Here is a 230,686-nt window from a genome sequence, read left to right as displayed (position 1 = left end):
TGGTCAGCGGATACGCCGCGGCGACCGTGAACAGCATGCAGAGCAGCGTCGTGGCGACCGTCAAGATGACGGTGAAGCCCAGCGAATGCAGCATGGAATTGTTGGAAAACACCTGAATATACGCGTCCCAGTTGATCTCGATCGGAAACAGCGTGACTTCGCCGGACATGATCGCCCGGTTGGAGCTGAGCGAGACGGCGATCGTGTGCATAAACGGCGCCAGGCAGAACACGACGAACAGCGTAACGAACGTAATATTGACGATATCGAAGATCCGGTTGGCGGTGCGTTCGCTCATATGCGCTTCTCTCCTTTCCCGTGATGCGTTAAATGATTCCGTCTCCGGTCGCTTTTTTGGAAATGTAATTGGAACCGAGAATGAACACCAGACCCACCACCGCCTGGAACAGCCCGACCACCGTCGCGAGCGTGTACTGCCCCGCTTCGAGACCGATCCGGTACACGAACGTGCTCAGCACGTCGGAATATTCGCGCACGGCCGTGTTGCCGATGATGTACGGGCGATCGAAGCCGATGCTGACCATTTTGCCCAGATTGAGAATCAGCAGCGTCACGATGGTCGGCTTGATACTCGGCAGCGTAATATGCCAGATTTTCTTGAGGCGCGTCGCCCCGTCCACGTCGGCCGCTTCGAACAATTCGCGGTTGACGCCGCTCAGCGCCGCCAGATACAGGATCGTGCCCCAACCCGCGCTCTGCCAGACCCCGGTGAACAGATACGTAATCAGCCAGGAATTCTTGTCGGTCAAAAAAGGAACGGCTTCGAAGCCGAAACTTTGCAGCACGCCGTTGATCATGCCCGACTGGGTGCCGAACAGCTGGTAGACGATCCCGCCGATAATAACCCAGGAAATAAAATGCGGGATATACAGAATCGTTTGCGAAATGCGCTTGAACCAGGCCGAGCGGATCTCGTACAGCATAATCGCCAGGATGATCGGAGCCGGGAACGACACGACCAGATCGAGAAAGTTCAGCATGAACGTATTGCGCAGCGTGGTGTAGAAATCTCGCATCGCGAACACTTCGCGGAACGCTTCCAGCCCGATCCACTCGCTGCCGTTTATGCCCTGGAACAGATTGAAGTCTTTGAACGCGATCTGCACGCCGTACATCGGACCGTAGCGGAACACGATAAAATACAGCAGCGGAAGCGCCAGCAGCGCGTACAGCTGCCAGTACCGCTTCATATAGGACGTTCTTCGGCTCATCCCGCCGTACCGCTTCACGGAGGCCGCTTCGGTCGCTTTCGCTTTGGTCAATGGTTTCTCCTCCCAACGGGCGGGAACGCCGCCGCTTCCGGCGGAAACGGCGGCGTCTTCCGCAAAAGTCGCTTGTTGTGCCGCGCAGCGTTACTGGCCGAGTTCCTGCAGCGCCTGCTCCAGTTCTTTCTTGAGCTCGGTGCCGCCGATATTCATAAAGTCGTTCATCTCGCGCTCGTAGACGGCATCGAACTGGTCGGGCTTCGCCATCGCGGACTGGACGATCACCACTTTGAGCTTGTCGTTCAGCGCGGTGCCGTACTTGGCTTCCGCTTCGATCGGTTTGCCGAAAATGATCGGGCCGACCGTGTCCGTGTTGGCGAGGTCGATCGACTGGCGCAGCATCTCCTGGTTGTTTTCCGGGAAACCGGCGATCCAGGCTTTCTCGTTCGTTTCTTCGTCGCCGATCGCTTTGCCGTTGGAGATAATCGCCATATCGCCGGCATTGTAGATCCGGTCGATCATTTCCTGCGTAGCGTCGGCCTTGAGCACCGGAATGTCGTCTTTCATTTCGTAGTTCTCGCCTTCCACGCCGCTGTACATCGTAATCAGGTTATCGTCCGAAGCCATCCAATCCAGGTATTTGACCGCTTCGGCCGCGCGCTTGCTGCTCTTGGGAATCATCATGTACATCCCGTTGCTGCCGTAGCGGGACTTGATATGCTTATCGCCTTCGTTCGGGTTGCTGTAGGCGTCGACCGGCACGACTTTGCTGCCTTCGACGTTCTTGTACAGATTGTCCAGCGTGCCGTCGGCGTAGAAGATCCGGTCCACGTCTTCCGACCAGAAGCCGACGTTGCCGCTTTGGATGTCTTTGACGAGCTGTTCTTTTTCTTCGTCCAGACTGAAGTCTTTGCTGATCAGCCCTTCGTTGTACAGCTTGTTCAGGAACTGCATCGCGTCTTTGAACCCTTCGTGCAGCGGCATCTCGTAACGCTGGCTGTACGTCAGGTCGCCTTTGACCGGTTGGATAAAAGAATAGATCAGCGTCTCGTACTGGGCCGGAGCGAGCGCCATGCCCATCGGGATATTATTGCCGCCGAGGCTGCCCGGGTCCTGCTCTTTGAACGCTTTGAGCGTGTTGTACAGTTCGTCGGTCGTCGACGGTACCGGCAGGCCAAGCTTGTCGAGCCAGTCCTGGCGGATATAGGAAGCGTAGCGTCCGGTGATCGCCCGTTTGCCCGGGATCGAGAACTGTTTGCCTTCGAGCTGGCCGAACTTGAGCGTTTCGTCGCCGAGATACGTTTTGAGGTTGGAGCCGTATTGATCGAGCAGTTCGCCCACATCGGCCAGTCCGCCCTGCTGGGCGTAGCGGTAGAAAACGCTGGAATCGTACACGAAGACGATATCCGGCACGTCCGAAGCGCTGGCCATCAGCACGTTCAGCTTGGTCGTTTCTTCGGAGCGCTGGACCGGCACGAATTCGACGTCGATATTGTTGGGGTCGCCGAATTCTTTCTGGACGTACTGGGTCAGCCAGTTGTTGGTGATCGTATAAGGAGAAGGACTGTTGCCGCGGTCGAATACTTCGACTTTCAGCGTCACCCGTTCGCTGTTCGAACTGCCGCTTTCGCCCGCCGCCGTCTCCTCTTTCGTGCCCGAGGAACAGCCGGACAGCAGCGAAAAGCCCAATACCGCCGTCAGCACCGCTCCCGCCGTTTTTTTCAGAACCCCCGTACGATTCTTCCCTGTCATATTCCCATCTCCTTTTTCTTTGTTGATGGCGCTTACATTTTTCGCGCCGCGAGACTTGGGTCCGCGTGTGAACGTCTCTGCGCTCCGCCGCCCGGCTATCGGCTTTCCGGAGTGCCCCCAGTATTCCACAATTTCCCGCCGCCTGACAATAAACCAGTTTCGGCTGCGTCGTTTGCTTAAAAATCGAACTTTCGGTTTATCGGATAAACGATTTTCGCAGGCCAACCGGATTCGTAAAACGCGCGGCGCGTTTGCCGCCGCATTTATCGGCAGACAAAAAAAAGCATCCGTCCCGGTCTCTTCGGCGCGCGAAGATCGGGGCGAATGCGGCGTGCGAACCCGGGAGCGGCAGGCCGGAACTGCGGCGCGGCTCAGGCTTGGAAAAAAGGCCGGTCGCGCCTGGTGCGCCGGTAATCGCCGGGCGTGATGCCGGAGATTCGCTTGAACACCCGGCCGAACGTAATCGCGTTGGCGTAGCCGACCCGAAGCGCGATCTCCTGCAGCGGTTCGTCCGTTTCCAGCAGCAGCCGCTCGGCTTCTTTCATCCGCAGCTCGGTAACGAAATCGACGAACTTCATATCGAACTCCGTTTTGAACAAATAGCTGGCGTACTTGCCCGTAATCTGGAACCGGTCGCTCAGGTGCTTCAGGGACAGATCGGGATTGGTGAAGTTTTCTTCGATATACGTTTTCATTTCGCTGACCATCGCCCGGTAGCTTTTGGTTTCGCTGACCGAGACGTAAATGCGAAACAGGTCGGTCAGGTATTCCAGCAGCAGGGTTTTGACTTCGCCCAGCGTTTCCGCTTCGTCCAGACGCTGTCTCAGCCTCGCGGTATTGTCTTCCGCCAGCGCTTCCTGGAGCCGTTCGGACATCAACGCCACCTCGCGGCCCAGCATATCGAGCATGGCGCGAATCAGCGAACGGATCACGTCGTCCCGGACGAAATCGCGTTCGAACGACTCGAAAATCCGCTCCAGATGTTCGCGCCACTGGCCGCTGGACATCCGGAACTGCTTGACCAGCTCGGCGATCGTTTGCAGGTAATTGTAGGTTTCCAACAGCCGCCGGGACGGCTCGTCCGGATCGGCCAGCACGATATCGCCGTGCAGCAGCAGCTTGTGCCGCAGCGCGGATTCCGCCGCTTCGTGCGAATTCCCGATCCGCTCGATTCCCTGCACGCAGTGGCCGATGCCGCAGCGCAGCGAGATGCGCAGATTGCGCTCGGTCCAGCTGCGGTAATCCTCGGCCAGCGCTTTCAGGCGCTCCGGCAGGTCCGTGCTGCCCGATTCGGCCAGAAACAGCACCGCCAGCCGGTCGGGGCCGATCCACTCCGCCCAGCCCTGGAGCGAAGCGGCGCGCGTCATCTCCTGCTGCACATTCATCAGCGCGAACTTGAGCGTATTCTCGTCGCCGCGCGTATAGCGGTCGCGGAATACGTTCTCGTAGCGCGCGATCTCGTGCACGACCACGACGAAGCGCGACGAAGCGGTGACCCCGCCGAGCGGAGACAGGCGTTCCAGCAGAGTGACGGCTCCTTCGGTCCGCTCGCCGCGCAGCAGATCGGCGAACAGCCGGCTGCGCTGGAGCAGCATGTTTTCCCGGCTTTTCTGCTCGTAATCCCGGGTGTGATTGATGAGACCTTCAAGCACGCCGTCGATCAGCTTGAGCTCGTCCGCCGCGCCTCCCGATCCTTCTTCGTCCAGCACGCGCATCTGATGCGCTTCGATCCGGTTCATGATGATCTGGACCGGCTTGTAGTTGCGGCGCGTGATGTACACCAGATAAATAATCGCGCACAGCACCGTAACCGCCGCGATGCCGACCCACAGATACGAAATCACGGATACCCAGCCGAACAGCCCGCCCGCTTTGATGCCGCTCGTAAACGTCCAGCCGAGCCGGTCCAGCGTCAGCGTGTTCAGCGCCCGGCCGCCCGCCGTTTCGGCATGGGCTTGATAAACCGGTTCGCCGGAGCGGTCCTCGATCGTCAGAAAAGACAGCTGTTCGTTGACGCCGTTGTCGATCATGCGCTCGATCGCGCTCATTTTGATATTGATGACGAGCACGCCTTCCGAGCCGAACGGCAGCGGCATGCCTTTGTCGATAGTCAGCACCCGCACGGGATTGCGCTGGGCCGGATCGGATTCGTATTCCCGGATCGGCTGCCAGCCGGATGCGGGAGTTTCCGCCGAGATCGTCTCGATCCAGGCTTCGTCCGTAAAGCCGTCGGCCGGTCTCAACCCGCTCTGCGTTAAAACGCTTTCATTTCGTTTGTCGTAAATATACACCGATTCCAGCAGCGGAGAAGCCGCGGTCACGCTGCGCAGGCTCTGCGCGATCGCGTACACGGACGGCGTTCCCCCGCGCTCGTCGGTGTTGAAATACGTTTTGTACGCCGAGTTGTCCTCGACCGCTTCCAGCACGGACAGCTCCGCTTCCTGCACCGCGCGATCCACGCTGTCGAGCAGATAGCCGGAAGCCGCGCGGTCCGCTTTTTTCGTTTCCATCCGGGAAATATCGTTAATAAACACGAACGAAGCGAAGATCAGCACCGTTACGGTGAGCAGAAAAATCGGAAAATACGACAGCAGCAATCGGCGATACCAGGTACGCGACAATGGCTTCCTCCTTCCCTCGAACTGCGCGGGCAGCCGGTTTCCGGGCCAAGCGGACGATTTTTTTGTCATTATAGCACGGGATCGCCGGGAACCGGAAGAAGGCGGGGGGAAGCGGACGTTCCGTTCGCGCAGAATGTCGAGAAAGTCCTATTCGCAAAGAAGCCGTAAAGGCTGCGGAGAAAATTCGTTTCGGTCGCGTGTTGAAACCAGGAAATTTGATTAGATTCCTGCGGTATCTTCCCGGTTTCAAAGGCGAACGCCAGGTCTCCTACACGAAATTTTCTCCTCCGCTTATTGGCTTTTATCAAACTGGACTTCTCGACAACCTTAGCGGACGTTCCGTCCGCGGTCCGCGTTATTCGGCAGGCGGCGGCGCCGTCAGCCATTCGTGACGCGGATCGCTGCGGAATACCCACGTTCGCCGCGGGCCGGCCATTACGTTCAAATAATACGAATCGTAACCCGGCGGCGCGGATACCGGATGGTAGCCTTCGGGCACGAGCACGACGCTGCGGTCCGGAACGGCCATCGTTTCGTCGAGGCTGAGATCGTCGTTGTACACCCGCTGCACGACAAAGCCCTGCGGCGGATTAACCCGATGATAATACGTTTCTTCCAGATAAGACTCGTGCGGCAGATCGTCGCGGTCGTGTTTGTGCGGCGGATAGCTGGACCAGTTGCCGCCGCGCGTATGCACTTCCACCACCAGCAGACTTTCCGCTTCGGCCTGCTCCGGCAGGATATTGACCACCCGTCGGCTCATGCTGCCGTGCCCGCGCCGCTCTTCGCCCGCGTCTTCGGGCGCGATCAGCCGGGGCGGGTACACGCCCGTTCCCGGCGCCAGGCAGACCGCCAGTTCGAGGTCGGTCAGCGCCGTCACTTCGTATTGGCTGCCGGCGGGCACATACACGGAATACGGCGCCCCGCCGCCGAACACCGACATCCGTTCGCCGATTCCGGCAAACGTTCGATCTCCCGCCCGCACGTCGGCTCGGCCCGACAGCAGCACGAGGCAGGCTTCGTTTCCTTCCGTCGGCCGCGACAGTCTGCCGCCCGCCGTCAGCCGATAGGCTTCGAAGCCGACGTACTGCCAGCCGGCCGACGCCGGGGTAACGGCCGCGATAAGGCCCTGCGCGTCGGGTTCACCCGCGCGCACGATCAATTGGGACATGGTTGGCTCCTCCTTTTCTTTCTTATCCGCTTGTTTGCTCGTTCTGCCGCCCGTTTAATTTGCGAACTGCGCGCCTTTGCGGTCGGCCGAAGCCGGCAGCTTGACCGGCAGCCCGGTCCGGTGCGATTCCAGCGCCGCTTCGGCGATCGCTTCGGCTTTCATTCCGTCCATGCCCGAACAGACGACCGGGCTGCCGCGCAGCACCGAATCGGCGAACGCCGCCGCTTCTTCGATAAAAGCGCGCTCGTAGCGCTCCAGGAAGAAATGCAGCGGACGATCCCGGGTGACCGCTTCGGCCGTGGATACTTCGACCGTCGTCGGCCTCCAGTTGTCCGCCGACGCGGCTCCGAGCGCGCCGAACACTTCGATCCGCTGATCGTAGCCGTAGACGGCCTGGCGGCTGTTGTCGATCACTCCGACCGCCCCGCTCTCGAACGTCAGCGTGATAATCGCGGTGTCCACGTCCCCGTGCCGGCCGAACACCGGATCGATCAGGTTCGCGCCGCGCGCGTACACTTCGGTCACTTCTTCGTTCATCAGATAGCGCGCCATATCGAAATCGTGGATCGTCATATCCGTAAACATCCCGCCGGAAGAGCGGATGTATTCTTCCCCCGGCGGCTGCGGATCGCGCGACGTGATCTTCAGGATATGCGGACGGCCCAGCTCGCCCGCTTCGACCAGCGTTTTCAACCGGCGAAAGCTCGGGTCCATCCGCCGGTTGAATCCGACCTGGAATACGACTCCGGCTTCTTCCGCCGCCCGCAGCGCTTGTTCCGTTTCTTCGCGCGAGCGGCTGACCGGTTTCTCGCAGAAGATATGCTTGCCGGCCGCGGCCGCGCGCTTGATCCAGTCCGCATGGCTGTCGGTCGGCGTGCAAATAAATACCGCCGCGACGCGCGGATCGTCCAGCAGTTCCCGGCCGTCTCCGTATACCGATACACGGTTGTGTTCGGCCCATTCCCGCAGGCTGCCGCCCGCGAACGGGTCCGCGATCGCCCGCAGCGCGAACTGCGGCATCCGCAGCAGATGCTCCGCATGCAGCCGACCGATCCGTCCCGCCCCGATAATGCCCACTTCCACTAAATTGGTCATGGCAGTTCTTCCTCTCCCTCAAGTTCGTTTGCCCGCTATGCCGATACGATCTTCACATTCGGCGCAGCGCTTCGCTCAGCAGCACGATCGCGAGCGCCTGGCCGTATGCCATGGGCGCGGTCACGGTGCGGTTGTAATCTTCGCGCTCCGCCCCGATCGGCGTGCCGGCCGATACGCCCGACACCACGCCGTCCGCGCCGATCCGGTCCACTACGGCCCGGACCGTCTTCATCGCCGCTTCCGCATACGATTCCGGCAGCAGACCGGAGCGGACGCCGTGCAGCAGGCCGGCGGCGATCGCCGCCGAGCCCGACGTTTCCGTATAGCCGGACGGATCGTCCAGCAGCGTATGCCACAGCCCGCTTTCATGCCGGCGCTCCAACAGCGCGTCGGCCTGGGAACGAAACGTCTGCCGCAAATAGTCCAGCACGCCGCCGTCCAGATAAGGCTTCATCGTGTCCACATACTCCGGCAGGCCGAGCGTAAACCAGCCGTTGCCCCGGCACCAGAACGCTTCGCTGAAGTTGTGCCGGCCGTCGAAATTCCAGCCGTGATAGAACAATCCCGTCCGCTTGTCGTACAGGTATTTGATATGCAGCAGCAGCTGATGCAGCGATGTTTCCCGCCATCCGGCATTATCGGTCTTCACCCCCATGCGCGCCGTAAACAAGATGGCCATAAACAGCGTATCGATCCAGATTTCATTTTCGTTCGGCTTCACTTCGGCAGGCGTATCGCCCGTCGTCACATGCTGGTAGCCGCCTTCTTCCGTGCGCGGCAGCCCGTCCGGCGCGCCGTCCGCCAGCCAGGCGGCCCATTCCAGGCTCAGACCTTCCGCTTCGCCAAGTTCCATCAGGGACAGCAGCGGCGCGGTGGTATTGATATTGCGGCTCGGCAGTCCGCGCTCAAGCCGGCGCTTCAGCCAGGGCTTCGCGTAAGCGGCGAATCTCCCGTCGCCGAAATAGCGGTCCGTTTCGGCGAGCCCGTACAGACCGACTCCCTGCGGCCAATCCCACTCTTCCATGCCGAAGTCGCGCGCGAAGTATCCCCGCCGCTGCGCTTCGCCTTCCAGCGCCCGCAGTTCGCTTTCGTTATCCGGGCGGCCCAGATCCATCAGCCGGCCGGTTACCCGGTCCAGCGCTTCGATCAGCTCTCGTTTGTCCATAGCGGCGTTAACTGCCCCTCTCTTAGATTGCTTGAACGGCTGCTTAACTTGAACGGCTGCTTAAGCGGTTAGCGAAACGACGCGCCGCTAGATTCCCGCGCATTCGCGGATATACCGGCGCGCTTTGAGCGCGTACTCCAGCGGGTCGGCCAGCGCCGGGTCCTGCTCCGCTTCGACGACCATCCAGCCGCTGTAGCCGTAGTCCGCCAGCGCCGCGAAGATCGGCCCGAAGTCGATACCGCCGTCGCCGGGCACGGTGAACGCGCCCCGCTTGACCGCTTCCAGGAAGCTGAGTCCTTCTTCGCGCGCGCGCCGGACGACGTCCGGCCGAATGTCTTTCAGATGGACGTGCCGGATGCGCGGCAGGTAAGTCCGCAGCACTTCCAGCGGATGCTCGCCCGAGAACGCCAGATGCCCGGTATCGTACAGCAGATGCACGACATCCGGGTCCGTCGCCTCCATCAGCCGGCCGATCTCTTCCGCCGTTTGGACGCCCGTGCCCATATGATGATGGTAAACCAGGTTCATTCCGCGCTCCGCCGCAAGTCCCCCCAGCCGGTTCAACCCTTTCGCCAACCGGGACCATTCGCCGCTTTCGAATACCGGCTTCCGCGCAAACAGCGGCGTTCCCGTCTCGCCCTGGATGCTGCGCCCCTGCTCCGATACGACGATCGCTCTGGCGTCCATCGCGTGCAGAAAGTCCCGATGCGCGATAAACGCTTCCGCCGTTTCCTCGAACGGCCGGGTCGTCAGATACGCGCTGAACCAAGCGCCGGCAATCTCCAGCCCGCGCAGCTCCAGCGCCGGCCGCAGCACCGCGGGATCGCGCGGGTACTTGCCGCCGACTTCGCTGCCCGCGTAACCGGCCAGCGCCATCTCGCTGATGCACTGCTCGAATGTATTCGCCGCGCCGAGCTCGGGCATATCGTCGTTCGTCCAGGCGATCGGCGCGATCGCAAGCTTCACCGCGTTCTTTTTGAACATAACATCCGTCTCCTGTTCGTAGTTCGTATAGAATCTTCCGGCCGGAATCTTCCGCCGGGCCGTTCGACCGTCCAACCCGGCCGACCCGTCGATCCAAGCGCCCGGTCAGTAAAGCCGCGCCCGGCGCAGCCCATCCGTCCGCCGCTCGTAAGCTTCGCGCCCCGCGCGGCCGCCGGATACTTCCGCCGCCCCCACATGCCACCAGGCGCCGTAGCCGCGGGTCATCGTTTTGGGCAGCACTTTGATGTCGATTAATGTGCTGCCCGGCTGCCTCAGCGAATCTTCCAGCGCTTCGCGCAGCTCTTCTTCGCTTGTAACCCGGTAGCTTTCCGCCCCGTAACCGGCGGCAACGGCGGCGTAATCGACAGCCATCGGTTCGCCGGCCGGTCCGCCTTCTTCGCCGCGATAGCGGAATTCGGTTCCGAAGCTGCCCATGCCCTGCTCCATTTGCAGATTGTTGATGCAGCCGAAGCCGGCGTTGTCGAACAGCAGAATCTGGATCTTGCGCCGCTCCTGGAGGCTTGTGACCAGTTCCGAATGCAGCATCTGGAAGCTGCCGTCGCCGACGAACGCGTACACTTCGCGCTCCGGTTCGGCCAGCTTGACGCCGAGCGCGCCGGCGATCTCGTAGCCCATGCACGAGAAGCCGTATTCCATATGGTACGTATCCGGCGAAGCGCTGATCCACATGCGCTGCATATCGCCGGGCAGGCTGCCGGCCGCGCCGACCGCGATCGCGTCCGGCGGAATGCAATCGTTGACGATCGCCAGCGCGCGGGTCTGGGTCAGCGTCGAGCCGAGTACGGACGCGTATTCGGCCAGCCGGTCATCCAGATGCCCGGCCACTTCGGGCACGAAGCCTTCTCCGGTGTACGCCGCGGCGGCCAGCCGCTCCCGCTCGCGATCCCAGCTTTCCCGGGCCGCTTCGATCTCGCCGGCATAACCGGAACGGCAGCCCCGCTGCTCCAGCGCCGCTTGGAGCGCTTCCAGTCCTTCGGCGGCGTCGCATACTACCGCCAGCGCGTCCAGCTTGGCCGCGTGGTACGGCGAAGCGTTCAGCGTCAGGAATTCCGCTTCCGGGTGCGCGAACAGACTTTTGGACCCGGTCGTAAAGTCGGTAAAGCGCGTGCCCACGCCGATAATCAGGTCCGCTTCGGCGGCCAGTTCATTGGCCGCCGAGCAGCCGGTGACGCCGATTCCGCCGACATTCAGCGGATGAGCGCTTTCCACGGCGCTTTTGCCCGCCTGCGTCTCGGCGAACGGGATGGCGAAGCGCTCGGCGAAGCGGCGAAGCGCCGGGCCCGCGTCCGCGTAGCGCACGCCTCCGCCGCCGATCAGCAGCGGCCTGCGCTTGCGCATAATCAGCTCGGCCGCGGCTTCGATATCGCGGCGGTGCGGCGGACGCCGGTCGATCCGGTGCGTCCGCCTGCGGAAAAAGTCCGCCGGGAAATCCCACGCTTCTGCCTGCACGTCCTGCGGCAGCGCGATCGTAACCGCGCCCGTATCGGCCGGGTCGGTCAGCACCCGCATCGCGTTAAGCAGAGCGCTCATCAGCTGTTCGGGCCGGCAGATCCGGTCCCAGTATTTGCTGACCGGCTTGAACGCGTCGTTCACGCTGATCGACAGATTGTGCGTGTGCTCCATCTGCTGGAGTACCGGGTCCGGCTGCCGGGTCGCGAACGTGTCGCCCGGCAGCAGCAGCACCGGCAGCTGATTGGCGGTCGCCAGAGCCGCCGCCGTCAGCATATTGGCCGAGCCCGGCCCGACCGAAGCGGTGCAGGCCATGATTCTGCGCCGCCGGCTCTGCTTGGCGAACGCGGCCGCCGCGTGGACCATGCCCTGCTCGTTCCGGGCGGGATAAACGGCAAGGCCGCCGGGATCGCTTTCCAGCGCCTGGCCCAGCCCCAGCACGTTGCCGTGCCCGAATACGGTAAACACGCCGTGCACAAAACGTTCTTCCCGACCGTCATTGTCGAGATACTGATTGTTCAGAAATTTGACCAGCGCCTGCGCCGTCGTCAATCGGATACTGTTCACAAGGTTTCCGCCTTTCTTCCGGTTGCGCCGCCGGCGTTACGGCCAGCGGGTCGTGACCATCTTTTTGCGCGTATAGAATTCGACCCCGTCGCTTCCGTTGGCGTGCAGATCGCCGTAGAACGAATCTTTCCAGCCCGAGAACGGGAAGAACGCCATCGGGGCCGGCACGCCCACATTGATTCCGAGCATGCCGGCATCCATATGCTCGCGGAAATACCGTACTTTGCCGCCGTCGTTTGTAAACAAACACGCCCCGTTCGCAAAGCGCGAAGCATTCGCCAGCTCGACGGCTTCCTCCAGATTCTTCACCCGGACGATCGACAGCAGCGGCGCAAACACTTCTTCCCGCCAGATGCCCATTTCCTTCGTCACGCCGTCGAACAGGGTCGGCCCGATAAAGTATCCCCGGCCGGCCGCCGCTTCGTCCCGCCGTCCGTCGCGCAGCAGCCTTGCGCCTTCCGCGATCCCCCGCTCGATATACGCTTCCGTCCGCTCTTTGTGGCTCTGCCGGATCACCGGGCCGAGAAACGTATGTTCATCGAGACCGTTTCCGATCTTCATCGCGTCGCACTCCCGCAGCAGAACCGCGATCAGCGCGTCCGCCGCTTCTTCTTCGACCGCGACCACGGAGCAGGCCATGCATCTCTCGCCGGCCGAGCCGAACGCCGCGCTTACGATCTGGGCGGCCGCCGCTTCGGGATCGGCGTCTTTCAGCACGATCGAATGATTTTTCGCTCCGGCGAGCGCCTGGACTCTTTTCAAATTCGCGGTGCCGGTCTTGTACACATGTTCGGCGACCGGCTGGGAGCCGACAAACGAAATCGCGGCGACGTCCGGGTGCTCCAGCAGCCCGTTCACGACGTCGCGCGCGCCGTTGACCAGATTCAGCACGCCCGGCGGCAGCCCGGCTTCCTCCAGCAGCTCCACCAGCCGGGCCGCCAGCAGCGGCGTGCGCTCGGACGGCTTGAGCACGAACGTATTGCCGCAGGCGATCGCCAGCGGGAACATCCAGCACGGCACCATCATCGGGAAGTTGAACGGCGTAATGCCGCCTACGACGCCCACCGGGTAGCGGTACAGGCCCGATTCGATTCCGGTGGCGATATCCGGCAGCTGGCGGCCCATCATCAGGGTCGGCGCGCCCGCCGCGAACTCCACGCACTCGATGCCCCGCTGCACTTCGCCGTACGCTTCCTTGAAACTTTTGCCGTTCTCCAATGTGATCAGCCGCGCCAGTTCGTCCTGGTTTTCCACCAGCAGCTGCTGGTATTTGAACAGGATGCGCGCCCGCTTGGGCACCGGCGTTTTCGACCAGTCCGCAAAAGCTTTTTTCGCCGCCGTTACCGCCTGATCCAATTCCTCGCGCGCGGACAGCGGCACTTCCGCCAGCGCTTCGCCGGTCGCGGGGTTGAATACCGTTTCCGTTACTGCGTCCGAAGGAGTCCACACGCCGCCGATATAGTTGTCCAGCACGCCGGTCTTCCGTTTCTCCGCCTGCTTCTCCATCTTTTTTCCTCCTCCTCTTGTACTTAGGGGGCTTCAGCCCGTCGTCTGCGCAATCTCTTCGTTCTCCAGCAAAAAAGTATCCAGTTCGTCCAGCGTCGGCATGGCGTCCGAGCAGCTGTGACGGGAAATGACGATCGAAGCGGACGCGCTGCCGCGCCGCATCGCCCCGGCTACCGTTTCTCCGCGCATCAGTCCGTGGATAAACGCCGATGCGTACGAATCGCCCGCTCCGAACGTTTTCAACACTTTGGTCCGGAAAATGCCGCTGCGATGGCTGCCCCCGTCCGAAGTATACGCGACCGAACCGCTGCCGCCGTGCTTGACGACGACCAGCTTGGCCCGCCTGGAGAACCAGCGGTCCGCCGTCGCCCGGTCGCTTGCTTCCCCCTGATTGTACAGCCGCTCCATGCTGTCGAATTCTTCGCGCGTGCCGATCACGACGTCGCATTTCTCGGCCGCCAGATTGTAATACACCGCCGTTTCCGCTTCGGACGCCCACGTATACGGCCGGTAGTCGAGATCGAAGAAGACGACGACGCCGTGCCGGACGGCAAACTCCAGCGCCAGAAACACCGCTTCGCGCGACGGACTCTGCGCCAGCGCCGTGCCGGAGATCAGCAGCGCTTTGGCCCGGCGGATATAATCCTCCGGGATTTCGCGCGGGTCCAACAGCAGATCGGCGGCGCGGTCCCGGTACATCAGGATGCTGCATTCCGAAGGGCTTTTGATCTCGGTAAAAGCCAGCCCCGTCACCGCTCCCGTATCGTCGTCGACCACACGGGAATCGTCGATGCCGCCGCGCCGCAGATAATCGCGGATAAACCGTCCCATCTGATCGCCGGCAATTTTTCCGATAAAGCCGGTGCGCAGCCCCAGCCTCGCCGCTCCGATCGCGATATTCGCCGGCGAACCGCCTACATACTTCGTAAACGTGGACGTCTGCTCCATCGGCCCCGTTTCGTTGGCGTTCAGGTCGATGCACAGCCGCCCCAGCGCGACCAGATCCATCGACCGGTCGCGGCCGAACGTCAGCGGGCGATTTGCTTCGCTGTCGACTTTGCCGCCGGGCGTCCTCGTTGGTTCGTTCATCGTTGTCCCTCCTTGTTTCCGGCCTCGGGCTTAATCGGCCGAATTTGATACCGCTCCGTATCCGAAGCGAGTACGAAGCGTTTGGCCGAACCGCGCTCAAACGGCGTGCCGTTCAGCCCAACCAAATGTTATTAATGCGCTGAACAAGATCCGATTATCGAGCTGAAAGAAATCCGATTGTCGAAGCAGGGCAAGTTATTAGGTTAAGCGCTTAACCTTATTACACGGCTATTATAGATCAGCTTCGACCCGGTTGACAACATTTTTTAAGCGCTTTCTTTTTAAAAGATTCCACAACCCGCGATTTTCACAAGTTCTCGACTCGTCGTTTTACATAAACCATGAAAACCTGTGAACTGCACCCGGGAATGAAAGCAATGTTGCGAGGATGCATCATTTTCGTCGGAAATCAGGCTATACAGTCCGTAATATTGCGAGGACGCATCATTTTCGCCAATATTCCGCTCTTACGGCCGAAAAAGGCGCAAAATAATGCATATCCGCAACATTTCCGGCTTACTGAAGCTTGTGTCGGAAAAATAATGCATATCCACAACATGGTATGGAACAACGGCCGTTCTTTCTTCGCCGCCGTCCAAAACACAGCCCCTTTTCGGAAGCTTAACCTGCTCACCCTTATCTTCGAAACCGAAAAAGTTCCCCAATCCAATCGTTCGACCCGGTCCGGTCCCGGCATGCGGCGGGCATAAATTTCTTCCGCAGTTCTTCGGCTTTTTCCGCGGCCGGGACTTCTACCGATAAACCGATATTCCGGCACAAACGCTTATTGCTCCGACCGCTCCGACTCCGGCGCCGGCCCGGCCGAATCCCGCACAACCAGTTCCGGCTCAACGCGGATATGGCTCACCGGCGCCGCGGGATCGTCGATCGCGGCGTTGAGCATATCCATCGCCCGACGCGTCATCTCGCGCAGCGGCTGGGAGATCGTGCTGAGCGCGGGCTGGCAAATATCGGCCAGCATCGTATTGTCGAAACCGATCACCGACAGGTCGCGCGGCACGGACAGCCCCGCCGCCCGCGCCTGCTTCAGCACGCCGATCGCCAGCAGATCGTTGCAGGCGAACACAGCCGTCGGCCGTATGCCCGGCTCCGCGCCGAGCATTTCCCGCGCGGCCGTCCGGCCGTTCTCCAGCGTGGCCGAGGTGCGGACGCTGTGCTCCGGCGGAACCGGCGGCAGCCCCGCTTCCCGCAGCGCGTCGAGATACCCCTGTTCGCGCAGCCGGCTGCCGGGCAGATTGTCCGAAATAATGCCGATGCGGCGGTGTCCGAGCGAAAGCAGATATTCCGTCGCCCGGCGGCCGCCGGCGTAATCGTCCACCCCGATGCTGCCGCAGTTCAGCGACGGGAGTTCGGCGGAGAACAGCAGCGTCGGCATGCCGCCTTCCAGCAGCCGGGCGATGCCGGACTCGTCGCCCGTATGCGAGGCGATAATCAGCCCGTCCACCCGCCTGCGCAGCAGCATGGACAAATAGCGCGCCGCTTTCTCGTCGTCGCGGTCCGTGCTGCAAATAATCAGGTCGCTGCCGGACCGCTGCGCGCCGTCTTCGAAACAGCGCGCCGCTTCCGCGAAGAACGGATTGGCGATATCGGGAATCATCAGCCCGATCGTGCCGGTCCGGCTGCGGGTCAGCGCGGACGCGACCCGGCTCGGCTCATAGTTCAGCTCCCGCATAATACCTTCGATCCGCTGCCGGGTCTTGTCGCTGATGCGCCCGTTGTTGTTCAATACTTTCGATACGGTCGCAATCGATACTCCGGCTTCCCGGGCCACGTCGTAAATCGTCGGTTTGCTCATCCCGTCTCCTCCTGTCCAATCCGCAGCCGCGGCGCTCCCCGCAGTTTTTTCACTGCATTTTCCGGTAAAACAAAGGCGGGCGCCCCGTAATCTGCTTGAACACCCGGCCGAAATGCGTGACGCTGCCGAAGCCGACTCTGGCCGCGATCACATGGACTTTCAGCGAAGAACTGAGCAGCAGCGTCGTCGCTTCTTTGACCCGCACGATATTCAGATATTCCACAAACGCGAAGCCCGTCGCCGTTTTGAACGACCGGCTGATGTAATACGGGCTTACATAGAATTTCTCCGCCAGCAGATCGAGCGACAGTTCCTCCATGTAATGGCTGTTGATATAGCGCACCACTTCCGAGATCCGCTCGTGCACCGGGCTCGGATACAGCTGCGGCTCGCCCCCGGCTTCCGCCCACTTCCGGCAGCCGACGATGAGCATTTGCAGCGTCAACGCCCGGGCGTACGCTTCGTACCCCGGCTTTTTCTCCCGTACTTCCCGGACGATTTCCTGCGCCAGACCGTTTACCGGAACCTGCTTCAGCAGGTGTCCTTTGACCAGAATATATTCCTGCTCGAACAGCGGGTGCAGCACATCCGAGCGCGATCCGTCCGGAGCGGTGATATAGCTTTCGTGGATATTGACGACCAGCCGTTCGTGCACCGGAATTTCCGTATCCATCGTCCGGTGCAGCACGTTCGGCGAGATGATGATCAGATCCCCTTCTTCGATTACGAACGCCCGGTCTTTGATAAAGAATTCCCGTTTGCCGGCCATCAGATAGAACACTTCGTAGGTGCTGTGAAAATGATTGATGGTCATCCGGTGGCTCAGCGCTTTGCGATGATGCACGATAAAGGTTTCTTTGCCGTTATCGAAATACAGCTCGTCCAATGCGCTCCCCTTCTTTCGCCCGCGATTCTTTCATTATAGATTATCGCCGCAGGAGCGCAAAATATAAGAAGAAGCCGTTCATTTCCGCAAAACATGTACAGGTTCTTATGCTACGCTGAAACGGGTTGGTAAGAACGCTTTCATTAAAATCCCCGGCAAAAAGCCCCTTTGACAAGCCGGAAGATTCGCAGCGGAAACCCAAAATTTTATTAATGGAGAGAAGCCGAATGAAATTGAACACGGAACGTTTCGACTTGAAGCAGACGATCGAACGCGTGGCGGATTATACGCTCGATATGGATTTGACCTGGGACTGGCCGTGCGGCGTCGCTTATTACGGCGTCAGCCGCGCGTTCGAAGCGACCGGGAATCCCGCGTACCTGGAACGCATGGCGTCCTGGACCGACGAATATATCGAAGCGGGACTGCCGGTCTGGACCGTCAATGCCTGCGCGATGGGCCATATGCTGCTGACGCTGTACGAGCACACGGGAGAACAGAAGTACCTGGATCTGATCATGAGCAAGATCGAATACCTGGAGAAAGACGCGCTGCGGTTCGGAGACCGGGTGCTTCAGCATACGGTGTCGGCCAACAACGATTTTCCCGAGCAGTGCTGGGCGGATACGCTGTTTATGGCGGCTTATTTCCTGCTGCGGGCCGGCGTGATGCTAGACCGCAAAGACCTGATCGACGACGCGCTGCATCAATATTTCTGGCACATCAACTATTTGCAGGACGAAGAAACGGCGCTGTGGTACCACGGCTACAACAACCTCAAACAGGATCATATGTCCGGCATGTACTGGGCCCGGGCCAACGCCTGGGCGGCGTATACGATGTCGCGCGCGGCCAAAGGACTGCCGGAAGCTTATCTGTACCCGCCGATGATGCATATCTGGAGCTCGCTGCGCGACCAGCTCGCCGCGATCAAGAAGCTGCAAAAAGACGACGGCCTCTGGGGCACCCTTCTGGATCATGCGGAAGCGTACGGCGAAGTATCCGCGACCGCCGGCATCGCCGCGGCGATGATTACGCAGGGCAATCCGCTGCATGCCAAATACGTCCGGAAAGCGCTGGACGGCGTGGTCTCCAATATTACGGACAAAGGCCGGGTGCTGAACGTCTCCGGCGGCACGGCCGTAATGAACGATATCGAAGGGTATCTGGGCATCGACCGCAAATGGGCGCAGGGCTGGGGACAGGGACTTGCGCTGGCGCTGCTGGCGTCGGTGCTTGAAGACGGCGGCGCGAAGCCCGACCAAAGCGGCGCGGCTTCTTCGGCGCCGAAGCCCGGCATGCCGGCCGCCGAAACATCCGCCGATGGCGGCCCGGCCGGCGGCAAAGCGTAAAACCGACTGTTACGCTCCGTTGAACACAAAACGCGCGTCTTCTTAAATTAAGAAGACGCGCGTTTTTGCAGTTGTGCAGATGCCGAGAACCGGACTCGAACCGGTACGGGATTGCTCCCGGCAGATTTTAAGTCTGCTGTGTCTGCCATTCCACCACCCCGGCATAAGGGGACATTTGCCGGCCCCAATAAATGATGCCGACTTAAAAGATCATAGCATGCAGCGATTTCTCCTGTCAACGAAAAAGGCCGGAGCGGATAAACGCATCCGCTCCGGCCTTCGATATGCCGTATATCCGGTAGAACCGGAGATATGCCCCGTTAAATCTTGAACCGGCTGACGTTGTTGTAGAGTTCTTCCGCCGTCTTCGCCAGCGAAGAAGAAGACGAAGCGATCTCTTCCATCGAAGCGAGCTGCTCCTGCGTGGCGGCCGAGACTTCGGTCATGCCCGCCGACGCTTCTTCGGCGATCGAAGCGCTCTGCTTCACGTACTGCACCACTTCCGTCGTGCTGGCCGACATCTGCTCGGCTCCGGCCGAAACTTCTTCGATATCGCCGGCTACCTGGCCGACCGCTTCGAGGATCGTTTCGAACGCTTCGCCCGCGGCCGAGACCATCTGGATGCCTTTATGCACTTCGCGGTCGTTGGCTTCCGCCGCTTCGATCGCGCTGCTGGTATCGGACTGGATCAGCGACACCAGCTCCGTGATCCGCTTGGCCGATTCGGAAGACTGCTCGGCGAGCTTACGCACTTCGTCGGCGACGACCGCGAATCCGCGGCCCGCTTCGCCGGCTCTCGCCGCTTCGATCGCGGCGTTCAGCGCCAGCAGGTTCGTCTGCGACGAAATGGCGGTGATATCGTTCGTGATGCTGCCGATCTCTTCCGATCTTGCGCCCAGTTCCTTCACGACTCCGCCCATCGACGTCACCGATTCGCGGATGGAATCCATCTGGGAGATCGCCTGCTGGATCGCTTCGTTGCCGCTCTCCGACTTTTCCGCCGCCGCGGCGGCGGAAGACGCTACCGTCTGCGAACGAACGGCGATTTGTTCGGCGCCGATCGACATTTCCTGCATCGCCTGCGAAGAAGTCTCCGCGATGCCCACCTGACGGCTTGTGCCCGTCGCGGTTTCCTGGACGGTCGCGGCGATCTGTTCGGAAGCCAGCTTGTTCTGCTCGGCGCTTGCCGTGAGCTGCTCCGAAGACGCGGCCACGAGCTCCGAAGTGGAAGCGACCGATTCGATCAGCTCGCGCAGGCTGGCGCTCATCGTATTGAATGCGCCGGCCAGCGCGCCTACTTCGTCGCGATTGCTGACTTTGATCTCTTGGCCCGTCAGATCTCCGGCGGAGATCATCTCGGCGGCTTTCTGCACGCGGCGCAGCGGCGTCGCAATCAGACGCGACAGTCCCAGCGCGATCAGCACAGCGACCACGATCGCGACCACATCGAAGATCAGGACGACCCGCGAGGCCGATTTCGACTTCTCGGAAGCCGCGGCGGACATCTCGCTCGCTTTCTGGTTATCCAGGTCGATCAGCTTCATGATGGCGGTGTTTGCCGTGTTCCACGATTCGTACACATCCTGGTGCAGCGTCCGGGACTGCATCATATCGTTGCGTTCCGCCGCGCTGATCAGGTCCGGCAAAGCCGCAACGTAAGTGTCGTAGTTTGTAGAGAATTCCTGGTACAGCTGCTTTTCTTCATCCGATTGCAGCAGCTTCGAAATCTCCGCTCTTTCCGTTTCGATCTTGGCCAGCAGATCGGTATAATCCTGTTTGATCTGGGCGATCTGATCCGTGCGGTTCTCGACGACCAGATTCAGCACCAGCCGCTCCACGTCCGAGACATCGCCGTTCATCGTGCCGAGCAGCGTTACGCTGGGCATCCATTTGTTGTTGATATCTTCCGCCTGCCGTCCCAGACCGGACAGATTGACCAGAGCGGTAAAGCTCACGACGTTCAGAAATACAATGACAATCAGAAAGCCGATAAAAAGTTTGTTCCGGATCGTCATCCAATGCTTTTTCTTCATTGCCTCTCCACTCCTGCGCTGTTAGATAAATTCCTGTTTCGGCAATGCATGCGTTCCGACAGCCCGGACTTCATTACCAAATCCTATTTATTTATCGACTAATTTCGCGAAAATTTTAGAAAAACTTTTGCTTGTCTGCTTTTTGTCCGTTCTTCTTGATTTTTCTTTTATTCTGAATTTTTCACCGTTTGATTTTTTACATTTAAACACTATTTTATTAAGGATTTATGTAAAAAAGGGGTTGGCAGCGCAGTTTCGTTATGCTAATATAACCTCAACAGAAAGGAGGTGCGTTCACATCAACAATGACATGCTGAACGTATCCCTTACCCGGACCGGTGTCATCCTCTAAAGGGACGGACATCGGTGGCGCGGGATACGGAACCATAGCAGCGAAAAAGCGCCACGGGTAGAAAGGCCGTCCTCCGGGACGGTCTTTTTTTGCGTCGATGCCCGAACCGCCGCGAATCTTCAATCCTTTCGCTTCGAGTCGGGCGCGGGGAATCCAGCCTGTTTCTCCCGTGATTACGCATTCGCTTTTATGCAGGACGATCGGTTCGGGATAAGCCTGTACATACGAGTCGCCCGCTTTGCTTCCGCTTTATATAAAAGGCCGCCGAAGGCCGCCCTTGTTGGCGCTGTACGCCGGTCCGCCGATATTATTTCGCCGCGGTCCCGGTCTGCTTCCGCCCGCCCGGCTGCAGCTCGCGCCGCCGGAACGGCGACGGGCGGCAGGCCAGGATGCGATCTTCGCGGAACGTGCGGCGGGCTCCGCTGCTCAGGCAGGTGGAATATACCAGCCCCGACCGCACGAAGTGCACCTCGATCCGCCGCTGCGTCAAATTGCCGCTCTTGTCCATGTACACGATTTCCACGACTTCTCCAATATATTTAGCCGGCATATTGTTTTCCCTCCTATCGGAACGTTTGTTCGCTATGCTTATTATACACGAACATACATTCCCTCATCAAGTCTGCAGGACTTTTATCGGAAAGAAAAATAAAACCGCCCGGACGAAGTCCGAGGCGGCGGTTAAACAGCTATTTATGCAGGTGGAACGGCACCGTTGTCACGATCACGTCTTTGTGATTCAGCAGATACGTCCTCATCATCAGGCTGGTCTGGTTATGCAGCACGGCTTCCCACCAGTGCTTCGTAATAAACTGCGGGATCAGCACCGTGATATTGTCGTGTTCGCCTTTTTTCCATTCGACGGTCTCGATAAATTTGCGCAGCGGGCGCATCACGCTCCGATAGCGCGACTTGAGCACGATCAGGCGGATGCCCGGATCCCATTCGGCCCACTTGTCTTCCATCTTGCGGATCGACTCGTCGTCGAAGCCGATGTATACGGCCACCACGCTGTCGGACAGCGTTTTGGCATAGCTGACCGTGTTGCGTACGACCTGGGTGATGCCGGATACCGGGATAATGACCGTATTGCCTTTGACGCACGGCTTGTCTGTCGCCAGATCGATCCGCAGCTCGTCGGCGGTATTCGCGTAATGCCGGTAAATCTTGGCGAACAGATAGACTACGAACGGCATGAAGATAAAGACGACCCAGACCTGCTGGAACTTGGTGAAAATAAAGATCAGCGTAATCGACAGCGTGGTCAGCATGCCGATCGTATTGACGGCCAGCTTGACGCCCCAGCCTTTCGGCTTATGCTTGATCCAGCGGATCATCATGCCGAGCTGCGACAGGGTGAACGGAATAAATACGCCGACCGCATACAGCGGGATCAGATTCTCCGTGTTGCCTTTGAATACGACGATCAGGATCGCGGACATCACGCTCAGGAAAATAATCCCGTTCGAGAAGCCGAGCCGGTCGCCGCGGACCATGAACATATGCGGCAGGTATTTATCCTTCGCCAGCATAAACGCCAGCAGCGGGAAAGCCGAATACGCGGTATTGGCGGCCAGGAACAGAATCAGCGCGGTCACGCCCTGAATCACGAAATACAGCGCGCCGCGGCCGAACGTCGCTTCGGCGATCTGGGAGATGACCGTCGCTTTCTCGTCGGGACGGATGCCGTACCAGTAAGCGAGCAGCGTGATTCCGGTAAACATCGCCCCGAGGATGATTCCCATCATCATCAGCGTGGATGCGGCGTTCTTCGGCGCCGGATCGCGGAAGTTCGGAATCGCGTTCGAGACGGCTTCGACGCCCGTAAGCGCCGAACAGCCGGAGCTGAACGCCTTGAGCAGCAGGAACAAGCTGACGTTGGACAGCCCGGCTTCCAGCTGCGGCGCCGCGGCCGGAGCGCCGCCGGTCAGGTAGTTGATCGTGCCGACGATAATCAGCACAAAGATGGACACGACGAACGCATAGATCGGGATCGCCAGCACCGAAGCGGATTCCGTCACCCCGCGCAGATTCATCAGAGTCAGGAACACGATCATCGCGAGCGCGATCAGCACGCGGTCGTCGTGCAGCGCCGGAAAAGCCGACGTAATCGCGTCCGTGCCCGCGGAGGAGCTGACGGCGACGGTCAGAATATAATCGACAAGCAGCGAACCGCCGGCGATCAGACTTGAGAATTTGCCCAGATTGTCTTTCGCGACCACATAAGCGCCTCCGCCCGCCGGATAAGCGAAGATGGTCTGCCGGTAGGACACGATCAGGATCGCCAGCAGCGCGAGCACCGCCAGCGCGATCGGAAGCGAGAACCACAGCGCCGCCGCGCCCGCCGCGATCAGCACGACCAGAATTTGTTCCGTGCCGTAAGCGACCGACGAGAGAGCGTCGGAAGAAAGAATGGCGAGCGCTTTGAGTTTGCCCAGTCTTTCGCCTTCGAGTTCGTTCGACTTCATGGGCCGTCCGATCAGTAACCTTTTAATTTTGCCTGCCATGGTGGGTTATCGTCCTTTTTGTTGGTGTCATCTGGAAGTTCGGCAGTGGCCGGCTTGGGTACCGGTTCGCTGTAGAATCTACCGTTTTACTTTAAGGATTTCCCCATTAATTAGCAATCTCAACTTAAAGCTGTTTTCATTCGTTTCCGACGTTTTTTTCACGTTTTCAATATCTTTCATTCGAGTGGCGAAGCGCAGCGCATTCAATCTCGTCCGCACGACGATTCTCGACGTTTGTAAACGCCGTTATGGCGAAATCGTTCAAGATGATTCAACGCGCCGCCGTACGTTTATCGTTTTAAGAGACTTTCAGACCGCCATTTGGAGAAAGGATGAACGAATATGAGCAGAGACCGAGACGCGGATATTCACGACAAGGGCCCGGGGCCCGACGATATTCCGGAATCCGATTCGCGCTACGAAGACACCGATCCGCTGAATTTCGAAAAAGTGACGCAGGATAATTTGACCGGCGACCGGCCCGTCAACGACCCGAATACCGATCCGGACGATTCCGACAGCTGATCGGCAGCGTTCCGCCATAAAGACCGGCCGGCTCGGCCTGTTCGTTTCGGCTCGCGCCGCGGCGAAGGCCGATGCCGGTCTTTTTCGTTTGCTTGTTTTCCGGTATAATGAAACATCCGATTACCGGTAAGGAGGCTTATACGTTTGAGCAAAAAGAAATCGTCCAAAAAGTCCCGCCGAGCCCCGTCCGTGATTACCATCGTGCTCGTCGTGCTGCTCGCCCTCTTCGCTCCCCAGTGGCTCAAAGCACTCGGTCCGCTGCTCGGTCTGGATCTCGACTTCGGCGGTTCGTCCGCGCCGGCCGGCCAGACGGTGCGGATCGAATTCCCCGTCGAACGCTATCCGAAGACCGCCGCCCATATCCGCAAAGCGATCGCCGCGGGCGAATCGGCCGTTTGCACGATCGACCGCGAAGGCGCCGAGAAGAACCGGCAGGCTTCGCTGCGCGGCGTGCCGACCAAGAAAGGTTACGACCGCGACGAATGGCCGATGGCCATGTGCGAAGAAGGCGGCAGCGGCGCGAATATCGCTTACGTCCCGCCCGCCGACAACCGCGGCGCGGGTTCGTGGATCGGCAATCAGCTCGACGACTACGCCGACGGGACGAGGGTGGAATTTATTTTCCGCTGACCGCGCAGCCGCCTTGACGCTTTCCTTTCTTTCCTACCATAATAAATAGGATCGCTTAGGGCGGATTACACGGACGAAAGGAGGCGGCGAAATATGGATCATATCGGCAGGCGCAGACTTGCGCGCAGCGCGCTTCGCGCGGCGCTGATCGGGCTTTGTTTTCTGTTCGCTTTGCTGCCCGACGTCCGCTTCCCGGATTCCTGGACCGGCTTCCAGGGGCCGGAGATCCGCCACGCGACTTATCATCAGCAGCACCATTACGTCCAGAGCAATGCGCACCAGAACCAGCCGCCCACACCGTATGCGGGCGGAGCCGCATTGTTTCTGGCGCTGTCGGCTGCGCTGCGGCCGATCAGGCTGCGCACGCCGCATGCGGATTCGCGCATCCCGATCCTGTGCAAACACCGCATGCTGAGGCCGCTCAAGTTCAGGTGTTCGTTTCTTTCCCTTTTCCGGGCTTATACGCAAATTCGCCCGGAAGGAGGAAATCATCATGGCCCACAAATCCATTTTTCACAAAACCGAAGATCATCACGAACAGGAAGGCCGTATCATGGTCCGCGAACTGCGCACGATCCTGTTCTTCACGCTCGGTTCGATCGCCGTTGTGGTCGGCCTGTCGTTCTTTATGTAATCGGTCGTTCAAACCTTTATTCCAAAGCTCCCGGATTCGGGGGCTTTTTTACGTTCGATAAGTCTCCGCCGGCATAAAAAGAGCCCCAATGCCGGAGGCATCGGGGCTAAGGTCTATGTTACAGAGGGGTTGTACCGTTAATATAAAGGTCCAAGCTTAAACGTACCTGATAGAAACCTGAAATTCCGATTAAAATTTAGCGAGCAGCGAAATCAAGCCGCCGAACGCTTCCCTTCTTACGCATAAATCGACAATTTTGCTTGTCTGCCGACTTTTTTTCAAAAAACGATTGACTTCTTACTTTACTCCGTATACTATAATAAAGAAAGTTAAATACAAAAGATATTGCCAGGAGGAAATCATCCATGTCCCATATTTTGTTCGTTAAAGCCAACAACCGTCCGGCCGAGCAGTCCGCTACGGTTAAATTGTACGAAAGCTTCGTTCAAAGCTACAAAGCCGCTCACCCGGACGATCTCGTTACCGAGCTGAATCTGTTCGAAGCGGATCTTCCTTACTACGACAACGATATGATGACAGGCCTGTTCAAAGCGGGTCAAGGCATCGAAGCGACTGCGGAAGAACAGCGCCTGGCCGGTCTGGCCAACACTTACCTGGACCAATTCCTGGGCGCCGACAAAGTCGTGTTCGCATTCCCGCTGTGGAACTTCACGATTCCGGCCCAACTGCTGACTTACCTGTTCTACCTGAACCAAGCCGGCAAAACGTTCAAATACACGGCTGAAGGTCCTGTAGGCCTAGTCGGCGAGAAAAAGATCGCTCTGCTGCAAGCGCGCGGCGGCGTTTACTCGATCGAGCCGATGAGCGGCATGGAAATGTCCCTCAACTACGTGAAGAACACCCTGGCGTTCTGGGGCGTTCAGAATCCGGAAGTCGTTGTTGTCGAAGGACACAACCAGTTCCCGGACCGCGCCGCTTCGATCATCGAAGAAGGCGTGAAGCAGGCGGCCGAACTGGCTGCGAAATTCTAAGACCGCTTTTCCCCGGTTCTTGCATCGGCCCGCGCCGGCGCAAGAATCCGCCCGAAGGCTCCGCCGACGCGCAGTGTAACGAAGTTAATGCTTCGTGACATTGCGCCGACGCGGGGCTTTTTTGTCGTTCAACCGCCGCTCCGCCCAAAAATAAAAGGCCTCGTCCGTGGACGAGACCCGCGAAGCTCAAACCGGCGCCGCCGGACAGCTTCTCTATTCATAAACGTCTTGCAGCCTTTCTATTCGTGGCCGGGAACTTCGGTGCTGAGAATATCGTCGATCGACAGTTCTTTCAGCTCTCCCCATTTTCCGATCGTCAGTTTGCCGCCTTCGACGTTGAGTTCCGTAATCTGTCCGACGAACAGATCTTCCGAACTGCGCACCCGGATGACGACGAAATAACCGTTGGCAAAAATGCGCTGCAGGTCGCTCTGCATTTTGACAACGTTGCGTTCTTCAATTTCCATATGAGTCTCCTTAATAAGGACCCACAAACGGATAACCCGCTCCTGAAGGAACAGCCCATCAAATTGTACTCCTTTTGCAGTATCCTAACTGTACCACCCCGGAGCTTTAAAAAGCAAATGTTTTTGGGCCGAAAAGCGTTTCAAAACGAAAAAATCGGGTTAATCTTTGGATGTTATGTTAGATTTGCTAACTCGATAACTTTATAACTTTCTAAAACAGGGTCAACCGACAAAAGCGGAATTTATCGACATCACATCTTTCGGCCCGGCTTCCGCGCAGGCGTTGACACGGCTTCAAACCATCCGCCGAGGAGGAATCCCGATGAGCAGAAGCGAACGGCGCAGACGCCGGCAAAACGGAGAAAAGGTCGGTTTTTTCGATATCCTGGAACTGCTTGATCTCCTGTACCAGATTTTCATTTTCTTACCGAGAACGATTTTTTTGGTTTTCCGCTTTATTTTTCGCTTGTTCGATTAGGGCGTGTCTTCAAAGGTACTGCATCCATCGTCAAAACCCGCTTCCCCCGGAGGAGAGCAGGTTTTTTGGCGTTCCTATTTGAGTCGTTGAAGCGGCGGTCCGTATTCGCGCCGCGTCCGGCGGCTACAGCGCATAGTCCCCGTCCATCCGTTCGCCGCCCGCAATCTTGACCGAAGTCCACGCGGCGGGCGGGCCCGCCCAGAAAGGCTCGGAAGGCGCCAGGCCCAAAGGCAGGAACACGGTCGAGCACAGATACAGGCTGCCGATGCTGATATACCCTTCCGCCAGCTCCGGCTGATAGCCGTACAATCCGGGTCTCAGCCAGCCCTGCTCGTCCAGCGTGCCCGGAGCTTCCATCGTGCGCCGGATCACGGCCGTCAGCGCGCAGCGCGCCTGGGCGGGCTCGATTTTCTTTTCCAGGAAATGCTGCAAGCACGCCTGCGCCAGATGCTGGAACGCGCCGAAACGGTACACGATCGAACGACCGATCGCCGGATACGTCCCGTCGGGCGCGATCATATGCTCCAGCACCGAAGCGTAGCGGGCCGCTCTCGCCAGGATAAGCGGCTTCATTTCTTCGTACGCCGGCGAATCGTGCTCGAACAATGTAATCAGGTCGACCAGCATGGGCTGGATCACGAAGCTGTTATAGTAGTCCCAGTGAAAGTCTTTGCCGTCGCCGTACATCCCGTCGCCTTTGTACCATTCCATATGAAAATGCAGCGCGCAGTCGATCCGCATCCGGTCGTAGTCGTCTTCGCCCAGCACGCACAGCGCCGCTTCGACCATCGCGCTGAACAGCAGCCAGTTGGTTTTGGGCGGAACGGTCCGGCGCGTTTTGCGCAGTTCCGCGATCAGGCGCGCTTTGACCTCTCCGCTCAGCCTCCCCGCCAGCGAGACGGGCGCCCGGACCAGCGCGTGCGCCAGAAAAGCGGCATCCACCAGCGGCTGTCCCTGATCGGAAAAGTTCATATAATCCGGCGAATCCGGATCGGTCGCGGCGTCGATGCCGTCGAGCACCAGCAGGGCGCAGCGTGCGCGCCGCTCTTCTTCTTCGCCTTCCAATCCTTGCAGCTCCAGCCACGGCGCCATGCCGCAGACCAGACGTCCGAACGCTTCCAGGCAGGCGTAGGGCGCGCGGTCGGGATGAAAGTCCAGCGGTAGCGTTTGCTTCAGTTTGCGTTTGGCCAGGGCTTCCAATACCGGCTGTCCGATCCCGAGCATGACCTCCAGCCAGCAGCGGCGCTGTTCTTCCCCGCTGCCGCTCACCATAAATGCGCCCCCTGCTCCCGCAGCCGCAGCACCGCTTCGATAAAGAAGTAATCGCCGTAAATAATCGGGACTTCGCGCTCGCCGCCGTGATACGCCACCGTTCCGCCTCCGATGATGCCGTCTTTTTCCGGATTCCAGTCGGCGAATTTATGCTCCAGCGCTTTGAGCATCCGCAGCGCCGCGTCGATATACATCCGCCGTTCATGCTCCGGCACGGCTTCCGCGATCTCCAGCAGTCCGCAGGCCGCGCACGTTCCGGCGGTCGAGTCGTACACGAGAGGCTCCGCCGGCGAGCGGAAATCGACCAGCGGCAGATCGTCCGTAGAAGCGACATTGGCGATAAAGTAATGCGCAGTGCGCTTGGCGGCGTCCAGATATTCCTTTTTCCCCGTATGCCTGTGACTTAACGCCATGCCGTACAGCGCCCAGGCCTGCCCCCGGCTCCAGGACGAACCGCTTTCGAAGCCCTGTCCGCCCGGATTGTCCAGCACCTCGCCGCTGTCCGGATCGAGGATCATAATATGATTGGCCGAACCATCGGGACGCAGCGTCGTACGCAGCACGGTATCCGCATGGTTGACCGCAATCTGGCGGAACCGCGGATCTCCCGTTTCTTCGCTCGCCCACAGCAGCAGAGGCGTGTTCATCAGACAGTCGATAATCATCCAGCCCGCCCGGTTGACTCCGCCTTCGTCGTTCCACGCGCGGATAAACTTCCCTGCCGGATTGTAGCGGCCCGCAAGGATCGTCGCCGCGTGCAGCCCCCGCGTCCTCGACTGCGCGCTGCCGGTAAGCCGGTAATTGGCGACCGCGGTGTGCAGCCACATAAAGCCCACGTCGTGATGCAGATGCTCGAAGCCGTGCAGCGCGGTATCCAGACGCTGTTCCACCCGCTCAGCCGCGGCCCGGTAAGCTTCGTCGTCTGTCGCATGGTACATCTGCCAGAGCATCCCGCCCCAGAACCCGTTGGTCCACCAGTAAATATCGTTTTCGCCTAGATCTTTATATTGTCCGTTTACGGGAATATAAGGGATGCCGCTTCCGATGCGCTCGCACTCCGCCGACATTTTCGTTTGCAGCCGCTCCCACACCCCGTCCAGCCACGCTCCGTTTTCTTCATTCCATACATACTTCGTCATTGCGCTTTCCTCCCTTTCGCCGTTAAGTTCTCGCGCTGCGCGCTTCCCTTTTACTATAAAGCCTTGCCGGAGCGCAAAGCGATAATCTATAATGGGCAAAAACTGACTTATCGTGCGATCGGGAGGAACAGCGCATGTTGAAAATGATTAAGTGCGGCTTCAATACCGTACATCCGGAAGGGATTCGCATCGACCGTCCGGCGGGATCGGGATGCTATGTTTTCGTCTTATTCAAAAGCCGCACCCACGTCGATTTGCAGCAAACAAGTTTCACCGTGCAGCCGGATACCTGGATCGTGTTCCGGCCGGATACGCCTTACCGCTACCGCAACGCGGACCGCGGCTTTATCAACGACTGGCTGCATTTCGCCGGACCGGAAGCTCCCGATCTGCTGCGCGAATTGAGCCTTCCGCTCGACGAACCCGTTCCCGCGCTGCACCCGGCGACCGTATCCAGGCTGATGATGGAACTCCAGCGCAGCATGTGGCTCGGCGGCCCGCTGCAGGAGCGCATCGTCGATTCCGACTTGACGGGCTTTCTGATGAAACTCGGCAATCTGCGCCGTCTGGGCCCCCGTGCAGAGAGCGCGGCCCGCTACTACCATCAGCTGACGGAGATCCGCAGCCTGCTCTACAGCAATCCGCAGAACCGGTATACGGTAAGCGAGCTGGCGGAGCGGGTCAACTTGAGCCGGTCTTATTTTCAGCATCTGTATAAAGAACTGTTCGGGCTGCCCGTCTCGCTCGATATGATCCACAGCCGCCTCGATTTCGCCAAGTATTTGCTGGAGAACGGTTCGCCGTCGATCGGCGGCGTGGCCGCCCTGTGCGGCTACGAGAACGAAACGCATTTTATGCGGCAGTTCAAAAAGTTCACCGGGAAAACGCCGAGCCGATACAAAGCGGAATTGTAACTCTATACAACCGGCGCAAAAGCGCTTACTATGTGGAATGGAGCGGGGCGAGCCCTGCCGAGTTTTATACGAGAAGGAGACGTTATGATTATGCTTGAACCCTCTACGATAGACCGTTTGAAACAAACGCTGGAAACCGGTATCGCGCGCGGCGAAATCGCCGGCGCCAACCTGATGGTGATCCAGAGCGGCCGCGAAACGTTTTATCACGAAGACGGACTGGCCGATATCGAGAATCAGCGCAGCATCGCCAGAGACTCCATCTTCCGCCTGTATTCGATGACCAAGCCGATGACCGCCGCGGCCGTCATGATCCTGCTGGAGCGCGGCGAGATCGATCTGTTCGATCCGGTCAGCCGTTATCTCCCGGGCTTCCGGGGACAGCAGGTCGAACAAGGCGGCAAACTGACGCAGCCCGGCCGCGAAGTGACCATCCACGATCTGCTGAATATGACTTCCGGACTGGTGTACGGCGGAGACGATCTGGCGGGGCGGCATACCGAGGCGCTGCTGCGCGATCTGGACAGCCGCCTGCACGGCGATAACCCGGTAAGCACCCTGGAGTTCGCCAACCGGCTGGGCGAAGGCCCGCTGTCGTTCGAACCGGGTTCGAGCTGGCAGTACGGAACGTCGGCGGACGTGCTGGGCGCGATCGTGGAAACGGCCGGCGGATTGCGTTTCGGTGAATTTTTGCAGCAGGAAATCTTCGGCCCGCTGGATATGCGCGACACCGGATTCTGGCTGCCCGAAGACAAACGCGGCCGTCTGGCGAAAACGTATCAAAACGACGGCGAAAGCGGCCTGTCGCTGTACGCCGGCGATCATCTCGGGATTGTGCATCAACTGGACCGACAGCCGGCGTTCGAGTCGGGCGGAGCCGGCCTGGCTTCGACGATCGACGACGCGGCCAAATTCACGACCATGCTGATGAACGGCGGCGAGCTGAACGGAACGAAGGTGTTGAACCCGCGAACCGTGCAGTATTTGACTTCGGCTACGCTGACCGCCCGCCAGCAGCAAAATTTCGACGGCTGGCACTCCCTGGCCGGCCACAGCTACGGCAACCAGATGCGCATCATGACCGATCCCGGCCAAGCCGGCCTGATCGGCAGCGCCGGCGAATACGGCTGGGACGGCTGGCTGGGCGCCTACTTCGTCAACAGTCCGCAGGACAAGCTGACGTTCCTGTTCATGGTGCAAAAGCGCGACGCCGGCACGCTGCCGATTACGCGGAAGCTGCGGAATATCGTGTTTGGGGCGCTGTAGATAAAAACAACAAAAAACCCCTGCTCCTTTCGGAGCAGGGGTTTCGCCGCTATGGACCCTACAGGACTCGAACCTGTGACCAACCGGTTATGAGCCGGTAGCTCTAACCAACTGAGCTAAGGGTCCTGGTTCCGGAGGCAGCCCGGAGGGGCCGTGCCGGTACAGCACATCAATTGCGGGGGCAGGATTTGAACCTGCGACCTTCGGGTTATGAGCCCGACGAGCTACCGAGCTGCTCCACCCCGCGATATCTTCGAACAGCGACATGATCTAGTATAAAATTATTCGAAGAGAGAGTCAAGATGTTTTTACCGCTTCCGATAAGCTCCAGGCAACCTCGGGCTTTCGCGCCGGGTGCGCCATCGTCAGCGTGCCGTCTTCCGTAAACGGTCCGTACAGCCATTTGCGGCCGTCGTTTTCCCATTGTTCCAGCGCCCGGTCGACCGGAAGCTGCTCTTGCAGCACCCGGATAAACAGCTTTTTGCCGGTATCGCCGATCTGCCAGAGCTGCGGATTGTTCTGGACCTCCTCGTCTTCGCGTTCCGCGATCGGCTCGGCCGGCCGCAGCTCGGTAAACGCCTCGCTCCGGTACCCGTTTTCTTTGGCTTCTTCCGCAATCACGCTCAGACGCGACGGCATCCGGTACGGGTCCTGAAGGCGCATCTCCTGCATCGGTTCGCCCGTTACGAAACGGATAAAGTCCCAGGCCGCTTCCTGCTTCGCGCTCTGCGAGCTGATCGAGAACGTATCGCCCAGCTTGACGCCGGACCCTATGCCTTCGAATCCCGGATGCACCGGCAGCCTCACCGTTTTCCATTCGAAAGGGCGGAAGTCCGGAATCCATTTGGCGTTGGCCGCTGCCGTATTGAGTTCCGCCGCGTAACCGCTGTCCGCGATCGTCATCGCCGTTTGACCGCCCAGAAACAGATCGCCGCCGAACGGGTCGTACTTCTCCGGCGATTCGGCCGGCCGCTTGTCCAGCGGAATCGCACCCTGGCGCGTCATATCCGCAAGCGAGGTCCATACCGATTGCCACTGCGGCGTATTTACGGTCATATCCCGCTTTTCCAGGTCAAAGGTGGTCAAGCCGAGCGGCTCGGTATAAGGGCGAATCGCCCACAGCGGATCTTCGGCCAGCGTCTGGGTAAACGACAGTCCGTACATATGCCCGCCGCCCGGTTTCTCTCCGCTCGCCGCCCGCGCCAGCGCAAACGCCTGCTCCCAGGTCATTCCGTCCTCCGGCGGCTTCACGTCGTTTTGTTCAAACCAGTCGGCGTTATAGTACAAAGCGGTGGAAGCGAACTCCGGCGTCAGCGCCTGCAGCTCCCCGTTCCCCAGCTTTTTGAGTCCGTCGATCACGCCGGGCGCAAAGTCGCTTTCCGACTCGCCCGTCCGCTGCATAAAAGGCGCAAGCGGCGTCGTCCAGCCATTATCCGCCGCGGCCCGCAGCGTTTCGGCGTCCAGGATAAACAGATCCGCTCCGCCCTGCTCCGCCAGCTTTTGCAGCTCTTTCAGCGGATCTTCCACTTTGTAATCTTCCGAGTCGGGATCGATATACCGGTAGCGCGACGTATCGACGGCCGGAACGATCTCGATCTTGACGCCCGGGTGGGTGTATTCGTAGACGGCGGTGTACGTTTCGCGGTAGTAGCGGTCTCCCCGCTCCCCGCTCAGTATCCCGATGCGCAGCGTCGCCCGGTGTCCCGTTTCTTTGCCGCCGCTGTCGTTTTCGCCTTTTGCGGAAGCTTCGGGCATCGTCTGCCGGTCTGCGGAAAAACAGCCCGACAGCAGAATCAGCGCAGCCAACACGAATACCGCATGCGCCGCCCTCGGACCTTTTCCCCTGTTCATGCCGGTTGCCCCTCTCGTTGTCTGGCCTGTTTGTACCAAAGCTTATCGTATTACGCCGGACGCGTCCAGCGCCAAACGCCGCAAAGCGCCGGACAAGATGAAAAATAAGTGACAAAAAGGACCGGACCTCCCGAAGGAGGACCGGTCTTGTGTCACGGCCGCGGATCGGCGATCGGTTCGATTTGTGCGGTGCGATGCGCGATAAAAACTCAGCGTCCGAACGCCGACGGATCTTCGCGCCAGGACTTCAGCAGCTCGATCTGGCTTTCTTGGATCGTGCCCAGTTCCAGCGCCGTCTGCATCAGGGCCGTGTAATTGGAGAGCGTGGCCAGCGGCACGCCTTCTTCGGCAAACGCCGACTCCGCGCGGTCCAGCTGATAGCTGAAGATCGCCAGCACGGCCAGCGGCTGCGCTCCGGCTTCGCGCACGGCCAGCGCCGCTTTGAGCGAGCTTCCGCCGGTAGAGATCAGGTCTTCGATCACGACGACTTTCTGCCCTGCCTTGATCGATCCTTCGATCTGGTTCTGCTTGCCATGTCCTTTGGCTTTGTCGCGGATATACGCCATCGGCAGATTCAGCTTCTGCGCTACCCAGGCCGCGTGCGGAATACCCGCCGTCGCCGTTCCGGCAATCACTTCCGCGTCCGGATACCGCTCGCGGATCAACTGCGCGAAGCTTTCCGCGATGCGCTCGCGCACTTCCGGATAAGCCATCGTCAGCCGGTTATCGCAGTAGATCGGCGATTTGATGCCCGAAGTCCAGGTAAAAGGCTCTTCCGGACGCAGCGCCACCGCGCCGATCTTCAGCAGATCCGCCGCAATCTTGTTTTCCGTCGTCGTTTGGATACTCATCCCATCATCTCCTCTATAATTCGAATCGCCGCTTCTTTCGGGTCGGACGCCGCCGTAATCGGCCGGCCGACCACGATGTAGTCGCTGCCTCCGCTTATCGCTTCGCCCGGCGTCCGGGTGCGCGACTGGTCGTCCGCCGCGCTGCCGGCCGGCCGGATGCCCGGCGTTACCGTGCGAAAATCCTTTCCGCACGCGTCTTTGATACCCGCCGCTTCGAGCGGGCTCGCCACCACGCCGTCCAGCCCCGCGCCGGCGGCCAGTTTCGCATAGCGAACCACCGCGTCCTCGACGCTGCCGGGAATGCCGATCTCGCCGTTCATGGTCGCGGCGTCGGTGCTCGTCAGCTGCGTCACCGCGATGACCAGCGGCCGGCTTAATGAAGCGTCATTCGCCAGCGCTTCCTCCACGCCCTGCACGGCGGCCTGCATCATAGCGGAGCCGCCCGCCGCATGCACGTTGAACATATCGACGCCGAGCTTCGCGATGCTGCTTGCGCCGCCTTTGACCGTGTTCGGGATATCGTGCATTTTCAGGTCGAGAAAAACCGAGTAGCCCAGCGATTTCAGTTCGCGCACGAACTGCGGTCCCGCCTGGTAGAACAGCTGCATGCCCACTTTCATATAACAGGGAATGCCTTCGAGTTTGCCGATCAATCGACGCGCCGCCTGTTCGTCCGGATAATCGAGCGCGACCATCAGACGCTGCGCCATCCGCGAAGTCTGTGCGTGGATCATAACTAAACGACCTCCGTGTTCCGTATTCTGTGCGTTCCGCGCATACGAGAGGCGCCCGCAGGATCTGCGCGGCGCCTTGTTCGTTTTTTTCTATACTTATCCGATCGTTTAAACGTTCAGCACGCTCGCCGGCATGGCGCGGGAAGTGAAGCTGACCGTTTCCAGCATATCGAGCAGCGCCGCGACCGTATCGAGCGAGGTCATGCAGACCACGCCGTTCTCGACCGCTTCGCGGCGGATGCGGAAGCCGTCGCGGGCCGGCGTTTTGCCTTTGGTCAGAGTGCTGAAAACGAAGTTCGCTTCGCCGCTGCGGATCTTGTCCAGAATATTCGGCTCGCCTTCGCTCAGCTTGTTGACTCTCGTTACCGGAATGCCGGCGTCTTCGAGCGCTTTGGCCGTGCCGCCGGTCGCCATCAGCGAGTAGCCCAGCGTGTAGAAGCCCTGCATCAGCTCGACCGCTTCGGCTTTGTCTTTGTCGGCTACGGTCACGATGATCGAGCCGGTGGCCGGGATCTTCATGCCCGCGCCGACCAGACCTTTGTACAGCGCTTTGGCATAATGCTTGTCGCGCCCCATGACTTCGCCCGTCGATTTCATTTCCGGACCGAGCGTCGGCTCGACGCGGCGCAGCTTGGCGAACGAGAACACCGGAACTTTGACCGACACCTGTTTGCTTTCCGGCCACAGTCCTTCTTTATAATTCAGGTCCGCCAGTTTGACGCCGAGGATCGCCTGAGTCGCCAGATTCGCCATCGGGATATCCGTCACTTTGCTCAGGAAAGGCACCGTGCGCGACGAGCGCGGATTGACTTCGATCACGTACACTTCGTCTTTGAAGATGACGAACTGGATATTGACCAGCCCGACCGTGTTCAGTTCTTTCGCGATGCGAATCGTGATATCCACGACTTTTTCCTGAAGCTCTTTGGACAGGTTCTGCGGCGGGTAGACCGCGATCGAGTCGCCGGAGTGCACGCCCGCTCTTTCGATATGCTCCATGATGCCCGGCACCAGCACCGTCTCGCCGTCGCAGATCGCGTCGACTTCGACTTCTTTGCCCAGCATGTAGCGGTCGATCAGCACCGGGTGGTCCGGATTGATGTCCACCGCTTCCTGCATATAACGCAGCAGCTCTTCGTCGGAGTAGACGATCTCCATCGCGCGGCCGCCCAGTACGTAAGACGGGCGCACCAGCACCGGGTAGCCGAGGCCTTCCGCCGTTTCGACCGCCTGGTCGACCGATGTGACCGTTTTGCCTTTGGGCTGGGCGATATTCAGGCGCGACAGCATCGCTTCGAACCGCTTGCGGTCTTCCGCTTCGTCGATGCTGTCGAGCGATGTGCCCAGGATATTGACGCCCGCGTCCTGCAGCGGCTTCGCCAGATTGATCGCCGTTTGTCCGCCGAACTGGACGATAACGCCGATCGGCTGCTCCTGCTCGATCACGTTCATCACGTCTTCGAAGAACAGCGGCTCGAAGTACAGGCGGTCCGACGTGTTGAAGTCCGTCGATACGGTCTCCGGGTTGTTGTTGATAATGACCGCTTCGTACCCGGCTTTGCGGATCGCCCATACGGCGTGCACGGTCGAGTAGTCGAACTCGATGCCCTGGCCGATTCGGATCGGACCGGAGCCGAGCACAATGATCTTCTGCTTGTCGGTCTGCGCCACTTCGTTCTCCTGCTCGTAGGTCGAGTAGTAGTACGGCGTTTCCGATTCGAATTCGGCCGCGCAGGTATCGACCATTTTGTACACCGGCACCAGGCCGATTTCTTTGCGATAAGCGCGGACGTCGGCTTCCTTCGTCAACCGGCCTCCGTTTCGGCCCGGAGCGCGCAGCTCGGCGATCGCCCGGTCGGTGAAGCCCATGCGCTTCGCTTCGGTGAGCAGATCGTCGTCCAGTTCTTCCGTTTCGGCCAGGACGCCTTCGAATACGACGATACGCTCGATCTTGTCGAGGAACCACCAGTCGATCTTGGTCAGGTCCTGGATGGTTTCCAGCGTGTATCCGCGGCGGAACGCTTCGGCGACCAGGAACATTCTTTCATCGTCCGGTTTGGCCAGGCGGCTGTCCAGCTCTTCCTGCGGCAGCTCGTTTGCGCCTTTGAGCAGCAGGCGGTGCGTGCCGATCTCCAGCGAGCGGACCGCTTTGTGGATCGACTCTTCGAAAGTTCGCCCGATCGCCATCACTTCGCCGGTCGCTTTCATCTGCGTGCCGAGCTTGCGGTTGGCGGCCGTAAACTTGTCGAACGGCCAGCGCGGAATCTTCGAAACGATATAGTCCAGCGTCGGCTCGAAGCAGGCGTAGGTTTGTCCCGTTACCGGATTGACGATCTCGTCGAGCGTATAGCCCAGCGCGATCTTGGCCGCCATCTTGGCGATCGGGTAGCCGGTCGCTTTGGAAGCCAGCGCCGAGGAGCGGCTGACGCGCGGGTTCACTTCGATGACGTAGTATTGGAAGCTGTGCGGGTCGAGCGCGAACTGCACGTTGCAGCCGCCTTCGATATTCAGCGCGCGGATGATCTTCAGCGACGCCGAACGCAGCATTTGATATTCGCGGTCGGACAGCGTCTGGCTCGGCGCGACGACGATGCTGTCGCCGGTATGTACGCCGACCGGATCGAAGTTCTCCATGTTGCAGACCACGATACAGTTGTCGTTCGCGTCGCGCATGACTTCGTATTCGACTTCCTTCATGCCGGCGATGCTGCGTTCGACCAGACACTGGCCGATCGGGCTGTAGCGCAGGCCGGACGCGACGATCTCGCGCAGTTCTTCTTCGCTTGCGCAGATGCCGCCGCCCGTTCCGCCGAGCGTGTACGCCGGGCGCACGATAATCGGATAGCCGATCTCCCCGGCAAAATCGAGCGCTTCTTCAAGCGTGGTGACGATTACGCTGTCCGGTACCGGCTGCTCCAGCTCGCGCATCAGCTCGCGGAACAAATCGCGGTCTTCGGCTTTCTCGATCGAATGCAGCTGGGTGCCGAGCAGCTTGACGTTCTCGCTCTCCAACACGCCCGCTCTCGCCAGCTCGACCGCCATGTTGAGGCCGGTCTGGCCGCCCAGCGTCGGCAGCAGGCCGTCCGGGCGTTCGTGGCGAATGATCTGGGTTACAAAATCGAGCGTGATCGGCTCGATATAGACTTTATCCGCCATATTGGTATCGGTCATGATCGTCGCCGGGTTGCTGTTGATCAGCACGACTTCGACGCCTTCTTCTTTCAGTGCCTGGCACGCCTGGGTTCCGGCGTAGTCGAACTCGGCGGCCTGGCCGATGACGATCGGACCGGAGCCGATCACCAGGATTTTTTTGAGTTTGTCGTTTTTCGGCATATTAGCGTGCTCCTCTCATGGCGGCCATCATCGCCGCTTGGCGCGGCTGCTTCGGACTGCTCTTTTTATATTCGCGGATCATCTCGATAAAGCGGTCGAACAGGTAGCTGTTGTCGAACGGCCCCGGCGCGGCTTCCGGATGGTACTGGACGGAGAAAGCCGGGAATTTGGTGTGGCGCAGCCCTTCGATCGTTTTGTCGTTGTTGTTGATATGCGTAATTTCAAACTCGGTAGAAGCCAGCGATTCTTCTTTGACCGTATAGCCGTGGTTCTGCGAAGTGATGTAGCAGCGGCCGGTTTCCAGCTCTTTGACCGGGTGGTTGCCGCCGCGGTGACCGAACTTCAGTTTCTCCGTATCCGCGCCGCCGGCCAGCGCCAGCAGCTGATGCCCGAGGCAGATGCCGAAGATCGGGTATTCGCCGAGCAGCTGCTTGATCGTTTCGACCGCCTGCGGCACGTCTTTCGGGTCCCCGGGGCCGTTGGACAGCTGGATGCCGTCGGGATTGAGCCGCCGGATCTGCTCGGCCGTCGTATCCTGCGGTACGACCACGATATCGCAGCCGCGCGCGCTCAGTTCGCGTACGATGCCGCTTTTGGCGCCGTAGTCGATCAGCACGATGCGTTCGCCTTTGCCCGGGCTGTTGTAGACGTGCTGCGTCGAGGTGCGCTTCACCTGGTCGTTGATCGCCGAAGTTCCGCTCAGCATTTCCCGCAGTTCTTCGACCGGCTTGTCGCCCGCGGTCAGGATGCCGCGCATGGTGCCGTGGTTGCGCAGGATTCTCGTCAGCATGCGGGTATCGATATCGCTGATGCCGACGATGCCGTGCTCTTTAAGCAGCTCGTCGAGCGTGTACTCGGCGCGCCAGTTGCTCGGCACCGGCTCGTAGCGCCGGACGACGAAGCCGTTCACGAACGGGCGAACCGATTCGAAGTCGTCGCGGGTGATGCCGTAGTTGCCGATCAGCGGGTACGTCATGGTCACGATCTGGCCGCAGTAGGACGGGTCGGACAGCACCTCCTGGTAGCCTGTGATTCCGGTGTTAAAAACGACCTCGCCGGTGGTGTCGCCTTGAGCGCCGAACGAGCGGCCGGTGAACAGGGTGCCGTCTTCGAGCAGAAGTTTTGCCTGCATGGTTGAAAATCCTCCTCTTTCGGGTGTGGTGGGAGACGCTGCGGGTTGAAGGGAGCCTTCGATCGCTTGTTGAAATCCGTTTTTCTTGGATTGGACTAAGACATGAGTAGTGGTAGAAAAATCGGATTTCAAAGGCGAACGCTTCGCTTCTACGGCTTCCCTTCAACCCTCCGCTCCGTCTGGCGTATTTGGAGTTACGGGTTGGAAGGCCATTGAAGCCCTGCCGGGCTTCTCGGCCGTTCGGGTTCTTACAGTACGGACGTATTTTTTTAAGGTAAGGCTTATTTTTATTCAGTTACGGTTGAATGGGACACTGCCCGATGGCTGGCATTCGTCTGGATGTGTCGGGCAGGCTGTCGGTGTATCTATGATAGAAGAAATCATTCTTCGGGTATTCGGTGTTGGGGCGTCGCTATTCAAACGTTCGGTTGAAACCGTTCGGCGCGGTAGACGACGCGGCCGGCGACGAAGGTCGCGACGGGCCAGGCGGTTAAGGTCCGCCCGGTGAACGGGGTGTTGCGGCCTTTGGTGGCGAAGCTGTCCGGGTCGACGGCCTGCTCGAGTTCCAGATCGATGATCGTCAGATCGGCGGCAGCGCCTTCTTCCAGCTTACCGGACTCCAGGCCGAACACGCGGGCCGGGTCCTGGGTCATGCGGCGGACGAGGAAGTCGAGACTCCAGCGTCCGGTCTTGACGAATTCGGTGTACAGCAGCGGGAAGGCGGTCTCGAAGCCGACGATGCCGAACGGCGCGAGCTCCATGCCTTTCGCTTTTTCTTCTTCGCTGTGCGGCGCATGGTCGGTAACGATGATGTCGATTGTGCCGTCTTCCAGCGCTTCGATGCAGGCCGCGACGTCGCGCGGAGTGCGCAGCGGCGGGTTCATTTTCCAGTTGGTGTCCATGCCCGGGATGTCTTCGTCGGACAGCACCAGATGGTGCGGACAAATCTCGGCAGTCACGTTGACCCCGATCGACTTGGCGAGACGGATCAGGCGGATAGACTGTTCGGTGCTGACGTGGCAGACGTGATAGTGCGCGCCGGTCGCTTCGGCCAGCAGCACGTCCCGCCCGACATGGATCGCTTCGGATTCGTTCGGAATGCCTTTGATACCGTGCTTTTTGGCGAAATTCCCTTCCGAAACGTACAGTCCTTTCACCAGCGAATCGTCTTCGCAGTGGGCGATGACCGGCATGCCGAGCGCGGCGGCCTTCGTCATGGCGTCTTTCATCATCTGCGCGTTCTGCACGCCTACGCCGTCGTCGGTGAAGCCGATCGCGCCCGCGGCTTTCAAGGCTTCGAAATCGGTCAGCTCGCGGCCCAGCTCGTTCTTGGTGATCGCCGCATACGGCAGCACATTGACCAGATTCGCTTCTCCGGCTTTATCCAGCACCAGCTTGACGGTATCGGGATTGTCCGTGACCGGCCGCGTGTTCGGCATGCAGGCGATGGTGGTGAATCCGCCTTTGGCCGCCGAGCGCGCGCCGGTTTCGATCGTTTCTTTATGTTCGAAGCCGGGTTCGCGCAGATGCACGTGCATATCGATCAGGCCCGGCGTCACCAGTTTGCCCTGCGCGTCGTAGACGGTCAGTTCCGCGCCGCTTACTTCGCCTGCCGCCGGTTTGTTTTCGCCGTTTACAATCGCCAGCACCCGGCCGTCTTTGATCAGTATATCGCGGCTTTCCGGCTCGCCCTGTTCGCCCAGCACGCTTGCATTTTGAATCCACACATCCACGTTACTGTAAGTCTTCATCGTTAAAGCCCTCCCGGTTCCGTTCTCTTGTTTCTCTCGCTCTCTATCGTCCGTTCTTTATATTCGTCCGTGTTGTTCGCGTTTAGCGCAGCGCCCGTTCGATAACCGCCATGCGGATCGGCACGCCGTTTTGCATCTGCGGGAAGATCCGCGAGTTCGGCGCTTCCACCAGTTCGCTGTCGATCTCGACGTCCCGGTTCACCGGAGCCGGGTGCATGATGATCGCGTGCGGCTTCATTCTGGCAGCCCGCTGCGTCGTCAGTCCGTACTGCGCGCGGTACTCGCCTTGCGATTTGAGCACGCCTTCGGCATGCCGTTCCAGCTGCACCCGCAGCATCATGACCACATCGGCGTTCAGCGCTTCGTCCATATCGACGTAAGACGCGTGCGCTTCAAGATCCGGCGCTTTCATATTGTCCGGCGCGCAGAACTTCACATTGGCGCCGAGCGCTTTGAGCGCCCACAGATTCGATCTCGCCACGCGGCTGTGCAGGATATCGCCGACGATCGAGACGGTCAGGCCGCGGATCTCGCCGAACTGCTTTCTCATCGTGTAAACGTCCAGCAGCGCCTGCGTCGGATGTTCGTTGTTGCCGTCTCCGGCGTTGATCAGCGGCACTTTGACGTGCTTGGCCAGCTCTGCGAGCACCCCGTTCGGCTTGAGCCGGATCACGCCGGCGTCGATGCCCATGCTTTCCAGCGTCCGCACGGTGTCGTAGATCGACTCGCCTTTTTCGACGCTGGAGGAGGCCGCCGCGAAGTTCAGCACCTGCGCGCCGAGACGTTTTTGCGCCATTTCGAACGAGAAGCGGGTGCGCGTGCTATTCTCGAAAAACATGTTGGCGACGAAGCAGTGTTCCAGCACCGGGATTCGCTTTTCTTCGTGCGCTTCCCAGTAAGCGGCGCGTTTGAGGATCGAGTCGATCTCGGAAGCGCCCAAATCTTTCAATCCCAACAGTTCACGATCGCGGAGCGAGGAAGGAAAAGCGATCATACGAGCACCTCCCGGCGGCTGCCGATGCGCACTTCGTCTTTCTCGTCGGTCTCGCTGAGCGAGACTTCGATCTCTTCGGTGCGGGAGGTCGGAACGTTCTTGCCCACATAATCCGCCCGGATCGGCAGTTCGCGGTGTCCGCGGTCGGCGAGCACGGCGAGCTGGATCATCTGCGGCCGTCCGCAGTCCATCAGGGCGTCCATCGCGGCGCGGATCGTCCGGCCGGTGTAGAGCACATCGTCGAACAGGATCACTTTCTTGTCCTCGATCGAGATGCCCGGTTCCGGAAACAGCTCCTGGCAGTCGACTGCCGGCACGCCGGCTTTGCGGTCGTCGCGGTAGGAGCTGATATCGATCTCCCCGCACAGCACCGGCGTTCCTTCGATTTCCAGGATGCGTTTGGCGATCCGCTGCGCCAGCGGCACGCCGCGCGTTTTAATGCCGACCAGCACACAGCCCTCGATGCCTTTGTTTTTCTCCAGGATTTCGTGGGCGATCCGGGTCAAAGCGCGGCGAATGGCGGCTTCGTCCATAATGACGTGGGTTTCGTTCATGTCTATGCGCCTCCTCAGGCAAAAGGTTGGTGTCACCCTTCGGCCCCGTGAACGTCGGCTTCTTTTCGCTTCCAGCATGCAAAAAGACTCCTTGCCCGAGCGGGCAAGGAGTCGTAGTCGACATTTGAATGCGACGAAGCGCGCCAAAAACCGATCCGCTCTCGGCGGACGTATTCCTGGTGAATCGTCGTTCACGTTACCTTGCCAGTCTCACGGGACTGAATTAAAGGTGCTATTCATCGGGCGCCGCAGCGCCTCTGTTGCAATGAATTATGACAGAAGGCATTTGCCCTGTCAACCACCCGTCCTGTTTTTGCCGAGTCGGCGTCTGTGCGGTTTGCCGGACTCACATCCTTCACAAGCCCGTTATATTCGCCATTCCTGCATAATCGTATATGAATTCTGCTTTAATTATTATAATAATACAATATATTCGCATATTTATTCAACCTCTTTTTCGAAAAATCGTCTCCCCAATCTTAAAATGCAACTTCTTTTCCACCCCGAGCGTTCGTTACGTGACGATAACTTCTTGAGGAGGAAAAATTTATGAATGCAAAAAAGCGCACTCTTGTCATCGGACTGGCCGCAGCTTTGGGATTCTCCGCCGCTTCGCCGCCTCCGGCTTCCGCCGCGGAGAAGAACATCAAAGACTTTACGGCAAATTCAATCGTCAAAACCGATGGAACCTACTGGAGTTGGGGCAGACCTTCTCCGGTGCCGACCCGGCTGGCGAACGCCCAAAATATCCGAAAAGTCTTCGCCAACGACGGAACGGATTATTATCTGGAGAACGCGGACGGAACTCTGCTGTTTCTGACACCGGGTACGCGAACGACAAAGCCTTCTTACGAAACGGTCAGCGGTCTGCGCGACGTCGATCATTTCCGTTACTATGGAGAAGCGGTCGCGATCGCGAAAAACGGCCGGGCATTCGTGACCGACCTGCTCGATTCCGAAGACCGCTTCCCCGACTACACCAAGTTTGTGCCTATCGAGGGGATCGATAACGCCGCCGACGCCTCGCCTTATGTAGAATACTCATCGGGCACATCCAAAGACCATTGGCTGCTGCTCAAAAAAGACGGAACGGTCTGGCGCGATACCGACGAGCTGGCCGGATTCAAACCGATTCCGAATTTGAGCGGGGTCACGGCAATCAGCGAAAACGCCGCACTGAAAAAAGACGGGACCGTTTGGGCGCTGCCGACGAGCTACGATAAATCCCTTCCCGTCTCCGTTCCTTCGGCCGCGCAGATCAAAGGGTTGTCCGGGATCCGTTCAATAAACGGCGGCGGATACGATAATACCGTTCTTGCGATCGACGGAAGCGGGAGCCTCTGGTTCAAAGGCTCGACGCTTACCGGATTTTCGGACAGCGCGACGACAAACGACCAGGGCGCCGCGTTCCGTTTGACGGGCGTCAAGAACGTTAAATCCGCGTACTTGATCGACCGCCGGCTGGTCGCGTTTACCCACGACGGCGGCGTGTACCAAACGTCGACCGATGTACAAAAGCTGTCGGCCGGCGCTTCGTTCAAAACGATTGCAGCCGGTATTCAGCGCGTAGAAGACGGCGGACGCCACATCATTATGCAGAAAAAAGACGGCAGCCTGCTCGGCTGGGGCATCAACAAAAACGGCGATCTGGGTTACGGCGATTTCGAGTTCAGCTACGAAAAAGCCGTTCCGGTCCAGCCCGCGGTCTACGTCACACTCAATGGCGAAGACCTGGAACTGAGCGGCGGCGTGGTGACGCGCGGCAATCAAAGTTTCGTTCCGCTGCGTTCCGTATTCGAAAAACTCGGAGCTGCCGTTACGTTCGATTCATCCAGCAAAAAAGTGACGGTCAGCCGCGCGGAAAACGGAAAAACGACTTCGATCGTGATCGATACGAATAAGGGCACCGCGAGCGTTAACGGCAAAGCGGTCAAGCTGGAACAGCCGGCGTTCGCAATCAGCGGCGTAACCTATCTGCCGCTGCGCCTGATCAGCGAAAACCTCGGAGCCAAAGTAACGTGGGTAAAAGCGGAAGATAAGGTCGAGATCACGATGAAATAATGAATGCGGTCGATTTGCATAAACGCCAAAAAAGAGCCGTCCCGGGCATCTTGTCGATGTCCGGGACGGCTCTTTCGCTTGAGATTACGCAAACGGTTCTCCCGCGTATCTTGAACTTTTCGATTTTTTCCGATTAAAACTCGAATTCCACGTCGCTCAGGCGGCGTTTGATTTCTTCGATCACGCGTTTTTCTTCGTCTTCGCCGGCGGCTTCGAACGTAACGGAGAAGCGTACGAACGAACCGGCGTCGTCCCACGGCACGGTGGAGATCAGCTTCTCGCGAATCAGAAACTGCGAGAACGCTTCGCCGCTGCCGAAGCTTTCGCCGCCTTTGATGCCTTTGGGCGCCTGCACGTACAGGAAGAACGAGCCTTTCGGCTTCTCGGCGGTAAAGCCCAGTTCGTTCAGCGCGGCTACGAGCATATCGTGGCGGCGCGAATATTTCCCGGCGATTTTTTCCGTAATTTGCGGATTGGACAGGCCGTAAGCGGCCGCTTTCTGGATCGCGATAAACTGGCCGGAATCGTTGTTGTCCTTCACGTCGCTGAACGCTTTGACGATCAGCGGGTTGCCGGCGACGAAACCGATTCTCCAGCCGGTCATGTTATACGACTTGGACAGCGAGTGCAGCTCGATGCCCACGTCTTTGGCGCCCGGCGTGCTCAGGAAGCTGAGCGGCTTCAAACCGTCGTAAGTCAGCGCGGCGTACGGAGCGTCGTGCACCACGACGACTTCGTTGGCTTTGGCCCACTCGACGACTTTGGCGAAAAATTCCGGAGTCGCGCTCGCGCCGGTCGGGTTGTTCGGGTAGTTCAGGTACAACAGCTTGGCGCGCTTTGCGATATCGGCCGGAATAGCGTCCAGAACCGGCAGGAAGTCGTTTTCTTTGGTCAGCTGCACGTTGTACACTTCGCCGCCCACATACTTCGTGTGCGTGCCCAGGACCGGATAGCCCGGAACGGTCAGGATCGAAACGTCGCCCGGGTTGATGAAGACGGAAGGCAGCATCGCCAGCGCCGGCTTGGAGCCGATGGAGTGCACGATTTCGGTATTCGGGTCGATGCCTTCGACTTTGAATACTTCCGCCAGGTATTTGGCCGCCGCTTCTTTGAAGACCGGGATGCCGTTGTCGGCGTAACCGCGGTTCTCCGGCTTGGCCGCTTCTTCGGCGAGTTTCGCCACGATGCCCGCATCCGCCATTTCGTCCGGTTCGCCGACGCCCATGTCGATTAGTTCGACGTCCGGGAACGCTTGTCTGGCGGCCGCTTTGGCTCGTTTGATTTTTTCGAATTTATAGATGTTGGTGTCCTTGCCGTAGTTCGCGCCGCCGATGCGATCCGCGAAACCCTGCTGGACGAAGGTGTTTTGATAGTGTTCGATGCTCATTTATGTTCAGCTCCTTGGGCAGTGTGGTCTAGTTTCCATGATGCCGTATAAAGGGCGGGCGGGTACATGGATTATGTGGCGGAAAATTTGGTGTTTTTGCGCAGGGTGACGCTTCGGGGCGGAAGGGCCTGCGGGATCGCTGTTAAAACCCGGTATTTCTTCTGATTGGACTAAGACACGCTGTCTGAAGAAAACCGGGTTTTAAAGGCGACCCTTCGGCTCCCTCCGCCCCTCCGCTCCGTCTGCGCGGGGGTGGAACGGGAAGGCGCCCGCTCCCTTTGCAAGGAGCGGGCTGCCTGAGCACTTCGTGCTTGTCGTTCGCCTTCCGGGCGGCGAACGATGAAAAGATGGGCTTCGCTTTGCGGTTCGCCAGAATCTTAGGTCAAGAGCAAGACCTTAGGGATATGGGCTTCGCTTCGCGGGTCGCCAAGACCTTAGGTCAAGAGCAAGAGCTTAGGGACATGGGCTTCGCTTCGCGGGTCGCCGAGAGCTTAGGTCAAGATCAAGACCTTAGGGACATGGGCTTCGCTTTGCGGTTCGCCGAGACCTTAAGGGATACGGGCTTCGGGTCACGGATTCATCTCCGCCGAAATCCTGGTTCCTTTAACGGCTGCGCAGGTGAACCAGAAGATCTTCCATATCTTCCGGCAGCGGAGCTGTAAATTCCAGCCGCTCTCCGGTCGTCGGATGGGTGAATCCGAGCGAAGCGGCGTGCAGGGCCTGGCCCTGCATCTTGATGCCGCCGGTGCGGCCGTAGACGGGGTCGCCGACCAGAGGGTGGCCGATGAATTTCATATGTACGCGGATTTGATGCGTACGGCCGGTTTCGAGCTTCAGTTCGAGCAGGGTATAATCGCCGAAGCGTTCCGAGACGTTGAAGTGCGTCACGGCGTGTTTGCCGCCGGAAGACACGGTGGTAAACATCTTGCGGTCGTGAGGATCGCGGGCGACGTTGGCTTCTACGGTGCCGTGATCGTGCGAGATATTGCCGTGGGCGAGCGCGGTGTATACGCGGCTCACGGAGTGTTCTTTGAGCTGCGCGGCCAGCGAAGCATGCGCTTTATCGTTCTTGGCGGCCATCAGGAGGCCGCTGGTGTCTTTGTCGATGCGGTGCACGATGCCGGGGCGCAGTTCGCCGTTGATGCCGGACAGGTCTTTGCAGTGGAACATCAGCGCGTTGACCAGGGTGCCGGACGAATGGCCGGCTGCGGGATGGACGACCATGCCGCGCCGTTTGTTCACGACGATCACATCGGCGTCTTCGTAGACGATATCGAGCGGAATATCTTCCGGGACGATATCGACGGAAGCGGCCGGAGGCACGCGAACTTCGACTGTTTCGTGTTCGGCCACTTTGTAATTGGCTTTGACGGCGCGGCCGTTTACGGTGACATGGCCCTGCTCGATCCACAATTGGACCTGGGAACGGGACACGTCTTCTTCCATCGCTTCGGTAACGTATTTGTCGATGCGCTGCTTTTTATACTCGGGTGCGACGGTCCACTGAAGGACTTCCTCGTCCGCCGAGGTTTCTTCGTTGGGGTTCATTTCCATTTCGTTAAGTCCCGTCTTGTTGAAGTTGGTTTCGTTCGGGCCGTTCTCGTTGGAGCTTTCGTTCATACCTGATCCTCCGCGCGCCGTTCGAGCGGCTGCTCGTTCTTCGGTTCGTCCGGGCGCCGCGTATCGAGCAGCGTGTCCAGGATAATCAGCGCCACGCCGACCACGATGCAGGAATCCGCCACGTTGAAGATCGGGAAGCTGTAGCTGCCGAAGTTAAACAGGAAAAAGTCGACGACTTCCCCCATGCGAATCCGGTCCAGGAAGTTGCCGAGCGCGCCGCCGAGCACCAGGCTGAGTGCGACGGGCAGCAGGCGCGCCGAGCCTTTTGCGTTTTTGACGCGCTGGAGGTACCAGACGATCCCGGCGACCACCACCAGCGTAATCACGATAAAGAACCACTGCTTTTCCTGTAAAATGCCGAATGCCGCGCCTTTGTTCCGATGCGAAGTCAGGACAAAGAAATTGCCGATAATCGGAATTTCTTCCCGAAGCTCCATACGCGTAGCCACGAGATACTTCGTTCCCTGGTCGACCAGAAAAGCCACAAGCGCGATTACATAATAAATCACGTTAATCCGTCACCTCATACCTCTTTAATATACCTTCAAGTTGGTTCCGGCAGACAGGCAAAGCCTTCCTTCCGGCCCGTCTATTGTAGCACAGCGTCCGAGAAAGCGTCTATCGCCCGGGCAGGCGCTCGATCCGCCGTCTCTCCCCAAATTCCACGGCGCGACGCCGCGCCACAAACGAACAGCGCCCGGTATCGCCGACCGGACGCTGTTTCGTTAAACGTTTGCTTTTTATAGCGGCTTATTTGTCGGACGGGCCGAAATCAGCCGACCTGGATACCGACTTCTTTGCCGTTCAGCGTGACGCGTTCCATGCCGTCCGCCCGGCCGAACGATACTTCATCGACCAGTACGTTTTCGCGCAGCACGGAATCGAAAGCTTCCAGCGCGGATTGCAGCTTGGCGTCGACGTCGAGCGTTAGATTGACGCGCTGCTCGACTTTCAGGTCGAGCTTTTTGCGCGTATCCTGCACCGCCCGCACGATCTCGCGCACCCAGCCTTCCTGTTCGAGTTCCGGCGTGACGTCGGTATTCAGCGCCACCGTAAGTCCGTAACCGGATGCGGACGCGAAGCCTTCTTTCGCTTTTTTCTCGATCAGCAGCTCTTCGCTCGTCACTTGAAGTTCTTCGCCTTCCGGCGACGCGATGTTGAATGAACCGCTGTCCACGACCGCGCGCGTTTCTTCCGGCGTCATGCCTTTGAAATGGTTTTGCAGGAAGCCGACGTTTTTGCCGTACTTTTTGCCCGCTACTTTGAGATTGAGCTTGAGCGTGTAGTCGACGAAGTCGCTGTCCCCGCTCTCGATATGGATTTCTTTGACGTTGATCTCGTCTTTGACGATCTCGGCGTAATCCGCCAGATCGAACTCGCGGTCCATCGACACGATGAGCTCAGACAGCGGCTGGCGCGTTTTCAGGCTGTTCTCGTTGCGCACGTTGCGGGCAAGTTCGACAATCTGCTGCGACGTTTTCATATCGCGTTCCAGCTCTTCGTCGATCAGCGAAACGTCGGCCGTCGGATAATCCGCCAGATGCACGCTCGTTTTTCCGCCCAGATTTCCGTACAGATCTTCGGCCAGCACCGGCATAAACGGCGCGATCAGGCGGGCCAGCGTCGTCAGCGCTTCGGTCAGCGTGCGGTACGCGTCGAGCTTGTCTTCCGTCAGGCCGCTGCCCCAGAACCGGTCGCGCGAACGGCGGATATACCAGTTGCTCAGGCCGTCGACGAATTCTTCGATGCCTTTGGCCGCGGCCAGGAAGTCGTTGTCTTCCAGCGCTTCGTTGGCGGAAGCCACCAGGCTGTGCAGACGGGACAGGATCCAGCGGTCCAGACGGCCGGACGGCACTTGGAACGGATGCTCCGCCGGATCGAATCCGTCGATATCGGCGTACAGCGTCAGGAACGCGTGCGTATTGACGATCGTGTCGACCACTTTCGACTTCGCTTCGCCGACGACGCTTTTCGAGAAGCGCTTCGTGCTCCACGGCGCGCTGTCGGCCAGCATCACCCAGCGGAACGCGTCCATGCCGTACTCTTCCAGCACTTCCCACGGATCGACCACGTTGCCTTTGGACTTGGACATTTTTTGGCCGTTCTCGTCCAGGATGTGCCCGGTCGCCATAACCGATTTGTACGGCGCTTCGCCGGTGATCATCGTCGAGACCGCGAGCAGACTGTAGAACCAGCCGCGCGTCTGATCGATCCCTTCGACGATCATATCGGCCGGATACTGCGCTTTGAAGACTTCTTCGTTTTCAAAAGGATAATGCTGCTGGGCAAAAGGCATCGAGCCGCTGTCGAACCAGACGTCGATCACTTCCGGCGTACGCGTCATCACCGCGCCTTCGGCGAACGGCGATTTCAGCTTGATTTCGTCCACGTAAGGCTTATGCAGCTCGATATCTTCCGGCACGAAGTCCACCGCGCGCTCGCGCAGGTCGGCGATACTTTTCGGCGCATACTGTTTGCCCGTTTCTTCGCACACCCAGACGTTGAGCGGCGTGCCCCAGTAGCGGTTGCGGCTGATATTCCAGTCGATCAGGTCGTCGAGGAATTTGCCGAAGCGGCCATCGCGAACGTGATCCGGGTACCATTTGACGCCTTTGTTGTTCTCGACCAGTTTGTCTTTGACCGCCGTCGTCTGGATAAACCAGCTGTCCGTCGCGTAATACAGCAGCGGCGTATGGCATCTCCAGCAGAACGGATAGCTGTGCTCGTATTTTTCTTTACTGTACAGGCGTCCGTGTTCGGCCAGGTATTTCACGATCTCGATATCGGTCTCGCCGTCTTTGACGAAACGTCCCGCGAAGTCGGTCACCTCGGCAACGAAGCGTCCCTGCGAATCGACCAGATTGATAAAGCTGATGCCGTTCTCGCGGCAGACGCGATAGTCGTCTTCGCCGTGGGCCGGAGCCATGTGCACGACGCCGGTACCGCTCGAATCCGTAACGAAGTCCGCGCCGACGATGAAATGTCCTTTTTCCGGCGTAAAGTAGTGGAACGGCGCGTCGTAGTTCAGGCCGACCAGTTCGGAACCGGACAGTTCGGACAGCACGTCATACTCGCCTTTGAGCACGTCGTCCGTCAGATTTTTCGCCAGGATCAGCACTTCGCCTTCCTGCTTCACTTTCACGTACGTCATGTTCGGATTTACGGCCAGCGCGATATTGGAAGGCAGTGTCCACGGCGTGGTTGTCCAGGCCAGTACGAATTCGCCGTTTTCCAGTTTGAATTTGGCGGTCGCGCTCAGGTCTTTGACGTCTTCGTAGCCCTGCGCCACTTCGTGCGAGCTGAGCGTCGTCTGGCAGGACGGACAGTACGGGCTGACGCGGTGTCCACGGTACAGAAGTCCTTTCTCGTGGATGGTTCCGAGCAGGTTCCAGACGCTCTCGATATATTTGTTATCCAGTGTAATATACGGATTGTCGAGGTCGGTCCAGTAGCCGATCGCTTCGGTCAGGTCGCGCCACTGCTTCTCGTAGGTAAAGACGCTTTCTTTGCACTTTTTGATAAACTTCTCGACGCCGTACTCTTCGATATCCTGCTTGCCCGAGATGCCGAGCTGCTTCTCCACGCCCAGCTCGACCGGCAGGCCGTGCGTATCCCAGCCCGCTTTGCGGACGACGTGGAAACCTTTCATCGTCTGGTAGCGGCCCACGAAGTCTTTGATAACGCGGCCCAGCACGTGCCCGATATGCGGAACTCCGTTCGCGGTCGGCGGCCCTTCGTAGAAGACGAAATTCGGTTTGCCTTCGCGGTTTTCGATCGATTGTTTAAACGTATTTTCTTCGTTCCAACGGTTTAGCACCCGCAGGTCGCGCGCACGCGCTTTTTCTTTGACATCGACTCTTTGCATGGGGTCGGCTCCTTTGTATAAGGGATAAAAAATAAATAAAACCCCGCCCCTGAAAAGGGACGAGGTTAGCTCGCGTTACCACCCTTGTTTCGCTCCGCGCTTCGGTCTGCCGGAACCGCGCGGAGCTGCCTCCCGGGTTCGCGGCATCGCGCTGTGAGCGACACCTTGTCTTCCGCGTCTATAAACGCGGGGCCGCTGTAACGGTCGGCTTCCGGCACGGCTTACTTCGCTTCTCCTCCGCCGAACGTTCGGGTTTGAAAAAGCTTTGGGACGCGCTTCTCCGGGACGATCTTCCGCCAATGCTCCGTACGCCGGCTTTCAGCTCGTTAAGGCCCGGCTCTCTGGAGAACGTCTGCATGACGTACTGTTCCCATCCATGAATTTGGATCATGTGCAATCAATTGCTGCGCCGCAAAAAGCTCGCAGGCGTCTTTTATTTATAGCGCTATCCGCGCCGGTTGTCAATAGTCGCCAGAAACTGCGCCGGAATCCGAATTGCACGGCCGCCGCATCGTCTGCGCTTTCAGTACAAATCGCGAACCGTGCGTTCCGCCTGCGCCTGTTCCATCTCGCGGTCCAGTTCGCGGCTCTGGCGGTCCAGCGCGTCCCAGCCGTCCTGGCCGAGCAGATCGAGCTGCGCTTCGATCAGCGTGCGGAAACGCGTGCGGTAGATGGAAGCCTGCTTTTTGAGCTCTTCCATTTCCACGGCGACTTTACGCGACTTGACCAGCGATTCGTTGATAATCCGGTCGGCGTTTTTCTCCGCTTCTTTTACGACGAGCTGCGCTTCCTTTTTGGCGTTGCCGCGCACTTCGTCCGCCGCTTCCTGCGCCACGATAATCGTTTTGCTGAGCGTTTCTTCCAGATTCATAAAATGATTCAGCCGTTCTTCCATCGACGCCATGCGGTGCAGCAGGTCTTTGTTCTCGCGAATTACGCTCTCGTAATCTTTGATGACCTGGTCCAGAAACTCGTTGACTTCATCTTCGTCGTATCCCCGAAGACGCCGGCTGAATTCTTTATTATGTATATCCAGCGGTGTTAATGCCATGATGTGCACCTCCAATATATTCGCGCGCTGCCAACCCCTCGGCAAGACGGCCGGTCCGATCACGTTACAGCATCGGCCGCCGCGCCCAAGCGCAGCGGACCTTCCTTTGACTTTGCTTTATCGAAATTTCGACGCCCGGCTTCGAATTCCTGCATAGTTCCACACAAATGATCTATACAAATTTGCCGATTCGGACGCGATACCGGCCTTTCTTGGTCAGATCGCCGATCTCCAGCACCCGAAAACGTCCGAAACCCTGCAGCGAAACGGTATCGCCGGTTCTCAGCGCGTTGGACGGATCTTCCTCCACTTTCCAGTTGACCCGGCAGCGTCCGGCTTTGATCGGAGCCAGAATCTTCGCCCGACTCATCCGGTACACATCGCTGACGATTGCGTCGAGCCGCGGCGAAGCGACGGTTAATTCCATTTCCATCAGTTCAGACTCCGACGATTGCAGCCGTTCGAGCGGCAGCACTTCCGTGAATACGTTGACCCGGTGCACCTGGCGCAGCTCCAGATTAAGAAAATCCGCGATCTCGGCGGCGACCACAATGTGGCAGCCGTCCTCGCGCGGATGAATATCGCCGATCTTGGCTCTTTTCATGCCGAGCCCGAGAACCGATCCCATATAATCGCCGTGCCCGATATCCGTGAATTTGGTATCCGCGGGCGTAATCGACAGCACGGCAAGCTTCATGTCTTCGCCGTCCAGTTCCCGGTAATCCGGCGCAATCAACGCCCGGCAGCGCTCGGCGTGCGTTCCTCCGCCGCTCAGGCGGATTCGCACATCGGGCTCCGAACCGGCCAGCATCTCCAGAATCTGCGCCTGCCGCGGATCGAGAAAGTCGGTCAGCTTCACTTCGTGATAGCGGGCCGCTCCCTCCAGCCATTCGGCGGCGCGATCCACGAACTCGCGCTCGTCGGGATGGACGTGCTCGTATAGTTTTTTGGACAAGCGGCTTCCCTCCCTGCTTCGTCTTAATACAGTGCCTGAATCAGCAACTCGATCAGGTACTGTAAACCCGCGACGACAAACCGGAGAACGAAGAAAGCCACAATCGGGGAAATATCAAGCATCCCGCCTATTGGCGGAATAAAGCGGCGGAAGATCGAGAGGTACGGTTCGGTAATTTTTCCGAGCCACACGCCGACCACGCTTTCGCGCACATTCGGTACCCAGGACATCAGGATATAAATAATCAGAAGCATCGAATAAATTTGGTACAACGTAGGAACCCAAAAATCGTGAAGCTGAATAAGGAAAGATGCCAAGCTTATTTCACCTCATTTGATTAAAGTCTTGGTCGTCGCGCAGCAGGTCGGCAATCGAGCCTTCCACTTCGACGGTATCCGGCGTGCAAAGGAAAATATCTCCTCCGACTTTGGCGATATTGCCGTTAATCGCATACAACGTACCGTTCAAAAAGTCGAAAATCCGCTTGGCCTGGTCTTTGCGGACCTGCTGCAAATTGACGACGACCGAACGATGCGCCCGCAGATGATCGGCAATTTGCTGAGCATCGTCGAACGTACGCGGTTCCGACAGCACCACTTTCACATTTTTCTGCGAATGTATGCTGACCACATTGTTCGCTTTGGCATTTTTACGCGTTTCGTAGTTCGCGGCCGGTTCGTACGCCTGCTCTTCCGGTTCGACTACTTTCTCGCGCTCTACGATTTCCTCTTCTTCCTGCAGGCCAAGAAAATTCATAAAGCGGTTCATGACACCCATCGTCAGTCCTCCTCTTTTCCTACGAGAATAGAACCCAGGCGAACCCAGGTCGCGCCTTCTTCGATCGCCACTTCGAAATCTCCCGACATGCCCATGGACAGATGCTCCAGCGGCTTCGCCGGTTCTCCGCTTGCGTTCAGCCGGTCTTTCAGCTCCCGCAGTCCGCGAAATACGGGCCGGGCCGCTTCGGCTTCGCCGTCCAGCGGAGCCATGGTCATCAGCCCGATCGCGTCGATATGCGGGAAGTCCCGCATCCGGCGCATAAATTCGAACGTCTCCTCCGGAAGCATGCCGGATTTGGATTCTTCGCCGGAGATATTGACCTGAACGAAAGCTTTAATCTTTATATCGGCGGCGGCCGCCTGACGTTCAAGCTCGCGCGCCAGCGACAGCCGATCCAGCGAATGAATATACGCAAACTTGCCGATAATGTCTTTCACTTTGTTGCTTTGCAGCTGACCGATAAAATGCCACGTCCCCCGATCGCCGAGCGCTTCCCATTTGGGTCTGGCGGTCTGCCAGCGGTTCTCGCCGATATGTTCGACTCCGCTGTCCAGCACTTTCCCGGTCATCTCTGCGGACACGTATTTGGTCACCGCTACAACGTTTACTTCTTCGGGCGATCTGCCCGCGCGCTTGCAAGCTTCGGCGATCGATTCGTTCACCTGCGCGATCCGCTGTTCCAATGTCACCGGAACGTGCCTCCTTCTTTCCGTCCAATCCAGCTTGCCATTCTGCCGGTCCGTCCGTTTTCCTGCCGATGCGAAAAGAACAGATCGGTCCGGCTGCTCGTGCACCAGTTCGTACAAACGATGCTTTCCGGACGTATTCCTGCTTTTATCATAATGTGTCGGTTCAATTCTTTCAAGTTCAACAGCGCTGTGCCGCCTCCCAGATCCTGCGAGAAGTCGGAAATCGAACATGAATCATTACCCGGCTCTTCCTCCAGCAAAACGCGTACGCGGTCCAGCACCGCCCTGTCCACTTCGTACCGGCTTTCGCCGATACTCGGGCCGATCGCGGTTTGAATATCCGCCGGATCGCTGCCGTAATGTGCGGTCATCGCTTCGACCATCCGCCGCCCGATCCGGGCTACGGTGCCTTTCCAGCCCGCATGGGCCAATCCGACGACCCGGCGCGCGGGATCGAAGAAATACAGCGGCACGCAGTCGGCGTAGAACGAAGTCAGCATCACGCCCGGCACATCGGTCAGCAGGCCGTCGGTATCCTGGAAAGCGTCCGCCCGCTCCAGCCGGCCGCGGCCGCGGTCTTCCGCCGTAACGATCGCGACCTCGGCCAGATGCACCTGCTCGCCGCAGGTCCAGTCTTCGAACCGGAATCCCGCCGCTTCCGCTACGCGGGCCCGGTTGAGCGCCACATGCTCGGGATTGTCGCCGACATGCAGCGCGCAGTTCAAGGAAGCGCGGAAACCTTCGCTGACTCCGCCGCCCCGGCCCGTAAAGCCGGCGCTCAGCTCTTCGTCTTCTTTCCACGGGCCGATCTCAAACAGCTCGGCTCCGTTCTCCGCGATCCGGCGGACGAACGGCTCTTGCAGCAGGGACATGTTCGAAACGCTCCTTTCCCGACCGTGCGGAACGATGCGGCTTCCGCGCGGTCAAAGCCCGAATTTGAAAAAAAGATCCGCTTCCGGATAACGAAAGCGGATCTTGAATAAACGCTTCCGATACGGATTCCGGCACAGGGCCGGCTCCGCTCGGGTTACTGATAGATAAATTACTAGTCGTTGTTCTGCCGCGAACGGTTGCGCAGGAAAGTCGGGATATCCAGCTGGTCCGACCCCGCCTGCTGATCGAACGCCGGACGCTGCGGCTTGGAGCGGTCGCCTTCGCCTTCCGGCTGCTGAGCGGACGGACGACGCACCGGCGGCTTCATATCGGAAGGTTTGTGTTCGAATCCGGTGGCGATGACCGTCACCTTGATATCGTCTTTCATTTCTTCTTCGATAATCGCGCCGAAGATCATGTTGACTTCCGGATCGGAAGCTTCGATGACGATCTCGGCCGCTTCGTTGACTTCGTACAGCGACAGGTTCGAACCGCCGGTGATATTCATGATGACGCCTCTTGCGCCTTCGATGGACGTCTCCAGCAGCGGACTCATGATCGCTTTGCGCGCCGCTTCCGTCGCGCGGTTCTCGCCGGAAGCTTCGCCGATGCCCATCAGCGCGGAGCCGCGCTCGGTCATGATCGTCTTCACGTCGGCAAAGTCGAGGTTGATCAAGCCCGGTACTTTAATCAGGTCGGAAATACCCTGCACCGCTTGACGCAGTACGTTGTCCGCCTCGCGGAAAGCTTCGAGCATCGGCGTTTTCTTGTCGACGATCTCGAGCAGCCGGTCGTTCGGAATCACGATCAGCGTATCGACTTTTTCTTTGAGCGCTTCGATGCCAAGAATGGCCTGCGCGGCCCGCTTGCGTCCTTCGAACGTAAACGGACGCGTCACGACGCCGACCGTCAGCGCGCCGCATTCGCGCGCGATTTCGGCGATGACGGGAGCGGCTCCCGTACCGGTGCCGCCGCCCATGCCCGCGGTTACGAATACCATGTCCGCGCCCTTGAGCGTATTGCTGATCAGTTCGCGGGATTCTTCCGCGGCTTTCTTGCCCACTTCCGGATTGGCCCCCGCGCCGAGTCCGCGTGTCAATTTGTCGCCGATTTGCAGTTTATGTTCCGACTTGGCCAGGTGCAGCGCCTGGGCATCCGTATTGACGGTAATAAATTCTACTCCCTGTACGCCGTTCTCGATCATCCGGTTGACGGCATTGCTTCCGCCGCCGCCTACACCGATGACTTTAATACGCGCCAGGCTCTCCATTTCGAAATCGAATTCCAACATATTCCTCCATCTCCCCCTCGTTTTCCTTGGATGGGCTCGTGATATTTATCTTCATATAAATTCGCTAAACATATTTTTGAGCTTTTCTAGGAAACCGGTTTTCTGGGCCGTCTCCGGTGCAGGGCTCGATTTCGGACGATTATTGACCGGCTTTTTGCCCGGCGCCGCGGCGGTTCTGCCGCGATTCTGCCGGATCACGCTGTGCAAAATGCCGATCCCGCTCGTGAAAGCGGGGTCCCGCACACCGATATAATCCGGCACCGCCAGACGCACCGAAGCTTCAAGTTCGCTCTGCGCGACCTGCAGCACTCCGGGCATGGCGACCGTTCCGCCGCTCAGCACATAGCCGCCGGGAATATCCCGATAGCCCAACCGATAAATCTCCTGGTGAATCAGCTGGAAAATTTCCTGGACCCGCGGCTCGATAATCGCGGCCAGATCTTCCTGGCTGTATTCTTTTTCGATCGTGCTGCCGATGCGGTTGACTTTGAATACCACATCCGGCGCGGCATCGGCCATCATGGCGCAGCCGTACTTCAACTTGACCTTCTCCGCCTGATCGGTCACCGTACGCAGGCCGTAGGCGATATCGTTGGTCACGTATTCGCCGCCGATCGGCAGCGTCGACACGGCGGCCAGATGCCCGCCGTTTTCGAAGATGGAGATCGTCGCCTGGCCGGCGCCGATATCGATCAGGGCCGTACGCATCGTTTTTTCGTCCTTGGTGAGCGCCAGTTGGCCGGCCCCGAGGGAAATCAGCACCAGGTCTTTCACCTTAAGGTCGGCTTTTTCCACGCAGCGCAAAAGGTTATGTATCGCCGTTTTTGCGCCGGTGACGATCGTAGCTTCCACCTCCAGGCGGGATCCGATCATGCCCCGCGGATCCTGAATTCCCTCCAAGCCGTCAACCACGAACTGTTTGGCTACGACGTCGATGATTTCACGTTCCGGCGGAAGCGCGATGACTTCGGCCGCTTTGGTGACGCGTTCGATATCGTCTTCCCCGATTTCCCGGTCTTCGTTCGATACCGTTACGACTCCCCGACTGGACTGCAATCCGATATGGCTGCCCGAAATTCCGACGTAGACTTCCGCTATTTGAATGCCAACCATCCGCTCGGCGTGTTCCACGGCGTCGCGAATCGACTGGACGGTCTGATCGACGTCAACGATGGCGCCTTTTCGGATTCCCTCCGAATCGGCAGATCCAACTCCAATAATATTAAAGGATCCATTATTCATTTCTCCGATAATAGCACGAACTTTGGATGTACCGATGTCCAAACTAACAATGATGTCATTGTTGCTCAAGCCCTTGGCACCTCCCGTTTACAAAAATTGATCACTTGGTTCGTTTAAAGCCGGGTTTTGTGTTGTGTACTAACTTAGATAATTCAACACGGCTTAAACTTTCCCTCTTTCATTTCGAATTTTTTTATTGCCGTTGTGTATCTTTTTGCGAGAATACAGCAAATATTATAGCATCTTTTATGCACCGGGAGTAGCGGGGGTCACGGCGTTTCTTCGGTTTCCGTTTCGGCTTCCGGGTCGACGAAAGGCACGATGTTGTCGGAATCCAACAGCGTGGCCGTGCCCGGCCCCTGAAGTTCGACGATGCCCCCCAGCAGTTGAAGCTTGTCCTTGAGCAGCGAAACGGTCGTAATCACTTCGAAGCGCGACCGCGTATAGATCCGGATCTGGTCGGGATACGATACGCTCTGCGACGGCATGATCTCCGACAGGTCCGACAGCTGGCTGTCCGGAATGGTAGCGAGAACCCGGCACAGCTGGGCTTTCTCTTCGTCCTTGCCCGCCCATTCGGTCAGCAGCGGCTTCTCGGCCGGCAGCCCCTGATCTTTGATCTGCACCTGCGCTCCGCTTCCGAGCAGCGCCTGCACCGTTCCGTCGTCCAGCAGTTCGTAAGCGACGGGATCGTACTCGTTGACTTTCAGCACGATCGTGCCGGGGAAGCGCTTCTCCACCGTCGCGCTTTCGACCGCGCTGAGGTTGGACACGATCCGCCGCTGTACGCTGTCCACGCTCGAACTGAAGAACTGGTTGCCGATTCGCAGGCCGGCGGCTTCGATAATCGCCGAACGGTCCACGTACACATTGCCTTCGACTTCGATCTGCTGAATGCGGCTGAGCGAAGAACGGAAGAACAGCACGCTTAGCACGGCCAGCAGCAGCACGGCAATCGTCAGCCACAGCTTCCACCGCCCTCTGCGGCGCGGCTTCGGATTCGGTTTTTCTTGTTGCTCGTGATGTTCGGTCGGTTTGACGACTTTCAACATGGCAGTACCCCATCCGGCCGCTTCCGGCCCCGCGTTTCCTGTGGATTCGCGCGGCCCGAACGGTTAATTGCGCAGTAAGCGGAAGTGCCGCCGCCAAAGCGGCGGAAGCTCTTGTTACGTTCATTATACACGTGCCGCGCGCGATGGCAAAGAAAACGCCGGATCACAGCGCACCTCGGCGAATCGCTTTCGCCCGAACAGCCAGTTTGCCCAGTTCGGCGGCCAGAATCCGGGCCGAATCGGGCTTGCCGAGCGAGGCGGAACGCTCGGACATGCGAGTGCGCAAATAATCGTCGCGCACGATCGCTTCGACGGCGGCGAACAGCCTGCCGCCGCTCAGTTCGCGCTCCGTAATCACGATCGCCGCGCCTTCGTCTTCCAGCGCGCGGGCGTTCACTTCCTGGTGGTTGTTCGTCACGTTCGGCGACGGAATCAGCACCGAAGGAATGCCGAGCGACGTGACTTCGGCCAGGAAAGACGCGCCCGCCCGGCTGACGACCAGCGTCGAGGCCGCCAGCACTTCCGGCATGCGCTCCACATACGGCAGAACATGCAGATTGGCGGGCGGCGTCCACGGCGCTTCGTCCAGGCTGCGCTTGGCTTCTTCGTAGTAGCGTTTGCCGGTCACATAAACGAAATGCGTTTCCGGCATACCGGCGATCTCCGGCACGATCTGGAGCATCGCCTCGTTGATCGCTTTCGCTCCGATACTGCCGCCGACCACAAGCGCGATCGGCGTGCCGGAAGGCAGACCGAGCAGGCCGAAGCCTTCTTCCCGATCCGCTCTGTGCACGGTTGTGGCACGCGGATTGCCGCTGTACATCACACGGCGGGCTTTCGGGAACTGTCCCTGCGTCCCGTCGAAGCTGACGGCCACCGTATTCACATAGCGGCTGAGGAAGCGGTTGGTCAGCCCCGGAATCGCGTTCTGTTCGTGGATCAGCGTCGGAATCCGCAGCTTGTGGGCCGCGTAGACGACGGGACCGCACACATATCCGCCGGTGCCGACCACGACGTCGGGCTTGAATTTCTCCAGCAGCTGCGACGAAATCTGAACGCCCCGCATAAAGCGGAGAACCGTTTTGACATTATCCGCCGACAGGCTGCGGCGAAAGCCGGTAATATCGAGCGTTTCGAACGGAAGGCCCGCGGCGGGCACGATCGAATTCTCCAGCCCGCGCTTGCCCCCGATATACAGAAACTCCGTTTCCGGTTTATCCGCTTTGAGCTGTTCGGCGATGGCGAGAGCGGGATAAATATGTCCGCCGGTCCCGCCGCCGGTCAATACGACACGCATATTCTCACTCTCCCGTCTGTGCGTTTTGCAAGCGGACCGCTTCTGTGAACACGCGGCCGCGCTCTTCGAACGACGCGAACATATCCCAGCTGGCGCAGGCCGGCGACAGCAGCACGGTATCTCCCGCCTGCGCAAGCCGTACCGCTTCGCGCACCGCTTCTTGCAGCGTATCGGCCGCGTCTTCCCGCGGCTCGATTACGGAAACGTCCGCAACGCCGGCGCGGCGGGCCACAGCCGCGATCCGCTCGCGCGTTTCTCCCAGCGTGACCAGCGCTTTGACTTTGGTCTCCAGCGCCGGGGACAGTTCTTCGTAATCGGAACCCCGGTCCAATCCGCCCGCGATGAGTACAACGGGACGCTCGAACGCCGACAGCGCCGTCAGCGTCGCTTTCGAATTGGTCGCTTTGGAATTGTTGTAATACGTAATCCCGCCGATCTCGCCCAGCGCTTCCAGACGATGCTCCACGCCGCCGAACTCTTTAAGCGGCTGCTTGAGCTGTTCGGGACGAACGCCGGAGGCGATCGAAGCCGCGCAGGCCGCCATCGCATTTGCCACATTATAGGTACCCGGTATGCCGATCTCGGCGGTCCGGACGATTTCGTGCACGGCACCCTCGGCGTCGCGGTATACGATCTTACGGTTCGGTTCTTCGGCATCCGTCAGGTAAGGCGGCTCGGCGTACACGCCTTCCAGCGGCAGTTCCTCCGTCATGGAGAAAGGCAGCACCCGCCCTTTCAGGTAAGGAACCAGACTGCGGCAGTAAGGATCGTCCCAGTTGACCACGGAAGTGTCCTCAGGCGTCTGATTGGCAAAAATCTTCGCTTTGGACGCCGTGTAATCGTCCATCGAGCCGTGATAATCCAGATGGGTCTCGGCCACATTCAGCAAACAGGCGATGCGCGGAGCAAAATCGCGCGTGCCTTTAAGCTGGAAGCTGCTCAGCTCCGCTACGATCCAGTTCTCCGGCTCCGCTTCCAGAGCGGCGTCGCACAGAGGCGTGCCGATATTGCCGGCCACGATCGGCTTCGATCCCGCCGAAGTCAGTATATTGCCGATCCAGGTCGTCGTCGTCGTTTTGCCGTTGGAACCGGTGATCCCGATCATCGGCGCAGCGGACAGATAATAAGCGACTTCCACTTCCGTAACGACTTCGATGCCCAGTTCGATCGCCCGGGCGACCGGAGACGCCGTATACGGAATGCCCGGATTTTTGATGACCAGCGCCACTTCCGGATGAATCAATCCGTCCGGATGTCCGCCGCAGAGCACTTCGATTCCGAGCTGTTCGAGTTCTTCCGCTTCGGGGCTTTCTTCCCGAGGCTTGCGGTCGTTGACTTTGACGACGGCGCCGAAGGCGTGCATCGTTCTGGCGGCGGACACGCCGCTTCTGGCCAGTCCGAGCACGACGACTTCGCGATTTGCATACTCTTTTGGATGTTCCATCTTCCTACAACAGCCCCCTGCCGAGATACAGCCCGAACGCGGCCAGAATCAGCGACGCCCCGAAGAAAACAGCGACGATGCGCCGCTCCGACCATCCGGACAGCTCGTAATGATGATGAATCGGACTCATTTTAAAAATCCGCTTGCCGCGCGCTTTGAACGAAATCACCTGCAGCGCGACAGACAGCATTTCGACGACGAACACGCCGCCGATCACAAGAAACAACAGCTCCTGCTTCGTCAAGACCGCGATCGCTCCGATCGCTCCGCCGATCCCGAGCGAACCCGTATCGCCCATGAATACGCGGGCCGGGTGAGCGTTATACACGAAGAATCCGAGCACCGCCCCCGCCATCGCCGAAGCCCCGATCGCCGCCGGGAACTGCGTCGCCTGGATCGCGATCAGCGCATAAGCGCCGAATGCCGGCGCGCTGACGGAAGACAGCAGTCCGTCCACGCCGTCGGTAAAGTTGACCGCGTTCGAGACCGCCAGCAGCATAAGTACGACGAACGGATAATAAATCCAGGGCCCGCCGTCGAACGAACCGGATAAGCCGGGAAAAGAAAGCGCCGTGCTGTGGCCCGAAGCGATCAGCAGCATGCAGAAAATCGCGGCGAACAGCAGCTGCCCGGCCAATTTTTGCAGCGAAGTCAAGCCCAGCGAACGCTTTTTGACAATCTTGATCGAGTCGTCCAGCAGCCCCACGAGGCCGAAGCCGAGCGTCGCAACGAGCAGCGCGTAGAACTCCCGGCCAGCCTCGGAGAACTTGACGAACGCCAGCGTAAAAGCCAGCAGAATAACAATGCCGCCCATAGTGGGCGTTCCCGCTTTTTTCAGATGGCCTTCCGGCCCGTCGCCGCGCACCTGCTGCCCAAGCTTGAGCCGCTTGAGCAAAGGAATGCACAGCGGTCCCGCCAGCACGGCAAGAATAAACGATACGGCGGCCGTCAGGAAGATCAGCTGTAAATCCATCCCGCGCTCAGGCTCCGTTTTCGCCGGCCGGCGCCGCGTTTTGCAGCGCGTACACGACTTCTTCAAGCTTCATTCCCCGCGAAGCCTTGACCAGAACGGCGTCCGACGGCCCCAGGCTGCCGCTCAGCTCGCGGATCATCGCCTGTTTGTCGGTAAACGTCCGCACGGCGTGCTCGGGCAGCGTTTCGCGCGCGCCTTCGGCCGCGGCCGCCGACAGCGGACCGTACGCGTAAACGGCGTCGATTCCGGCAAGGCCGGCATAGCGTCCCACTTCCCGGTGATATTCGATTTCCCGCTCGCCGAGCTCAAGCATATCGCCCAGCACCAGCGTTTTCGAGTCGTAGCCTTTCATTCCCGCCAGTACGTCGATCGCCGCTCGCGCGGATGTCGGACTGGAGTTGTACGCGTCGTTGAGGATCGTCAGGCCCGATGCGCCGGTCAGGCGCTCGATGCGCATGCCGGTCAGTCTCATCGCGATCAAGCCCGCGTGCATCTCTTCCGCGCCGACGCCGAGCTCTCTCGCCGCGGCCATGGCCGCCAGCGCGTTGGTGACGTTATGGCTGCCCAGGACCGGCAGAGTGAACGTCGTTTCGCCTTCGCGGAAAGCCGTGAACGTCATCCCGCCCTCGGCCTGCATCATGCCGGTCGGATAATCGTCGCTGCCGGCGTCCAGCCCGAACGTGAATGTCCGCAGCCCCTGCGGCAGCGTCGGCTCCAATTCGCCCAATACGGCGTGAATCAGCGGCTCGTCGCCGTTGTAGATCAGCAGGCCGCCCGGCTTGGCGCCCGCTGCGATCTCCAGCTTGGCGCGCGCGATATTCTCGCGGCTGCCGAGCGTCAGCAGATGCGACTCGCCGATGTTGGTCACGATCGCCACGTCCGGCGGCGCGATCTTGGCCAGCAGCTCGATCTCGCCGAGACCGCTCATGCCCATCTCCAGCACGACGATCTCGCTGTTTTCCGGCATACCCAGCAGGGTAAGCGGCAGTCCCAGATGGTTGTTGAAATTCCCCTGCGTCTTATGCACGCGAAACCGGGTTTCCAGCAGCGAGAACACCATGTCTTTGGTCGTCGTCTTGCCATTGCTGCCCGTGATGCCGACTACTTTGGCCCCCGTTTCCCGCAGGTAAGCGGAAGCCAGGGTTTGCAGCGCCTCCAATACGTCGTCCACTTCGACAATCGGCCCGTCCGGCGCGCCTTCGCGTCCTTTTTGCCAGAACGAAGCGCCCGCTCCGCCCTGTAAAGCGCCGGCTACGAACGCATGCCCGTCGACGTTCGCCCCGCCCAGCGGCACGAACAGACAGTCCGGCTCCAGGCTGCGGGAATCCCGGGAAACGCCGCGTATCGGGTTATCCGCGCAGGCCGGATCGAGCAGCCGGCCTCCGCACATTTCGGCCACCCGGCCGAGTGTCCGTTTCATCATTTCGCGACTCCCCTTACCGCCTCCGCCGCGACGATCCGGTCGTCGAAGTCCAGCACCTGCTTGCCGACCAGCTGATAGGTCTCGTGGCCTTTGCCCGCGATCAGCACCACGTCGCCCGGCTGCGCTTCTTCCACCGCGCGGCGGATCGCTTCGGCGCGGTCGACGATCAGCGTATACTTGCCCGGGTCCACGCCGTCTTCGATCAATCCCGCTTCGATGTCTTTCAAGATAGCATCCGGATCTTCGGTGCGCGGATTATCCGACGTGACAAAAGCCAGATCGCTGTACTTCGCGGCGATGCGGCCCATGATCGGGCGCTTCGTCCGGTCGCGGTCCCCGCCGCAGCCGAATACGCACAGCACTCTTTTCTCCGCAAACTCGCACACGGTGCGCAGCACGTTTTCCAGGCCGTCCGGCGTATGCGCGTAATCGACCACGATCGCAAACGGCTGGCCCGCGTCCACCGCTTCGACCCGTCCGTCCACGCCCGCGACCGATTCCAGGCTGGCCTTGATCCGTTCGAGCTCCACGCCTTCGATCAGCGCCGCGGTGATGGCGGCCAGCGCGTTGTATACGTTGAATTTGCCGACCATGCGAAGCTGTACATCGGCCGAGCCCCGGAACGTGTCCACATGGAACGAGGTGCCTTTGGCGGTAATCTGAATTCGCGAAGCCCGTACGTCGCAGTCGTTTTCCACGCCGTACGTCACGGCCTCCGCCGCCGTTATTTTGCGAAAATATTCCGAAGCGTCGTCGTCGGCGTTCAACACGGCGTACTTGCGTTCGGACGGCTCCAGCGGCAGACGATTGCCGAGCCGGGCGAAAAACAATCCTTTCGCGGCGCGGTACTCTTCCATCGTATGGTGATAATCCAGATGATCCTGCGACAGGTTGGTAAAGATCGCGGTGCGGTAGTCCGTTCCTTTGACGCGTCCTTGCTCAAGCGCGTGCGACGATACTTCCATCACGCAGCATTCCACTCCGCGCTCCGCCATGTCCGCAAACGAACGCTGCAAACCGAGCGATTCCGGCGTCGTGCCGGACATCGGGAAGACTTCTCCGTCGTAGCGCATTTGAATCGTGCCGATCAGACCCGTTTTGACGCCGTGGTCCTGCATAATGCGCTCGATCAGATAAGATGTCGTCGTTTTGCCGTTCGTGCCCGTGACGCCGATCAGGCGCATGCGCCGGCTCGGCTCGTTGTAGAATACGTTCGCCAGCACCGCCATGACCGTCCGGCTGTCGCGTACGAGCAGTTGGGGCAGATCCGTATCCAGTTCCCGCTGGACGACAAGCGCCGCGGCTCCGCTTTCTTCCGCCTGCTTGGCATAATCGTGGCCGTCCACCGTAAAGCCAGGCAGACAGATGAACAGATCGCCCGCTTTCACTTTGCGCGAGTCGATCTCGATGCCCGTACATTCCGTTTCGCCGCTGCCGATCAGACGCGCGCCTGTGAGCTGCGATGCCAATTGTTTCAAAAGCATGTAAAAAGCCTCCCTTGTCCGGTTAAGTATTCGTGGTAAAGCCCGGGCCGCAAAATGCCCGAACCTGCTGATGGCAGGCCCGGGCTGCGGCTTATCTTGTCAGTTCAGCGGTGCGGCCTCGCTCTCCGGAGCGGGGTCCGCGGGCGGCTGAGCGGGAATGTCTTCCGTACCGGCCGATTCTTCCGAGCCCGTAATCGCATCCTCGGTATCGTCCGGGACCGCTTCGCCGCCCGTCGAGCCGTCCGACGATTCGGGATCGTCGACGCCGGTTACCGTCACTTTGGCCGACTTGAGCGTCAATACGACGACCCGCCTGCCTTCCGCGTCCGTCTTCAGCTTCTGCGAAGCGACATAGCCCGATCCCTTTGTGCTGATCGATACATCCATCAGCGTCAGGATATCGACCGCGTCGCGTAGCGCAAGTCCCGTCAGGTCCGGCACCTTCATCGTTTCTTTGTCCTCGGTCAGCAGATAGATCTTCTGGCCGGCGTACATCGCGCTGCTTTCGGCCGGGTACTGCTCCAGGACTTTGGCGCCCGCCCCGACCTGTTCGTAAGCGATGCCTTCTTCCAGCAGCTTCGACTTGGCGTCTTCGATATTCATCGTTTTGAGATTCGGCGCGGTTACTTTGAGCAGTGTATCGCCGGTCGAAGCGTTCTCGGTTTCGGCTTGGATATCCGTATCCGAGAACTGCTTCGGCACGCCCATGTACTCCAGCGTCTGCGAGATGATTTCTTTGACGTAAGGCGCCGCGGCCGAACCGCCGCCGGCTTTGGGGTCGTTCGGTTCGTCGATCATGAAGAACACGGCGATCTTGGGATCGTCCGCCGGCGCGTAAGCGACGAAGGAAACGACCGAGCGCGATTTGGAATAAGCGTTGCCGCTCGCGTCTTTATCGCCGGTTTTCTCCGCGGTGCCGGTCTTGCCGGCGACGCGGTAGCCCGGAATATAGGCGTGGCGGCCCGTGCCGATCTTCTGATCGGATACGACCTGCTCCAGATAGCCGCTGACGGCTTTGGCCGTCTCGGGCGTAATCACGTCGCGGATCTTCTTGACATCGTTCTTGATATCGACCTCGCCGGTCTGCGGATTGCTGACCGATTTGACGATATGCGGCTCCAGCAGATGGCCGCCGTTAGCCACGGCCGAGATGGCCGCGATTTGCTGAATCGGCGTAACGGCCACGTTGTGCCCGAACGTAATCGCCGCCTGGTTGATCAGCGGACTCTTTTCGTTTACGGACATGGTGCCTTTCAGTTCGCCGGGAAGCTGGATGCCCGTTTTCTCGCCGAAGCCGAAATTTTTGATATAGTCGGTCAGCTTCTTGGTGCCCACCATTTCGTAACCCAGCTTGACGAAAGCGACGTTACTGGAGTGCTTGACGCCGTCCAGGTAAGTGGTCGGACCCCAACCTCCGTTGATATCGTGCACGGTGCTTCTGCCGATCCGGATCGAACCCGATTGGTACGACGCGTTCGGATCGAACTTGCCTTCCTGCACCGCCGCCGATAAAGTCACGATCTTGAATGTCGAACCCGGTTCGTAGCTGCCGGTTACGGCGAGATTGGTAAAGTTGGCCAGATCGTCCGCATAATCGGCGTAATCGTTCGGATCGAACGTCGGCATATTGACCATTGCCAGAATATCCATCGTATTCGGATCGGCCGCGATCACCGAAATACTTTTCGGCTTATACTCTTCGTATGCTTTTTTCGCCGCCTGCTCCGCGTAATACTGAATCGTGCCGTCGAGAGTCAGCTGGATATCGCTCCCGTTCTTGGGCAGCGTCACCTGGCTTTTCCCCTCCGGCAGTTCCACGCCCTTGGCGTCTCTCAGGAAATCGATCTTCCCGTCCACGCCTTTAAGCTGTTCGTCCCAGTAAGACTCGATGCCGTACTTCGGATTGCCTTCTTTGTCGATATAGCCGAGTACGTTCGCCGCCAGCGTGTGCTGGGGATAGAAGCGTTTGATCTGATCGTCGAACACGATGCCGATATCCGTACTTTTATCCAGACCTTTCGCTTCGCGCACCTGCGCGATCGAAGACTCGATCTCGGCTTTGAGATCGCCGTCGATCTTCCATCCCTGCGGCCGCACTTCGACCCATACGCTGTAATCGCCTTTTTTGTAAGTGTCACCGTCTTTCTGGTACTTGCGCGTTACCATTTCCCGCAGCTTGCTTTCGGACACGCCGAGCTTCTGCTGCAAAATAGACACCACATCGTCGGCCGTGCCGCGCTTGTCGATAATACTCGGCTCGACGACGACGGCGTAAGCCGGCGAATCGACGGCCAGCTCCTTGCCGTTGCGATCCGTGATCGCGCCGCGTTCGGAGCGCAGCACTTTCGATGTGGACCACTGCTTCACGGCTTTGTCATGCCAGAAGTCTCCCTGAACCACCTGGAGGAAAAAGATTCTTCCGACCAGAACGAGAAAAAAGAGGGTAATCCCCCCTCCAATCAGCAGTGTGCGCATTTTCACTCTTTTTGTCATCATGACATGGAACCTCCTGCCTGTTTCAATCCGCGCTTTTCCCGTGGGAAAAACGCGGACCGGCGTCACGGTCTTGTTGTAGAATTCTTGGCTGTCCGGAAGCTTGTCTTTCTGCAATAGATCGAGACAAGTCGCTGTGTGCGTCTCTATTTCCCGCTTTTGTCCGTTTCGCTGCTGCGTTCGACGAAGATCGGTTCGTGTTCCGTCGCTTGAACGAGTCCCATGCTCAGTGCCGTCGGCACGATCGCCTGGCGAAGTTCCTGCCGTTCGCGTTCCGCCTGGGCGATATCTTTCTTGATCTGATTGGTCTCTCCTTGAACCGAAGAGATCTGGTGATTCAGATCGTAGATATGTACGTAGCGCCAGGCCACGATGCTGCACAGCACCACCGCCACCAGTACGCTTGCCAGATACAGCGCTTTTTCTTTCGTCGGAAGCTCGACACGACGGGTTACGACCGTCGTTGTCTCGCGGTACTGCTGCGAAGCCTGCCGCTTCTCTTGTTCCCGGACCGCCAGATTGCCGCGTGTCTGTGCCATTGAATCAGTCTCCTCGTTTTGGAATTAGTCCAGTTTCTCTGCGATGCGAAGCTTGGCCGAACGCGCTCTCGGATTCTGTTCGATCTCCGTGTCCGTCGGCAGGATCGGCTTGCGATTGATCAGTTTGATGCTGTTCGGCCCTTCGTACACCTCGACCGGAAAACCGGGCGGCGCCACGTTCTTGCCGGTATAGCCCAGCAGGATCTGCTTGCAGATCCGGTCTTCGAGCGAGTGGAACGTAATCACGCTGACCCGGCCGCCCTTGGCCAGACAGCGTACCGCGGAATGCAGCGCGTCCTCGAACGCGGACAGCTCGTCGTTGACCGCGATTCGCAGCGCCTGAAAGCTGCGCTTGGCCGGATGTCCGCCCGTTCTGCGGGCGGCCGCCGGGATGCCTTCCTTGACGATCTCCGCAAGCTCGGTCGTCGTCTCGATCGGCTGCTTGGCCCGATGCTGGCCGATCCTGCCCGCGATCCGGCGGGAAAACTTCTCCTCGCCGTAGCGGTAAAGAATACGGGCGATTTCTTCCTCGGGCCATTCGTTGATGATCGTTCTCGCCGTCAATTCCGAAGATTGGTCCATGCGCATATCGAGCGGTGCCTCGTGATTGTAGCTGAAACCGCGGGACGCTTCGTCGAACTGCGGCGACGATACGCCGAGGTCGAACAGGAATCCGTCGACTTTCGGTACGCCTTCGTCGTCCAACGGAACGCCGGCGCCGCGCAGCGCTTCTTCCAGCTCGCGGAAATTGGTCTTGACGAGCGCGACGCGGTCGCCGTATTGCGACAGCTGTTCGCGCGCGTTGTTCAGCGCCCAGTCGTCCTGATCCAGAGCGATCAGCCTGCCGCCTTCCCCGAGTTTCGAAGCGATCAGCGAACTGTGTCCCGCTCCGCCCAGGGTGCAGTCGACGTAAATGCCGCCCGGTCTGATATTCAGCCCTTCGACCGCTTCTTCTTTGAGCACCGTGATATGATGAAACAATTTCGTATCCCCCAGACATTACCAGTCAAATTAAATTTCGCATAGTCAAAAGTCGATATCGAAATCCGTCAGCTTCTCGGCGATCTCGCCGAACGATTCTTCGGACTTCGAATAGTAAGGTTCCCATACTTCTCGGCTCCAGATCTCCACCCGTCCGCCGGCGCCGATAATGACGCACTCCTTGTCCAACTTGGCGTATTCGCGCAAGTTGGCGGGCAGACCGGCCCTTCCCTGCTTGTCCCATTCGCATTCGGCCGCACCCGAGAAGAAAAACCGGGTGAAAGCGCGCGCGTCGGCTTTCATCAGCGGAAGGTTCTTGAGCTTGCTTTCGAGAAGTCCCCATTCCTGCTCGGAGTAAACGAACAAGCACTGGTCGAGCCCCCGCGTCACAATACAGGACGCGCCGAGCCGTTCCCGGAATTTGGCCGGCATGATAATGCGGCCTTTGTCGTCGATGTTATGCCTGTATTCGCCCATAAACATCGTTCGATCCACTCCTCGCCCGTTCTCCTCCACTTCATACCACTTTCCACCACTTACAGCATAATAGATTCGACGCGCGAAATCAAAGTCCTTCCGCAAATTTCATGAAATTTCGCCGTATTTGACGTTTTTTTCGAATTCATTCTCCTTTTTTCAACTAAAAAAGGCCGTTTCCCCTGTAAATCCTTCGGGAAAACGGCCTTTTAAGGAATCAGCCTATCGTTTTGTTAGACATTCCAGCTTTGCAAATACGTTTTCTGCATCTCGCTCAGCTCGTCGATCCGGATATCCATGCTGTCCAGTTTGTAACGGGCCACCTGTTCGTCGAGCTCGTACGGCACCTTGATCATATGGCGGCCGATCTCTTCGTAATGCTCGTTCACATAGCGCAGCGAAAGCGCCTGCAGCGCGAACGTCATGTCCATGATTTCGGCCGGGTGGCCGTCGGCGGCGCCCAGGTTCACCAGCCGCCCTTCGGCAAGCAGGTAAATTTTGCGTCCGTCTTTGAACTGGTACTCTTCGATATTTTTGCGCACGGTCCGGATCGATTCCGAACGTTCTTCCATATCCGGTTTGTTGACTTCGACGTCGAAGTGTCCCGCGTTGGACAGGATCGCTCCGTCTTTCATCACATCGAAATGCTCGCCCGCGATTACCGCTTTGTTGCCGGTGACCGTAATGAAAAAATCGCCCAGCTTCGCCGCTTCGAGCATCGTCATCACGCGGAAACCTTCCATATGCGCTTCCACCGCTTTGATCGGATCGACTTCGGTCACGATAACGTTGGCCCCGAGTCCCCGCGCTCTCATCGCCATGCCTTTGCCGCACCAACCGTAACCGACTACGACGACCGTTTTGCCCGCTACGATCAGATTGGTCGTCCGCATGATGCCGTCCCAGGCCGACTGGCCCGTGCCGTAGCGGTTATCGAACAGCGATTTGCAGAACGCTTCGTTGACGCCGATCATCGGCAGCTTCAGCGTGCCTTCGTTTTCGAGCGAGCGCAGCTTGATGATTCCCGTCGTCGTTTCTTCGGCGCCGCCGCGGATGCCTTCCAGCAGATCGGGACGCTCTCCGTGCAGTATCGTCGCCAGATCGCCGCCGTCGTCGATAATCAGATCCGGCTTCGCTTCGAGCGCTTTGATGTTCAGCGCTTTGAGCTCGCCCGGAGCGGGCTGGTACTTGGCGAATACGGTAATGCCGTCTTCGACCAGCGCCGCGCACACGTCGTCCTGCGTGGACAGCGGGTTGCTGCCGGTAATCGTGACTTCCGCGCCGCCCGCCTGAATCACTTTCGCCAGATAAGCGGTCTTGGCTTCAAGGTGCAGGCACACCGACACTTTCAATCCTTTAAAAGGCTGATCGCGTTCGAACTGCTCCCGAATCCGGTTCAGCACCGGCATATGGGCGGACGCCCAATCGATCTTGAGATGCCCTTCCGGCGCCAGGCTCGGATCGGCGATAATGCTGTTTTGCTTGGCCAGTGAACTCATAAATGTACCTCCCGAAATGATGGACTGGTTTACAATGCCCGATACTCTTACAATTCGACGATGCGGTGCCCGCCCGTCAAGTCCGGTTCGATCGCCATCAGCTCTTCGATCCATTCCAGCCCGCAGCGGTTCAATACGTAGAAAACCGTATATACGCGTTCCTGCGGCCGGTCCAGCGGAAACAGCGTTTTGACGATTCGTTCCCACCGGCGCAGTTCCGCTTCGTTCTGGCGCTCAATGGTCTGCTTGGTCTTGCCCTGCAAAAAGGAAATCTGGTCGATGATCTTCGAGCGGTTTGTCTCGCCGAGCCGCGTCAATCCGGGCTGCAGTTCGCCGAGCCTTTCGATCACCGGCGCATACAGCCGTTCGAACTCGGCTTTGGCGGCTTCGAAGCGATCGTCCATGCCCAGTTTGTCCTGCTCCGCCAGCCAGGCTTCGCGCCGCTCGTCGAAGCGCTCCATCACGTCGTCGAACGAAAGTCCGTAATGCTCCATATGCTTTCTAACCGGCGGTTCCAGCAGCGTAAACGACATCCGCGGCTGAAGAATCGGCATCTGCATGCCGGCCGCTTTGAATCCGTCCAGCGTGCCCGCCCAGTAGGCGACTTCGCCGAGGCCCAGCACGGCCGAGAGCACCGGAAACAGATAATCCTGCATCAGCGGACGCGTCAGCACATTATTGCTGAAACACTCCGGACATCGCTCAAGACGCTCCAGCAGCTCTTCTTTGGTGAGAATCACCGTTCCGCGGCGGTCGGCGAATTTGCCATCCTGCTTGAACAGCAGCAGCCGCTGGCCTTCGTGTACATAGAACAGATTGGCGCCGCCTTCCACGGCCTGCGCCTGCTGCTCGTAACCGGAATCTTCGATCCGGCGGGCGGCGGTCAGATAAGCCGACTCGAACTCGTCGTTGCGCTCGATCAGCTGCCGGAACATCGGCTGCTCGACCGCCCGCAGCGCGGGATCGGCCGAATCGACCAGAATCAACCCGTAGCGCCCGAACAATCGGCCGATCAGCCGGGCGAACCCGGCGCTCAGGCTGACCGAATCCGGCAGTTCGCTCCAAAGCATTTCCAGGACCTCGCCTTTGAACTCCGTATCCGGCAGCAGCGATTCCAGTTCCGCAACCGCTTCTTCCCAGCGCTCCGGCGAAACGGCGATCTCGCTGACGGACGACTTGCCGTCGTGCCACGCTTCCATACGCAGACGCCGGACGTCGAGCTCCGGCGTCAGCACATACGTATGATCCGCTTCGTCCCAGTCGTGGTCTTCGCCCGCGATCCAGAACACCGGCACAACTTCCCGCTCCAGCCGCCGCGAAGCTTCGCGCGCGGCATGGATAATCGTCGCCGCTTTGTAAACCACGAGCAGCGAGCCGGTAAACAATCCGCTCTGCTGGCCGCCCGCGACGACCAGCGTCCGCTCGTCCTTCAACCGTTCCAGCGACTCCTTCACGGCCGGATGAGCGTTATATTTCCCATTATAGGCTTCCAGCACGCCGAACAGCGCCCTGCGGTCGGCCCGCGGCCGTTCCGCCGAATCGAGCCAATCCGCTCTGCGACGCAGCGCGCCTTCATCCTGTAAATCATACTCGTATAATCCATGCGCGTGCTGTCCGCGCACATAATCTTCTCCCAAGGCCGAGCCTTTGCGAAGCGCCTGCGGAATGACATTCATGTCTGGCGTCTGCCTCCTGTCTGCTTTCTGCTTAAACCCTTCTTGATTGTACCCAATCGTTCCCAAGTCGTCAAAACAACTTTCGTTCAGAGCGAGATAAAGTTCGTATACCGTCCGAAAACGTAAAAAGCCGTTTTCCCGGGCGAAAAGTCGCTTGGGAAGACGGCTTGCATGTCCGCTTGAACGGCGGATATTCGTTTCGAACCGCTGCGGCCGTATCGGCCGGCGTTTGAAGCGTTATTTTCTTAGTAAGGCGTAGCGACCCAGTGCCCCGGCGAAACTTCCACCAGCGTCGGCTGTTCCGAATCGTCGTCCGCCGAGCGGATCGGACCGCCGCCTTCGGCCGTCATCAGAATCCGTTTTCTTTGCGATTCGACTTCCGGGTCCGGAACCGGAATCGCGGACAGCAGCGACTTGGTGTACGGGTGGATCGGGTTGCGGTACAATTCTTCGCTTTCCGCCAGCTCGACCATTTTGCCGAGGTACATAACGGCGACGCGGTCGCTGATATGCTTGACCATCGACAGATCGTGCGCGATAAACAGATAAGTCAGTCCGAGACGCTCCTGCAGTTCCTGCAGCAGGTTGACGACCTGAGCCTGAATCGACACGTCGAGCGCGGAGATCGGTTCGTCGCAGATAATAAATTTCGGGTTAACCGCAAGCGCGCGGGCAATCCCGATCCGTTGGCGCTGGCCGCCCGAGAATTCATGCGGGTAGCGGGTCGCGTGATCGGTATTGAGACCGACCAGGTCGAGCAGTTCTTCGATCCGCTTTTTACGTTCGCCCCGGCTGCCGGCCATATTGTGGATATCCAGCGCTTCGCCGATAATATCCGATACCGTAAAGCGGGGATTCAGGGAAGCATACGGGTCCTGGAAGATCATCTGCATATCGCGGCGCATCGCCTTCATTTTCGAAGGAGAAAGCTTGTAAATGTCGGTTCCGTTGAAGCGCACGCTGCCTGCGGTCGGTTCGTACAAGCGCAGAATGGTGCGTCCCGCCGTCGATTTGCCGCAGCCGGATTCGCCCACCATACCGAGCGTTTCGCCTTCGCGAATATAAAAGTTCAGGTTGTCGACCGCTTTGAGCACTTTGCCTTTTCCTACATTAAAATACTTCTTCAGCCCTTCGACTTCGATCAGGTTCTTGCCCAGTTGTGCTCCCATGGCTGACGCCTCCTTCACTTTAGAATTTGCGGATTACTTATTTTTGAGCGACGGGTCGAGCGCATCGCGCAGGCCGTCTCCCAGCAGAGTGAACGCCAGCATGATCAAACTGATCAGAACCGCCGGGAACAGCATCCGCCACGGGTAGTACATCCAGCCGGTCAGCGCGTTTTCGACCATCGAACCGAGCGAGGAGATCGGAGCCTGTACGCCCAGACCGAGGAAGCTCAGGAACGATTCCGCAAAAATGGCGCTCGGCACCGACAGCGTCAGCGTAACGATAATTGGACCGCTTGCATTCGGCAGGAGGTGACGGAACAGCAGTCTGCCCGTGCCTGCGCCCATCGAACGCGAAGCCAGAACGTATTCCCGGCTTTTCAGCTTCAGGATTTCGCCCCGTACGATCCAGGACATATTGATCCAGCCGGTAATGGTCAGAGCCAGAATGATTGTGCCCAGGCTCGGCTTGAATACGACCAGCAGCAGGATGGTAACGAGCAGGTAAGGAATCGCGTACAAAATTTCGGAAAATTTGTTCATGACCGTATCGACGCGGCCGCCGAAGTAACCCATGATGCCGCCGTAGATCACGCCGATCAGCAGATCGATCAGCGCCGCCGCCAGACCGATCGTCAGCGAGATCCGGGCGCCCATCCACGTCCGCACGAACATATCGCGGCCGAGGTCGTCGGTGCCGAACCAGTGCGTGCCCGAAGGCTTCTGGTTAGTCGCCAACAGATCGTTGGATTTATAATTGTAACCGTGAACCCAGTGCGAAATCACGGGACCGATCAGCGAAGCGAGCACGATTACGAACAGGGCGATCAACGCGCCCATGGCGACTTTATTGCTGCGCAGGCGTTCCCAGGTATCGCGCCATGCCGACAGGCTTTCGCGTTTGATGGCTTCCGATTCCCGCTGGTTGATATCGACCGGCTGGAAGTCCGCCGCCGTCAGGGTCGGAATCGGCTGCTTGTTTGTCAAATTGTTATTAGCCACTTGCTTAACCCTCCTTGCCCGATGTCAATTTGATGCGCGGATCGACGAGAACGTAAACGATATCGGTAATGAAGCGCGCCGCCATCAAAATGATGCCGTAGAAAAGGGTAATCCCCATAATCAGCGTATAGTCGCGGTTATTGATACTGTCGACGTACACTTTGCCGATGCCGCCGATGCCGAAGATCCGTTCGACGACGACCGACCCCGTAATAACGTTGGCGGTCATCGGTCCCACGTAAGTCACGATCGGCAGGATGCCGTTGCGAATCACGTGTTTCCACAGGATGGCCGGCCATTTCAAACCTTTGGCTTTGGCCGTTTTGACATAATCGGCATGCAGAACTTCCAGCATGCTCGAACGCGTCAGACGCGCGATAAACGCGATCGGCTGCGCGGACAGCGCCGCTACCGGGAGCACATAATCGAGCGGGCCTTTGAGACCGGTTACGTGGAATAAGTCCAGCCTAAAGGCGAGCAGATATTGAAGCAGCGAAGCGAGCACGAAACTCGGTACCGACATACCAAGCACGGCAAGCACCATCGTCACATTGTCGATCAGCTTTCGGTGGTAAAGCGCGGCGAGAAGACCCAGCCCCACCCCCACGATTACGGATACGACTACCGCCACCAGGCCCAGTCTCAGCGACACGCCGAACGTCTGGCCGATAATGTGTCCGACATCCTGATTCAGCTTCTTCATCGAGATGCCCAGGTCGCCCTGAAGGATATTGCCCAGATAATTGACGTACTGCACGATTTCCGGTTTGTCGAGACCGTATTGAGCCTCCAACCGCGCGCGGATCGGAGCCGGCACTTCTTTTTCGGACATGAACGGATCGCCCGGAATCGCCTTCATCAAGAAGAAGGTTGCCGTAATCAGGATAAATAAAGAAAGCAGCGTGTATAGAAACTTACTGGTTACATAACGTGCCATTGCACAATTTCTCCCCTTTCTTTTCTACTCGTTCCTACTTGTCCTTCATCGATCTCATACAAATTTATTTGACAAAATCCATTGTATTCATAGTTATTTATTGGCGTTCTCGTCAGATAATTGGAAAGCCCACAAACATGCAAAAAAATCGGGATATATATGAAGCTCACATATATCCCGAGTTTTTATTTAACTGGTACCTTGTCAACTCTTAATCAGAGGTTTACGTTCAACTGAAACGCACACGCTTTAAGTGCCATTCAGGGGGCGTAACCTTACTTTTTGGCGTTGACAAGGTTAGGTGCTGCTTCTAACCGTAAACCGCTCTTAATGTTCTTCCAGGTAAGCGCGGGTGAAGTTGATCGCACCCGAGAAGTCTGTCGTTACACCTTTGAGGTAAGGTTTAGTCAGCGATGCTTGCGTGTAGTAGTACACAGGAATGATCGCCGTGTCTTCGCCGATCAGTTGTTTCTCGGCATCCGCCAGTTCCTGCATACGTTTAGCCGGATCGTTGCCGCCTTTGTAAGCTTCGGCGATCAGCTTGTCGTAGTTCTCGTTCGAGTAGAAAGCGGTGTTGTTGCCGCCGTCCGTTACGTACATGTCGAGGTAAGTCATCGGATCGTCATAGTCGGCAGACCAGCCTGCGCGAGCGATCTGATAGTTACCCGTTTTACGCGTTTCGAGGAATACCGACCATTCTTCGTTCTTTGTTTCGATCGTTACGCCCAGGTTCTTTTCCCACATGTCGGCTACGGCCAGGGCCAGCTTCTGGTGGTTTTCGCTGGTGTTGTACAGCAGGGTGATCGGAGGAAGCTTCGTGAGGCCTTCTTCTTTCATCCCTTCCGCCAGCAGCGTTTTAGCTTGTTCCACATCTTCCGTCAGGTATCCGCTGTCCGGATACATTTCGCGGAACGACTTATTGTCCAGACCGGCGATTGCCGTAGGCACGAAACCGTAAGCAGGAGTTTGTCCGGCTTTGGTTACATTGTCGATCAGCGATTGACGATCGATGGACATTGCGAAAGCTTTACGGATTTTTGCGTTGTCGAACGGTTTTTCTTTGTTGTTGAATTCATAGTAGTAAGTCGAAGCGATATCCGACAGTTTGAATTCGTCTTTGAGCTGATCGCTCAGAGGTTGAATTTGGTCGGTCGGGATTTCGCCCGTAGGAGCGCCGGCATAATCGATCTCGCCGCTTTGGTACGAAGCGGTTTCGGTTGCGCCGCTGTTTACGATCGAAGCCGTAACGTTGGTCAGCTTGATGCTGGCCGCATCCCAATATTGTTCGTTTTTCGTCCAGCCCATTTCGGAACCCGTAGTCCAGGTCGTCAGGGTGAACGGTCCGTTTGTCACCATTTTGCTTGCGTCCGTCGCCCATGCTTCGTCCGCTTCAACCGACGCTTGGTGCACCGGATAGTACGTGTAGAACGAAGTCAGTCCCAGGAAGTAAGGGGTCGGGTTGACCAGTGTAACTTCGAGCGTGTTTTCGTCGACCGCTTTAACGCCTACAGTCGAGAAATCCGAAGTTTTGCCGGTGTTGAAGTCTTCAGCGCCTTTGATGTAGTACAGCTGGTAAGCATATACCGGAGCCGGAGTTGTTTCCGGGCTCAGGACGCGCTGCCAGGCGTATACGAAATCGTTTGCCGTTACCGGGTCGCCGTTGCTCCATTTTGCGCCTTGACGCATATGGAACGTGTAAGTCAGGCCGTCTTCAGAAATGTCCCAGTTTTCGGCTGCGCCGCCTTCCGGATTTCCGTCGGCGTCGATCTTCGCCAGACCTTCATACATAAAGCGCAGTGCAGTGTTCGATTGGCTGTCTTGAGCTTGAGCAGGGTCGAGTGTCGGAGGTTCCGCACTGAGGTTCAAGTGCAGGGTTTGATCGGCTGCCAGATTGGCGTCCGTCGCATCGCCGGCCGGTTCGGTTGTAGTCCCCTTATCCGTGCCCGTCGTACCCTCTTCGGTCTTGCTACCCGTGTCTGTCGTCGTCTCTTTGGCGCTTCCGCAGCCTGCGAGAACCGTGCCGATTACGAGAATCAGCGTGAGAAGCATCATCCAGCTTTTCTTTTTCATCCTGCAGCTTTCCCCCTACTTAAAAAGATTAATTTTTTTATTGATTATACCCCTCACTGCAAAAAAAATCTATAACCTTTTTTCAGAATCTTACGCTTTTTTTCAAAAATCGCTGCTGTTTTGTCATATTTTCTATCTCAAAAGCCTATATTCCGAGGAAAAATCGAGTGAACTTACGTTTTTCAATTTGCATATGTATCACAGTCGTGTCAGCTATTCATTAAAAAAAGGATAAATCCGCCGATACCCAAAATCACGTAAAACGGAGCGAGAAACAAGAAAGCCAGCCGCCAGACTCCGCGAAGCAATCGCAGCGAATCGACGCGCCCGCGCTTGCGGTTCTGCGCGCTGCCGAGCAGTCCGGCCAGCAGCAATAGAAGCAGCAGCAGCAAATAAAATCCGAACGAGACCGAAAATACGTAGTTGAACAAAGCGGAAACGGAAAAAATCAGAAAAGGGGTCGTTCCGTCCATCGCCCGCCGGAAAGACAATCGTTTCGGTTGGCGGCGAAGCGCTCCGACGGCGTAAATCAGCACAAAAGGCACAAAAGGCAGTACACAGAGCGTAACAAGCACCGCGGAGATCGTTCCGAACATACAGTTCCCCCTTATTCGCGCATTCCCTGCACCAGACGAAGCAGCATGCCGCTGAGCGGCGCGTCCGCCCCGAAGCGCCGGGCCAGTTCGCAGACGCCTCCGCTGATCCACGGAGCTTCCGTTTCTCTGCCGGCGGAAACGTCCTCCAGCATCGACGAGCGGTTCGCCGCCGTCGCGCGGCAGACGCCGAGCACCTCTTCCCACCATCCGTCCGCTCCGGCAATGCCGGCCGCTGCATAAACGCGCGCAATCTCGTCGAACACGCCGCGCATCAGGGACAGACGTTCTTGCGAAGCGAGCAGGCCGCCGTTGGGAACGTTCCAGATCGCGGTAAGCGGATTGACAACAGCGTTGATCGCCAATTTCCGGTAAATGAGCGTCTCGATTTCATTCGACGCCGACATGGATAATCCTGCCTTTTCAAACAGTCTCGCCAAATTTTTCTCCGCTTCTCCTTCGATCCGCCTTCCCGGCATCCCGAACGAAGTAACGCCCCGGCCCGCATGAAACACGGAACGGTCCGAAAGTCTCCTCGCTCCCTCGGTCGTCAAGGCCGCATACACCGGGATTCCGGGCAGGGAAGCATCGAGGCGCTCCAGATGGCCTACGCCGTTTTGCAGACACAGCAGGCGATCGCCGGAGCGTATGCCCGCGCGAAGCGTATCGATCAGCTCGTCCGACAAATCTTTTTGTTTGACGGCAAGCAGAATCCATCGGTCCTGCGCTTCCGGCCGCGCAAACCCGGCAATCGGCCGGGCGGCGAATCGTTCCGGAGCGACGGTAAAAGAAGAGTTCTCTTCTCCCGTTTGCAGTTCGATTCCTTCCGCTTCAAGCCTGTCGGCCTGTCTGCCGCTTCGCGTATAGAGTTCGACCTCTCCCCCCGCCTTCGCCGCGTAAGCGGCAAACAGCAGGCCGAGCGATCCTCCCCCGATAACTCCGATCTTCATTCCGGTCCTCCTTTTGGCGGTGCCGCCCGCATGAAGCCGGTTTGCGGGCAAAACATACTGGCCTTATAATTTGGTTAAATGGATATCAAGAAGAAAAATGCGGCATTTCCATCAAGTACGAACAGATGCGAGGGAATTTATTTTAACATACCGACCAAGCTGCGCACATCCCGGACGCGAAACTTTCGCGGAAAAGCCGGAGTCTCAACGGAAAGCGGGGGAACGCTCCATGAAACGGTTATACGCCGGCCTGCTGGCGGCGGCGCTGGCGGTCTCGTACGGTTCCGACGCGGCCGGAGCTGCCGAAGCGGAAAACTGGACGCCCGAACAGCGGAAACTGCTCGAAGAAACGCTGTCTTTGAACGAACTTCAGCGCGATGTGGAACGCATCGCCGCGCAGCAGGAAACGCTAACGCAGCGGCGCAAACAGCTCGGCGAGGAGATCGACGCGCTCGAAGCGCGCATTGCCGAGAACCGCGAGCGGACGGACGGCGTCGTCCGCGCCCAGTATATGCAGCAGCAGCGCCCTTTGATCTATTCGCTGCTTGCTTCCAAATCGCTCGGAAGTTTTCTGCAGCTGTACAAGTATTACCAGCTGGCGATTCGCCACGACGAACAGCTGATCGGGGAATTCCGCGAAGATACGCAGAAGCTGCAAAGCCGGCGCGAGGAATTGAGCGCCAACTCCGCCAGGCTGGACGAAGTCAAACGGGGCATCGAACAGCAGCAGGCGCGCTTAAAGCGGCTTCGGGAAGATATCGATTCCGGCCTGCTTGCCAGCGGAGATCCCGAGAGCATGAGCCGCATGGCGGAAGAGCTGAACGCTTACTGGAACAATGTCGGATTGTACGAAGTGGACGAATATTTCGCGTCGCTGGCCGCGGCAAGCTCGTCTTTGCCCGACTTCCTGCAAAGCAGCGGCAAGATGAACGTCTCGGGCCTGGGCACGCGTTATACGATCGATCTGACCGACGCCGAGCTAAATGACTTTTTACGCTCGCAAAACGCCGACCTGGAAAACTTCGCTTTCACGTTCGAACAGGACCGGATCGTGGCGGAAGGCCGGCAGGACCGGCTGACGCTGCGGATCGAAGGCCGCTATACCCTGGAAACCGAGCCGCAGAACGCCGTGCTCTTCCATGTCGACCGGCTCGTCTTCAACGGCCTTGAACTGCCGGAATCGACCCGCCTGGAACTCGAAAGCAAATACGATCTGGGCTTCTATCCGCAGCAGGTGGCGCCTGTCGAAGTGACCGGAGTGGAAATGACGCCAGGCAGCCTGCGGATCAAGCTCAGGCTGGTCCTGTAACGCTTCAAACCCAAATCGGACAATCAAGGAAACAAAGCCTCCGTCAGGCCTTCGACATCGAGCTTCCCTTCATAAAACGATCCGAACGAGCGCGCCCAGGCATTTTGCCGGGCCGCTATTTTTTTGGATTCGGCCGCCGCGGCCGCGGCGCCGGCGGAATTGCGGCCGGAGTCGGCGTCCGGCAGCCAGCGCAGCAGCTCGGCGCGCTGGGAATCGTCGTATACGCCCCGCAGCGCGGACAGATGGCCGGTCAGCTCAAACCAGTCTTCCTGCGACTCGCCGCCCGTGATATAAGCGATCCAGAGCGAAGCTTCCCGCGCGTGCTGCGTATCGGCGGCGATCCCCAGGCTGCGCATAGCCGCCGTGCCGGCCGCGGCGGCCGGCAGCGGCGCCGTGCGAACGGCGGATCGCTCCGCCTTTTCCAGATTCGACAGCCTGTCGATCACCAGCGAAAGTTCGCCCGATTCCGCTTTGGCGAGCAGATTCGAATCTGTCGAATCGGCTACGTAAGTCCGCCCGCGCAGCCGGTCCGCTCGCTCGATCGCCTGCACCGTCGGCTCGTCGGCCCCGTCCGCAAACGTCGCGCCCCAGAGCGCGAGCAGCGCCGCGAACGCCCTGCCGTCGCCGCCCGGAAGTCCTATCAGGCTTCCGTCCGCGCTATCCGCCGCGGCCGTCTGCCGCGCTTCGGCCCCGGTCGCGCTTCCGGCTTCTTGTTCGGCCGGTTTACCCTCCAGCCCTTCTTCCCATTTCTCCCACGCTTCGTTTTCCGAGGGAAGAGCCCCCGCGTCGCTTGCGAACTTATCCGGGTTCCAGGCGGCGGCATAGGGATCGAGGTCGAGCGGCACCGCCCAGCGGTAGCCGTTCCATTCCACGGCCGAAGCCGGCAGGCCGAGCGAATCCGAAGCGGCCGCTCCGCCGCCGCCGTACAGATCGGCGGGCAGCAGCGAACCCGAAGCCGCGAGGCGGGCGACCCAGCCGCTGTCGAGCATCAGCACATCGGGCTCCCGGCCGGCGGCATACGCTTCTTTGTAAGCTTTGTATGCCCGCCCGGGCGGGATGTTTTTTAATTCGACTTTCGTTCCGGAGCGCTGTTCGTAGCGTTCGTTCAGCTGCTTCAGCGCCGCGAACTCGGACGGTTCCATCATCGTATACACTTCGATATCCCGCAGCGGCCGTTCCGCTTCCCTTCCCCCCGGCCCAGCCGAGCTGTGCCCCGGTTCCCCGGTGCGCTTCGGCGTCGACGCCTCCGGCAGCGAAGGCGACAGATTGATCAGGGCGAGCAGCAAGACGCCGAACAATACGAAAACATTTTTTCGCTTCAAGTCGGTCCCCTCCGTTTCCTGCTTTCCCCATTGTACCAAACGATTTTTTATCCAACCAAAAAAAGAATCCGGTAGCGAAAACCGGATTCTTTGTCTTTTGCTCGCATTTCCCCGCCGTCTACAGCAGATCCGCCGCAAGCTGCGCCAGCTTGGAACGCTCGCCTTTTTCCAGATGGATATGCCCGGCAAGCTTCTGCGATTTGAACTGTTCCACCACATAAGTCAGACCGTTGCTGGCCGCATCGAGATACGGATGGTCGATCTGTTCCGGATCGCCGACCAGCACCATCTTGCTGCCTTCGCCGGCGCGCGAGATAATCGTCTTGACCTCGTGTCTGGACAAATTCTGCGCTTCGTCGATAATAATAAACTGCGCCGGAATCGAACGGCCGCGGATGTACGTCAGCGCTTCGACCTGGATACTGCCCATGCCCATCAGGATTTTGTCGATATCGCCCGCGCTTTTCGTATCGAACAGAAATTCCAGATTGTCGTAGATCGGCTGCATCCAAGGACGCAGTTTTTCTTCTTTTTCGCCCGGCAGATAGCCGATGTCTTTGCCCATCGGGACGACGGGACGGGCTACAAGCAGCTTTTTGTACTTGTGTTCGTCTTCCACTTTCATCAGCCCCGCGGCCAGCGCGAGCAGCGTTTTGCCCGTTCCGGCTTTGCCGGTGATCGTCACGAGCGGAATATCGTCGGACAGCAGCAGTTCGAGCGCCATCCGCTGCTGCGCGTTCCGCGCGGCGATGCCCCAGACCGGGTCGTGCCCCTGGAACAGGGGTTCCAGCCGTCCGGCGTCGCCGTTCAGCTTGACGAGCGCCGATTTGCTGCCGCTTTCGTCTTTCAAAATCGCGAACTCGTTTGGATACAGCGCCTTCGCCTGCTCGCCCGCTTCGGCGGCGAACAGGTATTTGTCGCGGTAAAAGCTGTCGATCAGCCCGTCTTCCACCAGCAGCGGCGCGTAGCCCGGGTACAGCGCGTCCGGATCGGCGGCCCGGTCGGTCATGTAATCCTGGGCGAGCAGGCCGAGCACGTCCGCCTTCACCCGGACGAGCACGTCTTTGCTCACCATCACCACAAGGCGTTTTTCACCGACCGTAAGCCCTTCCTGATCTTTATGATAATTCAGCGCAACCGCGAGAATGCGATTGTCGTTGTTGATCTCGCCGAACATGTCTTTCATATTCTCGAAGCTGCGGTGGTTCAATTCGACCCGGAGCGTTCCGCCCGATTCCAGTTCGACTCCGTCGTGCAGATGTCCCCTTTCGCGCAGGGCGTCCAGCTCTCTCGATACGCTGCGGGCATTGCGGCCGATCTCGTCGGCCAGCCTTTTCTTCGAATCGATTTCTTCGAGCACGGCGGCCGGTATGACCACTTCGTGTTCCTGAAACGAAAAGATGGAACGGGGATCATGCAGCAGAACGTTCGTATCGAGCACAAAGATCTTTTTCACAAAAATCCCTCCCGAGTCTTAATGAACCGCGAAGCGCAACCTTTTATTCGGCGGATCCGCGTTCTGCGCCGCGCCGGCCGAATCTCCCCTCACCCCCTTTCAAGCGAAAAGCGAAAGAAAAACGAAAAAAGCCCGCGAGAATTCGCTAGGCTTTTTTCATGGCGCTCATAACCCGGCTGTCGAGCAGGTCGGCGGCGTCCCGGTCGAGCATGCGGGTATATTCGGGCGCGGAAGACAGATGCGCTCCGTAAAACAGGGCGTTGCGTACCGCTTCGACCTCCACGTCGAAACAGCACATTTTGAACGGAACGTCTTTGAGCGGGTCTTGAGCGACCCTCGCGGTTCCGTTGACGGCATAGACTTTCTCGCCTCCGAAGATCGTGATCGTCACCTTCGGGTTGCACATCATATTGCGAACCAGACGGGAGCGATGGTCGACCGCAAACCGGAGCGTTGACGGATTGACGGCGTAGATCCAGGAAACGGCCGTCGAAGTCGGCCCGTTCGTTTCGGCGTCGACTGTAGCGAGCAGGACGAACGTTTCGCCCTGCAGCTGCGTAAACAGGCTTTCGGTCATTTGCGTAACGGCTTCGGACATGGAAGGGCCTCCTATACGGCTTTGGATCGGAATATTCGAATGTCGCTTGCCTTGATACCCCGATTATATCACACCGGCAAAAGGCCGTTCAATTATTGCCCCCCGCGTCCGTTCCGGCTTTGTGTTTGCCCGCCATTTCGTCCTGCAAAGCCTGTTTGGCGGCGGCCAGCTCGTCGTCTTTAAGATAAACGAAGCCGGTTTTGCGGTCCCACGGGCCCGTCACCTGCATAAACTTTATATTTTCTTTGGGCAGATTCCAGTACGTGCGCGCCAGATTCATCACCTGTTTGTTCTCGATATCGGTATCCGTGTTGTCCGCCACCGCTTCGATCAGCGCGCCCGATTTGGTGATGGCGTTGAACGATTTCAGTTTGTCGAGCACCGAGCCGATCAGCTGCTGCTGGCGCTTGTTGCGCTCGATATCGCTGGATTCCTTCGTTTTGTTGTCCGCGCACAGATCTTTGCCGTCCATGGTGATCGTGTTGGTCGTATGCCGGTAGCGGGCATAGCCGAGCGCTTCTTCCCCGTCCAGCGTTTGCAGCCCTTTTTTGAGATCGATATTCGTGTTGTCGGCCTGCGTTTTGTAGCACATATCCATATCGACATCCACTTCGACTCCGCCGAGCGCGTCCACCACGTCTTTGAGCGTATTGAAATTGACGACCGTGACGTAATCGAGCGGAGTATTGAAATATTTGCCCAGCATCGTTTTCATTTCTTCTTTCGCGTCTTCGCCGCCTTTTTTCTGCTCGGCCAGAAAATGCGGGTAGTACGCGTTGATCTTCCGCACTTTGTAACCGTCCAGCAGAATCTGGCTGTCGCGCGGAATCGATACGACGGTCGCGGTATCCGTATCCGGATTCATCGCCGCGACCATGACCACGTCGGTCAGGTTGGTCCCTGTTTCCTGACGGAAGTCCGTGCCGAGCAGCGCCATGGCGATCGGCTGGCTGGCCGCCGACTTGGCCGGTTCCCCGGCCGTTCCGATCGCTTTCGACTTCTGATAAACCCAGCCCAGATAAGCGCCGATGCCGATAATCAACAGGACCAGCACGATTGCAAAAATAGTCCAGAACCGTTTGGCGCCGCTCTTTTTGCGCTTGGCGCCGGATTTGCGTCCACCGCCGCCCGCCGGCGGTCTTTGCGGAGCGGACGCCTGGGCGCGCCGGACTTCCCCGGAGCCCGCGCGGCTCGCGCCGCGTCCTCCTCCGGAACGCGGCGGAAGGCCGCCTCCTCTTGTACTGCTCATCATTCTCCAGCTCCTTCTCTTGTACAATCCGCTTGGCGTTTAGCCGGCAAAAATGAAACAGGGCCCGCGCGCCACCCTGGCGGCGGACCCTGTTCGCCGTACCGACGCGCATCTCTGTTTAAGACGCGGACGGAGCGGGAAAAGTTACCGTTTGACACTGTTTTGCCGAAATTGCGGGCCTGCGAATTACAGGTTGGCTTGAGCCTGCTTGCGCTGTTTCTCGGAGCGCTCGCGCTCGCCTTTATTCAATACTTTTTTGCGCAGACGCACGTTTTTCGGCGTGATCTCGCAGTACTCGTCGTCGTTCAGGTATTCCAGCGCTTGCTCCAGCGAGAACAGACGCGGCGTTTTCATTTTGACCGTATCGTCCTTCGTTGCGGAACGCACGTTGGTCAGCTGCTTTTCTTTACAGATATTGACGACGATGTCGTTGTCGCGCGTGTGCTCGCCGACGATCATGCCTTCGTACACTTCCGCGCCCGGTTCGACGAACAGCGTGCCGCGATCCTCGACGCCCAGGATGCCGTACAGCGTCGCGTTTCCGTGTTCCGTCGATACGAGTACGCCCTGGTGGCGTCCGCCGACCTGTCCGCCGATCAACGGTCCGTAGCTGTCGAACGCGTGGTTCATTACGCCGTAGCCGCGGGTCAGCGTCAGGAAATTCGTGCGGTAGCCGATCAGGCCGCGCGCCGGAATCAGGAATTCCAGACGAACTTGTCCGGTGCCGTTGTTGACCATATTGACCATTTCCGCTTTGCGCATGCCGAGGCTTTCCATAACGGCGCCCATGCTTTCTTCCGGCACATCGATCAGCAGGCGTTCGATCGGCTCCATTTTCTTGCCGTCGATCTCGCGCACGATAACCTCCGGTTTCGAAACTTGAAGCTCGTAACCTTCGCGGCGCATGTTCTCGATCAGAATGCCCAGGTGCAGCTCGCCGCGGCCCGATACGATAAACGCATCCGGGCTGTCGGTTTCTTCAACGCGCAGGCTGACGTCGGTTTCCAGCTCGTTGAACAGACGGTCGCGCAGCTTGCGGGAAGTGACCCATTTGCCTTCGCGGCCCGCGAACGGGCTGTTGTTGACGAGGAACGTCATTTGCAGCGTCGGCTCGTCGATCTTCAGGACCGGCAGAGCTTCCGGATTCTGCGGATCGGCGATCGTTTCGCCGATATTGATGTCCTTGATACCCGCGATGGCGATGATGTCGCCCGCGCCGGCCTGTTCGATCTCGACGCGCTTCAGGCCCTGGAAGCCGAACAGCTTCTCGATCCGGGCTTGCTTCATGCCGCCTTCGCGCGTCATGACCGCCACGGATTGACCCTGGCGAATAACGCCGCGGTTCACGCGGCCGATCGCGATACGGCCGAGGTACTCGTTATAGTCCATCAGCGTAACGAGGAATTGGAGCGGATCCACCGTGCTTTCCGTCGGGGACGGGATATGCTCGATGACCGTATCGTACATCGCCTTCATGTTGTCGTCCTGCTTCTCGGCGTCCAGGCTGGACGTGCCGTTCAGCGCGGAAGCGTAAACGACCGGGAAGTCCAGCTGGTGGTCGTTGGCGCCCAGTTCGATAAACAGGTCGAGCACTTCGTCGATGACTTCTGCCGGACGCGCGGCCGGACGGTCGATCTTGTTGACAACGACGATCGGAGTCAGGTTGTGCGCAAGCGCTTTGCCCAGTACGAAACGGGTCTGCGGCATGCAGCCTTCGTAAGCGTCGACGACCAGCAGTACGCCGTCGACCATCTTCATGATCCGTTCCACTTCGCCGCCGAAGTCGGCGTGTCCCGGTGTATCGACGATGTTGATCAGGTAATCTTTATAAGTAATCGCCGTATTTTTCGCCAGAATCGTAATGCCGCGTTCTCTTTCGAGATCGTTCGAGTCCATGGCGCGCTCCTGCACATGCTCGTGTTCGCGGAAAATGCCGGATTGCTGCAGCAGTTTATCGACCAGCGTCGTTTTACCGTGGTCGACGTGGGCGATAATCGCGATATTACGGATTTGTTCTCTCGAGTGCATGAATGGAATGTTCCCTTCTCTATTAAAAATGTTAAAAAACGGATGCTTGCTTTTCTCACAAAAGAAGCGTTCGACAACCCGCCGACGCTCCTCGATCCCTTCTATTATACACGATTTTCATGAAATTTCAATGTTTTTTACATTTTGCGCCAACCGCCGCCCGCGCCGGGCTTAACCGAAGGCCGGAACAGCAGCCACGCCCCGGCCAGAATCAGCAGCACGGAGAACGCATAAAGAAAAAACGGCCCCAACAGACTGAAAATAAACAGGACGACCGACAGCCCGATCAAGCCCAGCCCCGCGTAGCGGATACCCGGCAGCCGCGCCGGCGAAAACGCGGCATATTCGTACAGGCCGATGCCGGGACCGAGCACGAACGCCGGCCACAATACGCCGATCAGACCGAAGCCCCAGGTGTTGCAGAGCGAGAACATCAGCCCGTATACGGCCAGCGTTCCGCCGGGAACCAGCACCCAGGCGGGCAGAATGCGCGAAGCATACGCCAGATGCAGCGCCACGCCGGGAAGCAGGATCAGCAGCGGCCAGAAGACGCGTCCCAGAAAAGCGAATACGCCCCATTGTCCGAGCAGGATGATCAGGCCGGCGGCCAGAACAAAAATGCCGACGGCTTTTTGGTTATTGTTTGGCATCTCCACTTCTCCCTTGCGTAAATTTCACACGATCGGACTTTCGGCCGCGCGTCGAAACAGCGACCGACCTTTTCTTTTTATCGGCATAATCGGCGTTTTCATGCAGTCATTGCGTAAAATTCCGGCTTATATTCAAAACCAGTCTTCGTTGACGGAAACGGCGCCCGGACTTCGGGTGTCGCCCGCGTACAATTCGATCGTTTCCGTATTCGCGGCCGCTTCTTCGATCAGCCGCGTAAGATTCGGCGTAGTCGCTTCCACTTTGCCGACGATGCGCAGATTCGGATTGGTGGTAGGCGACTTGGGCACGAACAGCGTACAGCAGTCTTCGTACGGCAGCACCGAAATATCGTAGGTGCCGATTCGGCGCGATATCCGGATAATCTCTTCTTTGTCGGTCATGACCAGCGGACGCAGAATCGGCAGCTCGGTCGCCCGCTCGATCACGTTCATGCTCGGCAGCGTCTGGCTGGCCACCTGTCCGAGACTTTCGCCGGTGACGAGCGCCAGCGCTTTCTCGCGCTCCGCCACTTTGGTCGCGATGCGCAGCATGGCCCGGCGCATCAGCGTAATCATCAGGTTATCCTGCCCCATGCGGGTGAACGACGTCTGTACTTCGGTAAAAGGCACGATATGCAGCCGCACCTTCCCGGCGTAACCGGCCAGCACCCGGGCCAGATCGATCACCTTCTCTTTGGCCTGCTCGCTTGTAAACGGATAGCTGTGGAAGTGGATACATTCCACTTCCAGGCCGCGGCGCAGCGAAGACCAGCCCGCGACCGGGCTGTCGATGCCGCCCGAGAGCAGCAGCAGCGCTTTGCCGTTCGTGCCGAGCGGGAAACCGCCCGGGCCCGGAATCACTTCGCCGAACACGTAAGCCGCCTGATCGCGGATTTCGACTCTCAGCTCCAGTTCGGGATCGTGCATATCCACTTTGAGCAGCGGAAATTTTTTCAGCAGCGGCGAAGCGACGAGCGGATTGGTTTCCTGCGACGAATGCGGAAAGTCTTTCCAGACCCGGCGCACATTCGTTTTGAAAGTCGTTTCGCGCGTCAGCTCCATCGCTTCGACCAGTTCTTCCGCCGCTTTGACAATCTCGTCAAGTTCAGGCCGCACCGCGCGCACCGGGCTGAGCGACGTCATGCCGAACACGTTTTGCAGCACGGGAATCAATTCTTCGGCGCTCCCGCTGCCCGGATCGACATAAATCCGCCCGAACTCGCGCCGGATCTTGGCGTCCGGGTACGGACGCAGCAGCGCCCGCACATGCTCGACCGCCGCTTTTTCGAATCTGGCGCGGTTGCGCCCTTTTAGCGTAACTTCGCCGAAGCGAAGCAGTAAATAATCGGTTTTCTTCATCGGTTATCGTTTTCTCCCCTCAAACGGCGCCAGACGGCTTACCGCCCTGCCCAGCGCCTCCGACAGCAGCCGGACGTCTTCTTCCGTATGCAAGTCGCCCAGGCTGATCCGAATGCCGGACGTCGCGTGTTCGCGGTCCATCCCCATCGCCGTCAGCACCCGGCTCGGCTTCTCCGTCTTCGCCGCGCAGGCCGACTGGGCCGATACAAGCATATTCAGCTCTTCCAGCGTATGCAGAACCACTTCCGATTTCAAGCCCGGAAACGTAAAATGCACGATATGCGGAGCCGTTTCGGCCGGCTCGGTCAGCTTCAGCCCTTCATGCCGCCGCACTTCGGACACGACCAGCGCGCGCAGCTCTCCCAATCTTCGCCCGCGTTCGGGCCTTCCCTCGGCGGCCAGGCGAAACGCCTTCGCCGCTCCGACGATCGCGGCCGTGTTCTCCGTCCCGGCGCGCAGCCCGTGCTCCTGGCTGCCGCCGGACAGCAGCGGAATCAACCGCACGCCGCGGCGGACGAACAGCAGTCCCACGCCTTTGGGACCGCGCACTTTATGCGCCGAGACGCTGTACAGATCGATTCGGCTCCGCGCAAGATCCAGCGGCAGCCGGCCGAAACCCTGCACGCCGTCGACGTGCAGCAGCACGCGGGCATCGGCTTCCTTCAACCGCCGCCCGATCTCGCCGACCGGCTGGACCGCTCCCGTCTCGTTGTTGACGTGCATCACGCTGACAAGCGCCGTATCGCCGCGCAGCGCGCCGAGCACGCTCTCCGGACTGACGGTCCCGTCGGTCCGGGGCCGCACATACGTGACTTCGAAGCCGAAATCTTCGAGCTGCCGGCAGCTCTCGTACACCGACGAATGCTCGATCATCGTCGTCACGATATGCCGCCTGCCGTCCGTTCTGCCGAGCAGCGCTCCTTTGATCGCCAGATTGTTGCTTTCCGTCGCCCCCGAGGTAAATACGATCCGTCCGTCTTCCGGCGGCGCGCCGAGCGCGGCGGCGCAGACTTCGCGCGAACGCTCCAGCAGCACTGCCGCATCCCGACCGCCCCGGTGAATCGAAGAAGGATTGCCGCTGCGGGCCTGCATAACCTCGGCGATCGTGCGAATCACGTCCGGGTGAACCGGCGTCGAAGCCGCTTGATCGAAATTAAACATACAAGAAGACCTTCTTTCCATCGCTCTATCCGTGTGTTTTTTATGCGGCTTTTATTTGGGTTTGCCTTCGTTTTTAACGTCAAAAAGATCAAAAAGGGAAAGCCGCGCTTCTCCTTTTTGATCTTCGCTTAACACGCCGGCCGGATTCCCGGCTTACACATACTTGGCCTGGGCCGTTTCCACTCTGCCGATATAGTTCTGGGTTTCTCGCGGCAGTTGGCTAAACTTGGCGTCCAGATCGGCTTCCGTCTTGATCCCCAGCCGCTGAAGCGTGCCCGGTCCCGCGTTGTAGGCGGCCAGCGCCAATCGCTGCGAACCGCCGTAGCGCATCAGCTGCGACGCGATATAACTCGAACCTCCGTTGATATTCTGCTCGGGATCGAACGAATTGGTTACGCCGAGCCCCGCGGCCGTTCCGTCCATCAGCTGCATCAGCCCTTTGGCGCCCGCGCCCGACCGGGCATTGGGATTGAAGGACGATTCCGCGTCGATGATGCCGTTGATCAGCGACTGCGGAATGCCGTATTTGGCGCTGGCCGCGGCCACGATATCCGCATACTGCGCGGCGTTCGAATTCGGCGTGCCGGCCTGAACTTTGGGCTCCGATACGGACGGCATCTCGATCTTCGCCGGCGAACTGTCGAGCGAAGACCCTCCGTCCAGCGACATGGCTCCTTTTTTCAAGGAAGCGGCCTGGTCGGCGGGCAGCGAGATGGCATCGAGCGTCTTGAGCAGCTCTTCCGCCGAAATGGAGCTTGTGCCCGATTCCTGCATCTTCTGCTGCAGCAGGGTCGCGAACACCGAAGAGTCGATCTTGCCCTGCGACATGCTGTTTAGCGACGATTTATCCAGATTCATGCTGTCTATCCACTGAAATTCAATCAGCTGCTTGGCTGTCCTGGGATCGATGATCATCGTCGATGTTCCCCTTTCACCGGTAGGATTGTCCGTGCGCGGAAGCCGCGACGATTTCTATAAAAGAACCCGCAAATCTTACGAGCGCGGAGCGCTCATCCGACGCTGGCTGAGATAGTCGCTTTCGTAGTAATCCAGATCGTCGCGCAGGTCTTCGTACGTTTTGGTTACGTCGAGAATAACGGTGCGCCCCGGAGCCGCGATGGCTCTGCGGAACCGAATCGCTTCCTGACCGGTATACGCATAGCGTCCGTCTTCGGCGTAGCATTCGTTTTTTGGGTAGAAGAAACTGTTGATGACGTTATGATAGACCCTGTACAGCGTGTCTTCGGCGGAATCGACATCGAAATTGGCCCGTCTGAGCAGCACGCCGATTTTTTCGGCCGAAGTTTCCGAAAAAACGAGCAGATGGCGAAGGTCGGACAAAAAGCCCTTGTAGTACACCACTTCCTCTTCTTCCTGCGACTCCGCAAGCTGAGGCAGCGAGTATTCGTTCAAAAAGGCTTCGATTCTCTGGCTGGCTTCTTTCAACTTTTCCCTGGTCGATTCACACAATCTCTGTACGTTAGGCGCTGACATAACGGCGGTTCCCCCTTGATATTTGATCGCGCGGCGCGCGAAGCGGGCTTCGCTTGCATACCCTGCTCTTGCTTTCGTCCATCGTAGCATAAATTTTAAGGAAAAGCATCCGGATCGGCGTATTCCGACCGCATGCGTAAAGGCGTTCCGCAGGCGGATCGCCGGCCTTATTCTTTACTTAACCGGACAGGCCGTTTCAAAAACGCCGCCGCGGCGCTTCTCGTTCCCGCAGCCGTCCGGAAGCACGCGCAAAACCGAAAAACGGCGCCCGCTCCTCCAAGATGAAGGAATCGGGCGCCGCCGTGCGATTCGCCGTTTAAAAAATCTTCGAACGATCGGTTGCGTCAGTTCGGGAAGCTTACCGTAAGCCGGGTTCTGTGCTGCTTTGCGGTGCAGACGGGAACTACCCTCCCGCTATGAGCGACAATCATCTGTCTAGGCCGTCCATTGCTGAACGGCTCGAGCGACCAACCTAAACGCACCCCGGGCAAGGGCCGTTTCCGGACAAGCCGGAAACCGCGTTTCATTAGGTCTTGCTTCGGATGGGGTTTACCAGGGACGAAGTCGCCAGCGCCCCTCGGAGTCTCTTACACTCCGGTTCCACCCTTGCCTGTGCCGCTTGCGCGGCCATCGGCGGTCCATTTCTGTGGCACTAATCCTTCAGCTCGCGCTGACTGGACGTTATCCAGCATCCCGCCCTGCGAAGCCCGGACTTTCCTCCCGTACCGCCTTACGCGGCACCGGCGATTGTCTGTTAAACTTCCCTTAAGCAACGGCATTTATTATACCTTGAAAATCCGGCGGCGGCAAGTCTTTTTACAGCCGCTTTTTTTAAGCGAAACGGAACGGTTCGGTATTCGGCTCCGACGCGTAGACGGCTGTTCGGCTGCCGCTTTCCGCGAGCAGACGTCCGAGCACGGCGGCGACTTCGCGCTTCATGATCTTCTCCGAGTTATGCCCCGGATCGATAATGGAAAGCCCCGCCATCAGCGCGTCGTGCGCCGTATGATAATCGATATCGCCGGTAATCAGCACGTCCGCTCCCTGACGGATCGCATGATGGATATACCGGCTGCCCGATCCGCCGAGCACGGCCGCTTTCTTGACGATCCGTTCTCCGTCGCCGACCACCCGGACCGCCGGCACGTCGAAGCCGCGCTTGACGATGTCCGTCAGTTCGGCCAGCGTAACCGGCGTTTCCAGTTTGCCGATCCGGCCGAGGCCGTACGCTTTGCCTTTGAGCTCCAGCGCGTACAGATCGTAGGCGGCTTCTTCGTACGGATGCGCTTTGAGCATCGCCTGCACGACTTTCGAGCGCAGGCGTTCCGGCACGATCGTTTCGATCCGGTCTTCTTCGGCTCTTTCCAGTTTGCCCGGCTGCCCCAGATGCGGATTCGTGCCCTGACCGGGCAGGAACGTACCGGTGCCTTCCGCCGTGAAACTGCAGTGCGAGTATTCGCCGATATGGCCCGCGCCCGCGCCGAGCACGGCGCTTAGCACCTGCTCGCGATGCGTGCGCGGAACGAAGACGACCAGCTTGTACAGCTTTTCCGTTTGCAGTTCTTCCAGCGGTTTCGGCTCGGCGATGCCTACGATCGAAGCCATCCAGTCGTTCATCCCGCCTTCGGCCGCATCGAGATTCGTATGGCTGATATAAACGGCGATATCGTGCTTGATCAGCTTCTCGTACAGCGATCCCATCGGCGTATCCGTGCGCAGATTCGCCAGCGGCCGGAAAATGATCGCGTGATGCGCGACAATCAATTCCGCGCCCATCGAGATCGCTTCGTCCGCGACTTCGTGCGTGACATCCAGCGCGACCAGCACTTTGGTGATTTCTTTATTCAGCGTGCCGAGCTGCAGGCCGATCTTGTCGTTCTCCACGGCCAGCGATTTCGGCGCGAATTTCTCCATCAATTGGATGACGGTTTGTCCTTTGGCAAACATGCCAGCACCTCCTTGATCCATTCGATGCGGCGTTCAAGCGCCGCCTTCTTCTCCACCGCGTCGCCGCTGTCGGAACGTCCCATCGAGCCGGCGACCCGCTCCAGCTTGGCGATTTCGCTTTCCCATTTCAGCCGGAACACGGGCGAAGCCTCGCGGACCAGAAAAGGACCGAAGTCGAGCAGCTGATCGCGGCTCAGCGTCACCGGCGGTTCGCCGACCGGCGTATCCGCGTAAAGCTCGGCGTTCGCTTTATCCGCCCGTTCGCTGCGATCGGCCGTCAGCACTTCATAAATCTTGCCGTCTTCCTCGAGAACGGTTTCCCCGGTCAGCACCCAGCCTTCCGCCAGCAGCCAGCGGCGCACGATATCCTCGCCGACGTTCGGCTGAAGAATCAGCCGCCGCACGCCTTCGAGCTTCTCCCGCCCTTCCGTCAGGATGCGGACGATCAGCGCGCCGCCCATGCCGGCGATCGTAATCACGTCCACTTCGCCGGCTTCGATCGCCGCCAGCCCGTCGCCGAGCCGGACGGAAACCTTTTGTCCCAGGCCCGTTTCCGCCACCTGTTTGCTCGCCGCGTCGAACGGTCCCCGGTTGACTTCGCCGGCCACGGCGAAATCCGCTTTGCCTTCAAGCACCGCATACGTCGGCAGCAGCGCATGATCCGACCCGATATCCGCCAGGCGGCTGCCCGCCGGAATCCGGTCGCAAATCGTATTCAAACGTACAGACAATTTCATACAGACACCCACGCAATCCATTTTTTTCGCCAAAAGAACAACAGAATAAAAGCCAGCGCCAGCTTGCCGAGCAGCAGCAAAACGATACCGTCCGGCGCATTGTGGCGCAGCAGCAGATCGTCGAGCTCCGGCATAAACCAGAGCGTCACGCCGACCGCAAAGTAAATCGCCGCGAATCTTTTCGCTTTATGATGCGCCAGCCAGCTCAGCCACAGCAGCAGCGCGCTCAGCGGAATCCAGAGCAGCTGCAGCAGCGGCCACGAAGCCCCCGGATTGACCTGACCGAAGAATTTGGCGTACAGCAGAATCAGCGCTCCCCAGCCGCAGTAATGCAGCAGCCCGCTCGGAACGGTCATGCCGACGCCCAGCCACACCACGGCGCAAACGGCGATCAGACCCAGCATCGACGTGTCTTCCGGCCAGCCGTTCATGCGAATCATCCACGCGCCCAGACCGAGCATCACCAGGCTGCCGGCCGCGTACAGCATCTGCCCGCCCATGCCGCCCATCCACGCTTTGCCTTTCGCGTATGTACCGAGCCCGTAGCAGAACGAAGCCAGCGCCGCGATGCCCGCGGCCTGAAACGGCCAGGACAGAATCGGGAAATAAAAGCCGATCAGGAAAATCAGCGCAATCGTCACGAACGAAAGCGCCCACAATTTGAAATTGCCCTGCTGGAGCGCGGCGACCGACATCGTGCCCTTTTTTTTCTGCGTCGCTTCGTCGTCATATAAGTTTAACAAAAAATCGCAGTAATGTTCGGGTAAAAGTTTGCTTTTGCGCCAATTCTCGATTTCGGTGACGATGACCTTTTTTTTCTCCCGTTCCAAAAGTGCTCCTCCTTCGGGCCAAAGCCGCTCTCTTTCTTCCTATATCGGCAGATTGCCGCGTACCGATTAAGCGGGCCCGCCGGCCGCCGGGCCGATCCGTTTTCCCGGGTGCGCGGCGGGTTCCGCCCGCGTTCCCGCTTTATTGTACCCGCAAAAAGCCGATTCGCCTATCCCGCGCTTTACATGGAATTCCGGGACTTTCGAACGTTTCGCCGCGAAAAAAGGCCGCCGGAGCGCTGCTCCGGCGGCCTTGATTATCGGGTTCTCGGAGCCCCGAACGGGAGTCGCGGCTCTACTCCAGGAAATCTTTGAGCCGTTTGCTGCGGCTCGGATGGCGCAGCTTGCGCAGCGCTTTGGCTTCGATCTGGCGAATGCGTTCGCGGGTAACGCCGAACACTTTGCCGACTTCCTCCAGCGTGCGGGTACGGCCGTCGTCCAGGCCGAAGCGCAGGCGAAGCACATTCTCTTCGCGCTCGGTCAGCGTATCGAGCACGTCTTCGAGCTGCTCTTTGAGCAGTTCGTAAGCGGCCGCGTCGGCCGGCGCCAGCGCTTCCTGGTCTTCGATAAAGTCGCCCAGATGGGAATCGTCTTCTTCGCCGATCGGCGTTTCCAGCGAGACCGGTTCCTGCGCGATCTTCATAATCTCGCGCACTTTCTCCACGCTGAGCTCCATCTCGGCGGCGATTTCTTCCGGCGTCGGTTCCCGCCCGAATTCCTGCAAAAGCTGGCGGGAAACGCGAATCAGCTTGTTGATCGTTTCGACCATATGCACCGGAATCCGGATGGTACGGGCCTGGTCGGCGATGGCCCGGGTAATGGCCTGGCGGATCCACCAGGTAGCGTACGTACTGAATTTGAAGCCCTTCTTGTAGTCGAACTTCTCCACGGCTTTGATCAGGCCCATATTGCCTTCCTGAATCAGATCGAGGAAGAGCATGCCCCGGCCGACGTAGCGCTTGGCGATGCTGACCACGAGCCGCAGGTTGGCTTCCGCCAGCCGGCGCTTCGCTTCTTCGTCGCCTTCCTTGATGCGCTTCGCCAATTCCACTTCGTCGTCGGCGGACAGCAGGGGAACGCGGCCGATCTCTTTGAGATACATGCGCACCGGATCGTTGATCTTGATGCCCGGCGGAAGCGCGAGATCGTCTTCCATCTCGTACTCGTCGCCGCCTTCCTGATCGTTTCTCGGCCGCGAGCGTTCTTCCTCCTCGTCGCTTTCGTCCCCGACCTCGATACCCAGGTCGCCGAGCTGCTCGTAGAACTCGTCGATCTGCTCGGGGTCCTGATCGAACGGCGACAGCTTCTCGGCAATCTCTTTGTAGCTGAGATGGGATCTCTTTTTGCCGAGTTCGATCAACTGTTCTTTTACCTGCTCAAGGGTCAGTTCGCCTTCCAATTCCGTATGTTGCTCGTTCGCCATTCCAGACTCCCTCCTCCCCGGAGTTCGAACCGACTGCTCGTTCGCTACTGCCGTTCCAGGGCTATGATTTCACTTGCGATTTGAGCGGCGAGCAGGAAATCCCCGGATTTCTCGGCGCGCATCATTTCTTCGCGCTTGCGTTCGATCCCCTGCATCCGGGGCACTTTGCGCACTTCCCGGATGCAGTCGTCCAGCACCTGCTCGTTCCACTCGCGCGGCCCCTCCATCATCGCGATGGAGCTGACGGTCTTCTCCAGCTTCTCGTCCTGCAAAGAAGAGATGAAGCGGCTGCTGTCGGGCTCGCGATCCTGCGCGTAAAAAGCATACAGATATGCGGCGATCGCCGCGTGTTCCGGCATATTGAACTCGTCGCCGAGCCGCTGCGATACGTAATCGGCCGCTTGACGGTCCTGCAGCATCAAGAACAACAGCCGGCGTTCGGCCGTTTGATAAGCGGGCAGCAGATTGCGGTCCGGACGGATTCTCTGCTCGTAGCGCACGTCTTCGCCGGCATCGGCTTTGCGGTCGTTTCCGTATCGCCGTCCCTGGCCTTCTCTGCCGAAGTTCCGGCTTTTGCCGTACTTGCCGCCGCCGTATTTGTCCGGGCGTCCGCTCTGCCCGCCGCCCGGCGGTGCGCCGTATTCCGGCCCCGGATCGTTCGGTCCCGGCGCCCGGCGGCTTTGTTCCTGGCGCAGCAGGTTGCAATCCTGCTTGAGGCTGTCGAACGAAACGTCGACCTCGGACGACAGCTCGCGCAGATACACTTCGCGTTCCGTCGGCGAATTCAAAGCGGCGATAACCGGCAGCGCCGCTTTGGCGTAATCGACGCGGCCGCTTTCTTCCGTCAGCTTGTAACCGCGGCGCAGGTTCGACAGTCTGAACTTGGTCGTCGATACGGCGTCGCCCACGACCTGATTCGTAAAGCGGTCGCCGCCGTTCGACCGGATATAATCGTCCGGATCGACGCCCTGCGGCAGCATGGCGATCTTCACTTGAAGTCCCGCCTGCTCCAGGATCGGGATACTTTTGAGCGCCGCGTTCTGACCGGCGTTGTCGCCGTCGTAGCAAACGATCACTTCGTCGGCCGTCGTCTTGATCATCGCCGCGTGCTGCTCGGTCAGCGATGTGCCCATCGTCGCGATCCCGTTGTGCACGCCCGCTTCCCAGGCGGCGATCACGTCGCCGTAGCCTTCGAACAGAATCGCCTGACGCTGCTTGCGGACGGCGCTGCGCGCCTGCCCGAAGTTGTACAGCACCCGGCTTTTGTTGAACAGCCGGCTTTCCGGCGAGTTCATGTACTTCGGCTGTCCTTCGCCGAGCACCCGTCCCGCGAACGCGATCGTCTTGCCGCTGCGGTTCGCGATCGGAAACATGATCCGGCCGCGGAACCGGTCGACGTAGCCGTCGCCGCTCTGCTTGGCCGAAATCAGCCCGCCCTTCTCCATCTCGGCCAGATCGAACTGGCGCTTGTCGAGAAACTGGACGAGCGTATCCCAGCGGTCCGGCGCAAAGCCGATGCCGAACTGGTCGATCAGCTTGTCGCCGATGCCGCGTCCGCGCAGGTACTCCAGCGCGGGACGGCCGTGCTCGGTGTTTTTCAATAAGAAATGATAAAATTTTTCGCTCCATTCGTAAGCCTGAAGGAGACGTCCGGTCTCTCTGTCCTGAGGCGATTCCGGCTTGCCGCCGGAGTTCTGGACAGGAATATGAGACTCTTCCGCCATGATCTTGACGGCCTCGGGGAAGGAAAGTCCTTCGATTTCCATCCTGAATTTGATGGCGTTGCCCCCCGTGCCGCAGCCGTAGCAGTAGAAGATCTGGCGATCCGGCGTCACCGTAAAAGAAGGGGTCTTCTCGGAATGGAACGGGCACAGGCCTTTCATGTACTTGCCCTGTTTGGTCAGATGAACGTATCTGCCTACCGTCTCGACGATGTCGTGCTGCTGCAGCACCGCATCGATCGTTTCCTCCGGAATATTTCCGTATTCCGTACTCATGTTAACCACCTTCTAATGAAAATAATATTCGCTGCACCTATGACTTCTCCTGCAAATCGTGTAAAAGTTTTAACAATTTTTCCGAAAAGACCGCACGGTCTTCGGCCGTAAATTTGCGCGGACCTTTCGTCCGTCCTCCGCCGCGCCGGACTTTGGCGCTGATATGGCGGCGGTCGAGCAGAAATTCGATATTGCCGGCATCGTAAACCGCGCCGCGCTCGGACAGCGCAAAAGCTTTTTTGGCCAGCACCAGCGCGGCCAGGCCGTAATCCTGGGTAACCACCACGTCGCCCGCTTTCGTATGGTTGACGATGTACAGGTCGGCGCTTTCCTTGCCGGGGTCCACGCGGACGATCTGTACGCCGCTCTGCTCGCGCAGCATATGATCGTAAGAAGAAACAAAGACGGCGGGAACGTTCGCCGTCCGGGCGGCCCGCTTTACTTCTTCCTTGACCGGGCAGGCATCGGCGTCGACCAGAATACGCGGTCCTTCGGGCTTCGTTTCCATGCCTGTTCAGCCCCTTTCATTTAACCGGACGGGAGATTCCTGCGCTTTTTCTTCACGCCCGGGTCTATGCGAAAAACGGAATGCTTCCCGCCGGCGCGAAGAGCGGGCCGTGCTGCGCCGCGCTCTTTCGCCCGAGAGAAACAAACACCGCCGACGCGCTGGGCGTTCGGGTCCTGCTCTCTGTGCGGGAAAGATTCCGTATCGTGTTCTTGCCTATTCAACCGCCTGTCGCGGCCCGGCCTTCGCGGCGCGCCCGAATGATCGAGGGTCGAAGGAAAGCCCGGCGCGGACGGCAGCGAAGTCTTACTGCCAGACCAGCTTGCCGAAGTCGGCGAACGTCTTCAACTCGCGGTCGAGCGCGGCCAGCAGCGCCAGCCGGTTCGCCCGGACGTCCTCGTCCTCTGCCATTACCATTACCCGGTCGAAGAACGTTGTAATCGGCTGCTTGAGCGCCGACAGCGCCGTCAGCTCGGCCTCGGCCGCAGTCGTATACCCTTCTTCTTCGGCGTAATCCCGGGCGGCGCGCTGTCCGTGCAGCAGTTCCCAGGCCCGGTACAGCTCGCGCTCGGCTTCGCCTTCGAACAGCTCCGGCTTCACTTCGCGGCCGTCCGCTTTCGAGGCCAGATTGCCGGTACGCGTAAACGACTCGACCGTCGTTTTGAAATCTTCGACGTGCAGCACGGCGTTCATCAGTGTTTTGCCGCGGGTGACCACCGCCGAGATATCGCCGGCTCCCGCCGCGATTACCGCGTCCACCACATCGTAACGCAGTGTTTCCGACAGCAGTTTTTTCACGCGAAGTTCGAAGAAACTTTCCAGGTCTTTGCGCACTTCGTCCGCGGAACGCTTGAGGTTGCCCGCCTGTTCATGCACCGACAGCGAAAGTTCGAACAGCTGGTCGAGCGTCAAGTCCAGATCGTGATCGAGCAGAATCTGCACGATGCCCGCCGCCTGGCGGCGCAGCGCGTAAGGATCCTGCGAGCCGGTCGGCACAATGCCGATTCCGAAAAAGCCGACGATCGCGTCCGTTTTGTCCGCAAGGCTGACGACCGAGCCTACGATCGACGCCGGAACCGATTCGCCCGCAAAGCGCGGCTGGTAATGTTCGAATACGGCGCGGGCGACGGCTTCTTTCTCGCCGGCTTTGCGCGCGTAGTCTTCGCCCATCACGCCCTGAAGTTCCGGGAATTCGTACACCATCTGCGTCACGAGGTCGAATTTGCAGATATCCGCCGTGCGGCCGATATCCTGCGCCGTCTCGGCGTTTACGCCCAGCAGCGAAGCAATCCGGTCCGCCGTCTGGCGGATACGGCGCACTTTGTCGCCGGTGCTGCCCAGCTCTTCGTGGAACACCACGTTTTCGAGCTTCGACAGCGCGTCTTTGATCTGCAGTTTCTGGTCTTCCTCATAAAAGAACTTGGCGTCCGACAACCGGGCGCGCAGCACTTTCTCGTTGCCTTTGGCGATGAAGTCCAAAGAGCGGTCGTCGCCGTTGCGCACCGTCACGAAGAAAGGCAGCAGCTTGCCTTCGGCGTCCAGCACCGGGAAGTAGCGCTGATGCTCGCGCATGGACGTAATCAGTACATCCTGCGGGATATTCAGGAACGATTCTTCGAACGTGCCGAACAGCGCCGTCGGCGTTTCCACCAGGAACAGCACTTCTTCCAGCAGATCGTCTTTGATCGCGATATTCCAGTTCTTCGCTTCGGCCAGCTCGCGGATCTGATTCAGGATCAGCGTTTGGCGCTCTTCCACGTCGACCAGCACATGCTGGGCGCGCAGCGCTTCGACGTAATCGCCGGCCTGCGCGATCGACGCTTCGCCGCCGAGGAACCGGTGCCCGCGCGTGACGCGGCCCGTCGTCACGTCCGTGATTTCGAACGGCACGACGTCCCCTCCGAACAGCGACACCATCCAGCGAATCGGGCGCACGAATTTGAAATCGTACGCGCCCCAGCGCATATTTTTGGGGAATGTCAGCGACGAGATGATGTTTTTCAGACCTTCCGGCAGCAGCGCCGAAGCTTCCTGCCCGTTCAGGCTTTTGGTGGCGTAAATGTATTCCACGCCGCCGACTTCCCTAAACGTAAAGTCGCTGGCTTCCACGCCCTGGCTGCGGGCGAAGCCAAGCGCGGCTTTGGTCCATTCGCCGTTTGCGTCCTGGGCGATCTTGCGCGACGGGCCTTTGACTTCTTCGCTGACGTCGCTTTGCTTCTCGGCTACGCCGCGAGCCAGCACGGCCAGGCGCCGCGGCGTCGCGTAAGCTTCGACTTGTTCGTAACCCAGACGCGAAGCGTCCAGCCATTTCTCCGTTTTCTCGCGCAGTTGGTTCATCGCGGCGCGCAGGAAGCGGGCCGGTACTTCTTCAAGCCCGATTTCGAGCAGCAGATCCTTTGCCATTACGCTTCCCCTCCTTTCTTGATCAGCGGGAAGCCGAGCTTCTCGCGTTCCTCGACGTAAGCGGCCGCTACTTTGCGCGCCAGATTGCGCACGCGGGTGATATAGCCGGTCCGTTCCGTGACGCTGATCGCGCCGCGAGCGTCGAGCAGATTGAACGTATGCGAACATTTGAGCACGTAATCGTACGCCGGAAAAACAAGATTCTCGTTCGCCGCGCGCGCCGCTTCCTGCTCGTACATATTGAACAAAGTGAACAGCATTTTAACGTCCGACAGCTCGAAGGTGTACTTGGAATGCTCGTACTCCGCCTGACGATACACATCGCCGTAAGTCATGCCTTCCACATACTCCAGATCGAATACGTTCTCTTTGTCCTGGATATACGAAGCGAGCCGCTCCATGCCGTACGTGATTTCGACCGCGACCGGATTCGTTTCCAGACCGCCGACCTGTTGAAAATACGTAAACTGCGTAATTTCCATGCCGTCCAGCCATACTTCCCAACCGAGACCCGCGCATCCCAGCGTCGGATTTTCCCAGTTGTCTTCGACAAAACGGATATCGTGGATCAGCGGATCGACGCCGAGCGCTTTGAGGCTTTCCAGATACAGCTCCTGGATATTGTCCGGCGAAGGTTTGATGATGACCTGGAACTGGTGATGCTGGTACAACCGGTTCGGGTTCTCGCCGTAACGTCCGTCCGACGGGCGGCGCGAAGGCTCGACATACGCGACTTTCCAAGGTTCGGGACCGAGCGAACGCAGGTAAGTCATCGGGTTCATCGTGCCGGCGCCTTTCTCCGTATCGTACGGCTGCGCGTTGATACATCCCTGATCCGCCCAGAATTTCTGGAGCGTCAGGATCATGCCTTGAAAATTCATCATAAGCACCCCTTTGCTAAAATGGTCGGCCGACCGGAGCGGGAGGTTTCCGAACGCGAAAAGCACGCAAAAAACTCCCGTCCTTACGCCTGATGGACAGACGTAGGGACGAGAGTCCGAAAACGTGATTCATTAAGAAAACACGTTGTTTCTCCCGCGGTTCCACCCTACTTGAATGCGCGGCGCCGCCAAGACGGCCGCATGCCGCATTCCTCTTTTCCGAACGCTTCGAACTTCGCCCGCTCCCGGAAATGCCAAATCATGCGAATTACGGTCTGTCCGGGCTTGCACTGTCCCCGGCTCGCTGGTGTAAGACCGTTATGGAATTCGCATGCTTTCCGTTCAACGCCGCTGCGAAGATCTAAGCAATGTTTCTTTATTGTAAGACGGACATGCTTATTTGTCAAAACCGTATTGATCCAGCTGGTCGAGAAAACGCTTGGACTTCAGGTTCATCCCCATGTGTTCCTGCATCAGCGCGGCCATGGCTTTTTTGAGCTCGGCTTTCGTTTCCGGTTTGACGTCCACATTGCCCAGCCGCCGCAGATCCAGCCGCGCGAATACTCTCAGCAGCGACAGCGCCCGGGCCGTCACATGCACCGCATACGGATCGGCCGCGCGAAAAGGAACGCTCAGCACGCCGCCGAGCCGCGGGCTGATCAACGCGTCGCCTTCGACCGGATTCCTGCTGGCCGCGCAGATCTCAAGTTCGGGACCGTAGCCGGCAGCCTGCAGAATCTTCATCTCGAACAGGCGGATCATCACCTCGGGATCTTTGCCTTCGCGCATTCCGCTTAGAAACGCCAGCAGCTGTTCGAACCAGAAGCTGCCGGTGTCCTCGTCCTGCAGCGCCCGGTCGATCAGCTCGCAGGCGTAAGAGCCGTGCGCGGCCAGTACCAGATCTTCGCGCAGTTTATGATTCGACTCGTAGATCTCCGCGTCGTTCAGCGTGCCGAGCCCGCTTCCGCCGCGAAAAAAGTTGAACACGCCGTACGTAAAAGGCTGGGTCAGCGAAGCGTAGCGGCTTTTGACCTTTTTGGCTCCGCGCACCATTACGCCGATCTTGCCGTGCGTTTGCGTGCAGAGCGTAATAATCTTGTTCGTTTCCCCGTAGTCCATCGCCCGGATCACGATTCCTTCGAGACGGTACAGCATCTACGCGTCCCGGTGGAAGCCCAGATCGCGCAGCACGCGGTCCTGGTTGCGCCAGTCTTTTTTCACTTTGACCCACAGTTCCAGGAAGATCTTCGAGCCGAGCAGATTCTCGATATCCTGGCGCGCCCGTTTGCCGACTTCTTTGAGCATGGCGCCCTGCTTGCCGATCACGATCCCTTTCTGCGAATCACGTTCCACGAAAATAACCGCTCCGACATAGACGATGCCGTTCTCCTGCATCTTCATGTCTTCAATCGTCACGGCGATCGAGTGCGGCACTTCTTCGCGCGTCATCTGCAGGATCTTCTCGCGAATCAGCTCGGCGATGACGAACTGCTCCGGATGGTCCGTTACCTGGTCTTCCGGATAATACTGCGGGCCTTCCGGCAGGTATTTGCCGATCTGCTCCATCAGCGTATTGACATTGCTGCCCAGCTTGGCCGAGATCGGCACGATCTCCGCGAATTCGTACAGCTTGCGGTACGTCTCGATCAGCGGCAGCAGCGCTTCCGGCTCGATCAGGTCGATCTTGTTCAGGATCAGGAACACCGGCGTTTTGATCCTGCCGAGCTGTTCGATAATATAACGGTCGCCGCCGCCGATGCCTTCGGAAGCGTCGACGAGGAACAGCGCCGCTTCGACTTCGCCCAGCGTGTTGAGCGCGGTATTGTTCATAAAGTCGCCCAGCTTGGACTGCCGCTTATGAATGCCCGGCGTATCCAGAAATACGATCTGTTTGCCTTCCCCCGTGTATACGCCGTGAATCTTGTTGCGCGTCGTCTGCGGCTTGTCGGACATGATCGCGATCTTCTGTCCGATAATCTGGTTCATCAGCGTCGACTTGCCGACGTTCGGCCGGCCGACGATCGCGACGAACCCCGATTTGAATCCTTTGCTCTGCATCGTATTCCTCCTTCGTGATGTCGAATATCTTTTTAAAAACAATCTTGTATTCAATCCGGAACGTTCCGGCCGAAGTTTACAGATTCCACGGGCCGAACGCGTCCGGCAGCAGTTCGCCGATCGTCGTCTCGCGCGTATCGCCTTTCAGATTGCCCAGCACGACCGGCATATCCGGGCGGCACAGCTCGACCAGCACCTGGCGGCAGACGCCGCAGGGCGCAATCGGACCGTCCGTGTCGCCGACGACCGCCAGCATTTGAAAGCTGCCGGGCTTCCGCCCGTCCGCGATCGCGCGAAACAGCGCCGTGCGTTCGGCGCAGTTCGACGGTCCGTACGCCGCGTTCTCCACGTTGCAGCCGTAATGGACTTCCCCGTGCTCGTCGAGCAGAGCCGCCCCTACTTTGAAATTCGAATACGGCACGTAAGCCCGTTCCCGGGCTTCGACCGCCAGGCGCATCAATGCCGCTTTATCCATCGTTAACGTCCCCTCTCGCATCCCCCGGCAGAATCCCTGCGCGGGAGCACTCCCTATTCTACAGCCATCCCCAGTTCCGCGCCAGACCCAGCAAAGGCGGGCCGAACACGAGCAGTCCGATCACGGCGGCAAAAACCGCGGAGGCCAGCACGGCCCCCGCGGCGGCGTCCTTGGCTTTTTTCGCCAGCGGATGTATCCGTTCCCCCACAGTCAAATTAACGGCCGCCTCGACGGCCGTATTCATCAGTTCGGCGGAGAGCACGAGTCCCATCGCCAGACAGAGCAGCGCCCAGTCCAGCCGCGGCACGCGCAGCAGCCCGCCCAGGGCGAACACCGCCGCGCTCAGCGCCAGATGAACTTTGAAATTCCGCTCCGTCGAAGCGGTCGCCCGCACGCCGTCCCAGGCATTGCGGAACACGTCCAGCCAGGTGCGCCGTTTGTCCATTACCGCGTCAGCCCCACTTTTTGCAGCGCCGCTTCCTGCTTGCCCATCATCTCGGCTTCGTCTTCGGCCGTCTGGTGATCGTAGCCGAGCAGATGCAAAAATCCGTGCACAACCAAAAATCCGAGTTCGCGCTCGACGGAATGGCCGTAATCTTCGCTCTGGGCGATCGCGCGCGGAACGGATACGATAATATCGCCGAGCATCTCGTCGAGTTCGGGGCCTTCTTCTTCGCCCTGCTCGTACTCGTACGTAATCTCCATCTCCGGTTCGTCCCCGGCCGATTCGCGCATCGCGAACGAGAGCACATCGGTCGGACGGTCGATATTCCGGAATTCTTTGTTCAGCCGGTGAATCTCTTCGTCGTCCACAAAAGTCAGCGCCACTTCGCCTTCGGTCACGCCTTCGGTTTCGCCGGCGGCTTGAAGCAGCCGGTTCAGACGCGCGATCAATTCTTCGCTGATTTCATAATCCGTTTGCTCGTTGTTCCAATCCAGATTCAGGCTCATGCTTCAATTCTCCTTTGCTTTGGGCTTCTCTTCTTCCGGATATTCGATCCGCGAATGGAAGATGCCCATCACCGCTTCCTTCAGCGTTTTGGCGACCACGTCGAGTTCTTTGAGCGTGATATCGCATTCGTTGAACTGCTGATCGTCCAGGCGGCTTTTGATAATCTTCCCGATCATGGATTCGACCTGTTCGATCGTCGGCTTGTGCAGCGAGCGGACCGCCGCTTCCACGCTGTCCGCGATGCCCACGACCGCCGCTTCCTTGGTCTGCGCTTTCGGGCCGTGATAGCGGAACTCCGCTTCGGTAAAGTCCGGCTCGACGCCGCGTTCTTCCGCCTGCTTCAGCGCTTTTTGATAGAAGAAATACAGGAACGTGGTGCCGTGATGCTGCTCCGCGATATCGCGAATGCGCTTCGGCAGCTTGTATTCTTTCTGCATCTCGACGCCGTCGCGCGCGTGCGCGATAATAATCGACTTGCTCAGCTTCGGATCGATCGAATCGTGCGGATTTTCAATATTGGTCTGGTTTTCGATAAAATAGCTCGGACGCTTGGTCTTGCCGATATCGTGATAATAAGAACCGACGCGGCACAGCAGACCGTTCGCCCCGATCGCTTCGGCCGCCGCTTCCGACAGATTGCCGACCATGACGCTGTGATGATACGTTCCCGGCGTCTCGATCAGCAGTTTGCGCAGCAGCGGATGGTTCGGGTTGGACAGCTCGACCAGCTTGAGCGCCGACAAGATGCCGAACGTGACTTCGAAGAACGGCATCAGCCCGATCGCCAGGATGGCGGTCAGCAGACCCGCGGCCAGCGCGAAGCCGACCGAGTACAGCAGCGTATTGCGGTCCGGACTCGTATCGCCGATCAGCGAAAGCGCCAGCACCGCGATCGCCCCGAACAAACTGACCATGATCCCCGCTTTGAGGATGGTCGAACGCTGGCTGGCCCGGTGCACGGTAAAGATCGCCGCGAACGAAACCACAAGCGTATAGAATCCGAAATGAAAATCGAAAATGCCCGCCGGTCCGCTATTCAGCACCACGCTCGCCAGCACGGAGAACACGATTGCGCTAAAGTAAGCGAACGGAATATTCAGCAGCAGCGTAATGAGCGTGCAGCCGATGGCGACAGGCGCCAGATAGCCGACGTAATTCATCGTATCGCGCTGAACGAGCGCCGTCAGATGCATGGCGATCAGCATGATAAAGTAAATCAAGACAATCATCAGCAGCTGCGGATTGCCGTACTGGAACGTGTCGCCGTTCTGGCGGGTAAACAGCAGCATGCCCATCGAAAGCAGGCCGGACAGCAGCAGCAGACCGAACTGAGGCCAGTAGTTGACTTCGGTCTTCAGCATATCGTTCTCGCGCAGCAGATTGTACATGTCCTGGGTGATCGTTTCTCCCCGGTGGATCAGTACGTCTCCCTGCTCGATATAGACGGTTTCGGTGTTCTCGCGCGCCTGCACGGCCGCTTCCTTGGTCGCTTCTTCGTCGTAGAAGCGGTTGGCCGTGATCGACAGCCGGATCAGTTCCTGGACGACCTCGCGCGAAGTGCGGTCGGTCAGCGAACTGCGGCTGATAAATTCGGCAACGCGCGCCCGCGCCGTTTGCGCGTCGGTAATCTGGTCGTTCATCAGCCGGGAAACGATCTCGATCGCCACCGGCTTCATCGCCTGGATCTGGGCCGAAGTCAGCGACGGAATCTTATAAAACGTTTCTTCCGGAATATCGTACTTCTGCTCGTCCAGCCGCGCCCGCACTTCCTGCAGCAGCGTGGCCGAATAGGTAGTGCCCGTACTGCTGCCGCGAATAAAGTTGGCGACGAACTGGTCGACGCGCTGCGGAAGTTCTTCCTTGTAGATCTCCACTTTGTTGCCTTCGGTAAGCTGGTCGTCCTGGTTCAGCGTATCGATCCGGTCCAGCAGCTGGCTGACCAGCGTATCGTTGCGCATGGAGACGATCCGATACACCTGCTGAACTTTCTCGGCCGCTTCTTCCTGCGCCTGCAGCGTCGCTTTGCTGTTCGGAATCTGGGTCGGCGCCAGGATCTCTTTGTCGCTCGGCATATTGACCTGGATATCGTACTTTTCCGGCAGCAGCTTGGGCGCCAGCGCCACATAGAACATCAGCGTCAGCAGGGCGAACAGGGCCATCTTGACCGCGCGGCTGTTTTTCCAGCCGGCAAGTTTGGGATCGGCTTTGCGTTTCCGTTTTTCTTTCGAAGTCATATGGAAAGACCTCCGGTATTATTCGATGCTTTCCGCCGCCTTCTCGTAAGCGACAATAATTTTCTGGACGATCGAATGACGCACGACGTCCTCTTCGGCAAACGTAACGAATCCGATATCTTCAATATCGCTGAGTATCAAACGTGCTTCCACGAGTCCGGACTTTTTGCCGCGCGGCAGGTCGATCTGGGTAACGTCGCCGGTAATGACCATCTTCGAGCCGAAGCCGATCCGGGTCAGGAACATCTTCATCTGCTCTGGCGTCGTATTCTGCGCTTCGTCAAGAATGATGAACGAATCGTCGAGCGTGCGGCCGCGCATGTAAGCAAGCGGCGCAATCTCGATCAGGCCGCGTTCGAGCGCTTTGGCGACCTGCTCGGTGCCCATCACGTCGTACAGCGCGTCGTAGAGCGGACGCAGATACGGATCGACTTTCTCCTGCAGGTCTCCGGGCAGGAAGCCCAGGCTCTCGCCCGCTTCGACGGCCGGACGGGTCAGCACGATCCGCTTGACCAGACCTTCTTTGAGGGCGGTCACGGCGAGCACGACCGCCAGATAGGTTTTGCCGGTACCGGCGGGTCCGATGCCGAATACGATATCTTTTTTCTTGATTGTCGTTACATAATGTTTCTGTCCGATCGTTTTCGGGCGGATCGGCTTGCCGCGGAACGTCAGCGCGATCTCTCCCTTGAACAAATCGAGCAGCTGATCGGCGCGGAATTCGCGGGCGAGGTCCAGCGCGTACTGCACGTCGCGTTCGGTCAGGTTATAGCCGTTGCGGACCAACTGCAGCAGCACGTCGAACAGCTGCTCCAGCATATCCACCTGGTTCTGCGGTCCGTGCACGGCGATTTCGGCTTCCCGGCTGTCGATCCGGGTGTCGAACTGTCCCTCAATCAATTTGAGATACGTATCCTGCGGACCAAACAAGGCCAATCCTTCCCCTGCGTTCTGAAGCGGGATCTTGATGCTTCGCGTCTGTTCTGTCAAATGCTCTCAGTCTCCTTAAACGATAGTTTCATCCGGGCTGCGGCATCCCTCTGCCTGATTCAGCCCCGGAGCGGGGCTTATTCCTCAACTTTACCATTGTCTGACTTCCCATGCAAAAGATTTCGGCCGGCCGCGGCCTGCGGCGTCAGGCGGCGGCTGTTCTTCGAAACGATAAGAAAAGCCGGCCTTTTTCGTCCGTGGACGAAGAAGGCCGGCAGTGCCGCAAAACCGATCCGGCGGTTCGCATTCATCGGCGTCCGGAAGAGTAACGCTTACGGGCCCTGGGCTCGCCCAGGATTTCGGCCCACAGAATCCCTTTGCGCAGTTCTTCGGCCGTGGCTTTCGGCCAGGCCGAAGCCGCGGAAGCGGCCGCCGGCTCGCTGTGCTTGCGCGAATCGCGCGCCGGTTTGGACGCTTTCGGCGCTTTGGGCGGTTGAGGCTGCCGTTCGCCCGCAGCCGCGCGTTCGATCTCGCGCGCCGCGTCTTCCACGCTTCCGGAGCGGCGGCGCTGCGAGCGCTGCTCGCGCAGCCGCCGGTCGATCTCCGTGTTCATCTGCCGGGAAGCCTGATCGAGCGTCATGCGCTCGCGGCCGTCGCCGTCGGGTTCGCCCGAACGAAGCGGGGCGCCCGAGAACGGCGATTGTCCCGGTTGGTCGGCCCCGGGCGAGCCGGGAAGCCTGCGGCTTTGCCCCGGGCCGCCCTGCAAAGTTCGTCTGTTTGGACCTGCCCCGCCTCCGCCGAACGGTTCGCCGCCCCCGTTCTTTTTGCCTGCGTTGGCTTTGCCGAATACGGAGAACAGCGCGCCCGCAATAATCAAGACGATATAAAAGTGGCTAAACAACCATTCCAAGAACTGGGGCATGAGGTCCCCTCCTGTTCTGCCGTTTACTTATTGTCCGATCCCCGGGGTTCCACATGCGTAACGCCCACTCCGCCGAGGGAGCCGCGCATTTCCGTGTCGGCTTCGATATTTTTCATATTGAGGTAATCCATGACGCCCAGGTTGCCGCCGCGCAGCGCTTCGGCCATCGCGATCGGAACTTCGGATTCCGCTTCGACGACCCGCGCTCTCATCTCGACGACGCGCGCGTTCATTTCCTGTTCTTCCGCTACGGCCATCGCGCGTCTTTCTTCGGCTTTCGCCTGCGCGATGCGTTTGTCGGCTTCCGCCTGTTCGGTTTGCAGGAACGCGCCGATATTTTTGCCGACATCCACGTCCGCGATATCGATCGACAGGATTTCGAACGCCGTGCCGGCGTCCAGTCCTTTTTCGAGCACGGTGCGCGAAATCTTATCCGGGTTCTCCAGGACTTCTTTGTGCGTATCGCTGGAGCCGACCGTCGTAACGATCCCTTCGCCGACACGGGCGATGATCGTTTCTTCGCCGGCGCCGCCGACCAGGCGGTCGATATTGGCTCTTACCGTTACACGCGCGATAACGACGACCTCGATCCCGTTGCGGGCGACCGCCGAAACGCTCGGCGTCTCGATTACGCGCGGGTTAACGCTCATCTGCACAGCCTGGAGCACGTCCCGGCCGGCCAGGTCGATCGCCGCGGCGCGTTCGAATTCCAGCGGAATGTTCGCGCGATGTGCCGCAATCAAGGCGTTGACGACCCGGTCGACGTTACCGCCGGCCAGATAGTGACTTTCCAGCTGGTTGATGGTCAGGCTGATGCCGGCTTTGTGCGCTTTGATCATCGGATTGACGATCCGGGCCGGCGTAACGCGCCGCAGCCGCATGGCGACGAGCGTAATGATGCTCAGACGCAGACCGGAAGCAAGCGCGGAAATCCACAACGCGACCGGGAAAAAGCTAAAGAAAACACTGAGTAAAATAACCGCTACGACAATAATCAGCAGCGGGGTGATCCAAGCCGCTTCTACCATAAGTACCCCTCCAGATATCGGTCCTTCCGCTCCGGCGGGGCGCAGGCGCCCCGCCGGACTTCGCGGACCTCGTTATGTGACGCGGCGGATATGATCCGCCTTTTGAAGCAGTCCGGTTCGGCGCGGCGCCGAGCCGGTCGGAACATGCGGTTCGTCCGCCGAAACGATCGGCCGCCGCACAGGATCGCCGATTCAGATCGGCTCGATCGGACCGAGGCCGCTGTGCCACTTCTCCTGCACCACGACGCGTCCGCCTTCCGTCTTGACGATCGTTACGGCTTTGTCGCGTTCGATAAAGCCGCCTTCGGTAACCACGTCGATCCGTTCGCCGTCGATCAGGACGGTGCCGGAAGGCCGCAGCGGAGTCAGCGACACGCCGTCGCGTCCGACCAGTTCATAGCGCGTAACGGCCGAATTGTAGCCGGCTTCCGAGGTCAGGCTGTCTTTCAAAATAAAGCGATTCCAGATTCCGCGTTCCTTGAATACGAACGCGACGATGCCGACCGCCGCGGAAGCCAGAACGAACGCGATGCCGAGCGAGGTGAACGCATGACCCGTGTCCCAAGCCGCCATAACTACTCCTCCAATCAGCGAGCCCGCTCCCAGCAGGCCCAGTATTCCGAAGCTCGGAATAAACATTTCCAGCGCCATCAACACGATCCCGACCGCGAACAGCAGCCATACGTAGGTGCTCGCGAACCCGGCGAACGTATTGGCCAAAAAGTACAGGATAAAAGCGGAGACGCCCAGCACTCCCGGGAAAATCAATCCGGGCAGCAGCAGTTCGATCACCACTCCCGCCAATCCGATAAACAGCAGCAGGGTCAGCATAATCGGGGTCGTCAGAAAATCGGCCGCGTGGGATATAAATCCCGTCTGGGCGGGCAAACCGAAACTCGCTGCTCCTAACGGACCGGCGGCCGAAGCCGTCGACGCAAACGATGTACAGGCGATCAGCGGAATGCCGACCGTCCAGACGGCGAGCCAGAACGAGGCCGCCAATCCGACGAACCATTTGGACCGGGTATGTGTATTCACCAGATCCTCCCTCCTTCGTCAAATGTCTCTTTGCTTGCCTTTTGCAACCCTCTGGACACAATAAAGTCTTTTCATTACTAGTATACGCCCGTTGAACGTTTGCGTTTCAAAAAAATCGAAACTTTCCACATAAATCTTCCGAAAAAACAGCCCGAATACAAAAACACCCTTCCGTTTCCGGAAGGGTGTTCGTTTCACTCGTCTATTGCAGGTACTGCTGAACCACTTGGTTAACCAACTTCCCGTCGGCGCGCCCTTTGACTTTAGGCATCAAAGCGGCCATGACTTTGCCCATATCGGCTTTGGAAGAAGCACCGGTTTCCTGGATGGTCTGCTGTACAATGGCTTTAACTTCTTCTTCGCCAAGCTGAGCGGGAAGGTATTCAGCAACAATGTCGATTTCGGCTTTGACAGTCTCGGCCAAATCTTCACGACCTGCTTTTTCGAACTCATGGAGGGCATCTTTGCGCTGTTTGATCTCACGACTCAGAATATCAAGCACTTCCTCGTCATCCAAAGTCCGCTTCGTATCGATCTCCTGGTTCTTGATCGTCGCGCGAATCATTCGTATGGTGGAGAGTTTGAATTTATCCTTACTCCGCATGGCTTGTTTCATATCTTCGTTTAATCGTTCGCTAAGATTCATTACAAATAAATCCTCCTACCAATGATGTGTAGTCAAAGCGCAAAAAAACAAGCGCAATAAACCCTTCACATCATTAGAACTTTCTTTTGCGAGCAGCCTCAGACTTTTTCTTGCGCTTTACGCTAGGCTTCTCGTAATGCTTGCGCTTCTTGACTTCCGCCAACACGCCGTCTTTTGCAATAGAGCGTTTAAAGCGGCGAAGAGCAGCATCGATAGTCTCGTTTTTGCGAACTTTAGTTTCAGACACCAGTTTCCCCTCCCTCCGACCAGACCGTCCAAGAGCATAACACGGTTAATCAACTTTCATTATAGGCGAAAATCGAACCTCGTGTCAATGCTTAGAAAAAATCCTTGAACGAAGTCTTTCAGCCTTAGTTATGCGAGCCGGAAATCCCTGTCAGCGCGCCTAATTTCGCTCCTCCGAGCAGGTGGAAATGCAGGTGCGGAACCGTCTGGCCACCGTCGTCTCCGCAGTTGTTGATCACGCGGTATCCGCCGCCCGCAATACCGAGCTCGCGCGCAAGCTTTGCCGCGACCAGATGAATCTCCCCGATCAGCGCCGCGTCTTCTTCGGCGATGTCGTCCAGCGACGGAATCGGCTTTTTCGGCACGATCAGCACATGCACCGGAGCCGCGGGCTGAATATCGTGAAACGCGTAAATCCGCTCGTTTTCGAACACTTTTTTGCTGGGGATGCTGCCGTCGATAATTTTGCTGAAAATGGTTTCGCTCATCTTCGTTCCTCCTCGGATCGTCCGCGCCGGAACGTTTTCCCGGGCCGGCGGATATTGGACATATGGATTCGCCCGGACGCAGCACGCGTCTCTGCCGGTTCGTCCGGCTTCTGTACCCTGCTATTGTACCGGGGATTGCGGAAAAATACAAAAAAAAGGAGCACCCTGCACGCCCTAAAAGGGCGGCTGTCTCGGCTTCCGTTCCGGCGCGGGCGCGCAAAGGCTCGCAGCGGAATCAGGGCCAGGGTTCTCCTTGATATGATGTCGGCTGACTGTATTATAACAACCGCTTGAATCTGTCTCTGTGATCGAAATCACGAACTTGTTTTTTTCCTGATATTGCGCTTGAACAAGCGCTTTCCGGCGCGCAGCCGTATCTTTGTTCTACATCTTTTCCAGCACCACTTTCGATCCCGCGCCCGCGTGGTCGGCCGGCTGCACGATCAGGCGGCGCGGCAGGCGTTCGCGCAGTTCCTGCACGTGGCTGATAATGCCGACCGACAAGCGGTCGCTGTGCAGGTGTTCAAGCGACGTGACGACGGTATCGAGCAGCTCGGGATCGAGCGTGCCGAAGCCTTCGTCGAGAAAAAAGAACTGCAGCGGATATTCGCCGCGCAGCTGGATCTGGGCCGACAGCGCAAGCGCAAGCGCGAGCGACGTAAGGAACGTTTCTCCGCCGGACAGGGTCGAGACCGGGCGGCGCACGCCGCCGTTGGCGTCGTCGCGCACGACGAATCCTCCGCCGGAGTCCACTTCCAGCGAATAGCGCTGCTTGGTCAGGAAGCGCAGCCGGTTCGAAGCGGCGCGGCTGATCTGGATCAGCTGCTCTTCCGCCACGTACTCGACGAACGCGTTGCCCCGGAAGCACGACTGGAGCTTGGACAGCCGCTCCGCTTCGGCGGCTTTCTCCGAACGCCGGCTTTCAAGGGCCGTCCAGCGCTCGTGGCGGCCGGATACGTCTTCGAGGTCGCGCTGCGCCCGCGCCCGGGCCGCCAGCGCTTCTTCGTCGAGCCGCCGGCACTCCTCCAGCCGACGGACGCATTCTTCCCACTGCGCCTCCGATACGTCCGCTCCGTCCAGCAGTTTCTCCAGCTCGCGCAGGCGCGCGTTCAGTTCGTTTTCGCGCTCGCGGTGCGCCTGCACGAGTTCCCGGGCTTCCCGGACATCTTCTTCGTCCATGCGGGCATTCTCGGCATCGTCGTCCGATTCGAACGGGGAACGGTCCAGCGCTTCGCGCCAGCCGGATTCCGCCGCTTCGGCGTGCTCGGCGGCCGAAGACGCCGCCTGATCGGCCGCCGCCGAAGCGCTGGCCTGACGCTGCCAGGCTTCGCGGGACGATTCCATGTCCCGGCGGGTGCGCTCGGCGGCTTCCCGCAGCCGATTCAGCCGGCCCGCGGTGTCGCGCAGCAGTTCGGCTACATTAGCCCCGTTCGAGGCTTCGCGCAGCCTGGATTCTTTTTCCGCGGCCAGCTCCGCTTTGCCTTCGGCCTGGACGGTAAGCTGTACCAGCAGCCGTTCCGCTTCGGCGGACTGCTCTTCGTGGCTTTTCAGCGAATCTTCCATGCTTCGGATCACCGGCCCGCTTTTCTCCAGGCGGAGCTTCAATTCTTCGGCCTGGCCGTCGCGGCGCCGGATCTCTTCGCGCCGGCGCTCCAATTCGTCGCGGCGCAGATCCGCGAACGAGTCGTTCCAGCGGGCGGAGGCTTCCTCCAGCCGCCGCTCCAGTTCGGCGAGCCGTTCCCCGGCTCGCGCTTTCTGCCGCGCGGCGCCTTCCAGCCGGGCGCGCGGCGCTTCGGCGCCGCGAACGGCGGCGCTCCAGGCCCGCTCCGCTTCGCGGGCCTCCGCCTCGAGCGCGGAAGCTTCGCGCTCGGCGAGTTCCGCGGCCGACCGCAGGCGGGCGTATTCGGCGGCGCAGGCGGCGGGGGAAGCGGAAGCTTCGGCGGCCGGGGCGGATTCGCCGGCCGCAGCGCCGGCATCGGGCGCGAACAGAGCCGCGGGCGGTTCGCCGGAGCGGTCGATCGCTCCGGCAGCTGCGTTCGCGCTTTCGGCGGCGAACGGGAAAGAAGAGCCGGGAGCGGGAGCGGCTCCCGGGGCCGGCCGGGTCGAGGCGGATGCGGAAATATCCGCGGGCGCCTCGGCGGCGCGGGAATGCGCGAGTTCTTCGCGCAGCCGCGCGGCCAGCGTTTCGCCGCCCTGCCGCAGGCGGGCGGCGTTCAGGCGCAGCTCGCGCGCGCCGAGCTGCAGATCGCGCAGCGGCTCCGGATCCGCCGCGGCCGAGGCGGCGGAAGGGTCTTCATCCGCCGGCTGCGGATGATGCTGCGCGCCGCAGACGGGGCAAGGCTCGCCGTCCGCGAGGGCGTGAGCCAGCTCCGCCGCCATGCGGCGCTTGGCGGAATCGAGATCCGCCCGTTCCAGTCGCCGCTCTTCGGCCGCCGCGGCTTCCAGCAGCGCGGACAGCCCGGCATCGAGCCGGCGCAGCGAAGCCGCGCCGGCTTCGGCGCGGACCGCCGCCTGCTCGAGCGCGGCGCGGCAGGAAACTTCGCGTTCTCGCGCGGCCGACAATTCGGCCGAAGCTTCCCGTTCCTGCCGCTCGGCCTCTTCGAGGTCGCGGCGCACGCCGGGAAGCTGTTCTTCCAGGGCGGCGGCGGAATCCGCCAGGCGCCCCGCTTCTTCGAGCGCGGAGCGGTCCGCGCTGCGCACTTCGCAGGCGGCGAGCTGCTCCTGCAGCTCGCTTTGCAGCCTGCCGGCCTGCTCCAGCTTGCGCCGCAGCTGCTGCGCGCCTTCGCGCGCGCGTTCCAGCCGCGCGGCGGCTTCGCCGCGGTCGCGCTCAAGTTCCGCGCTGTCCGCGCGCAGCCCCTCCAGCTCGCGCTCGAGCCGGAGCGCCTGCTCCAGCTCCGCCGAGCGCCGCAGCAGCCGCGGCTCCTCGCCCGAAAGCGCTTCGCGGGCTTCGCTTTCCGCGGCGGCGGCACGCGAAGCGGCGCTTTGCGCTTCGCCCAGCGCGCCGCGCAGCCGGGCCGCCTGCCCGGCCAGTTCCTCCGAGCGCTTCGCCGCGCCGCGGAAGCGCTCCAGCGCAGGCAGCAGCGCCGACGCGGCCTGCGCGCGCAGCGCGCGCGCTTCAAGCTCACGGACGGCTTCGCCCCGTCCGCGCAGTTCGTCCAGCGCCGACGCCGCGCTTCGGCGCTCGTGCGCGCGCTCTCGCACGCGGGACAGCCGGCCGTGTTCCTCGACCGCCCCGTCCAGCGCCCTGCGCCGCTCCAAAGCGTTCAGGCCGGCTTCGTCCAGCCGGCCGCGGGCCGCCGCGACATCGTCCGCGGAAGCCGGACCGAGCCCCTGCTGCTCGGCTTCGACCGTGCGCAGCGCGCTTTCCGTTTCGCGCGTCCGCTTGTTCAGCTTCTGGACCAGTTTGTCGCCGTACTGCTCCAGATGGAACAAACGCTGGAGCATCTGCCGCCGGTCGCTGCCTTTGAGCGACAGGAATTCGGCGAATTTGCCCTGCGGCAGCACGACGGCGCGGGTAAAGTCGTCCATTTTCAACCCGATCACGTCCTCGACCGCCCGCGTAACGTCGGCCAGCTTGTCCGCGACCACTTCGTCTCCTTCGGGCTTCACTTCGACGAAGCGGCTGAGCGTATTGCTGACCGAGACTTCGCCGGTGCGCTTGAAGCGGCGTTCCACCCGGAAGCGCCGCGCGCCCGCCGCGGATTCCAGTTGGAAGGTAAACGCGACGTACAGCGTATCTTCCGAATGGTTCATAATGCCCTGCGTGCCGCCGTAGGCGCGCTCGACTTTGCCGTACATCGCCAGCGTAATCGCGTCGAGCACGGTGGATTTGCCGCTGCCCGTCGGTCCGAAGATACCGAACAGACCGGTTTCGCACAGCTCGGTAAAATCGACTTCCTGCGCTTCGCGGTAGCTTTGCAGCCCCGACAGCTTGAGCGTAATCGGCTTCATTCGGCGTCTCCTCCTTCCGTCGTCTCCCCGTTTTCTTCGGCCAGTTCCAGAAACAAGCCGACCAGCGCGTCGTCCGGTTCCGCCCCGCCAGTCTGGCGGCGGTAGAACGTTTTGAACAATTCGTGCATCGGCAGGCGCGACCGCTGCTCCGGCGCGTCGGCTTCTTCGAGCTGCGGATACACCGGGCGGATATGGACCAGTCCGTCGCGGGCGCGGCGCAGCGACTGGATCTCGGCGAGCGACATCGCTTCGGTCAGCGTCAGCCGCAGATCGATAAACGCGCCCGCGTCTCGTCCTTCCTCCAGCCACGCGTACACCTGGCTCATCCCTTCCAGCGCATTCCATTCCACCAGCGGACGGCCGCACGACAAATAAATCTCGTTCAGCCGCGGCTCGCCGCCCGGCTCGACGTCCATCAGCATCACGGACTTGGTTTGTCCGGCTTCGGAGAAGCTGTATGCGATCGGCGAGCCGCTGTAGCGGATAATGCCGTCTCCTTTGACCGCCTGCGGCCGGTGCAGATGTCCCAGCGCCGTATACTGCGCGCCGCACGACAGCGCCGACGGATCGACCGTATACGCGCCGCCGACCTGGATCGGCCGCTCGGAATCGGACTCCAGTCCGCCCAGCACATAAATATGGCTCATGGCGAGGTTGACCGTTTTCGGCGAAAAGCCGGCGGCCAGCTTGCGCATCAGCAGTCCGACCCGTTCGCTGTACGCCCGGCGCAGCAGATTCTCGTCCGTGCCGTCCGCGATCAGCAGCTCGTTCAGCCGCGCTTCCGACGGATAAGGCAGCGCCGCGACAACGGCTTTTTCGCCCGTCCTTGCGATATCGAAGTTCAGCGCCTGTTCCGTCGGCAGCCCGACCAGCGAGATGCCGCTGCCTTTGACCAGCGGCCGCACCGAAGCGACCCGTTCGGGATGATCGTGGTTGCCCGCGATCGCCGCGAGCAAACAGCCTTCGGCCCGAAGCCGCGCCGCTCCTTCGTAGAACAGCTGCTCCGCCGCGGCAGGCGGATTGACCGTATCGTACACGTCGCCGGCCATCAGAATCAGATCGACCCGTTCGCTGCGGACGATCTCCACCAGCTCGTCCATAAATTTCTCCTGCTCTTCGAACCGGCTGCGTCCTTCCAGCGTCCGGCCCAGATGCCAGTCCGCCGTATGCAACACGCGCATGCTTCGCGCCCCTTTCTATTTGGCAAAGCCCCGGGCGGGCAGTTCCCGCGCCGGGACTTTCGATAAGATAATTTCGGCATCGTCCGTCCCGATGCCGCTTGTTCGTTCGAATTGGATACGCGTCTTCCGGATCGCCGCTTTACCCGCCGCTCTGCTCGCCTGGCATGGGTCGGCCGCAAACCGTCGGACGCTTTTCGGCTCTTCTTTCTACAGCCGCACGCCTTCTCCCGCGTCGAAAAAATACAGCCATTTCTCATGTACCGGTTCGCCGAGCATGTCTTCCAGCGCCCGGGCGTAGAAATCGAGCTGGAAGCGGTAATGCTCGGCCAGTTCGGATGTGCCTCTGCCCGGCTTGATCCGGTCCGTTTTGTAATCGAGCAGGATCAGGCGGCCGTTCTCGCGGAACAGGCAGTCGATCACGCCCTGAACGAGAACCCGCTCGCCCGGCAGGCGCTCCAGTCTGATCCGTTCATAGCCGCCCGCAAGCCGCTCGCTCGGCAGCAAACTGCCCGCCGCTTCGTTGTGCACGGGCAGCACCAGCGCGCCCAGTTCTTCGTCCGCGCCGATCCCGGTGCTGAACGGCAGCTCGCGCCGGACCCAGTCCGCCCGCGCGGCGCGTCCGCCGATCCCGCTGCGGATAAAAGCGGCGATGTCGGCGGGCCGCACGGCGTCGGCTTCCGCTTGAAGCAGGATGCTTGTCCGCACCAGCTCGGCCAGCGTCGCCGAGGCTTCGGTTTCGCCGGTATCGGGATTCAAGGGCACATGCTGCATCAGCGTATGATACGCCGTGCCCCGCTCGGCGCCGGTCAATCGGCGCCGCTCCATAAAGCGCGGCCGGCGGAGCTGGAGCACCGACGTTTCGTTATCCGTCGAAGGATTGTCCGGCTCGCCCGGCTCCGACCATCCCGCCAGACGCCGAGCCGCTTCCAACGCGTCCGCGGCCGGATATTCGCCGCCGGCGAAGCGCGACTTGATCTCGGTCACGGAAGTCTTGGCCGCCGCCCCGCCGGCCGCCGCGTGCGGATAGCTCCACGAGAAGCGCGCGGCGTAATCGTCCGCCCGCTGTGTGCCCGCGCCGCCCGCGCCGCGCATCAGCTCCCGCAGCCGTTCCGATCGCTCGGCGTACCGTTCTTCCCCGTCCCGTTCGGCCGCCGACGCGGCGTCTCCGCTGCGCAGCGAGAACGACCAGCCGCCGCGCGTATGCCGGCTATCGGCGGATTCCGGCATATCCGACAAAGACCGCAGCTGCGCCGCGCCTTCTTCGAAGATCAGCGCGGGTCCCAGCCAATCCATATAAGACCGGCCTTTGGACAGCGTATAATCGGCGATGCCTTCCGCACCGCCCGCCGCCTGCATCCAGGCTTCGATCCGGCCCGGCAGTCCGCGGACCGAAGCGACGAGAATCATCTTGTCGCGCGGACGGGTCAGCGCCACATACAGCACCCGCATTTCTTCGGCCAGCAGTTCCACGTGCGCGCGGCGGCGAATCGCCAGCGCGGGCAGCGTCGGATAGCCGACGCGGCTCGCCTCGTCCACGAAGCGCGGGCCGAAGCCCAGTTCCTTGTGCATCATAAAAGGCGCGTTCAAATCCTGCATATTGAACGTTTTGGACAGTCCGGCGATAAACACGACCGGGAACTCCAGTCCTTTGCTTTTGTGGATCGTCATGATCCGCACCGAATCCTGCGCCGCTTCGGCCGGAGCTTCGGACAGATCCCCTCCGTTCTCCTTCAACCGCTCCACGAAGCGCAGGAAGCGGAACAGCCCCTGCGCGGAAGTCGAGCGTTCGAACTGCACGGCCCGGTCCTGAAGCGCCAGCAGATTGGCGCGGCGCGCCGCGCCCCCGGGCAGTCCCGCCACCCAGTCGGCGTAGCCGGTTTCCCGGTACAGCGTCCGGATCAGCAGGCTCAGCTCGCCGCCGCGCGCCAGATCGCGCCAGCGCTCGAGCGCATCGATGAACCGCCGCAGCACGTCCGCCAGCGGTTGGCCGTCCGACGCTTCGCCGCAGTCTCCGCCGGCCGCTTCGATTACGGCGTCGTGGAAAGTCAGCCGCGGGCCGCACAGCCGGATGCGGGCCAGCTCGTCTTCCGACAAACCGACGAGCGGCGAACGCAGCACCGAAGCGAGCGGAATATCCTGCTGCGGGTTGTCGATGATGCTCAGCAGCGACATCACGATCTCGACTTCGGTCGCTTCGAAGTAGCCGCGCGACGTATCGCCCGCGGCGGGAATGCCCGCCAACCGCAGTTCTTCGATCAGCATCGGTCCCCATACGCCGGCCGCGCGCAGCAGCACGACCATGTCGCCGTACACGGCGGGGCGCATCCCTCCGGCGGACTTGTCGTAAATATGCAGCGGTTCGTGCCCTTCCGTCTGCCCGGTCAATTCGTGGATGCGGGCGGCTATCGCGCGCGCTTCCAGCCGGACCGCTTCGATCTCGGCCGCTTCCGCGGCCAGGGCGTTTTCTTCGCCGGCTTCGCCCGGCGGCTCTTCCCCGCTCGCCGTGCCGCCGCGCTCGATCAGCATCAGCTCGGGCGCGTATTCGCCCGCTTCCGCCCGCGGATACGAGGTCGCCCCGTAAGCCAGCTCCGCGCGTTCGTCGTACTGGATCTCGGCGACCCGCTCGTTCATGATGCGGCGGAAAATATCGTTGACCGCGTCCACCACTTCGAGGCGACTGCGGAAATTGCGCGCCAGATCGACGCGCAGCCCGCCCGACGCGAAGTCTTCGCCGTAAGCGCGGTACTTATGCAGGAACAACCCCGGCTCCGCCAGGCGGAACCGGTAGATGCTCTGCTTCACGTCCCCGACCATAAACCGGTTGCCGGCTCCTTCGCGCGCAATCAGCGACACGATCTCTTCCTGAACGGAGTTCGTATCCTGATACTCGTCCAGCAGCACCTCGTCGAAGCGGTTCCGGTATTCGAGCGCGGCTTCCGAAGGAATCGGATGCCCGGGCTCCGACGACGGATCGCGCAGAATGCGCAGGCAGTAATGTTCCAGATCGGAGAAATCGACCATGCCTTTGGCCTGCTTCGAACGCGAATAGCGGTCGCCGAATTCGATCGTCAATTCCGCCAGCTCCCGCATCAGCGGCGCGGCTTGATTCAGTTCTTCCAGAAAAGCTTCCGGCGAGCGCCCGAAGTAAGCCGATTTCACTTCGGCCAGCTCTTTCTTGGCCGCTTCGCGCAGAGCTTTGACCCGATCCTGGATCTGCGGATCGGCCTGGTCTTTGCGCACCGCCTTGAGCTTGCCGAAAGAAGCCGACGCAAATTCTTCGTACAGCCGGTGCCAGGGCTTCAGCCGCAGCGCTTCGCGCAGCCGGCGCAGCGTATCGAGATCGTCGCGCAGCGTTTCCGCGTAAGGCAGCGGTCCGCCCGGCGATTCGGCCAGTTCGAACGCGCGGACCAGCAGATTCTCCGTCCCGGCCAGCACCGACGCGGCGCCGTCCGTCAGGCTGCGCGCCCAGATGCTTTCACCCAGCGTTTCGATATCCGGGCAGTCGAATTCCGCCGCCGCTTCCCGCAGCCAGTGCTCCGGCCACGGATGGCTGCGCGCGAAATCGTACAGCCGCTGCACCAGCAGGAAAGCCGGATCGTCGGACCGTTCGCCACCGAACCAGTCGATCAGCCGGCGAAACAGCGCGCCTTCTTCTTCGAGCGCGTATTTTTCTTCGAACAGCTCTTCCAGGATTTCCTGCCGCAGAATCTCGCTCTCGTGCTGATTGGCGATGCGAAAGCCCGGATCGAGCGGAATCAGCGTATAGTAGCGGCGGATCACTTCCAGACAGAACGAGTGCAGCGTCGTGATCGAAGCCTGTCCGAGCAGCGACAGCTGGCGGCGTAAGCGCGTGTCCTGCGGGTGGGCGGACAGTTCTTTATTCAGTGCGTCGCGAATCCGCTGGCGCATCTCGGAAGCGGCCGCTTTGGTAAAGGTCGCGATCAGCATCCGGTCCACGTCCGTCGCGTTCTCCGGCGCGGTCACTTTACGGATAATCCGCTCGACGAGCACGGCTGTTTTGCCCGAGCCCGCCGCGGCCGCGACCAGCATATTGCCGCCGGAAGCCGCGATCGCTTTCCATTGATCGTCGCTCCACTGGCTGCCTTCGGGTTTGTCGGTATACGTAATTTCCATTATCGGCTCTCCTCCCCTGCCCCGTCTTCGTTTTCCGTCTGGAACATTTCCCACACTTTATCGCGTCCAGGCTTGTCCAGATGATTGTAGCCGGAACGGTCCAGGCTTTCGTCGAATTGGCAGACGGAATGGTACGGACAGAAATCGCAGGCCGTTTCCTGCTGAATCCGGTACGGGCGGGCTTCCGATTCGCCTTCCGTGATCCGCTTGCCGATGCCGGCGATATTGCGCCGCACGCCGCGCAGCAGCGAATCCCACTGCTGCGGATCGGCCACGGCGGAGCTGCTGTAGAAGCCTCCGTCCGCTTTGACTGCGACCGGAATCAGCGGCGAATAGCCTTTTTCCAGCGACCGGTCCATCTTCGCCACGACTTCGCGGTCGGCCAGTACCAGCCCTTTCATCTTGAAACGTTTGAGCATTTCCTGCGCCGCTTCCTCGCGCGACATGCCGTTGGGCGAAGACAGCAGCGGATTCTGCACATGGAAATACAGCGTTCCCGCCGGCAGCGCCGGAGCGCCGATCCAGTCTTCGGCGTGCGTCAACAGCACATCCAGATACGTCAGCATTTGCAGCGACAGTCCGTAATACACTTCGTGCAGTTTCAGGTCTTTGCCGCTCGATTTGTAATCGATCACCCGCAGCAGCAGGCCTTCTTCGCCTTCGGCCACGTCGACGCGGTCGATCCGGCCGACGATCTCCATCGTGCAGCCGTTGTCCAGTTCGAATACGAGCGCCGGAATATCCTGGCCCGGCCCGAAGTCGATCTCCAGCCCCAGCGGTTCGAAGTCGCCGCGCCGCGCATGTTCGCCGAGAATAATCGAAGCGCGGCCGACGATATCGGTCAGCTTGCGCGAGATATAACCGTAGCGGCTGGTGCTGAACAGAATCTCTCCCTGCAGCCGCGGCGCGATCTTGTCCACCGACTCTTTCGCTTCGCCGAGGCATTCTTCGACCGTCAGCGAACCCCAGCTGCGGTTCTGTAGACGCAGCCGCATCGCGATATCGCTCAGCGCCGCATGGAACAGCTGCCCGATGTCCGGCGCGTTCAGCTTGTACAGCTGGCGTTCTTTGAGCTTCAGCCCGTGCGACGCGAAATGCGAGAACGCGCAGGCGGTAAACTTCTCCATACGCGACACGCTGGAGCGCAGCTTGCGCCCGTACAGCTTCATGCTCGTCTCGCGCTCGAGGCGGTCCGATTCGTTTGTGTACAGCAGCGAGGCCAGTCCTTTGCTTAACCGGTCTTCCCACTCCGGCCGCTGCCGGTAAGCTTCAAGCACATCCCACCAGAGCGGATGAATCTCCGCGCCGGCTTTCCACAGCCGAAGCTGCCCCAGCAGATGCGGCAGCGTCGCTTCCGGCTGCGTAACGAAGCGTTCGTAAGCTTCCTCGTCCATGCCCGGACCCGGCAGCGCACCGCCTCGGATTTCGGCGATAAACGGAAAGCGCGTCCGCAGCTCCAGCAGCACCTCCGACGGCAGCAGCGGCTTGTCTTCTTCGTCGCTCAGCGCATAGCTCAGCCACAGCCGCCGCGAAGCGCCGGTCAGCGTATGATAGATCAGCAGCCGCTCGTCGAGCATGCGGCGCTCCGCGCCGGGCGACAATTCAAGACCGCTTTCGGCCAGCCGCATCCGTTCGGGTTCGCTGAGCAGACCGCTCTGCTCCGGCGCCAGCGGCACCAGCCCGTCGTTGAGTCCGAGCACGAACGCGTATTTGATATTCAGCGGCCGCGTGCGGCTCATATCGCCGAGCAGCACCCGGTCGAGCGCCGGCGGCACCAGCCCGAGCTTCAACCCGGCGATGCCCGTTTCCAGCATGCCCGCGAATTCGTCCGGGCTTACTTCTTCCGAGTCGATCAGCTCGGCGATCTGGTCGAGCAGGTCGAGCAGCGCTCCCCAGATCTGGCGGTGCACGTCGGCCGACTGCGGATCGCCGGCCGCGTCCGCTTCGCGCGCCAGCCGGTCGAGCCGCTGCGGCACCTCGGCGTCCGCCAGCAGACCGTAAACCGCTTCGCACATGTTCCGCGCCGAATCCGCTTCTTTGAGCGCATGCTCGAACGCCGATAACGGAGCGGCGATCCGCTGCCGGCAGCGTTCGATCGTCTGCATCCGCTCGTTGATTTCGGCCTGGTCTTCAAGCGGCGCGGGCTTTCCTTCTTCGTCCAGCGACAGCTTCGGCGCTTCGCGCCACGGACGGCCGTCGGCCCAGCGCGCGCCGCGGATGCCCGAAGCCAGCACGAAGTTTTCCAGCCGGTCCATGTCTTTGCGCGTCAGGCTGCGGTCTTCCGGCAGCAGCAGATCGGTCTTGACGCAGCGGAACACGTCTTCGTAGCGCCAGCGGTACCGCACCACGTCGAGCGCGGCGCGGACAAATTCCGCCAGCGGATGGTGCACCACGCTTTTGCGGCGGTCGGTAAAGGAAGGAATCCCGTAATCCGACAGCACCGGGGCCAGTACGGATTCGTACAAGCCGAGATCGCGGACGAATACCGCCATATCGCGGTAGCGCGCACCTTTGTCGCGAACGAGCCGCAGCATTTCGCGCGCGGCGGCGTCGGCTTCCGCCCGGCGGTTTTCGGCGGCGTGCAGCGCAATCCCCGCTTCTCCGTCGGCGTTGCGAGCCATCCGCTCTTTCTTCCCGCCTCCGCGGGGCGATTCCCATACGCCTTCCCGTCCGTATTCGCTCAGCGATTGTTCAAGCAGGCCGAGCAGCGGACTGTCCGCGAATCTCGGCAGAGGTCTTTCTTCGGCGGCAATCGTCTCGCAGCTTGCCCCGACGCCTTCGGCCAGCTTGCGCAGCCGGCGGTAAGTCGTGCCCGTCTGGTGAAACAGATCCGTGTCGCCGGGCTGCTCGCCGTTCTCGTAAGGATGGTCCAGCGTAAGCGTACAGACGGTCGATTTCGCCGTATTGAGCAGCGCGCCGACCACTTCGTATTCGCGCGGCGTAAACGCGTCGAAACCGTCGATCCATACTTCCGCTCCGCGCACGAGTTCGGATCGGCCGAGCTGCTCCGCCAGCCGCATCAGCGTGTCTTCGGAGTCGACGTAAAGCTGCGACAGCCGGCTCTCGAAGTCTCGGTAAACCGGCAGCGCGTCTTCCAGCTTCTCGCGCAGCAGCGGCGAGTGCCCGGCGGACATCAAATCTTGCATATGTTCTTCGAGCACCGCCGAATCGACCTTGTAGCGTTTGAGTTCGGTGTACAGATCGTTCAATTTGGCGATAAAGCCGGGCTGCTCGCTCGAAGCGCCGAACAAGCGCAGATCGCCGCGGCGTTCCCTCAGCAAACGGTAAAGCAGCATCCGCTTGCCTTCGTCGCCGATCGCCGTCAGCGCGGAGCCGCCCGTTTCCTGCATCACCCGGTAAGCGAACCGCGGAAAACCGAGCACCTGCGCGCGCAGGCCGCCGCTGCCGCTTTGCCCCGCGAACAGCGCATATTCCGTCTGGAATGTGGATTGTTCGGGCACGATCAGCAGCAGCGGAGGTCCGAGCGGGTCCTGCTTCATTTTAGCGCGAATCTCGCCTAGAATCCGGGTCGTCTTGCCGCTGCCGGAACGTCCGAGTCTGATTTGTAGCGTCATGGGCCGATAGCCTCCTTCATAGGCAAACTTTATCTATAGTATAACTTATCGCGCAAAAGAAGAACAGACGTTCCGTACCCGGGCCGCCGCGGGCCTGTTTCTTCTTGCAGGTCCGGACCCTTACTTGCGGCCGCGCGCCCCGAGCCGGCTCCAGACCCGATACGGCACGTCGAAAGACATCAGGGCCGCGAGCAGAAGCGGCGATACGGCGCCGACGATCGACGCGGTCAGCCACATCGCATTCTTGCCGCCGAGTCCATACCCGATCCAGGCGGCTCCTCCGGTAATCAGCAGCCAGAATACGACCATAACGCTCCAAAACCACAGGGTGGCCGCGAAGTCGCGCAGAATCTCGCCCGGCATCGCCCGCGCCTGCCGGCTCAGGTCTTCCCGGCTGCCGATTCGCCCGTCGTTCTCGTCCGTCCCGCTTGGCCCGCCGCTGCCGGCCGGAACTTTTCCATTTTTCGGTTTCCGTTCCCAATCTTCGCGGTTGTCCGCCATTTCTGCCTCCTTCGCGCTCGCGCGGGCGTTTTTTACGCTGTTGGCGTTCGCGCTTGCTTCCGTTCCGCGCCCCGCCGCGCTTCCTGTTTCCTCCAGCGTATAATGCCGGGCCGGCAAATTCAAATGTTCCGGGCCGAAGGACAACGTCTTTTCCGATCTTTTCGCGCAAAAAGCCCGTGTTCCGCATACAGCGAAACACGGGCCATCCATAGGTTGCCGACTCGAAAGCGGATTGCGTTTAACGGCTGCGCACTTCGAACACGGCGAATTTCAAATAATGCCCTTCGTCCACTCCGAGAATCTGCGGATGGTCTTTGCCGGCGGCTCTCCATTCGATCAGGCGCAGCGTTTTGCCCGCGTCGCGGGCCGCTTCCCCAATCGTTTCCAGAAACAGATCCGGCCGCATATGGTACGAGCAGCTCGCCGTTACCAGATAGCCGCCTTCGCTGACCAGCTTCATGCCGTGCAGATTGATGTCCTTGTAGCCGCGGCACGCGCCTTTGACCGCCGAGCGGGTCTTGGCGAACGCCGGCGGGTCGAGGATGACCACGTCCCAGCTGCGGCCGCCTCCGGCCGGCATGGGCACCGACGTATCCGCTTTGGACGAACCGTCCGCGCGGCGCTTGCGCTCTTCAAGTCCTTTGACGTTCTCGCGCAGGTATTCGAACGCGTCGGCAACGACGAATTCCACCCGGTCTTCGAAGCCGTTCAGCCGCACGTTTTCCCGCGCGCTTTCGATCGCGTGCGCCGAAATATCGAGGCAGGTCACTTTCTTGGCGCCGTAAGCGCAGGCGTGCAGCGTAAAGCTGCCCGTATGCGAAAAGCATTCCAGCACCGTCGCGCCGTCCCAGTACGGGAATTCGACGACTTTGCCGTTCTTGTTGACCGGGCGGCGCATGCCGTCCACGTCCTGCAGCGAAATGCCGCTGCGCTCCCCCCAGCCCGTCATCAGCGGACGGATCGAAGCGCGGTTCTCGCGCTGGTCGAAGAAATAGCCCGTTTTCTGGCCCTGTTCGATATCGACTTTGACCAGCAGGCCGTTCTCCGTCACGGTGACGTGGCGCGGACAATCCCCGTGCAGCAGTCCCGTTGTTTCTTCCAGTCCTTCAAGCGCGCGCACGGACACGTCGCTGCGCTCGTAAATCCCGAGCGGGCGCACGACTTCGACCAGCGCGCTGACGATCGCGTCCCGCCGCTTGTCCATGCCCAGCGTCAGGATCTGCACGACCAGCACGTCCGCGAAGCGGTCGACGATCAGTCCCGGCAGGAAATCGGCTTCGCCGTATACAAGGCGATAAGCGTTCTCCCCGCTCAGGAAACGCTCGCGGTGCCGCAGGCAGTCGCGAAACCTCGCCGCAAAAAAGGCCTGGTCCATCTCTTCGACTTTGCCGCGCGACAGCAGCCGGACCGTAATCTGCGAAGATGGATTATAATAACCCGTCCCCAGCGGTTTGCCGCGATGATCGGTCACCTCGACCAGGTCGCCGGGAGCCGGATCTCCTTCCGTGCCCGAAATTTCGTTGTTGTAAATCCACGGATGGCCGTCTTCCAGCCGTTTTTTGCGGTTTTTGTCCAGTATGACTTTTGCCAAAATACATCCTCCTTCGATTGCCCCGCGCAAGCCTCGCGTTCAGGGCTTCGCGCCGAGCATTTCCAGCGCCGATTCCAGGATCGGGTGATTGTTGTCGTATCCCGATTTCTTGTGCAGGTTCAGCGCTTCCTCGGGCGAGAACCATTCCACGCCGCGAATTTCTTCCTGCTGGGCGCGCAGCTCGCCGCCGAGCGCTTCCACCAGGTAATAGCGGACTTCTTTGTCCACCAGTCCGTATTTCTCGTTCTCGTATTGGTAGCGGATAATGTCCACCAGCTGCACGATCCGGCCCTGTATGCCCGTTTCTTCCTGAATTTCGCGCAGCGCCGCTTCGCGCGGCGTCTCGCCCGGCTCGCGCTTGCCTTTGGCCAGCGATACTTTGCCGTAGCGGTCCTGGATCAACTGGATCTGCAGCCGTCCCGCATCTCTGCGGTATACGACGCCGCCCGCCGATATCTCCGTTCTGCTCACCGTCTTCTCTCCTTATCCGTGCTTTCGAATCCTCCGCCCGCCCCGTTCACGGCCCGCCTGCGCAAGCAAAGGGACTCCGCGCAAGCTCAAGCGAAGTCCCTTCCCGCCGCCGGGCGCGCCCGACGGAGCTTTCCGCCGGCCTTTTTTACGAAGCCGACGACGGCCGGACCGCGTCCAGCACGCGCAGCAGTTGGCCGCGGCATTCGCCGGCGCCCGCTTCCGCGATCTGCACGCGGCAAAGCTGTCCCTGCAGCTCCTGCGAACCTTCGAACACGACAGTCAAATAATTGTCGCTGTGCCCGGCTGCGAAGCCCTGCGGATACAACCCTTTATCGTTTTTCTCCGGAATGACTTCCACCACCTGGCCGACGAACTTTTGCGCGTATTCAAGCTGCATCCGCTCGGACAGCTCGATCAGCTCGTGCACGCGCGTATTTTTGATGTCTTCGTCCACCTGGTCGTCCATGCGGGCGGCCGGCGTGCCGGTGCGCTGCGAATACGGGAACACATGCATTTCGGAAAAACCGATCGCCTGCATGAATTCGTAGCCCGTCCGGTACATCTCGTCCGTTTCGCCCGGGAAGCCGACGATCACGTCGGTCGTGATCGCCACGTCCGGCATGGCCTCGCGAATCCGCGCGATCTTGTCCGCGAATTCCGCGGTCGTATATTTGCGGCGCATCCGTTTAAGCACCGAATCGTCGCCCGCCTGGAGCGGAATATGGAAATGGCGGCACATCTTCGTCGAGCGCTTCAGCACGTCCAGCATCTTGTCGTCGATCTGGCTCGCTTCGATCGAACTGATGCGGATGCGCTCCAGTCCTTCGACTTTATCCAGTTCTTCCATCAGATCGGACAGCCGGTAATTCTCCATATCGTCGCCGTAGCCGCCGGTATGAATGCCGGTCAGCACGATCTCTTTGTAGCCGGCCGCGACCAGCTGGCGCGCCTGCGCCAGTACGCTCTGCGGCTCGCGGCTGCGGGACAATCCGCGCGACCACGGAATAATGCAGAACGTGCAGAAGTTGTTGCAGCCTTCCTGGATTTTGAGAAAAGCGCGCGTATGGCCGTTGAAGCTGGGCACGTCGAGTTCTTCGAAGGTCCGCGTTTTCATAATGTTGCGCACGGCGTTGATTGGCTCGCGCTTCGCCTGGATTTCGCTTACGAGCGGCAGGATCTTCTCGCGGTCCTGCGTGCCGATGACGAGATCGACGCCCGGGATTTCGAGAATCTCGGCCGCCGAAGTCTGCGCGTAGCAGCCCGTGACCGCGACGATCGCGTCCGGATTGCGGCGCACCGCGCGGCGGATAATCTGGCGGCTTTTCTTGTCGCCGGTATTGGTTACCGTGCACGTGTTAATGAGGTAAACGTCCGCCGTCTGGTCGAACTCCACCTGCTCGTAGCCTTCTTTTTTGAACAGCTGCCAGATGGCTTCCGTATCGTAGAAATTGACTTTGCATCCCAGTGTATAAAAAGCGACTGATGGCATATGCTAAACTCCTCCCATTTCTCCGGCTTCGTACAAAATGCACGCCAGCGCGGTCATTCCGGCCGTTTCGGCCCGCAGGATGCGGCGTCCCAGCCCCGTGATCGAAGCTCCCGCCGCGGCGGCGGTTTCCGCTTCTTTTTCCGTAAAGCCGCCTTCCGGCCCGACTACGACCAGCACGCTCGACGCGCCTTCCGCGCAGCTTTCGGCGAACGGACGCACAAGGTCGCGCAGCTGTTTGGCGTCTTCTTTTTCATAGCAAAACAGCACCAGGTCGTAGCGTTCGAACGATTGCAGCAGCTGCCTGTACGTCAGCGGCTGCGACAGTTCCGGTATGCGGCTGCGATGGCTCTGCTCGGCCGCTTCCTTCGCGATCTTGCTCCAGCGCTGGAGCCGCTTCTCTTCTTTTTTCGCGTCGTACTGGACCACGGTGCGCTCGGACAGAAACGGCACGAACGCGTGCGCGCCGATCTCCGTGCATTTCTGAATCACCGTCTCCAGCTTGTCGCCTTTGGGCAGACTCTGGGCGATGCTGACGCGGACGCGGGCTTCGCTCCGGTCTTCCAGTTCTTCCAGCACGCCGGCCAGCACTTCGCCCTGCTCGATCGATTCAAGCTCGGCCAGCGCCACGCGCCCGGCTCCGTCGCAGACGATAATTTGATCGCCGGGACGTCCCCGCATGACTTTGCCGATATGGCGCGCATCCTCGCCGAGGACGCGGACTTTGTCGTGTTCAAACTGCTCTTTTTCCACAAAATATCTCTGCATCGCTCATCCACTTCTCTTCCGTTTTTGACCAAATTCCATCATACACGGTTTGGCCGCCGCTGACCAGTGGACATGGAGAAAAACCGGTCTTCCGACGCAGCGCGTTCAAACTCGGAATCGTTCCCTGCGAAAAAGAAAGGACGATGGAGTTGAAGGCATTTGCGAAGGAAATCCGGCACAAAGCGGTTTGCCCTTTTTCAAAAAGAGACGGGATTCGAATTCAACCGAACAAACGGATTCCGAGATCGAAAAAAGACTGCGAAATTTCGTACACCCAGATTTGCAGGCGTCCGATCGTATTCGCATTAAGAACCGGAATAAACACCAGCAGCAGAAAAATAAAAATAGAATAAGGCTCGATCGCCTGAAGTCTTCTGCGCAGCGGCCGCGGAGCGACGTCTTCGAGAATCCGATATCCGTCCAGCGGCGGCAGCGGAATCAGATTGAACAGGAACAGCAGCACGTTCAATCGAATCAATTCGTTGAAAAACAGCACGATCGCCTGGACTCCGCGAGACGTCTCGGCGTTGTCGACCACCCCGTTCGCGACCAGGGCCGCAAATACGATCGCCCCGATAAACGCGATCAGCAGATTGCTCAGCGGACCGACCGCCGATACGATAATGCCCATCAATCTCGGGCGGCTGAAATTCTCGCGCGTGACCGGAACGGGACGAGCCCAGCCGAAACCGGCAACCAGAATCAGGAACAGACCGAAAAAGTCGATATGCCGCGCCGGATTCAGCGTCACGCGTCCGAGCAGCTTGGCCGTGGGGTCGCCGAACTTGTAAGCCGCGTAAGCGTGAGCGAATTCGTGCACCGTGAACGCGATCATAATGACAATCAGAACAAAAGGCAGCTGCTCGAACGAAAAAGCCAGAAAGTTCTCCATTTACACCACCTTTTCCGCAACGATCGCCAGCCAGTCCTCCTCGCGATGCACATCGCGGACGGTCAGTCCGGCGGCGACCAGCCCGTCGATTACGGCCTGTTCTTTGTCTTTGTAAATGCCCGATGCCAGATACAAGCCGCCCGGACGCAGCGCTTCGTACACATCGTTCGTAAACAGCAGGATAATCTCGGCCAGGATGTTGGCGACGACGATTTGCACCGGAAGCTCGACGCCGAGCGCGGCCGATCCTGCCGCTTCGCTTGGCTCCGCGGACGGACTCAGCACCGACAGCAGATCGCTCACGCGCACATCGATCACGCCGCTGAGTCCGTTCAGCTCGACGTTTTCTTTGGCGCTCGACACGGCAACCGGATCGAGATCGATCGCCAGCGCGCGCTTCGCGCCCAGCTTGATCGCGCCGATCGACAGGATACCGGAGCCCGTGCCGACATCGATTACGTCTTCTCCGCCTTTAACGATCGATTCCAGCGTCCGCAGGCACAGCATCGTCGTCGGATGGGTACCGGTGCCGAACGCCATGCCGGGATCGAGTTCGATAATCTTCTCGTTTTCCGACGCTTCGTACTCTTCCCACACCGGTTTGACGGTCAGCGTTTCGGAGACCCGAAGCGGTTTGTAATAGGCTTTCCAGGCGGTCGCCCATTCTTCTTCGTCGACCAGCCTTTTCTCATAGCGCGGACTGCCCGTATCGATATCGAACGTTTCCAGCTCGGTCGTGCGCGATTGGACTTCTTCCATCACCGCGTCGATATCGGTTTCTTCGGAAAAGTAACCTTTGATTTCCGCGCACCCTTCCGGAATATCGTTCAGCGGCTGGTCGAACCATTCGCCGTAGGGACGTTCTCTTTTTTTATTCAAATTGCCCGACTCTTCGATCGAAACGCCGCCCGCTCCCGCTTCGTGTAGGAAATTCGAGACGGCTTCCACCGCTTCCTCGGTCGTATGTATGGTCAATTCGTGCCACAGCATGGGTATCGCTCCTCAATATTCAACTTTTGCGTTCGTTTTATTGTACTATAGTTAAAGAAGCAGCACAAAATCCCTTCATTATTAAAACGAAAAGAGGATGAACGATGATCTACTGCACAAACTGCGGCGCAGAAAATCCGGACGAGAGCAATTTCTGCGGAAAATGCGGCAAGCCGCTGCACGGCGGTTCGCAAGCCCAACAGCAGCAGCGCGCCGAAACGCCGGACCCGAAAACGGAAAAAACGCTGTGGGAAGGACGTCCGTCCGATCTGGGCGATCAGATTAGAACCGGCCTGCTGATGAACAACGTGCATTACAAGCTCACCAGCCAGCGGCTGATTATTACGACCGGACTGATCGGCAAAAAAACGGAAGAGCTGGAGCTGGTCCGGATCAAAGACGTAGCGCTGGAGCGCACGGTGACGGACCGCATGATGGGCGTCGGCACGATTACCGTTTTTTCGACCGATCCTTCGACGCCGGAGATCAAACTCGAAGACGTCAAAGATGCGGAAAAGGTGAAAGACATTTTGCGCGACGCGGTGCGGGCCGAGAAAGAAACGTACCGCACGAGATATCGCGAGGATCTGTAGTTTTCGTTCCGTACGCCGGAAGCACAGCAAAAAAAGCCGACTCTCCTCAACGGAGAATCGGCTTTCGTCGTAAATCGAACTTTTTTTCGGATACCGATTACGCGTTCGCTTCCATGTTCTCCGAAGCGGTGGTCGGCACCGTTTTCTGTTCGTGCATGCCTTCGCGGTTGGGCACGACCCGTTTGATGAAGAAGGCCAGCACGAATGCCGCGGCGGTCATCCAGGTTGCGATGACAAACGAGTGGTTGATGCCCTGAACCAGAGCCTCCATCTTCACCGCGCCGAGCTGCGCGGCCTGCGAAGCGTCGTTCGGATTCAGGCCCCGGCTGATAATGAGCTGTTTGCCCACTTCGGCCGCTTTGCTGGTCATGATCGAGACGAGCAGCGCGGTACCGAGCGCGCCGGCGATCGTACGCAGCGTGTTCGACATTGCCGTGCCGTGCGCATTCAGGCGCTGCGGCAGCTGGTTCAGACCGGCGGTCTGGATCGGCATCATCATGAGCGACATGCCGAACATGCGGATCGTGTACACGGTAATCAGGTGCGTGTAAGACGTATCGACGGTCAATTGGCTGAATTCGTATGTCGTGATGGTCATGATCGCAAGACCGGCTACGGCCAGCCAGCGCGCTCCGATTTTATCGAATACATAACCGGTGATCGGGGACATAATCCCCATCAGGATCGCGCCCGGCAGCAGCATCAGACCGGATTGAACCGGCGTAAATTCCAATACGTTTTGCAGATACAGCGGAAGCAGGATCATGCCGGAGAACAGGGCCATGGTCGCGATTATATTGATTACGGTCGTAAGCGTGAAGACGTCGTATTTGAACACGCGCATCTCCAGGATCGGAATATCCGATCTCAGCTCGCGGATCACGAACAGCAGCAGCGCGATCGCGCCGACGCCCAGCGTCCAGACGACTTCCGTCGCTCCCCAGCCTTCGGTACCCGCCTGGCTGAAGCCGTAGAGAATGCCGCCGAAGCCGATTGTCGACAGGATAACGGCCAGCACATCCAGCTTGGGCCGGGTTGTTTCGGTCACGTTCCGCATAAACACCATGCCGAGGATGATCGAGATAATCCCGAACGGAAGGATCAGGTAAAACAGGGAGTGCCAGTCGTAATGTTCAACCATCCAGCCCGACAGCGTAGGACCGATTGCCGGAGCGAAGATCATCGCCACGCCGATCAGGCCCATGGCCGAACCGCGTTTCTCGATCGGGAAGATCGTCAGAATCGTGAAAGTCATCAGCGGCATCAGGATGCCGGCGCCGGCGGCCTGAACCATCCGTCCCGCCAGCAGGATATCGAACGATCCGCTGAATGCGCACAGGATCGTGCCGACGGTAAACAAACTCATCGCCGTGATAAACAATTTACGTGTCGTAAAACGGGCCATTAGATAAGCGGTGACCGGAACCATGACGCCGTTGACGAGCATAAAACCGGTACTCAGCCACTGGATAACGGAGGTTTCGACTTTAAGATCGGCCGCCATCGTCGGCAGAGCCACGTTCAGCAGCGTCTGGTTGAGCAGCGCGACGAACGCACCGATCAGCAGCGCCATCAGGATCGGTCCTTTTTTGATTGTGTGAATGTCTTGTACAGCAGTCTTACTCGCAGCAATTTGGCTCATGTTGGTTGTCATCTCTCACTTCTTCTAGTTTTTTGATAATCTTGCGGTGCACATTCAGCATCGCCCGCATTTCTTCGGCATCCAAGTCCATCAGACCGGATACATGCTTTTGATACGCTCGATACGCCTGCTCCAGTACTTCTTCGCCTTTGGCGGACAAATTCAAAACGAGCGCGCGCCTGTTATAATCCGGGCGCTCCCGGATCACCAGTTCGGCTTTGACCAGACGGTCGATGACGCCGCTGACCGTACTGCTGCCCAGCCGCATATGCTCCGCCAGATCGCCCAGTCCTATCTCCGGCCGATCGCGCAGCGCTTTAAGCGTCATCAACTGGATACCGGTCACGCCGAAGCGGCACGACATATCGGACATCAGTTGAAAAAACAGCTGTTTGACTTCCCGAAAAGAATCCACGATTTCATGCAGTTCTATATCCGCTTTCGTGTTCAAATCTATCGCTTTCCTTTCTCACCCCTGAACTTTTGCCTAAAATGTTTGCACAGAAACATTTCGTATACGAATTATTATACTGCAAATTTTTGTAGTGTCAAGTTTTACATAATGAAAAGCGCGCACGATTTTCAGGTCTTCGCTCGGGTTGTTTTCCTCTCGGGCCTCCGGTAGAGGCCGCGAGCAGCAGGAAAGCCAAAAGTCGCTCAGCCCTGAAAATCGTGCGCTCTCCCCGGCGGGGAGGTGGCCGGCCCTTCTTCCCGGGCCGGCCGGAGGGGCGGGCAGCGGCTCTGCCGGCTGCAAGAGCGTATGGCAGCGGACTTCGCCGGCTGCAAAGGCGTACGGCAGCGGACTTCGCCGGCTGCAAAGGCGTACGGCAGCGGACTTCGCCGGCTGCAAAGGCGTACGGCAGCGGACTTCGCCGGCTGCAAAGGCGTACGGCAGCGGACTTCGCCGGCTGCAAAGGCGTACGGCAGATCGCAAGGCGTCTCGCTGTTTTTGCGCCAAACAAAAAGCGGGATATCCTCAAATGGGATATCCCGCTCAGGCCCGGATGTTCGGGCCGGGCAGTCGGTCGGATCAGTCGCCGCGGAAAGCGCGTTTCATCCGGTCGAAGAAAGATTGTTCGTGCTCGTGCATTTGTTCGCCGCTCAGGCCGGAGAACTCGCGCAGAAGGTCTTTCTGCTCGTCGGTCAGCTTGCTCGGAGTCACGACGACGACTTTGACGTGCTGGTCGCCCTGGCCGACGCCGCGCAGGCGAGGGACGCCTTTGCCTTTGAGACGGAAATACGTGCCGGTCTGGGTGCCGGAAGGGATCTTGAGTTTGACTTTCTCGGTCAAAGTCGGGATCTCGATCTCGTCGCCGAGAGCGGCCTGAGCGAAGGTCAGCGGGATCTCGCAGTAGATATCGTCGCCTTCGCGGTCGAAGAACTCGTCCGCTTTGACGCGGATAACGATATACAGATCGCCCGCCGGACCGCCGCGCAGTCCGCCGTCGCCTTCGCCGGTCATGCGCAGCTGAGCGCCGTCGTCCACGCCCGCGGGAACGCGGATATGCACTTTACGCTGCTTTTTCACATTGCCGCTGCCGCCGCATGTCGTACATTTTTCTTTGATGATCTTGCCGCTGCCGGCGCAGTTCGAGCAGGCTCTGCGGTTGACCATCCGGCCGAAAGGCGTGTTCTGCACGACTTCTTCCTGGCCGGTGCCGTGGCAGACGGAGCAGACTTCCGGCTGGGTACCGGGCTTGGCGCCGCTGCCGTGGCAGGTGTCGCAGCTTTCCGTGCGCGGAATGGTAATATCCATTTCTTTGCCGAACACGGCTTCCTTGAACTCCATCGTCATCGTGTACTGCAGATCGTTCCCGCGCTGCGGGGCGTTCGGATTGCGGGTCCGGCTGCCTCCGCCGCCGAAGAACATATCGAAGATATCGCTGAATCCGCCTCCGCCGAAGTCTCCGCCTCCGCCGAATCCCTGCGTCGGATCTTCATGGCCGTACTGGTCGTAGCGGGCGCGCTTCTGCCCGTCGCTCAGTACGTCGTACGCTTCTTTGACTTCTTTGAATTTCTGCTCCGCATCATCCGCTTTGTTGACGTCCGGATGATATTTGCGTGCCAGCTTGCGATAAGCCGACTTGATGTCCTGCTCGCCCGCGCTCTTCTCGACGCCGAGCACTTCGTAGTAATCGCGCTTGTCCGCCATCGCTGCACCTCCAACTCTTTTGTGCTGAATCGTAGTTTTTCCGGGAAGAACGACAGCGCCGCTTTTACCCAAGAAAAGGGAAGGCCGAGTCCGGGATGACCCGGCTTTGACCTCCCCAGTCGCCCTGCCCGCTTCATGAAGCGGACGGGCTTGTCATCTATGAACCGGACCCGGCGCAGACGCCGCAGTCCGATTTATTCCAATCGCTGTTCGGGCAATCAGTCTTTCTTGTCTTCGTCCACGACTTCGTAGTCGGCGTCGACCACATTGTCGCGTCCGGCCGACGAAGCTCCGCCTTCCGGTTCGCCGCCTTCTTGGGCGCCGGCCGCGTTCGCCTGCTCGTACAGTTTGACGGACAGCTGCTGAACGATCTCGGTCAGTTCTTCGGTTGCGGATTTAATTTCGTCCACATTGTCGCCTTCCAGCGCTTTTTGGACTTTTTCTTTGGCCGCGTTCGCTTTGTCGATCTCCGAAGCGTCGACTTTATCGCCGAGGTCTTTGATCGTTTTGTCGACTTGATACACAAGCTGGTCGGCGTTGTTTTTCGTTTCGACCAGTTCTTTGCGCTTCTTGTCTTCTTCGGCGTGCAGTTCGGCGTCTTTCATCATTTGCTCGACTTCGGCGTCGCTCAGGCCGCTCGAAGACGTGATGGTGATCTTCTGGCTCTTATTTGTGCCTTTGTCGGTCGCCGACACGTTTACGATGCCGTTGGCGTCGATATCGAACGTAACTTCGATTTGCGGCACGCCGCGCGGAGCCAGCGGGATATCGCCCAGCGTGAAACGTCCCAGCGTTTTGTTGCCGGCCGCCATTTCGCGCTCGCCCTGCAGAACGTGGATTTCAACGCTCGGCTGATTGTCGGCGTACGTCGAGTAGACCTGCGATTTGCTGGTCGGGATCGTCGTATTGCGGTCGATCATTTTCGTGAACACGCCGCCCGCGGTTTCGATACCCAGGGACAACGGCGTGACGTCCAGCAGGACCACGTCTTTGACTTCGCCGGTCAGAACGCCCGCTTGAACGGCGGCGCCCAGGGCAACGACTTCGTCCGGGTTCACGCCTTTGTGCGGATCTTTGCCGGTCAGTTTCTTGATCGCGTCCTGCACGGCCGGAATCCGCGTGGAACCGCCGACGAGAACGATCTTATCGATTTCGCTGGACGACAAACCGGAGTCTTTCAGCGCCTGGCGGGTCGGTCCGAGCGTGCGCTCAACGAGCGAAGCGGAGATTTCGTCGAATTTGGCGCGGGTCAGGTTCAACTCCAAGTGCTGCGGAACTCCGTCGACCATCGTGATAAACGGCAGCGAGATCGTTGTCGTCATAACGCCCGACAGTTCTTTTTTCGCTTTTTCCGCCGCGTCTTTCAGACGCTGCACGGCCGCTTTGTCTTTGCTCAGATCGATGCCCTGTTCTTTCTTGAACTCGGCTACCAGGTAATCGATAATCACCTGGTCGAAGTCGTCGCCGCCCAGGTGGTTGTCACCGCTGGTCGCTTTAACTTCGAAGAAGCCGTCGCCCAGCTCCAGGATCGAGACGTCGAACGTGCCGCCGCCCAGGTCGTATACGAGGATGGTTTGATCTTCGGATTTCTCCAGGCCGTAAGCCAGCGCCGCGGCCGTAGGTTCGTTGACGATGCGCAGCACTTCGAGGCCCGCGATTTTGCCGGCGTCTTTGGTCGCCTGGCGCTGAGCATCGTTGAAGTAAGCCGGAACCGTGATAACCGCCTGCGTTACCGGTTGACCAAGATATGCTTCGGCGTCGGATTTCAGCTTTTGCAGGATCATGGCCGAGATTTCTTGCGATGTATAGTCTTTGCCTTCGATGGTTTCTTTATGGTTGGTGCCCATGTGGCGCTTGATCGAAGCGATCGTGCGGTCCGGGTTGGTGATGGCCTGGCGTTTCGCCGTTTCGCCGACGATCCGCTCGCCGTCTTTCTTGAAGCCTACGACCGAAGGGGTCGTGCGCGCGCCTTCCGGGTTAGGGATAACGACGGCTTCGCCGCCTTCCATAACGGCCACGCAGGAGTTGGTGGTGCCAAGGTCGATACCGATTACTCTACTCACAGTGAACTTCCTCCTCGAAAAATTAAGGTTATTTAAAATCGTTTACGGTCAAGCGGTTGCTTTGCCGGTCCTCCGGCGCGGCGCGCCGGGCTCCAAGCTCCAAGCTCCAAGCTCCAAGCTCCAAGCTCCAAGCTCCAAGCTCTATCATAACGGTTTAGCCGCTGACTTTCACCATTGCGGGACGCAGGACTTTGTCTTTGAGCAAATATCCGCGCTGTACTTCTTCGACGACGACGCCTTCTTCGTGCTCGTCCGACTCCACCTGCATGATCGCCTGATGGAATTCCGGGTTGAACGGCTGCCCGATCGTGTCCATGACCGTCAGGCCTTCGGCCTGCAGCACGCTTTCGAACTGGCGGTAGATCATCTGCACGCCTTTGGCGAACGACTCGGAGGCTTCGCCTTCCGGACGGGTGTCCAGCGCGCGGCCGAAGTTGTCGATCACGGGCAGCAGTTCGGAAATCAGCTTCGACGAAGCATATTTGCCAAGCTCTTCTTTTTCCCGGATCGTGCGCTTGCGGAAGTTGTCGAAGTCCGCCTGGGAGCGGGCGAGGCGCTGCATATAATCATCGGCCTGCGCGGTCAGCGCGGCGACCCGTTCCTGAAGCTGCTCCGCGCTTTCCCGCGGCGGGGCTTCGGTCTCGGCGTCTGCCGTTTGCGCGGCCGCCTCTTCGTTCATTTGTGCATCCTGCAAATCTTCGTTGATTTCGATATCGGACTGTAACGGTTGCTCCTTACTCAAGATGCATTCACCTCCTTGTATAGATCGCACGGGATTTCCTGTGGACTTCTGTACCTTATCAACACTAAAGGTACTATCTAAGTGAGACAAGCAATTAGCTCCATAAGTCTTTACCCGTAAAAAAATACCGGAATCTCCGGCGGCCTCGCGCTTCCGGTTCTTACGCTCCGTAGCGGCCGGCCAGCGCCCGGCTCATGGCCCGCGACAGCAGATCGAGCGTCCCGATCACTTTCGCGTACTCCATGCGGGTCGGACCGAGAATGCCGATCGTGCCGAACGCCTCGCCGTCGAGCGAATACGTGGCCGTAATCAGGCTGCAGTCGATAAACGCCTGGTGCACGTTCTCGCTGCCGATCCTGACCTGGATGCCCCGCTGCTCGGAATTGAGCAGGCGCATCAGCGTCGGCGTTTCTTCCAGCAGATCGAGCACGGTCTTCAGCTTGCCGATGTCTTTGAACTCCGGCTGGATCAGCATATTGGTGGTGCCGCTGAGGAAGACTTTCGGATCTTTGCCGTTCTCCAGCGAATCGTCGAGCAGCTTCATCAATCCTTCGTAATGCTCGGCATGGCGCTGGATCTCCTGCCCGATCTCCGAGTAGAGCCGTGCTTTCAGCTTGTGCATCGGCACGCCGGCCAGCTTCGCATTGAGGATATTCGCCATGCGCTCCATATCGGAAGCCGACACGCCTTTGGGAATCGAAACCGTCTTGTTCTCCACTTCGCCGGTGCTGGTCACGATAATCGCGACGGCCGTCGTCTCGCTGATCGGCAGCAGCTGAAAGTGTTTCAGCACCGTATGGAACATCTCCGGTCCCATCAGGATCGACGTGTAATTGGTCATCGACGCCAGAATCGTTCCGGCGTGCTGGATCACTTCTTCCACGGCGTTCAGCTTCTCGGCCGCGAGCTGCTTGAACAGCTTGAGGTCTTCGGCCCGGAGCGGCTTCAGCGGAGCCAGATGGTCGACGTAATACCGGTATCCTTTATTGGAAGGAATACGCCCCGCCGACGTATGCGGTTGTTCCAGAAAGCCCAGTTCTTCCAGATCGGCCATTTCGTTGCGGATCGTGGCCGGACTGAACGCCACGTCGCCCCGCTTGGAGATGCTGCGGGACCCCACCGGTTCGGCCGAACGGATGTAATCGTCGACGATGGCGTTCAAGATCATGCTCTGACGTTCGGTTAACACGAGATCCCCTCCTGTCCGGATAATGAGTGCCGGTCGGAATCGCTTTCCGTTAGCACTCTATTCAAATGAGTGCTAAACTCTAATACAAAAATACCAAACCGGACTCGACGTTGTCAAGTTCGGTTTGGCCGGTTGTGCGGGTTGGGCTCGGCGCGGCCGGATGGCTCCGTGCAGCACGGAGCCATCCGGCCGCTCAAAGATCTTGGGCACGGGCTCAGCCGATGACTTTGAGCACAGCGATTTCGTCGCAGCGGTCGCGTTTTGCGCAGTGGATGCAGTCTGTCCAGACTTTCTCCGGGAAGACGTCCATCGGCACGACGGTAAAGCCGTTTTTCACAAAAAAGGAAACTTCGTAGGTCAGCGCCATGATCTTGGGGATTCTCTGCTGGATCGCCAGTTCGATCAGGCGATTGACCAATTTGGAGCCGATTCCTTTCCCCTGGTTGCCTTCCATGATGCCGAGCGAACGGATCTCGACAAGATCGGGCCCGAGCAGGCAGAGGGAACCGCAGCCGATGACCTTCCCGTCTTCTTCCGCCACAACGAAGTTGTCGATCTGGCGCCGCAGCACTTCTCTGGAGCGCGGGAGCATAATTCCCCTGCGCGCATATTCTTCAATCATGACAGCTAGCGGTTCTACGTCTTCCAAAGTCGCTTGTCTGCATACAACGGTAACGGCGGGCATCGGCCGTTCACCTCCTTGTTCGGTTTGTGTCTGTTCCACTTTCGATTGGATAAATATACATCAATACGCATAGTTTTTCAACACTTATGCACAGAAAACTCTCTAATTTTTTAAAGAATTTTTCTTTACGTTCCCTTATTTCGTTGTTCTTTTTATACCCGGCGGGCCGATTTTTTAACAAAAGCATTTATGCAGCGCAAGAAAAAAGACGCTTGAAGACGCAAATCGCCGCATTATGAAGAAATTGAGCGCCGGGGCATTTTTTTGCGAGATTCCGGCCGGTATGATCTTCAAGCCGCTGCCTGCGCATGCAAAAAAAGACCGGCAGGGCCGGTCTCGGATATACGATTGTTTATCGGTTTCAAAAGAAAAAGAGTCCGATCAGGCTTCCACCGTCAAGTGCCCGATAAAAGCGCCGAATACGTCGTTGCCGAACAGTATGCCTTTTTCGCTCAACTTGTAGCCTTCGATTCCATCGCCGCGGCGTTCGATCAAGCCGAAGCCCGTCATCTTTTCCAGCGGCGCGGCAAATACCTCTTCCACCGATACGCCGAACTGCTCGCGGAAGCGCCCGCTTTCCATGCCGTCCAGCATCCGCAGGCCGACCATCATAAAGTCTTCCATCGCTTCTTCGCGCGGCACTTCGAATTCTTCGAGTCTCGGCAGTCCTTTGGACGCGGCTTCGTTGTACGGGTTGACGCCTTTGATATTGATATGGCGTTTGTGTCCCACGTAGCCGTGCGCGCCCGCGCCGAAGCCGTAGTAGTCTTCGTTTTTCCAGTAGGTGATATTGTGGCGGCTTTCTTTGCCCGGTTTGGCGAAGTTGCTGATCTCGTACTGCTTGTAGCCTTCGCCCCGCATCCGGTCCATCAGCAGCTTGTACATCGCCAGCTCGTCGTCCTCGCTCGGAAGCGGCAGTTTGTTTTTGTTGAAAAGGGTATGGAACAGCGTGTTTTCTTCGACTTTGAGGCTGTAAATGGAGTAATGCGGCAGGCCGAGCTCCAGCGCTCTCGTGATACTTTCGTCCAGCATCTCCACCGTCTGGTTCGGCAGGCCGAACATCAGGTCGATCGACAGATTGTGCAGACCGACTTTGTGCGCGTTCTCCAGGCTGCGGTAGACGTCGTCCGTATTGTGGATGCGTCCGATCTCGCCGAGCAGCTTGTTCTGGAACGCCTGCACGCCGAAGCTGACCCGGTTGACGCCGCCGTCTTTCATCACCTGCATTTTATGCAGATCGGTCGTGCCCGGATTGGCTTCCATCGAAAATTCGATATCGTCCGACCAATTCGGAAAATGTTTGCGTACGGACGCCAGAAAAAAGGCCATCTCGTCCGGTTTCAGCACGGTAGGCGTGCCGCCGCCGACAAAAATACTTTTGATCGTGCCCGGCGGCGTAACCGCCACCGTCTGCTCCATCTCCCGGTCCAATGCGCGCAGATAATCCATGACCGGCTGGTCTTTGAGCACGTAGGAGTTGAAGTCGCAGTAGAAACATTTGTTGGTGCAAAACGGAATATGGATATAAACGGCTTCCGGCGCTCGGCCGGCGGTCCGGTTGGGTTCTGTAGTCATGATGAAACCTCCTCGATCTTCAAAAAGGAAGCCGGATTCCGGCTTCCTTGTCGTTAACCCGATAACAGAATGAACTTCTACTCGTCCAGCTTCAGTACCGCCATGAACGCTTCCTGCGGCACTTCGACGTTGCCGACCTGCTTCATGCGCTTTTTGCCTTCTTTTTGCTTCTCCAGCAGCTTCCGCTTACGCGAAATATCGCCGCCGTAACATTTGGCGAGGACGTTTTTGCGCATCGCTTTGACGGTCTCGCGCGCGACGACCTTTGTGCCGAGGGACGCCTGGATCGGCACTTCGAACATCTGGCGCGGAATAAGCTCCCGCAGTTTCTGGCAGATGATGCGTCCGCGATGGTAAGCGCGATCTTTGTGCACGATAAACGACAGGGCGTCGACCTGCTCGCCGTTGAGCAGAATATCCATTTTGGCAAGGTTCGATTTGCGGTAGCCCGAGATCTCGTAGTCGAACGACGCATACCCTTTCGTGCCGGACTTGAGCTGATCGAAAAAGTCATACACGATCTCCGACAGCGGAATCTGGTACGTCAGCGTGACGCGGGTCGTATCCAGGTATTCCATGTTGACGAATTCGCCGCGCTTGTTCTGGCAAAGTTCCATCACGGTGCCGACAAAGTCGTTCGGCACGATAACGGCCGCTTTGACGTACGGTTCTTCGACATAGTCGATCCGACCGACTTCCGGGTAGTTCGACGGGTTGTCGATATTGATAACGGAACCGTCCGTCAGCGCGATCTTGTACACAACGCTCGGAGCCGTCGTAATCAGGGCGATATCGAATTCCCGCTCGATCCGCTCCTGGATCACGTCCATATGCAGCAGGCCGAGGAATCCGCAGCGGAAGCCGAAGCCCAGCGCGCTGGACGTTTCCGGCTCGAACGTGAGCGACGCGTCGTTCAGTTGAAGCTTCTCCAGCGCTTCGCGCAGATCGTTGTAATCCGACGATTCGATCGGGTACAGGCCGCAGAACACCATCGGGTTGATCTTGCGGTAGCCCGGCATCGGTTCGAGCGTCGGGTTCTTGGCGTCGGTAATCGTATCGCCGACGCGCGTATCGCCCACGGTCTTGATGCCCGCGACGACAAAGCCGACATCGCCGACGTTCAGCTCGTCCACCATCGTCATGCGCGGCATGAACGCCCCGACTTCGATGACTTCGAACGTTTTCTCGGTCGCCATCATCTTGATCTTGGAGCCGGCTTTGATCTTGCCGTCCAGCACCCGGATATACACGATAACGCCTTTGTACGGATCGTAGTGCGAGTCGAAGATCAGCGCTTTGAGCGGCTCCTGCGGATCGCCGGTCGGCGCCGGTACTTTCTGCACGACCTGCTCCAGGATTTCTTTGATCCCGATGCCCGCTTTGGCCGAAGCCAGCACGGCGTCGCTCGCGTCGAGTCCGATCACGTCTTCGACTTCCTGCTTGACCCGGTCCGGTTCCGCGCTCGGCAGATCGATCTTGTTGATGACCGGCAGGATCTCCAGATTATTGTCGAGCGCCAGGTACACGTTCGCAAGCGTCTGGGCTTCGATCCCCTGCGCGGCGTCCACGACCAGAAGCGCGCCTTCGCACGCGGCCAGGGAGCGCGAGACTTCGTACGTGAAGTCGACGTGTCCCGGCGTATCGATCAGATTGAGCAGATATTCCTGGCCGTCGTCGGCTTTGTACGTCAAACGCACCGCCTGCAGCTTGATGGTGATGCCGCGCTCGCGTTCGAGCTCCATCTGGTCGAGCACCTGCTCCTGCATTTCGCGCGAGGTGAGCGCGCCCGTATATTCCAGAATCCGATCGGCAAGGGTCGACTTGCCGTGGTCGATATGCGCTATAATGGAGAAATTCCTTATATTTTTCTGTCTTGCCGCCATGTCAGTCATTCCTTACCTCCGCCTCGATTTGACACTCAATTTTCATGGGACGCGCTTTACAAGCCCGATCAATCCATTCATTATAGCAGTTGACGGAAATCCCGGCAATCCTGACCGCGCCTGTAACCGCGCTGTTTTTTTGTGCGGGCGCTGACGAAAATCGTTGTTGAACGGTTGCTTTTTTAGCGCTCTCATGCTAAGATACTTTAAGTTGTGAATCTTTCGAGGTTTCGTATATGTTTTACAGGAGGTGAATGCAATGCCTAATATCAAATCCGCTATCAAACGCGTAAAGACGAACGAAAAACGTCGTGCGCTTAACGCTTCGCAAAAATCCGCACTTCGCAGCGCAGTGAAATCCGCTACGACGGCGCTGGAAAGCAATGATGTGGAAGCTGCACAAACTGCAGTTAAAACCGCTTCGCAGAAGCTGGATAAAGCCGTAACCAAAGGCCTGATCCACAAAAACGCGGCAGCGCGCAAAAAATCCCGTCTCGCTAAAAAAGCGAACGCCCTGAAAGCTGAACAAGCCTAAGGACTCGCGATATAACACAGCTTACAAAACCCCAAGGTCCTCCGGACTTCGGGGTTTTTAGCATATTGCGGCGCTTTATCCATTTCCGGTCATGCCCATTCAATAAAATCGACAAAACGGAGCCGCCGTCCCGCCTACCCGGACAACCGCTCCGCCTTGCAGCATTTGCGCTATGCTTTTAAGCCCCGAGCCGAAGCAGGAACATCTCCAGGCCGAATACTTTGTCCACCGCGCCCGTCTTGATCTCGTGATCCAACCTGGCGATCGACGACAGGATGCGCCGCAGCCGGGCCGCTTCGAAGCGCCGCGCCTGCTCGGCCGCAATCTTGACCGCGTACGGATGCAAACCGAGCTGGCCCGCCATCTGCTGCTGCGAATAGTTCTGGTCCGACATCTCTTTCACCTGAAGCATGATGCGGAACTGGCGCGCGATCAGAGAGACGATCTTGATCGGCTCTTCGCGCTGCTTCAGCAGATCGTAGAAAATGTTCATCGCCGGCTGGAGTTTGAGGCCCGCGATATGCTCGACCAGCACGAACACGCTTTGCTCCGTGCCGATCGCGACCAGCTTCTCTACGTCAGGCGGCGATACCGTGCCTCCGCTCCCCGCAAACAGCGACAGCTTCTCGATCTCCGCCGACAGCCCGGCCAGGGACGCGCCCGCCCGTTTAAGCAGCAGCTCGACCGCGTCCGAAGAAATCGAAGCCCCGCTTTTCTTAAACTGCTTCGCCACCCACCCCGCCAGTTCGTCGCCGCTCATCGGCATAAACGAAATGACCGACGCCGAAGACTTGAACGTTTTGACCAGCTTTTTGCGCTCGTCCAGCTTTTCGGCAAATGCCAGAAAAACAAGCACGCTGTAATCGGCCGGATTTTTCAAATACTCAAGCAGCGTTTCCACACGATGTTCGATCTTGGACGACTCCTTGCCCGCCGTAAACAGCGCACTGTCGCGGACAACGATCAGCTTGCGCTCGGCCAGAAAAGGAGCGGTCTCGGCTTCTTCCACGACCAGTTCCACCGGCGTTTCGGCCAGGTCGTAATGCGCTACGGCGAACGCCCGCTGGTCTTCCGCAATCAGTTCGTTTTCGAGCATATTCACGAATTCCTGCATTCTGTATTTTTCGGTCCCGTGGCACAGATACAGCGGCGAGACTTCCCCCGCTTTGATCTGCTTGACCGCCGTTTTCAAATCCATGGCTTCAACCTCTTTCCTTCATCGCTTTCTTGCGGCGTTCCTTTCTTCATATTGTACCGAAAAAACGGGATTTGAAAAAGCCGCCGCGGAAGTTCTCCGCGGCGGCTTCGTGATGACTGCCCGAATAGGCGTTTATTTCTTGCCCGATTCGAGCTTGACTTCTTCGATCGTCCAGGTCTCCTGGGCGGTCGAACCGTCGGTTTTGAGCAGATCGTACGTGAACGTTTTGCCGTCCGCCGACCATACGCCGCCCGATACGCTTCCGTCCACTTTACGGGTGGAGATCGGCTTGCTTCCGTCCGCGGCGATCTGATTGAGCTTCAGCATATTTCCGGAATACGAAATCGTATACGTGCCGTCGGGCGAATTCCATTCGGTCGCAAGCGCCGTCGGAGCCGTCATGCTGTAAATTTTGCTATCCGCAGGTTTCTGGTTGTCGGCCGGCGTCTTCGTTTGGCTGTCGGGCGGTGTGCTTCCGGTCGAAGAATTGTCGCCTTCCGGCGCATCCTGTTGAATCGAAAACGTGCTGACGTCCCCTTCGCCGGCGGAGTCGTCGGGTTCGACGCTTTCGGTCGTGCCGGAAGCGCCGCCGTTCTTCTCGGAATTATTCTCCGTTTCGGTCGCCGCCGCGGGTTTATCCGACGTCTTGCCGCCCTTGTCTCCCGGATTGGCCTTTTTCTGCTGCGAATCGGAAGGCGCGGCCGGCGTCTGCGGAGCTTTGGCGTCCGAAGATTCGGTTCCCTGCTTCGTCTGTTTGTCCGGCGCCGAAGCGGAAGGTTGGCTCTCCGCGGCCGGCGGAGAAGACTTGCCGCCGCTGTCGGAAGCGGCGCCGCCTTTACGATCCTGCTCTTCCGTACCCGCGGCGGGGCGGTCCGCCGAACCGCCGCCCGGTTCGATCTGCTTCTCGGTTGCTCCGCCGCCCGAAGAATCCGGGGTCGCCGAATCCGAAGGCGAATCGGACGCCGGCCGGTCCTCCGGCGCGATCCGCTGCGCCATCACTCCGCTATCTTCGGTAGAATCGGGTACCAGTTGATCTTCCGGCTGCGCGGTATCGGCCGTCGATCCCGATTCCGCGGGCTGTTCCTGCAAGGTCGAATGATCTTTGTCCGAAGGAATCAGCGTATCGTCCGCTGCGCCCGTTACCGCGGCGGACGGAGCCACTTCGGCATTCGGCATTTCTTTGGGCTCGTACGTGGCGACAAAAATCCCCAGTACCGCCGCGGCAATCGCCGTTCCGCCCGCGGTGCGTCCCAGCGCCGTATTCCAAAACCGCCGTTCACGGCGGCGCGAAATGCCGCCCGGCTGCGGCCGGTCGCTCTCCATCTCGGCCACCTGCGCCGGTTCTTCCCGCGCTTCCGAAGCCGCCAGCCGGTCGATTGTATCCAGCCGCGGCAGAATCGAATCGACCAGGCTGACCGGAGGCGCCACGTCGGGCAGCGACTCCATTTTGTCGGACAACCGCTTCAAGAATTCAAAATCTTCTCTCGCTTCCGGAGAGTCGCCGAGATGACGGAACAATGCTTCCGTTTCTTCTTCGCTGAGATCGTGATCCAGGTAACGGTTCATATATTCCATCGCTTCTTCATGCTTCATCTACAGCGCACCTCCTTTCTGATAATCTTGCAGCAGCTGCTGAAGCTGTGCCCTCGCCCTAAACAAATAAGATTTGACCGTATTCAGCGGCAGATCCAGACACCCCGCGATTTCGTTGTACGACATATCCTGCACGTAGCGGAGAATCACGACCGTGCGATGGTGCTCCGGCAGCAGATTGATCGCCCGGTCGATGTCTTCGCGCGTATAAGAGCGCATGACTTCGCCTTCCACGCTGTCGCTGCCCTCAAAAACCATATCGTGCTCTTCGATCGAAACCGTCGGTTTGGCGCGTCTGAATTTGTCGATGCAAATATTCGTTACAATGCGCTGCACCCAGGTTTTGAACTGCGCTTTTTCCTCGTAAGAACCGATCTTCGTATAAATCCGAATCAGCGCTTCCTGGGCGGCGTCCATCGCGTCCTGTTCATTGTTCAGCGTATAGTAAGCCGTTTTGTAAACGGCCGGTTCAATCTCTCGCAATAGGGTGATAAGAGCGTCGCGATCGCCCGATTGAGCGGCTCTGATGAGTTCCTGCTCGACCACGGAGTGGCCCCCCTCTCTTGCACCCTTTCAGACGGGACTGGCCGCCGAAAGGTTGCGATTTTTTTATCTTTTCGCAAAAAATTGTTTCCAATTGTTTTGAAAGCTTTTTCATTGGCTTCGGGCTGCCCGATCCGCCCCTTTCCGTTCCCCGTTCGCACATCTCCAACCAGTCTACCAGAAACGCTATTCCGAGTCATCTTACGGTATTTTAACCTATTCGGCGGCAAACTCCGCAGGTTCGGCGCCTGCTCGGTAAGCCCTCTACTTGTATATAAAACAAAAAAGGAGAACGCGTTTCTTCGCTTCGAAGAAACGCGTTCTCTATCGGTCTTACTCCCCTTCGTCAGTCCGCAGCTTCGTGCGGATCCGCAAAGGCTCGCCGGGCGGCGTCCCGATCTGGATTTCGCCGTCCAGGTCGGTGCGCCGCACATCCGATCCGCTTTGCTCCAACCGCCGCACGACGCCTTCGTTCGGATGGCCGTACGTATTGCTTGCGCCGACGGAGATCAGCGACAGCTTCGGCGACAGCGCTTCGACCCAGGCCGCCGACGAAGACGTTTTGCTGCCGTGGTGCCCCACTTTGAGCACTTCGACCGCCGCTTCTTCGCCGCGCCGCTCCAGCCGCTCCAGAATATCCCGTTCCGCGGATTCGCCCAGATCGCCGGTAAACATAAACGAATGGCCGTTCATTTCCAACCGAAAAGCGACGGAGTAATCGTTCTGCTCTTCCAGTTCGGGAATTTCTCCCGCGAATACGCCGGACGGATTCACGAACTCCAGCGACGTCCGCGAATCTGGACGCCAGACGTCCCCGCTTTGCGGCGCGGAGATCTCCGCGCCGAATCGCAGCGCCGAAGCCAGCAGCTCGTCCAGGTCTTCCCCGCCGCTCCTTGTCCCGTTCATGATCAAACGCTCCGCCGGAATTTCGTCCAGCACCGCCAGCAGCCCGCCGTAATGATCGCGGTCGCCGTGCGTCAGGATCACGGCGTCGAGCCGGTGCACGCCGCGCCGCTTGAGCAGCGGCACGACCACGTCGCGGCCGACCTCGTACGGGTCGAGCCGGCGGCGCCAGTCTTCGCCGGGCCGCGCGAAGGTCACGGTTCCGCCTCCGTCGACCAGAATATGCCGGCCGGTCGGCGTCGTAATCAGGATGGAGTCGCCCTGGCCGACATCCAGCATTTGCACCGTGCCCGCCGGATTGCGGCGGGGCGTATACGCGGCGGACAGCAGTCCGCACAGCAGCAGCCCGGCCGAAGCGGCCAGCAGCGGGCGCAGCGCCGGATGGCGCTTTTCGGGCGCGCCGCCGTAGCGGACGGCGGGCGTGAACTCCGGCGCTGCGCGCAGCGCGCCGGGGAACGGGCCGCCGGGCGGAGCCGCGCGCCCGGCGGAGCGCGGCTCGAGCGGCACGGTGTCGCCGCCCGGGCCGCCCGCGGCCGCGGCGGAGACCGCCGCCGCGGGAAGTTCGGCGGCCGCTTCCGGCGCGGCCGCGGCCCGGTCCCGCCGCGCGCCGAGCAGCGCGGCGAGCAGCGCGATGCCGCCGAATAGGGCGGCATAGTATGCCGCGATCCAGGCGGGCGAAGGCGCCGCCCAGATCGTGCGGGCCCAGCGGACGGAGCCGCCGCCGTCCGCGCACCGGAATACGGCGGCGTTGAGCAGCCGCACCGGATAAGCCGCCCATTCGGCGCCCCGGTCCCAGAGCGGGCTCAGGATCAGCGAGACCGTGCCGAGCGGGATCGACACGAAGCTGATCAGCGGCACCAGCAGCAGATTCGCCGCCAGGCCAAGCAGCGAATACTGGTTGAAATAATAAATAGTGAGCGGAAACGAAACCAGGTCCGCCACCAGCGAGATTGCCGCTCCTCCGGCGATCGCTTTGGGCAGGAAAAACAGGATCCGCTGCATCGGCCGGGTCAGCAGGATAATGCCGGCCGTAACGGCGAACGACAGCTGAAAGCTGACCGCGTTCAAATAATACGGGTCCCAGATCGTCATCAGAAGGGCGGCCAGGCACAGGATGTGCAGCCCGTCTTTGAGCCAGCCGCGCCTCGCCGCGTACAGGGCGATCATGCTCATCAGACCGGCGCGGACCGCCGACGGCGACGAGCCGGTCAGCAGGACGTAAGGCGGAACGAAACACAGCGCCGCCAGTAGCGTGCTTTCTTTGGATACCCCGAAGCGCCGCAGCAGGAAAATAACGGCTCCCACATACAATCCGACGTGCATCCCGGATATGGCAAGCACATGGGTCATGCCGAGCCGCGCGAAATCGAGATACGTCTCCGGGTCCAGTCCGTCCTGCAACCCGAGCAGCAGGCCCTGCATATACCCGGCGCCGATGCCGGGATACAGCCGTTCCAGCCTGCCGGCCAGATTCGCCCGCAGATCGTCGTTGCGGCGCAGAATCCGCAGCGCCCCGGAGGCGGACTTTTCCGTTTCCACACCGGAAGCTCCGGCCGCCCGGGCGACCCAGTGGATACGTTTGGTGTACAAATAGCGTCGGTAATCGAAATCGCCGAAGTTCCGCGCTTGCGACGGTGTTTCCAGATCGGCCGAGACGATCAACCGGTCGCCGCGCCCCCAGGCCGCGGCGGTCCGCTGCTCTTCTTCGGCGGCGAGCTTGATGCGGACGACGACTTTTTCCGTCCGTTTCAGCTTGACCGTTCCGGCGCTTTCACCGCCGGAAATCCCCGTGACGGCGGTATCATTTTGCCGCGGCGCCTCAACCCGATCCACATCCAATTCGAACATCGCCAGATCGCCGTCGATTTTTGCCGGGCCCGCCATTTCTCCGACAAGCTCGACTCCGGCGTAGCCACCTTCCACCGCCGGTCCCAGCGCGGCCGGCATCATGGAAACGTTGCGGGCGTCCCGAACGCTTCCGTACACGGCCGCTGCGCTCAGCGCCAGGCATGCGGCCAGCAGCAGCTTTGGCGACAATCGCCCGAGCGCCGCCGGCACGGCCAGCACCAGCATGATCCCGGCCGCGACAAGAACCAGCCGCAGCCCGTCGTACAAATAAGCGGCCGCTATCCCCAAGATCCAGCAGACCGTGAACACGACCAGCGGTCTTCGATTCATACAAGACCCCTCCGTTTTGTTTATTCTTGCGGTTCAAGCCTTTGCTTCCAGAGCGCCGCGCGCTTATCCGCATACCAAAAAGAACCTTCGCCGGGCTCTCGCCTCGGACAAAGGTTCTTCCTTTATCAATCCTGCATTTGTTGTTGAACGTACCCTATTCGCGCGGCCCGGCGCCGCTTCGAATCAAGACACGGGCGTCGAAGCCGGAGCCGGCGGCAGGTAATGCTCGATCGCGCGAAATACAATGCCTTTCTGGTCCATCATATGATGCACTTTGCCGCTGTCTTTCGGATACGCGCGGCAGTACACGACTTCCGTAATGCCGCTGTTCGCCAGCATATTGGCGCACGTCCAGCACGGCTCGTCGGTCACGTACACCGTCGAGCCCTCCCGGTCGGCGCGGTCCGTAAACAGCAGCAGATTCTGCTCGGCGTGGATGGTCCGCACGCAGCGCTGCTTTTTGACGACTTTTTCTTCGCCGCCTTCGCGCACCAGCTCGTATTCCTCGGCAATCATGCAGCCTGCTTCCGAGCAGTCCGGCACGCCCATCGGCGCTCCGTTGTACGCCGTGCCGAGCAGCTTCTTGCCCTGCACCAGCACCGCGCCGACCTGCCGACGCGGACACTGCGAACGCGTCGACACCATAAAAGCGATATCCATAAAATACGTATCCCAATCCTTGCGCGGATTGCTCCCCATCGCGATCCCTCCCGTACTTGCAAGGCCGGCTACAAAGCCAGATCCGGCATCATCTTCTCCAGCATCTTCGGTCCGATTCCTTTGACCTTGACGATATCCGTCACGGCCCGGAACGGCCCGTTCTGCGCACGATAATCCAGAATCGCCTGCGCTTTCTTCTCGCCGATGCCCGGCAGATCCATCAGCCGGGCCGCGTCGGCCGAATTGATATGAACCTTTCCGTCCGAAGCAGGCTCGGCTGCGGCCGGCAACGCTGCCGCCGGAACGCTTTCGGCGGCAGAACCGCCCGAAACCGAAGCCGGGGCGGGCTGCGTCGCAGACGGCGCGGCCTCGCTGCGCGAACCGCTTTCCGCGGCCGCTGTCCCCTGTGCGCTTCCGGCCTGTTCGCTCGCGCCGGACTTTGCCGCCGCGGTTTTCTCGCTGCCCGGAGCGGCGGGGGCGGCTGTATCGGCCGCCGCCTGCGCGCTTTCGGCCGGCACGACCTCCGCCGAGGCGGCTCCCGCGCCGTTCCGTCCGTCAATATCAGCGGACTTCCCGGAATTGCCGGCGGTTTCAGCCGCCTGCGCCGCTTTGCCGGAACCCGCAGACTCCGCAGCCGCTTCGCCGCCTGTGCCTTCCCGCTCCGCCAGCGCCTTTTGCAGCTGGTCGTTCAGCGGACGCCAGGGCGCGCCTTCTTCCGCGCCGTGTCCCCCGGCCAGCAGCAGCGTGCCCGCTCCCAGCGCCGCCGATATGCAGGCCGCCCATAACCATTCTTTTCTCATTTGCCCCAAACCTCCCGAATCGGATTCATCGGAACGACGTTCATTCCGAATTCCGGCTTCGGGGCCGGCGGCGTTCCGTTTCGGACGCTCTATGTACGCAGGCGGGCAAAAAAGCGACGCGTCGCCTTTTTGCCCGCGGTCGAGCTTATGCCTTGTGCTGGATTCGGCCAGCCGCAGAGCCCGCTTCCGCCGGTCTGCTTTTGGTACTCGCGCCCGGCGGCCCGGTTTATCCCGGTAATCCGGCACGTTTGCCGCGCATCGTTCAAACGATCAGTTCGCGACGATATTCACCAGCTTGCCCGGTACCGCGATCACTTTGCGGATCGTTTTGCCGGCCAGCGCTTTTTGCACGTTCTCCAGACTCAGCGCGTGTTCTTCCAGCGCTTTGGCGTCCCAGTCTTTCTGTACGTTGGCGCGCTGCACGATCTTGCCGCCCACCTGCACGACGATCTCGACTTCGGATTCCGTCGTCCATGCTTCGTCGAATTCCGGCCAGGCCGCGTAAGTCAGGCTGTCGCCGCGGCCCATCTTCTCCCACAGCTCTTCCGCGATATGCGGCGCGAGCGGGGACAGCAGCTGGATAAAGTCTTCCATCGCTTTGCGCGGCAGCGTTTCCTGCTTGTACGCGTCGTTGGTAAAGATCATCAGCTGGCTGATCGCCGTGTTGAAGCGCAGGGCTTCCATGTCTTCGGTCACTTTTTTGACCGTTTTGTGCCAGGTGCGTTTGAACTCGTCGGTTCCTTCTGCCGTATCGGAAATCTTCGCGCTCAGCGCGCCGCCGTCTTCGACGAACATGCGGTACACGCGGGCCAGGAAGCGGTGCGAACCTTCCACGCCGTTCGTATTCCAAGGTTTGGTCGCTTCCAGCGGACCCATAAACATTTCGTAAATACGCAGCGTGTCCGCGCCGAATTCATTCACGATCTCGTCCGGGTTGATAACGTTGCCTCGCGATTTGCTCATTTTCTCGTTGTTCGGTCCCAGAATCATGCCCTGGTTGATGAGGCGCTGGAACGGCTCTTTGGTGTTGACCGCGCCGATATCGTACAGCACTTTGTGCCAGAAGCGGGCGTACAGCAGATGCAGGACCGCATGCTCCGCGCCGCCGATATACAGATCGACCGGCATCCAGTATTCCAGTTTGTCTTTCGCGCAGATCTCGTTGTCGTTCTTCGGATCGATATAACGCAGGTAGTACCAGCAGCTTCCCGCCCACTGCGGCATCGTATTCGTTTCGCGGCGCGCTTTGAGACCCGTTTCCGGATCGGTCGTGTTAACCCAATCGGTCGCGTTCGCAAGTGGCGATTCGCCCGTGCCCGACGGCTTGATCTCCTGCATGTCCGGCAGCAGCAGCGGCAGACTGTCTTCCGGCACGGCTTTCATGCTTCCGTCTTCCAGATGGAGGATCGGAATCGGCTCGCCCCAGTAGCGCTGGCGGCTGAACAACCAGTCGCGCAGACGGTAAGTCGTTTTGCCTTCGCCTTTGCCGCCTTCTTCCAACCACTGGATCATGCGCGCGATACCGTCTTCTTTGTTCAGCCCGTCCAGGAAGCCCGAGTTGACGTGCTCGCCTTCGCCCGTGTACGCTTCTTTGTCGATATCGCCGCCTTTGACGACTTCGATGATCTGGATGCCGAACTTCTTGGCGAATTCCCAGTCGCGCGTATCGTGGCCCGGAACGGCCATGATCGCGCCCGTGCCGTAAGCGGCCAGGACATAGTCGGCGATCCAGATCGGCAGCTTCGCTCCGTTGACCGGATTGACCGCGTACGCGCCCGTGAACACGCCGCTTTTGTCTTTGTTGAGATCGGTGCGCTCCAGATCGCTTTTATGCGACGCTTTTTCCTGATACGCCTGAACCGCCGCTTTCTCGTGCTCGGTCGTGATCGACTCCACCAGCGGATGCTCCGGCGCCAGCACGCAGTACGTCGCGCCGTACAGCGTATCCGGGCGGGTCGTGAACACCGATATGCTTGCGTCCGTGCCTTCCACCTGGAACGTGACTTCCGCGCCTTTGGACTTGCCGATCCAGTTGCGCTGCATGTCTTTGAGGCTTTCCGGCCAGTCCAGCTCTTCGAGATCTTCGAGCAGACGATCGGCGTAAGCGGTGATTCTCAGCATCCACTGGCGCATCGGCCGACGGATGACCGGATGGCCGCCGCGCTCGCTTTTGCCGTCGATGACTTCTTCGTTCGCCAGCACCGTGCCGAGCGCCGGACACCAGTTGACCGGAATTTCCGCCACGTAAGCCAGATCGCGCTTGTACAGCTGCAGGAAGATCCACTGCGTCCATTTATAATAATCCGGATCCGTCGTGCTGATCTCGCGGTCCCAGTCGTACGAGAAACCAAGCGATTTGATCTGCCGCCGGAAGTTGTCGATATTTTTCAGCGTAAACTCGCGCGGATGCCCGCCGTTGTCGATCGCGTACTGCTCGGCCGGCAGGCCGAACGCGTCCCAGCCCATCGGGTGCAGCACGTTGAAGCCGCGCATCCGTTTGTAGCGGGACACGATATCCGTCGCCGTATACCCTTCCGGGTGACCGACGTGCAGCCCCGCGCCGGACGGATACGGGAACATGTCCATCGCGTAAAATTTCGGTTTGTCGCGGTCTGTATCGTCGGTTTTAAACGTTTTCTGTTCGTCCCACTTCTTCTGCCATTTCGGTTCGATCTGCTGGGCGCGGTAGCCGTGCGAAACGGCTGCGGCCTGTTCGGTCTTGTCGCTCATCTTCATCTGTCCCTTCGTACTCCCTATTTGTCTGCCTGAATCGCTCGGAAAATCAAAAAAGCCCCCCGTCCATAGCGTTGTTATCGCTAGGGACGAGAGGCGCTGCTTCCCGTGGTACCACCCTAGTTAACGGCAAAAACGTGCTTCGTCTGCCGCTCACTCAAGCATCCGTTACCGGGGATGAGCCGATGCGGCTGGACGCGCGCCTTCCGTTGACCGGTGGCCGCCATCTGTCCGCATATCTCCGAGGCGAGTTCGCGCAGGGTTCGCTGCCGGCTTGCACCAACCGCCGACTCTCTGGGGTAACGCCCCCCTGCCTACTGCTCCTCATCATCGACGAGTAGATCTGCTTTTTTACGCATTCAATGCCCATATTATATAGAAAACAAAATGCAAAAGTCAATGATTCAGCTCCGTTTGCCGATGCAAAAAGACGCGGCTGTGGTATACTGGTAGGCGCATTCGACGCACGTACGTTTTTTTAGGAGGAATACAGAGATGTTTACACCCGAACAGGTCAAACCGTTTATCACGCATGCCGACCCGCTTGTCAGCAACGCGGCGATCCGGTTTTTGGCCGAGACTTATAAATACCCGCAGGATATTTCCGCGCTCGTGCTGGAGAAATTGGTCGCCGCCCCGCGCAAAGAAGACGTGTATCTGCACCGGGCCGCCGCTTTTCCGCAAACGAAGATCACCGTCCAGGCCATGCTGCATCTGCTGAAAGCCGGACTGGTGACGGGCAACGCCCGCACCTTCCTGTCCCGCATGCTGCTCGGCAGTGATCCCGATCTGCTCAAGCCGGTGCTGGAACAGATCGAATCGCTGGATGAAGACTGGCACGAAGAAGCGGCGGAGCGCGTGCGCGTGTCCGGTCTGGCCGACGAATGGGCGCGCAAGCTTTTTAATGAAGAAACGGCAAAAAGCAGCGGGCTGGATTACGGCGATATCGACTACGACAAACTGGATTTTCTCGTGGGCGAGCTGATCGAGCGCGAAGTGCTGAAACCGCGCGAAACGATCGACGAGCTGCAGGAGCTGTATACGAAAGAACCGAATTCCGTGCGCGCCGTGTATCTGGTGCAGGCGGCGGGCCGGCTGAAGATTTCGTACGCGCTGCCGCTGTTCTACGACGCGCTCAAATCCGACAACGATCTGCTCGCCGAGCAGGCCGCGGACGCGCTCGTTCGGGTCGGCAGCGACGAAGTGGTCGAGAAGCTGGTGCAGATGTACGGCGAAGAGAAAGACGGCTTCCTGCTGCTCAGCATGATCGACATCCTGTCGCGCATCCTGCTGCCCGCTTCGGAAGAAGCGCTGATCGCTCTGCTGGAAAAAGAAGAAAACTTCACCCGCATTACCAAACTGGCCGACGCGCTGTGCCGGATCGGTTCCGAACAGGCTCCGCAGGTGACAAAGGAACTGATCGAAGTCGGCTACGACAAAGATTACGTCGATCTGCGCGAGTCGCTGTACGTCCACTGCGTCATGACCGGCCGCGTGCTGCCGGAACTCGACCAGTGGCGTCGGGAGATTGCGGCGGAAGACGAGGAACGGGCGAAAAAGCTGCGGGGGTAAGACTGCCGGACGCCGGGCACGGGCTGTATTCGGGCTTATCCCGCCGCGCCCATAAGCCCAACAAATAAGCCGATCCTCCAGGGATCGGTTTCAGATTGTCGAGAAACGATTGGGTGTAAACCTAAACTAAAGCGAGCGGCAGGACGAATCCAAATAGCTGCGTATAGGCCCTTATTCAGGCTTAAACTTACATTTTCGAGAAAATAACGGCGATCATACCCTTATTCCGAGCTTTTTCGCTTCGATTCGGCCTTTGGCTCCCGAATAGTTGCATCAGTGTCGCTATTTGAAGAAATCGAAGATTTCCGCCCCAAATAAGTGTACCTGTGCCGCTATTTTCCGTTGGGGAACCCTACCCGTCTTTCTCGACAGCAATAAGCCGATCCTCCAGGGATCGGCTTATTGCTCGTTCGTCTTGTTTTATCGTTCACACGGCGCTACCGCTGTTCCCCGTCTGCGGCGCTCACTCGCCGCCCGGGTAATCCAGCCTGCGCTTATGCAGTGCCGCAAGCATCAACCCCGCCGATACTCCGGCGTACAGCAGCGCGGCGCTGATCGGCAGCCATTTGGCGCCTGAGCTCAGCTCGGCGTAGAACGTCAGCGCGTGCAGCGCCGGGTGCACCGGCGGCAGCAGAACCGTCAGCCAGTCCAGGCTGTCCGGCAGCGCGCCGGCGATGCCGCGCGAGCCGAAAGCCAGCGCGATCCAGGCGCACAGCGCAAGCATGGCGTAGAAGCGCGATTCGAACAGCTTGGCGGAAAACCAGCCCGCCAGCGAAACGCCGAGTCCGGCCAGGGCGATGTGATACAGCAGGCCTATTCCCAGCTCTTCGAAACCGGGCAGCCGGTCGAAGCGCCCGAGTAAAGCCGGATACAGCACGGCGAACAATCCCAGCGCGGAAGCGAAGAGCCAGGCATACAGCAGTTTGGCCGCGCTCAGCCGGACCAGGCTGCGGGCATGCGTCAGCGTCGCCATCTCCTGATTGGCGGCTTCGACGTCGATCATCAGGCAGCCGATCGCGGCGGCCGTCACGAACAGCATCGAAGACGAGAACGCGTAGCTGTCCATCACCGGGTTGGACCCGGTCGTATATACCAGCAGCAGGATCGCGAGATAAATAAAAGTCGGCGCCCCGTAGCGGTAAGAGCGGATAAAACACCGGTGCAAATACTCCAGCAGCGCAATCACGGCATCTCCTCCTTTCGCTTCAGCGACAGCAGCGTGCCGCCCGCCGACCAGAAGCCGCCCATAAACGCTTCGCAGGCTTCCGCCGGAAGATGGACGCGCAGCACGTTTCCGGCGGCCGACCATTCGGCCTGCGGAAAATCCCGGGCCAGCGCCCCACGCGAAGCTTCGGGCAGCAGTCCGTCCAGTTCGTAGAAGACGGGGACGTGCCGCTCCTGCCGGCGATCGTCCGAATCTTCACGGACAAGCCGCCCCTCGCGCAGACGGTAAGTCGCGCTGACCGCTTCCCAGGACGGAAGCGGATCGTGCAGCGCGGCAATAACCGCCGCGCCCTGCGCGCGCATGCCGTGCAGCAGCGTCAGCAGTTTGTCGGACGAATCGGGATCGAGGCCCGAGAACGGTTCGTCGAGCAGCAGCAGTTCCGGCTGCCCCAGGCAGGCCTGCATCAGATTGACTTTTTGCAGCATGCCTTTGGAATAATGGATCAGCATCGAAAGACTGCCGGACGGCAGATCCAGCAGACTGTGCAGCTCTTCGATCCGCCGGCGCAGAGACGTGCGCGGCAGGCCGGCGATTCGGCCCATATGCGTCAGGTATTCTTCGGACGTCATGCGCAGCCTGGGCAGCCGGTCCGGCGCGAAGCCGAAGGTTAAGCCGGGCGACGCTTTGACCACCGTCCCCGAGCTCGGCGCAATAATTCCCGCCGCCAGCTTGAGCAGCGTGCTTTTGCCGGACCCGTTGCTTCCGCGCAGAATGACGCTTTCTCCCCGGTCGACGGACAGCGACACTTCGGACAGAATCATGCGCGCGCCGTAGCTGCGGCCGACCCCGTCCAGCGTGATAACCGGCTTTGCAGCGCCCGCCGCAGACACCGGCGCCCGGCGTTTTTTACCGTTTCTCATATTCGTCCTCTTCACAGCAGCTTCGCGATACTTTTGATCTCCGCCGCCGATTCGGCCAGCTGTTCCATCGAAGCGGCAATCTCTTCGGTGGCCGCGGCCTGATGCTCGCTCTGCGCGGCGCAGCGGCCGAGCGTGTCGTCCAGCATCTGGATACGGTTCTGGATCGTGGCCAGGATCTGCTCGATCTGCCGCGCCGAAGCGGCGCTGGATTCGGCCATTTTGCGAATTTCTTTGGCGACGACGCCGAAGCCCCGGCCCTGCTCGCCCGCATGAGCCGCTTCGATCGAAGCATTGATGCCGAGCAGCGTGGAGTTTTCCGATACTTCCTTGATAAAACGCAGAATATCGTCGGTTTTCTTGAGTTCGGACACTACGCTCTGGCCGATTTCTTTTAGCGTGCCGATCTCCGACGCCAGATCGGTCGCCGTCTGCGCAATATCGTGGGTCGCCGTGCGGACTTCGCCCGAGCTTTGAGCCAGGTGTTCCGCCGCGCCGTCGAGAATTTGCTGATTTTTCAGGCTGATTCCCAGCGTCAATACGCCGGCGGCCTGCCCCGACTCGTCGCGAAGCGGCTTCGAGACCGATTTGAACGCCGTGCCGTACACTTCTTCGCCCAGATTTGCGCTGATCGTCCGCATTTCGTCGAGCGCGCCGCGAATACCGCTTCGGGGCGGGATCGGCATATCCGGACGCATCGGAATCGCCACTTCTTTGCCCGGCAGATAGGCGCGGAATTTCTCGGTGTCCGTCAGCGCAAACATCACGTCGAGCGGAAATACATCCTGAACGATGGGCAGCACCGTCTCGAACGCTTCTTTCAGCTTCTCCATATACTCTTCCGGACGCATCTTTTCCATTATGTATCTCTCCTTCTTGTTTACGCCATCAGTATAACACGGCTCGGAAAGTTCGTATGTTCGTTTTGTCCGGATCGGTCCAGCCTGCCGCCTTTTAGAAAAAAGCCCCCGAATTCCCATAAGCGGGATCGGAGGCGTGTATCGTTTTTGAATCTTGGTACGGACCGTACCGACGCTTTGGAATCGCTTTGCGTCCCGCGGCCTTTTACTGCTGCGCGTCCATCTTCGCTTTATACGCGTCGAGCTGCTTTTGCAGTTCGGCTTTGAATTTGTCGTAGCCGGCCGTTTTGAGCTTGGCGCGGAATTCTTCGACGGCTTTGACCGGATCGGACACTTTGCCGAAGTTGATCGCCGGACCGAGTTCGCCCGTCACCTGCGAGATCGCGGTCAGTTCGCTTTCAACCGGCGTTTTGTCGAATACGAATTGTCCGTACGGATACGGAATCTTGATCTTGTCGTACTCGGCGTAGACCGTATCGATCTTGTCCCACGTCGTGTCGCTCGGAATCTCGAATTTGTCCATGCGGCCGCCCCAGAAGTCGGAATAGAACTGGTCGCGCGTCTGGTCGTAGCCTTCCGGCAGCGTCCGCTTGCCGTCTTTGAGCTCGTACTGCACGCCTTCCATGCCGTAGTTGAGCAGGTGGTAAATTTCTTCGTTGTTGCGGATGAGGTCGTAAGCCATCAGCGCGCGTTCCGGATTTTTGCTGTGCGCGCCGAGCGAGGTGCCGCCGTGCGTAATCGACAGCTCCATCAGGTTTTTGCCGCCCGTCGTGTTGAACGCGAACATTTGCAGGTCCGAACCCGGCTGCGCTTTGTCCATTTCGACCCGCAGCGTGGAGAACGTCTGCGTATGGTGCTGGTCGAGGCCGGACAGTCCCGCTTTGAGCGCGACCCGGTTGTCGTTCTTGTTGTTCAGGGCGTCTTCGCGCCAGTAGCCTTTGTCCGCCCACTCTTTCATCAGCTTCGCGTAGTCGAGCATCGTATCGCTGAATACCGGTTCGGCGACCGTGTACTTCTCGTCGTTGGACTGCGCGGTGAAGACCGGCATATATCCTGTCGAGATCGGCAGTTCCAGGTTGTCCGTGTACGATTGAACGTAACCGCCCCAGGTTTGCGCGCCCGACGCCATATCCCACGGAATCACGTCCGGTTTATTGTCTTTGATGTATTGGAGATACTGGCCGATCTGCTCCCAGTTGGTGATCGGCTGGGTAAGGCCCGCTTCTTTCGCCCAGTCGCCCCGATAGAAGAACCCGTGGTTGACCCACTGCGTGTAATCGTTTTCAGGGATCAGGACGATCTTGTCGTTGTACTTGCTTTCGTTCCAATCTTCTTCCGGGATGGATTTCCATGTCTCCGGCGCGTATTTCGGCAGCAGGTCGTCGAGGTTCGTAAAAGCTCCGCGCTGCGCGTTCGCCCATGTATCCAGCCAGTCGGTGCCGATCGTAATCAGGTCCACGGGTTCGCCGGAAGCGAGCAGCAGATTGTACTTGGTTTGCCAATCGGCCCATTCGACCCATTTCCATTCCAGCTCGGCGTTGATCTTTTCTTTCATGATCGCATTGACTTTTTCCATCACTTTCTCGAACTGCCCGTTGGTCGGTTTGTCGCCGAGCACCACGTAGCTGATCTTGACGAACTTCGACGTATCCGGCGTGCCGTCATCGTTTGTTGCTCCGGCGGACGACGATTTGCCGCTTCCTCCGCATGCCGTCAGGGCGATCAGCAGCATCGCGCTGAGCAGCAGGGACGCCGCTTTTTTCCATCTGAACATCTGGTTACCCCCTTTGAATGTGTATACCGGCCAAACTATTCGCAATCGGGTGGCTTGAAACGCGCACGGTCGGCGATCCGATATCTTTTTGCGAGAAAATCCGCCAGCCGGACACGCGCTTTATTTAACGGGGAACGCTCAACCTTTGACCGCGCCCACCGTGATGCCCTTGATAAAGTAACGCTGCACGAACGGGTAGAACAGAATAACCGGCCCCGTCGCGACGACGGCGATCGCCATCTTCATCGTTTCGATCGGCACGTCGCTCAGCGGCACATTGGAAGCGGCGGCCGAGTTGCGGATCGCGTCGGCTTTGGTGACCACGTTGTACAGATAGAGCTGGAGCGGCCTGTACTGCATATCGGCCGACAGGAACAGCATGGAGTTGTACCATTCGTTCCAGTAGCCCAGCGCGATAAAGAGTCCGATAGTCGCCAGCGCCGGCGTCGTCATCGGCAGGATCAGTTTGACGAAGATGGTAAAATCGCCGGCTCCGTCGATCTTGGCCGATTCGGTAATGGCGTGCGGGATGGAGCTGACGAAACTTTTCATCATGATAATCAGGAACGGACTGAGCAGACCCGGCAGCAGCACCGCGAGATAATTGTCTTTGAGGTGCAGATACTGCGTCACCAGCAGGTAGAACGGAACGAGTCCGCCGGAGAACAGCGTCGTGAAGTAGATGAAGAACGAGATTTTGTTGCGGAAAAGAAAGTCGGGACGCTGCAGCGCGTAACCGGTCATCGCGACGATCAGCAGGCCGACCGCGGTTCCGACGATCGTGATGCCCAGTGTAACCGCGTACGAACCGAGGATCTGGGCGGGATTCTCCAGAACGATCTTATAGGCGAACGTGCTGAATTCCCTCGGCCAGAAGTTAAACCCGAATTTCTTGACGGCAGCTTCCGAAGTGAAGGAGGTGCCGAGTACGAGCAGGAACGGCAGCAGGCAGCACAGCGCGAATCCGCCGATACAGATATAGCTGATGCCCCGGATCACCAGACTGCTTCGGTCCGTGGTTTTGCGGGTGCTTTGCATTTTTTCGTCCATAACGCCCATCGTATAATCCTCCTCCTTTTAAAAAAGTGAATTCTCCGGCGACAGCTTGCGCACCAGCCAGTTGGCGGTCAGCACGATCACGAAACCGAACAGCGACTGATACAGGCTCACCGCGCTGCCCAGCGAGAAGTTGAAGTTGGTCATCAGCGAGCGGAACACGTAAGTCTCGATAATATCGGTGGTGGCGTACAGCGCCGTGTTGTTGGCTCCGACCAGGTTGTAGATCAGGCCGAAGTTGCCTTTGAGAATACCGCCGAGCGAGAACAGCAGCAGGATGATGAAGGTCGGTTTGAGCCACGGGAGCACGATATGCCGGATGCGCTGAAAAGCGTTCGCCCCGTCGATCTCCGCCGCTTCCACGATCTCGTTGTCGAGACCCATAATAGCGGCAAAGTAAACGATGGAGCCGTAGCCGGTAGACTGCCAGAGGTAGGTGAGCACGATGATGAACGGCCAGGCGTTAGGCGTGGAGTACACTTTCAGCGGCTCCATGCCCAGCGATTGCAGGATGCCGTTCAGGAGGCCGTAGTCGTAGCTGAGGATGTTGTAGGCGATCAGGCCGATCAGGACGGCGGAGATAAAGTGCGGCAGGAACATCAGGGTTTGCGAGACTTTCTTGAACCATTTGCCCCGCATTTCGTTCAGCAGCACCGCGACCGTAATCTGAAGCACGTTGCCCAGCAGGATAAACGCCAGATTGTACGCGACGGTGTTGAAGGTGAGCTTCCACAAATCGCCGGTCATGACGAGGAAGCGGAAGTTCTCGAAGCCCACGAACGGACTGTGGAAAATGCCGTCGGAGTAGTTGTACTTGATAAACGCCAGATACAGCCCGGGCATCGGCAGATACGCGAATACGATAAAAAAAGCGACCGCCGGCACGCACATCAGCAGCAGCGTACGGTTGTTTTTCATTTTTTTCCACCATGATCCGGACCGCTTCCGCTCGATTTCCATGCTCGATTCCCTCTCGGTTAACACGGACAATGCAATCCCTCCTTCGCGTTGGATAACCCTGTACTTATGAAACCGATTACATTGCGTATAGACAAAAAGGAATCGAAATTGGGGCTTATATCTTCTTCTCAACCCGTTCTTACGAGTTAAAACGATAATCCCGGTCCGATTCCCTGGTCCAAACTGTTTTGTAATGAAACCCGTTTCATTCCTGCGTAAAATGTAAGGGCTTTCTTGTGAATCAAGAATAAGCCCTCGCGTTCACGTTGTCAATCCTTTTTTGTCGTAAAATTATTCGGGGCTTGCCGGCCGCGGCGGAGCGGTCGTCTCGCGCGCCACCAGTCTGGGCACGACCGTCTGGTGCTGCGGAACCTTGCGGTCCGCGATCATTTTATCGAGCGTTTGCGCCGCCTGGCGGCCGATTTCGTGCGAATTCAGCGAGATGGTCGTCAGCTCCGGAATACTGTGCGAAGCCTGCGGAATATCGTCGTAGCCGACCAGCGACAGCTCGCCCGGCACGTTCACGCCCGCGCGGTGAGCCGCTTTGAGCGCGCCGATCGCCATCAGATCGTTCATGCAGAAAATAGCCGAAGGACGTCGCTTCATATTCAGCAGTTTGGCCGTGAACTCCTGCCCTTTTTCCACGGAAAAACCGCCGGTCAGCACCCATTCTTTGCGCACGTCAAGCGACGCTTCCTTCATGGCCGCGCGGAATCCCTGCAGCCGCTGCAAAGTGTTGGTCATATGGTTGAAGCCGCCGATCACCCCGATATCGCGATGCCCAAGTTCGATCAAATGCTGCACCGCGAGCTGCGCGCCGAACTTCTGGTCGGCCGCGATCCGGTTCAGATTCGTCCGCGGCAGGCTGCCGTTCAGCAGCAGCACGGGCACCCTTTTGGACGCTTCCTCCACTTCCTGCACCAGCGCGCCGTCCGGCTTCGCCAGATCCACCCGGCCGCCGATCATGACGATGCCGTCGACCTGCTTCTCCATCAGCAGGCTCAGATACTGCGATTCCCGCTCGTACTGGCGGTCGTAGAGCCGGTCGTTCTCTTCGTTGGTCGAGATCGTATCGCACAGGAAATACGTATACCCGAGCTTGCGCGCTTCGTGATCGAAACCGGCCAGCACTTCGGGAAAAAACGGGTTGGTGATATCCGGCAGAATAAACCCGATCATGCCGGTTTCCTTGCGGGTCAGGCTGCGTGCGAGCGCGTTCGGCTGAAACTGGTGCTTGTTGATCAGCGCGACGATCCGGTCGCGCGTTTCTTTCTTGACGGGCGCCGTATTGTTGAGCACTCTCGATACCGTGGCTACCGATACGTTCGCTTCCCTGGCTATGTCGTATACCGTCACCGGCCGCAATGCAATCCCTCCCGCGGGAACCCTTTTGTGAAACGGGTTTCATTTTGTGGCTTATTATACGCTCCGGCAGGGTGGGAAGCAACGAAATACTGGGGACAAAAAAACCTTTGACAGCAAGTTAGGCAGAGCGTATAATCTAGTTTTGTAAGAAATGATTTCTTCGAGACGTAGCTCAGCTTGGTAGAGCGCTTGCTTCGGGAGTAAGAGGCCGCAGGTTCGAATCCTGTCGTCTCGATTCGAAGAACACGAGAAGCCGACGGTTATTCAGATAACCGTCGGCTTTTTTGTGTTTATTTTCTTAGGTTTCGCTTCCGCTATCGCACTTTCCCGGCCTCTTCCGCCTGCGCGGCCTTGATCCGGTCGATCTGTCCCAGATGGCGCTCCACATGCGCGGAGAAGCCGCGCGCGATATCGGCGATACTCACTGTACCGCCCTGGGCGTTTATGCCGTTTTTCTCCCACTCCGACGGTTCGAGCCGGCGCAGCAGCAGGCCGTTATACCGCAGCGCGGCATGGAATGCTTCCAGAATATCGGCCGCGGAGCCTTCGTTCGTATGCTGCCCTTCCACCCAGGCGTCCTGGGCGAATGCCGGCAGCCGCTCCTGCGTTCCGGCCAGTACCGCGCGGATACGGAACGACACGACGATGCTGTGGTCGACCAGATGGCCGAGCACTTCTTTGACGCTCCAGCTGTTCGGGGACGCTTTCCAGCTTAACCGTTCTTCGTCCAGCCCTTCGATCGCCCGCCGCAGACGGACCTCCGTTTCCAAAAACTCTTCGATGATCGACTCGCTCATTGGTTTCGTCCTCCTTGTTTGCTGCAATCCGTCTGTCCCGTTTTTTCTAATCGGCTTTACGCCCCAGATGCTCCAGCGCCCTGACCGCCGCGTCCGCCAGCAGCGCGGCGGCATCCGGCAGCGCCGCTTCGTCCAGTTCGAAGGCGGGATGATGCCATTCCCGGCTGCCGGAGGTACCGACAAACAGAAACAAGCCGGGAACTTCCCGCTGGTAAAAAGAAAAGTCTTCGCTGGCAGGCGAAGTGATCCCGGCAGCCGCCTTCAGGCCGAGAGATTCGGCCGAAGCTTCGGCCAGCCGCGCCAGCTCGGCGTCGTTGACGACGGGCGGCGGACCGCCGCTCCAGCGCACGGACGCTTCCGCCCCGAAAGCCGCGGCCACGCCGCCGGCGATTTCCGCGAAGCGCTTTTTGACGACGCGGCGCACGTCTTCGTCGAACGACCGGATCGTGCCGTGCAGCACGGCCGTATCGGGGATGACGTTCCACGTATTGCCCGCGTGGATCTGGGTTACGCTGACGACCGCGCGTTCGTGCGCGCCGATGCTGCGGCCCGCGATCGTTTGCAGCGCCGTCACGATATGCGAAGCCGTGACGATCGGATCGATGCCGGCCTCGGGCACGGCCGCGTGCGCGGCGGCGCCTTTGACGGTCACCGTAAAGCCGTCCGACGCCGCCATGATCGGCCCCGCCGAGATCCCGATCGTGCCGACCGGCAGGTCGGGCTTGTTGTGCTGCCCGATAATCGCTCCGACGCCTTTCAGCGCCCCGGCTTCAATCAGCTGCTTCGCGCCTTTGGCCCGCTCCTCGGCGGGCTGAAACAGCAGCCGGACCGTGCCCGGCAGCCCGCTCTCGCGCAGCTTGAGCGTCTGCGCCGCGCCGATCAGGGCCGCGGCGTGAAAGTCGTGGCCGCAGGCGTGCATGCGCCCGTCATGGACCGAGGCGTAGGGCAGCCCGGTCTCTTCTTGGATCGGCAGCGCGTCGATATCCGCGCGCAGCGCCGCAATAGGCCCTTCGCCGCTGCCGATCTCGGCGATCAGGCCGGTCTTGAGACCGTAATCGACGATGCGCACGCCGATGGCTTCCAGCTGTTCGCGCAAATAAGCGGTCGTCCCGTATTCCTCGCCCGACAGCTCCGGATAGCGGTGCAGATGCCGGCGGATCGCGATCCAGCGCTCGGGCGTCGGCACGGCGGACCGTTCGGTCCCTCCCGCTTGCGTTTCGCCGGTAACGGCGCTTGGACTCTCCGTGTCTCGCGTCATTTGAGCAGATCTCCTTTCCTACGGGGATAAAAAGGGACTAAATCGAGTAATTGGCTTCCGGCGTTATCCGCCGGAGAAACTGCTTCGTCCGCTCTTCGCGCGGCCGCTGAAACACTTCGTCCGGCGTCCCTTCCTCGACGACGACTCCGCCGTCCATAAACACGACGCGGTTCGCCACGTCGCGGGCAAAGCCCATTTCGTGCGTGACCACGATCATGGTGATGCCTTCGCGGGCGATATTGCGGATGACTTCCAGCACTTCGCCGACAAGTTCGGGATCGAGCGCGGACGTCGGCTCGTCGAACAGGATCACTTCCGGCTCCAGCGCCAGCGCCCGGGCGATGCCGACGCGCTGCTGCTGGCCGCCGGACAGCCGGCTCGGATAAGCGTCCAGCTTGTCGCCGAGCCCGACTTTTTCCAGCAGCGAGACGCTGCGGCCGCGCGCTTCTTTCGGCGGGAGCTTTTTGACGACGAGCAGCGCCTCCATCACATTCTCCAGCGCCGTTTTGTGCCGGAACAGATTGTACTGCTGGAACACCATCGCCGTTTTGCGCCGCAGCCGCAGCACGTCGCCGCGCTTCGCCCGGGCGCAGTCCATCCGGAAATCGCCGACGGCGATCTCTCCGCCCGCCGGCTTCTCCAGATAATTCACACAGCGCAGCAGCGTCGTTTTGCCCGATCCGCTCGGACCGAGAATGACCACGACTTCCCCCGTCTCGACATTCAGATTAATATTGCGAAGCACCTCGTGGCGCCAGAACGATTTGGAAATATTTTTGAGTTCGATCATGCCACACCTCCCCGATTGTATGCGCCGATCCGTTTCTCGATCCAGGCCGAAGACCGTTCGATCAAGACCGTCAACCCCCAGAAGATCAGCGCCGCGGCCAGATACGCTTCGAAGAATTTCCAGTTCGTCGAAGCGACGATCTGCGCTTTGGCGTTGATATCGACCACCGATACGGCAAAAGCGAGCGTCGAACCGTGCAGCATGCCGATCACCGAATTCGACAGATTGGGCAGCGCGGCCGCCAGCGCCTGCGGAAACAAGATCCGCCGCAGCGCCTGCGGCGTCGTCATGCCGACCGAATGGGCGGCTTCCGTCTGCCCTTTGTCCACGGCGAGCAGTCCGGCGCGCACCACTTCCGACATATACGCGCCGGCCGTAATCGAGAACGAGATGTAGGCAAAGCCGATCATCGGGATCGACGCGGAGCGGAAGCTCCAGCCGAAGTGCCCGGCCAGGCCGTCGATAATCATCGGCAGGCCGAAATAGATCAGCAGCAGATGCGTAAGCATCGGCGTGCCGCGGATAAACGTGACGTAAGCCGACGAGACCTGCGACAGCACCGGCACCCGGTACAATCGGGCGAGCGCCGTAACGGCCCCGATCAGGAAGCCGACCAGCACCGACACCGCCGTAATGGACAGGGTCGTCGGAATCGCGCCGAGGATCTGCCGGAACGCCGTCCAAATAAACGAAATATCGAGCTGCATCAGATCCCGCCTCCTTTTCCGGTCTCGATATCGGCCAACGCGGCGCGGTACGAACCCCTTTTTCCAAGCGCGAACCGCCGGACGACCCGTTCTTCGCGCGCTTCGTGCCGGTTCAACCGCCGTTCGGCCGCCAGCAGCACTTTTTCCAGCGTAAAACTGATAACCAGATAGATCAGCGCCAAAGCGATATACGTTTCGACAAAATGCTGCGTCAGCGTGCCGAGCGTCTGCGCTTTGCCCGTCATCTCCATCACGCCGAGCGTAAACGCCAGCGACGTGTCTTTGAGCAGCGCGATGACCAGGTTCGAGAACACCGGCACCGCGATGCCCAGCGCCTGCGGCAGCACGATGCGCGAGAGCGCCTGATAAGGCGTCATGCCCGCCGCGTAAGCCGCTTCCACCTGGCCGCGATCCACCGCTTCGACCGAGGCGCGGATCATCTCCGCCGCGTATGCGCCGGTGTGCAGCCCGTAAGCGAGAATAACGAACAGCATGACCGGCGCGCGGCTGAGATCGAATCCCAGCGGCTTGAGCAGCTCCGGCAGTCCGTAATAGAACAGGAACAGCTGGATCAGAATCGGCGTGCCCCGGAAAAAAGACAGATAAACGCCGGACAGCGCGCGCAGCACCGGGATTTTGTACATGCGGGGGAGCGCGACCAGAAATCCGGCCACGATCCCCGTCAGCAGCGAACCGGCCACGATCAGAAGCGTCACGCCCAGCGTGTCCAGCAGCTTCGGCAGGAACGAGAACACGTAGCCGATGTCAAAAGACGCGCCCATCGAAATCCTCCTTTCTTCCTTGTAAAAGTGTGCGCCGGCTTTACTTTGCGTGGTCGCCCGTTACGTCGCTGCCCAGCCATTCGACGCTCAGCTTGCTCAGCGTGCCGTCTTCTTTGAGTTCTTTGACCGCTCCGTCGATGGCGTCGGACAGCTTGTCCGAGTCGGCGTCGTCTTTGCGGAACACGTACAGCACGTCGTCCGACGTCAGCTCTTCGCCCACCTGCTTCAGCTGCCCCTGCGGATCGATCACCGGCACGACGAAGTCGGCCGCGATCGTTGCGTCGACGCGTCCGGACACCAGCTGGCTGACCGTGTCGTTGGCCTGGCCGCTCTGGTATACGATGTCGATTTTTTTGTCGTGCTCTTTATTGTAGTTTTCGAGAATTTGCGCTTCGGCGCTCGTCGCGCCGGTCAGCACCTTTTTGCCCTGGAGATCGTCCAGCGACCGGATCGAATCGTTGGTTTTGGCGACGACGATCCGGTTGCGCCAGTGCGCGTACGCTTCGGCGTTGAAATGGTATTTCTGCTCGCGCTCCGGATTTTTCTCCATCACGTGCGCGACCAGATCGATTTTGTCCGTTTCCAGACTGAGCAGCAGATTGCTGAAATCCATCGTTTGAAAATCGAATTCGTACTGCGGCAGCAGCTCGTCGATCTTGCGCAGCAGCTCCACGTCGAATCCGGTCAGCTTGCCGTTTTCGTCGATAAAGCACACTTTCGGAAAAGCCGTTCCCGTCCCCACCACGATCTTCGTTACGCCCGCGCCCGACTCGCCGCTGGCGGAAGCCTGCGCCGCCGGTTCGCCGCCGTTTCCGCAGCCGGAAGACAGCAGCATCAACCCCAGAGCGGATACGCTCAGCCAACTTTTTCTTTTTCTCATCTTTTTATTATCCCCTTTGGACCGAATAAGGATCGGCATAGCTGTAATCCGCGATATTTTTGCGAAGCAGGTACATGATGCCGTCCCCGTTCTTCGCGTCGAGCTCCAAAATGCGTTCGTACCCCCGGCGTTCGTACATCTCTACCAGCCACGGATGCTTCTGCGCCGTCGCCAGCGTGACTTCGCGGTGTCCGTGTTTGCCCAGCACGATCTCGCGTTCGACCCAGTCGAGCAGCCGTCCGCCGTAACCTTTGTTCGACACCTCGGGATCGACGGCGAACCATTTGACGAAAGGAAATTCCGTGATCGCTTTGCTTTCCCCGTTCGTGGACAGCGTCACCGTCGCCACCGGATTGCCGTCTTCTTCGAGCAGATAACATTCGTTTTCCCCGATATTTTGCAGCACCAGCGGCAGATCGGCATGGGCCGCGGGCCAGTGCAGGCCGAGCTCGCGAATCAGCTCGTAGGCGCGGTACGTAATATCGGCCAGACGCTCCGCGTCTTTGGCTTCCGCTCTCCGGAAAACTTCACTCATGTTGCGCACCCCCGCTTTAATTTTTACATCACCCACTTGTTTACTCGGGATTGATTGCTGTTAACTTTATCACTCGAAATGCTTCCGGGCTAATAGAGTTTTTCGATTTGCTTATACAAAACATTGATAAGGCAAAACCCTTCCTATTAAAAAACAAAAAAACGGAATAAGCTTTTGCTCATTCCGCCTCCAGCCGATCCTTCATCTCCAGGTACATCACCTGCAAAAACTTTTTGATGCCGACTTTGTTCCTGCCGTCGCCGTGTCCTTCGTCGATCTCTTTCATCTTGGCCCGCACGTCTTCGAAATCGAAATACAGCGGCGCGTAGTGTTCGAATTTGGGATTGCCGTAATCGGTCAATCCGAGCGACGCCAGATGCGTCAGCGCGGCGGTAATCGTACGCCGGATGCGCTGCTCGACCGCTTTCGCTTCTTTGTCGATCTCCTTCGGCGAAGCTTTGTGAACCGCGGCCGCTTCCTCGTACAGCCGGCGCAGCGGCGGAAAGCAGTCGGGCTGTCCCCGGCGCAGCAGATTCTCCATGATCGCCGTCATATCCGCGCAGCCCGCTTCGCCGAGAATGCCCAGGTTCATATAGATCGGGCGCAGCACGTCGGACGCGCTTCTGCGTTTGGACGAAGGCTCGAAGGCGCGGCCCGGCGGCGCCTGGCCGATCCGCTCCAGCCGCGACAGCGAAGAACGGAGCTCGCTCAGGTAGCGGCTGAGTTCCGAGTGCTCGCCGACCCTGCCCAGCACCGTCTCCACCTCGATCCGGTTGATCGGCTTGCGGATAAAAAATTCGATGCCCGAACGGTACGCTTCGCCGACCATTTCCCGGTCTTCGATCTGCGAGATCATCACGCACTTGCCCCGGAAACCCTGGGCTTTGAGCTGCTCCAGCGTTTCGAGTCCGTCCTGGTCCGGCATCAGCCAGTCGATCAGGACGATATCGGGCCGGGTATCGAACACGACCCGCGCGCCTTCTTCACCGCCCCTCGCCGTGCCGACCACTTCGCCCAGCCCGCTTTCTTCTATAATATTCGACAGCATCGCGCGCACTGCCGGATCGTCGTCGATAATACAAAAAGACGCCATGCGTCTATTCCCCCTTATTCAGCGCCTCCGTGGCAAAAACGGCTTCGAACGCCGTGCTCCACACGTCTCCCGCGGGCAGGAACAGCCGGATCTCTCCGCCCAGCGTCTGCGCGATATCGTGGACATGCGACAGCCCGATCCCGGTCGCCGCCGAGCCTTCGCGCCCGAACTTGGTCGTAAAGCCCGGTTCGAATACAAGCTCGCGGTCTTTCTCGGGGATTCCCGGGCCGGTATCGGTTACCAGCAGCACTGTATCGTCGTTGTCCGTATAGATTTCCAGTCCGACCGCGCCCGACCGGTCGATCGCTTCCACCGCGTTCGCAAGCAGGTTGTTGAGCAGGGACAGCAGCGGCAGATGCTCGGATGTGTGATAATCCGCTCTGATCCGCACATCGAACACGATCTGCTTGCTCAGCATCATCGCGTATTTCTGGTTGCCGCGTACCGCATAACGGGCGATCTCACCCAGCGACAGCCGCGTTTTCGCTTCCTGTTCGAACAGCTTGAGCAGACCGGCCGCAATCCGCTGCGAATCTTTTTTGACTTCGTGCATTTCCTGCGTGATCGCAAGTTGGCGGCGGCTGAAGTCGGCCAGCCCTTCGCGCTTGAGATCGGCGTACAGCCTGTAGCCGCTGCCGGTCGCATGTTCGATCGCGTCCATCGACTTGCGCAAATAGAACACTTCGCCGTACAGGCCGGAACTGACCGCCAGCATCTGTTCCATCCGCTTGTTCTGCTCCAGATTCAGCGCCCGGATCTGGCTGACGGCGATGCTGCTGTACAATCCCGTCATAAAAAATCCGCGTACCGCGCCTACCAGCGCGATATAGCCCCAGGTCGCCGCGTTGGAAATATCCGAGCCGTTCAGCAGCCAGCGGCAGCACATCTCCGCCGTGTTGGACGTCAGGTCGATGCCGGCGCAGACCGCGCCGAGCAGCAGCGGATTCATGCGCTCGATCCGCCGCTGGATCGTCCGCATGCCGAGCGCGAACACCAGGTAATAAAGCCCGCCCGAGATATGCACCGCCAGCTCGCCGCTCAGCCTGAAGCCGCCGGCGGGCGCGAAGACCAGATCGAGCAGCGTGCGGAACGCGACGACGACCGCCGCCGTCCACAGCCCCGTTTTGATAAAGGGAAGCCGGTTCATCAGCAGCAGGAACAGCAGAAAAGCGCTGCCGCCGAGCCCGATGCGGAACAGATCGCCCGGCACCGGATTGATCTTGAATTCGCCGGCCGCCGCCGTTCCCAGCGCGACCGCGAACATTTGTACTTTTTCATTGCGGAAAAAGGCCTGCATGGTCCGCTGTTCTCCTTTGCCGCGCGCACGCCGCCGGAACGTCTGCACAACGCTTTGACGACGCGCCGCCACTAAAAAATCGCTTAATTATTACCATATCACAAATCCGCTTCTCCACGATGCGTTTTCAGGCCGTGGACCGCGCAAAATTATCCGGTTTACGCCGGAGAGCGCCTATTGGTTAACGCACCGAACCCGGCTTCCAGAAGGAAGCCGGGCGGCGAATACTTTTTTGCACAAAGATCAGGTCGTACGCGCTTCGAGTCTGCGCGACAGCAGCGACAGCGTATAATTGATTGCGAAATAAACCAGAGCGATCAGCAGCAGGATCGGGATCGGATAGTTGTGGTTCTGCGCCATGACGATCTGCGCGTTGTGCATCAGCTCGGCCAGCGCGACGATCACGGCCAGCGATGTGTCTTTGAGCAGCGAGATAAACTGGCTGACGAGCGGCGGCACCATCCGGCGCAACCCCTGCGGCAGCACGATATAGCGCAGCGTCTGATAGGTGCCGAGCCCCGACGAACGGGCGGCCTCGGTCTGTCCTTTCGGAATCGACTGAAGCCCGGCGCGCACGATCTCGGAGATCATCGCCGCTTCGAACAGCGTCAGCGCCGTAATGACGCCGGCGGTCACGGTGAATTTGAACCCGATTTCCGGCAGCGCGAACTGGATAAAGAAAATAATCAGCAGCAGCGGCAGATTGCGCAGCGTCTCCACGATCACCGCAAGCACCGGCGACAGCACGGGGACCCGCATATAGCGCAGCGTTCCGACAATCGTGCCGAATACGAAGCTGAGCACGATCGAAACGGCGGCAACGTAAAGCGTCAATTTAAGCCCGTCCGCCAGAAAACGCAGGTTGTCCGGCGAATAGGCGCCTGCAAAGTCCATAGGATTCTCTCCTTTCCGTTTGCTTTCTTTGCGCTTTGCGCGGGCGGGCCGCGATCAGGCGCTTCGGGCCAGACGCTTCTCCAGCGCCAGCGCGGCGAAGCTGAGCGGCAGAGTCAGCAGCAGATAGAACACGGCGGCGAAAATATACGTACTGAACGTGACGTACGTTTCGCTGCTGATGATATCGGCAAAATACATCAGATCGAATCCCGATACGATCGTGAGCACGGACGAATTTTTGATCAGATTGATAAACTGGTTGCTTAGCGGCGGAATAACCAGCTTGATCGCCTGCGGCAGAACAACGTGCAGCATGGTCTGCATATACGTCATGCCCGACGAGCGCGCCGCTTCCGTTTGTCCGGCCGGCACGGACTGGATGCCGGCGCGGATCGCTTCCGCGATAAAAGCGGCCGTGTATACCGTCAGCCCCAGCGTCCCCGCCTGGAATCCGTCCAGCTTGAACCCGAGCGAAGGCAGTCCCAGGAAAAAGAACAGCACCACGATCAGAATAGGAATATTGCGGATAAATTCCACATACGCGGCCCCGATCAACCGCAGCGGCTTGAAGCCGCTGATCCGAAAGACGGCTATGATCGTTCCCAGCACAAAGCTTCCGAGCAGAGCGAATACGCTCGCTTTGATCGTATTCAGGAACCCTTCCCCGTACTCCGGCAGATGATTCGTCAAAATGGAGAAATCCAGCATGCCCTTTGCACCTCCTTGAGCTTATCCGGACCGTTCAGTGCCCGCGGCTTCGATTCCGGCGTCGGCTGCGCTTTATTCGGCCGCCGGTTCTTTGCCGATCCATTTTTTGTACATTTCGTTGTAGGAACCGTCGGACTTCATATCGGCGAGTCCTTTATTGACCGCTTCGACCAGCGTCGTCTCGCCTTTCTTCACCGCGATTCCGTAAGGCTCGTCGGAGAACGGCTCGCCGACCACTTCGTAGTTCGGGTCCTGCGCGGCCATGCCGTACAGGATCGCGTCGTCGGTCGTCAGCGCGTCGCCCTGCCCCGCTTTGAGCGCGTTGAACGCATCCTGGTAATTATCGAACTGGAGCACTTTGACGCCCGGCACTTTGGCTTCGATATTGGCGATCGACGTCGCGCCTTTGGACGCCATAACCGTCGTATCCGCCGTTACGTCGTCGATCCCGGCGATCGGGCTGCCTTTTTTGACGAGCAGCGATTGGCCGGCTTGAAAATACACATCGGAAAAATCCACTTCCTTCTTACGCTCGTCCGTAATCGTCATCGTCGCGACAACCATGTCGATATCGCCGTTATTGAGCATCGGGATGCGCGTTTTGGACGTAACTTCTTTCAATTCCACTTTGCTTTCGTCGCCGAGTATACTTTTGGCCAGCGCGTGCGCCATATCCACATCGAAGCCCTGAACCTCGCCGCTTGCCGGATCTTTCAGGCCGAACAGCTTGGTATCGTATTTGACGCCGACGACCAGTTTACCGCGTTCCTTGATCGCGTCGAGCTGCGAACCGGCGGAACCCGCGGCTTCGCCCGATGCGTTTGTGCCTCCGGTCGTGCTGCATGCGCCCAGCAGGGCGGACAGCGAGAACAAACCGGCCAGCAGAACGGCGGACATCTTTTTTGTGCGTTTGGTCATGGAATATACCCCTTTTCTCCATAAATTGTTGAAAGCGACAACGGTCAGTGATTAAGCAAACGGCTCAGAAACAATCGGGCCCGTTCTTCCTGCGGCGCGGAGAAAAACTGTTCCGGCGGCGCTTCTTCCACGATCCGGCCCCGGTCCATAAACACGACGCGATCCGCCACCTCGCGGGCGAAGCCCATCTCGTGCGTGACCACGACCATCGTCATGCCTTCGCGCGCCAGCGCCTTCATCACATCGAGCACTTCGCCGACCATCTCGGGATCGAGCGCCGACGTCGGTTCGTCGAACAGCATGATCTGCGGCTTCATCGCAAGTCCTCTTGCAATCGCCACCCGCTGCTGCTGGCCGCCGGAAAGCTGCGACGGGAAAGACTGCGCTTTATCGGCGATTCCGACTTTCTCCAGATAATGCATGGCGGTCTTCTCCGCTTCCGATTTGGAGACGCCGAGCGCCTTGATCGGCGCGAGCGTAATGTTGTCGATCACTTTTTTGTGCGGATACAGATTGAAATGCTGAAAGACCATTCCGATATTGCGGCGCAGTTTGTTGAGATCCGTTTTCCGTTCATCGACCCTTATGCCGTTAACCGTCAGCGTTCCGCTGTTCGTTTCTTCCAGCCGATTGATGCAGCGCAGCATCGTGCTTTTGCCCGATCCCGAAGGTCCAAGCACCACTACGACTTCTCCGGCCTTTACATGTAAGCTTATATTACTCAAAACTTGAAAATCTCCATAAAACTTATCCACTTCATGAAATTCAATCATGTTTCTCTCCTTTCCGACTCTTCTTTTTATTTAAAATCCTATATTTGAGTCAGTTTTTCTTACATTTCATTTAATCATAGAATACGCCTATAGGAAACTACAAGATCCGACGTTTACTTTTTTAAAATTAAAGAAAAAATGCAAGAAAAGAACGCATTTGTACAAACAGTAGGCCCGATTATCAAAAAAAGCGCGAAAAAAAGACGGCTCTTGAATAAGAGACCGTCTCTGAATTTGCGTATTTTCCAGCTTTGAAATCAAGCTTTGCCTATCCCCTACTCCGCCCGGCGCAGAGCCGTGGCGTTCTCGCCCGAAAGCGTCCGGCGTTCGCCCGGTCCGAAAGCCGGCAGCGAAGCGGAAAGCTCGCTTTCCCGGGCCGGCTCGGCCGCCGGGAAAACGTCGTCGAATTCCATCAGCAGCAGCGTGCCGCCGCGGTCGGTGTACAGGAACACGCGCTCCGCCGACGCATACATCACCGCAAAGCCTCTTCCCAGCGAGCGCTTGCTGCTGTAGCCGACCAGAAAAGTTTTGGGCAGCTCGTGCAGCGGGATGCCCGAACCCTGGTCGCGAATCAGCACCTGGAGGGAATCGCCGGAACGCAGAACGGTCACTTCGCCGCCGGTCGCATGCTTGAGCAGGTTCGTCGCCGCTTCCGATACCGCAAGCTTCACTTTCATCGAGCGCTTCGGATCGTCGGCGGGCATAAAGCGCGCGGCCATATCCCGCGCGGGACCGACATCCGGCCGGCCTTCGACCTTCAGCAGATCCAGTCTGCCGCCCAGCCGCTCGGACACTTCGCCGGCCGTCAGACACAGCGTGACGCGTCCTTCCGACAGCGCGCCGATCACTTCGCGGTACGAGCGCAGCGTGTCTTCGTTCAGCTTTTCCCGATAAGCGATAGCCGGCGTAATATCCGTCAGCACGATCCGCACTTCCCCGTGCTCCGGGTAGAAATGCGCTTCGTACGTCTTGCCTTCGCTGCGCAGGATTTCGTAAAAAGAAACCTGCTGCGATTCGGCTCTGCGGGCCAGCGGCACAAGCGATTCTTCGAGCGCCGGCTGTTCCAGTCCGTACAGCAGCCCGTCCGAAGACAGCTTGAGCATCGCGCTCGTGCCGACGAACGAACCGCTTTCTTCTTCCGCAACCTCCGCGGCGCTTTCCTGCGCCGGTTTTGGGGCCGAATCGGCCGAAGCCGGTTCCGCGGCGAGCATATCGCGCAGCCAGAGCAGGAAAGAACGGTCGATTGCGCCGGCGAGGGCCGGATCGAGTTCTTTGCCCGCCAGTTTGTTCAACCGGGCCGCGACTTTCTCGTCGTCGGTTTCCTGCCGCAGCAGATGCTCCAGTCGGCTGCACAGGGCGAGAATCCGCGATTCGTACGGAATCTCCTCGCCTTTCAGCCCGTCCGGAAAGCCTTTGCCGTCATAGCGTTCGTGATGGTGCCGGACCCACTTCGCCATCTCGTCGCTTTGCATGATCGTGCGGATAATATCGGCGCCCTTCTCGCTGTGGGACTGATATTCCCGCTCCTCCGACAGGGACAGCGCGCCGCGCTTGTTGAACAGATAAGCGGGCAGCGCCGATTTGCCGATATCGTGCTGAATCGCGACCTGGATAAAGTCGCGCTTCTTCTCGCGCGGATAAGCGATGCTGTCGAGCACATGATCGGCGATCACGCCGGTGCGCCGGCCGTGTCCTTCCATATCCGGCGAGAGCCGTTCTTCGAACAGCAGCGCGAAACGCTCGAACGTCCGGCGCCAGCCCGTCACTTCGCGCAGGTACACCCTGGAGAAGTACAAGATAAAGAACAGCAGCAGTCCCGTGTAAGCCAGCTCGTAGAACGTTCCGTTGCGCGCCAGGTTCTCCAGGAAATGCGGAATTACCACAATACACAGCAGGATCGGCACCGGCGCTTCGCGCAGACGGTTGCGGATTCCCGCGATAATCGGCGTGCCGTACGCGGCCCGGCGCACGACAGCGGTCAAAGGAATCTTGACGCATTTGTACGCGAGGGCGACAGCCGCCGCCTGGACGTAGATCGAAGCGTGATCGAACAAAGGCAGCCGCACAACCAGAGCCGCGGCCAGCATGCACACGGTATAGATGCACGTCCGAAGCATCCAGCGCGCCGGATCGAACAAAGGCAGCCGAAGCCTGGACTGCCGCAGTTCGTTGACCAGGCAGCTGATCAAGATGCACACCGCCGCCGTGTAAGGACCGAAACCGATCAGCAGGGACAGATAGCCGATCAGGCTCGCTCCGAATTCGTCACCGCTGATCAGCCGGATCGGGAACAGATCGAGCAGCAGCGTAACCGCCAGGATCGGCAGCACCTGGGTCCAGTTCACCTGACCCGATCCCATGGCCAGGAGCGCCCCGTATAGACAGCCGGCCAGCGTCCAGGCCGGGTAATACCCGATTTTTGCATTCATCTCCGCTTACCTCTCACTCGAATAGAATACCTGCCGTCCGGCGCTTGTCCGATCTGCAGGCGGATCAGCCGAACACTTCCTCCCCGAGAATCTCGTGGATTTGCAGCAGTTCGAACACTTCCATCACTTCCGGCCGGACCGCTTCGATGCGAACGTTTCGTTCGGCTTCGCGCAGTTCGTCGACCATGCGGATAATCAGGCCGATCCCCGAAGAATCGACGAAATACACTTCTCCAAAGTTCAGCCGAATGCTCGAATACGCCGACACGGCCGGCAAAATGTCTTCTTCGACCACTTCGCTGCTATCGATGTCGATATCGCCCTCGAACATGACAATCGCTTCCTGCCCGTTTTCCTGAATTTTGTAAGCGAACATATAATCCGGGACCTCCCAGCAATTTGATAAAGTTTGATTTAAGATCGGTGATGCAGCGGGCCGTGCTTCCGCCGGCCGTTCAGAACAGCAGCAGTTCGCCGGACGGACTCAATCTCGCGTTCACGTTCTGCGCTTCTTCGACAAACTGGAACGAACGGCTGCCCACCTGGACGACGGTTCCTTCCAGCACCCGGACCGCTTTGACGAAAGCCGTATCCGGCACCTGCAGCTTGGTCGCGACGCCGCCGGGAGCCCCCACTTCGCGGATGCTCATTCCGCGGCCGGCGAAGTAGACGCCGCCGCGCAGCGTGCCGCCGGATTCGAGAATCCCCTGGCAGAACAGCATCGTGTTGTAAGCGCCCCGGGCGGAGCGCACGCCGCCGCCGCAGTAGATATGGCTGTTGTGGGCATACTGAAGATCGATAAAGATCGGGCGATCCTGCGGTCCGCAGATAGAGCCGTACAGATCCAGCGTGCGGCGGCGGAACGCGTCCAGCTCGGACGGTCCGCGGAAGCCGCCGCTTCTGGCGTCGAAGAAACCGTGCTTCAACTCCGCCACATAAGCTTTCCACTCGTCTTCAAGCTGGGTTTCGTTCTTGTCCATCTGCTGCATAAATTGGGTCAGCGTCTGGTTCAGCGACTTGAACTTGCCCCGCAGCAGCACGCTGAGCAGAGCGCCCAGCCCCGCCTGCTGCAGGTCGTTCAGCTTGAACGCCGCGGTCTGGCCCAGTTGGCCGATCGCCGATTGCAGCAGCTGCGTTTGCGAAGCGATCTCCAGCAGCAGGGGCTCGATTTCTTGAAGAAACGCATTGCCTTTGCCCACATTGACTTTGGCGCCGATCAGATTGCCCGCGGTCAGCGAGTAGGAAGCGTCGACGGCCGCCGATCCGATCGTGCCTTTGACGGTCAGGCTGCCGAACGCTTCGACCTCCATGCCGTTCTGGATGCCGCCCGATACTTCCACGTCGCCGCGAAAACGGATATTGCCCGACTTCAAGTCGACGTCCCCGCGCTGGACCAGCTTGGGCAGGATCGACAGATGGATGCGGATGCCCTGCTTCTTGAGCTGCGGCATGCCGGATACCAGCGCGACGGCGCGTCTGCCGTCTTCCGTTACCGATACGCCTTTGCCGGCCATCAGCTGTACGGCGTTAACCGCTCTCGGCTCCACCGGCCGGTCGAGCAGATCGCGTCCAGGCCGGCCCGGACGCGGCGGCAGCGTGCGGACCAGCACCTGCCCTTCGGTTACGTTCGGAAACTCGATGATCTCGCGGTAATCGATCGTGCCGTCTTCGCGGCTCTGCGGACCGAGACGCTTGGTTTCGGTCTCGAACGTCAGCTCGAATTTGCCGTCCGCGCCTTCGACGGCGGGAGTTCCTTCCGCCACCACGAACATGCCGGGCGTTTCGGAAGCGCAGGCCGCGGCGATGCGGTCGCCGCGAACGCCGTAGACTACGCCGAGTTCAAGCAGCCGCTCGCGGACCGCTTCGGCCGGAAGCGGCAGCGGCGTCCGGGTTTCTTCCACCGGTACGACGAGATGCGGACGCGGTTCGCTGTCGAGCAAAGTAAAGGTGCGGGCAAAAGCGGGACGAAACTGTAGCTTCGCCTGCATCGCTTTGTCGTCGAGTTCGAGCGTCCATACCGGTTCCTCGGGCTCCGGCCGGGTTTCCAGCGTAATCCGGTCCTCCGGAGCGACCGATACTTTGTCTTCGATCGGCGTTCCGTTCTTGTACATCAGAACGCCGGCCGGAGGCGTGAGCAGCGGATGGCTGCCTCCCGTCGCTTCGATCACGAACCGCCCGCCGACGATGCCGATCGAAGCTTCCTGCGCCGCAGTCTCCGGCGTTCCGGACGCGGAGGCAAGCTCGGTCGCAACCGAGACCGGCGCGGACGCTGCCGGGGAAGCGGACTCGCGCCGCTCCGCCGAGCCGTCTCTTCCCAACCCGGCAGTCTCCGCAGGACGCGCAGCCTGCTCCAAGAAACCAGGCGAGGCGGCGGGCGGCGCACCCGGATCGGCCGGCGGTTCTCCCGAGCGCGGCGCTTCCGCGGCCTCGGAAGCGGCGCCAGTCGAAGAGGGAGACGGTGTTTGCGCCGCGGCCGAAGCCGGCGGCAGCACAACGACCTTGACGACGGCCAACTTCCCTCCCAGCCCGAGCATCCCCCGGCCTCCCGGCTCCAGGATTTCGATCTGTACCGTTTCCCGGGAAACGGCCAGCAGTTTCAGCGCTTCTTCCACCGCCATTTCGGCGCTTTTCGCTCTTGTAATAATGGATCTTTCCATCGGGACTCATTCTCCTTTCCCGCAACGATGCAATTTAACTTTAAAAAATAACGGCCGGGGCTTTGTTATCCCAGCTGGATCGATACGATGCAAACGTCGTCTTCCTTGCCGCGCCCGCGTTCGGCCAACTTCTCGGTAAAGCGTTCGTTCGGCAGATAGCGGATGCGGGAAGAATAAGTTTCCAGCTCGCGGATTCCGTCGCGGATCGACGCTCTCGGCGTCTCCACCAGCCCGTCGGTATAAAGCAGGATCTTGGACGCGCCGTCGAAACGGCAAACGCCGCTTTCACCCTTGAGCGTCTTGCGCAGCCCGAGCGGAACGCCGGTTCCTTCCAGATACTGCGCCGGCCGGTCTTCGCAAAACAGCAGTCCCGGCGGATGGCCGGCATTGAAATAACGGATTTCTCCGGCCGGAATATCGATCAGCAGATAAATTGCGGTCAGGTAAACCGCTCCTCGCTTGCCGCCGAACAAGCTGAGAATTTGCTTGTTGAGCTCTCGGCATACTTCGACCGGCTCGGCCAGGCGCTTGACCATGCCGGCAAGCAGCGAACGGACCGACATGCTGATCAGCGCCGAAGACAGGCCGTGCCCGGCCACGTCGATCAGGATCACGCCGCAGCGGTTCTCGTCGATCCGCGTCCAGTAGAACATGTCGCCCGATACTTCGTCGGATTGAATATACTGGCTGTGAATCTGGATATCCGGTTCGACGAACGGCGGCGGCAGCACGCTTTTCTGCACGCGTTTCGCCAGATGAAGCTCTTTGATGAGGCCGGTTTCCCGGCTTTTGCGAATATCGGTCTCCTGCTTGAGCCGAATCGCCGACTGCACGCGGGCCAGCAGTTCGTATTCGGGCGCTCCTTTTTCGATAAAATCCATACCGCCCGCCCCGAACGCTTCTTTGAAATGCCTGCGGTCCCCCGTGAGGAAAATAATCGGCAGGTCGCTGTAAGGCGGACAGTTCTTGATCAGCCGGCAGGCTTCGATTCCGTCCATGTCCGGCATGACGATATCCAGCAGAATCAGGTCGAACGGAGCGGCTTTGCGCGGAACTTTTCCGCCGTCCATACCCAGGCGCTCCAGCGCGGCTTCCGCCGAGTAAGCCGTCTGGATATCTTCGTAGCCGGCTTCGGTCAGCACATGCCGGAGGTAAGCCAGGTTCAGCATGGAATCATCGACGATTAATATGCTCATGGCGCTTCTCCTTCGCCGCAGAATCGTAAATCCCGACCGGCGCATCCCGCGGCTCACTCCCTGCCGTCGGCGCTCCGGATTCCGGTTTATCTATATCATCGACACGGTTCGGGCGATTGTTGAGCGTTTAATTGTGTGAGGTAAAAAAAAGATCCGGTTCCTTTGGGGGAACCGGATCTTCGGGTTTACACAAAAGTCCTATTCGTAGTAGAAGCTTAGGGGCTGCGGAGAAAATTCGTTTCGGTCGCGTGTTGAAACCAGGAAGTTTGATTAGATTTCAGGGGTATCTTCCCGGTTTCAAAGGCGAACGCCAAGTCTCCTACACGAAATTTTCTCCTCCGCTTATTAGCTTCGCTGTGAAAAGAACTTTTCCGACCCCTTAAAAGATCCCGTTCCTTGCAGAAACCGGAGCTTTTAAGGGTGTGGAGAAAGAAGTTCCTGTTCGTAACAGAAGTGCAATGCTGCACCATTGGCGGCCCGGGCGGAATTCAGAATATGACGATGCCGGCGGCGGCGGAGATCAGGATCACGGCGAAGGGGTGCCATTTGTATTTGACGATCGCAAGCAGGCAGCCGGCGCAGATGAGCAGCATACCGAGCGTTTGCCAGCCGAGCAGGCCGCCGGCTTCCGCGCGGCCGCCGAAGCCGAAATGGATCGCGGCGTATACGATCAGCGCGGTCACGATCGGGCGCAGGCCGTAGAACGCCGAACGGACGCCGAGGCTGTGCTGAAGTTTGACGAAAAAAGCGGCGAGCAGCACGACCAGCAGCATCGAAGGCAGGATAATGCCGGTGGTGGCAATCAGGGCGCCGGGCATACCGGCCTGCTGGTAGCCGATCAGCGTGGCGCTGTTGGTGGCGATCGATCCGGGGGCCATGCCGGCCAGCGATCCGATCTCCTGAAACCGCTCGGCTCCCATCCAGCCTTTATGATCGACTTCGCGCTGGATCAGGCTCATGACCGCGTAGCCTCCGCCGAAAGCCATGCAGCCGACTTTGAAAAAAAGAACAAAAAGCTCCCAAAGCATAACGTCCACCTTCTAAATATAGTATTCGGGCATCATCGCCGAGCTGTCCAATTCCTGCGTTCCCGGTTCCGTGCGCACGTCCGGACGTTTCAGTCTGCGGATGGCGACCACGGCCGCCCCGATCGCCGGACCGCCGAGAATCAGCCAGATCGAGTGCAGATTCGTAAACAGCAGAATCGCCAGAGCGGCCGCGGCCAGGGTATACGTCGCGACATCGAACAGCGAAGAACGCGCCATTTTCCAGGCCGCGACCAGAATGAGGGCGACGACCGCCGCATGAACGCCTTTGAGCGCCGCTTCGACTTTGGGATTGTCTTTGAACAGAGCGTAAGTGAGGCTGAGCAGCAGCACGACGACCAGCGTCGGCAGCGTAATGCCGGTCACGGCCGCCAGCGCGCCGATTACTCCGCCGAGCCGGTAGCCGATAAAAGCGGCCGCGTTGACCGCGACCCCGCCCGGCGCCGAGCCGGCCACGGAGATCATGTCTCCCATCTCGCTTTTGTCCATCCAGCCTTTGCGGTCCACGATTTCTTTTTCGATCGTGGCGATCATGGCATAGCCTCCGCCGAAGGTGGACGGGCCGATCTTGCAGAACACGGCGAAAATTTGCGGAATCAGCCTTAGCCGGGACGTCCCGCTGGGCTGTAAAACCAATTTCATTTCTTCTCCTCCTTCCTTTAACACTTTTTCCGAACCGATTGTCTTATTCATTATACCGCATTAATTCCAAAATGAATTTAAGTTTTCGAAATAATTTTATTTTTCGTCATAAAATCGAATTAAACGTTTGAAAACGACCTGAATTTTCAGAATATGATTAAAGTAAATCTTTTTTTGGTATTAAGTAGATTATTCCTATGCTTTTAGTGTAGTAAACCTCATGGTGTTTCCCGTATAATGAAATGAACCCGACTTATTAACTCGGAAATGGAGAGGTTTAGTCATGATCACCCGTACCCGGCCTTCGATCAAAAAAGAAGTGTACCGCCGAATCCTTCGTCTCGGCACGGTATCCAAAGCCGACCTGATGCAGGATTTTTCGATAACCAGCAGCAGCATGACCCGGCTGCTCGACGATATGACCGCGCAAAATATGATTCGCATCTCCGGATTGGGGAACTCGACGGGAGGGCGCAAACCGATCCTGTTCCAGACCAATCCGACTTACCGCTATCTGTTCGGTCTTGAGATTTCACGGATTTATTCGACGCTCGGCCTGTACGACATGCACCTGAATCCGCTGGAGTCCAAACGCTGGAAAATGGATGCGCAGATGACGCCGGCCAAACTGGTCGAGGCGGTGGGCGAAGAAGCGGAGAAATGGCTTGCCGGCAGGGAGCTGACGCCGGGCGATATCCTCGGAGCGGGAGTCGGGGCGGTCGGTCCGCTCGATCGCGCAAACGGAATTATCAAACGGGGCGAGTTTTTTCAAGCCGAAGGCTGGAACAACGTGCCGATTCGCGAGCTGCTGGAGCAGCGGCTGAAAGTTCCCGTGCGGATCGACAACGGTTCCAACACGGCTTTGCTCGGCGAACACTGGGCGATGCGCGAAAGCGAAATCCGGCATCTGCTGTATGTCCATGCGGGGGTCGGCATCCGGGCTGCGATGATGTCGGACGGCCGGCTGATTCGCGGCGCGGTCGATCCCGAAGACGCCGTCGGGCAGATGATCGTCGATATCGGAGGTCCGAGATTGGAGGAAAGAGGCAATTACGGAGCCTGGGAAGCGTTCGTATCGGTGCGGGCGCTGGAGAATCGGGTGCGGGCGCAGCTCAAGCTCGGACGCGGCGGTCTGCTTAAAGATCGCGATCCCGAAGACCTCCGCTTCTCCGATCTGGCCGATGCGCTGAACGCGGGCGATACGTTTATGCGCGAGCAGTTCACGGAGACCGCCGCCTATCTGGGCATCGGCCTCGCCAACCTGATCAATATCCTGCATCCCGAATGTATCGTGCTCGGCGGTCCGCTGGTCGAAGCCGCTCCGCTCGTTTACGAAACGGCCGTCGATATCGCGATCAAGAATCTGCCCGGCACAAGCGAATACACGCCGGTTTTTTCCAAAACCAAGCTGCAGGGCAACGCGGTCGCGGCCGGCGGAGCTTTTATGCTGATGAACGAACTCGAATTTTAAAAAAATGAACTCAGCTGTCCGCCGGCCGGTCCGCCGCAACGCGAAATCCCGTGTTGCCCGACGAACTGTCCGGCGTATTGCGCGTTCTCGCGGCCACGCGGTAGCGGTTGCAGTACGAACGATGACACAGATACGAACCGCCGCGCATCGACTTTTCCGCGCCTCCGCCGGTCCCGACCGGATTGACACAGTCGGTGGAGCGGTGATAGCGCGCGTCGAAGTCGTCCGCGCACCATTCCCACACATTGCCCGCCATATTATAGAAGCCGTAGCCGTTCGGTTCGAACGATTCGGCCGGCGCGGTGCCCGCGTAACCGTCTTCGCAGTCGTTGCGAACCGGGAACTGTCCCTGCCAGATGTTGCACATATGCCGCCCGTCCGGCGTCAGTTCGTTTCCCCACGGATATTTCCGCTGCACCAGGCCTCCACGGGCCGCAAACTCCCATTCCGCTTCCGTCGGCAGGCGCATGCCCGCCCACGCGCAGTAAGCCTGGACGTCGTTCCAGCTGACATGCACGACCGGATGGTCCATCCGCTGCTCCACATTCGAGGCCGGTCCTTCCGGACGCCGCCAATCGGCTCCCCGCACCGCTCTCCACCAGGGAGTCTGCACCACGATATTGGCGCGGTCCGCCAGTATATCCTCGGGCAGAAAAAGATGAAACACGAACGACCAGCCGAACCGTTCGGCTTCGGTGCGGTATCCGGTGTCTTCTATAAAAGCGGCGAACTGCCGGTTGGTGACCGCGCTGCGGGCAAGGCGGAAAGGCGATACCGTCACTTCGCGCACCGGCCCTTCCCCGTCCAGCGGAAAACCGTCCGCGTCGTCGGTGCCCATCAGGAACGCGCCGCCGTCCAGGTCGATCAGGTCCGGAAGCGCGGGCCGCTCTCTGCCGCCCTCCGCTCCGCCGCCTTGCGCATCAGATGCGGCCTGCGGTTTTGGATGCGGAATTTCAATAGAAAGTTTCGCGCGTTCGGGCGCGCAGCACGACGATCGATGCGGCTTCTTTTCTTCGTTCATTATCGATTCCTCCTTTTTTCCTGCGATCATCCGGCTGTAAGCCGGAGGCATTGTTCGATTGCTCGATCTTTCAAAAAGTTCGCCGCCGATCAGCGCGTATGCCGCTGCCGGAACCGCAGCGGCGAGACGCCGAAGCGTTCGGCGAAGCGGCGCGAGAAATACGGCGCGGTCTCGAAGCCCACGCGCTCGGCCACCGCGGCCACGGACAGCTCGGTACGCAGCAGCAGAAGCCGCGCCTGCTCCAGCCGGCATTCCGCCAGATATTCCATCGGCGTCAGCCCGTTGACCCTTTTCATGCAGCGGGTCAAATAATTGTAGTGAAAATGCAGCGCCTCCGACAGCGAAGCGCCGGTCAGCGGCTGCGCGTAATGCTCGCGGATATAACTTTCCGTCCGCTCGGCCACGCTCTCCGCCGGACTGCCGCCGGAAGGCTCTCGCCTGCGCAGATCGAGCGCGCGCAGCAGCTCTTCGAACAAACGCTGGCGCTCCCACACCGCGCCGGACAAACTGCGCTCGGCCAGCCGCAGCAGACGCTCCCCTTCCCCGCTTCCGCCCGGCGCGCCCGGAAGGGCCCCGAACTGCGGCAGGCGGATCGTATAAGGCGGCGTCCCGAACCGGTCCGCGTGCTGTTCGCGGTCCACCAAGACCGGCCCGCCTTCTTCGCCGATCCGCCATTCGCCCAGCGTGCGGAAATGAATCCAGACAAAGCTCGTTTCCCGTTCGCACGGCCGGACCGAATAATGGTAGCGATCGGGCAGCAGCAGAAGCGCCCGCCCGGCTCCGGCTGTCCAGCTCCGCTCTTCTTCCCCGATAAACAATTCGCCCCGCTCGACCAGGATCAGATCGAACATGCCGAGATTGCGGCGGTTCGGATGGCTGTCGCCCGGAGCGTATACGGTGCGTCCGCATTCCAGAAAATACGGAAACGGCGGCGCGGCGAGGTGAATGACAGGCGATGGATTCGGCATATTCGTTCTTCCTTTTCTCGTGACGTCCCGCGTTATCCGTCCGCTTGATCCGTTTCTGCCCGAATCCGATCTCGTCCAGTGTGAAATCGGACAAAAAATCGGGAGATTTAAGCGGTCGTTTCCTGTACATTGTACGGAATATAATGAAGATATGCCAGGAACGAATCGCGCATTTCGCCCGCCGGCCCCAAGCCGCGGCGCAGTAATGAAAGCGAAATCATGCTTCGAAAGGAAGAAAACCATGAATTCCAATTCCGCAAATTCAGGCTCCGCGAATCTTTCCCGCGCCGGCGCCGACCGCGCATCCCGGGCCGCGGCGGCCTCCGCTTCCTCCGGCGCGTCCCTGAACGACAAGTTCTGGTCCGGCTATACCGATCTGGTCCAAAACGTCGTGATCCCGTACCAATACGAAGCGCTGCACGACCGCGCGGAAGGCGCGGAACCCAGCGGCGCGGTGCGCAATTTCGAGATTGCCGCAGGACGCGCCGAAGGGCAGTTCCACGGCTGGGTGTTCCAGGACAGCGACGTGGCCAAATGGCTCGAAGCCGTCGGCTATTCGCTGCAAATCCGTCCGGACGCCGATCTCGAACGCCGGGCGGACGAGCTGATCGACCTGATCGCCGAAGCGCAGCAGCCGGACGGCTATCTGAACACGTATTTTACGATCAAGGAGCCCGGCAAACGCTGGACCAATCTGACCGACTGCCACGAGCTGTACTGCGCGGGGCATATGATCGAAGCGGCCGTCGCTTATTACGAAGCGACCGGCAAAGACAAACTGCTCGGCGTCATGCGGCGGATGGTCGATCATATCGAATCCGTATTCGGCCCCGAAGAAGGCAAGCTGCGCGGGTACGACGGCCACCAGGAGATCGAGCTTGCGCTCGTCAAGCTGCACGGGCTGACCGGTGAAGACCGGTATCTGAAATTGGCTTCGTTCTTTATCGACGAGCGCGGGCAGGAACCCAACTTCCTGCGGGAAGAATGGGAACGGCGCGGCAGGGTCGGCCACTTCGATCCGCTTCCGCGCGAACGCCTGGACACGTTCTATTTGCAGGCGCACAAGCCGGTGCGGGAGCAGTCCGAAGCGGTCGGCCACGCCGTGCGCGCCGTCTATATGTATACCGCGATGGCCGATCTCGCCCGGTTGAACGACGACCGCCAACTGGAAGACGCCTGCCGGCGCCTGTGGAACAACGTCGTACACAAACAGATGTACGTCACCGGCGGCATCGGGTCGACGCATCACGGCGAAGCGTTCACGTTCGACTACGATCTGCCCAACGATACGGTATATGCCGAGACCTGCGCGTCGATCGGACTGATCTTTTTCGCGCAGCGCATGCTGCTGCTGGAGCCCAAGAGCGAGTACGCCGACGTGATGGAGCGCGCGCTTTACAACAATGTGCTCGGCTCGATGTCCCAGGACGGCCGGCATTACTTCTACGTCAATCCGCTCGAAGTGTGGCCGCAGGCCTGCTCGCACAATCCGGGCCGCCGGCACGTCAAAGCCGAGCGCCAGGCCTGGTTCGGCTGCGCCTGCTGCCCGCCGAACGTCGCCCGCCTGCTGGCGTCGCTAAACCGCTACGTCTATACGCAGAGCGGCGATACGCTGTACGCCAATCTGTATATCGGCAGCGAATTGTCCGCAAAGCTCGGCGGAACGAACGTCCGAATCTCGCAGCAGGCGGAGCTGCCGTGGAACGGCACGGCTGCTTTCTCGGTGCAGCCGGAGCGGACCGCGCAGTTCGCGCTGGCGCTGCGCGTGCCGGGCTGGTGCCCGGACATGACGGTGCTCGTCAACGGCGAGCCCGTATCCGCGGAGCAAGGCAAGCTGGAGAGCGGCTATCTGGTGCTGCGCCGCGAATGGAGCGGCGGCGACCTTGTGGAAGTGCGCCTGCCGATGCAGGCTCGGCTCGTGTATGCCGATCCTCGTCTGCGCGCCGACGCGCACAAAGCGGCGATCCAGCGCGGGCCGCTGGTCTACTGCGCGGAAAGCGCCGACAACGGCGAGCCGGTGTCTTCGCTGAAGCTGTCGGCGGAAGCGGGCTTCGTCGAGCGCCGGGCCGGCGATCTGCCGGGCGGGGCCGTGGCACTGGAAACGGCCGGACGGCGAACGCTTCCGGCTGCGAACGGCGAAGAAGCGGCGGACGCGCCGCTGTATCGCACGGAACCTCCGCGCAGCGAAGATACGACGATCACGGCCGTGCCTTATTATCTGTGGGGCAACCGCGGCGCCGGCGAGATGGCCGTCTGGCTTCCGGTTTCCGGGGATTGACGATCGGAAGCCCGAAGCGGCCGGTCGTTAAGTTTCGCCAAACATAAGCGGGATTCCCTGCTCCGTTCGCCGCAACCGGCGAACGGAGTTTTTGGCGCTTCTGCCTGTTTTGACACCCGCTTCGGTCGAAACAAGCTTTCGACCTCGCGGCTCAGAATGCGCGCCGCGCGCGGCTTGACGGCGTTTCGTCCGTTCGTTTCCGGTTTTTCCGCTTCGTATTTGCCGATTTTTCGGCGCAAGCCTCCAACGTTTTGACACTGATTCGAACGTTGGGCTATTTACCCTCCCGCGGGCGGCCGGTAAGCTGGGGAAGACAAGACTTTCATATCCTATCTTGATAAACGGGGAGAACTGCCATGCCGATCGAATATTCCGCTCCGCCGCTTGCGCTGACCGGGTTCCGTCCGGACCGGGTCCGCATCGCCGACGCTTATCTGAACAATGCTTTCGACCGCGAAATCCGCTATCTGAAAAACTACGAACCGGACCGCCTGCTGGCCGGGTTCCGGGAAACGCGCGGGCTTGAGCCGCTCGCGGCCAAATATCCCGGCTGGGAAAGCACCGAGATCCGCGGCCATACGCTCGGCCATTACCTGAAAGCGCTGGCCCAGGCTTACGCCGCCTCCGGCGACGCCGATTTGAAGATCCGGCTGGAACAACTTGCCGCCGGACTGACAGAATGCCAGTTCGACAGCGGCTATCTGTCCGCTTTCCCGGAAGAGCTGTTCGACCGCGTCGAACGCAAACAGCCGGCCTGGGTGCCCTGGTACACGATGCACAAGATCGTCGCCGGACTGACCGCCGCTTACGAAGCGGCCGGAAGCCGCGCGGCGCTGGACATCGCCGCGCGGCTGGGCGGCTGGATCGCCCGCCGCACGGAAGCCTGGACGCCGGAAATCCAGGCGGCGGTGCTCGCCGTCGAATACGGCGGCATGAACGACTGCCTGTACGATTTGTACAAACTGACCGGCGAGCGCGCCCATCTGGACGCCGCGCACCGCTTCGACGAGCTGACGCTGCTGGGTCCGGTGCGCGAAGGGCGCGATATCCTGACCGGCAAGCACGCCAATACGACGATCCCCAAGTTTATCGGCGCGCTGAACCGCTACCGCACGCTCGGCGAGAGCGAGCGCTTCTATCTGGAAGCGGCGCAGCGCTTCTGGGACATGGTCGCCGGGCATCACAGCTATATCACGGGCGGCAACAGCGAATGGGAACATTTCGGCGAGCCGGACAAACTGGACCGCGAGCGCTCCAATTTCACCGCCGAGACCTGCAACACCTACAATATGCTCAAGCTGACGCGCGAGCTGTTTATGCTGAGCGGCGAAGCCAAATACGCGGACTTTTACGAAAATACGTTTCTCAACGCCATCGTCTCGTCGCAGCATCCGCATACGGGCATGACCATGTATTTCCAGCCGATGGCGACCGGCTACTTCAAAGTCTACAGCTCGCCGTTCGAGCACTTCTGGTGCTGCACCGGCACCGGCATGGAAAGCTTCACCAAGCTGAACGACAGCTTGTACTTCCAAGATGGCGACGGCATCCTCGTCCACCAGTATATCTCCTCGGAACTGGACGCCGAGGACGAATTCGGCCTGCGCCTGACGCAGCGCTCCGCCCTGCCGGAGCGCGAGACGGCCGGCTTCGTCGTCTCGCTTGCGCGGCCGCAGACCGCGCCGGTCTCGCTCCGCTTCCGCCTGCCGGACTGGCTGGCCGGCGAAGCGGAGCTGACGCTCAACGGCGAGCGCGCGCCGCTGCGCGCGCAGGGCGGCTTCGCCGCCATTCGCCGCGTCTGGGCCGACGGCGACGAGGTCGAGCTGCGCCTGCCGATGACGCTGCGCGCGATCGAGCTGCCGGACGCGCCGCACGCGGTCGCGTTCAAGTACGGCCCGGTCGTGCTCAGCGCGGGGCTCGGCCGAGAAGACATGGCCGAGTCCGCGACCGGCGTCGCGGTGAGCGTGCCGACGAGAAGCATGCTCGTCAAAGACTTTATTACCGTGAGCGGGCATCCCGGCGAATGGCTGGACTCGTTCGAGTCGCGCTGGAAGCGGCGCGGCGAAGCCCTGGAGTTCGCCCTGCGCGGCACCGACGAGGACGAACGGCTGGTGTTCACGCCGCATTACAAGCGGCACGGCGAGCGCTACGGGATCTACTGGCGCATCGTGCAGGCCGATTCGCCGGAACTTCAGCGGCATATCCTGGATGCCAAACGCCGAGGACGCGTGGACGACGCCACCGTCGACAGCCTGCCGGTCGGCAACGACCAGTACGAACTGGAGCACGCGATTCGGGGCGAGCGAACGTTTGTCGACGTCTGGGACGGCAGCACGACCCGCCGCGCCGAAAGCGGCGGGTGGTTCGGGTATACGCTCCGCGTTCGCCCGCGGCGCGAGCACGTGCTGGAAGCGACGTTCTTCTCCGGGCACCGCGGCGACCGGCCGATCGCGATCGAAGCCGGCGGCGCAATCGTCGCGGACGGGATTCCGCCTTCCGCAGCCAGCCGCGGCTTTCACACCCATCGTTATACGCTGCCGGCGGAACTGATCGGCGAACGGGAACAGATCGATGTCGCGTTCCGGGTAAACGGCCAGGAAACAGGCATCTTCGAGGTTCTGCGCATGATGCGGCCGTTCGGCGCCGATCCGTCGCTGCGCCTGCTCGAATTCTCCGCCGGCTCGCTCGACCTCCCGTTCGATCCGGCTATGGCCCGCTGCACTCTTCGGGTTCCCGCGGACACGGCGGAGATTTCTTTCCGCGCCGCCCCGGCCGGCAAATACGGCCTGGTCTACGCAGACGGCGTGCTGATCGAAGACACGCTCCCGCGGTCCGTCCGGCTCGAAGGCGAGCGTACCGTCTTTCGGCTCGGCACCAAAGCCGAAGATCACGAAACGTCTCTCGAGTACGAGATCGAGATCTTGCGCGGCTGAGCGCTTTTTGATTCGCACAAAGAACCTTCGCTTCCCCGCGCAAAGCGGCGGAACCGAAGGTTCTTAGTATGTCCAAAAATCCGGGTAAGGTTTCAAACAGAAAATAGCGGCGCAGGTACACTTATTTCGGGCGAAACGCTTCGGTTTATTCAAATAGAGGCGCAGGTGCAATTATTCGGGCGCCAAAAGCTGAATCGAAGCGAAAAAGCTCGAAATAAATGTATGAGCGTCGTTATTTTCTCGAAAACGCAAGATTAAGCCTGAATAAGGGGCTATATGCAGCTATTTTAGCTTCGTCCGGTCAAGTCCGTCATGATGGACTCGCCCCTTCGCCTTGCCGCTCGTTTTAGTTTTCCGGCCCTTTTCGTATGCTGTCTTCTACCGGCTCTCCACGATCCGCTTATCCGGCACCGGCGCGCCGAACTCCGGCGTTCCGCCTTCGTTCCAGCCGAAGCGCTGCACCCGCGTATGCCGGTTGGGATCGTACAGCGGATCGCCTTCGATCTCCTTGTAATTGCGCGCATGGTAGACCAGCAGGTCTTCCCCGTGCTCCCCGACCGTAAAGCTGTTGTGCCCCGGTCCGTACTGCCCGTTCTTCTCGCTGGTGCGAAATACCGGTTCCGGCAGCTTGGCCCACGAAGCGGGGTCCAGCAGATCGGCGTCCGCGTCGGCCGCCAGCAGCCCCATGCAGTAATGATGGTCGGTCGCGCTCGCCGAGAACGAAACCCATACTTTCCCGCCGCGAATCAGCACGGCCGGCCCTTCGTTGACGAGAAACCCGATTTTTTCCCACTCGTATTCCGGCGTCGCGATCATGACCTGCGGGCCTTTGAGCGTCCAGCCGTTTTCCATTTCCGACAGATACAGATTGGAATTCCCTTCGATGTCCGGGTCTTTTTGCGCCCACAGATAATACCGTTTTCCCCGATGCTCGAACGACGTCGCGTCCAGCGCAAACGACTCCCAGGCCGTTATCACCTGCCCTTTTTCCGTCCACCGTCCTTCGAGCGGATTCTCCGACTCGTTCTCCAGCGCGTACATGCGATGATCGAACAGCCCGTCTCGGGTCTCCGCCGTATGTGCGGCCGCGAAGTAAACGTACCACTTCCCGTCGATCCGATGCAGCTCCGGCGCCCAGATATTCGCGCTCATCGGGCCTTCCGCGGGCTTGCGCCAGATCGCCGCGGGTTCCGCCGTCCGCAGACCTTCCAGCGTGCGGGAACGACGCAGCTCGATCCGGTCGTATTCCGGCACCGACGCCGTGAAGTAATAATAGCCGTCGTCGTGCTTCACAATAAAAGGGTCCGCCCTCTGCTCGATCAGCGGATTGGCATAATCTTCGAATACATCCATCGTATCGCTCTCCTCGTCCAGTGAAATCGCGCCTCCGTTTTACCCTTTTACCGCGCCCGCCGTCATCCCGTCGATAAAGTATTTCTGGAACGCCACAAACAAAATAAAAATCGGGATAATCGAGAAAAACGAGCCTACGATCAGCAGATCGTAATTGTTGCCGTACGGCGTCAGCAGCGTTTTGAGCCCGATCGGCAGCGTATATTTGCGTTCGTCGCTCAGCACCATAAACGGCCACAGGAAGTTGTTCCAGCTGTTCATCCCGTTCAGGATCGCCATCGCCGCGAACGACGGCTTCATGATCGGCAGGATCAGCCGCAAATAGATGCCGTATTCGCTCGCTCCGTCCACGCGCCCGGCCGCGATGATTTCTTTGGGGATGCCGCTCAGGTACTGCCGGAAAAAGAAAATCGTCGCCGCGCTCGCGATGCCGGGCAGCACGATCGCCGAGTACGTATTCATCAGATGCAGATTGAAAATAAGCGTGTACAGCGGCAGCAGCAGGATCTCGAACGGCACCATCATAATCAGCAGCACGCAGATAAACAAAAAGTTTTTCCCTTTGAACTCGTAAGCCGAGAATCCGTAAGCCACCGTCGCGCTGACGATCAACGTGAGCGCCACCTGGACCACGGTCAGCAGCAGCGAGTTGAAAAACCACGTAAAATAAGCGTGCTCGCCGGTAAACAGATACGTATAATTGCTCAGGCTCATCACGGACAGATCGAATTTCAAATTCAGCCCGTACCGGATCAGTTCTTCGCCGGGTTTGAACGAAGCGAGCGCGATCGCATAGAACGGGATGAGGATCAGCCCGCACAGCAGGACAAACAGCACCAGCAGCAGAATTTTGAGCGGAAGCTCTTTTCTCACCCGGATCGTCGAACTTTCTTTCATGTTCAGCGCGGCTTCTTTCTTCATGTCAATCCTCCTTCTTGAACAGGCCGGAGAAGGCGAGCTGGATCATATTGATCGTCATCGCCAGCACCAGCAGCACGATGCCGACCGCCGCCGCGTAACCGAGATTGCTTTTCTCGATCCCCTGGCGGTACAGGTAGCCGACGATCGTCAGGCCGATATTTTTCGGAGAATTGTTGCCGTTCCACAGCATCAGACTTTCGATAAACATCGCGAGTCCCGCATAGATGCTGATCGTCAGTACGTAGATCGTCGTCGGCTTGAGCAGCGGCATGGTAATCATGCGGAATTTCTGCCAGGCCGAAGCTCCGTCGATCGAAGCGGCTTCGTAGAAATCGTCCGGAATACTTTTGAGTCCCGACAGGAAGTACAGCATATTGACCCCGAGCCAGCGCCATGTCGCCAGAGCGAGCAGCGCGATAAAGCCCGTGACCTGGCCTTTGAGGAATTTGACCGGCTCGATGCCGAACCAGCCCAGGAAGCTGTTGATCAGCGAACTGTCCATCTCCCCGAACATCAGGCGGAAGACGGTGCCGGCCACCACGACGGAAGTCAGCGCGGGGAAGAACAGCGACGATTTGAAAAATTCGCGTCCCCACATAAATTTGTTGTTGATCAGCACGGCCAGCAGCATCGGCAGCGGGATCAGGATCAGCAGCGTGCAGAGCATATACACCGCGCTGTTCATCACGGCTTTCAGAAAAATTTTGTCGCCCAGCAGCTTGGTGTAATTGTCCAGCCCCACCCACTGCGCGTCCTGTCCCAGCGTGATTTTCTGGAAACTCATCGTGACGGAACTGCCCAGCGGATAGATCCAGAACACCAGGAATACCAGCACAAACGGCAGTACGAACACGTAGGGAGCCACTTTTTGCGAGTACAGGAATCGTTTGATCATCGCTTTCGCACCTTCTTTTGAACGGAAAACCGCCGCCGCGGGCCGAAAATCTCCTGCGCGGCAGGCGGAATCCCGTTATGATTGAAAATTTTCCGCAGGCCGGTTCGGCGCTGCCGAAGTTATTGAAGATCCTGCTCGACCTGGGCCTGCGCGTCGTCCAGCGCCTGCTTGATGTCTTTGCCGTCTTCGAAGATTTCGTTCAGCGTCACGGTATTCAGCACGTTGTTGATGGTAGGCGACGCTTCCGTCGATTTGATCAGCTGGATTTCATCCTTGATCTCGTTCAGTACGTCGAACGGATTGTTCTCGAAGTACTGCACGAATTCGTTGTCCGGATTGTGCGTCACGTCTTCCATATCCCACACCGCCATATTGACCGGGTCGAAGCCCAGCGTGTCCCAGATCGCGATATTGCCTTCTTCGGACAGCTTGGCGTAAGCGACGAATTCTTTGGCGAGCTGTACGTCTTTGGCCGTTTTAGTCACGACCGTGCCGGTGCCGCCGCCTCCGTACGATCTCGGCATGCCTTTCTCGATCACCGGAATCGGCCCGATCGCGATCTTGCCTTTGAGATCCGGCATGTAGTTGGTATAGCGCGACATTTCCCACAGCGGCATGAAGGCGGTTGCATAATTGCCGGAATTGAACTCGCCGTACGCTTCTTCCGTATCCGGCTGTCCGCCCGCGATCGTGGCGATCACGTTGTTGTCTTGAAGATCTTTAAGCACGGTCAGGCCTTTCAGCATTTCCGGCGAATTGATCTGCGGCTTGCCGGAGGCGTCGGTGTAATCGGATTTCTGCTGCGCCAGCATCATCGACGTTTGCCAGTTGGCGCTTGTATCGGCGGTGCCCATGTATTTGCCCGTTTTCTCGTAGACCTGCATGCCGGCTTTTTTGAAGTCGTCCCAGGTTTCGATCGTTTTGTAGTCCACGCCCGCTTCGTCCAGAATCTCGGTATTGTAAAAAGCGACCGAAGCGCCGACGTGGGTGGTGGCTCCGTAGACCTGGCCGTCTTTGCTGTACAGGTCGAGCTGCGAAGGCACGATGGTGTCTTTGTACGGCTCGATCACGTCGTTCAGCGATTCGAGCTGCGGGGTGCCTTTGAGGAAATCCGGGAATTTGCCGATCTCGATATCCGCGATATCCGGCGCGCCCGTGCCGGTTTGCAGCGCGATCGACAGCTTGTTGTGCATATCGTCGTACGGCATAACCGTGACGTTCAGCTTGATCTGCCGGTCCGGATTCTTCTCGTTCCACTTGGCCAGCATGTCTTCGAAAAATTTCCCGTGCAGCTCGACGAACGTCCAGTAGGACAGCTCGGTCGCATTCTCGCCGGCTCCGGCGTCGATCACGGACTTTTCGCCCGCGGCGCCGGTTGCAGAAGAAGACGTACTTTTTCCGCATCCCGCCAGAGCGAGCAGCAGCGCGCACAGCGTCAGTACGATGAATCCTTTTTTGATCATGATTGACCCTCCCGAAAATAAGTTTGGCTGTCGATTTGCTCCATAAACCGCCCGGATTCCGTCCGCTTCTTCGTTTGTTTTATGTATGCGCGAGTTACAAAAGCTGCGGCTGTTTTTTCGCGCGTTTTCGCGGGCCGGCTGCTCCTTTCTTTTGTTTTAGATTAATATAAAATAATTCAATAAAAACTAAATGTATCCGCTTGCAGGAATAAAATAACATATGGATTTCACCTTGTAAACTCCTAAATTTAAACTTATACAGGAACAAAGCAAGTCATTATAGATTTTTATTCCAACTTAAACGATCATACGTTCCCTTTTTATAATATCATTTATTTTAGTTTTATTTGAATTAAACAAGCCTTTCTGGATAGTTTATTCCTTTAATTTTACATTTTTTATTTTTTGTTTGGATAACTTATGCTTTTCGCGGCTTTACTTTTATACTATTCTAAAATAGAAAAGCGTTTCAGAACCCTTCTCGGACAGAAAGGAAGCTGCCTGTGATCTATATCAAAGACCTGATGAGCGGGATCGATATTTTCAAAGCGCTGAGTTCCGAAATCCGGATTCAGATCCTGGAGCTGCTGGCCGGCAGCGAAGAACTCAACCTGAACGAGCTCGCGCGGCGGCTGAAGCTCAGCAACGGCGCGATTACGCTGCACGTCAAAAAGCTGGAGGAAAGCGGACTGATCGAGATCCGCACGGCGGGCGGCAAGCATGGCCTGCAAAAATTGTGCTATCTCAACAAAGACAAGCTGATGGTCGATCTCAAAAGCAAAGACGCGGACAATCTGTACGAGGTGGAAATCCAGGTTGGCCATTACAGCGACTACAAAGCGCTGCCGACGTGCGGTTTGTCCACCAAGGACAGCATTATCGGCGATTTCGACGATCCGCGCTACTTTGCCGATCCGCAGCGGATTCACGCCGAAATGATCTGGCTGGCGGAAGGCTTCGTCGAATACCGGATTCCGAATTATCTCAAAGCCAACCACAGCTTCCGCGAGATCCAGCTGTCGCTGGAAATCGGCTCGGAAGCGCCGGGCTACAATAATCACTATCCGTCGGATATTTACTTCTCGATCAACGGCATCGAACTGGGCTGCTGGACCAGCCCCGGCGATTTCGGCGACGTGCGCGGCACGTTCAATCCCGACTGGTGGCCGCCGCATCTCAATCAGTACGGCATGCTCAAGCTGATTCGCATCAACGGCGAAGGCAGCTTTATCGACGGCTGCCGCATCTCGGACACGACGCTTCGGGATATCCGGCTCGATTACCGGAGCGAGCTGACGTTTCGGATCGCGGTAACGGACGGGCCGGTGAACAAACGCGGATTGACGCTGTTCGGCCGGCACTTCGGCAATTACGGCCAGCACCTGCTGGCGCGGGTCTTATACGATGTGCACGAAGGCGAAGTTCAGGCTTCGGCGAAGCCTGTGGAGACGGTGGCAAAGTGAAGAAAAGCACTCATTATATACAGAATGATTCGTTTAAAACCTTGCTTTAATCACTCATAATGATCCATATAACTTTAAATCTTTTAAATTTATTGCGCGAAAAAGACTTTTAAAAGCTTTTTAAAAGTCTTATAATAAATTTAAATAAAGGAGCTGATGAAATGGGAATGAGAATACTCGATATTCCGACTACCTCGATTTCGGATGTGAAACGTTCGCCTATGGAAGTTTTTGAAAAAGCGGCTCAAGAAGCGGCCGGCGTTTACGTGTTTAATCGCGAAAAAATTGCCGGCGTTATGATTACTCAAAAACAATACGAGTCTTTGAATCGGGAAATAGAAGATCTCTACGAACAATTAGCGGATTTGATTGCTGAAAAACGGCTGCTGACTCAAAACATTTCCACCTTTTCAGATGAGGAAGTGCGGGGTACGACCGCAACCGAATTCACTGTTATCGATGAAGAAGACGGGTGGGAATGATCGTTGTATGAGATTGAATGGACCGAGTATTCAAAAGCGGATTACGAAGATCTTGACGGCAGCCAAAAAATCTTTGTCGATAAAGCCATAAACCGGATCAAGGGTAGAGGAATGGAAGCCGGCGAATCGCTTCACGGCAATTTGTCACAGTGCAATAAATTGAAACACAAAAAAATGGGTCTTCGAATCATTTTCAGGGAAGTTGAAGGAACGATACAATTGATTCAGATTGTAGTTATCGGAAAGCGAGATAAGAAAAAGGTTTATAAGACTGCCGAAGAACGATTAAAATAAGGTCTGTTCTCAGTACGGCGGCCTTTCCCTGAAATTTTTCAGGGAAAGGCCGCTTATGTTTCGCAGGCGCATTACGGCTGGATGAAACGGCTGCCAACGCTCCTCAACCGGGTTCTTCCCCGTCCGTATGGCCGACTCTGCGGTCTTCTTTGGCGGTGATCCGATTGTACATGTAGTACCAGCGCATCGCGGGGATGCGGTAGTAGGGGGTGAACGTTCGCGTCAGGTGGTCGTAGCCGGCGACATGGCCCGGGCGTGTTTCGAACCGGTACGGCTCGTTGTTCTCCGATGCAGGCAGCGGAGAGATCCAGTCCGCCGGTTCTTCGGCGTCGCCGACGAAGCGGGTCATGGCGTCCGCCGCCAGTACGAGCGGGCCGTAGGTCAGCGCCGCGATCTCCGGATTCGCCGCGTCTACCGGTTTGAACTTCAGCGCGAACGGCAGGTCCAGTTCGATCCGGTCGCCGTCCCGCCACTTACGGTCCAGCACGGCCCATTGTCCGGGCGCAAGCGCCGCATCCTGGCGTTCGCCGTTTATGCGCAGTACGCTGCGCTCGTCCGCCCAGGACGGGATGCGCAGACGCAGCGCGAACGCGGCGTACCTGTCCGCGCTGCGCGGCGCTTCGTCCGCGCCGCCTGCGCTCACGGTCTCTCCGATCCCGATCGTCAGCACGATCGGAGCTTCGTTTTCCGGAAACGCCGATTCGTTGCGCAGCTCCACCTGCGTTTCTCCGACGTTCCAGCTCACGCGCGACGGCAAATACTGCGAGACGTACAGCCCGCCTTCGTCCCGGTAATACAGCATATTGGCGTATTCCGCCACATCCTGCGGGAAGGTGCCGGTGCAGCACTGCCATTCGAACGATTGACCGCCTTCCTGCAGGCGGCGGTCTTCGGTCGTTTTGATGCCGCCGTCGAGGAAGTAATTGGCGTAATACATCACTTTGCCGCCGGGCTCGACGGGAAGCTGCGCGCCGGTGCCGTTGTACAGCATCCGCTCCGCCCACTCCCCGTATTTCGCTTCGCCCGTAAACCGCAGCAGATAATGGCACAGCTTGAACACCGCCCAGGCGCAGCAGGACACTTCGCAGCTGCCCCAGGTATCGTCGCGCGTCACTTCATTGCCGGTAAAGTTGGTGTAGGTCAGGCTGGAGCGCGAAGCGTCCCAGGTCGACTTGAGCGAATCGCCGAGATAGCCTTCCGCATCGGCGAACAAACACTCCGCCGGCCCGTAGCCGCCGGTCGCGAAGGTATGCTTCGCCGTAATCTCGTCGTACGCGATCTTCATCGCGTTCAGGTAGCGCTCGTCGCCCGTCGCTTCGTACGCCCGCGCCGCGCTGGACAGACTGTTCACCTGGCTGTACGCGTGGCGCGGCCCGATGCGGAAGTCTCCGTCCAGCAGCTTGTCCCACAGATAAGCGTAATCCCATTCTCGCGCGAAATCGGCAAAATCTTCGTCTCCGGTCAGCAGATAAGCGCGGTACAGATTCTCCGGCAGCGTATACCATTCGATCATACGATTGCTCCACAGCTCGCGGTCCTGGAGCCCGTCGCGCTTGATATCTTTTTTGAAACGCCGCCGCGCGGCTTGCGTCAATCGGGACAAATGCGGCAGAATGCGCCCGTAGTCCAGGTATTCGTACAGGTCGAGAAAACCGCCCAGCAGCTTGTCGTACACATACGTATCGTGGTCGTACAGCTTATCCGAGATTTCCGCGCATTCCGCCCAGCCGTCCGCAAGCCTTAGCGCTTTCTGCTTCAACCGATCGTCGCCGGTGACGAGGTGCAGTTTGGCGAACGCGCCGAGCTTCTGCCCGAACGTGCTCGCTCCCGCGCCGTACCAGCCGGCCAGTCCGTGCCCTTCCGGACGCAGCCCCGCTTTTTGCCGGAAAATATGCAGCAGGTCGTCGTCCGGTATGCCCAGATACGTCTCGATCGTTTGGTCGCGCTGGCGTTTCCAGTGTCCCGCGCCGAGTTCGACGTTCCGGTAATCGAATCCGCGCAGCGCATCCGGCGTTTTTGGCATGGTTTTGCGCATAACCTTCCCTCCTTTCCCGCTTTCGCAATCAGCCTTTGACCGAACCGATCATCACGCCTTTGTCGAAATATTTCTGGATAAACGGGTACACCAGCAGGATCGGCAGCGTGGACACGATAATGACGCCGTATTTCACCTGGTCCGCATACTGCTGGGCGTAACCGCCCGCCGCGCCTCCGGCGCCCGCTCCCTGCGAGAATACCTGGTTGGACAGCAGGATATCGCGCAGCACGATCTGGAGCGGCTGGAGATTGTTGCTGCGGATATAGATCAAGCCGGTGAAGAAATCGTTCCAGTGCGCCACCAGATAATACAGCCCGATAACCGATACGATGGCTTTGGACAGCGGCATCACGACCGAGAAAAAATATTTGAAATGCGAGCAGCCGTCCATCGCCGCGGCTTCGTACAGTTCTTTGGGAATCGAACTTTCGAAAAAAGACCGCGCGATAATCAGGTTGTACACATTGACGCTGAACGGCAGGATAAACACCCACATGGTATTGATCATATGCAGGTCTTTCATCAGCAGGTAAGTGGGAATCAGCCCGCCGCCGAAGAACAGGGTAAGTACGAACGCGAACATCAGGAAGCGTCTGGCGCGGAACTCCGGCCGGGACAGCACATAAGCGGCGGGCAGCGTGAACAGCAGATTGACCGCCGTGCCGAGCACCGTATACAGGATCGTATTGCCGTAACCGGTCCAGATGCGCGTGTCTTTGAAGATTTCCGAATAGCCGAAGAAACTGATATCCTTGGGAAAAATCGTGACCTGCCCGATCGAAACGAGCGTGGAGTTGCTGACCGAAGCGATAATGACGAAATAGAGCGGATAGACGATACTGAGAAAGATCAGCACGCATACCGCAATCACCAGCGCGTCGAATATCCATTCGCCAAAATTGCGTTTATGCGCCGCCGCTTTTTGTTTGTTTTGCACGAGCTGCATACAGGTTGTTCTCCTTTCTCCTCCGGTCCGCCCGCGTTACCACAGGCTGGTCTCCGACGTTCTTCTGGCAATCAGGTTCATCGTATACAGGAAAAAGAAATTGATCAGCGTGTTGAACAGCCCGATCGCCGCCGAATAACTGAACTGGTTGCTGACGATCCCGATCTTGTACACGTAGGTGGAGATGACTTCGGATACCGGCAGATTGAGCGCGTTTTGCATCAGGAAGACTTTTTCGAAACCGGTGCTGAGCACGCTGCCCATACTGAGCACGAACAAAATGATAATCGTCGGAATCAGCGCCGGAATTTCGATATGACGAACGGTCTGCCAGCGGCTGGCCCCGTCGATCTTCGCCGCGTCGTACAGCTGCGGATCGACCGTGGACAGCGCCGCCAGGTAGATGATGCTGTTCCACCCGCAGTGCTGCCAGATCTCGGACAGAACGTACACGGGCACAAAAGTCTTCGTCGAACCGAGCAGATTGATATCGCCCAGTCCCATCGAGCTCAGGATATGGCCGATTACGCCGGAGTTCGGGGACAGCAGCACGTTCAGCAGGCCCACCATCACGACGATCGAGATAAAGTGCGGCAGATACACCGTCGTTTGCAGCGACTTCTTGGCCCGCTTCCAGCGCACCTGGTTGATCAGCAGCGCCAGGATAATCGGAGCCGGGAAGCTGAGCACGACGGTGGACAAACTGATGACGATCGTATTTTTCATCAGCGAAGCGAACTGGAAACTTTCGAAGAACTGCCGGAAATAGAACAGCCCGCGCCACTCGCCGCCGGTCAGTCCTTTGGCGAAATTGTAGTCGCGGAACGCGAGCTGGATGCCGTACATCGGGATGTAGTTAAATATAAAGATCACGACGATCGCGGGCAGAATCATGACCCACAGCTGATAGTCGCGTTTGAAAGTATTGAGCACGGTCGGCTTGCGGCGTTTGTAAGCGCGCAGATTGACCGGATGTTCGTACGGGTTTTTCGGTACCATCGTATCCTTCCTTTCTGCAGGAAAATGGGCGGTCGTGCGGGATGGGTTGAGAAAATGCTAAATTCGAAAAAGCCGGGCTGCGAGGGAAATTCGTTAGCGTAGGCTTACGAGGTGTCTTTCTTCGAAAGACTTTAAGTCGCGTGTTGAAATCGGGAATGTATATTGGATTTAAGTGGTGCATTCCCGATTTCAAAGGCGAACGCTATCGTATTGCTTTCGAAGTGACTTTCTCCGAAAGTCTGTAGCTCCTACACGAACATCCCTCTCCGCTTTTCAAGCCTTTTTTATAGGCATTTTCCCAACCCGCTTCGCTTCTACACACAACCCGAGCCAAATCTCCCGCTTAATTTTTACTCATATAGTCGTCGTAATATTTTTGGATGATCTCGATATTTTTCTCGACTCCGGTTTGTTTGACGTTGGCGACATAGCCGTCCCATTCGTTCTCGACGCCGCCTTCGGTGATCCACTGCGCCCATTTCGCCATGGTCAGCGACAGCATCGCGGTGTTGTTCAGGCTCATCGCATTGTTGTCTTCGACGCTGTATTTGATAAACATGCTCGGCAGGACGTCCTTTTTCTTGTCGACGGCGTCCAGCGCGGCTTTGAGGGGTTCGGTTTCTTTGCCGACCGCCTGCATGTCCGTGCCCAGCGTCAGTTTGAGCGAATCGGCGATATACATCGGGCCGTTATCCGCCCAGGTGCTGGTCCATTTCCAGGTGCCCGGGTCCATCGCGGAATCTTCGGGAGGCAGCACCGCGAACGAGCCGTCGCCGTTATCTTTGATATTCGTGCCGAGCGAGCCGAACAGCACCTGCATGCTCACTTCCGGATCGTACAGCTCGTTGATGAATTTCATCGCGGCTTCTTTGTTTTTGGATCGCGACGACATCTGGACCATATTCACGCCGTAGTTGAGCGAGTTGTAATCGTAGTTCCAGGACAGGTCGCCGCCGGAGCTTGCGTTCATCTTGAGCGGGGACATGGATGCGTACTGCGGAGCGAGCGTGTTGCCGACCCGGTCCGTGACTTCCCAGCCCCAGGTAAAGCCGACCGCCGCCGTGTCGCCGCTGCCGCGCGCCACCGACTGGTACTTGGTATAATCCTGCGTGAATACTTCGGGATTGATCAGGCCGGCCGCGAAGCATTTGTGCAGGAAAGCGACTACATTTTTATAGCGCTCGTCGATAAAAAAGTTTTTGACCTGGCCGTCTTCGACGAAGTAGCCCTGGCCGCTGTTATCGGTCAGCGTCATGCCCTGGCTGCCCAGCAGCACGGTCGGCATAAACGCCCCGAAACCGCCCGTTCCGCTCGGCGCGAAGTCCAACGGGATCTCGTCGTTCTTGTCCCCGTTGCCGTTGGCGTCTTCGTCTTTGAACGCGACCAGCACATCGTACAGCTCGTCCCAATCGGTCGGCATATCGAGCTTCAGGTTGTCCAGCCACTGCTGGTTGATAAACTGCCGCGTGGTCGTGTCCGGCCAGAACCGCTGGTACTTGGGCAGCCCGTAGATTTTGCCGTCGAGCTGGGTCGCGATGACCTTGGTTTCCGGCTTGGCGTCGAACATGGCCTGCACATTCGGTCCGTACTGCTGGATCAGCGGCGTCAGGTCTTCGAACAGTCCCTGGAACTGCGCGAAGTCGGCGTCGGTGATCGAGTTGGGGCCGATGATGAGATCCGGGATATCGCCGCCCGCGAGCAGCGTGCCTTTTTTCTGATCCCAATCCGCGCTGACTTCCTGCCATTCGATCTCCACGCCGGCCTTCTCTTCCGCTTTTTGCAGCCATTCCATTTTGGAAAATTCCTGCGTCAGCGGGTGCTTGGTCATAATCGCCGTCAGTTTGACTTTGCCGTTCGTGGTCGTTTCCCCGCTCTGCTGATCGCTGGCGTCGCCGCCGCTTCCGCAGCCCGACAGCAGTCCGGCTCCGAGCGTCAGCGCCGTCAGTACCGCCCAACTTTTTTTCATTGCCGATCCCCTCCGTTTTCGAAATGTGGTTTTTGACACCCTTTATTGAATACGCTTACATCGAAACCTAAAAAATTTTCTTTCTGTGGCCCGCCCCTTTCCTCGCTTTGCGTGTTGCGTTTGGCTGATTTCAGATTAATCTCAACCGCGCTTCGGAAAAATAGTTTAAAGTTCGAATAAGTGTCAAAAGGTTAGCTTTGCGGCGGCGGTCTCTGGCGGTCAAATGCGTTTTGTGATAGCGTTATTTTAGGGACTTTTTTTCAAAAAAAAGATAAAAATCAGACAAAGGAGGCCTCCTTGATGATTGCCTACGAGCTGTCCGTCGATACGCCCGTCGAGCTGGCGATTACCGGAAAATTCGTCGCGCCGGACGCCAATTGGATTCATTTGAGCCGAACTTTGACCGATTACGAGCTGATGGTGGTGACCGAAGGCGTGCTTTACCTGGCGGGCGGCGCCCAGCGTTTCACCGTTTCCAAAGGCGAGTTCCTGCTGCTGGCCCCGTCTACGGAGCAGTACGGCTACCAGGTATCGGAGTGCAGTTTCTACTGGCTGCATTTCTCCGTCAAGGAAGCGTCCGTCCTGTCGGACGAGCTTCCGGAAGCGCCTGCGAACCTGGAAGACCAGAAGATCGTGCTGCCGCGCTACGGAAAACTCAAAAGCCTGGAGAAAATGATCGTGATGATGAAGCAGCTTCAGGACTCCGTCCGCAGCTACAACACCACCGCGCTGAACAATTATATGTCCACGGTCATTTTATGCGAATTGTACAACCAGCTGTTCTGCGCGGAAACGAACCCGGTTCGCAAGACCAAGCAGGAGCAGCTGTATCACGATATCGTCGATTACATCAAATGGAGCCGGGGAGAACCGGTCAAAGTTTCGCAGATCGCGGAAGTGTTCGGCTACAACGAGAAATATTTGTCGCATCTGTTCTCTTCAATCTCCGGCGTGTCGCTCAAGCAGTATATTCTCCAGCAGAAAATGGAGCTCGCCAAATATCTGCTGATCGACACCAACCAGAACGTCAGCGAAGTATCCGTCCAGCTCGGCTATACGGATTCGCACAATTTTATGAAAGCGTTTAAAAAGATCGTGGGCCTGACGCCGACCGATTTCCGCAACGCTTACGCCAAACGGCTGCTGTTTTACGAATAAACCGGAGTTCTCCGAAAAAATAATGGAATTGAAAAAAGGACCGAGTTTCCCGGGGGAAATCGGTCCTTTTTCAAGAAAATCCTGTTCGTAAAAAAAGCTCGGGGGCTGCGCGGAAAATTCGTTACGGTCGCGTGTTGAAATCGGGAAATTAGATAGGATTATAGGCGGAGATTTCCCGATTTCAAAGGCGAACGCTATCGCTCCTTCACTGAATTTTCCGCTCCGCTTATGCTTCGTTTACAACCTGACTTTCTCAACACATTAAAGACCGAGTTTCTCGAGGGGAATCGGTCCTTTTTTATGGAAGACGATCGCTATTCGAAGCTTCCCTTTGAGATCGGGTTCAGCGGACGGCGACGTAGAAAAGGCGTTCGGAGCCTTCTTCGGGCGCCTGCCATTCGAAATCGGCGTAGACTTCGGCGCGGGAGAAGCCGGCGCGGAGCAGAGCCGCTTTGAGCCAATCGGGGTCGTAAGCGCGTTCGATATGCACTTCGTCGAAGCGGTCGTAGGCCGCTTCGGAGCGAGCAGCGGTTTGCGCATCTTCGCCGCGGCGAACGAAGATGCGCAGATGATGTTCGATTTCGGTGCGTTCTTCGTCCAGGCCGCAGGTCCAGATGTACGAGATGCCGTCTTCGTCGTAGACGAAAGGCTGCTCTGCTTCGTAGCGGCGCAGCGTATCGGGATGATGCACGTCGAACAGGAACGTTCCGCCCGGTTTCAAGCCGGCGTAAGTCGCGCGGAAGGTATCTTCGATCTGCTCCGGTTCGGTCAGGTAGTTCAGGCAGTCGCAGAACGAGATAACGGAATCGACCGGCTCGGGCGCCGCCCACTCCGTCATGTCCTGCTGCACGAATCGGAGTTCCCCGCCGCGCAGCAGTCCCTGGAGCGGAGGACGTTCTTCGGCTTTGGCGCGGGCGACCGCCAGCATGTCTTCCGACAGGTCGATGCCCGTCACGGCATACCCTTCCTGCGCCAGCAGCGCGGTCAGCGTGCCGGTGCCGCAGCCCAGCTCCACGACTTCGCGCGGACGCCCGAATTTATCCCAGGCTTCCTGCGCGAATCTTTTCCACTTCGCATACGGCATATCCTGCATCAGCTCGTCGTACACGTATGCGAACTTTCCGTAAGACATTCGTTTCCCTCCCTGTGCTTCCATCCAGCAAAAAAAGCGGCTCTTCCCGATGGAAAAATCCGCTTCTCGCCAATCCGGTGCTACCTTTCAAGCCGCCTGTCGGCTCTGCCGCTCCGCAGTCCCCAAGACCGCAAATTCGCCGCAAAGACAAGGCGGATCTATCGTTTATTGACGATCCGAATCTTCGCCCCGCGCCGCTTGGTCCCCGGTGGACGATTCGCCGTCCGCCTGCTTGAGGCGCGTCCAGTTCTCGTCCTGCTCGATCAGTCCCTGCTTCATCAGCCGGCCGAGCGCGCGCTTGAACGCCGCTTTGCTGATGCCGAAGCGCAGCTTGACGATATCCGGCGCGGTGCGGTCCGAATACGGCATCGCGCCGCCGTCGCGGCCGCGCATAAAGGCCAGGATGCGCTCCGCATCCTCGTCCATGCCGATTTCTTTGGGCTGCGCCATAGACAGGTTCACGCGCCCGTCTTCTTCGCGCACGCGCGCGACGCGCACGTCGAGCACTTCGCCCAGACGCAGCGGACGCGGACGTTCCGACGAATGGATCAGGCCAAGCGCGCCGAAGCCGAGCACGCCGCCGTCGACGATCACGAACGTGCCCATTTGCAGCGGACGGTAGACCGTCGCTTTCATCCACTGGTTCTTCCACGAATCCGGAGCGCTAAAGCACAGCGGAGCCAGTTCTTCCTCGCCGGATGTCCGGGCAAGCAGACGTCCCTGCTTGTCGCGGTCCATCCGCACAAAGACGCGGTCGCCGACTTCCGGCTGAAGCTCCGGCGTTTCCGGCAGCTCGCGCTTGGGCAGCAGCAGCTGGCGGCCGAGGCCCATTTCCAGGAAGCAGCCGAGCCGCGGATGGATATCCGCCACTTCCAGCGCGGCGATCCCGCCGAATGTCAGCAGCGGTTTTTTCATCGTGGCGATCAGCCGGTCTTCGGAGTCGTGATGGATAAACACTTCGGCTTCCTGCCCGTTTCTGAACTTCATGTTGCCGGTGCGCTCGGTATAAGGCAGCAGCACTTCCTCTTCCCCGTTGGTCAGGAAAAAGCCGTGCGGCGAGACTTCTCTCGCCACTTTCAGCTTCACGATCGTGCCCGCTTCGAGACTCATACCGTTTCCACCACTTTGGCGTCGGACCAGACGCGTTCGATATTGTAATATTCGCGTTCGTCGCGATGGAAGATGTGCACGATCACGTCGCCCAGATCCATCAGCACCCAGCGGGCCGAGTCCATGCCTTCGATGCCGCGGATCGTCGCGCCGGCGTCCAGCGCGCGCTTGCGCACTTCGGAAGCAATCGCCTGGACCTGGGTGTCGGAGTTACCGTGGCAGATCACGAAGTAGTCGGCGACCAGCGAGATGCCGTTCAGGTCGAGCGCGACGATATTCATCGCTTTCTTGTCCGCGGCGGCTTCCGTCGCGAGGTGAAGCAGTTCTTTCGGTTTTACAGTCATTCGTTATCCTCCCTTGTTTTCGGCAACCGGCTTGACCTGCCCGGCCTGCTCGCGTTCGGCGAGCAGGCGAATCAGATCGTTTCTGGCCAGCACCGTTGTCGGAAATATCATTTGGCTTCGTTCGACCAGCACGCGCAGCGTGGAGTCGAATCCCGCAATCAATCCTTCTTCCAGGCTGAGCCGAGCTTTCTCGCGGATGGTGTCCACCCCGGGGAAATCGCGGCCCGGCTCGATATAATCGGCCAGGCAGACCACTTTGTCGAGCAGCGTCATGCCTTCGCGTCCGGAAGTATGGTACCGGATCGCGTCGACCACCTCGCGGTCGTCGATGCCGTATTCGTGTTCCGCCACGTAAGCGCCCACTTCGGAATGCCACAGCGGAGCGTCGTAACGCAGCAGATCGGCGTTCAGGCCGTTCTCGGCAATCACCGCCGCCTGACGGTGCACCGGCCAGTATTTCGCCACGTCGTGCACGATCGCGGCCAGCTCGGCGCGCTCCGGATCGGCTCCGTACAATTCGGCCAGCCAGATCGCCGATTGCATGACACCGAGCGTATGCCGCCATCTCTTGGCGGGCATCTGCGACGATACCCGCTCAATCAGTTGTTCGCGCGTAAGCCGCATGCGTACCGCTCCTTTGCAAATAATCGTGTACCTTGTCCGGCACCAGATAGCGGATCGTCCGGCCTTCGCGCAGCCGCCGGCGGATATCCGTCGAAGAAATCTCCAGCTGCGGCATGTCGCAGTAATCGATCTTGTTCTTCACCTCGGGCGCCAGGTCTTCGGCATGAAGCTCGTAACCGCCCCGGCCCACCGCGGCGAACCGCGTCAGCGAAGCCAGCTCGCCGATCCGGTTCCACCTGGGCAGATAATTGACCATATCGGTCCCGATAATGAAATGAAAACGAGCGTCCGGGTACTTCCCGGTCAGCTCGCTCATCGTATCCACCGTATAGGAAACGCCGCCGCGGCGCAGCTCGATATCCAGCGTGCGAAACGCGGACTGCGAGCCGATCGCAAGTTCCACCATGCGCAGCCGCTCCTCGCCGGAGAAACCGGCTTCCGCTTTGTGCGGCGGAACGTGCGCCGGCATAAACCAGACTTCGTCCAGTCCCAGCGCTTCGCGCACCGTCTCGGCGGCGAGCAGATGTCCGGTATGGATAGGATCGAACGTTCCGCCCATAATCCCGATCTTCATCGCTGCCTCTCCTCCGTCCGATTCTGCGCGCTGCTTTACGGCAGTTCGATTTGTTTGTGTTCGCGCGATTCCTTATACAAAATAATCGTCCGTCCGATCACCTGGACGAGTTCCGCTTCCGCGGCGGACGCAAGCTCCGCTCCGAGTTCTTTCGGCTCTTCCGTGCAGTTGTTCAGAACGGATACCTTGAGCAGTTCCCGGGTCTCGATCGCTTCCCCGATATGGCGGACGAGCTGTTCGTTGAGCCCGCCTTTGCCAATCTGGAAGATCGCGTCGAGATGGTGCGCCTGCGAGCGCAAATAGCGTTTTTGTTTGCCTGTCAGCATAAATATCGTAAACTCCCTCTTGTTCAAAAATCTTGTGCGCGGACTTCGTCCGCCTGCAGCCTTCGTGCTCTTTTCCTTATTTTACCCGTTGCGCGCGGATACGCCCATGCTCGCCAGCACCGCGGCCCGCATCTCTTCGATCGGGGCCGGCGCGCCCGTCCAGTACTCGAACGCGTAAGCGCCCTGGTACACGAACATGCCGAGCCCGCCGTGCGTAACGCAGCCCGCTTCGCGGGCCTGCTTCAGCAGGCGGGTCTCCAGCGGGTTGTAGATCAGGTCGCTGACGATCTCCGTCCCGCGCAGCAGCGCGGGGTCCAGCGGCAGTTCTTCGGTATGCGGATGCATGCCGACCGATGTCGTATTGATGACGATGTCGGCGTCGGCCAGCGCTTCCGCCGTACGCTCCGAAGCCAGCGCGCGAATATCGGCGAGATCGCTCCATTCGCGCGCCAGCGCCTCGGCGCGCTGCGTCGTGCGGTTCAGCAGCGTGATCCGGTCCGGCCCTTCGGCCGCCAGCGCATGCACGATTCCGCGCGCCGCGCCGCCTGCGCCGATTACGACGATCCGCCGGCCTTCCAGCCGCGCGGCCGCTTCTTCCTTGAGCGAACGCACATAGCCGATGCCGTCGGTATTGCGGCCGATCAACCGGCCGCCGTCGTTGACGATCGTATTCACCGCGCCGATCCGGCGGGCTTCGTCGCTCAGTTCGTCCAGATAAGCCATAACGTTTTCCTTATGCGGAATCGTCACGTTGATGCCCCGGTATCCCTGACGGCGCACCGCGCCGATCGTTTCTTCCAGCCGGTCCGGCGTCACATGCAGCGCGATATACTCGCCGGCCATGTCCCGGGCCCGGAGCGCCGCCGCGTGCATGACCGGCGACTTGGAATGCGCGATCGGATCGCCGATCACGCCCAGCCGCAGTTCCTGCGATTGCGTCAAAGGTCATTCCTCCCCGTTTCGTTACCGTTCGCCCTGCGGCGCGCGATCAGCACGCTCAAATCAGCGAATCGCGCATGATGACTTTGACGCCTTTCGGCGCATGCACGGCCACTTTGGCGCCGCTTTCGCCGTTCGCTTTGACCCAGCCGAGACCGGAAACAAACAGGTCCTGGGCACCGCCTTTGGGAATGCGGAATTCATGCCGCGTCCATTCCGGCAGCGCTTCGAGGTCTGCGCGCGACGGCGGAGTCAGCAGTTCGCCCGCATGATCGGCGTACAGCTCGTCCGCGCGCTCCGTTTTGGTCCGGTGCAGCTTCAGGCTTCCGCTTGTATAGAAGGTGAACGACTGACGCTCGCCGGCGATAAAGTCGAAGCGGGCCAGACCGCCGATAAACAGCGTCTGTCCTTCGTTCAACTGATAGCCGACCGGCTTCAGCGGCTTGTCCGGCATAATCTTGACGAGATCTTTCGGCGTGACCAGCTCCGTATAACGCGACGGATACACGATCCCCGGCGTATCGACGATATATTGTCCGTCGTCCAGCGGGATATTGACCATATCCAGCGTGGTTCCCGGATAGCGGGACGTCGTCAGCTCTTCTTCGAGATCGCTGTAATCGGTAATCAAACGGTTGATCAGCGTGGATTTGCCCACATTGGTCGCGCCGACCACATAGACGTCGCGGTCGCCGCGGATGTACGCGATCTCTTCAAGCAGCCGGTCGAAGCCCAGATTCTTTTTCGCGCTGCACAGCACGATCTCTTCGACCTTGATGCCCAGCTCTTTCGCCTGCTTCTGCACCCAGTTGCGAACTTTGTTCCAGTTCGTGACTTTGGGCAGCAGGTCGATCTTGTTGACCGCCAGAATGACCGGATTGCTGCCGACGAAGCGCTGCAATCCGGTAATCACGCTGCCCTGGAAATCGAACAGGTCGACGATATGAATCACGAGCGCTTTGCGTTCGCCGATCCGGCCGAGCAGGCGCAGGAACTCGTCCTGATCCACCGCGACGGACGCCACCTCGTTGTAATTCTTGATCCGGAAGCAGCGGCGGCAGATCTGCACGCCGTCTTCTTTCAATGCGGGAATATACCCGATTCCCGACGGGTTCTCCGTTTGCAGCGGAGCTCCGCATCCGCCGCAGCGAATCGCGGCGGAATCTTCCATTCTTTCCGTCATTTCTTTTTTTCCTCCTCGAGCCACTTGCCCATCCTGCGCAGACGACCGATCGCGATTCGTTCGACCCTGCGGTTAAAGCGCGTCCGCCAGCCCTCGTCGCCGATCGCAATCGGCAGCACGAGCACCGTGTACAGCCCCAGCCGGTTGCCGCCGAGCACATCGGTCAGCAGTTGGTCGCCGACGACGACCGTCTGATTTTCTTTGAGAGCCATCAGCTTCATCGCTTTGCGGAACGGGGCGTGGGACGGCTTGCGCGCCGCGTGCACGAACCGGATATCCAGCGGCGTCGCAAAAACGGACACGCGATTCATATTGTTATTGGATACGATTACCAGTTGGAAACCGATCTCTTTTACCTTTGCGAACCATGCGATCAGTTCGGGCGTGGCGTTGGGGGCTTTGGCGCCGACCAGCGTGTTGTCCAGATCGGTCACGATTCCCCGGTATCCGCGCCTGTACAAATCCTCCAGATCGATATCGAAGACCGTATCGACTTGAAGTCTTGGCAGCAGTGTATCGAACAAGTTCGGGTCACCTCGTTAGAAGCTGTCCCGGGAAAGCCCGGACGGGATTTCTCGGACAGTCTCTTTATTCTTCAAACTCAAACTATATCACAGCCGGCGCTCCGCGTCAGCATTTTCAACCGCCCGATTGAGGCAAGTTTTGCAAAACGGGATAATAGCCTTTCCAATTGCGTCTCAGTTCGACGGTCAGCCGCTGCATCTCGGTCCATTCGGCTTCCGTGATGCGCTCCGGACTGTAGCGCGCTTTCTCGAACAGCGCCAGCAGCGGAGCCAGCGCCGCTTCCGAACCTTTGACCTTTTTCTCCCAGCGCGATACCGATTCGCGCAGCGTTTCATGCTCTTCGCGCCTCAGGCCTTTGCGCTTCAGGAAGCCCAGGCAGCGCTCCATCTCCAGCACGATCTTCTGGTCCGCCGTCAGCGGACCGCCCATTCGCAGTCCCATAAAGAAAAAGTAAACGGAACGTCGGCGCGCCCACAGCAGATACAGTCCCCATGCGGCCACCACAACCGCGGCCGCGGATACGACGATCGGCACCAGGTTCGAATCGCTTTCTTCCGGAGCCGCCTGCACCGCCGGGTCTTCCTGCTCTTCCGGCGTGTCCGGCGTTTGTTCCTGCTCTTGCGTTACTTCGGCGTCCGCCGGAGCGGAAGATTCCTGCAGCAGCGGCATGTTGAAGCCGCGCGTCGCTTCGACCGGCACCCAGCCGTAATCGCCGAAGTACACTTCCGCCCACGAGTGGGCGTTGGCGTTGGTCACTTCGTACTGCGAGCTGTTCTCGGTAAAGCGCTCGGGCACGTCGCCGGCCGCCGGATTGCCCGGCGAGTAACCTTTGACCCAGCGCGCCGGGATATCCAGCGAGCGCGCCATCATGACCATGGCGGTGGAGAAGTAATCGCAGTAGCCTTCTTTGACTTCGAACAGGAAGCTGTCCACGAAATCGTCGCTTTGTTTGCGGGACAAAGCCGGGTTGTTCGTGTACGTATAATTCATCTGCAAATACTGCTGCAGCAGATAGACTTTTTCGTAAGGCGTTTCGCCTTCGGACGCAATCTCTTCCGCCAGGTCCGTCACGCGCTTCGGAAAGCCGCGCGGCACCTGGACGTAGCGGGACTCGACCCCGTCCGGATACAGCTGGCTGTAGGTTTCCAGCTTCAGCTTGTCGACGGGAACGATCGGTATTTCCGATTCGATCGTGTACGTTTTCGGATACACGGTCGTGCCCCGGCCCGCGCGTTCCTGCCAGTGCAGCTCGGACTGTTCGGACTTCCACTGCATCCGGGATTCCCCGTTTTCCAGATCGAGACTGTCCACCTTGCTGATCGAGAAAGCGCCGAACAGCACCGGATAGCTCGACTCGCTCTGCATCGTGATCCGCTGCCGCACCGTGCGGGTCGGAGTCAGGGGAGCGGCTTTGCGTTCGAGGTCCTGTTCGCGCCCGACGCCTTCAAGCGTGCCCCAGCCGCTGTCCGCTTCCCAGCCGCTGCCGTTGTACGTCATTCTGGTTTCGCCGCGCCAGTAGCTGCGTTCGGACGATTCGACGGTCATGACCGGCGTAAAGTCGAAGTTGAATCCGCCGCCCAGCTGGCCGTCTTCCCGGCTGTAGCCCGAAGCCGAAGCCTGGCCCTGCAGCAGTCCGCCCGAGTTGAACGCCACGTTCGACGTCCCCTGCAGATGCCGCCACGCCGTATACGGATCGGTCAGCACCGGCTGTACGAACGGCATGTTCACGCCCGCCAGAATGACGAGCGAGAAGATTACGGCCGTGTTGACGATCAGCTTGAACGGATTGCGCCGGATCGCACGCCAGCCTTTGGGAAACCGGGTCTGGAAGCGCCGGAAATGGTCGCACACCAGCCAGCCCATCGTCGCGAATACGATCCAGGCCACCGGTTTCCACAGCGAGACGACCGTAAACGAATCCAGCGCCGCCATCGGCACCAGATTCAAGAAAGCAAAAATCAAAATCCGCCGCTGGCTGGTTACCGTCCGAACGCAGAATTCGAACAGCACCCAGGCGCCCAGCGCGAACCATACATAAGGAAACATCGCTTCCGAGAACTGCTCCGCTCTTTCTCCCAGGCGTCCCGTCGGCTGAAATACCCCGTAGCGCTCCAGCGTCATGTAAGTCACGACGATAAAAGCGACCGCTTTGACGCCCAGCCGCAGCCACGAAGCATTCGGCAGCAGGAGATGCACGACGGCCGCCATGGTCAGCACGCTCAGCACGAGCGCGTTCGTTTCGTCGAACCAGACGGTGCGCGTGTAAGTCAGCCACTGCACGGCCACGACCATCAGCCATACGATGGAAAGCGCCGTATACCAGGAAGACTTGAACGATTCGGACCATTTTTTCATCGGATTCCTCCTTCCAGAACGGCCGGCAGTTCGTCGAGGCTGCCCGCCCGGTAAGCGGCTACGCCTTTGGCGCGCAGCGAATCGGTCCACTGGCGCTCGGCCGGCGAACCGTCCGCGCCCGACACCGCTCCTTCCGCGATTTGGATATGACAAAAGCTCATTTGATGCGTCTGCGAAAAGCGGACCAGATCCAGGACCGGGCCGCCGGAGAGCGGCGTCACGACCACGAGCACCGCGCCTTTGGGCAGCCGTCCCAGCACGGACTGGATGCCGCCCAGCAGCGAGCCGCTTCCTCGCGGATCGAGATCGACCAGGTGGTCCATCATCTCGTGCAGCCGTCCTCTGCCCTGCACCGGCTCGAATACGCGGTCGGCCTGCCCGAGCGAACAAAGTCCGATCGGAACCATCTCGCGTCCGCCGTATTCCAGCAGGGAGGCCGCTGTCGATACCGCCGTCTCGAACTGTCTCGCCGAGCGGTAATGCGCCTCGAACGTATCGAGCACGATCATCGTTTTGGGGATCGATTCGTATTCGAATTCTTTCGATTTCCATTCTCCCGTGCGCGCGGTCGCGTTCCAATGAATCCGCGAAATGCGGTCGCCGTACACGTAATCCCGCACGCCGCTCACCTGATTGGTTTCGCGCCCGGACAAATTGCCGACCGACTGCGGCCCGAGCAGCCGGTTCTTGCGGTCGAACAGCTGCCACTTGGCGATATAGGCCGTTCTCGGCAGAACGCGAAATTCGCCGCGGGCCGAGAACGAACCCCGGTGCTCGATCAGCCCGAAGATGTCTTCCGTGACGCACTCCGTATCGGAGAACGCATACCGTCCGCGCTCAAGCGGCGGCGTTTGGAACAGCAGCTCGCCGCGGCCGTTCATATTCGGCACGAGGCTTTCCTCGAACGACCACGTTTCGCCGCTGTGCCGTTTGAGCGTCTCGCGCACAATCACGTACGGAAGCGGCAGGAAGCCGGGTATTTCCAGCTTCAGCCGCACGCGGATCTGGTCGCCGGCGTGCAGGATGCCGCCCCATTCGCCGAACTCGCCCGAGAAATGCCGCTCCCCGCGGGCACGGCCGATGCCGTTGAGCCCGCCGAACAGCAGATACAGGCCGAACAAAGTCACCATGACAAACAGCATAATCGACGTTTTGCCGCCCTGGAACAGCAGATAGAACAAACAGCAGATCCAGACCGACAGCAGCATCGACATCTTCGCCGCGGACAGCTTCGGTTTGAACAGGTTCCAGATTTCTCTCATTCGTTAGCGTCCCATCGTAACCGGGACGCTGGTCGCGGTCAGCAGGTTCCGGATCAGCGATTCGGCGCTCAGGTTGTCCAGCCGCGCTTCCGGACGCACCAGCAGGCGGTGCGGCAGCACGTAAGGCGCCAGCTCTTTGATATCGTCGGGCAGCACATAATCGCGCTCGTTGATAAACGCGTACGCTTTGGCCGCCAGCGTAAACGAAATCGACGCGCGTGGACTTGCGCCCAGCAGGACCGACGGATGTTCGCGCGTCGCCCGGATAATGCCGAGCATATACGAAGTCACCGCGTCGTTTATATGAACTTCGCGCACTTCGCGCTGCACTTCGGCGATCTTCTCCATATCCGTCACGGCGTGGAGCTGGTCGGCCGGCTGTCCGGTCCGGTTGGCGTTGATCAGGTTTTTCTCGGTTTCCAGATCCGGATAGCCCATGTGCAGCTTCATCATAAAGCGGTCGAGCTGGGCTTCCGGCAGCACGTACGTGCCTTCGAAATCGATCGGGTTCTGGGTCGCGCAGAGCATGAACGGATGCGGCAGAGGATGCGTTTCCCCGTCCACCGTTACGCTGCGCTCCTCCATCGCTTCGAGCAGCGCGGACTGCGTCTTGGTCGTGGCGCGGTTGATCTCGTCGGCCAGCAGGATATGCGACATGATCGGTCCCGGACGGAATTGGAAACGTTCTTCGCGGGGGTGGTAGATGGAGATGCCGGTGATATCGCTCGGCAGCAGGTCGGGATTGCACTGCACGCGCCGGTAGACCCCTTCCATCGAACGCGCCAGCGCTTTGATGAGCTGCGTTTTGCCGGTCCCGGGCACGTCTTCAATCAGCACATGGCCCCCGGCGAGCAGCGCGGTCATCAATAACTTTATTTCAAAGGTTTTCCCTAATATGCAAGATTCGAGATTCGTTCTTACCGCGGTAACGATCTGCATGGATTCGGAACTTACGGACATATGAGCAACCTCCCAAGTCGTTCTTTCCTGAATAAATCGAACAATTTGCAGTGGTAATCGCCGAAAAGATTACACTTTATATATTGTACATGATCGAAGGACCGAACGCACACGTTCGCCCGCAAAACGATTTCGTTTACGGGGTTTCGTGACAATTTTTCTTTCAGCCCGCATACTGGATGGAGGTTGAACGCGGCTCGCCGCCGTTCTCAAATTTGGGTAGGGAGAGTGCACAAGCATGAATAACGAAACACTGGCATTGTTTAAGGAGCTGACCGAATTCCCGGCCGCGCCCGGCTTCGAACGGGATTTGCGCAGCCTGGTCAAAGAAAAGCTTTCGGCGTATACGCAAGAATTCGTCCAGGACCGGATCGGCAGTTTGTTCGGCGTGCTGCGCGGACAAGAAGACGGCCCGCGCGTCATGGTGGCCGGCCACTTCGACGAAGTCGGCTTTCTGGTCAACGGCATCACGGAAACGGGCCTGGTGCGGTTTCAGCCGCTCGGAGGCTGGTGGAGCCAGGTCGTGCTGGGACAGCGGCTGCAGATCATTACCGAAAACGGTCCCGTTGTCGGCGTAGTCGGCTCGACGCCCAAGCATCTGCTCGGCGAAGCGGAAGCCAGCCGTCCGGTGGATCTCAAAACGATGTATATCGATCTGGGCGCCGACGACCGCGCGGAAACGGAAAGCTTCGGTGTCAAAGTCGGCCAGCAGGTGCTGCCGATCTGCGAGTTCACGCCGCTGTCCAATCCGAAAAAAATCATGGCCAAAGCCTGGGACAACCGCTACGGCGTGGGTCTGGCGATCGAATTAATGAAAGAACTTCACGGCGAAAAGCTGCCGAACACCGTCTACAGCGGCGCCACCGTGCAGGAGGAAGTAGGGCTGCGCGGCGCCAGAACGGCGGCGAACCTGATCCAGCCGGACATCTTCTTCGCGCTCGACTGCAGCGCGGCGAACGACATGACCGGCGACCGGAATCTGTTCGGTCATCTCGGCCGGGGCGCGCTGCTGCGCATCTTCGACCCGACGATGATCACCCATCGCGGACTGCTTGAGTACGTACAGGACACGGCGTCCACGCACAACGTCAAAGTGCAGCCGTTTATCTCGCCGGGCGGCACCGACGCCGGCCAGGTGCACCTGAGCGGCATCGGCGTGCCTTCGACCGTCATCGGCATCTGCGGCCGTTACATCCATACGTCTTCTTCGATTATCCATACCGACGACTACGCCGCGGCCAAGGAGCTGCTTGTTCGCCTGGTTCGCGGCCTGGACCGCACAACACTGAATACGATCGTCGAACGGGCCTGACCCCCGGGCGGTTCGCCTCAATCAAGCGGGGCAAGCCGCCGAAATCTCTTTATAATTATTTTTTAACCTTTAACCGCCGAAAACCATCAGAAAAAGACATATACCGGCCGATATATGTTTTAAGGGGTGGTTTTAGTGGCAACTAAAGGACAAACGTTTTGCAAGTACAGTTATGAAACGAAACTCAGAGCCGTCCAAATGCGGATGGACGGGATGACCAAAAAGCAGGTAGCCAAAGAACTCGGGATTTACGACCTCAATCGTCTGAAGATCTGGATGCGCAAGTATAGAGCGGAAGGCGAACTGGGTCTTGTGGACCACAGAGGCAGACGGGAAGACGGCTACGTCGAGTCGGAATTTTTTGAACCTGAAGCGATCGCTCAGGGCGTTTGATCTCCGCCAGCTTCCGCCGGTGCAAGCAGGGCCGGCGGAAAGCGGAACCGTAAGAAGCGGCAGACCCGAATCCAAGCTGAATTCAGCCGGGGCCTGCCGCTTTTTGGCGTGCAAGCGGACGCAGCCGCCCGCATGAAGAAAGCCGGCATTGACGAACTCTTCCAAATCCGGGAAGATGGTTACGATTGCAGAACCCGAACCGCAGGGAATGGAGGTCCGTCAAGATTGTCCGATTCTTTGGCTTTGTCCGCATTGCGGCTGTCGTCTTTTTTCTCGTCGTCCGTTTCGAGCCCGTTTTCGGTTTTTTCCCCCGCCCACCTGGTGTCGCTGGGGGCTTTCTTACTGGCGGCGGCGCTGCTGCTGATCTTTCGCCGCGCGATTCGCGCAAAGCCCAAGCGGACGCTGATCCTGCGCTTGACGCTGCTCGCGCTGCTCGCGGCGGCGGAAGCTTCGCTGCATATCTGGTATATCGCGCGGGGCGTCTGGAACGCGCGGTTCACGCTGCCGCTCGAACTTTGCAGCCTGATGCTGCTCGCGGCGATCCTGATGCTGCTGACGCGCAGCCGCTTTCTGGCGGGGCTCGTGTTCTTCGCCGGGATCGGCGGAGCGCTCCAGGCTTTGATTACGCCGAATCTGGCTTACGCGTATCCGCATTTTCGCTTCGTCCAGTTCTTCGTCGCGCACGCCGCGATCATCCTGTCGGCGCTGTACATGGTCTGGATCGAACGCTTTCGTCCGACCTGGCACACGATCCTGTCGGCCATGCTGTCGCTGAACGCGCTCGCGCTGGTCGTTTATTTGCTCGACCGGCTGCTGGACGCCAATTATATGTTTTTGCGCGGCAAGCCCGATACGCCTTCAGTGCTCGATATGCTCGGCGATTATCCGCTGTATATCGTGGCCGAAGAACTGCTGGCGCTGTTTACGTTCACCACGCTCTATATTCTTTTTTTCCTGCTGCCGGACGCGCTCGGGCGCGGACGAAGCGGCGGCAAATCAAAAACGGAATAGGCCGAAGAAGGTTCGGTCCATTCCGTTTGAAGTACGTTTTCGTTTGAAATGCCGATACAGGGTGAACATCCTGTTCGTTACAGCAGCGATTCCGCTCCGTCGACGTAAATCTCCGTGCCGCTGACGTGCGACGATTCGTCGGAAGCGAGGAACAGCACCAGTTTGGCTACTTCTTCCGGCTTGCCCGGACGGTCTTCAAGCGGATGGTTGCCGCCCTCCGGATAATCGACCGGGATTTCGATTTCTTTGAGGTCTTCGCTCGGGAACGTGTTTTTGCCGATATTCGTATCGATCGCGCCCGGGCAGATCGCGTTGACGCGGATTTTATAGCGGCCGAGTTCCAGCGCGGCCATTTTGGCGAACGCCGTTTGTCCGGCTTTGGAAGCCGAATACGCCGAGTAACCCGTGCCGGAAAAAATCCGGTTGCCGTTGACGGAACTGGTGATAATCACGCTGCCGCCCTGCTTTTTCAGATAAGGAATCGAATATTTGACGGTAGCGAACGTACTGCGCAGATTGGTTTCGAGCGTACGGTTCCAATCGTCGATCTCCATCGTTTCGATCGGGGCGGTCGTGCCGTTGATCCCGGCGTTGGCGAACACGACGTCGAGCCGGTCCCATTTGTCGGCGATTCGTTTAATAGCGCTTTCAATTTGTTCGGGTTTGGACACGTCGCATTCCAGCACGAGCGCTTCTCCGCCCGCCTGCTCGATCTCCCGCTTGGTTTCTTCCGCCGTATCGGCCGTCAATTCGAGAATCGCCACTTTCGCGCCTTCTTCCGCGAACCGGATCGCGCTCGCTTTGCCGATGCCCGAGCCTCCTCCCGTCACCGCCGCCACTTTGCCTTCCAATCGTCCCGTTGTCATCGTTGTTTCCTCCCTCGCTCTGTCTGATGTCGATCGTTTCTCTACTCGCTAACCCGTTCCCCTTTGCCATGAAACGGAACTTCCGCTTTTTTTCGGATTTGAAGTTGCGGCTTCTGCGGGAATATGCTAAATTGTACGGGTAAGGTTGAGAGTGAGTCTCATTCTCCGGATAATGAAAATCATCCTCGGATTTGCGACAATGATTATTACTTGCAGGATCCATAATATCTACATATTTGTTTGAAAATCGCGGGTTGCGGACCCGTTTGTTTGCGTTATATTAGATGCATAACTACTAATTCGCAAACGGAGGTTTTCAATATGTCGGATATCAAATGCCAGGTTTCGGAATGTACCCAGTGGTCGGACAACACTTGCACAGCCGAAAAAATCGAAGTGGTATTCGCGCCGGATCATACGGCCGAGTGCACGACGTTCGAAGAAAAAGCGGAAGCGTAAGCTTTCCGCGCGCACGACCAAGAGCCCGCCGATTCTTCGGCCGGGCTCTTTTTGTCGTTTGAAATTATGTTTGCCGCGGCGGCGTCCGCCTCTACTGCCCAATCCGGTAGATCGCCGACTGATACGGGAGCAGATGCAGCACATAGTCTCCGCCGCTCAGCCGGAACGGGGCACCCGCCCCGGACGTTCCGCCGTGAGCCGGCGCGCTGCCGAGCAGCAGCTCGCCCGTCTCGGCCAGATGCGCCCATTCGGCGTGAACGGGACACTGCCGTTCCTCGTCCGAGAAGTTGACCAGCACCAGCCAGCGCTCGCCTTCCGCTTCGCGGACGTAGGCAAACACCCACTCGTCTTCCAGCGGCAGCATGGTCAGATCGCCCCGGGCCGGCACCGGCGATTCTTTTCGCAGCGCGATCAGTCTCCGGTAATGATGGAAGACCGAAGAACGGTCGCCGCGCTCGTCTTCCGCGTTCGCCCCGCGTCCTTCCGGATTCAGCGGAATCCACGGCGATCCGCTCGTAAAGCCGGCCTGCTCCCCGCCCGTCCAGTGCATCGGCGAACGCGCGCCGTCCCGGCTGCGCGCATGCAGGCTGCCCAATACATCTTCCGCTTTCTCGCCTTCGGTCGTACGCCGCTTGTACGTCGCTACCGTCGCTTTGTCGCGATAATCGCCTGGCGAGCGGTAATTGGCGTTCGGCATGCCCAGCTCCTCGCCCTGGTATACGAGCGGCGTGCCCGGCAGCGTATGCAGGAATGTGCCGATCGCTTTGGCGGCCGCGTCGTTCAGCTCTTTCCGCTCGTCTTCCCCGCCTTCTCGGCCGCCGAATAAAGTGCCGACCATCCGCGGATGATCGTGCGTATTCAAGTACAGGGCGTACGCCCCTTTGCCGAACACTTCTTTGTGCCAGCGCACGACGCTTTCCTTGAGCGTAACCGGCGACCAGCCGGGATCCGTTTTCCACGGATTGCCGAAGTCTTTGCCCAGCCGGATCAGCTCCATCTGGAGCACCATGTCCATCTCCCGGCGCTCCGGCGCCGTATAGCGCACCACTTCGTCCATCGTGACGGTCGGCGCTTCGCCCAGCGTCAGCGTGCCCGGATAACGGCCGAACGTTTCATCGTGCAGCTCGCGCAGAAGTTCGTGGATGCCCGGCCCGTTCTTGTAGAACTGCTGGCCGCGCGGATGCCGGGCGTCTTCCGGCGCGTCGGGAAACGCCGGGTCTTTGGAGATCATATTGATCGCGTCGAGCCGGAAGCCGTCCGCTCCCTTGTCCAGCCAGAACGTGATCATTTTATAAATATCCCGGCGCATGTCCTCGTTGTTCCAATTGAGGTCGGGCTGCTTTTTATCGAAAATATGCAGATAGTATTCGCTCGTCCGCTCGTCGAACTCCCACGCCGATTCTTCGGAAAAAGACCGCCAGTTGTTCGGAGGGCCTCCATCTTCGGCGGGCGCTTTCCAAATATAGTAGTCGCGATACGGGTTGTCTGTCGACGAACGCGACGCCTCGAACCACGGGTGCTCGTCGGACGTGTGATTGATGACCAGGTCCATGATGAGCTTGATGTCGTGTTCGTGCAGCTTCGCGATCAGTTCCTCCATCTGCTCCATCGTGCCGTAATCTTCGTGGATCTTGTAGTAGTCGCGGATATCGTAGCCGTTGTCTTCCATCGGCGAATCGCACACCGGGCCGATCCAGACCGCGCTTACGCCGAGCTCCGCCAGATAGTCGACTTTTTGCAGGATTCCGCCGAGATCGCCCCAGCCGTCCCCGTCGCTGTCTTTGAAGCTCGGCGGATACAATTGATACAGGACGCCCTCTTTCCAATAAGCCGATTCCGCCTGGTTCGCCGACCGGTTTGCCGGCTGATGCGCTCTGCTGCGTTCAGACTCCATCCGTTTCTCCTCCTCGCTCCGCCGCGGGCTTTCCGCGCTCCCGCCCGGCGGACACCTTCTGATTAGGGGATAACCGCAAACCGGCGCAGTTAAACAGACGGCGGACGCGCCGCGACGCCGGTCCTTCGGTTCGCCGCGCCCCCGTCCTTTTTTCAAATGGAAAAATAAGGTCTCGCATCCGGCCGGCAATGTCGCAATATTGAAGGTTAAATGTCGCAACGTTTTAGTGATTTATCGTCTTCCCTATGCTATTTTATAAGGGAAATGTCAGGATTTTAGATATGAAATCGGGAGGTTTGAACTGTGGGAATTCGTATAGGCAAAGCCAGTTTGTGGCATGTGCACGCCTGGGATTATATCCGTCAGGCGCAGTCTCACCCGGACGCGGACATCACCGCCGTATGGGACGAAGTGCCGGAACGCGGCCGCAAAGCGGCCGAAGAACTGGGCGTACCTTTTTATGAAACGCTGGACGACATGCTGGCCTCGGGCGACGTGGACGCCGTCATCGTGGACGCGCCGACCAACCGGCACAAAGAAGTCCTGATCGCCGCCGCTCGCGCGGGCAAGCACATTTTTACCGAAAAAGTCATCGCCCCGACCGAAAGCGAAGTCTCCGAGATCATCGAGGAAGTACGGCAAAGCGGAATCAAGCTGACGGTGTCGCTGCCGCGCCTGAACGACGGGTATACGCTCGCGATCCGGGACATCCTGGACAAAGGACTGCTGGGCCGCGTCACTTACGTGCGCACCCGCCTGTCGCACAACGGCGCGCTGGCCGACTGGCTGCCGCAGCATTTCTACAACGCCGAGCAGTGCGGCGGAGGCGCCCTGATCGACCTCGGCTGCCACCCGATGTATCTGGCCGCGCTGTTCCTGGGCGAACCGGTAACGGGCGTCAGCGCCAACTTCGGCTACATAACCGGCAAAGAAGTCGAAGACAACGCCGTCGCTTCGCTGTATACCGATTCGGGCGCGATCGCTTCGGTGGAAGCCGGCTTCGTCAACAGCCATTCGCCGTTCGCGGTCGAAGTGCACGGCACGGACGGCACCCTGCTGTACGGCACGCCGGAGAGCAAGCTGCTGCTTCGCTCCAACCTGACGCAGGAAGCCGCCGAATGGACCGAGCAGCCTCTGCCGGACAATCGGGAGAGCGCTTTCGACCAGTGGGTGCGCCATATCCGGGAAAACACGACGGCGGACGAGAATATCGCGACAGCCGTCGAATTGACCCGCCTGATGGAAGCGGCCAACCGTTCGGCGCGCGACAAAAGCGTCGTTTCGCCGCGGCAGCTGAACGGCTGAAATAATGACGGAACGTTTTGTACGCGCCCCTTTTCCGTATGAACCCATGTCCGAAAAGTGGGATCTGCTGGAGCGGCTCGATATCGCCGTCGCCTGGGGCCATTACGAAATTCGCGTGCTCCGTTTCCATCTGACATCGTTCGAACCGGGACGCATCATTCATTTCCACAATCATTCGACGTACGAGTTTCACTTTATCCCGCGCGGTTCGGGCAAAGTCATTCTGGGCGACCAGCCCTACTCGCTGTCGGAAGGACTGCTGTATCTGACCGGGCCGGGCGTCATGCACTACCAGGAAGCCGCTTCGCGCAATTCCATGGACGAGCTGTGCCTGCATGTGGATATCGTATCCCGGCACAATCCGGCCGCCGATCCGTGGGAAGTCGCGGAAGCGGAAGAATGCATGCAAAGGCTGAATGCGCTTCCGCTCCGTCCGGCGCAGGACGTTCACGGCGCCATGCCGTGCTTCCTGGAAGCTTACGAAGCGTGCGAAGGCAAGCGGCTCGGCTACTATACGGCGATCAAACTCCAGGTCGTCGATATTCTGCTCAAAACGATTCGCGCGTACGACTCCGGCGGCGTGGGCACCGAAGCGCCGATTCGCGACATGCTCGCGTACCGGTACGATTACGCCGTCCGTTACATCGAAGCCAATTATACATCCGGCCTGCGGCTGGAAGACGTCGCGGAGAAGCTCGATATCAGCGCGCGCCAGCTCCAGCGGATCTTCCGCAGCGTCGATCCGCGGCGTCCGTTCAGCCGGGTGCTGGAAGATATCCGGCTGAGGGCCGTCTGCGACCGTCTGGAATCGAGCGATCTGTCGATCGAACGGATCGCCGAGATCGAAGGGTTCTCGACCGCGGCTTATCTGCATACCGTTTTCCGCAAACGCATGGGCATCCCGCCTTCCGCGTATCGCAAAGCCAGACAAAGCGAAGTTCGCGGTTAAGCGCCGGCACGTTATTTTCGAACATCCCCCTATTCCTATAACGAGGTGAATCCAATCATGAGTAAAACGTACAAAATCGGTATTATCGGCTGCGGCGGCATCGCCAACGGCAAACACCTGCCCAGCCTGAGCAAACTGAACAACGTCGAACTGGTCGCTTTCTGCGATATCGTCACGGAGCGCGCCGAAGCGGCCGCGGAGAAATACGGCGCCGAAGGCGCGAAAGTGTACGAAGACTATACCGAGCTGCTGAAAGATGCGTCGATCGACGTGATCCATGTGCTGACGCCGAACGAATCGCACGCCCGCATCTCGATCGCCGCTCTCGAAGCGGACAAGCACGTTATGTGCGAAAAGCCGATGGCCAAAACGGCGGCGGAAGCCCGTCAAATGGTCGAAGCGGCCAAGAAAAGCGGCAAAAAGCTGACGATCGGCTACAACAACCGTTTCCGTCCGGACAGCCAGCATCTGAAACGCGTCTGCGAAGACGGCGGCCTCGGCAATATTTACTACGCCAAAGCCCATGCGATCCGCCGCAGAGCCGTGCCGACCTGGGGCGTGTTCCTGGATGAGGAAAAGCAGGGCGGAGGCCCGCTGATCGATATCGGCACCCACGCGCTCGACCTGACGCTGTGGATGATGGACAACTACAAGCCGAAAGTCGTACTGGGCACCAAGTATCACGAGCTGTCGCAGCGCGAGAACGCCGCCAACGCCTGGGGCCCGTGGGACCCGAGCAAGTTCAAAGTGGAAGATTCGGCTTTCGGCATGATCGTGATGGAAAACGGCGCGACCGTTACGCTGGAATCGAGCTGGGCGCTGAACACGCTCGACGTGCACGAAGCCAAGTGTACGCTGAGCGGCAGCGAAGCGGGCGCGGACATGAAGGACGGC

Annotated in this window: 192 protein-coding genes, 4 tRNA genes, 1 other RNA gene and 1 other annotated feature (2 of these 198 cut by a window edge); of the genes, 27 read left to right on the top strand and 170 right to left on the bottom strand. The window is 59.2% G+C overall.

Translation table 11 applies throughout. The features are described from left to right. From QWJ34_RS05760 to QWJ34_RS05700, 13 genes are all read right to left on the bottom strand, one after another. Positions 1-298: the 5' end (the start) of a carbohydrate ABC transporter permease gene (locus QWJ34_RS05760; protein ID WP_302726112.1), read on the bottom strand. The gene continues 575 nt to the left of window position 1, outside the view; 298 of the gene's 873 nt are visible here — the first part of the coding sequence; its start codon is at positions 296-298; its stop codon lies off the left edge, out of view. A gap of 28 nt (positions 299-326) precedes the next feature. Beyond that, the gene (locus tag QWJ34_RS05755; RefSeq protein ID WP_302726706.1) at positions 327-1,232 is read right to left on the bottom strand and encodes an ABC transporter permease; all 906 of its coding nucleotides are present in this window, start codon (positions 1,230-1,232) and stop codon (positions 327-329) included. 141 nt (positions 1,233-1,373) lie between these two features. Then, on the bottom strand, positions 1,374-2,978 hold the full coding sequence (locus tag QWJ34_RS05750) for an extracellular solute-binding protein (RefSeq protein WP_302726111.1): 1,605 nt from the start codon (positions 2,976-2,978) through the stop codon (positions 1,374-1,376). A gap of 371 nt (positions 2,979-3,349) precedes the next feature. Beyond that, a complete protein-coding gene (locus tag QWJ34_RS05745; protein WP_302726110.1) occupies positions 3,350-5,599 on the bottom strand; it encodes an AraC family transcriptional regulator in 2,250 nt (749 codons plus the stop codon). 355 nt (positions 5,600-5,954) lie between these two features. Continuing rightward, positions 5,955-6,770 carry a 5-deoxy-glucuronate isomerase gene (iolB, locus tag QWJ34_RS05740; protein ID WP_302726109.1) on the bottom strand — a complete coding sequence of 272 codons (816 nt, stop codon included), beginning with the start codon at positions 6,768-6,770 and terminating at the stop codon, positions 5,955-5,957. Positions 6,771-6,824: 54 nt separating this feature from the next. Beyond that, positions 6,825-7,865, bottom strand: a complete 1,041-nt coding sequence (iolG, locus tag QWJ34_RS05735; protein ID WP_302726108.1) for an inositol 2-dehydrogenase — start codon at positions 7,863-7,865, stop codon at positions 6,825-6,827. A 52-nt stretch (positions 7,866-7,917) separates the two neighbouring features. Next, positions 7,918-9,030 carry a glycoside hydrolase family 88/105 protein gene (locus QWJ34_RS05730; protein ID WP_302726107.1) on the bottom strand — a complete coding sequence of 371 codons (1,113 nt, stop codon included), beginning with the start codon at positions 9,028-9,030 and terminating at the stop codon, positions 7,918-7,920. Positions 9,031-9,117: 87 nt separating this feature from the next. Continuing rightward, on the bottom strand, positions 9,118-10,014 hold the full coding sequence (iolE, locus tag QWJ34_RS05725; RefSeq protein WP_302726106.1) for a myo-inosose-2 dehydratase: 897 nt from the start codon (positions 10,012-10,014) through the stop codon (positions 9,118-9,120). 105 nt (positions 10,015-10,119) lie between these two features. Then, on the bottom strand, positions 10,120-12,051 hold the full coding sequence (gene iolD / locus QWJ34_RS05720) for a 3D-(3,5/4)-trihydroxycyclohexane-1,2-dione acylhydrolase (decyclizing) (protein WP_302726105.1): 1,932 nt from the start codon (positions 12,049-12,051) through the stop codon (positions 10,120-10,122). Between the two features lie 36 nt (positions 12,052-12,087). Beyond that, the gene (locus QWJ34_RS05715) at positions 12,088-13,557 is read right to left on the bottom strand and encodes a CoA-acylating methylmalonate-semialdehyde dehydrogenase (RefSeq protein ID WP_302726104.1); all 1,470 of its coding nucleotides are present in this window, start codon (positions 13,555-13,557) and stop codon (positions 12,088-12,090) included. A gap of 33 nt (positions 13,558-13,590) precedes the next feature. Then, complete coding sequence (gene iolC / locus QWJ34_RS05710; RefSeq protein WP_483314246.1) at positions 13,591-14,646, bottom strand: 5-dehydro-2-deoxygluconokinase; 1,056 nt, start codon at positions 14,644-14,646, stop codon at positions 13,591-13,593. Positions 14,647-15,430: 784 nt separating this feature from the next. Next, on the bottom strand, positions 15,431-16,462 hold the full coding sequence (locus tag QWJ34_RS05705; RefSeq protein WP_302726103.1) for a LacI family DNA-binding transcriptional regulator: 1,032 nt from the start codon (positions 16,460-16,462) through the stop codon (positions 15,431-15,433). A 49-nt stretch (positions 16,463-16,511) separates the two neighbouring features. Then, positions 16,512-17,348, bottom strand: a complete 837-nt coding sequence (locus QWJ34_RS05700) for an AraC family transcriptional regulator (protein ID WP_302726102.1) — start codon at positions 17,346-17,348, stop codon at positions 16,512-16,514. A 227-nt stretch (positions 17,349-17,575) separates the two neighbouring features. Between QWJ34_RS05700 and QWJ34_RS05695 the strand changes: the two genes are divergently transcribed. Beyond that, positions 17,576-18,700, top strand: a complete 1,125-nt coding sequence (locus QWJ34_RS05695) for a glycoside hydrolase family 88/105 protein (RefSeq protein WP_302726101.1) — start codon at positions 17,576-17,578, stop codon at positions 18,698-18,700. A gap of 80 nt (positions 18,701-18,780) precedes the next feature. Here the strand turns inward: QWJ34_RS05695 and QWJ34_RS05690 are convergent. The 4 genes from QWJ34_RS05690 to QWJ34_RS05675 form a co-directional block, all read right to left on the bottom strand. Continuing rightward, positions 18,781-18,863: transfer RNA gene (locus QWJ34_RS05690), tRNA-Leu, on the bottom strand. 157 nt (positions 18,864-19,020) lie between these two features. Beyond that, entirely contained in the window at positions 19,021-20,733 is a 1,713-nt protein-coding gene (locus QWJ34_RS05685) for a methyl-accepting chemotaxis protein (protein WP_302726100.1), read from the bottom strand. A gap of 659 nt (positions 20,734-21,392) precedes the next feature. Beyond that, the gene (locus tag QWJ34_RS05680; protein WP_302726099.1) at positions 21,393-21,635 is read right to left on the bottom strand and encodes a hypothetical protein; all 243 of its coding nucleotides are present in this window, start codon (positions 21,633-21,635) and stop codon (positions 21,393-21,395) included. A gap of 139 nt (positions 21,636-21,774) precedes the next feature. Then, on the bottom strand, positions 21,775-23,592 hold the full coding sequence (locus QWJ34_RS05675) for an APC family permease (RefSeq protein ID WP_302726098.1): 1,818 nt from the start codon (positions 23,590-23,592) through the stop codon (positions 21,775-21,777). Between the two features lie 342 nt (positions 23,593-23,934). Between QWJ34_RS05675 and QWJ34_RS05670 the strand changes: the two genes are divergently transcribed. Both QWJ34_RS05670 and QWJ34_RS05665 read left to right on the top strand, forming a co-directional pair. Next, entirely contained in the window at positions 23,935-24,117 is a 183-nt protein-coding gene (locus tag QWJ34_RS05670; RefSeq protein WP_302726097.1) for a hypothetical protein, read from the top strand. Between the two features lie 144 nt (positions 24,118-24,261). Next, entirely contained in the window at positions 24,262-24,747 is a 486-nt protein-coding gene (locus QWJ34_RS05665; RefSeq protein ID WP_302726096.1) for a NucA/NucB deoxyribonuclease domain-containing protein, read from the top strand. A 257-nt stretch (positions 24,748-25,004) separates the two neighbouring features. Here the strand turns inward: QWJ34_RS05665 and QWJ34_RS05660 are convergent, their stop codons facing one another. Next, positions 25,005-25,157 (bottom strand): hypothetical protein, encoded by a 153-nt coding sequence (locus QWJ34_RS05660; RefSeq protein ID WP_302726095.1) that lies wholly within the window; start codon positions 25,155-25,157, stop codon positions 25,005-25,007. Positions 25,158-25,240: 83 nt separating this feature from the next. Between QWJ34_RS05660 and QWJ34_RS05655 the strand changes: the two genes are divergently transcribed. Both QWJ34_RS05655 and QWJ34_RS05650 read left to right on the top strand, forming a co-directional pair. Continuing rightward, positions 25,241-25,381, top strand: a complete 141-nt coding sequence (locus QWJ34_RS05655) for a hypothetical protein (RefSeq protein ID WP_302726094.1) — start codon at positions 25,241-25,243, stop codon at positions 25,379-25,381. A gap of 365 nt (positions 25,382-25,746) precedes the next feature. Further along, positions 25,747-26,373, top strand: a complete 627-nt coding sequence (locus QWJ34_RS05650; RefSeq protein ID WP_302726093.1) for an FMN-dependent NADH-azoreductase — start codon at positions 25,747-25,749, stop codon at positions 26,371-26,373. 239 nt (positions 26,374-26,612) lie between these two features. Here QWJ34_RS05650 and QWJ34_RS05645 read toward each other — a convergent pair whose 3' ends face one another. The 3 genes from QWJ34_RS05645 to QWJ34_RS05635 all read right to left on the bottom strand — a co-directional run bounded on the left by QWJ34_RS05645 (position 26,613) and on the right by QWJ34_RS05635 (position 29,729). Further along, positions 26,613-26,840: a hypothetical protein gene (locus QWJ34_RS05645; protein WP_302726092.1), complete on the bottom strand. Its 228-nt coding sequence runs from the start codon at positions 26,838-26,840 to the stop codon at positions 26,613-26,615. A 601-nt stretch (positions 26,841-27,441) separates the two neighbouring features. Beyond that, positions 27,442-28,590, bottom strand: a complete 1,149-nt coding sequence (locus tag QWJ34_RS05640; RefSeq protein WP_302726091.1) for a DUF2264 domain-containing protein — start codon at positions 28,588-28,590, stop codon at positions 27,442-27,444. Then, the gene (locus tag QWJ34_RS05635; protein WP_302726090.1) at positions 28,584-29,729 is read right to left on the bottom strand and encodes a glycoside hydrolase family 88 protein; all 1,146 of its coding nucleotides are present in this window, start codon (positions 29,727-29,729) and stop codon (positions 28,584-28,586) included. Before QWJ34_RS05635 ends, QWJ34_RS05640 begins: the two co-directional genes overlap by 7 nt. Before the next feature lie 134 nt (positions 29,730-29,863). Here QWJ34_RS05635 and QWJ34_RS05630 point away from each other — a divergent pair, with 134 nt between their 5' ends. Both QWJ34_RS05630 and QWJ34_RS05625 read left to right on the top strand, forming a co-directional pair. After that, entirely contained in the window at positions 29,864-30,643 is a 780-nt protein-coding gene (locus tag QWJ34_RS05630; protein ID WP_302726089.1) for a helix-turn-helix domain-containing protein, read from the top strand. Positions 30,644-30,733: 90 nt separating this feature from the next. Further along, positions 30,734-31,909, top strand: a complete 1,176-nt coding sequence (locus tag QWJ34_RS05625) for a serine hydrolase domain-containing protein (RefSeq protein ID WP_302726088.1) — start codon at positions 30,734-30,736, stop codon at positions 31,907-31,909. 52 nt (positions 31,910-31,961) lie between these two features. Here QWJ34_RS05625 and QWJ34_RS05620 read toward each other — a convergent pair. The 10 genes from QWJ34_RS05620 to pyrR all read right to left on the bottom strand — a co-directional run bounded on the left by QWJ34_RS05620 (position 31,962) and on the right by pyrR (position 43,109). Continuing rightward, positions 31,962-32,035, bottom strand: a tRNA-Ile gene (locus QWJ34_RS05620). 47 nt (positions 32,036-32,082) lie between these two features. Further along, positions 32,083-32,156 (bottom strand) — tRNA-Met (locus tag QWJ34_RS05615). A 50-nt stretch (positions 32,157-32,206) separates the two neighbouring features. Further along, a complete protein-coding gene (locus QWJ34_RS05610) occupies positions 32,207-33,760 on the bottom strand; it encodes an ABC transporter substrate-binding protein (protein WP_302726087.1) in 1,554 nt (517 codons plus the stop codon). A 209-nt stretch (positions 33,761-33,969) separates the two neighbouring features. After that, positions 33,970-34,611 carry an orotate phosphoribosyltransferase gene (pyrE, locus tag QWJ34_RS05605; protein ID WP_302726086.1) on the bottom strand — a complete coding sequence of 214 codons (642 nt, stop codon included), beginning with the start codon at positions 34,609-34,611 and terminating at the stop codon, positions 33,970-33,972. Further along, a complete protein-coding gene (pyrF, locus tag QWJ34_RS05600) occupies positions 34,608-35,345 on the bottom strand; it encodes an orotidine-5'-phosphate decarboxylase (RefSeq protein WP_302726085.1) in 738 nt (245 codons plus the stop codon). The genes pyrE and pyrF overlap by 4 nt, the downstream gene beginning before the upstream one ends. 108 nt (positions 35,346-35,453) lie before the next feature. Then, positions 35,454-38,678, bottom strand: coding sequence for a carbamoyl-phosphate synthase large subunit (carB, locus tag QWJ34_RS05595; RefSeq protein WP_302726084.1), 3,225 nt, complete (start codon positions 38,676-38,678; stop codon positions 35,454-35,456). A 1-nt stretch (position 38,679) separates the two neighbouring features. After that, entirely contained in the window at positions 38,680-39,810 is a 1,131-nt protein-coding gene (carA, locus tag QWJ34_RS05590) for a glutamine-hydrolyzing carbamoyl-phosphate synthase small subunit (protein ID WP_302726083.1), read from the bottom strand. Positions 39,811-40,226: 416 nt separating this feature from the next. After that, positions 40,227-41,561, bottom strand: a complete 1,335-nt coding sequence (locus QWJ34_RS05585) for a dihydroorotase (RefSeq protein WP_483314245.1) — start codon at positions 41,559-41,561, stop codon at positions 40,227-40,229. Between the two features lie 82 nt (positions 41,562-41,643). Continuing rightward, positions 41,644-42,555, bottom strand: a complete 912-nt coding sequence (locus tag QWJ34_RS05580; RefSeq protein WP_302726082.1) for an aspartate carbamoyltransferase catalytic subunit — start codon at positions 42,553-42,555, stop codon at positions 41,644-41,646. Then, positions 42,552-43,109 (bottom strand): bifunctional pyr operon transcriptional regulator/uracil phosphoribosyltransferase PyrR, encoded by a 558-nt coding sequence (pyrR, locus tag QWJ34_RS05575; protein WP_302726081.1) that lies wholly within the window; start codon positions 43,107-43,109, stop codon positions 42,552-42,554. The genes QWJ34_RS05580 and pyrR overlap by 4 nt, the downstream gene beginning before the upstream one ends. A 549-nt stretch (positions 43,110-43,658) precedes the next feature. On the opposite strand from pyrR, the gene QWJ34_RS05570 reads away from it, so the two are divergent. Next, a complete protein-coding gene (locus QWJ34_RS05570; protein WP_302726080.1) occupies positions 43,659-45,170 on the top strand; it encodes a stalk domain-containing protein in 1,512 nt (503 codons plus the stop codon). Positions 45,171-45,303: 133 nt separating this feature from the next. Here the strand turns inward: QWJ34_RS05570 and QWJ34_RS05565 are convergent, their stop codons facing one another. The 30 genes from QWJ34_RS05565 to QWJ34_RS05420 form a co-directional block, all read right to left on the bottom strand. Next, entirely contained in the window at positions 45,304-46,557 is a 1,254-nt protein-coding gene (locus tag QWJ34_RS05565) for an LL-diaminopimelate aminotransferase (protein WP_302726079.1), read from the bottom strand. Between the two features lie 603 nt (positions 46,558-47,160). Next, positions 47,161-48,105 (bottom strand): RluA family pseudouridine synthase, encoded by a 945-nt coding sequence (locus QWJ34_RS05560; protein WP_483314251.1) that lies wholly within the window; start codon positions 48,103-48,105, stop codon positions 47,161-47,163. Between the two features lie 68 nt (positions 48,106-48,173). Continuing rightward, on the bottom strand, positions 48,174-48,686 hold the full coding sequence (lspA, locus tag QWJ34_RS05555; RefSeq protein ID WP_302726078.1) for a signal peptidase II: 513 nt from the start codon (positions 48,684-48,686) through the stop codon (positions 48,174-48,176). A 263-nt stretch (positions 48,687-48,949) separates the two neighbouring features. Further along, positions 48,950-52,042: an isoleucine--tRNA ligase gene (ileS, locus tag QWJ34_RS05550; protein ID WP_302726077.1), complete on the bottom strand. Its 3,093-nt coding sequence runs from the start codon at positions 52,040-52,042 to the stop codon at positions 48,950-48,952. A 523-nt stretch (positions 52,043-52,565) separates the two neighbouring features. Continuing rightward, positions 52,566-53,093: a DivIVA domain-containing protein gene (locus QWJ34_RS05545; RefSeq protein ID WP_302726076.1), complete on the bottom strand. Its 528-nt coding sequence runs from the start codon at positions 53,091-53,093 to the stop codon at positions 52,566-52,568. A 172-nt stretch (positions 53,094-53,265) separates the two neighbouring features. Next, the gene (locus QWJ34_RS05540) at positions 53,266-54,048 is read right to left on the bottom strand and encodes a YlmH family RNA-binding protein (protein WP_302726075.1); all 783 of its coding nucleotides are present in this window, start codon (positions 54,046-54,048) and stop codon (positions 53,266-53,268) included. A gap of 23 nt (positions 54,049-54,071) precedes the next feature. Next, positions 54,072-54,365 (bottom strand): YggT family protein, encoded by a 294-nt coding sequence (locus tag QWJ34_RS05535; protein ID WP_302726074.1) that lies wholly within the window; start codon positions 54,363-54,365, stop codon positions 54,072-54,074. 7 nt (positions 54,366-54,372) lie between these two features. After that, positions 54,373-54,825 (bottom strand): cell division protein SepF, encoded by a 453-nt coding sequence (locus QWJ34_RS05530; protein WP_302726073.1) that lies wholly within the window; start codon positions 54,823-54,825, stop codon positions 54,373-54,375. A 2-nt stretch (positions 54,826-54,827) separates the two neighbouring features. Beyond that, complete coding sequence (locus QWJ34_RS05525; RefSeq protein ID WP_302726072.1) at positions 54,828-55,517, bottom strand: YggS family pyridoxal phosphate-dependent enzyme; 690 nt, start codon at positions 55,515-55,517, stop codon at positions 54,828-54,830. Beyond that, positions 55,514-56,389, bottom strand: a complete 876-nt coding sequence (gene pgeF / locus QWJ34_RS05520; RefSeq protein ID WP_302726071.1) for a peptidoglycan editing factor PgeF — start codon at positions 56,387-56,389, stop codon at positions 55,514-55,516. The genes QWJ34_RS05525 and pgeF overlap by 4 nt, the downstream gene beginning before the upstream one ends. A 173-nt stretch (positions 56,390-56,562) precedes the next feature. Continuing rightward, positions 56,563-57,681, bottom strand: a complete 1,119-nt coding sequence (ftsZ, locus tag QWJ34_RS05515; RefSeq protein ID WP_302726070.1) for a cell division protein FtsZ — start codon at positions 57,679-57,681, stop codon at positions 56,563-56,565. Between the two features lie 51 nt (positions 57,682-57,732). Beyond that, positions 57,733-58,992 (bottom strand): cell division protein FtsA, encoded by a 1,260-nt coding sequence (gene ftsA / locus QWJ34_RS05510; RefSeq protein WP_302726069.1) that lies wholly within the window; start codon positions 58,990-58,992, stop codon positions 57,733-57,735. Positions 58,993-59,192: 200 nt separating this feature from the next. Beyond that, on the bottom strand, positions 59,193-59,975 hold the full coding sequence (locus QWJ34_RS05505) for a cell division protein FtsQ/DivIB (RefSeq protein ID WP_302726068.1): 783 nt from the start codon (positions 59,973-59,975) through the stop codon (positions 59,193-59,195). 163 nt (positions 59,976-60,138) lie between these two features. Further along, a complete protein-coding gene (gene murG / locus QWJ34_RS05500) occupies positions 60,139-61,272 on the bottom strand; it encodes an undecaprenyldiphospho-muramoylpentapeptide beta-N-acetylglucosaminyltransferase (protein ID WP_302726067.1) in 1,134 nt (377 codons plus the stop codon). A 4-nt stretch (positions 61,273-61,276) separates the two neighbouring features. Continuing rightward, on the bottom strand, positions 61,277-62,716 hold the full coding sequence (murD, locus tag QWJ34_RS05495; protein ID WP_302726066.1) for a UDP-N-acetylmuramoyl-L-alanine--D-glutamate ligase: 1,440 nt from the start codon (positions 62,714-62,716) through the stop codon (positions 61,277-61,279). 4 nt (positions 62,717-62,720) lie between these two features. Then, entirely contained in the window at positions 62,721-63,689 is a 969-nt protein-coding gene (gene mraY, locus QWJ34_RS05490) for a phospho-N-acetylmuramoyl-pentapeptide-transferase (RefSeq protein WP_302726065.1), read from the bottom strand. 7 nt (positions 63,690-63,696) lie between these two features. Further along, positions 63,697-65,109, bottom strand: coding sequence for a UDP-N-acetylmuramoyl-tripeptide--D-alanyl-D-alanine ligase (locus QWJ34_RS05485; protein ID WP_302726700.1), 1,413 nt, complete (start codon positions 65,107-65,109; stop codon positions 63,697-63,699). Next, positions 65,109-66,596 carry a UDP-N-acetylmuramoyl-L-alanyl-D-glutamate--2,6-diaminopimelate ligase gene (locus QWJ34_RS05480; protein WP_302726064.1) on the bottom strand — a complete coding sequence of 496 codons (1,488 nt, stop codon included), beginning with the start codon at positions 66,594-66,596 and terminating at the stop codon, positions 65,109-65,111. The genes QWJ34_RS05485 and QWJ34_RS05480 overlap by 1 nt, the downstream gene beginning before the upstream one ends. 99 nt (positions 66,597-66,695) lie before the next feature. Continuing rightward, on the bottom strand, positions 66,696-69,092 hold the full coding sequence (locus QWJ34_RS05475; RefSeq protein ID WP_302726063.1) for a penicillin-binding transpeptidase domain-containing protein: 2,397 nt from the start codon (positions 69,090-69,092) through the stop codon (positions 66,696-66,698). A 143-nt stretch (positions 69,093-69,235) separates the two neighbouring features. Further along, positions 69,236-69,628, bottom strand: a complete 393-nt coding sequence (locus QWJ34_RS05470; RefSeq protein ID WP_302726062.1) for a hypothetical protein — start codon at positions 69,626-69,628, stop codon at positions 69,236-69,238. Positions 69,629-69,652: 24 nt separating this feature from the next. Further along, positions 69,653-70,609 (bottom strand): 16S rRNA (cytosine(1402)-N(4))-methyltransferase RsmH, encoded by a 957-nt coding sequence (gene rsmH, locus QWJ34_RS05465; RefSeq protein WP_302726061.1) that lies wholly within the window; start codon positions 70,607-70,609, stop codon positions 69,653-69,655. Positions 70,610-70,654: 45 nt separating this feature from the next. After that, entirely contained in the window at positions 70,655-71,092 is a 438-nt protein-coding gene (mraZ, locus tag QWJ34_RS05460; RefSeq protein WP_302726698.1) for a division/cell wall cluster transcriptional repressor MraZ, read from the bottom strand. Positions 71,093-71,319: 227 nt separating this feature from the next. Then, entirely contained in the window at positions 71,320-72,585 is a 1,266-nt protein-coding gene (locus QWJ34_RS05455) for an adenosylhomocysteinase (protein ID WP_302726060.1), read from the bottom strand. Between the two features lie 47 nt (positions 72,586-72,632). Beyond that, positions 72,633-74,261 (bottom strand): bacillithiol biosynthesis cysteine-adding enzyme BshC, encoded by a 1,629-nt coding sequence (gene bshC, locus QWJ34_RS05450; RefSeq protein ID WP_302726059.1) that lies wholly within the window; start codon positions 74,259-74,261, stop codon positions 72,633-72,635. Between the two features lie 245 nt (positions 74,262-74,506). Next, positions 74,507-75,430 (bottom strand): ABC transporter ATP-binding protein, encoded by a 924-nt coding sequence (locus tag QWJ34_RS05445; RefSeq protein ID WP_302726058.1) that lies wholly within the window; start codon positions 75,428-75,430, stop codon positions 74,507-74,509. A gap of 33 nt (positions 75,431-75,463) precedes the next feature. Continuing rightward, complete coding sequence (locus tag QWJ34_RS05440; protein WP_302726057.1) at positions 75,464-76,429, bottom strand: ABC transporter permease; 966 nt, start codon at positions 76,427-76,429, stop codon at positions 75,464-75,466. Positions 76,430-76,433: 4 nt separating this feature from the next. Continuing rightward, the gene (locus QWJ34_RS05435) at positions 76,434-77,366 is read right to left on the bottom strand and encodes an ABC transporter permease (RefSeq protein WP_302726056.1); all 933 of its coding nucleotides are present in this window, start codon (positions 77,364-77,366) and stop codon (positions 76,434-76,436) included. Between the two features lie 327 nt (positions 77,367-77,693). Further along, positions 77,694-79,436, bottom strand: a complete 1,743-nt coding sequence (locus tag QWJ34_RS05430; protein WP_302726055.1) for a peptide ABC transporter substrate-binding protein — start codon at positions 79,434-79,436, stop codon at positions 77,694-77,696. 209 nt (positions 79,437-79,645) lie between these two features. Next, positions 79,646-80,032 carry a DUF3397 domain-containing protein gene (locus QWJ34_RS05425; protein ID WP_302726054.1) on the bottom strand — a complete coding sequence of 129 codons (387 nt, stop codon included), beginning with the start codon at positions 80,030-80,032 and terminating at the stop codon, positions 79,646-79,648. Positions 80,033-80,043: 11 nt separating this feature from the next. Then, on the bottom strand, positions 80,044-80,979 hold the full coding sequence (locus QWJ34_RS05420) for a ketopantoate reductase family protein (protein WP_302726053.1): 936 nt from the start codon (positions 80,977-80,979) through the stop codon (positions 80,044-80,046). 229 nt (positions 80,980-81,208) lie between these two features. Here QWJ34_RS05420 and QWJ34_RS05415 point away from each other — a divergent pair, with 229 nt between their 5' ends. Next, on the top strand, positions 81,209-82,288 hold the full coding sequence (locus QWJ34_RS05415; protein WP_302726052.1) for a hypothetical protein: 1,080 nt from the start codon (positions 81,209-81,211) through the stop codon (positions 82,286-82,288). A 23-nt stretch (positions 82,289-82,311) separates the two neighbouring features. Here the strand turns inward: QWJ34_RS05415 and QWJ34_RS05410 are convergent, their stop codons facing one another. From QWJ34_RS05410 to prmA, 43 genes are all read right to left on the bottom strand, one after another. Next, entirely contained in the window at positions 82,312-83,610 is a 1,299-nt protein-coding gene (locus QWJ34_RS05410) for an extracellular solute-binding protein (RefSeq protein WP_302726051.1), read from the bottom strand. A 118-nt stretch (positions 83,611-83,728) separates the two neighbouring features. After that, the gene (locus tag QWJ34_RS05405) at positions 83,729-85,066 is read right to left on the bottom strand and encodes a PhoH family protein (protein WP_302726050.1); all 1,338 of its coding nucleotides are present in this window, start codon (positions 85,064-85,066) and stop codon (positions 83,729-83,731) included. Between the two features lie 145 nt (positions 85,067-85,211). Next, positions 85,212-85,664 (bottom strand): pyridoxamine 5'-phosphate oxidase family protein, encoded by a 453-nt coding sequence (locus QWJ34_RS05400; RefSeq protein ID WP_302726049.1) that lies wholly within the window; start codon positions 85,662-85,664, stop codon positions 85,212-85,214. Positions 85,665-85,752: 88 nt separating this feature from the next. Then, complete coding sequence (locus QWJ34_RS05395; protein WP_302726048.1) at positions 85,753-86,913, bottom strand: LCP family protein; 1,161 nt, start codon at positions 86,911-86,913, stop codon at positions 85,753-85,755. A gap of 186 nt (positions 86,914-87,099) precedes the next feature. Further along, positions 87,100-88,941 carry a translational GTPase TypA gene (gene typA, locus QWJ34_RS05390; RefSeq protein ID WP_302726047.1) on the bottom strand — a complete coding sequence of 614 codons (1,842 nt, stop codon included), beginning with the start codon at positions 88,939-88,941 and terminating at the stop codon, positions 87,100-87,102. A 137-nt stretch (positions 88,942-89,078) separates the two neighbouring features. Further along, complete coding sequence (locus QWJ34_RS05385) at positions 89,079-89,591, bottom strand: hypothetical protein (RefSeq protein ID WP_302726046.1); 513 nt, start codon at positions 89,589-89,591, stop codon at positions 89,079-89,081. Positions 89,592-89,723: 132 nt separating this feature from the next. Next, a complete protein-coding gene (gene thiI, locus QWJ34_RS05380) occupies positions 89,724-90,950 on the bottom strand; it encodes a tRNA uracil 4-sulfurtransferase ThiI (RefSeq protein ID WP_302726045.1) in 1,227 nt (408 codons plus the stop codon). Between the two features lie 3 nt (positions 90,951-90,953). Further along, positions 90,954-92,111 (bottom strand): cysteine desulfurase family protein, encoded by a 1,158-nt coding sequence (locus tag QWJ34_RS05375; protein WP_302726044.1) that lies wholly within the window; start codon positions 92,109-92,111, stop codon positions 90,954-90,956. 153 nt (positions 92,112-92,264) lie between these two features. Further along, the gene (locus tag QWJ34_RS05370; RefSeq protein WP_302726043.1) at positions 92,265-93,026 is read right to left on the bottom strand and encodes a lytic transglycosylase domain-containing protein; all 762 of its coding nucleotides are present in this window, start codon (positions 93,024-93,026) and stop codon (positions 92,265-92,267) included. Between the two features lie 78 nt (positions 93,027-93,104). Next, entirely contained in the window at positions 93,105-93,605 is a 501-nt protein-coding gene (locus QWJ34_RS05365) for a DUF3907 family protein (protein WP_302726042.1), read from the bottom strand. Positions 93,606-93,954: 349 nt separating this feature from the next. Further along, positions 93,955-94,368, bottom strand: an RNA gene (rnpB, locus tag QWJ34_RS05360) — RNase P RNA component class A. A 68-nt stretch (positions 94,369-94,436) separates the two neighbouring features. Next, the gene (locus tag QWJ34_RS05355; protein WP_302726041.1) at positions 94,437-95,552 is read right to left on the bottom strand and encodes a Nif3-like dinuclear metal center hexameric protein; all 1,116 of its coding nucleotides are present in this window, start codon (positions 95,550-95,552) and stop codon (positions 94,437-94,439) included. Next, positions 95,519-96,289, bottom strand: a complete 771-nt coding sequence (locus QWJ34_RS05350; RefSeq protein WP_302726040.1) for a tRNA (adenine(22)-N(1))-methyltransferase — start codon at positions 96,287-96,289, stop codon at positions 95,519-95,521. Before QWJ34_RS05350 ends, QWJ34_RS05355 begins: the two co-directional genes overlap by 34 nt. Further along, on the bottom strand, positions 96,286-97,119 hold the full coding sequence (locus QWJ34_RS05345) for a hypothetical protein (protein WP_302726039.1): 834 nt from the start codon (positions 97,117-97,119) through the stop codon (positions 96,286-96,288). The genes QWJ34_RS05350 and QWJ34_RS05345 overlap by 4 nt, the downstream gene beginning before the upstream one ends. Positions 97,120-97,411: 292 nt before the next feature. Beyond that, positions 97,412-98,539 (bottom strand): RNA polymerase sigma factor RpoD, encoded by a 1,128-nt coding sequence (rpoD, locus tag QWJ34_RS05340; protein WP_302726038.1) that lies wholly within the window; start codon positions 98,537-98,539, stop codon positions 97,412-97,414. A gap of 44 nt (positions 98,540-98,583) precedes the next feature. Beyond that, positions 98,584-100,536: a DNA primase gene (gene dnaG, locus QWJ34_RS05335; protein ID WP_302726037.1), complete on the bottom strand. Its 1,953-nt coding sequence runs from the start codon at positions 100,534-100,536 to the stop codon at positions 98,584-98,586. Positions 100,537-100,573: 37 nt separating this feature from the next. Beyond that, positions 100,574-101,044, bottom strand: coding sequence for a YaiI/YqxD family protein (locus tag QWJ34_RS05330; protein WP_302726036.1), 471 nt, complete (start codon positions 101,042-101,044; stop codon positions 100,574-100,576). 303 nt (positions 101,045-101,347) lie between these two features. Beyond that, positions 101,348-103,444, bottom strand: a complete 2,097-nt coding sequence (glyS, locus tag QWJ34_RS05325; RefSeq protein WP_302726035.1) for a glycine--tRNA ligase subunit beta — start codon at positions 103,442-103,444, stop codon at positions 101,348-101,350. Continuing rightward, on the bottom strand, positions 103,444-104,325 hold the full coding sequence (gene glyQ, locus QWJ34_RS05320) for a glycine--tRNA ligase subunit alpha (protein WP_302726696.1): 882 nt from the start codon (positions 104,323-104,325) through the stop codon (positions 103,444-103,446). The genes glyS and glyQ overlap by 1 nt, the downstream gene beginning before the upstream one ends. A gap of 396 nt (positions 104,326-104,721) precedes the next feature. Continuing rightward, the gene (gene recO, locus QWJ34_RS05315) at positions 104,722-105,480 is read right to left on the bottom strand and encodes a DNA repair protein RecO (RefSeq protein ID WP_302726034.1); all 759 of its coding nucleotides are present in this window, start codon (positions 105,478-105,480) and stop codon (positions 104,722-104,724) included. Then, positions 105,481-106,383: a GTPase Era gene (gene era / locus QWJ34_RS05310; protein ID WP_302726033.1), complete on the bottom strand. Its 903-nt coding sequence runs from the start codon at positions 106,381-106,383 to the stop codon at positions 105,481-105,483. Positions 106,384-106,459: 76 nt separating this feature from the next. Continuing rightward, complete coding sequence (locus tag QWJ34_RS05305) at positions 106,460-106,858, bottom strand: cytidine deaminase (RefSeq protein WP_302726032.1); 399 nt, start codon at positions 106,856-106,858, stop codon at positions 106,460-106,462. A 58-nt stretch (positions 106,859-106,916) separates the two neighbouring features. Beyond that, positions 106,917-107,303: a diacylglycerol kinase family protein gene (locus QWJ34_RS05300; RefSeq protein ID WP_302726031.1), complete on the bottom strand. Its 387-nt coding sequence runs from the start codon at positions 107,301-107,303 to the stop codon at positions 106,917-106,919. Then, entirely contained in the window at positions 107,303-107,809 is a 507-nt protein-coding gene (gene ybeY, locus QWJ34_RS05295) for an rRNA maturation RNase YbeY (protein WP_302726030.1), read from the bottom strand. The genes QWJ34_RS05300 and ybeY overlap by 1 nt, the downstream gene beginning before the upstream one ends. A 3-nt stretch (positions 107,810-107,812) precedes the next feature. Beyond that, a complete protein-coding gene (locus QWJ34_RS05290) occupies positions 107,813-110,044 on the bottom strand; it encodes an HD family phosphohydrolase (RefSeq protein WP_302726029.1) in 2,232 nt (743 codons plus the stop codon). Between the two features lie 18 nt (positions 110,045-110,062). Beyond that, on the bottom strand, positions 110,063-111,034 hold the full coding sequence (locus tag QWJ34_RS05285; protein WP_302726028.1) for a PhoH family protein: 972 nt from the start codon (positions 111,032-111,034) through the stop codon (positions 110,063-110,065). Between the two features lie 247 nt (positions 111,035-111,281). Beyond that, positions 111,282-111,896 (bottom strand): hypothetical protein, encoded by a 615-nt coding sequence (locus QWJ34_RS05280; protein WP_302726027.1) that lies wholly within the window; start codon positions 111,894-111,896, stop codon positions 111,282-111,284. Between the two features lie 23 nt (positions 111,897-111,919). Then, positions 111,920-112,924, bottom strand: coding sequence for a flotillin-like protein FloA (gene floA / locus QWJ34_RS05275; protein ID WP_302726026.1), 1,005 nt, complete (start codon positions 112,922-112,924; stop codon positions 111,920-111,922). A gap of 192 nt (positions 112,925-113,116) precedes the next feature. Then, on the bottom strand, positions 113,117-113,962 hold the full coding sequence (locus QWJ34_RS05270) for an NfeD family protein (protein WP_302726025.1): 846 nt from the start codon (positions 113,960-113,962) through the stop codon (positions 113,117-113,119). A gap of 202 nt (positions 113,963-114,164) precedes the next feature. Continuing rightward, positions 114,165-114,608 (bottom strand): GatB/YqeY domain-containing protein, encoded by a 444-nt coding sequence (locus QWJ34_RS05265; protein WP_302726024.1) that lies wholly within the window; start codon positions 114,606-114,608, stop codon positions 114,165-114,167. A 73-nt stretch (positions 114,609-114,681) separates the two neighbouring features. Beyond that, positions 114,682-114,855: a 30S ribosomal protein S21 gene (gene rpsU, locus QWJ34_RS05260; protein WP_005547957.1), complete on the bottom strand. Its 174-nt coding sequence runs from the start codon at positions 114,853-114,855 to the stop codon at positions 114,682-114,684. A 124-nt stretch (positions 114,856-114,979) separates the two neighbouring features. Continuing rightward, complete coding sequence (locus QWJ34_RS05255; RefSeq protein ID WP_302726023.1) at positions 114,980-115,342, bottom strand: histidine triad nucleotide-binding protein; 363 nt, start codon at positions 115,340-115,342, stop codon at positions 114,980-114,982. A gap of 384 nt (positions 115,343-115,726) precedes the next feature. Further along, positions 115,727-119,293, bottom strand: a complete 3,567-nt coding sequence (locus QWJ34_RS05250) for an AAA family ATPase (protein ID WP_302726022.1) — start codon at positions 119,291-119,293, stop codon at positions 115,727-115,729. Further along, the gene (locus tag QWJ34_RS05245) at positions 119,290-120,474 is read right to left on the bottom strand and encodes an exonuclease SbcCD subunit D (protein ID WP_302726021.1); all 1,185 of its coding nucleotides are present in this window, start codon (positions 120,472-120,474) and stop codon (positions 119,290-119,292) included. Before QWJ34_RS05245 ends, QWJ34_RS05250 begins: the two co-directional genes overlap by 4 nt. Before the next feature lie 207 nt (positions 120,475-120,681). Next, on the bottom strand, positions 120,682-124,608 hold the full coding sequence (addA, locus tag QWJ34_RS05240; RefSeq protein WP_302726020.1) for a helicase-exonuclease AddAB subunit AddA: 3,927 nt from the start codon (positions 124,606-124,608) through the stop codon (positions 120,682-120,684). After that, a complete protein-coding gene (gene addB / locus QWJ34_RS05235; protein WP_302726019.1) occupies positions 124,608-128,183 on the bottom strand; it encodes a helicase-exonuclease AddAB subunit AddB in 3,576 nt (1,191 codons plus the stop codon). Before addB ends, addA begins: the two co-directional genes overlap by 1 nt. A 120-nt stretch (positions 128,184-128,303) precedes the next feature. After that, on the bottom strand, positions 128,304-128,684 hold the full coding sequence (locus tag QWJ34_RS05230) for a hypothetical protein (RefSeq protein ID WP_302726018.1): 381 nt from the start codon (positions 128,682-128,684) through the stop codon (positions 128,304-128,306). 238 nt (positions 128,685-128,922) lie between these two features. Then, positions 128,923-130,275 (bottom strand): class I SAM-dependent rRNA methyltransferase, encoded by a 1,353-nt coding sequence (locus tag QWJ34_RS05225; protein ID WP_302726017.1) that lies wholly within the window; start codon positions 130,273-130,275, stop codon positions 128,923-128,925. Between the two features lie 39 nt (positions 130,276-130,314). After that, a complete protein-coding gene (locus QWJ34_RS05220) occupies positions 130,315-130,746 on the bottom strand; it encodes an NUDIX hydrolase (protein ID WP_302726016.1) in 432 nt (143 codons plus the stop codon). A 145-nt stretch (positions 130,747-130,891) separates the two neighbouring features. Next, positions 130,892-132,235: a tRNA (N(6)-L-threonylcarbamoyladenosine(37)-C(2))-methylthiotransferase MtaB gene (gene mtaB, locus QWJ34_RS05215; RefSeq protein WP_302726015.1), complete on the bottom strand. Its 1,344-nt coding sequence runs from the start codon at positions 132,233-132,235 to the stop codon at positions 130,892-130,894. A 3-nt stretch (positions 132,236-132,238) separates the two neighbouring features. Continuing rightward, positions 132,239-133,000: a 16S rRNA (uracil(1498)-N(3))-methyltransferase gene (locus tag QWJ34_RS05210; RefSeq protein ID WP_302726014.1), complete on the bottom strand. Its 762-nt coding sequence runs from the start codon at positions 132,998-133,000 to the stop codon at positions 132,239-132,241. Positions 133,001-133,220: 220 nt separating this feature from the next. Beyond that, positions 133,221-133,892, bottom strand: coding sequence for a site-2 protease family protein (locus QWJ34_RS05205; RefSeq protein WP_302726013.1), 672 nt, complete (start codon positions 133,890-133,892; stop codon positions 133,221-133,223). Beyond that, positions 133,893-134,882: a 50S ribosomal protein L11 methyltransferase gene (prmA, locus tag QWJ34_RS05200; RefSeq protein ID WP_302726012.1), complete on the bottom strand. Its 990-nt coding sequence runs from the start codon at positions 134,880-134,882 to the stop codon at positions 133,893-133,895. Between the two features lie 104 nt (positions 134,883-134,986). On the opposite strand from prmA, the gene QWJ34_RS05195 reads away from it, so the two are divergent. Beyond that, the gene (locus QWJ34_RS05195; protein ID WP_302726011.1) at positions 134,987-135,475 is read left to right on the top strand and encodes a PH domain-containing protein; all 489 of its coding nucleotides are present in this window, start codon (positions 134,987-134,989) and stop codon (positions 135,473-135,475) included. 97 nt (positions 135,476-135,572) lie between these two features. On the opposite strand, the gene QWJ34_RS05190 is transcribed toward QWJ34_RS05195, so the two are convergent. From QWJ34_RS05190 to lepA, 9 genes are all read right to left on the bottom strand, one after another. Continuing rightward, positions 135,573-137,129 carry a DHA2 family efflux MFS transporter permease subunit gene (locus QWJ34_RS05190; RefSeq protein ID WP_302726010.1) on the bottom strand — a complete coding sequence of 519 codons (1,557 nt, stop codon included), beginning with the start codon at positions 137,127-137,129 and terminating at the stop codon, positions 135,573-135,575. Beyond that, positions 137,095-137,568: a MarR family winged helix-turn-helix transcriptional regulator gene (locus QWJ34_RS05185; protein ID WP_302726009.1), complete on the bottom strand. Its 474-nt coding sequence runs from the start codon at positions 137,566-137,568 to the stop codon at positions 137,095-137,097. The genes QWJ34_RS05190 and QWJ34_RS05185 overlap by 35 nt, the downstream gene beginning before the upstream one ends. A 579-nt stretch (positions 137,569-138,147) precedes the next feature. After that, entirely contained in the window at positions 138,148-139,269 is a 1,122-nt protein-coding gene (gene dnaJ, locus QWJ34_RS05180) for a molecular chaperone DnaJ (protein ID WP_302726008.1), read from the bottom strand. Between the two features lie 218 nt (positions 139,270-139,487). Further along, entirely contained in the window at positions 139,488-141,332 is a 1,845-nt protein-coding gene (gene dnaK / locus QWJ34_RS05175) for a molecular chaperone DnaK (RefSeq protein WP_302726007.1), read from the bottom strand. Positions 141,333-141,486: 154 nt separating this feature from the next. Then, positions 141,487-142,074, bottom strand: a complete 588-nt coding sequence (gene grpE, locus QWJ34_RS05170; RefSeq protein ID WP_483314244.1) for a nucleotide exchange factor GrpE — start codon at positions 142,072-142,074, stop codon at positions 141,487-141,489. Positions 142,075-142,234: 160 nt separating this feature from the next. Continuing rightward, positions 142,235-143,263: a heat-inducible transcriptional repressor HrcA gene (gene hrcA / locus QWJ34_RS05165; RefSeq protein WP_302726006.1), complete on the bottom strand. Its 1,029-nt coding sequence runs from the start codon at positions 143,261-143,263 to the stop codon at positions 142,235-142,237. Positions 143,264-143,477: 214 nt separating this feature from the next. Beyond that, positions 143,478-143,948, bottom strand: a complete 471-nt coding sequence (locus QWJ34_RS05160) for an N-acetyltransferase (RefSeq protein WP_302726005.1) — start codon at positions 143,946-143,948, stop codon at positions 143,478-143,480. A 381-nt stretch (positions 143,949-144,329) separates the two neighbouring features. Beyond that, positions 144,330-145,523, bottom strand: a complete 1,194-nt coding sequence (hemW, locus tag QWJ34_RS05155) for a radical SAM family heme chaperone HemW (RefSeq protein ID WP_302726004.1) — start codon at positions 145,521-145,523, stop codon at positions 144,330-144,332. Between the two features lie 77 nt (positions 145,524-145,600). After that, entirely contained in the window at positions 145,601-147,415 is a 1,815-nt protein-coding gene (lepA, locus tag QWJ34_RS05150) for a translation elongation factor 4 (RefSeq protein WP_302726003.1), read from the bottom strand. 250 nt (positions 147,416-147,665) lie between these two features. Here lepA and rpsT point away from each other — a divergent pair, with 250 nt between their 5' ends. Beyond that, on the top strand, positions 147,666-147,941 hold the full coding sequence (gene rpsT, locus QWJ34_RS05145) for a 30S ribosomal protein S20 (RefSeq protein WP_302726002.1): 276 nt from the start codon (positions 147,666-147,668) through the stop codon (positions 147,939-147,941). A gap of 178 nt (positions 147,942-148,119) precedes the next feature. Here the strand turns inward: rpsT and holA are convergent, their stop codons facing one another. The 7 genes from holA to leuS form a co-directional block, all read right to left on the bottom strand. Beyond that, a complete protein-coding gene (gene holA / locus QWJ34_RS05140; protein ID WP_302726001.1) occupies positions 148,120-149,139 on the bottom strand; it encodes a DNA polymerase III subunit delta in 1,020 nt (339 codons plus the stop codon). 132 nt (positions 149,140-149,271) lie between these two features. After that, positions 149,272-150,732, bottom strand: coding sequence for a hypothetical protein (locus QWJ34_RS05135; RefSeq protein ID WP_302726000.1), 1,461 nt, complete (start codon positions 150,730-150,732; stop codon positions 149,272-149,274). Beyond that, entirely contained in the window at positions 150,733-151,278 is a 546-nt protein-coding gene (locus QWJ34_RS05130) for an RNA polymerase sigma factor (protein ID WP_302725999.1), read from the bottom strand. 330 nt (positions 151,279-151,608) lie between these two features. Then, the gene (locus QWJ34_RS05125) at positions 151,609-154,356 is read right to left on the bottom strand and encodes a ComEC/Rec2 family competence protein (RefSeq protein ID WP_302725998.1); all 2,748 of its coding nucleotides are present in this window, start codon (positions 154,354-154,356) and stop codon (positions 151,609-151,611) included. A 183-nt stretch (positions 154,357-154,539) separates the two neighbouring features. After that, positions 154,540-155,055 (bottom strand): deoxycytidylate deaminase, encoded by a 516-nt coding sequence (locus QWJ34_RS05120; RefSeq protein WP_302725997.1) that lies wholly within the window; start codon positions 155,053-155,055, stop codon positions 154,540-154,542. A gap of 29 nt (positions 155,056-155,084) precedes the next feature. Then, positions 155,085-155,816, bottom strand: coding sequence for a helix-hairpin-helix domain-containing protein (locus QWJ34_RS05115; RefSeq protein ID WP_302725996.1), 732 nt, complete (start codon positions 155,814-155,816; stop codon positions 155,085-155,087). 270 nt (positions 155,817-156,086) lie between these two features. Further along, positions 156,087-158,546, bottom strand: a complete 2,460-nt coding sequence (leuS, locus tag QWJ34_RS05110) for a leucine--tRNA ligase (protein ID WP_302725995.1) — start codon at positions 158,544-158,546, stop codon at positions 156,087-156,089. 85 nt (positions 158,547-158,631) lie between these two features. Next, positions 158,632-158,889 (bottom strand) — a binding site (T-box leader). Between the two features lie 155 nt (positions 158,890-159,044). Between leuS and QWJ34_RS05105 the strand changes: the two genes are divergently transcribed. Continuing rightward, entirely contained in the window at positions 159,045-160,121 is a 1,077-nt protein-coding gene (locus tag QWJ34_RS05105) for a HEAT repeat domain-containing protein (protein ID WP_302725994.1), read from the top strand. Between the two features lie 463 nt (positions 160,122-160,584). On the opposite strand, the gene QWJ34_RS05100 is transcribed toward QWJ34_RS05105, so the two are convergent. From QWJ34_RS05100 to QWJ34_RS05070, 7 genes are all read right to left on the bottom strand, one after another. Further along, on the bottom strand, positions 160,585-161,307 hold the full coding sequence (locus tag QWJ34_RS05100) for a hypothetical protein (protein WP_302725993.1): 723 nt from the start codon (positions 161,305-161,307) through the stop codon (positions 160,585-160,587). Continuing rightward, the gene (locus tag QWJ34_RS05095; protein WP_302725992.1) at positions 161,304-162,206 is read right to left on the bottom strand and encodes an ATP-binding cassette domain-containing protein; all 903 of its coding nucleotides are present in this window, start codon (positions 162,204-162,206) and stop codon (positions 161,304-161,306) included. The genes QWJ34_RS05100 and QWJ34_RS05095 overlap by 4 nt, the downstream gene beginning before the upstream one ends. Positions 162,207-162,217: 11 nt before the next feature. Continuing rightward, positions 162,218-163,063 carry a methyl-accepting chemotaxis protein gene (locus QWJ34_RS05090; RefSeq protein ID WP_302725991.1) on the bottom strand — a complete coding sequence of 282 codons (846 nt, stop codon included), beginning with the start codon at positions 163,061-163,063 and terminating at the stop codon, positions 162,218-162,220. A gap of 205 nt (positions 163,064-163,268) precedes the next feature. Further along, positions 163,269-164,837, bottom strand: coding sequence for an ABC transporter substrate-binding protein (locus tag QWJ34_RS05085; RefSeq protein ID WP_302725990.1), 1,569 nt, complete (start codon positions 164,835-164,837; stop codon positions 163,269-163,271). A 138-nt stretch (positions 164,838-164,975) separates the two neighbouring features. After that, positions 164,976-165,875, bottom strand: coding sequence for a carbohydrate ABC transporter permease (locus QWJ34_RS05080; RefSeq protein WP_302726692.1), 900 nt, complete (start codon positions 165,873-165,875; stop codon positions 164,976-164,978). A gap of 39 nt (positions 165,876-165,914) precedes the next feature. Then, positions 165,915-166,853 carry an ABC transporter permease gene (locus tag QWJ34_RS05075; RefSeq protein ID WP_302726690.1) on the bottom strand — a complete coding sequence of 313 codons (939 nt, stop codon included), beginning with the start codon at positions 166,851-166,853 and terminating at the stop codon, positions 165,915-165,917. Between the two features lie 291 nt (positions 166,854-167,144). After that, entirely contained in the window at positions 167,145-168,209 is a 1,065-nt protein-coding gene (locus tag QWJ34_RS05070; RefSeq protein WP_368046351.1) for a substrate-binding domain-containing protein, read from the bottom strand. Positions 168,210-168,379: 170 nt separating this feature from the next. Between QWJ34_RS05070 and QWJ34_RS05065 the strand changes: the two genes are divergently transcribed. Continuing rightward, a tRNA-Pro gene (locus tag QWJ34_RS05065) sits at positions 168,380-168,453 on the top strand. A gap of 79 nt (positions 168,454-168,532) precedes the next feature. On the opposite strand, the gene QWJ34_RS05060 is transcribed toward QWJ34_RS05065, so the two are convergent. The 19 genes from QWJ34_RS05060 to QWJ34_RS04970 form a co-directional block, all read right to left on the bottom strand. Then, positions 168,533-169,015, bottom strand: a complete 483-nt coding sequence (locus QWJ34_RS05060) for a DinB family protein (RefSeq protein WP_302725988.1) — start codon at positions 169,013-169,015, stop codon at positions 168,533-168,535. Between the two features lie 46 nt (positions 169,016-169,061). After that, a complete protein-coding gene (locus tag QWJ34_RS05055; RefSeq protein ID WP_302725987.1) occupies positions 169,062-170,273 on the bottom strand; it encodes an amidohydrolase in 1,212 nt (403 codons plus the stop codon). A 37-nt stretch (positions 170,274-170,310) separates the two neighbouring features. Further along, the gene (locus tag QWJ34_RS05050; RefSeq protein WP_302725986.1) at positions 170,311-171,063 is read right to left on the bottom strand and encodes an amino acid ABC transporter ATP-binding protein; all 753 of its coding nucleotides are present in this window, start codon (positions 171,061-171,063) and stop codon (positions 170,311-170,313) included. Next, positions 171,060-171,770, bottom strand: coding sequence for an amino acid ABC transporter permease (locus tag QWJ34_RS05045; RefSeq protein WP_302725985.1), 711 nt, complete (start codon positions 171,768-171,770; stop codon positions 171,060-171,062). Before QWJ34_RS05045 ends, QWJ34_RS05050 begins: the two co-directional genes overlap by 4 nt. Next, on the bottom strand, positions 171,770-172,552 hold the full coding sequence (locus QWJ34_RS05040; RefSeq protein WP_302725984.1) for an amino acid ABC transporter permease: 783 nt from the start codon (positions 172,550-172,552) through the stop codon (positions 171,770-171,772). Before QWJ34_RS05040 ends, QWJ34_RS05045 begins: the two co-directional genes overlap by 1 nt. A gap of 40 nt (positions 172,553-172,592) precedes the next feature. Further along, positions 172,593-173,432 carry a transporter substrate-binding domain-containing protein gene (locus QWJ34_RS05035; RefSeq protein ID WP_302725983.1) on the bottom strand — a complete coding sequence of 280 codons (840 nt, stop codon included), beginning with the start codon at positions 173,430-173,432 and terminating at the stop codon, positions 172,593-172,595. A gap of 7 nt (positions 173,433-173,439) precedes the next feature. Next, positions 173,440-173,967 (bottom strand): GNAT family N-acetyltransferase, encoded by a 528-nt coding sequence (locus QWJ34_RS05030; RefSeq protein ID WP_302725982.1) that lies wholly within the window; start codon positions 173,965-173,967, stop codon positions 173,440-173,442. A gap of 178 nt (positions 173,968-174,145) precedes the next feature. Then, on the bottom strand, positions 174,146-175,060 hold the full coding sequence (locus QWJ34_RS05025) for a response regulator (protein ID WP_302725981.1): 915 nt from the start codon (positions 175,058-175,060) through the stop codon (positions 174,146-174,148). A gap of 4 nt (positions 175,061-175,064) precedes the next feature. Further along, positions 175,065-176,357, bottom strand: a complete 1,293-nt coding sequence (locus QWJ34_RS05020) for an ATP-binding protein (RefSeq protein ID WP_302725980.1) — start codon at positions 176,355-176,357, stop codon at positions 175,065-175,067. 243 nt (positions 176,358-176,600) lie between these two features. Further along, the gene (locus QWJ34_RS05015; RefSeq protein WP_302725979.1) at positions 176,601-177,251 is read right to left on the bottom strand and encodes an amino acid ABC transporter permease; all 651 of its coding nucleotides are present in this window, start codon (positions 177,249-177,251) and stop codon (positions 176,601-176,603) included. Positions 177,252-177,305: 54 nt separating this feature from the next. Beyond that, positions 177,306-177,959: an amino acid ABC transporter permease gene (locus tag QWJ34_RS05010; RefSeq protein WP_302725978.1), complete on the bottom strand. Its 654-nt coding sequence runs from the start codon at positions 177,957-177,959 to the stop codon at positions 177,306-177,308. A gap of 72 nt (positions 177,960-178,031) precedes the next feature. Next, on the bottom strand, positions 178,032-178,877 hold the full coding sequence (locus QWJ34_RS05005) for a glutamate ABC transporter substrate-binding protein (RefSeq protein WP_302725977.1): 846 nt from the start codon (positions 178,875-178,877) through the stop codon (positions 178,032-178,034). 44 nt (positions 178,878-178,921) lie between these two features. Beyond that, positions 178,922-179,650 (bottom strand): amino acid ABC transporter ATP-binding protein, encoded by a 729-nt coding sequence (locus tag QWJ34_RS05000; protein WP_302725976.1) that lies wholly within the window; start codon positions 179,648-179,650, stop codon positions 178,922-178,924. Positions 179,651-179,925: 275 nt separating this feature from the next. After that, complete coding sequence (locus tag QWJ34_RS04995) at positions 179,926-182,079, bottom strand: HD domain-containing phosphohydrolase (protein WP_302725975.1); 2,154 nt, start codon at positions 182,077-182,079, stop codon at positions 179,926-179,928. Between the two features lie 64 nt (positions 182,080-182,143). Further along, complete coding sequence (locus QWJ34_RS04990; protein ID WP_302725974.1) at positions 182,144-182,455, bottom strand: STAS domain-containing protein; 312 nt, start codon at positions 182,453-182,455, stop codon at positions 182,144-182,146. Between the two features lie 79 nt (positions 182,456-182,534). Further along, on the bottom strand, positions 182,535-184,736 hold the full coding sequence (locus QWJ34_RS04985; protein ID WP_302725973.1) for a flagellar assembly protein A: 2,202 nt from the start codon (positions 184,734-184,736) through the stop codon (positions 182,535-182,537). A 65-nt stretch (positions 184,737-184,801) separates the two neighbouring features. Beyond that, positions 184,802-185,932: a PP2C family protein-serine/threonine phosphatase gene (locus QWJ34_RS04980; RefSeq protein WP_302725972.1), complete on the bottom strand. Its 1,131-nt coding sequence runs from the start codon at positions 185,930-185,932 to the stop codon at positions 184,802-184,804. A gap of 488 nt (positions 185,933-186,420) precedes the next feature. Beyond that, complete coding sequence (locus QWJ34_RS04975) at positions 186,421-186,960, bottom strand: chromate transporter (RefSeq protein ID WP_302725971.1); 540 nt, start codon at positions 186,958-186,960, stop codon at positions 186,421-186,423. Positions 186,961-186,972: 12 nt separating this feature from the next. Further along, positions 186,973-187,620 (bottom strand): chromate transporter, encoded by a 648-nt coding sequence (locus tag QWJ34_RS04970; protein ID WP_302725970.1) that lies wholly within the window; start codon positions 187,618-187,620, stop codon positions 186,973-186,975. A 283-nt stretch (positions 187,621-187,903) separates the two neighbouring features. On the opposite strand from QWJ34_RS04970, the gene QWJ34_RS04965 reads away from it, so the two are divergent. Next, complete coding sequence (locus QWJ34_RS04965; RefSeq protein WP_302725969.1) at positions 187,904-189,091, top strand: ROK family protein; 1,188 nt, start codon at positions 187,904-187,906, stop codon at positions 189,089-189,091. Positions 189,092-189,101: 10 nt separating this feature from the next. Here the strand turns inward: QWJ34_RS04965 and QWJ34_RS04960 are convergent, their stop codons facing one another. Together QWJ34_RS04960 and QWJ34_RS04955 are read right to left on the bottom strand one after the other, a co-directional pair. Then, positions 189,102-190,112: a formylglycine-generating enzyme family protein gene (locus tag QWJ34_RS04960; RefSeq protein ID WP_302725968.1), complete on the bottom strand. Its 1,011-nt coding sequence runs from the start codon at positions 190,110-190,112 to the stop codon at positions 189,102-189,104. A gap of 89 nt (positions 190,113-190,201) precedes the next feature. Further along, positions 190,202-191,080, bottom strand: coding sequence for a helix-turn-helix transcriptional regulator (locus QWJ34_RS04955; protein WP_302725967.1), 879 nt, complete (start codon positions 191,078-191,080; stop codon positions 190,202-190,204). A 241-nt stretch (positions 191,081-191,321) separates the two neighbouring features. Between QWJ34_RS04955 and QWJ34_RS04950 the strand changes: the two genes are divergently transcribed. Together QWJ34_RS04950 and QWJ34_RS04945 are read left to right on the top strand one after the other, a co-directional pair. After that, positions 191,322-193,358, top strand: a complete 2,037-nt coding sequence (locus QWJ34_RS04950; RefSeq protein WP_302725966.1) for a glycoside hydrolase family 127 protein — start codon at positions 191,322-191,324, stop codon at positions 193,356-193,358. 356 nt (positions 193,359-193,714) lie between these two features. Then, entirely contained in the window at positions 193,715-196,291 is a 2,577-nt protein-coding gene (locus QWJ34_RS04945; protein ID WP_302725965.1) for a beta-L-arabinofuranosidase domain-containing protein, read from the top strand. Between the two features lie 378 nt (positions 196,292-196,669). On the opposite strand, the gene QWJ34_RS04940 is transcribed toward QWJ34_RS04945, so the two are convergent. From QWJ34_RS04940 to QWJ34_RS04925, 4 genes are all read right to left on the bottom strand, one after another. Next, positions 196,670-197,644, bottom strand: coding sequence for a glycoside hydrolase family 43 protein (locus QWJ34_RS04940; RefSeq protein WP_302725964.1), 975 nt, complete (start codon positions 197,642-197,644; stop codon positions 196,670-196,672). A 39-nt stretch (positions 197,645-197,683) separates the two neighbouring features. After that, complete coding sequence (locus tag QWJ34_RS04935) at positions 197,684-198,541, bottom strand: carbohydrate ABC transporter permease (RefSeq protein WP_483314250.1); 858 nt, start codon at positions 198,539-198,541, stop codon at positions 197,684-197,686. 25 nt (positions 198,542-198,566) lie between these two features. Further along, positions 198,567-199,460 (bottom strand): carbohydrate ABC transporter permease, encoded by an 894-nt coding sequence (locus QWJ34_RS04930; RefSeq protein WP_302725963.1) that lies wholly within the window; start codon positions 199,458-199,460, stop codon positions 198,567-198,569. A 119-nt stretch (positions 199,461-199,579) separates the two neighbouring features. Beyond that, complete coding sequence (locus tag QWJ34_RS04925; protein ID WP_302725962.1) at positions 199,580-200,923, bottom strand: ABC transporter substrate-binding protein; 1,344 nt, start codon at positions 200,921-200,923, stop codon at positions 199,580-199,582. Positions 200,924-201,426: 503 nt separating this feature from the next. On the opposite strand from QWJ34_RS04925, the gene QWJ34_RS04920 reads away from it, so the two are divergent. The 3 genes from QWJ34_RS04920 to QWJ34_RS04910 all read left to right on the top strand — a co-directional run bounded on the left by QWJ34_RS04920 (position 201,427) and on the right by QWJ34_RS04910 (position 203,162). Next, positions 201,427-202,386, top strand: a complete 960-nt coding sequence (locus QWJ34_RS04920; protein ID WP_302725961.1) for an ArsR/SmtB family transcription factor — start codon at positions 201,427-201,429, stop codon at positions 202,384-202,386. A 161-nt stretch (positions 202,387-202,547) separates the two neighbouring features. Then, the gene (locus QWJ34_RS04915; protein ID WP_302725960.1) at positions 202,548-202,868 is read left to right on the top strand and encodes a hypothetical protein; all 321 of its coding nucleotides are present in this window, start codon (positions 202,548-202,550) and stop codon (positions 202,866-202,868) included. Positions 202,869-202,871: 3 nt separating this feature from the next. Continuing rightward, the gene (locus QWJ34_RS04910; protein ID WP_302725959.1) at positions 202,872-203,162 is read left to right on the top strand and encodes a type II toxin-antitoxin system RelE family toxin; all 291 of its coding nucleotides are present in this window, start codon (positions 202,872-202,874) and stop codon (positions 203,160-203,162) included. A 103-nt stretch (positions 203,163-203,265) separates the two neighbouring features. Here the strand turns inward: QWJ34_RS04910 and QWJ34_RS04905 are convergent, their stop codons facing one another. The 4 genes from QWJ34_RS04905 to QWJ34_RS04890 all read right to left on the bottom strand — a co-directional run bounded on the left by QWJ34_RS04905 (position 203,266) and on the right by QWJ34_RS04890 (position 209,111). Beyond that, positions 203,266-205,197 (bottom strand): beta-L-arabinofuranosidase domain-containing protein, encoded by a 1,932-nt coding sequence (locus QWJ34_RS04905; protein WP_302725958.1) that lies wholly within the window; start codon positions 205,195-205,197, stop codon positions 203,266-203,268. A gap of 28 nt (positions 205,198-205,225) precedes the next feature. After that, positions 205,226-206,146 (bottom strand): carbohydrate ABC transporter permease, encoded by a 921-nt coding sequence (locus QWJ34_RS04900; protein ID WP_302725957.1) that lies wholly within the window; start codon positions 206,144-206,146, stop codon positions 205,226-205,228. Between the two features lie 36 nt (positions 206,147-206,182). Then, positions 206,183-207,145 carry an ABC transporter permease gene (locus QWJ34_RS04895; RefSeq protein ID WP_483314243.1) on the bottom strand — a complete coding sequence of 321 codons (963 nt, stop codon included), beginning with the start codon at positions 207,143-207,145 and terminating at the stop codon, positions 206,183-206,185. A gap of 343 nt (positions 207,146-207,488) precedes the next feature. Beyond that, on the bottom strand, positions 207,489-209,111 hold the full coding sequence (locus QWJ34_RS04890; RefSeq protein ID WP_302725956.1) for a type 2 periplasmic-binding domain-containing protein: 1,623 nt from the start codon (positions 209,109-209,111) through the stop codon (positions 207,489-207,491). 300 nt (positions 209,112-209,411) lie between these two features. Here QWJ34_RS04890 and QWJ34_RS04885 point away from each other — a divergent pair, with 300 nt between their 5' ends. Beyond that, a complete protein-coding gene (locus QWJ34_RS04885; protein WP_302725955.1) occupies positions 209,412-210,269 on the top strand; it encodes an AraC family transcriptional regulator in 858 nt (285 codons plus the stop codon). Positions 210,270-210,612: 343 nt separating this feature from the next. Here QWJ34_RS04885 and QWJ34_RS04880 read toward each other — a convergent pair whose 3' ends face one another. From QWJ34_RS04880 to QWJ34_RS04825, 12 genes are all read right to left on the bottom strand, one after another. After that, on the bottom strand, positions 210,613-211,401 hold the full coding sequence (locus QWJ34_RS04880) for a class I SAM-dependent DNA methyltransferase (protein ID WP_302725954.1): 789 nt from the start codon (positions 211,399-211,401) through the stop codon (positions 210,613-210,615). A 165-nt stretch (positions 211,402-211,566) separates the two neighbouring features. Then, positions 211,567-212,511, bottom strand: a complete 945-nt coding sequence (locus tag QWJ34_RS04875; protein WP_302725953.1) for a CvfB family protein — start codon at positions 212,509-212,511, stop codon at positions 211,567-211,569. Next, positions 212,508-212,855: a ribosome silencing factor gene (gene rsfS / locus QWJ34_RS04870; RefSeq protein ID WP_302725952.1), complete on the bottom strand. Its 348-nt coding sequence runs from the start codon at positions 212,853-212,855 to the stop codon at positions 212,508-212,510. Before rsfS ends, QWJ34_RS04875 begins: the two co-directional genes overlap by 4 nt. Positions 212,856-212,858: 3 nt before the next feature. Continuing rightward, a complete protein-coding gene (yqeK, locus tag QWJ34_RS04865) occupies positions 212,859-213,479 on the bottom strand; it encodes a bis(5'-nucleosyl)-tetraphosphatase (symmetrical) YqeK (protein ID WP_302725951.1) in 621 nt (206 codons plus the stop codon). Next, entirely contained in the window at positions 213,451-214,053 is a 603-nt protein-coding gene (locus tag QWJ34_RS04860; protein ID WP_302725950.1) for a nicotinate-nucleotide adenylyltransferase, read from the bottom strand. The genes yqeK and QWJ34_RS04860 overlap by 29 nt, the downstream gene beginning before the upstream one ends. A 35-nt stretch (positions 214,054-214,088) precedes the next feature. After that, on the bottom strand, positions 214,089-214,379 hold the full coding sequence (gene yhbY / locus QWJ34_RS04855) for a ribosome assembly RNA-binding protein YhbY (RefSeq protein ID WP_302725949.1): 291 nt from the start codon (positions 214,377-214,379) through the stop codon (positions 214,089-214,091). Positions 214,380-214,460: 81 nt separating this feature from the next. Continuing rightward, a complete protein-coding gene (locus QWJ34_RS04850) occupies positions 214,461-215,321 on the bottom strand; it encodes a shikimate dehydrogenase (protein WP_302725948.1) in 861 nt (286 codons plus the stop codon). A 55-nt stretch (positions 215,322-215,376) separates the two neighbouring features. Next, positions 215,377-216,501: a ribosome biogenesis GTPase YqeH gene (yqeH, locus tag QWJ34_RS04845; protein WP_302725947.1), complete on the bottom strand. Its 1,125-nt coding sequence runs from the start codon at positions 216,499-216,501 to the stop codon at positions 215,377-215,379. Then, a complete protein-coding gene (locus QWJ34_RS04840; protein ID WP_302725946.1) occupies positions 216,498-217,025 on the bottom strand; it encodes a YqeG family HAD IIIA-type phosphatase in 528 nt (175 codons plus the stop codon). The genes yqeH and QWJ34_RS04840 overlap by 4 nt, the downstream gene beginning before the upstream one ends. A 115-nt stretch (positions 217,026-217,140) precedes the next feature. Further along, positions 217,141-219,381 carry a transglutaminase TgpA family protein gene (locus QWJ34_RS04835; RefSeq protein WP_302725945.1) on the bottom strand — a complete coding sequence of 747 codons (2,241 nt, stop codon included), beginning with the start codon at positions 219,379-219,381 and terminating at the stop codon, positions 217,141-217,143. Beyond that, positions 219,378-220,643, bottom strand: coding sequence for a DUF58 domain-containing protein (locus QWJ34_RS04830; protein ID WP_302725944.1), 1,266 nt, complete (start codon positions 220,641-220,643; stop codon positions 219,378-219,380). The genes QWJ34_RS04835 and QWJ34_RS04830 overlap by 4 nt, the downstream gene beginning before the upstream one ends. A gap of 3 nt (positions 220,644-220,646) precedes the next feature. Next, a complete protein-coding gene (locus tag QWJ34_RS04825; RefSeq protein ID WP_302725943.1) occupies positions 220,647-221,603 on the bottom strand; it encodes an AAA family ATPase in 957 nt (318 codons plus the stop codon). A gap of 238 nt (positions 221,604-221,841) precedes the next feature. On the opposite strand from QWJ34_RS04825, the gene QWJ34_RS04820 reads away from it, so the two are divergent. The 3 genes from QWJ34_RS04820 (at position 221,842) to QWJ34_RS04810 (ending at position 224,319) form a co-directional block, all read left to right on the top strand. Continuing rightward, positions 221,842-222,915, top strand: coding sequence for a M42 family metallopeptidase (locus QWJ34_RS04820; protein WP_302725942.1), 1,074 nt, complete (start codon positions 221,842-221,844; stop codon positions 222,913-222,915). A gap of 126 nt (positions 222,916-223,041) precedes the next feature. Continuing rightward, positions 223,042-223,308: a helix-turn-helix domain-containing protein gene (locus QWJ34_RS04815; protein ID WP_368046221.1), complete on the top strand. Its 267-nt coding sequence runs from the start codon at positions 223,042-223,044 to the stop codon at positions 223,306-223,308. A gap of 225 nt (positions 223,309-223,533) precedes the next feature. Beyond that, positions 223,534-224,319, top strand: a complete 786-nt coding sequence (locus tag QWJ34_RS04810) for a YwaF family protein (protein ID WP_302725940.1) — start codon at positions 223,534-223,536, stop codon at positions 224,317-224,319. Between the two features lie 77 nt (positions 224,320-224,396). Here the strand turns inward: QWJ34_RS04810 and QWJ34_RS04805 are convergent, their stop codons facing one another. Continuing rightward, a complete protein-coding gene (locus tag QWJ34_RS04805) occupies positions 224,397-225,185 on the bottom strand; it encodes an SDR family oxidoreductase (protein WP_302725939.1) in 789 nt (262 codons plus the stop codon). A 321-nt stretch (positions 225,186-225,506) separates the two neighbouring features. On the opposite strand from QWJ34_RS04805, the gene QWJ34_RS04800 reads away from it, so the two are divergent. Next, the gene (locus QWJ34_RS04800; RefSeq protein ID WP_302725938.1) at positions 225,507-225,644 is read left to right on the top strand and encodes a DUF1540 domain-containing protein; all 138 of its coding nucleotides are present in this window, start codon (positions 225,507-225,509) and stop codon (positions 225,642-225,644) included. Between the two features lie 91 nt (positions 225,645-225,735). Here QWJ34_RS04800 and QWJ34_RS04795 read toward each other — a convergent pair whose 3' ends face one another. Further along, entirely contained in the window at positions 225,736-227,538 is a 1,803-nt protein-coding gene (locus tag QWJ34_RS04795) for a glycoside hydrolase family 13 protein (RefSeq protein ID WP_302725937.1), read from the bottom strand. Positions 227,539-227,841: 303 nt separating this feature from the next. On the opposite strand from QWJ34_RS04795, the gene QWJ34_RS04790 reads away from it, so the two are divergent. The 3 genes in view from QWJ34_RS04790 to QWJ34_RS04780 are tightly spaced (at most 57 nt apart) and all read left to right on the top strand, a layout consistent with a single transcriptional unit that may run on beyond the window. After that, on the top strand, positions 227,842-228,843 hold the full coding sequence (locus tag QWJ34_RS04790; RefSeq protein WP_302725936.1) for a Gfo/Idh/MocA family protein: 1,002 nt from the start codon (positions 227,842-227,844) through the stop codon (positions 228,841-228,843). A gap of 46 nt (positions 228,844-228,889) precedes the next feature. Beyond that, on the top strand, positions 228,890-229,792 hold the full coding sequence (locus tag QWJ34_RS04785; protein WP_302725935.1) for an AraC family transcriptional regulator: 903 nt from the start codon (positions 228,890-228,892) through the stop codon (positions 229,790-229,792). 57 nt (positions 229,793-229,849) lie between these two features. After that, positions 229,850-230,686: the 5' portion of a Gfo/Idh/MocA family protein gene (locus QWJ34_RS04780; protein WP_302725934.1), read on the top strand. The gene runs 258 nt beyond the window's last position; only the first 837 of its 1,095 coding nucleotides appear in the window; the start codon lies at positions 229,850-229,852; the stop codon falls past the right edge of the window.

The sequence above is a fragment of the Saccharibacillus sp. CPCC 101409 genome (assembly GCF_030518235.1).
In the GTDB taxonomy this organism is placed as follows: Bacteria; Bacillota; Bacilli; order Paenibacillales; family Paenibacillaceae; genus Saccharibacillus.
Note: the sequence above shows the minus strand (reverse complement) of the source record. Positions and strands in the feature narration are given on the sequence as shown.

Excerpts from the sequence above, each read along its gene's own strand:
- QWJ34_RS05245 (WP_302726021.1), bottom strand. The coding sequence starts at position 120,474 with ATGCGCGTGTTGCATACGGCGGACTGGCATCTGGGCCGGACGCTGGAA.
- QWJ34_RS05090 (WP_302725991.1), bottom strand. The coding sequence starts at position 163,063 with ATGGAAAAGATGCGTCCGGAAGAGTATATGGAGAAGCTGAAAGAAGCG.
- QWJ34_RS05190 (WP_302726010.1), bottom strand. The coding sequence starts at position 137,129 with ATGACAACCAACATGAGCCAAATTGCTGCGAGTAAGACTGCTGTACAA.
- QWJ34_RS05305 (WP_302726032.1), bottom strand. The coding sequence starts at position 106,858 with ATGGATAAAGCGGCATTGATGCGCCTGGCGGTCGAAGCCCGGGAACGG.
- rpoD (WP_302726038.1), bottom strand. The coding sequence starts at position 98,539 with ATGGCGAACGAGCAACATACGGAATTGGAAGGCGAACTGACCCTTGAG.
- QWJ34_RS05365 (WP_302726042.1), bottom strand. The coding sequence starts at position 93,605 with ATGTCAGCGCCTAACGTACAGAGATTGTGTGAATCGACCAGGGAAAAG.
- QWJ34_RS05095 (WP_302725992.1), bottom strand. The coding sequence starts at position 162,206 with ATGAGAAACGGTAAAAAACGCCGGGCGCCGGTGTCTGCGGCGGGCGCT.
- QWJ34_RS04860 (WP_302725950.1), bottom strand. The coding sequence starts at position 214,053 with ATGAAGATCGGGATTATGGGCGGAACGTTCGATCCTATCCATACCGGA.
- QWJ34_RS04955 (WP_302725967.1), bottom strand. The coding sequence starts at position 191,080 with ATGCCGAATCCATCGCCTGTCATTCACCTCGCCGCGCCGCCGTTTCCG.
- QWJ34_RS04915 (WP_302725960.1), top strand. The coding sequence starts at position 202,548 with ATGGGAATGAGAATACTCGATATTCCGACTACCTCGATTTCGGATGTG.
- QWJ34_RS05485 (WP_302726700.1), bottom strand. The coding sequence starts at position 65,109 with ATGAAACGGACACTCGGCCGGGTGGCCGAAATGTGCGGAGGCCGGCTG.
- QWJ34_RS05565 (WP_302726079.1), bottom strand. The coding sequence starts at position 46,557 with ATGAGCATCGAACACTATCAAAACACCTTCGTCCAGCAGGGTTTCGCG.
- QWJ34_RS04825 (WP_302725943.1), bottom strand. The coding sequence starts at position 221,603 with ATGTCCGTAAGTTCCGAATCCATGCAGATCGTTACCGCGGTAAGAACG.
- QWJ34_RS04925 (WP_302725962.1), bottom strand. The coding sequence starts at position 200,923 with ATGATCAAAAAAGGATTCATCGTACTGACGCTGTGCGCGCTGCTGCTC.
- QWJ34_RS05350 (WP_302726040.1), bottom strand. The coding sequence starts at position 96,289 with ATGAAATTGTCTGTACGTTTGAATACGATTTGCGACCGGATTCCGGCG.
- yqeH (WP_302725947.1), bottom strand. The coding sequence starts at position 216,501 with ATGACGGAAAGAATGGAAGATTCCGCCGCGATTCGCTGCGGCGGATGC.
- QWJ34_RS04805 (WP_302725939.1), bottom strand. The coding sequence starts at position 225,185 with ATGACAACGGGACGATTGGAAGGCAAAGTGGCGGCGGTGACGGGAGGA.
- typA (WP_302726047.1), bottom strand. The coding sequence starts at position 88,941 with ATGCACTCGAGAGAACAAATCCGTAATATCGCGATTATCGCCCACGTC.
- QWJ34_RS05120 (WP_302725997.1), bottom strand. The coding sequence starts at position 155,055 with ATGGGGAGCAATCCGCGCAAGGATTGGGATACGTATTTTATGGATATC.
- QWJ34_RS04995 (WP_302725975.1), bottom strand. The coding sequence starts at position 182,079 with ATGAATGCAAAAATCGGGTATTACCCGGCCTGGACGCTGGCCGGCTGT.
- ileS (WP_302726077.1), bottom strand. The coding sequence starts at position 52,042 with ATGCAAAGAGTCGATGTCAAAGAAAAAGCGCGTGCGCGCGACCTGCGG.
- QWJ34_RS04820 (WP_302725942.1), top strand. The coding sequence starts at position 221,842 with ATGAATAACGAAACACTGGCATTGTTTAAGGAGCTGACCGAATTCCCG.
- QWJ34_RS05045 (WP_302725985.1), bottom strand. The coding sequence starts at position 171,770 with ATGCAGCTCGATATTTCGTTTATTTGGACGGCGTTCCGGCAGATCCTC.
- QWJ34_RS04965 (WP_302725969.1), top strand. The coding sequence starts at position 187,904 with ATGATCACCCGTACCCGGCCTTCGATCAAAAAAGAAGTGTACCGCCGA.
- QWJ34_RS05300 (WP_302726031.1), bottom strand. The coding sequence starts at position 107,303 with ATGGACAAACGGCGCACCTGGCTGGACGTGTTCCGCAATGCCTGGGAC.
- QWJ34_RS05675 (WP_302726098.1), bottom strand. The coding sequence starts at position 23,592 with ATGGCAGGCAAAATTAAAAGGTTACTGATCGGACGGCCCATGAAGTCG.
- QWJ34_RS05650 (WP_302726093.1), top strand. The coding sequence starts at position 25,747 with ATGTCCCATATTTTGTTCGTTAAAGCCAACAACCGTCCGGCCGAGCAG.
- bshC (WP_302726059.1), bottom strand. The coding sequence starts at position 74,261 with ATGAATGTCATTCCGCAGGCGCTTCGCAAAGGCTCGGCCTTGGGAGAA.
- QWJ34_RS05685 (WP_302726100.1), bottom strand. The coding sequence starts at position 20,733 with ATGAAGAAAAAGCATTGGATGACGATCCGGAACAAACTTTTTATCGGC.
- yhbY (WP_302725949.1), bottom strand. The coding sequence starts at position 214,379 with ATGCTGACAGGCAAACAAAAACGCTATTTGCGCTCGCAGGCGCACCAT.
- QWJ34_RS04985 (WP_302725973.1), bottom strand. The coding sequence starts at position 184,736 with ATGGAAAGATCCATTATTACAAGAGCGAAAAGCGCCGAAATGGCGGTG.
- QWJ34_RS05630 (WP_302726089.1), top strand. The coding sequence starts at position 29,864 with ATGTTGAAAATGATTAAGTGCGGCTTCAATACCGTACATCCGGAAGGG.
- QWJ34_RS05005 (WP_302725977.1), bottom strand. The coding sequence starts at position 178,877 with ATGACCAAACGCACAAAAAAGATGTCCGCCGTTCTGCTGGCCGGTTTG.
- QWJ34_RS05000 (WP_302725976.1), bottom strand. The coding sequence starts at position 179,650 with ATGATTGAATTTCATGAAGTGGATAAGTTTTATGGAGATTTTCAAGTT.
- QWJ34_RS05475 (WP_302726063.1), bottom strand. The coding sequence starts at position 69,092 with ATGATGACAAAAAGAGTGAAAATGCGCACACTGCTGATTGGAGGGGGG.
- pyrE (WP_302726086.1), bottom strand. The coding sequence starts at position 34,611 with ATGAGTATCCAAACGACGACGGAAAACAAGATTGCGGCGGATCTGCTG.
- QWJ34_RS05280 (WP_302726027.1), bottom strand. The coding sequence starts at position 111,896 with ATGCCCCAGTTCTTGGAATGGTTGTTTAGCCACTTTTATATCGTCTTG.
- QWJ34_RS05135 (WP_302726000.1), bottom strand. The coding sequence starts at position 150,732 with ATGAAGCATGAAGAAGCGATGGAATATATGAACCGTTACCTGGATCAC.
- mraY (WP_302726065.1), bottom strand. The coding sequence starts at position 63,689 with ATGGATTTACAGCTGATCTTCCTGACGGCCGCCGTATCGTTTATTCTT.
- QWJ34_RS05395 (WP_302726048.1), bottom strand. The coding sequence starts at position 86,913 with ATGAGCAGTACAAGAGGAGGCGGCCTTCCGCCGCGTTCCGGAGGAGGA.
- QWJ34_RS05640 (WP_302726091.1), bottom strand. The coding sequence starts at position 28,590 with ATGGTGAGCGGCAGCGGGGAAGAACAGCGCCGCTGCTGGCTGGAGGTC.
- QWJ34_RS05010 (WP_302725978.1), bottom strand. The coding sequence starts at position 177,959 with ATGCTGGATTTCTCCATTTTGACGAATCATCTGCCGGAGTACGGGGAA.
- QWJ34_RS05040 (WP_302725984.1), bottom strand. The coding sequence starts at position 172,552 with ATGGGCGCGTCTTTTGACATCGGCTACGTGTTCTCGTTCCTGCCGAAG.
- QWJ34_RS04905 (WP_302725958.1), bottom strand. The coding sequence starts at position 205,197 with ATGCGCAAAACCATGCCAAAAACGCCGGATGCGCTGCGCGGATTCGAT.
- thiI (WP_302726045.1), bottom strand. The coding sequence starts at position 90,950 with ATGAAGAAAACCGATTATTTACTGCTTCGCTTCGGCGAAGTTACGCTA.
- ybeY (WP_302726030.1), bottom strand. The coding sequence starts at position 107,809 with ATGAGCCTGAATCTGGATTGGAACAACGAGCAAACGGATTATGAAATC.
- era (WP_302726033.1), bottom strand. The coding sequence starts at position 106,383 with ATGCAGAGCAAAGGATTCAAATCGGGGTTCGTCGCGATCGTCGGCCGG.
- QWJ34_RS05645 (WP_302726092.1), bottom strand. The coding sequence starts at position 26,840 with ATGGAAATTGAAGAACGCAACGTTGTCAAAATGCAGAGCGACCTGCAG.
- QWJ34_RS05115 (WP_302725996.1), bottom strand. The coding sequence starts at position 155,816 with ATGAGAAAAGAATGGTTATGGGCGGCCTGCATATCGGCGGCGCTGGGA.
- QWJ34_RS05085 (WP_302725990.1), bottom strand. The coding sequence starts at position 164,837 with ATGTTCAGATGGAAAAAAGCGGCGTCCCTGCTGCTCAGCGCGATGCTG.
- QWJ34_RS05660 (WP_302726095.1), bottom strand. The coding sequence starts at position 25,157 with ATGCGGTGTTTGCACAGGATCGGGATGCGCGAATCCGCATGCGGCGTG.
- ftsZ (WP_302726070.1), bottom strand. The coding sequence starts at position 57,681 with ATGTTGGAATTCGATTTCGAAATGGAGAGCCTGGCGCGTATTAAAGTC.
- QWJ34_RS04970 (WP_302725970.1), bottom strand. The coding sequence starts at position 187,620 with ATGAAATTGGTTTTACAGCCCAGCGGGACGTCCCGGCTAAGGCTGATT.
- QWJ34_RS05505 (WP_302726068.1), bottom strand. The coding sequence starts at position 59,975 with ATGTTGAAAGTCGTCAAACCGACCGAACATCACGAGCAACAAGAAAAA.
- recO (WP_302726034.1), bottom strand. The coding sequence starts at position 105,480 with ATGCTGTACCGTCTCGAAGGAATCGTGATCCGGGCGATGGACTACGGG.
- QWJ34_RS05705 (WP_302726103.1), bottom strand. The coding sequence starts at position 16,462 with ATGAGCAAACCGACGATTTACGACGTGGCCCGGGAAGCCGGAGTATCG.
- QWJ34_RS05610 (WP_302726087.1), bottom strand. The coding sequence starts at position 33,760 with ATGAACAGGGGAAAAGGTCCGAGGGCGGCGCATGCGGTATTCGTGTTG.
- QWJ34_RS05375 (WP_302726044.1), bottom strand. The coding sequence starts at position 92,111 with ATGTTTAATTTCGATCAAGCGGCTTCGACGCCGGTTCACCCGGACGTG.
- rsfS (WP_302725952.1), bottom strand. The coding sequence starts at position 212,855 with ATGACTGTAAAACCGAAAGAACTGCTTCACCTCGCGACGGAAGCCGCC.
- QWJ34_RS05545 (WP_302726076.1), bottom strand. The coding sequence starts at position 53,093 with ATGGCATTAACACCGCTGGATATACATAATAAAGAATTCAGCCGGCGT.
- QWJ34_RS05730 (WP_302726107.1), bottom strand. The coding sequence starts at position 9,030 with ATGGACAAACGAGAGCTGATCGAAGCGCTGGACCGGGTAACCGGCCGG.
- rpsT (WP_302726002.1), top strand. The coding sequence starts at position 147,666 with ATGCCTAATATCAAATCCGCTATCAAACGCGTAAAGACGAACGAAAAA.
- QWJ34_RS05480 (WP_302726064.1), bottom strand. The coding sequence starts at position 66,596 with ATGCTTTTGAAACAATTGGCATCGCAGCTCACAGGCGCGCGTCTGATC.
- prmA (WP_302726012.1), bottom strand. The coding sequence starts at position 134,882 with ATGCTGTGGCACGAATTGACCATACATACGACCGAGGAAGCGGTGGAA.
- QWJ34_RS04930 (WP_302725963.1), bottom strand. The coding sequence starts at position 199,460 with ATGATCAAACGATTCCTGTACTCGCAAAAAGTGGCTCCCTACGTGTTC.
- QWJ34_RS04980 (WP_302725972.1), bottom strand. The coding sequence starts at position 185,932 with ATGAGCATATTAATCGTCGATGATTCCATGCTGAACCTGGCTTACCTC.
- QWJ34_RS04880 (WP_302725954.1), bottom strand. The coding sequence starts at position 211,401 with ATGTCTTACGGAAAGTTCGCATACGTGTACGACGAGCTGATGCAGGAT.
- yqeK (WP_302725951.1), bottom strand. The coding sequence starts at position 213,479 with ATGCGGCTTACGCGCGAACAACTGATTGAGCGGGTATCGTCGCAGATG.
- QWJ34_RS05195 (WP_302726011.1), top strand. The coding sequence starts at position 134,987 with ATGATCTACTGCACAAACTGCGGCGCAGAAAATCCGGACGAGAGCAAT.
- QWJ34_RS05030 (WP_302725982.1), bottom strand. The coding sequence starts at position 173,967 with ATGAGTGAAGTTTTCCGGAGAGCGGAAGCCAAAGACGCGGAGCGTCTG.
- carA (WP_302726083.1), bottom strand. The coding sequence starts at position 39,810 with ATGCAGGCAAAACTTCTGCTCGAAGACGGCACCCTGTTCACCGGCCGC.
- QWJ34_RS05230 (WP_302726018.1), bottom strand. The coding sequence starts at position 128,684 with ATGGCGGACAACCGCGAAGATTGGGAACGGAAACCGAAAAATGGAAAA.
- QWJ34_RS04795 (WP_302725937.1), bottom strand. The coding sequence starts at position 227,538 with ATGGAGTCTGAACGCAGCAGAGCGCATCAGCCGGCAAACCGGTCGGCG.
- QWJ34_RS04935 (WP_483314250.1), bottom strand. The coding sequence starts at position 198,541 with ATGAAAGAAAGTTCGACGATCCGGGTGAGAAAAGAGCTTCCGCTCAAA.
- QWJ34_RS05585 (WP_483314245.1), bottom strand. The coding sequence starts at position 41,561 with ATGAAGACTTACAGTAACGTGGATGTGTGGATTCAAAATGCAAGCGTG.
- mraZ (WP_302726698.1), bottom strand. The coding sequence starts at position 71,092 with ATGTTTATGGGCGAATACAGGCATAACATCGACGACAAAGGCCGCATT.
- QWJ34_RS04800 (WP_302725938.1), top strand. The coding sequence starts at position 225,507 with ATGTCGGATATCAAATGCCAGGTTTCGGAATGTACCCAGTGGTCGGAC.
- QWJ34_RS04830 (WP_302725944.1), bottom strand. The coding sequence starts at position 220,643 with ATGAGAGAAATCTGGAACCTGTTCAAACCGAAGCTGTCCGCGGCGAAG.
- QWJ34_RS05025 (WP_302725981.1), bottom strand. The coding sequence starts at position 175,060 with ATGGCGTCTTTTTGTATTATCGACGACGATCCGGCAGTGCGCGCGATG.
- QWJ34_RS05250 (WP_302726022.1), bottom strand. The coding sequence starts at position 119,293 with ATGAAGCCGATTACGCTCAAGCTGTCGGGGCTGCAAAGCTACCGCGAA.
- floA (WP_302726026.1), bottom strand. The coding sequence starts at position 112,924 with ATGGTAGAAGCGGCTTGGATCACCCCGCTGCTGATTATTGTCGTAGCG.
- QWJ34_RS04875 (WP_302725953.1), bottom strand. The coding sequence starts at position 212,511 with ATGAGTCTCGAAGCGGGCACGATCGTGAAGCTGAAAGTGGCGAGAGAA.
- QWJ34_RS05055 (WP_302725987.1), bottom strand. The coding sequence starts at position 170,273 with ATGACGCGAGACACGGAGAGTCCAAGCGCCGTTACCGGCGAAACGCAA.
- dnaJ (WP_302726008.1), bottom strand. The coding sequence starts at position 139,269 with ATGGCGGACAAGCGCGATTACTACGAAGTGCTCGGCGTCGAGAAGAGC.
- QWJ34_RS05035 (WP_302725983.1), bottom strand. The coding sequence starts at position 173,432 with ATGAGAAAAAGAAAAAGTTGGCTGAGCGTATCCGCTCTGGGGTTGATG.
- QWJ34_RS05420 (WP_302726053.1), bottom strand. The coding sequence starts at position 80,979 with ATGAAGATCGGAGTTATCGGGGGAGGATCGCTCGGCCTGCTGTTTGCC.
- QWJ34_RS04895 (WP_483314243.1), bottom strand. The coding sequence starts at position 207,145 with ATGGTACCGAAAAACCCGTACGAACATCCGGTCAATCTGCGCGCTTAC.
- QWJ34_RS05530 (WP_302726073.1), bottom strand. The coding sequence starts at position 54,825 with ATGGGTGTCATGAACCGCTTTATGAATTTTCTTGGCCTGCAGGAAGAA.
- QWJ34_RS04945 (WP_302725965.1), top strand. The coding sequence starts at position 193,715 with ATGCCGATCGAATATTCCGCTCCGCCGCTTGCGCTGACCGGGTTCCGT.
- QWJ34_RS05075 (WP_302726690.1), bottom strand. The coding sequence starts at position 166,853 with ATGGAAATCGAGCGGAAGCGGTCCGGATCATGGTGGAAAAAAATGAAA.
- glyQ (WP_302726696.1), bottom strand. The coding sequence starts at position 104,325 with ATGAATTTTCAAGGCATGATCCTGACGCTCCAGAAATTCTGGGCGGAT.
- pyrR (WP_302726081.1), bottom strand. The coding sequence starts at position 43,109 with ATGAACGAAACCCACGTCATTATGGACGAAGCCGCCATTCGCCGCGCT.
- holA (WP_302726001.1), bottom strand. The coding sequence starts at position 149,139 with ATGGATTTGAAAACGGCGGTCAAGCAGATCAAAGCGGGGGAAGTCTCG.
- murG (WP_302726067.1), bottom strand. The coding sequence starts at position 61,272 with ATGCGTGTCGTATTGACCGGCGGCGGGACCGGCGGACATATTTATCCC.
- addA (WP_302726020.1), bottom strand. The coding sequence starts at position 124,608 with ATGGAAATTACGTATACCGACAAACCCGAAGGCAGCCAGTGGAGCGAC.
- QWJ34_RS04835 (WP_302725945.1), bottom strand. The coding sequence starts at position 219,381 with ATGAAAAAATGGTCCGAATCGTTCAAGTCTTCCTGGTATACGGCGCTT.
- QWJ34_RS04900 (WP_302725957.1), bottom strand. The coding sequence starts at position 206,146 with ATGCAGCTCGTGCAAAACAAACAAAAAGCGGCGGCGCATAAACGCAAT.
- QWJ34_RS05655 (WP_302726094.1), top strand. The coding sequence starts at position 25,241 with ATGGCCCACAAATCCATTTTTCACAAAACCGAAGATCATCACGAACAG.
- QWJ34_RS05400 (WP_302726049.1), bottom strand. The coding sequence starts at position 85,664 with ATGTCCGAAGCCGTTACGCAAATGACCGAAAGCCTGTTTACGCAGCTG.
- QWJ34_RS05430 (WP_302726055.1), bottom strand. The coding sequence starts at position 79,436 with ATGAAAAAGAAAAGCTGGATGATGCTTCTCACGCTGATTCTCGTAATC.
- pyrF (WP_302726085.1), bottom strand. The coding sequence starts at position 35,345 with ATGATCCACGCACAGACTTCGCGGATGGCGCAGCGTCTGATGGTCGCG.
- QWJ34_RS04940 (WP_302725964.1), bottom strand. The coding sequence starts at position 197,644 with ATGGATGTATTCGAAGATTATGCCAATCCGCTGATCGAGCAGAGGGCG.
- QWJ34_RS05385 (WP_302726046.1), bottom strand. The coding sequence starts at position 89,591 with ATGCCAAACAATAACCAAAAAGCCGTCGGCATTTTTGTTCTGGCCGCC.
- QWJ34_RS05435 (WP_302726056.1), bottom strand. The coding sequence starts at position 77,366 with ATGGCACGTTATGTAACCAGTAAGTTTCTATACACGCTGCTTTCTTTA.
- QWJ34_RS05445 (WP_302726058.1), bottom strand. The coding sequence starts at position 75,430 with ATGGGAGCACAACTGGGCAAGAACCTGATCGAAGTCGAAGGGCTGAAG.
- QWJ34_RS05160 (WP_302726005.1), bottom strand. The coding sequence starts at position 143,948 with ATGCCCGCCGTTACCGTTGTATGCAGACAAGCGACTTTGGAAGACGTA.
- QWJ34_RS04890 (WP_302725956.1), bottom strand. The coding sequence starts at position 209,111 with ATGAAAAAAAGTTGGGCGGTACTGACGGCGCTGACGCTCGGAGCCGGA.
- QWJ34_RS05290 (WP_302726029.1), bottom strand. The coding sequence starts at position 110,044 with ATGACTTCGAAAGAAAAACGGAAACGCAAAGCCGATCCCAAACTTGCC.
- pgeF (WP_302726071.1), bottom strand. The coding sequence starts at position 56,389 with ATGTCCCTGCTGCAAGAGCCGTTCGTCCGCCGGATCGCGGAGAACGGA.
- QWJ34_RS05580 (WP_302726082.1), bottom strand. The coding sequence starts at position 42,555 with ATGATCGCTTTTCCTTCCTCGCTCCGCGATCGTGAACTGTTGGGATTG.
- QWJ34_RS05060 (WP_302725988.1), bottom strand. The coding sequence starts at position 169,015 with ATGAGCGAGTCGATCATCGAAGAGTTTTTGGAAACGGAGGTCCGTCTG.
- QWJ34_RS05330 (WP_302726036.1), bottom strand. The coding sequence starts at position 101,044 with ATGGAAACGAAGCCCGAAGGACCGCGTATTCTGGTCGACGCCGATGCC.
- QWJ34_RS05570 (WP_302726080.1), top strand. The coding sequence starts at position 43,659 with ATGAATGCAAAAAAGCGCACTCTTGTCATCGGACTGGCCGCAGCTTTG.
- QWJ34_RS05695 (WP_302726101.1), top strand. The coding sequence starts at position 17,576 with ATGAAATTGAACACGGAACGTTTCGACTTGAAGCAGACGATCGAACGC.
- iolB (WP_302726109.1), bottom strand. The coding sequence starts at position 6,770 with ATGTCCCAATTGATCGTGCGCGCGGGTGAACCCGACGCGCAGGGCCTT.
- QWJ34_RS05755 (WP_302726706.1), bottom strand. The coding sequence starts at position 1,232 with ATGAGCCGAAGAACGTCCTATATGAAGCGGTACTGGCAGCTGTACGCG.
- QWJ34_RS04960 (WP_302725968.1), bottom strand. The coding sequence starts at position 190,112 with ATGAACGAAGAAAAGAAGCCGCATCGATCGTCGTGCTGCGCGCCCGAA.
- QWJ34_RS04990 (WP_302725974.1), bottom strand. The coding sequence starts at position 182,455 with ATGTTCGCTTACAAAATTCAGGAAAACGGGCAGGAAGCGATTGTCATG.
- QWJ34_RS05680 (WP_302726099.1), bottom strand. The coding sequence starts at position 21,635 with ATGCCGGCTAAATATATTGGAGAAGTCGTGGAAATCGTGTACATGGAC.
- QWJ34_RS05560 (WP_483314251.1), bottom strand. The coding sequence starts at position 48,105 with ATGAACCCCAACGAAGAAACCTCGGCGGACGAGGAAGTCCTTCAGTGG.
- QWJ34_RS05205 (WP_302726013.1), bottom strand. The coding sequence starts at position 133,892 with ATGGAGAACTTTCTGGCTTTTTCGTTCGAGCAGCTGCCTTTTGTTCTG.
- QWJ34_RS04950 (WP_302725966.1), top strand. The coding sequence starts at position 191,322 with ATGAATTCCAATTCCGCAAATTCAGGCTCCGCGAATCTTTCCCGCGCC.
- dnaG (WP_302726037.1), bottom strand. The coding sequence starts at position 100,536 with ATGAGTACGGAATACGGAAATATTCCGGAGGAAACGATCGATGCGGTG.
- QWJ34_RS05625 (WP_302726088.1), top strand. The coding sequence starts at position 30,734 with ATGCTTGAACCCTCTACGATAGACCGTTTGAAACAAACGCTGGAAACC.
- QWJ34_RS05750 (WP_302726111.1), bottom strand. The coding sequence starts at position 2,978 with ATGACAGGGAAGAATCGTACGGGGGTTCTGAAAAAAACGGCGGGAGCG.
- QWJ34_RS05715 (WP_302726104.1), bottom strand. The coding sequence starts at position 13,557 with ATGGAGAAGCAGGCGGAGAAACGGAAGACCGGCGTGCTGGACAACTAT.
- QWJ34_RS05425 (WP_302726054.1), bottom strand. The coding sequence starts at position 80,032 with ATGTTCGGAACGATCTCCGCGGTGCTTGTTACGCTCTGTGTACTGCCT.
- carB (WP_302726084.1), bottom strand. The coding sequence starts at position 38,678 with ATGCCGAAAAACGACAAACTCAAAAAAATCCTGGTGATCGGCTCCGGT.
- QWJ34_RS05370 (WP_302726043.1), bottom strand. The coding sequence starts at position 93,026 with ATGATCATCGATCCCAGGACAGCCAAGCAGCTGATTGAATTTCAGTGG.
- iolE (WP_302726106.1), bottom strand. The coding sequence starts at position 10,014 with ATGTTCAAAAAGAACGCGGTGAAGCTTGCGATCGCGCCGATCGCCTGG.
- QWJ34_RS05265 (WP_302726024.1), bottom strand. The coding sequence starts at position 114,608 with ATGAATCTTAGCGAACGATTAAACGAAGATATGAAACAAGCCATGCGG.
- QWJ34_RS05455 (WP_302726060.1), bottom strand. The coding sequence starts at position 72,585 with ATGAGTTCACTGGCCAAGCAAAACAGCATTATCGCCGATCCGAGCCTG.
- lepA (WP_302726003.1), bottom strand. The coding sequence starts at position 147,415 with ATGACTGACATGGCGGCAAGACAGAAAAATATAAGGAATTTCTCCATT.
- QWJ34_RS05255 (WP_302726023.1), bottom strand. The coding sequence starts at position 115,342 with ATGAGCGAAACCATTTTCAGCAAAATTATCGACGGCAGCATCCCCAGC.
- QWJ34_RS05635 (WP_302726090.1), bottom strand. The coding sequence starts at position 29,729 with ATGACGAAGTATGTATGGAATGAAGAAAACGGAGCGTGGCTGGACGGG.
- QWJ34_RS05105 (WP_302725994.1), top strand. The coding sequence starts at position 159,045 with ATGTTTACACCCGAACAGGTCAAACCGTTTATCACGCATGCCGACCCG.
- iolC (WP_483314246.1), bottom strand. The coding sequence starts at position 14,646 with ATGAACGAACCAACGAGGACGCCCGGCGGCAAAGTCGACAGCGAAGCA.
- addB (WP_302726019.1), bottom strand. The coding sequence starts at position 128,183 with ATGACGCTACAAATCAGACTCGGACGTTCCGGCAGCGGCAAGACGACC.
- QWJ34_RS05470 (WP_302726062.1), bottom strand. The coding sequence starts at position 69,628 with ATGGCACAGACACGCGGCAATCTGGCGGTCCGGGAACAAGAGAAGCGG.
- QWJ34_RS04975 (WP_302725971.1), bottom strand. The coding sequence starts at position 186,960 with ATGCTTTGGGAGCTTTTTGTTCTTTTTTTCAAAGTCGGCTGCATGGCT.
- QWJ34_RS05670 (WP_302726097.1), top strand. The coding sequence starts at position 23,935 with ATGAGCAGAGACCGAGACGCGGATATTCACGACAAGGGCCCGGGGCCC.
- QWJ34_RS05125 (WP_302725998.1), bottom strand. The coding sequence starts at position 154,356 with ATGAATCGAAGACCGCTGGTCGTGTTCACGGTCTGCTGGATCTTGGGG.
- murD (WP_302726066.1), bottom strand. The coding sequence starts at position 62,716 with ATGGAACATCCAAAAGAGTATGCAAATCGCGAAGTCGTCGTGCTCGGA.
- QWJ34_RS05080 (WP_302726692.1), bottom strand. The coding sequence starts at position 165,875 with ATGCAAAGCACCCGCAAAACCACGGACCGAAGCAGTCTGGTGATCCGG.
- QWJ34_RS05050 (WP_302725986.1), bottom strand. The coding sequence starts at position 171,063 with ATGATCGAACTCAAAAATATTTCCAAATCGTTCTGGCGCCACGAGGTG.
- iolG (WP_302726108.1), bottom strand. The coding sequence starts at position 7,865 with ATGACCAATTTAGTGGAAGTGGGCATTATCGGGGCGGGACGGATCGGT.
- mtaB (WP_302726015.1), bottom strand. The coding sequence starts at position 132,235 with ATGCCATCAGTCGCTTTTTATACACTGGGATGCAAAGTCAATTTCTAC.
- QWJ34_RS05020 (WP_302725980.1), bottom strand. The coding sequence starts at position 176,357 with ATGCAGGCCTTTTTCCGCAATGAAAAAGTACAAATGTTCGCGGTCGCG.
- QWJ34_RS05210 (WP_302726014.1), bottom strand. The coding sequence starts at position 133,000 with ATGCAGAGATATTTTGTGGAAAAAGAGCAGTTTGAACACGACAAAGTC.
- leuS (WP_302725995.1), bottom strand. The coding sequence starts at position 158,546 with ATGAGCGACAAGACCGAACAGGCCGCAGCCGTTTCGCACGGCTACCGC.
- QWJ34_RS04885 (WP_302725955.1), top strand. The coding sequence starts at position 209,412 with ATGATTGCCTACGAGCTGTCCGTCGATACGCCCGTCGAGCTGGCGATT.
- hemW (WP_302726004.1), bottom strand. The coding sequence starts at position 145,523 with ATGACTACAGAACCCAACCGGACCGCCGGCCGAGCGCCGGAAGCCGTT.
- QWJ34_RS05355 (WP_302726041.1), bottom strand. The coding sequence starts at position 95,552 with ATGTTTGCCAAAGGACAAACCGTCATCCAATTGATGGAGAAATTCGCG.
- QWJ34_RS05415 (WP_302726052.1), top strand. The coding sequence starts at position 81,209 with ATGAAACGGTTATACGCCGGCCTGCTGGCGGCGGCGCTGGCGGTCTCG.
- glyS (WP_302726035.1), bottom strand. The coding sequence starts at position 103,444 with ATGGCAAAGGATCTGCTGCTCGAAATCGGGCTTGAAGAAGTACCGGCC.
- QWJ34_RS04785 (WP_302725935.1), top strand. The coding sequence starts at position 228,890 with ATGTCCGAAAAGTGGGATCTGCTGGAGCGGCTCGATATCGCCGTCGCC.
- QWJ34_RS05015 (WP_302725979.1), bottom strand. The coding sequence starts at position 177,251 with ATGGACTTTGCAGGCGCCTATTCGCCGGACAACCTGCGTTTTCTGGCG.